Annotated in this window: 188 protein-coding genes (2 of these 188 only partly in view); 84 read left to right on the top strand and 104 right to left on the bottom strand. The window is 40.3% G+C overall.

The features are described 5' to 3' along the window. The 6 genes from rmuC to BGP78_RS19940 all read right to left on the bottom strand — a co-directional run. Positions 1–350 carry the start of a DNA recombination protein RmuC gene (rmuC, locus tag BGP78_RS19965; protein ID WP_119863040.1) on the bottom strand. The gene continues 1,114 nt to the left of window position 1, outside the view, so only the first 350 of its 1,464 coding nucleotides appear in the window; it begins with the start codon at positions 348–350; the stop codon falls past the left edge of the window. Positions 351–406: 56 nt separating this feature from the next. Beyond that, entirely contained in the window at positions 407–1,096 is a 690-nt protein-coding gene (locus BGP78_RS19960) for a response regulator (RefSeq protein WP_119863039.1), read from the bottom strand. A 20-nt stretch (positions 1,097–1,116) separates the two neighbouring features. Further along, positions 1,117–1,314 (bottom strand): hypothetical protein, encoded by a 198-nt coding sequence (locus tag BGP78_RS19955; protein ID WP_119863038.1) that lies wholly within the window; start codon positions 1,312–1,314, stop codon positions 1,117–1,119. A 276-nt stretch (positions 1,315–1,590) separates the two neighbouring features. Next, a complete protein-coding gene (locus BGP78_RS19950; protein WP_119863037.1) occupies positions 1,591–4,695 on the bottom strand; it encodes a DEAD/DEAH box helicase in 3,105 nt (1,034 codons plus the stop codon). Positions 4,696–4,854: 159 nt separating this feature from the next. Continuing rightward, positions 4,855–5,817 (bottom strand): transcriptional regulator, encoded by a 963-nt coding sequence (locus BGP78_RS19945; RefSeq protein ID WP_119863036.1) that lies wholly within the window; start codon positions 5,815–5,817, stop codon positions 4,855–4,857. Positions 5,818–5,833: 16 nt separating this feature from the next. Beyond that, positions 5,834–7,069: an AAA family ATPase gene (locus tag BGP78_RS19940; protein ID WP_119863035.1), complete on the bottom strand. Its 1,236-nt coding sequence runs from the start codon at positions 7,067–7,069 to the stop codon at positions 5,834–5,836. 695 nt (positions 7,070–7,764) lie between these two features. Between BGP78_RS19940 and BGP78_RS19935 the strand changes: the two genes are divergently transcribed. Next, on the top strand, positions 7,765–8,979 hold the full coding sequence (locus tag BGP78_RS19935) for a replication protein A (RefSeq protein ID WP_119863034.1): 1,215 nt from the start codon (positions 7,765–7,767) through the stop codon (positions 8,977–8,979). Position 8,980: 1 nt separating this feature from the next. Here the strand turns inward: BGP78_RS19935 and BGP78_RS19930 are convergent, their stop codons facing one another. Then, positions 8,981–9,862, bottom strand: a complete 882-nt coding sequence (locus tag BGP78_RS19930; protein WP_119863033.1) for a DNA replication terminus site-binding protein — start codon at positions 9,860–9,862, stop codon at positions 8,981–8,983. 3,007 nt (positions 9,863–12,869) lie between these two features. Here BGP78_RS19930 and BGP78_RS19915 point away from each other — a divergent pair. Next, a complete protein-coding gene (locus BGP78_RS19915; protein ID WP_119863030.1) occupies positions 12,870–14,225 on the top strand; it encodes a class II 3-deoxy-7-phosphoheptulonate synthase in 1,356 nt (451 codons plus the stop codon). A gap of 37 nt (positions 14,226–14,262) precedes the next feature. On the opposite strand, the gene BGP78_RS19910 is transcribed toward BGP78_RS19915, so the two are convergent. Next, a complete protein-coding gene (locus BGP78_RS19910; RefSeq protein WP_119863029.1) occupies positions 14,263–15,072 on the bottom strand; it encodes a pyruvate, water dikinase regulatory protein in 810 nt (269 codons plus the stop codon). Between the two features lie 142 nt (positions 15,073–15,214). Between BGP78_RS19910 and ppsA the strand changes: the two genes are divergently transcribed. Then, positions 15,215–17,590: a phosphoenolpyruvate synthase gene (gene ppsA, locus BGP78_RS19905; protein WP_119863028.1), complete on the top strand. Its 2,376-nt coding sequence runs from the start codon at positions 15,215–15,217 to the stop codon at positions 17,588–17,590. A 42-nt stretch (positions 17,591–17,632) separates the two neighbouring features. On the opposite strand, the gene BGP78_RS19900 is transcribed toward ppsA, so the two are convergent. Beyond that, positions 17,633–17,836, bottom strand: coding sequence for a PGPGW domain-containing protein (locus BGP78_RS19900; protein ID WP_119863027.1), 204 nt, complete (start codon positions 17,834–17,836; stop codon positions 17,633–17,635). 150 nt (positions 17,837–17,986) lie between these two features. On the opposite strand from BGP78_RS19900, the gene BGP78_RS19895 reads away from it, so the two are divergent. After that, positions 17,987–21,043: an FAD-binding and (Fe-S)-binding domain-containing protein gene (locus BGP78_RS19895; protein WP_119863026.1), complete on the top strand. Its 3,057-nt coding sequence runs from the start codon at positions 17,987–17,989 to the stop codon at positions 21,041–21,043. A 645-nt stretch (positions 21,044–21,688) separates the two neighbouring features. On the opposite strand, the gene BGP78_RS19890 is transcribed toward BGP78_RS19895, so the two are convergent. Then, positions 21,689–22,900, bottom strand: coding sequence for a tyrosine-type recombinase/integrase (locus tag BGP78_RS19890; protein WP_119863025.1), 1,212 nt, complete (start codon positions 22,898–22,900; stop codon positions 21,689–21,691). 451 nt (positions 22,901–23,351) lie between these two features. Between BGP78_RS19890 and BGP78_RS19885 the strand changes: the two genes are divergently transcribed. Together BGP78_RS19885 and BGP78_RS19880 are read left to right on the top strand one after the other, a co-directional pair. Then, entirely contained in the window at positions 23,352–23,588 is a 237-nt protein-coding gene (locus BGP78_RS19885; RefSeq protein ID WP_119863024.1) for a hypothetical protein, read from the top strand. Between the two features lie 20 nt (positions 23,589–23,608). Then, on the top strand, positions 23,609–23,797 hold the full coding sequence (locus BGP78_RS19880) for a hypothetical protein (RefSeq protein ID WP_119863023.1): 189 nt from the start codon (positions 23,609–23,611) through the stop codon (positions 23,795–23,797). Between the two features lie 84 nt (positions 23,798–23,881). On the opposite strand, the gene BGP78_RS19875 is transcribed toward BGP78_RS19880, so the two are convergent. Further along, the gene (locus BGP78_RS19875; RefSeq protein ID WP_119863022.1) at positions 23,882–24,178 is read right to left on the bottom strand and encodes a YkgJ family cysteine cluster protein; all 297 of its coding nucleotides are present in this window, start codon (positions 24,176–24,178) and stop codon (positions 23,882–23,884) included. A gap of 174 nt (positions 24,179–24,352) precedes the next feature. Beyond that, entirely contained in the window at positions 24,353–24,778 is a 426-nt protein-coding gene (locus tag BGP78_RS19870) for a VOC family protein (RefSeq protein WP_119863021.1), read from the bottom strand. A 1,129-nt stretch (positions 24,779–25,907) separates the two neighbouring features. Between BGP78_RS19870 and BGP78_RS19865 the strand changes: the two genes are divergently transcribed. The 3 genes from BGP78_RS19865 to BGP78_RS19855 are packed head-to-tail and all read left to right on the top strand — an operon-like array spanning position 25,908 to position 29,466. After that, the gene (locus tag BGP78_RS19865; RefSeq protein ID WP_182912340.1) at positions 25,908–27,305 is read left to right on the top strand and encodes a bifunctional diguanylate cyclase/phosphodiesterase; all 1,398 of its coding nucleotides are present in this window, start codon (positions 25,908–25,910) and stop codon (positions 27,303–27,305) included. 22 nt (positions 27,306–27,327) lie between these two features. Further along, a complete protein-coding gene (locus BGP78_RS19860; protein ID WP_119863019.1) occupies positions 27,328–28,335 on the top strand; it encodes a GGDEF domain-containing protein in 1,008 nt (335 codons plus the stop codon). Positions 28,336–28,392: 57 nt separating this feature from the next. Continuing rightward, complete coding sequence (locus tag BGP78_RS19855) at positions 28,393–29,466, top strand: tetratricopeptide repeat protein (protein WP_119863018.1); 1,074 nt, start codon at positions 28,393–28,395, stop codon at positions 29,464–29,466. Between the two features lie 52 nt (positions 29,467–29,518). Here BGP78_RS19855 and BGP78_RS19850 read toward each other — a convergent pair whose 3' ends face one another. Next, a complete protein-coding gene (locus BGP78_RS19850; RefSeq protein WP_119863017.1) occupies positions 29,519–30,049 on the bottom strand; it encodes an RNA methyltransferase in 531 nt (176 codons plus the stop codon). A 187-nt stretch (positions 30,050–30,236) separates the two neighbouring features. Here BGP78_RS19850 and BGP78_RS19845 point away from each other — a divergent pair, with 187 nt between their 5' ends. Beyond that, positions 30,237–30,743, top strand: a complete 507-nt coding sequence (locus BGP78_RS19845) for a DUF4240 domain-containing protein (RefSeq protein ID WP_119863016.1) — start codon at positions 30,237–30,239, stop codon at positions 30,741–30,743. Between the two features lie 74 nt (positions 30,744–30,817). Here BGP78_RS19845 and BGP78_RS19840 read toward each other — a convergent pair whose 3' ends face one another. The 17 genes from BGP78_RS19840 to BGP78_RS19760 all read right to left on the bottom strand — a co-directional run bounded on the left by BGP78_RS19840 (position 30,818) and on the right by BGP78_RS19760 (position 54,168). Further along, complete coding sequence (locus BGP78_RS19840; RefSeq protein WP_119863015.1) at positions 30,818–31,981, bottom strand: PQQ-binding-like beta-propeller repeat protein; 1,164 nt, start codon at positions 31,979–31,981, stop codon at positions 30,818–30,820. Between the two features lie 103 nt (positions 31,982–32,084). Beyond that, positions 32,085–33,464 (bottom strand): winged helix-turn-helix domain-containing protein, encoded by a 1,380-nt coding sequence (locus tag BGP78_RS19835; protein WP_147386102.1) that lies wholly within the window; start codon positions 33,462–33,464, stop codon positions 32,085–32,087. A 109-nt stretch (positions 33,465–33,573) separates the two neighbouring features. Beyond that, complete coding sequence (locus BGP78_RS19830; RefSeq protein WP_119863013.1) at positions 33,574–34,599, bottom strand: acyltransferase; 1,026 nt, start codon at positions 34,597–34,599, stop codon at positions 33,574–33,576. 82 nt (positions 34,600–34,681) lie between these two features. Continuing rightward, positions 34,682–35,239, bottom strand: a complete 558-nt coding sequence (locus tag BGP78_RS19825; protein WP_119863012.1) for a GNAT family N-acetyltransferase — start codon at positions 35,237–35,239, stop codon at positions 34,682–34,684. A gap of 638 nt (positions 35,240–35,877) precedes the next feature. After that, complete coding sequence (gene asd / locus BGP78_RS19820) at positions 35,878–36,987, bottom strand: aspartate-semialdehyde dehydrogenase (protein ID WP_119863011.1); 1,110 nt, start codon at positions 36,985–36,987, stop codon at positions 35,878–35,880. Positions 36,988–37,562: 575 nt separating this feature from the next. Beyond that, complete coding sequence (locus BGP78_RS19815; RefSeq protein WP_119863010.1) at positions 37,563–40,247, bottom strand: TonB-dependent receptor domain-containing protein; 2,685 nt, start codon at positions 40,245–40,247, stop codon at positions 37,563–37,565. Positions 40,248–40,323: 76 nt separating this feature from the next. Then, positions 40,324–42,009 carry a hypothetical protein gene (locus tag BGP78_RS19810; protein ID WP_119863009.1) on the bottom strand — a complete coding sequence of 562 codons (1,686 nt, stop codon included), beginning with the start codon at positions 42,007–42,009 and terminating at the stop codon, positions 40,324–40,326. 205 nt (positions 42,010–42,214) lie between these two features. Next, on the bottom strand, positions 42,215–43,519 hold the full coding sequence (locus BGP78_RS19805) for a lipopolysaccharide assembly protein LapB (protein WP_119863008.1): 1,305 nt from the start codon (positions 43,517–43,519) through the stop codon (positions 42,215–42,217). A 25-nt stretch (positions 43,520–43,544) separates the two neighbouring features. Next, positions 43,545–44,150, bottom strand: coding sequence for an energy transducer TonB (locus BGP78_RS19800; protein ID WP_119863007.1), 606 nt, complete (start codon positions 44,148–44,150; stop codon positions 43,545–43,547). 3 nt (positions 44,151–44,153) lie between these two features. Next, positions 44,154–44,564, bottom strand: coding sequence for a biopolymer transporter ExbD (locus tag BGP78_RS19795; RefSeq protein WP_070982912.1), 411 nt, complete (start codon positions 44,562–44,564; stop codon positions 44,154–44,156). 23 nt (positions 44,565–44,587) lie between these two features. Further along, complete coding sequence (locus BGP78_RS19790; RefSeq protein ID WP_119863006.1) at positions 44,588–45,115, bottom strand: MotA/TolQ/ExbB proton channel family protein; 528 nt, start codon at positions 45,113–45,115, stop codon at positions 44,588–44,590. Between the two features lie 2 nt (positions 45,116–45,117). Further along, complete coding sequence (locus BGP78_RS19785) at positions 45,118–46,485, bottom strand: MotA/TolQ/ExbB proton channel family protein (protein WP_119863005.1); 1,368 nt, start codon at positions 46,483–46,485, stop codon at positions 45,118–45,120. Positions 46,486–46,495: 10 nt separating this feature from the next. Then, complete coding sequence (locus BGP78_RS19780) at positions 46,496–47,248, bottom strand: DUF3450 domain-containing protein (RefSeq protein ID WP_119863004.1); 753 nt, start codon at positions 47,246–47,248, stop codon at positions 46,496–46,498. 231 nt (positions 47,249–47,479) lie between these two features. After that, a complete protein-coding gene (locus BGP78_RS19775) occupies positions 47,480–49,369 on the bottom strand; it encodes a methyl-accepting chemotaxis protein (RefSeq protein WP_119863003.1) in 1,890 nt (629 codons plus the stop codon). Positions 49,370–49,625: 256 nt separating this feature from the next. After that, positions 49,626–50,390 (bottom strand): basic secretory protein-like protein, encoded by a 765-nt coding sequence (locus tag BGP78_RS19770; protein WP_119863002.1) that lies wholly within the window; start codon positions 50,388–50,390, stop codon positions 49,626–49,628. Next, complete coding sequence (locus tag BGP78_RS19765) at positions 50,390–52,741, bottom strand: GH92 family glycosyl hydrolase (protein ID WP_119863001.1); 2,352 nt, start codon at positions 52,739–52,741, stop codon at positions 50,390–50,392. Before BGP78_RS19765 ends, BGP78_RS19770 begins: the two co-directional genes overlap by 1 nt. Positions 52,742–52,899: 158 nt before the next feature. Continuing rightward, entirely contained in the window at positions 52,900–54,168 is a 1,269-nt protein-coding gene (locus tag BGP78_RS19760; protein ID WP_119863000.1) for a sugar MFS transporter, read from the bottom strand. Between the two features lie 134 nt (positions 54,169–54,302). On the opposite strand from BGP78_RS19760, the gene BGP78_RS19755 reads away from it, so the two are divergent. From BGP78_RS19755 to BGP78_RS19745, 3 genes are all read left to right on the top strand, one after another. Then, positions 54,303–55,493, top strand: coding sequence for an AGE family epimerase/isomerase (locus tag BGP78_RS19755; protein ID WP_119862999.1), 1,191 nt, complete (start codon positions 54,303–54,305; stop codon positions 55,491–55,493). Beyond that, positions 55,493–56,440, top strand: coding sequence for a carbohydrate kinase (locus BGP78_RS19750; protein WP_119862998.1), 948 nt, complete (start codon positions 55,493–55,495; stop codon positions 56,438–56,440). Before BGP78_RS19755 ends, BGP78_RS19750 begins: the two co-directional genes overlap by 1 nt. A 151-nt stretch (positions 56,441–56,591) precedes the next feature. After that, on the top strand, positions 56,592–58,763 hold the full coding sequence (locus BGP78_RS19745; protein WP_147386101.1) for a tetratricopeptide repeat-containing sensor histidine kinase: 2,172 nt from the start codon (positions 56,592–56,594) through the stop codon (positions 58,761–58,763). A gap of 137 nt (positions 58,764–58,900) precedes the next feature. Here BGP78_RS19745 and BGP78_RS19740 read toward each other — a convergent pair whose 3' ends face one another. The 3 genes from BGP78_RS19740 to BGP78_RS19730 all read right to left on the bottom strand — a co-directional run bounded on the left by BGP78_RS19740 (position 58,901) and on the right by BGP78_RS19730 (position 62,705). Further along, entirely contained in the window at positions 58,901–60,211 is a 1,311-nt protein-coding gene (locus BGP78_RS19740; RefSeq protein ID WP_119862996.1) for a leucine-rich repeat-containing protein kinase family protein, read from the bottom strand. 70 nt (positions 60,212–60,281) lie between these two features. Next, positions 60,282–60,743: a YcgN family cysteine cluster protein gene (locus tag BGP78_RS19735; RefSeq protein ID WP_249348584.1), complete on the bottom strand. Its 462-nt coding sequence runs from the start codon at positions 60,741–60,743 to the stop codon at positions 60,282–60,284. 153 nt (positions 60,744–60,896) lie between these two features. Beyond that, the gene (locus tag BGP78_RS19730) at positions 60,897–62,705 is read right to left on the bottom strand and encodes a DUF885 family protein (protein ID WP_119863078.1); all 1,809 of its coding nucleotides are present in this window, start codon (positions 62,703–62,705) and stop codon (positions 60,897–60,899) included. Positions 62,706–62,940: 235 nt separating this feature from the next. Here BGP78_RS19730 and BGP78_RS19725 point away from each other — a divergent pair, with 235 nt between their 5' ends. Further along, complete coding sequence (locus BGP78_RS19725) at positions 62,941–64,740, top strand: diguanylate cyclase (RefSeq protein WP_119862994.1); 1,800 nt, start codon at positions 62,941–62,943, stop codon at positions 64,738–64,740. On the opposite strand, the gene BGP78_RS19720 is transcribed toward BGP78_RS19725, so the two are convergent. After that, a complete protein-coding gene (locus BGP78_RS19720) occupies positions 64,727–66,676 on the bottom strand; it encodes a sensor histidine kinase (RefSeq protein ID WP_259386386.1) in 1,950 nt (649 codons plus the stop codon). The two genes, BGP78_RS19725 and BGP78_RS19720, sit on opposite strands and share 14 nt — an antisense overlap. Positions 66,677–67,039: 363 nt before the next feature. On the opposite strand from BGP78_RS19720, the gene BGP78_RS19715 reads away from it, so the two are divergent. Next, positions 67,040–68,179: a Na/Pi symporter gene (locus BGP78_RS19715; RefSeq protein ID WP_119862992.1), complete on the top strand. Its 1,140-nt coding sequence runs from the start codon at positions 67,040–67,042 to the stop codon at positions 68,177–68,179. A 195-nt stretch (positions 68,180–68,374) separates the two neighbouring features. After that, positions 68,375–70,045 carry an asparagine synthase-related protein gene (locus BGP78_RS19710; protein ID WP_119862991.1) on the top strand — a complete coding sequence of 557 codons (1,671 nt, stop codon included), beginning with the start codon at positions 68,375–68,377 and terminating at the stop codon, positions 70,043–70,045. A 156-nt stretch (positions 70,046–70,201) separates the two neighbouring features. Here the strand turns inward: BGP78_RS19710 and BGP78_RS19705 are convergent, their stop codons facing one another. Further along, a complete protein-coding gene (locus BGP78_RS19705; protein WP_119862990.1) occupies positions 70,202–70,417 on the bottom strand; it encodes a hypothetical protein in 216 nt (71 codons plus the stop codon). 294 nt (positions 70,418–70,711) lie between these two features. Between BGP78_RS19705 and BGP78_RS19700 the strand changes: the two genes are divergently transcribed. Genes BGP78_RS19700 through cydB form a run of 3 tightly spaced genes read left to right on the top strand, consistent with a single transcriptional unit; the run spans position 70,712 to position 73,607 of the window. Further along, positions 70,712–71,254: a GbsR/MarR family transcriptional regulator gene (locus BGP78_RS19700; protein ID WP_119863077.1), complete on the top strand. Its 543-nt coding sequence runs from the start codon at positions 70,712–70,714 to the stop codon at positions 71,252–71,254. A gap of 18 nt (positions 71,255–71,272) precedes the next feature. Then, positions 71,273–72,616, top strand: coding sequence for a cytochrome ubiquinol oxidase subunit I (locus tag BGP78_RS19695; RefSeq protein ID WP_119862989.1), 1,344 nt, complete (start codon positions 71,273–71,275; stop codon positions 72,614–72,616). Further along, a complete protein-coding gene (gene cydB, locus BGP78_RS19690) occupies positions 72,609–73,607 on the top strand; it encodes a cytochrome d ubiquinol oxidase subunit II (RefSeq protein WP_119862988.1) in 999 nt (332 codons plus the stop codon). Before BGP78_RS19695 ends, cydB begins: the two co-directional genes overlap by 8 nt. Positions 73,608–73,726: 119 nt before the next feature. On the opposite strand, the gene BGP78_RS19685 is transcribed toward cydB, so the two are convergent. Then, positions 73,727–74,743, bottom strand: a complete 1,017-nt coding sequence (locus BGP78_RS19685) for a lytic transglycosylase domain-containing protein (protein WP_119862987.1) — start codon at positions 74,741–74,743, stop codon at positions 73,727–73,729. Then, the gene (locus tag BGP78_RS19680; RefSeq protein WP_119862986.1) at positions 74,736–75,017 is read right to left on the bottom strand and encodes a YcgL domain-containing protein; all 282 of its coding nucleotides are present in this window, start codon (positions 75,015–75,017) and stop codon (positions 74,736–74,738) included. The genes BGP78_RS19685 and BGP78_RS19680 overlap by 8 nt, the downstream gene beginning before the upstream one ends. A 214-nt stretch (positions 75,018–75,231) precedes the next feature. On the opposite strand from BGP78_RS19680, the gene minC reads away from it, so the two are divergent. The 3 genes from minC to minE are packed head-to-tail and all read left to right on the top strand — an operon-like array spanning position 75,232 to position 77,019. After that, complete coding sequence (gene minC, locus BGP78_RS19675) at positions 75,232–75,933, top strand: septum site-determining protein MinC (RefSeq protein WP_119862985.1); 702 nt, start codon at positions 75,232–75,234, stop codon at positions 75,931–75,933. 5 nt (positions 75,934–75,938) lie between these two features. Beyond that, positions 75,939–76,748, top strand: coding sequence for a septum site-determining protein MinD (gene minD / locus BGP78_RS19670; protein ID WP_119862984.1), 810 nt, complete (start codon positions 75,939–75,941; stop codon positions 76,746–76,748). A 1-nt stretch (position 76,749) separates the two neighbouring features. Continuing rightward, complete coding sequence (gene minE / locus BGP78_RS19665) at positions 76,750–77,019, top strand: cell division topological specificity factor MinE (RefSeq protein WP_010361933.1); 270 nt, start codon at positions 76,750–76,752, stop codon at positions 77,017–77,019. Between the two features lie 59 nt (positions 77,020–77,078). On the opposite strand, the gene rnd is transcribed toward minE, so the two are convergent. The 3 genes from rnd to BGP78_RS19650 all read right to left on the bottom strand — a co-directional run bounded on the left by rnd (position 77,079) and on the right by BGP78_RS19650 (position 80,901). Then, entirely contained in the window at positions 77,079–78,209 is a 1,131-nt protein-coding gene (gene rnd / locus BGP78_RS19660; protein ID WP_119863076.1) for a ribonuclease D, read from the bottom strand. Between the two features lie 55 nt (positions 78,210–78,264). Then, positions 78,265–79,917, bottom strand: a complete 1,653-nt coding sequence (fadD, locus tag BGP78_RS19655; RefSeq protein WP_119862983.1) for a long-chain-fatty-acid--CoA ligase FadD — start codon at positions 79,915–79,917, stop codon at positions 78,265–78,267. 120 nt (positions 79,918–80,037) lie between these two features. Next, positions 80,038–80,901, bottom strand: a complete 864-nt coding sequence (locus BGP78_RS19650; protein WP_119862982.1) for an alpha/beta fold hydrolase — start codon at positions 80,899–80,901, stop codon at positions 80,038–80,040. A gap of 131 nt (positions 80,902–81,032) precedes the next feature. Between BGP78_RS19650 and BGP78_RS19645 the strand changes: the two genes are divergently transcribed. Then, positions 81,033–82,322: an alkaline phosphatase gene (locus tag BGP78_RS19645; protein WP_119862981.1), complete on the top strand. Its 1,290-nt coding sequence runs from the start codon at positions 81,033–81,035 to the stop codon at positions 82,320–82,322. 4 nt (positions 82,323–82,326) lie between these two features. Here the strand turns inward: BGP78_RS19645 and BGP78_RS19640 are convergent, their stop codons facing one another. From BGP78_RS19640 to BGP78_RS19615, 6 genes are all read right to left on the bottom strand, one after another. Then, positions 82,327–84,351 (bottom strand): EAL domain-containing protein, encoded by a 2,025-nt coding sequence (locus BGP78_RS19640; RefSeq protein ID WP_259386385.1) that lies wholly within the window; start codon positions 84,349–84,351, stop codon positions 82,327–82,329. A 91-nt stretch (positions 84,352–84,442) separates the two neighbouring features. Beyond that, complete coding sequence (locus BGP78_RS19635) at positions 84,443–84,733, bottom strand: hypothetical protein (protein ID WP_147386100.1); 291 nt, start codon at positions 84,731–84,733, stop codon at positions 84,443–84,445. A 45-nt stretch (positions 84,734–84,778) separates the two neighbouring features. Next, the gene (gene tsaB / locus BGP78_RS19630) at positions 84,779–85,462 is read right to left on the bottom strand and encodes a tRNA (adenosine(37)-N6)-threonylcarbamoyltransferase complex dimerization subunit type 1 TsaB (protein WP_119862978.1); all 684 of its coding nucleotides are present in this window, start codon (positions 85,460–85,462) and stop codon (positions 84,779–84,781) included. 1 nt (position 85,463) lies between these two features. Further along, the gene (locus BGP78_RS19625) at positions 85,464–87,290 is read right to left on the bottom strand and encodes an ATP-dependent DNA helicase (RefSeq protein WP_259386388.1); all 1,827 of its coding nucleotides are present in this window, start codon (positions 87,288–87,290) and stop codon (positions 85,464–85,466) included. Positions 87,291–87,465: 175 nt separating this feature from the next. Further along, positions 87,466–89,070, bottom strand: coding sequence for a methyl-accepting chemotaxis protein (locus tag BGP78_RS19620; RefSeq protein WP_182912338.1), 1,605 nt, complete (start codon positions 89,068–89,070; stop codon positions 87,466–87,468). A 144-nt stretch (positions 89,071–89,214) separates the two neighbouring features. After that, a complete protein-coding gene (locus BGP78_RS19615; protein WP_119862975.1) occupies positions 89,215–89,439 on the bottom strand; it encodes a hypothetical protein in 225 nt (74 codons plus the stop codon). A gap of 319 nt (positions 89,440–89,758) precedes the next feature. On the opposite strand from BGP78_RS19615, the gene hisG reads away from it, so the two are divergent. The 10 genes from hisG to BGP78_RS19565 all read left to right on the top strand — a co-directional run bounded on the left by hisG (position 89,759) and on the right by BGP78_RS19565 (position 98,116). Next, entirely contained in the window at positions 89,759–90,658 is a 900-nt protein-coding gene (gene hisG / locus BGP78_RS19610) for an ATP phosphoribosyltransferase (RefSeq protein WP_119862974.1), read from the top strand. Positions 90,659–90,662: 4 nt separating this feature from the next. After that, positions 90,663–91,961 carry a histidinol dehydrogenase gene (gene hisD, locus BGP78_RS19605; RefSeq protein WP_119862973.1) on the top strand — a complete coding sequence of 433 codons (1,299 nt, stop codon included), beginning with the start codon at positions 90,663–90,665 and terminating at the stop codon, positions 91,959–91,961. Continuing rightward, positions 91,954–93,027, top strand: coding sequence for a histidinol-phosphate transaminase (hisC, locus tag BGP78_RS19600; RefSeq protein WP_119862972.1), 1,074 nt, complete (start codon positions 91,954–91,956; stop codon positions 93,025–93,027). Before hisD ends, hisC begins: the two co-directional genes overlap by 8 nt. Positions 93,028–93,037: 10 nt before the next feature. Then, positions 93,038–94,099: a bifunctional histidinol-phosphatase/imidazoleglycerol-phosphate dehydratase HisB gene (gene hisB / locus BGP78_RS19595; RefSeq protein WP_119862971.1), complete on the top strand. Its 1,062-nt coding sequence runs from the start codon at positions 93,038–93,040 to the stop codon at positions 94,097–94,099. Continuing rightward, complete coding sequence (hisH, locus tag BGP78_RS19590; protein ID WP_119862970.1) at positions 94,096–94,686, top strand: imidazole glycerol phosphate synthase subunit HisH; 591 nt, start codon at positions 94,096–94,098, stop codon at positions 94,684–94,686. Before hisB ends, hisH begins: the two co-directional genes overlap by 4 nt. An 11-nt stretch (positions 94,687–94,697) precedes the next feature. After that, positions 94,698–95,432, top strand: coding sequence for a 1-(5-phosphoribosyl)-5-[(5-phosphoribosylamino)methylideneamino]imidazole-4-carboxamide isomerase (gene hisA, locus BGP78_RS19585; protein WP_119862969.1), 735 nt, complete (start codon positions 94,698–94,700; stop codon positions 95,430–95,432). Continuing rightward, positions 95,414–96,193 (top strand): imidazole glycerol phosphate synthase subunit HisF, encoded by a 780-nt coding sequence (hisF, locus tag BGP78_RS19580; RefSeq protein WP_119862968.1) that lies wholly within the window; start codon positions 95,414–95,416, stop codon positions 96,191–96,193. Before hisA ends, hisF begins: the two co-directional genes overlap by 19 nt. Next, positions 96,184–96,795, top strand: coding sequence for a bifunctional phosphoribosyl-AMP cyclohydrolase/phosphoribosyl-ATP diphosphatase HisIE (gene hisIE, locus BGP78_RS19575; protein WP_119862967.1), 612 nt, complete (start codon positions 96,184–96,186; stop codon positions 96,793–96,795). Before hisF ends, hisIE begins: the two co-directional genes overlap by 10 nt. A 62-nt stretch (positions 96,796–96,857) precedes the next feature. Continuing rightward, on the top strand, positions 96,858–97,343 hold the full coding sequence (locus tag BGP78_RS19570) for a hypothetical protein (RefSeq protein ID WP_119862966.1): 486 nt from the start codon (positions 96,858–96,860) through the stop codon (positions 97,341–97,343). Continuing rightward, entirely contained in the window at positions 97,343–98,116 is a 774-nt protein-coding gene (locus BGP78_RS19565) for a glycosyltransferase family 25 protein (protein ID WP_119862965.1), read from the top strand. The genes BGP78_RS19570 and BGP78_RS19565 overlap by 1 nt, the downstream gene beginning before the upstream one ends. A gap of 75 nt (positions 98,117–98,191) precedes the next feature. Here BGP78_RS19565 and BGP78_RS19560 read toward each other — a convergent pair whose 3' ends face one another. Beyond that, positions 98,192–99,976: a M61 family metallopeptidase gene (locus BGP78_RS19560; protein ID WP_119862964.1), complete on the bottom strand. Its 1,785-nt coding sequence runs from the start codon at positions 99,974–99,976 to the stop codon at positions 98,192–98,194. A gap of 184 nt (positions 99,977–100,160) precedes the next feature. Here BGP78_RS19560 and BGP78_RS19555 point away from each other — a divergent pair, with 184 nt between their 5' ends. The 8 genes from BGP78_RS19555 (at position 100,161) to ilvN (ending at position 109,949) form a co-directional block, all read left to right on the top strand. Beyond that, positions 100,161–101,702 carry a GGDEF domain-containing protein gene (locus BGP78_RS19555; RefSeq protein ID WP_119862963.1) on the top strand — a complete coding sequence of 514 codons (1,542 nt, stop codon included), beginning with the start codon at positions 100,161–100,163 and terminating at the stop codon, positions 101,700–101,702. A gap of 14 nt (positions 101,703–101,716) precedes the next feature. Beyond that, positions 101,717–103,060 carry a nucleotide 5'-monophosphate nucleosidase PpnN gene (ppnN, locus tag BGP78_RS19550; RefSeq protein WP_119862962.1) on the top strand — a complete coding sequence of 448 codons (1,344 nt, stop codon included), beginning with the start codon at positions 101,717–101,719 and terminating at the stop codon, positions 103,058–103,060. Further along, complete coding sequence (xni, locus tag BGP78_RS19545; RefSeq protein ID WP_119862961.1) at positions 103,057–103,848, top strand: flap endonuclease Xni; 792 nt, start codon at positions 103,057–103,059, stop codon at positions 103,846–103,848. Before ppnN ends, xni begins: the two co-directional genes overlap by 4 nt. A 48-nt stretch (positions 103,849–103,896) precedes the next feature. After that, complete coding sequence (locus BGP78_RS19540) at positions 103,897–104,283, top strand: DUF3192 domain-containing protein (protein ID WP_119862960.1); 387 nt, start codon at positions 103,897–103,899, stop codon at positions 104,281–104,283. Beyond that, a complete protein-coding gene (locus tag BGP78_RS19535; protein ID WP_119862959.1) occupies positions 104,283–105,977 on the top strand; it encodes a hypothetical protein in 1,695 nt (564 codons plus the stop codon). Before BGP78_RS19540 ends, BGP78_RS19535 begins: the two co-directional genes overlap by 1 nt. A 259-nt stretch (positions 105,978–106,236) precedes the next feature. After that, the gene (locus BGP78_RS19530) at positions 106,237–107,244 is read left to right on the top strand and encodes an isocitrate dehydrogenase (RefSeq protein ID WP_119862958.1); all 1,008 of its coding nucleotides are present in this window, start codon (positions 106,237–106,239) and stop codon (positions 107,242–107,244) included. A gap of 483 nt (positions 107,245–107,727) precedes the next feature. Next, positions 107,728–109,452, top strand: a complete 1,725-nt coding sequence (locus tag BGP78_RS19525) for an acetolactate synthase 3 large subunit (protein ID WP_119862957.1) — start codon at positions 107,728–107,730, stop codon at positions 109,450–109,452. Next, a complete protein-coding gene (ilvN, locus tag BGP78_RS19520; protein WP_010361903.1) occupies positions 109,452–109,949 on the top strand; it encodes an acetolactate synthase small subunit in 498 nt (165 codons plus the stop codon). Before BGP78_RS19525 ends, ilvN begins: the two co-directional genes overlap by 1 nt. Positions 109,950–110,011: 62 nt before the next feature. Here the strand turns inward: ilvN and BGP78_RS19515 are convergent, their stop codons facing one another. From BGP78_RS19515 to BGP78_RS19450, 14 genes are all read right to left on the bottom strand, one after another. After that, positions 110,012–110,287, bottom strand: a complete 276-nt coding sequence (locus BGP78_RS19515) for an HU family DNA-binding protein (RefSeq protein WP_010361902.1) — start codon at positions 110,285–110,287, stop codon at positions 110,012–110,014. Between the two features lie 201 nt (positions 110,288–110,488). Next, positions 110,489–111,007 carry a DUF2878 domain-containing protein gene (locus BGP78_RS19510; protein WP_119862956.1) on the bottom strand — a complete coding sequence of 173 codons (519 nt, stop codon included), beginning with the start codon at positions 111,005–111,007 and terminating at the stop codon, positions 110,489–110,491. After that, positions 110,970–112,232, bottom strand: coding sequence for a cyclopropane-fatty-acyl-phospholipid synthase family protein (locus tag BGP78_RS19505; RefSeq protein ID WP_119862955.1), 1,263 nt, complete (start codon positions 112,230–112,232; stop codon positions 110,970–110,972). Before BGP78_RS19505 ends, BGP78_RS19510 begins: the two co-directional genes overlap by 38 nt. Before the next feature lie 4 nt (positions 112,233–112,236). Continuing rightward, positions 112,237–112,962 carry a DUF1365 domain-containing protein gene (locus tag BGP78_RS19500; protein WP_119862954.1) on the bottom strand — a complete coding sequence of 242 codons (726 nt, stop codon included), beginning with the start codon at positions 112,960–112,962 and terminating at the stop codon, positions 112,237–112,239. 1 nt (position 112,963) lies between these two features. Further along, positions 112,964–114,217 carry an NAD(P)/FAD-dependent oxidoreductase gene (locus BGP78_RS19495; protein WP_119862953.1) on the bottom strand — a complete coding sequence of 418 codons (1,254 nt, stop codon included), beginning with the start codon at positions 114,215–114,217 and terminating at the stop codon, positions 112,964–112,966. Continuing rightward, positions 114,214–114,924 carry an SDR family NAD(P)-dependent oxidoreductase gene (locus BGP78_RS19490; protein WP_119862952.1) on the bottom strand — a complete coding sequence of 237 codons (711 nt, stop codon included), beginning with the start codon at positions 114,922–114,924 and terminating at the stop codon, positions 114,214–114,216. The genes BGP78_RS19495 and BGP78_RS19490 overlap by 4 nt, the downstream gene beginning before the upstream one ends. Next, the gene (locus BGP78_RS19485) at positions 114,921–115,349 is read right to left on the bottom strand and encodes a nuclear transport factor 2 family protein (RefSeq protein ID WP_119862951.1); all 429 of its coding nucleotides are present in this window, start codon (positions 115,347–115,349) and stop codon (positions 114,921–114,923) included. Before BGP78_RS19485 ends, BGP78_RS19490 begins: the two co-directional genes overlap by 4 nt. Position 115,350: 1 nt before the next feature. Next, complete coding sequence (gene phrB, locus BGP78_RS19480) at positions 115,351–116,739, bottom strand: deoxyribodipyrimidine photo-lyase (RefSeq protein ID WP_119862950.1); 1,389 nt, start codon at positions 116,737–116,739, stop codon at positions 115,351–115,353. Further along, entirely contained in the window at positions 116,739–117,698 is a 960-nt protein-coding gene (locus BGP78_RS19475) for a DUF523 and DUF1722 domain-containing protein (protein ID WP_119862949.1), read from the bottom strand. The genes phrB and BGP78_RS19475 overlap by 1 nt, the downstream gene beginning before the upstream one ends. 10 nt (positions 117,699–117,708) lie before the next feature. Continuing rightward, positions 117,709–118,359, bottom strand: a complete 651-nt coding sequence (locus BGP78_RS19470; protein WP_119862948.1) for a ChrR family anti-sigma-E factor — start codon at positions 118,357–118,359, stop codon at positions 117,709–117,711. Then, positions 118,352–118,975 carry a sigma-70 family RNA polymerase sigma factor gene (locus BGP78_RS19465; protein WP_119862947.1) on the bottom strand — a complete coding sequence of 208 codons (624 nt, stop codon included), beginning with the start codon at positions 118,973–118,975 and terminating at the stop codon, positions 118,352–118,354. Before BGP78_RS19465 ends, BGP78_RS19470 begins: the two co-directional genes overlap by 8 nt. Positions 118,976–119,034: 59 nt before the next feature. Then, complete coding sequence (locus BGP78_RS19460; RefSeq protein WP_119862946.1) at positions 119,035–119,610, bottom strand: LON peptidase substrate-binding domain-containing protein; 576 nt, start codon at positions 119,608–119,610, stop codon at positions 119,035–119,037. 79 nt (positions 119,611–119,689) lie between these two features. Then, positions 119,690–119,995 carry an MGMT family protein gene (locus BGP78_RS19455; RefSeq protein WP_119862945.1) on the bottom strand — a complete coding sequence of 102 codons (306 nt, stop codon included), beginning with the start codon at positions 119,993–119,995 and terminating at the stop codon, positions 119,690–119,692. Then, positions 119,985–120,875: a LysR family transcriptional regulator gene (locus tag BGP78_RS19450; RefSeq protein WP_119862944.1), complete on the bottom strand. Its 891-nt coding sequence runs from the start codon at positions 120,873–120,875 to the stop codon at positions 119,985–119,987. The genes BGP78_RS19455 and BGP78_RS19450 overlap by 11 nt, the downstream gene beginning before the upstream one ends. Positions 120,876–120,984: 109 nt before the next feature. Between BGP78_RS19450 and BGP78_RS19445 the strand changes: the two genes are divergently transcribed. Together BGP78_RS19445 and BGP78_RS19440 are read left to right on the top strand one after the other, a co-directional pair. Beyond that, positions 120,985–122,064, top strand: coding sequence for an efflux RND transporter periplasmic adaptor subunit (locus tag BGP78_RS19445; protein ID WP_119862943.1), 1,080 nt, complete (start codon positions 120,985–120,987; stop codon positions 122,062–122,064). A gap of 2 nt (positions 122,065–122,066) precedes the next feature. Further along, entirely contained in the window at positions 122,067–125,132 is a 3,066-nt protein-coding gene (locus tag BGP78_RS19440) for an efflux RND transporter permease subunit (RefSeq protein ID WP_119862942.1), read from the top strand. Positions 125,133–125,640: 508 nt separating this feature from the next. On the opposite strand, the gene rluF is transcribed toward BGP78_RS19440, so the two are convergent. The 11 genes from rluF to BGP78_RS19385 form a co-directional block, all read right to left on the bottom strand. After that, a complete protein-coding gene (rluF, locus tag BGP78_RS19435) occupies positions 125,641–126,609 on the bottom strand; it encodes a 23S rRNA pseudouridine(2604) synthase RluF (protein ID WP_119862941.1) in 969 nt (322 codons plus the stop codon). Positions 126,610–126,665: 56 nt separating this feature from the next. Continuing rightward, entirely contained in the window at positions 126,666–127,751 is a 1,086-nt protein-coding gene (locus BGP78_RS19430) for an ABC transporter substrate-binding protein (protein WP_119862940.1), read from the bottom strand. Beyond that, positions 127,744–128,847, bottom strand: a complete 1,104-nt coding sequence (locus BGP78_RS19425; RefSeq protein ID WP_119862939.1) for a DUF418 domain-containing protein — start codon at positions 128,845–128,847, stop codon at positions 127,744–127,746. Before BGP78_RS19425 ends, BGP78_RS19430 begins: the two co-directional genes overlap by 8 nt. Beyond that, on the bottom strand, positions 128,847–130,064 hold the full coding sequence (locus tag BGP78_RS19420; RefSeq protein WP_119862938.1) for an EAL and HDOD domain-containing protein: 1,218 nt from the start codon (positions 130,062–130,064) through the stop codon (positions 128,847–128,849). Before BGP78_RS19420 ends, BGP78_RS19425 begins: the two co-directional genes overlap by 1 nt. Before the next feature lie 201 nt (positions 130,065–130,265). Further along, positions 130,266–131,807: a glycogen synthase gene (locus BGP78_RS19415; RefSeq protein ID WP_119862937.1), complete on the bottom strand. Its 1,542-nt coding sequence runs from the start codon at positions 131,805–131,807 to the stop codon at positions 130,266–130,268. An 11-nt stretch (positions 131,808–131,818) separates the two neighbouring features. After that, entirely contained in the window at positions 131,819–133,117 is a 1,299-nt protein-coding gene (gene glgC, locus BGP78_RS19410; RefSeq protein ID WP_119862936.1) for a glucose-1-phosphate adenylyltransferase, read from the bottom strand. A 32-nt stretch (positions 133,118–133,149) separates the two neighbouring features. Then, the gene (locus BGP78_RS19405) at positions 133,150–135,633 is read right to left on the bottom strand and encodes a glycogen/starch/alpha-glucan phosphorylase (RefSeq protein WP_119862935.1); all 2,484 of its coding nucleotides are present in this window, start codon (positions 135,631–135,633) and stop codon (positions 133,150–133,152) included. Continuing rightward, a complete protein-coding gene (gene glgX / locus BGP78_RS19400) occupies positions 135,626–137,677 on the bottom strand; it encodes a glycogen debranching protein GlgX (protein ID WP_119862934.1) in 2,052 nt (683 codons plus the stop codon). Before glgX ends, BGP78_RS19405 begins: the two co-directional genes overlap by 8 nt. Positions 137,678–137,682: 5 nt before the next feature. Further along, positions 137,683–139,911, bottom strand: coding sequence for a 1,4-alpha-glucan branching protein GlgB (gene glgB / locus BGP78_RS19395; protein ID WP_119862933.1), 2,229 nt, complete (start codon positions 139,909–139,911; stop codon positions 137,683–137,685). Beyond that, positions 139,904–141,892, bottom strand: coding sequence for a 4-alpha-glucanotransferase (gene malQ / locus BGP78_RS19390; RefSeq protein ID WP_119862932.1), 1,989 nt, complete (start codon positions 141,890–141,892; stop codon positions 139,904–139,906). The genes glgB and malQ overlap by 8 nt, the downstream gene beginning before the upstream one ends. 6 nt (positions 141,893–141,898) lie before the next feature. After that, a complete protein-coding gene (locus BGP78_RS19385) occupies positions 141,899–142,204 on the bottom strand; it encodes an isoamylase early set domain-containing protein (protein WP_119862931.1) in 306 nt (101 codons plus the stop codon). Positions 142,205–142,669: 465 nt separating this feature from the next. Between BGP78_RS19385 and BGP78_RS19380 the strand changes: the two genes are divergently transcribed. After that, positions 142,670–144,589 carry a bifunctional diguanylate cyclase/phosphodiesterase gene (locus tag BGP78_RS19380; protein WP_119862930.1) on the top strand — a complete coding sequence of 640 codons (1,920 nt, stop codon included), beginning with the start codon at positions 142,670–142,672 and terminating at the stop codon, positions 144,587–144,589. 8 nt (positions 144,590–144,597) lie between these two features. Here the strand turns inward: BGP78_RS19380 and BGP78_RS19375 are convergent, their stop codons facing one another. Beyond that, a complete protein-coding gene (locus tag BGP78_RS19375) occupies positions 144,598–145,026 on the bottom strand; it encodes an Lrp/AsnC family transcriptional regulator (RefSeq protein ID WP_119863075.1) in 429 nt (142 codons plus the stop codon). Between the two features lie 233 nt (positions 145,027–145,259). On the opposite strand from BGP78_RS19375, the gene BGP78_RS19370 reads away from it, so the two are divergent. The 4 genes from BGP78_RS19370 (at position 145,260) to BGP78_RS19355 (ending at position 150,288) form a co-directional block, all read left to right on the top strand. Beyond that, positions 145,260–146,465 carry an aspartate aminotransferase family protein gene (locus tag BGP78_RS19370; RefSeq protein ID WP_119862929.1) on the top strand — a complete coding sequence of 402 codons (1,206 nt, stop codon included), beginning with the start codon at positions 145,260–145,262 and terminating at the stop codon, positions 146,463–146,465. Between the two features lie 38 nt (positions 146,466–146,503). Then, on the top strand, positions 146,504–147,523 hold the full coding sequence (gene astA / locus BGP78_RS19365) for an arginine N-succinyltransferase (RefSeq protein ID WP_119862928.1): 1,020 nt from the start codon (positions 146,504–146,506) through the stop codon (positions 147,521–147,523). Positions 147,524–147,593: 70 nt separating this feature from the next. Further along, on the top strand, positions 147,594–148,397 hold the full coding sequence (locus BGP78_RS19360; RefSeq protein ID WP_119862927.1) for a DUF1338 domain-containing protein: 804 nt from the start codon (positions 147,594–147,596) through the stop codon (positions 148,395–148,397). 571 nt (positions 148,398–148,968) lie between these two features. Then, positions 148,969–150,288, top strand: a complete 1,320-nt coding sequence (locus BGP78_RS19355; RefSeq protein WP_119862926.1) for a DUF2252 family protein — start codon at positions 148,969–148,971, stop codon at positions 150,286–150,288. Here the strand turns inward: BGP78_RS19355 and BGP78_RS19350 are convergent. Next, positions 150,253–151,212 carry a ribonuclease Z gene (locus BGP78_RS19350; protein WP_259386383.1) on the bottom strand — a complete coding sequence of 320 codons (960 nt, stop codon included), beginning with the start codon at positions 151,210–151,212 and terminating at the stop codon, positions 150,253–150,255. The genes BGP78_RS19355 and BGP78_RS19350 overlap by 36 nt on opposite strands. Positions 151,213–151,273: 61 nt before the next feature. On the opposite strand from BGP78_RS19350, the gene BGP78_RS19345 reads away from it, so the two are divergent. The 8 genes from BGP78_RS19345 to BGP78_RS19310 all read left to right on the top strand — a co-directional run bounded on the left by BGP78_RS19345 (position 151,274) and on the right by BGP78_RS19310 (position 159,678). Beyond that, the gene (locus BGP78_RS19345; RefSeq protein WP_119862925.1) at positions 151,274–151,537 is read left to right on the top strand and encodes a DUF3081 family protein; all 264 of its coding nucleotides are present in this window, start codon (positions 151,274–151,276) and stop codon (positions 151,535–151,537) included. A gap of 15 nt (positions 151,538–151,552) precedes the next feature. Continuing rightward, positions 151,553–151,879 carry a hypothetical protein gene (locus tag BGP78_RS19340; RefSeq protein WP_259386382.1) on the top strand — a complete coding sequence of 109 codons (327 nt, stop codon included), beginning with the start codon at positions 151,553–151,555 and terminating at the stop codon, positions 151,877–151,879. Positions 151,880–152,107: 228 nt separating this feature from the next. Then, on the top strand, positions 152,108–153,712 hold the full coding sequence (locus BGP78_RS19335; RefSeq protein WP_119863072.1) for an AbgT family transporter: 1,605 nt from the start codon (positions 152,108–152,110) through the stop codon (positions 153,710–153,712). Between the two features lie 190 nt (positions 153,713–153,902). Beyond that, positions 153,903–154,538: a glutathione S-transferase family protein gene (locus BGP78_RS19330; protein WP_119862924.1), complete on the top strand. Its 636-nt coding sequence runs from the start codon at positions 153,903–153,905 to the stop codon at positions 154,536–154,538. A 502-nt stretch (positions 154,539–155,040) separates the two neighbouring features. Further along, positions 155,041–156,135, top strand: a complete 1,095-nt coding sequence (zapE, locus tag BGP78_RS19325; RefSeq protein WP_119862923.1) for a cell division protein ZapE — start codon at positions 155,041–155,043, stop codon at positions 156,133–156,135. Between the two features lie 249 nt (positions 156,136–156,384). Continuing rightward, positions 156,385–156,780 (top strand): hypothetical protein, encoded by a 396-nt coding sequence (locus BGP78_RS19320; RefSeq protein ID WP_119862922.1) that lies wholly within the window; start codon positions 156,385–156,387, stop codon positions 156,778–156,780. 526 nt (positions 156,781–157,306) lie between these two features. Then, complete coding sequence (locus BGP78_RS19315) at positions 157,307–158,941, top strand: methyl-accepting chemotaxis protein (RefSeq protein ID WP_119862921.1); 1,635 nt, start codon at positions 157,307–157,309, stop codon at positions 158,939–158,941. Between the two features lie 257 nt (positions 158,942–159,198). Beyond that, entirely contained in the window at positions 159,199–159,678 is a 480-nt protein-coding gene (locus tag BGP78_RS19310) for an NYN domain-containing protein (protein WP_119862920.1), read from the top strand. 100 nt (positions 159,679–159,778) lie between these two features. Here the strand turns inward: BGP78_RS19310 and BGP78_RS19305 are convergent, their stop codons facing one another. After that, positions 159,779–161,086, bottom strand: coding sequence for a DEAD/DEAH box helicase (locus BGP78_RS19305; RefSeq protein ID WP_119862919.1), 1,308 nt, complete (start codon positions 161,084–161,086; stop codon positions 159,779–159,781). Between the two features lie 56 nt (positions 161,087–161,142). Then, on the bottom strand, positions 161,143–162,057 hold the full coding sequence (gene dapA / locus BGP78_RS19300) for a 4-hydroxy-tetrahydrodipicolinate synthase (protein WP_119862918.1): 915 nt from the start codon (positions 162,055–162,057) through the stop codon (positions 161,143–161,145). A 150-nt stretch (positions 162,058–162,207) separates the two neighbouring features. On the opposite strand from dapA, the gene BGP78_RS19295 reads away from it, so the two are divergent. Next, positions 162,208–162,861, top strand: coding sequence for a DUF6058 family natural product biosynthesis protein (locus tag BGP78_RS19295; protein WP_119862917.1), 654 nt, complete (start codon positions 162,208–162,210; stop codon positions 162,859–162,861). 9 nt (positions 162,862–162,870) lie between these two features. Here the strand turns inward: BGP78_RS19295 and BGP78_RS19290 are convergent, their stop codons facing one another. Further along, a complete protein-coding gene (locus BGP78_RS19290; protein ID WP_119862916.1) occupies positions 162,871–163,128 on the bottom strand; it encodes a hypothetical protein in 258 nt (85 codons plus the stop codon). Between the two features lie 190 nt (positions 163,129–163,318). Here BGP78_RS19290 and BGP78_RS19285 point away from each other — a divergent pair, with 190 nt between their 5' ends. Together BGP78_RS19285 and ykgO are read left to right on the top strand one after the other, a co-directional pair. Further along, complete coding sequence (locus BGP78_RS19285; protein WP_119862915.1) at positions 163,319–163,570, top strand: type B 50S ribosomal protein L31; 252 nt, start codon at positions 163,319–163,321, stop codon at positions 163,568–163,570. A gap of 10 nt (positions 163,571–163,580) precedes the next feature. Continuing rightward, positions 163,581–163,721: a type B 50S ribosomal protein L36 gene (gene ykgO / locus BGP78_RS19280; protein ID WP_010361844.1), complete on the top strand. Its 141-nt coding sequence runs from the start codon at positions 163,581–163,583 to the stop codon at positions 163,719–163,721. A gap of 71 nt (positions 163,722–163,792) precedes the next feature. Here ykgO and BGP78_RS19275 read toward each other — a convergent pair whose 3' ends face one another. From BGP78_RS19275 to BGP78_RS19260, 4 genes are all read right to left on the bottom strand, one after another. Next, the gene (locus BGP78_RS19275) at positions 163,793–165,877 is read right to left on the bottom strand and encodes a basic secretory protein-like protein (protein WP_119862914.1); all 2,085 of its coding nucleotides are present in this window, start codon (positions 165,875–165,877) and stop codon (positions 163,793–163,795) included. A gap of 18 nt (positions 165,878–165,895) precedes the next feature. After that, positions 165,896–168,730, bottom strand: a complete 2,835-nt coding sequence (locus BGP78_RS19270) for a TonB-dependent receptor domain-containing protein (protein WP_119862913.1) — start codon at positions 168,728–168,730, stop codon at positions 165,896–165,898. A gap of 161 nt (positions 168,731–168,891) precedes the next feature. Beyond that, positions 168,892–170,337 carry a basic secretory protein-like protein gene (locus BGP78_RS19265; protein WP_119862912.1) on the bottom strand — a complete coding sequence of 482 codons (1,446 nt, stop codon included), beginning with the start codon at positions 170,335–170,337 and terminating at the stop codon, positions 168,892–168,894. A 171-nt stretch (positions 170,338–170,508) separates the two neighbouring features. Next, positions 170,509–170,895 carry a cytochrome b562 gene (locus BGP78_RS19260; protein ID WP_119862911.1) on the bottom strand — a complete coding sequence of 129 codons (387 nt, stop codon included), beginning with the start codon at positions 170,893–170,895 and terminating at the stop codon, positions 170,509–170,511. Between the two features lie 154 nt (positions 170,896–171,049). Here BGP78_RS19260 and BGP78_RS19255 point away from each other — a divergent pair, with 154 nt between their 5' ends. After that, on the top strand, positions 171,050–172,102 hold the full coding sequence (locus BGP78_RS19255) for an ABC transporter substrate-binding protein (RefSeq protein WP_119862910.1): 1,053 nt from the start codon (positions 171,050–171,052) through the stop codon (positions 172,100–172,102). Between the two features lie 202 nt (positions 172,103–172,304). Continuing rightward, positions 172,305–173,924: a S8 family serine peptidase gene (locus BGP78_RS19250; protein ID WP_119862909.1), complete on the top strand. Its 1,620-nt coding sequence runs from the start codon at positions 172,305–172,307 to the stop codon at positions 173,922–173,924. A 74-nt stretch (positions 173,925–173,998) separates the two neighbouring features. Here BGP78_RS19250 and BGP78_RS19245 read toward each other — a convergent pair whose 3' ends face one another. The 3 genes from BGP78_RS19245 to BGP78_RS19235 all read right to left on the bottom strand — a co-directional run bounded on the left by BGP78_RS19245 (position 173,999) and on the right by BGP78_RS19235 (position 178,667). Next, complete coding sequence (locus tag BGP78_RS19245; protein WP_119862908.1) at positions 173,999–174,964, bottom strand: phosphotransferase; 966 nt, start codon at positions 174,962–174,964, stop codon at positions 173,999–174,001. 265 nt (positions 174,965–175,229) lie between these two features. Beyond that, positions 175,230–177,488, bottom strand: a complete 2,259-nt coding sequence (locus BGP78_RS19240) for an acyl-CoA dehydrogenase (protein ID WP_119862907.1) — start codon at positions 177,486–177,488, stop codon at positions 175,230–175,232. Between the two features lie 252 nt (positions 177,489–177,740). Beyond that, on the bottom strand, positions 177,741–178,667 hold the full coding sequence (locus BGP78_RS19235; protein WP_119862906.1) for a DMT family transporter: 927 nt from the start codon (positions 178,665–178,667) through the stop codon (positions 177,741–177,743). A gap of 541 nt (positions 178,668–179,208) precedes the next feature. Here BGP78_RS19235 and BGP78_RS23035 point away from each other — a divergent pair. Next, positions 179,209–179,712, top strand: coding sequence for an AraC family transcriptional regulator (locus BGP78_RS23035; protein ID WP_310732139.1), 504 nt, complete (start codon positions 179,209–179,211; stop codon positions 179,710–179,712). 37 nt (positions 179,713–179,749) lie between these two features. On the opposite strand, the gene ybaK is transcribed toward BGP78_RS23035, so the two are convergent. The 3 genes from ybaK to dnaK all read right to left on the bottom strand — a co-directional run bounded on the left by ybaK (position 179,750) and on the right by dnaK (position 183,788). Next, the gene (ybaK, locus tag BGP78_RS19225; RefSeq protein ID WP_119862905.1) at positions 179,750–180,208 is read right to left on the bottom strand and encodes a Cys-tRNA(Pro) deacylase; all 459 of its coding nucleotides are present in this window, start codon (positions 180,206–180,208) and stop codon (positions 179,750–179,752) included. Positions 180,209–180,584: 376 nt separating this feature from the next. After that, on the bottom strand, positions 180,585–181,715 hold the full coding sequence (dnaJ, locus tag BGP78_RS19215) for a molecular chaperone DnaJ (protein WP_119862903.1): 1,131 nt from the start codon (positions 181,713–181,715) through the stop codon (positions 180,585–180,587). A gap of 141 nt (positions 181,716–181,856) precedes the next feature. Then, complete coding sequence (gene dnaK / locus BGP78_RS19210; protein WP_119862902.1) at positions 181,857–183,788, bottom strand: molecular chaperone DnaK; 1,932 nt, start codon at positions 183,786–183,788, stop codon at positions 181,857–181,859. A 227-nt stretch (positions 183,789–184,015) separates the two neighbouring features. On the opposite strand from dnaK, the gene BGP78_RS19205 reads away from it, so the two are divergent. The 4 genes from BGP78_RS19205 to BGP78_RS19190 all read left to right on the top strand — a co-directional run bounded on the left by BGP78_RS19205 (position 184,016) and on the right by BGP78_RS19190 (position 188,381). Continuing rightward, on the top strand, positions 184,016–184,819 hold the full coding sequence (locus BGP78_RS19205) for an acyl-CoA thioesterase II (RefSeq protein WP_119862901.1): 804 nt from the start codon (positions 184,016–184,018) through the stop codon (positions 184,817–184,819). Between the two features lie 94 nt (positions 184,820–184,913). Continuing rightward, the gene (locus BGP78_RS19200) at positions 184,914–186,137 is read left to right on the top strand and encodes a paraquat-inducible protein A (protein WP_259386381.1); all 1,224 of its coding nucleotides are present in this window, start codon (positions 184,914–184,916) and stop codon (positions 186,135–186,137) included. After that, on the top strand, positions 186,130–187,785 hold the full coding sequence (gene pqiB, locus BGP78_RS19195) for an intermembrane transport protein PqiB (protein ID WP_119862900.1): 1,656 nt from the start codon (positions 186,130–186,132) through the stop codon (positions 187,783–187,785). The genes BGP78_RS19200 and pqiB overlap by 8 nt, the downstream gene beginning before the upstream one ends. Beyond that, complete coding sequence (locus tag BGP78_RS19190) at positions 187,785–188,381, top strand: membrane integrity-associated transporter subunit PqiC (RefSeq protein WP_119862899.1); 597 nt, start codon at positions 187,785–187,787, stop codon at positions 188,379–188,381. Before pqiB ends, BGP78_RS19190 begins: the two co-directional genes overlap by 1 nt. A gap of 233 nt (positions 188,382–188,614) precedes the next feature. Here BGP78_RS19190 and BGP78_RS19185 read toward each other — a convergent pair whose 3' ends face one another. Continuing rightward, complete coding sequence (locus BGP78_RS19185; protein WP_119862898.1) at positions 188,615–191,494, bottom strand: insulinase family protein; 2,880 nt, start codon at positions 191,492–191,494, stop codon at positions 188,615–188,617. Positions 191,495–191,600: 106 nt separating this feature from the next. Between BGP78_RS19185 and BGP78_RS19180 the strand changes: the two genes are divergently transcribed. From BGP78_RS19180 to ushA, 3 genes are all read left to right on the top strand, one after another. Continuing rightward, the gene (locus tag BGP78_RS19180; protein ID WP_119862897.1) at positions 191,601–192,026 is read left to right on the top strand and encodes an MAPEG family protein; all 426 of its coding nucleotides are present in this window, start codon (positions 191,601–191,603) and stop codon (positions 192,024–192,026) included. A 104-nt stretch (positions 192,027–192,130) separates the two neighbouring features. Next, entirely contained in the window at positions 192,131–192,316 is a 186-nt protein-coding gene (locus BGP78_RS19175; protein ID WP_119862896.1) for a hypothetical protein, read from the top strand. Between the two features lie 69 nt (positions 192,317–192,385). Then, positions 192,386–193,984, top strand: a complete 1,599-nt coding sequence (gene ushA, locus BGP78_RS19170; RefSeq protein WP_119862895.1) for a bifunctional UDP-sugar hydrolase/5'-nucleotidase UshA — start codon at positions 192,386–192,388, stop codon at positions 193,982–193,984. A gap of 80 nt (positions 193,985–194,064) precedes the next feature. Here ushA and BGP78_RS19165 read toward each other — a convergent pair whose 3' ends face one another. Together BGP78_RS19165 and BGP78_RS19160 are read right to left on the bottom strand one after the other, a co-directional pair. After that, positions 194,065–194,991 (bottom strand): hypothetical protein, encoded by a 927-nt coding sequence (locus BGP78_RS19165; RefSeq protein ID WP_119862894.1) that lies wholly within the window; start codon positions 194,989–194,991, stop codon positions 194,065–194,067. Beyond that, entirely contained in the window at positions 194,991–195,881 is an 891-nt protein-coding gene (locus BGP78_RS19160; RefSeq protein ID WP_182912337.1) for a hypothetical protein, read from the bottom strand. The genes BGP78_RS19165 and BGP78_RS19160 overlap by 1 nt, the downstream gene beginning before the upstream one ends. 221 nt (positions 195,882–196,102) lie before the next feature. On the opposite strand from BGP78_RS19160, the gene BGP78_RS19155 reads away from it, so the two are divergent. The 3 genes from BGP78_RS19155 to BGP78_RS19145 all read left to right on the top strand — a co-directional run bounded on the left by BGP78_RS19155 (position 196,103) and on the right by BGP78_RS19145 (position 203,609). Continuing rightward, positions 196,103–196,960 carry a S1/P1 nuclease gene (locus BGP78_RS19155; protein ID WP_119862893.1) on the top strand — a complete coding sequence of 286 codons (858 nt, stop codon included), beginning with the start codon at positions 196,103–196,105 and terminating at the stop codon, positions 196,958–196,960. Between the two features lie 27 nt (positions 196,961–196,987). Then, positions 196,988–200,110, top strand: a complete 3,123-nt coding sequence (locus BGP78_RS19150) for a TonB-dependent receptor (RefSeq protein WP_119862892.1) — start codon at positions 196,988–196,990, stop codon at positions 200,108–200,110. Between the two features lie 265 nt (positions 200,111–200,375). Beyond that, positions 200,376–203,609: a TonB-dependent receptor gene (locus BGP78_RS19145; RefSeq protein ID WP_119862891.1), complete on the top strand. Its 3,234-nt coding sequence runs from the start codon at positions 200,376–200,378 to the stop codon at positions 203,607–203,609. A 173-nt stretch (positions 203,610–203,782) separates the two neighbouring features. Here the strand turns inward: BGP78_RS19145 and BGP78_RS19140 are convergent, their stop codons facing one another. Next, complete coding sequence (locus BGP78_RS19140) at positions 203,783–204,247, bottom strand: MarR family winged helix-turn-helix transcriptional regulator (RefSeq protein ID WP_119862890.1); 465 nt, start codon at positions 204,245–204,247, stop codon at positions 203,783–203,785. A 117-nt stretch (positions 204,248–204,364) separates the two neighbouring features. On the opposite strand from BGP78_RS19140, the gene hmgA reads away from it, so the two are divergent. Continuing rightward, entirely contained in the window at positions 204,365–205,660 is a 1,296-nt protein-coding gene (gene hmgA, locus BGP78_RS19135; protein WP_119862889.1) for a homogentisate 1,2-dioxygenase, read from the top strand. 65 nt (positions 205,661–205,725) lie between these two features. Next, on the top strand, positions 205,726–206,352 hold the full coding sequence (maiA, locus tag BGP78_RS19130; protein ID WP_119862888.1) for a maleylacetoacetate isomerase: 627 nt from the start codon (positions 205,726–205,728) through the stop codon (positions 206,350–206,352). Between the two features lie 16 nt (positions 206,353–206,368). Here maiA and BGP78_RS19125 read toward each other — a convergent pair whose 3' ends face one another. Further along, on the bottom strand, positions 206,369–206,599 hold the full coding sequence (locus BGP78_RS19125; protein ID WP_010361810.1) for a TIGR02647 family protein: 231 nt from the start codon (positions 206,597–206,599) through the stop codon (positions 206,369–206,371). A 124-nt stretch (positions 206,600–206,723) separates the two neighbouring features. Between BGP78_RS19125 and BGP78_RS19120 the strand changes: the two genes are divergently transcribed. Continuing rightward, positions 206,724–207,011 (top strand): DUF1496 domain-containing protein, encoded by a 288-nt coding sequence (locus tag BGP78_RS19120; RefSeq protein ID WP_119862887.1) that lies wholly within the window; start codon positions 206,724–206,726, stop codon positions 207,009–207,011. A 25-nt stretch (positions 207,012–207,036) separates the two neighbouring features. Continuing rightward, positions 207,037–207,282, top strand: coding sequence for a VF530 family DNA-binding protein (locus BGP78_RS19115; RefSeq protein ID WP_119863069.1), 246 nt, complete (start codon positions 207,037–207,039; stop codon positions 207,280–207,282). Here BGP78_RS19115 and BGP78_RS19110 read toward each other — a convergent pair. The 3 genes from BGP78_RS19110 to BGP78_RS19100 all read right to left on the bottom strand — a co-directional run bounded on the left by BGP78_RS19110 (position 207,268) and on the right by BGP78_RS19100 (position 210,323). Then, entirely contained in the window at positions 207,268–207,981 is a 714-nt protein-coding gene (locus BGP78_RS19110; protein WP_119862886.1) for an ABC transporter substrate-binding protein, read from the bottom strand. The genes BGP78_RS19115 and BGP78_RS19110 overlap by 15 nt on opposite strands. A gap of 153 nt (positions 207,982–208,134) precedes the next feature. After that, positions 208,135–209,247, bottom strand: a complete 1,113-nt coding sequence (locus BGP78_RS19105; RefSeq protein WP_119862885.1) for an arginase family protein — start codon at positions 209,245–209,247, stop codon at positions 208,135–208,137. A gap of 296 nt (positions 209,248–209,543) precedes the next feature. Further along, on the bottom strand, positions 209,544–210,323 hold the full coding sequence (locus BGP78_RS19100) for a DUF2189 domain-containing protein (protein WP_119862884.1): 780 nt from the start codon (positions 210,321–210,323) through the stop codon (positions 209,544–209,546). Between the two features lie 155 nt (positions 210,324–210,478). Here BGP78_RS19100 and udp point away from each other — a divergent pair, with 155 nt between their 5' ends. Then, on the top strand, positions 210,479–211,231 hold the full coding sequence (gene udp, locus BGP78_RS19095; protein WP_119862883.1) for a uridine phosphorylase: 753 nt from the start codon (positions 210,479–210,481) through the stop codon (positions 211,229–211,231). 73 nt (positions 211,232–211,304) lie between these two features. Here the strand turns inward: udp and cdd are convergent, their stop codons facing one another. From cdd to ppc, 3 genes are all read right to left on the bottom strand, one after another. Further along, on the bottom strand, positions 211,305–212,165 hold the full coding sequence (gene cdd, locus BGP78_RS19090; RefSeq protein WP_119862882.1) for a cytidine deaminase: 861 nt from the start codon (positions 212,163–212,165) through the stop codon (positions 211,305–211,307). 44 nt (positions 212,166–212,209) lie between these two features. Next, positions 212,210–212,578: a hypothetical protein gene (locus BGP78_RS19085; RefSeq protein ID WP_119862881.1), complete on the bottom strand. Its 369-nt coding sequence runs from the start codon at positions 212,576–212,578 to the stop codon at positions 212,210–212,212. A gap of 235 nt (positions 212,579–212,813) precedes the next feature. Continuing rightward, positions 212,814–215,447 carry a phosphoenolpyruvate carboxylase gene (ppc, locus tag BGP78_RS19075; protein WP_119862879.1) on the bottom strand — a complete coding sequence of 878 codons (2,634 nt, stop codon included), beginning with the start codon at positions 215,445–215,447 and terminating at the stop codon, positions 212,814–212,816. Positions 215,448–215,566: 119 nt separating this feature from the next. Between ppc and BGP78_RS19070 the strand changes: the two genes are divergently transcribed. The 4 genes from BGP78_RS19070 (at position 215,567) to BGP78_RS19055 (ending at position 218,326) form a co-directional block, all read left to right on the top strand. Further along, positions 215,567–215,947 (top strand): thiol-disulfide oxidoreductase DCC family protein, encoded by a 381-nt coding sequence (locus BGP78_RS19070; RefSeq protein WP_119862878.1) that lies wholly within the window; start codon positions 215,567–215,569, stop codon positions 215,945–215,947. Next, on the top strand, positions 215,944–216,669 hold the full coding sequence (locus BGP78_RS19065; protein WP_119862877.1) for an SDR family NAD(P)-dependent oxidoreductase: 726 nt from the start codon (positions 215,944–215,946) through the stop codon (positions 216,667–216,669). The genes BGP78_RS19070 and BGP78_RS19065 overlap by 4 nt, the downstream gene beginning before the upstream one ends. Positions 216,670–216,715: 46 nt before the next feature. Then, complete coding sequence (locus tag BGP78_RS19060; protein WP_119862876.1) at positions 216,716–217,372, top strand: flavin reductase family protein; 657 nt, start codon at positions 216,716–216,718, stop codon at positions 217,370–217,372. 210 nt (positions 217,373–217,582) lie between these two features. Beyond that, positions 217,583–218,326: a tetratricopeptide repeat protein gene (locus BGP78_RS19055; protein ID WP_119862875.1), complete on the top strand. Its 744-nt coding sequence runs from the start codon at positions 217,583–217,585 to the stop codon at positions 218,324–218,326. A gap of 79 nt (positions 218,327–218,405) precedes the next feature. On the opposite strand, the gene BGP78_RS19050 is transcribed toward BGP78_RS19055, so the two are convergent. From BGP78_RS19050 to BGP78_RS19035, 4 genes are all read right to left on the bottom strand, one after another. Next, positions 218,406–219,830, bottom strand: a complete 1,425-nt coding sequence (locus BGP78_RS19050) for an aldehyde dehydrogenase family protein (RefSeq protein WP_119862874.1) — start codon at positions 219,828–219,830, stop codon at positions 218,406–218,408. A gap of 143 nt (positions 219,831–219,973) precedes the next feature. Further along, positions 219,974–221,428 carry a DASS family sodium-coupled anion symporter gene (locus BGP78_RS19045; RefSeq protein ID WP_119862873.1) on the bottom strand — a complete coding sequence of 485 codons (1,455 nt, stop codon included), beginning with the start codon at positions 221,426–221,428 and terminating at the stop codon, positions 219,974–219,976. A 137-nt stretch (positions 221,429–221,565) separates the two neighbouring features. Beyond that, positions 221,566–223,422, bottom strand: coding sequence for a M28 family metallopeptidase (locus BGP78_RS19040; RefSeq protein ID WP_119862872.1), 1,857 nt, complete (start codon positions 223,420–223,422; stop codon positions 221,566–221,568). Positions 223,423–223,487: 65 nt separating this feature from the next. After that, entirely contained in the window at positions 223,488–225,680 is a 2,193-nt protein-coding gene (locus tag BGP78_RS19035; protein WP_119862871.1) for a M4 family metallopeptidase, read from the bottom strand. Positions 225,681–226,104: 424 nt separating this feature from the next. On the opposite strand from BGP78_RS19035, the gene BGP78_RS19030 reads away from it, so the two are divergent. The 3 genes from BGP78_RS19030 to BGP78_RS19020 all read left to right on the top strand — a co-directional run bounded on the left by BGP78_RS19030 (position 226,105) and on the right by BGP78_RS19020 (position 228,231). Next, positions 226,105–226,527 carry a hypothetical protein gene (locus BGP78_RS19030; protein ID WP_119862870.1) on the top strand — a complete coding sequence of 141 codons (423 nt, stop codon included), beginning with the start codon at positions 226,105–226,107 and terminating at the stop codon, positions 226,525–226,527. Between the two features lie 288 nt (positions 226,528–226,815). Further along, complete coding sequence (locus BGP78_RS19025; protein ID WP_119862869.1) at positions 226,816–227,619, top strand: alpha/beta hydrolase; 804 nt, start codon at positions 226,816–226,818, stop codon at positions 227,617–227,619. A gap of 216 nt (positions 227,620–227,835) precedes the next feature. Next, positions 227,836–228,231, top strand: a complete 396-nt coding sequence (locus BGP78_RS19020; RefSeq protein ID WP_119862868.1) for a VOC family protein — start codon at positions 227,836–227,838, stop codon at positions 228,229–228,231. 98 nt (positions 228,232–228,329) lie between these two features. Here BGP78_RS19020 and BGP78_RS19015 read toward each other — a convergent pair whose 3' ends face one another. Next, entirely contained in the window at positions 228,330–230,324 is a 1,995-nt protein-coding gene (locus BGP78_RS19015; protein WP_119862867.1) for a TonB-dependent siderophore receptor, read from the bottom strand. 124 nt (positions 230,325–230,448) lie between these two features. After that, positions 230,449–230,686, bottom strand: partial view of a hypothetical protein gene (locus BGP78_RS19010; RefSeq protein ID WP_119862866.1) — the 3' portion only. Its footprint extends 26 nt past the window's final position; the window shows 238 of its 264 coding nt (coding positions 27–264); the start codon falls outside the window, past its right edge; it ends in the stop codon at positions 230,449–230,451.

Here is a 230,686-nt window from a genome sequence, read left to right as displayed (position 1 = left end):
TGAGTATTTGAACGGTTTTCTGACAGGCTTTGTTCACTGCGCTGCCATAACTCCTGATATTGAACAACTTGAGATTGTTTCTCAGACAACCTAGCTTGGTATTGCTGACAATGACCATGTAATTGAACTTTTTCTGCCTGTAACTGCTGTAACTCTGTTTGCAATGACTGTTGCTGAAGCGCCAGCTGTTCATTGGAGTTTAAACTGTGAAGATGTTGCTGCTCTAGCACCGAAAACTGTGTCTTGAGTTTTTGACGACTGAGAAAATAAAAAGGTAAAGGGCAGATAATAGCCGAAAAAAACACGGCGACATGCGACCAATAAAGGTGAGGAAAAAGCGCGTCTAACATAATGTTCTCAGGTAATATTTTTAATTAATAATACCTGAGAGCATCACGGTTATCACTTAATTACTGTTATTGATTTGCTGCTCATCATAGCGATAGCCGGCACCGTAAACCGACCCAACCAATTTTGGAGAAATATTCAAAGATTTTATTTTTTTACGAATATTTTTGATGTGACTATCAATGACTCGATCTGAAATGTCAAAGTTGTCTGGTTGAATATAATCTAGGATCTGCTGACGCGAAAAGACTCGGCTTGGCGCGTTATACAGTAATGCAAACACATCAAACTCCACCTTCGTTAATGCTAATAATTGCCCTTTTAATGTTACCGTCAACTGCGCCTCATCGACATTCACCAACTTTTCTGACTCAGCATCTGCTAAAGGAGCACAGCGACGCAAAATGGCTTTCATACGCATTACTAATTCAGCGGCGCTAAAGGGTTTACACACATAATCGTCAGCACCAAACTCAAGCCCTTTTAACCTATCTGATTCAGCCACTTTGGCCGTCATCATAATAATTGGCACCATAGAAAAAGCTCGGATCTGCTTCATGCATTCCACACCATCTTGGTTCGGCAGCATAATGTCCATCAAAATCGCATCTGGGCTATTTTCTTCAACCCAAGGCACAACCTCAGCACCGTCAGCAATATGTGACGTTTTAAATCCAGATGCTTTAAAAAACAACATGACTTGCTCTGCTATATCAAAGTCATCTTCAACTATAAGGATGTGCTGCATAATTTCTCTTCGATTGGTAATTACTTTAATTGATTTGCTTTTAATTGATTCTTTACGTCGTTTTTCAACGAGTCAGACAATGTCTCATCAAATAATAGCATAGTTAGAATGCTATTTAGATCATCGCTGGTCGCAACCTCTGCAAGTAGATCATAATCACATTGCGAAAGTGGTTCAATAAAGTTCAGATGCGATGGTGCTTCTTCATAACACAACATTTGTATTCGCCTTCTAGATCTAATTAAGTGACACCAGACCAACTAACTTGGTGCGTCGTTGTAATATGTTTATTAAAGCGAAACAATGTGGACAGAATGTGGAATTATTTCTAAATGAAGAAATTGCAACTGCAAAAACAAAAAAGCCAGCAAATTCTGCTGGCTCCATTACAAATAAGTAATCAAGGGGGAAATCAATGTTAAACTCATTGCTACCAACAAGTACAATAATAGACCCTGTGATTTTGAGTTAGTTCAAATAATTTTTAATTATTTTTACGACTGCAGCATGGCTAACATTTGCTGTTCATCAAACTTACCTAAATTCAAGCTCTTATCAGCAAATAAAACATCAACAAGTGCCTGCTTTTGTTGTTGCATACTAAATACTTTCTGTTCGATAGAGTTAGCCATTATCAACTTATATACAAACACAGGTTTATCTTGACCTATCCGGTACGCTCGATCTGTTGCTTGATTTTCGACCGCGGGGTTCCACCAGGGATCAAAATGGATCACCGTATCTGCTTGCGTGAGGTTAAGGCCTGTGCCGCCTGCTTTTAAACTTATCAAAAACACATCACAATGCCCGTCAGTAAAATCGCTAATGGCACGCTCTCTATTTCGGGTTTGCCCAGTCAATGTCGTAAACACAATCTCATTGGCTGTAAGTTGCTGTGAGATCAATTCAAGCACCGACGTAAATTGACTAAAAATAATCACCTTGCGACCCTGTGACAGCATATTAGGTAAATGCTCGGCTAACCATACAAACTTTGCACTTTCGCTGCCCATACCTTTATCTACCAGCTTAGGATGACAGCATATCTGCCTTAACTTTAATAACGCATCTAAGAAGGCAAGCTTACTTTTTTGAGCACCTTGCTCTTTAAACAAAGAAACTAATTTGTCTTCTATTTGCAGCTGAACACTGCGATACAAAGTTGCCTGCTCTGGGCTAAATTCAAGCTCTTTGACTAACTCCGTTTTATCGGGTAATTCTTTTACGACTTCAACTTTCGTACGGCGCAGAATAAATGGTGCGATAAGCGTTTTAAGCTCTAAAGCGCGCGCTGTATCTTGCTCTTTTTCTATCGGTATTTGGAAATGGTGCTTAAACTGTTGTTTCGTGCCAAGAACATCTGGCATCACAAAATCTAGTAATGACTTTAATTCCAATAAGTTATTTTCAACCGGCGTACCACTTAAACACAACTTAAACTGTGCATTTAATTGCTTTACACACTTAGAAACCTGCGCAGTTTCATTTTTTATGTACTGCGCTTCATCAAGCACAATAGAGTCAAACTCTAATTCTTTGTAATAGGCGAGATCACGTTTTAATAAGGGATAAGTCGTCAAGATAAAACGTGCTGAATGCACGTGTTCTAATGTTTTTTCTCTATCCGAACCATGAACCGTTGTTAAGGTTAAATGCGGTGCAAATCGCTTAAACTCGTTTTGCCAGTTTCCTACCAAACTGGTTGGGCAAACAATTAAACAGGGCTTCGTAACCAATGTATTATGTTGGCCAACAAAATAGGCTATTACCTGTAATGTTTTCCCAAGGCCCATATCATCCGCTAAAATTCCGCCGAGCTGATGACGGTTTAAAAACTTTAGCCAACTCACACCTTGCTCTTGATAATCTCTTAGTACAAAGTTTTGTTGATCGCTGTGCGTTGCACAAGCACTAGACTCAATCGGTAACTCTAGCTCTTTCAAATAGTCTAGCAGCCTTACATCGTTACTTACGGACTCTATGGAGCTTAACTCAAATACTTTTTTTGCATAAGACAGCGGAAACTTAAACTGTTGACCAGACGTATAATAGCTAAACCGTTGCTTGAGAGTGAGCAACTCATTAAATGTTGGAGTAGGTACCGCATAGTATTGCTCAGCAATTTTTACATACTGATGATGATCAGCCAAATTATTAATATCTAGCGGTGTTGTGGTGTCCCAATCAAGTAAAATAGGCTTACTATTAAACATCACTTTACCTAAGATATGGTGTTGCTTGTCACGTTTTAATGACAGCGTTATATGTGGCAAGTTCACAGGATGCTTATGTGTAAGCTCTTCTACTTCCCAGCCTTGCTTTAATAAATTGGGTTTAACCTCATTATTAAACCAATGCACGCCATTCGCATCGTTTACGGGTAATTTAAATAGTCCATCACTCGCATTCAGCCCTAAACCCAGCAGTACTTGCTCGCTGCGCTTAACGTGTTTTGCCTGTTCAGCTTTGGAAAGCCCAACGGTGTTTTCGATGGTCAGTGCTAATGTCTGCTCAAGGCTGTTATTCACTCCTTTCAGCTTGGCATAAACGTGAGTTGGTTTTACAGCGCTTTTATAGCCTGCAGGAGGCAGGATCACATCATTCGCGAACAGATCATTAAAGCGCGTCATGACTTGATTTAGCTGATCAAGTGCAACCGGTGGCATAGTCTGTAAGTGCGCTATTTCCTGAGCGTTTAATTCAGAGTTGATCCGGCCTATGATCAGATCATCTGTATTAAGGTACATAGGCGGATCGGTTCTTAACAGTAGCCAGTTATCAACTTGAGACAACAATCCGCACAGTTGCGCATTTTTGTCATTGATCTGCCACTCAAAGCGCAGCCGCTTTTGGTGGCCTAATACAAGTGGCTGCCTCTTATTTTGATAATAGAATCGGTTGGTTTTAATCAATTGCTCAACAGCTGTAAAGCCCCAATTACCAAATATCTCAAAATGGCCCGGGGTATTTTGAGAACGAACCCAATTGAATAACCTAAAGTCTGTTTCTAACACACCTTTTGGCGCTAAATGGCTATTAAGTTGTTGCTCAGAAAGAGATCTGCCTAATGGATAAACGCCATCGGGTTTAAAAGGCGACAGTTTTGGACTCAACAATAGCTCTTTGCCATGCGGTTCAAGTACAAACAGCAAGACATTATTGGTACTTTGGAAATTACTTTGTTGTAGTTGCGTTAGCTCATTGAACCAATCATTTACGAGATAAGCTTCGCCAAAGCCGCCTGAGTGATCAATTTTTAACTTCAAAAGAACGGCTGCAATGTGTCGACATTTTGCGTTATTTGAACAAGTGCATTGTGCCTCTACACGCTTTGAATTATTAACTGTCGTAATTTTGATATGCTGAGAAAACGTATTTCCAAAGTTGCCCAAAACTTGAGAATCAATGCGTGAAAAATCTTTACTGTGATCCAAGTAACTAATTTGAGAATTATTCAGATACTCTTTCGCTTTGACAAGGAGCGCACTATTAAAGTACTGCTTCAAAAATCGTTCGGAAAGGGGAAATTGCGTTGCTTGTTCTTGTTTTATTTCTTCAAACAAAGCAAACAATTGCTCTTTAGATAACTGCGTTGACATCAGCTCAGCATGACAAATGAAATATTTCGCCAGTATATGAAATTATAGGAACGAGCTAAAGGGTAAAGTCATAATAAAGTTGCGAACAGTAACTGGTTGGAGTTCACCTTTATAGACCAAAGTATGAATATCAACCAGTTACGTGAAACATTTAAGGTGTTAATTATAGCCAGCTAACAATTTTTGTAGCTGTTCAAGGCGCTTATCAGTTAACACTTTATTGTCGATTTTAATTGTTACATCACCACTTTTTATATTACGTTGTAATTTAATGAACTTGTTTTCTAACAAAGCTTCTGTGCGATTAGCTTTATCACCAAATGTTGTTAAAAACTGAGTTGTAAGCATTGCCCGTTTTTCATCGCTTTGTTCATCGCTAATGAATGATTGTTGACTAAAATGACAAACTTGTTGTTCAAATGCAGACTTATTATCTTTAATCGCGTTAATGAGCTTTTTAGCTGCTTCTCTGCCTAAGTGATTTGGCGTTGGATATAAGCTAAGAACACTTTTAGGAATAACCTCGAAAGCTTTTATAGCATCAGCAACCGCGGTGTGAGAAATGCCTTCAATAGCGGCAATTTCACGGTAAGAGCCTTTCAAACCTTGATTAACTAAGTTGTGTTTAGTCGTGCTATATGCTTTTCCTAGTTCCCATAAGCTTGGTGCAATATATTGATCTGAAGAGATGGCAAGAGCTTTTGCATCATCATCATTAAAATCAGCGGACGACAATACAACATAGTCAGCCTGAGCGAGCATACAAGCCTTTCTTCTCCTTGAACCTGATAACACCCATTGCTGAGCACCTTTTTGCCAGCACAGAGCCGGGTGGAGGTTTCTCTTATCGTGTTTTATGGCTGGTAAGATATCTGCAACAGACTTTTCGTTCAATAAACTTTGTTCCCGTCTATTTTGACCATAAACTTGAGTAGTCGTTTCTATATCGGCTGATTTTATTACTTGGCATGTTAATGTGATTGTACGTAATGGATCACTAGGTGCTGGCATGGTGATCACATCACCTATTTTCGCTTGATCTAAAAGATCATCTAAACTGCTCCCTTCAACTGCAGTTGCAAATGGATCTAACCGGGTATCGTTCTTACGTTTTTTAGCCATTTTTATACGACCCTATTTAAGATTGTGCTAATGAAGATTGTGTGGATAACCAATTTGACCTGATCAACATTTCTAGTTCGTCTACAACATCTTTAATATTTTCTTGTGATTTAACAAGTGACTCTCTGCTTGCCAAACTATCAGATGTTTTTTGATCAAAAATAGTGTTGAACGATGATGAACTGGCTGTGATTGCAGAGCTATGATTTATTGGGTAACTCATAACTTGTCGTCCAAAAGCACTTCTTACATCTTTCACTATGTCTCTTTGAGAATGGTTACCTTTAACATAGTTTGTCACTAAAAATTGCATGAAATCCCAACCATCATGGCCAAGTGCGGCGACTGTATGATAAATCTCACCAAGTCTTTTTAGATATTTGTTATTAGCGTCAAAATCAACAGCCTCAGGATGGACTGGTATGAGCATTGCTGTAGAGGCCATGAGCGCATTGTAAAACATAAAATTCAATGAGGGCGCTGTATCTATTAGAATTAGATCAAATTGTGACTCAACAGGTGCAATAACTTTTTCTAATAGTTTGTGATAATGTCGGGTCTGTTCATATCCTGAGCTTTCTTTAAGTTCAGTGGCTGTTTCATGTTCGAAATAAAAATCGTCCATCCCTGATGGTAAAACGCGTATATTTGGGATATGCGTTTCTTGAAATGCATTTGATACAACCTGAGCCCATGTTTCGTTTTCATCTAACTCGATACAGTCTCTCATTAGATCTCCCACTGTTATCGGCTCAGGATCGTTAGCCGGAAAAAAGCTAGATGATGATCCCTGTGGGTCTAGATCAATAATACCAATTCTGTATCGCTTAATATTTGTGGTGGCTAAAGCAGCTGCAATATTCACCAAAGACGTGGTTTTGCCACAGCCGCCTTTTAGTGAATTGATAACGATCACTTGGAGTTTATCGCCTGTTTTTCTTTGATCAGCCTCTACACCTAAGATTTCGGCCATTGCGAAGATATTTGACAATGTGTATGCGTAATGCCCGTTTGCACCTTTTTGGATACTAAGGTGATCAAAATCACCTTGGTCATGACGTCGTTTTAATGTTCTATTATTACATCCAAGCAAATCAGCTGCGGCTTTTTGTGTATAGGTTCTTAGCTCTTTCTCATCTGTCTTTAAATGGGCCCTATAATGCTGTATACGACCTTCTAGTGATTGTTCAGCAACTTCTGCTGTTGCTTTTAATAAACGATATGTTGAAAGTGCTTTGTTATTAATTGACATACGCGATATCCTTGACTTGATACCTATCATTATAATGTCCATTACTTTAGTAGTAAACACAAAAAATATAAGACATCATATAAAATTACTTAACTAAGTATAAATAAGAAGATTAAATATGGTTAAGTATATAGGTATTAAAGGATAGGGTTTGCTAAAAAGAACATAACCATATGATATATATGAATAATGTTAAAAATAGCAGATCTAATTTGTACGAAGTAAAGATCTGATCTTTATGTACTCATGGATCCTCTTTTTACTAACTCCTATATTTAAAGTAAAGGAGTGAACAGGTTACCCACACACTTATACACATTTCCGACCCGTTAGATCACATTTTTACTAAGTAAATTCAAATGGTTATAAACATTTCGATTTTGATTCTTATGATCAAGTAAATAAAGATCGGATCTATCCTAAGTACAGATCTGATCTATACCAACATTGTGTGCAGTTATCCACAATCGATACAATAACACCGTATTTCAACCAGAATTAAACAGTGTTTTGTGCACAAAAAGCTTAATAACCAACCTTAGTTAGTAAAAAGATGATCTTTATTTTTGTCTAGTTAGTAAAAAAGCGATCTCAAAAAAAAAACTTGGATAGATCAGTTTTATACTAACTTAAATCATTAACTTTTGTTCATGAATATGTTGTTATTAGCTGTCATAAATTTTGGAAGTAAAATAATGAGCCGAAAGGTGAACATCTCTGTTGATAATCTGCCCGATTCACTAAGGGGTCAGATACATGGTGTGGAAAGCGCTATTGATAACGAAAGTTTGGCGCTGTTTACGGATAATAAAGATGTTCGTATATCATTAGAAAATGCTGCGTATGGGTTGCGAGCTTATTCTAATACATTCAATCACTATGATCTTTGGGGTCGATTTGTCCGTTCGGGTCATAAAAAACTTCCTTTAGAAGAAGCGCCTAAAAAAACGATCATCACACGGCGAATCTCAGAAAAAGTTGACGGTATTTTGTATGAAGGTGAGATAAAAATAACCCCGGCTGTTGTAAGTAGTAAGAAAGATGGAGAAGACCTAGAGTATCTGGTTTGGCCATCTGATAGAGAAGAAAAAGTAGAACGTGCGCTTATTCGTCTCGCGTCAAAAGGAAAAATTGTAAAAATAAATTTTAAGTCCGGTATTCAATATGCTGTAATATTTTCAATGAACGAATTAGCTCAAGAACTCAAAGCCGTGGGTCAGTCAATGCCTTACCCACAAATTAAAGAGTCTTTAGAAGCGTTACAAGGTTCTAAACTTTCGTTCAAATACTCAGCAACGGATACAAAAAATACCGATATTGATGACTCATTCTATGAATCAAATATGAACTTTTTATCTTCACTGCACTTTAGCGGTAAAAAGGGGCAAGGTGGCAACATTAAATGTGTCGCGTGTTTGAATGCGTTTGTTCATAATATGATCGATAATTTAGAGTATAAAGGATATTATTTTAATAGTGCACAAGAATTAAAGCGCGGTTTGTCACGTTGGATGATGTTACGTTTATATCATTTATGGCGCTATGCAGCACCAGGAAAAACGTATCATTTTCGTCTTTTGTCAATCATGGAAAAGTATGGGTCAATTTATTCCACCGATGAAATTGTTGAGAATAAATTGAAGGCTTTACGTCGCGATATGACAACAACAATGAAAGATTTGATTGAAAAAGGCGCGATTTCTGATTACAGCATAAGCAATGTAAAGGATGACAATACAGGCAAGATCATCGATTACGTTTATGAAATGCATCCATCATCACAGTTTTGCGATGAAATACTGACTTTAAATAAACATAATAAGCGTATTGAAATCCAAGGTGGAAAGCGTATTGTTGAAGATGTTGAAGTGATTGATGAAGAAATCTTAGAACAAATAGTGAAAAAGTAAGCTATTCGCTTACTTTTTCTAGATATATCCTGTCTACGAGAAAGTTATATTCTTTCTTTCTTGGATGATTTTCAACTTTTTCATAGTGTTTTAGGCTACCGATTTTTGTATCTTTACTCGGATTAAAAAGAATAAATGGTAACGCTGCGCTAACATGATATCTATTTTCTGCAGTAAATCGAACATTTATTTCAGGCGATACTCGTGTTGGCCTTCTAATTCTTAATTTACTTTTTTCAGCTAAATTGGCTACACGCGCTTTTTCTTTTTGTACGAGAGATAACCAAGATTCTTGATCAATCATTCGTGGGTTATTGTAATTTGAAGATTTATTGAGCATTTCTAATGCGGCATCTTTAGTTAAAGTACGGGTAGCGTGTTTTGTCATCCATGTAAACCTTACAGAATATGGTTCTGCTAACTCGCTGTGTATTTTTCTATAAGCAGCTAAAGTCATTAAGTTAGGGATTGCACTATGTACTGCTTCAAAACGAGCGTCGTTATTTTCGATTTGTAAAATTGCATTTTTAAAATCTTCTTTTGCTTTATTTACTTCTTTCAGCCTTGCTTGAAGAGTATGGGTTTCGTCGTTAATACGTATAATACCTGGGTGGCGTTGCAGCACTTTTCCACTGACTTTTTCATCTAAAAATAAATCTTTATAAGCAAAAACAATCTTATCAATAGCTTTATTGCCTGTTATTTTTTGAACTTGTATTTGTTCAGGTGCTTTTTCTTCTGATTCTTTTGTGACGTTCGGGAGTTGATAATAATCAGCAGAGATAATATCCGATTTTTCTAATTCGACACAAAATAATGAAGTAAGCTCCATTAAATGGTCAAAATGTGCTCTAAGCTTAAACTGATTGGTGCTTGATGACATATTAAATTATAAATAGTTGTAATGTTCATAGGTGTATTATAACATTTAAAGTATGATGTGTTCTACATTTGTGAGCATTAAACGTATCGAGATGTTTCTTTATCTACGAGCTTACTTATGATGTGTTCTCTTCCTTATTATATCAAGTTTGTTACTCTTGAGTCTAAATTTTGTTTCTGACAACTGGCTGAGGTTTACATCGATATATAAAAACTAATTAACGTTTAGTATGATGTGTTCTTATTCTGTATTTTATCATTTATTGTTATCTTAGGTCGAATTTATTCTACTAAGACAGCATTGATTTTTATTGAAAGCTTATTTTTAAATATGTACCTTGGTCAATGAACCGATAGCTACATGTTAGAAGTACAAGGAAATAGCAGAGAGTAATTAAACATATTGATGAATGTTCTTTTAGCTCAGGTAGGTATTGAGATAAGTTATCTCTTTTACTATTATAGTTCTTGAGTGTTAACGAGCGATATGAAAAAAGGCACTACCTAAATTTGACTAGGTTGTAGCGACACCAGGACATAAACCACTTTACAATTAGCAGTGTGGAATATCACCTTTGTTGATTGACGCTTTTTGGGTTATAAAAACTTATTTTAAGTTACAAACCTCAGCTTTCTCACCTTTTCGTGTTAAATATAGAATGAGCTAAGTTTTTACTATGAAAGCGGATTACTTCCTTCACTTGTGTTTAAAAGATACGGTCTTTCATAATTGAAAGGTTAACTTAATGATAGTATTTTCTGCTTTGTATCACGGTTACTACTTCCTCAGTTTTGGATTGTCGTTGGTAAATGGCCTCAATGACAAACTTTAAGAAAAATACTTATCTATATTTTTATTCAGTCATTAACTGAAAATAGGAATATAAAATACCTTATCTCTTGTGACGACACTGATACGTTTTTAACGTTTGCTGAAGGGGTAGCTAGTTAGCGGAGCATTGAGTAGTTATTCGTAATTTTTCATATCATGAAAATTATGCGAATGCAGGTTCGTTAGCAATTTTTAATAAATAGCTCGTCAGTTTTAATAATTACTCTCTTTGAATGTTGATATGGTTTATTTTTAAGCTGTTAATCTGAAATTGTATAGTAATTTTACAAAAGCGACTATCACAATAAGGTAAGATTGGTGGCCTTTATTGGAGTTAAGTTTTTCCAGGGTGGCTGGATAATACTGTCACTATATTGTAATTGAACTCTTTGAAGTACTCGCTTCATGACTATGGTGCTTTCGATAATTTTCTTTTTTTGAAATGCATTTTTATACGAAAATTCATCAAATTTTTGAAAAGCTTTAATAAACTTAACAAAGTGAGTTATGAAAAGAACCAAAAATTTCAAAGATATTAATCTTGGTAGGACAGTTGAATTTTGTGTAAGTTGTATAATTTAACATAATTGAAAATAAGTAACGAAATAGTATGATGTGTTCTTTCACTGATGATACCAGAACAATCTCTTTTTTGCTATTGTGATAATAGTCATCAATGGAGAGTGAACTTAACTCTATTTATACTTATAGCCGGGAGAGGGCGGTAAAGTATAACTTTACCGAAAACAACATCGATAATTGTATTGATATAAACTCACTTATTAGAAAGTAAAAGTTTGATCTATTACATTGTATTAAATCTAACAGTCGAGATAGTATTGCTGTGTAATTTAGACAAGCCGATCGCTAACAAAATGAAAATTAATTGCTCCATACTCATATCCTTTTTATGACAATTTAAGTCCATTATTATGAGACCAATAATCACATAGACTAGGTATATTTTCCGCAACCAACTTCTTAGACTAACAACTTCAAATTCTAACCTAACTTAGGCACTGCTGATCAGATAGGTAACTTTCAATCAATATTTCAGTGTTAACTATGTTGCTGGTATTTTGTCATACCTAGCCCATTCATTATATTTACTGCTTTTGTATTCACAATAATAACCGGTTGATTGCAATATGATATTCACCATAGTGGGTAAAGAATTCCAAAACCCTTCCAAGAGTGTTTGTGGAAAATGGAATACAGTCTTAAGGTTAAACAGGTTTCAATTGCTAAATTAGAATAGTGACTTGAACGGACCATGGCCACCATGCTTTCGGTTTTTTGCCATTTTGAGATGGCATTGAGATTAGCCGAATATTGATGATTCTGCGTTGAGCTACAGGATGGTTGTACTATGACCAACTCCAAATTTTTTACATTTAAAGGCATAGTTTGAGGTATTTAATCGTTTGAACACACCAAATAAAAGTAGTTAATCATTTAGTAAGCAACACCATACGATACTTGAGTTTCGTAAAGGCTTATTACTGGTTATTGATGTTTTTTAAATAGCGGTGCTGAGAGTGTATATTTATTCGAATAAAGTATGATGTGTTCCTTGTGTTAAAAAACATATTCAAAATAATCGTTTTGACATTAATCAATGGCAAAACCAATAATATTGTAACGGTTCATAACTTATTGATAAAAAGACTGCATAATAACTGGCATGCCAATCAAGGCTCCAATGAACTTACACCAGATGAAGTTTACTTCGGTAAACAAGAGACAGTTTTATGATTGGAGCCACAATATAAAAAGAGAGTCTATGTTTCGAACTAAAGCGGTCCAGTTCTAGGGTCGTTCATTTATAAACATTTAGCATACATTTGGATTATTTTTCCTCAATGGTTACACGTCCAAAATTATTAGCAGTTTTAAAAACAACCATTAAGCAGCCAAACCTTCAATTCAAGTTACTGCTAATCATCTATTTCGCAAATGAGTGTACTTAACTCTCATCATATCAATAGCTAAATATGTTTTGGTCTGATTAAAAGGATTAGATTAAATAAATTAAGATGTTCAGATGATACATTAATGCGCTAAATTTAGTATGATGTGTTCTTAACTGAAATAAATACTAAATTTACCTTGAAGCCGGTACGTCTATACGATACTTTCGTGGTGAGGTAACACTACATTGGAATGAGGAAAATTAATGAAACCTTGGAACCCAGATAGTTGGAGAGAACATCCAATTGTCCAACAACCAGAATACCCTGATAAAGCAGCATTAGTAGACATCGAAGCGCAACTAAACAAAGCGCCTCCTTTAGTTTTTGCTGAGGAAACACGTAGCCTTTATAAAAATCTAGCGGATGTCTGTGAAGGTAAAGCGTTCTTGTTACAAGGCGGAGATTGCGCAGAGTCATTCTCTGATTTTAATGCTGCAAATATTCGCGATACATTCAAAACACTTCTACAAATGGCTGTCGTTTTAACATATGGTGGAAAATGTCCCGTTGTAAAAATTGGCAGAATGGCAGGGCAATACGCTAAACCCCGTTCTTCGAATTTTGAAACAATCGATGGCGTTTCTTTACCGTCTTACCGTGGCGACATCATTAATAACTTTGAGTTTACTGAAGAATCGCGAGTGCCAGACCCTAACCGGTTAATGACAGCTTACCATCACAGTGCAGCCACCTTAAACTTGTTAAGAGCATTTGCACAAGGTGGCCTGGCGGATCTGCACCAAGTAAACCGTTGGAATATGAGCTTTGTTGCTGCGAATCCTCTCAAAGAAAAGTATCAGCAAATGGCTGATAAGATTCAAGACGCACTCGAGTTTATGGAAGTGTGTGGAATTGACTCAAGCGTAGCTCCAAGTCTAAAAGAAACGTCGCTCTATACATCTCATGAAGCACTTTTACTAGGCTATGAGCAAGCACTTACTCGCAGGGATCATCTTACTGGTGACTGGTATGATTGCTCAGCCCACTTTGTTTGGATTGGAGAACGCACAAGACAACTTGACCATGCCCACATAGAGTTTTTCCGCGGCATTAAAAACCCAATAGGTGTAAAAGTCGGACCGGGTATGACACCTGACGAGTTAATCGCGTTAATTGATGCACTTAACCCAGACAATATCCCTGGACGATTAACACTGATCACCAGAATGGGAGCAGACGTACTACCAGAAAAATTACCAGCCCTTGTTCGCAGAGTACAAGACGAAGGGCGCAAGGTTGTTTGGACCTCAGATCCAATGCATGGTAATACTGAAAAAGCGAGTACAGGCTATAAAACACGCAGCTTTAATAATATACTACGTGAAATAAGTCAATTCTTCGCTGTTCATAAAGCGGAAGGGTCTTACCCGGGTGGTGTACACTTGGAGATGACAGGTCAGCATGTAACCGAATGTGTTGGTGGTGCTTATGGCTTATCTGATGAAGACCTAGCACAACGTTATCGTACGCAATGTGATCCACGTCTTAATGCTGACCAAGTATTAGAGCTCGGATTTTTAGTAGCTGATTTGCTTAAAGACGCACGTAGCAAAGTTTAAAAAGTTCAATTATAAGGGCTGCATTTGCAGCCTTTTATTAATACTTCCTTCTTGTTAGCCCTGTTTCAGAAATAATTTTAGCTGATATCTCTTCAACGGAATGACTAGTAGAATTTAGATATGGCGTTCGATGCTTTTTAAACAGCATCTCGACTTCTCTGACTTCTATTCGGCACTGACGAATAGACGCATATTTTGAGTTAGCCATTCTACCTTCACGGATCGCTGATAATCGTTCTGGGTTAATTGTTAAACCAAACAGTTTATTCTTATGTGCTAGCAAGCATTTGGGGAAGTTACCTTTTTCCAAATCATCTTCTGTGATCGGATAATTAGCGGCTTTGATACCATACTGTAATGCGAGATATAAACTCGTTGGAGTTTTGCCTGAGCGACTCACACCAACTAAAATGATATCAGCTTGTTCATAATCTTTTATATTTGCCCCATCATCATTGGCCAACGCGTAATTCACAGCATCAATTCTAAAATCATAACTTGCTTCATGAATTGAATGAGTGCGATGCACTTTTGGAACGGGTTCAACATTTAATTCTTTTTTAACGACCTTACTAGCCAATGCTAAAAAGTCATAACATACACCTTGAGATGAAAGAATTATGTCAGATAGTTCGGGATTCACAAATGTAAAAAACACCAGTGGCCGTTCACCGGTATTCTTTGCATTTAAGTCAATCAGTTCTTTGATTTCTTCAGCTTTTCTCACCGTTTCAACAAAAGGGATTGTTTGATGATTAAATTCCACTGGAAACATAGAGAGTGTCGCATGCCCAAACACCTCTGATGTTATCGCTGTTCCGTCTGATATATAAAATGCTGTTCTCATTTTAACCTTGTTCTTACAAATTAGCTGAATTTTGGCTTCCGCGGTTTACGTAAGCGTACTTGCCAGTGTAGAATGCCCTTGACCTGTACTAAAGGTCAAACAATCTCTCACATTAAATACAATTTGTTTTGGAGACAGTTCCGTGCAAGACTACGTTCTCTGGTATCAAGAGTTAGGTATGCAAGATGTACCTCGAGTTGGTGGTAAAAACGCTTCACTTGGGGAAATGATATCGAACCTTTCTAACGCTGGTGTACAAGTACCTGGTGGATTCGCTACAACCGCCGATGCTTTTAATGAGTTTTTAGAGCAATCTGGACTCAACGAAAAAATCCACACTATTTTAGACACTCTAGACGTCGATGACGTTAACACACTAGCCAAGGTTGGCGCAGAAATACGACAATGGATAATCGATACTCCATTCCAACCAGAACTAAATAAAGCAATTCACGACGCTTATAATACCCTTCACGGTGATAAAAATTCTGATGTTTCTTTCGCGGTGCGCTCTTCAGCAACAGCAGAAGATATGCCAGACGCATCATTTGCCGGTCAGCAAGAAACATTTCTTAACGTACGTGGCATTGACGCCGTAATGGTCGCAATTAAACACGTATTTGCTTCACTATTTAACGACCGTGCAATCTCTTATCGTGTTCACCAAGGTTATGACCATCGTGGTGTAGCGTTATCAGCGGGTATCCAACGTATGGTTCGCTCAGACAAAGCATCATCCGGTGTTATGTTTAGTATCGATACTGAATCCGGCTTTGAAGACGTCGTTTTTATTACGTCTAGTTATGGACTAGGGGAAATGGTTGTTCAAGGCGCTGTTAACCCAGATGAATTTTATGTTCATAAGCCAACGCTTGCTAAAGGCCTGCCTTCTGTTGTTAGACGCAACATCGGTTCTAAAGCAATTCAAATGGTTTATTCATCTGATGAATCACATGGCAAGCAAGTTGAAATTATAGACATTGCTGCTGAACAGTCAGCAAAATTCTCTATAACAGATGACGAAGTCCAAGAACTTGCTAAGCAAGCTGTTATCATTGAAAAGCACTATGGACGTCCAATGGACATCGAGTGGGCAAAAGATGGTAACGACGGCAAACTATATATCGTCCAAGCACGTCCGGAAACCGTTCGTTCGAACGAAGATTCAAACGTAATGGAACGATTTCAGCTTAAATCACAATCCACAGTGATTGCGGAAGGTCGGGCAATAGGTCATAAAATTGGTAAAGGCGTCGTTCGCGTACTTAATTCTATTGATGAAATGGATAAAGTCCAAGTTGGTGATGTACTTGTTACGGACATGACAGACCCAGATTGGGAACCAATCATGAAGCGTGCAGCTGCCATCGTCACAAATCGTGGTGGGCGTACTTGTCATGCGGCGATCATCGCGCGTGAACTGGGTATTCCTGCCGTCGTTGGCTGTGGTAATGCAACTGATTTAATTAAAAATAATCAGGAAGTTACGGTTTCTTGTGCGGAAGGTGATACTGGCTTTATTTACGAAGGTCAGCTTGATTTTGACATTATTTCATCTCGCGTAGACACAATGCCAGACTTACCGATGAAAATAATGATGAATGTGGGCAACCCAGACCGTGCATTCGATTTTGCTAAACTACCTCATGCGGGAATTGGCCTAGCACGTGTTGAATTCATTATTAATAGAATGATTGGTGTTCACCCTAAAGCCCTCATTAATTTTGATGATCAACCCGCAGAACTTCAAGCTGAAATTAAAGAAATCATTGCAGGCTATGAATCGCCAGTAGAGTTCTATATATCTAAGCTTGTTGAAGGTATTTCAACGTTAGGCTGTGCATTTGCACCAGAGCGCGTTATTGTTCGTATGTCTGATTTTAAATCAAACGAATATGCAAACTTAGTGGGTGGGCAACAGTACGAACCAGAAGAAGAAAACCCTATGATTGGTTTTCGAGGTGCAGCGCGTTATATCTCTGAAGATTTCAGAGAGTGTTTTGCATTAGAGTGTGAAGCTATCAAACGTGTTCGTAACTCCATGGGCTTAACTAATGTCGAAGTCATGATCCCATTTGTTAGGACATTAGAAGAAGCAGCTCGCGTTATTGAATTACTTGAAGAGCATGGCCTAAAACGTGGTGAAAATGGTCTAAAAGTAATTATGATGTGCGAACTCCCTTCAAATGCACTTTTAGCTGAAGAGTTTTTAGAATATTTTGACGGATTCTCTATCGGTTCAAATGACTTAACTCAGCTAACACTTGGCTTAGATAGGGACTCGGGATTAATAGCACACTTATTTGATGAACGTAATCCAGCAATTAAAAAATTGCTATCTATGGCAATTCAAACAGCTAAAGCAAAAGGCAAATACGTAGGTATTTGTGGTCAAGGTCCTTCGGATCATGAAGATTTTGCAGCATGGTTAGTAGAGCAGGGTATTGACTCTGTTTCACTTAACCCTGATACCGTATTAGAAACATGGTTATACTTGGCTGACAAGCTAAAAAACTAGTCTCTATAGCGATTAAAAAAGCCGGCTTATACGCCGGCTTTTTTACTTTATGCCATCGAGTTTATGACACGCTTTAGTAAATATCGTTTGTAACTTTTTTAAGTATTTTCTTGCAGTTGGATAATATATTGAGAAACAGACGAGTGCCGCCATCGCAAATATTATTGAAGGTCCGGGCACCACAAAAAATATCACCGCAAGTAATACAAACAAAACACCTAACCCAAGTATCATTACTTTCTTCATGCTTTATCTATCCATCAAAATGACTATGATTAAAGTATACAAATTAAAGTATGTTTAAGTTTGCATAATATGTAACAAAGATTAAAATTCTCAACTTTTTGTCTATCACTCCGTGGTACAATTAGATCAAAGCAATAAATTATTACCGTCATGATTGCCAATATAAATCAACAAGATTCAGCAAGTGCCTTATTAAATGATTACCTTAACCTTATAAAAAATAACGGTTTTTTAGGTGAAACTGACAGCAGCTATGCAACAAGGCTCGTCACGGCTACTGATAACAGTATCTATCAGAATATCCCTCAAGCTGTTATATATCCAAAAAACAACAAAGATATTCAAACAGCATTACATTGTGCGCAACAAGATCCATTTCTATCATTAACATTTGGGCCACGGGGCGGTGGTACAGGTACTAATGGTCAATCACTCACGCCAGGTATTGTGATAGATTTATCGCGTCACATGCGAGAAATCATAGAAATAAATGTTGAAGAAAAGTGGGTAAAAGTACAAGCGGGTGTAATAAAAGATCAATTAAATGATTACCTTAAGCCGTATGGTTTTTTCTTCGCCCCAGATCTTTCAACAAGCAACCGCGCTACAGTGGGGGGAATGATCAACACGGATGCATCTGGACAAGGTTCACTCGTGTACGGAAAGACTAGTGATCATGTTTTAGGTTTAAAAACTTTTTTGGTCGACGGCACCGAACTCAACACGCGACGAATATCAACTGAAAAAGCACACGTCATTGCAAGCCAAGAAGGCAGGGCGTCACAAATCTATCAACAAGTCATTGATAGCTGTCATTCAAATAGGTCATTAATCTTAGAAAAATTCCCTAGGCTAAACCGATTTCTCACAGGGTATGACCTAGAAAACGTATTTGATAATACGCTAGAAAATTTCGATTTATCTAGGATCATTACTGGGTCTGAAGGGTCGTTAGGTGTTGTTACTGAAGCAAAGTTAAATATTACACCTATCGCACCATTTAAAACTTTGATTAATATTAAATATGACAGCTTCGATTCAGCGCTTCGAAACTCACCTTTTCTTGTTTCAGCAAAGGCAACATCAGTAGAAACTGTAGACAGTAAAGTATTAAACTTGGCAAGAGAAGATATTATTTGGCATTCAGTATCGGACTTAATAACCAATATTCCAGGCATTGAGATGCAAGGACTCAATATGGTTGAGTTTAATGGTGAAACAGAAAATGAAATGGATGACAAAATTTCATCACTGTGTAAGAAATTAGATGACTTGATAACAAATAAGCAAGCAGGGGTGATCGGTTATCAACTTATAAACGATAAAGCCGATATATTAAAAATATATGCAATGCGTAAAAAAGCAGTTGGACTTTTGGGTAACACAAAAGGAAAACAAAAACCGCTCGCATTTGCTGAAGACACCGCCGTACCACCTGAAAACTTAGCAGATTTCATTGTTGAGTTTAGAGCTTTGCTCGACTCGCACGATTTAAACTACGGAATGTTTGGCCATGTTGATGCTGGTGTTTTACATGTTCGCCCAGCATTAGATATGAGTGATCCACTACAAGAAAAATTATTGCGAAAAATTTCGGATCAAGTAGTGGCTTTAACAGCTAAATATAGAGGGTTAATGTGGGGCGAACATGGAAAAGGTTACCGCAGCGAATATGGTCCCGATTTTTTTGGTGAGACACTGTTTACTGAATTACGAAAAATAAAATCAGTATTTGATAAAAACAACAGATTAAACCCAGGAAAAATTTGTACCCCACTAGAAAGTACAGATGAGTTAGTAAGTGTTGACTCTCAAAAGAGAGCTTGGTTCGATAAGACAATTGACATCGAAGTTCGTGACAGTTTTGAAAATGCCATGAACTGTAACGGTAACGGACTTTGTTTTAACTACGATGAATCTTCGCCAATGTGCCCGTCTTATAAAGTGACGAAAGATCGCCGCCACTCTCCAAAAGGCCGAGCAAGTTTAATTCGTGAGTGGCTAAGACTACAAGAAAAAGCAGACGTAAATATTCTTGATGTTGAAAAGCAATTGATCAATAAAGAGAATGACATTACATGGTGGGAAAGGTTTTTAAATACTCGAGCAAAAAATAAAGGAGAGTATGACTTTTCACATGAAGTTAAAGAGTCAATGGATGAATGTTTAGCGTGTAAAGCATGTACTACCGCTTGCCCAATAAAAGTAGACGTGCCTACATTTCGTTCACGCTTTTTAAATCTTTATCATAGTAGATACAATAGACCTCTTAAAGATTACTTAGTTGGAAGTATTGAACTGACTGCACCATATCTATCTAAATGTGCCGCATTCATTAATCCAGTCGTAAACACTAAACCAATAGCCTTTCTAATTAAAAAGATATTTGGTTATGTCGATACACCAACATTGAGCATACCCTCAGTTAATAACAGAGTTCACCATAAATATTTATTTGACGGTGACGAATTATCTTCGTTAACTGAGACTGAAAGAAAGAACTGTGTTTTCATTGTTCAAGACCCTTTTACAACTTTTTATGAAGCAGAGTTAGTTTCTTCATGTATAGATCTTGTTGTCGCTCTTGGCAAAACACCAATTTTATTACCATTCAAACCAAATGGTAAAGCACAACACGTAAAAGGTTTTTTAAAAGAGTTCAAGACAGCTGCAAAAAATGCCAGTCAGTTTTTAAACTCACTTTCTCAATATGATATTCCAATGATTGGACTCGATGCATCGCTCGTTATGGTCTACAAAGATGAATATAAAACAATATTGGGCGAGCAATGTGGTGACTTTAAAGTCAGTTTAGCGCATGAATGGTTTTCACAACAAGATTGGCAGGGGATTTCTGTATCTGAAGAAAAATCAGCCTCGAAATTCACATTACTTTCTCATTGTACAGAAACAACGGCAATGCCAAATGCCAGTAAGGTTTGGAAAGACATTTTTTCAAAGCTAGGGTTATCTTTGTCAACACCGAGTACTGGATGTTGCGGTATGGCTGGTACTTATGGCCATGAAATTCAAAACCAAGAAAACTCAAGAGCGTTATATGATATGTCTTGGAAAATTGAGATAGATAAATCAAGAGATTCAATTTTACTGTCTACTGGATTTTCATGTCGTAGCCAGGTAAAACGCTATGAAGGCCAAAAGCCTAAACACCCAATTGAGTACATTGCACAAAATATAACGCATTGATAACTTGGTCGTATACGTTTCCAAACGTATACGACCTTAACCTACTTAGTGTATTATTCTTAATTTAAGCTAATCAGGAAATGGTAAAAAAGAAGGGTATCACTTTATTAGAACTTGAAAAGTCACAATTTAACATAACAAAAAAGTATAAATAACATGCAAATTTAGCCGATTAATCCTTCAATTTCCAAATTCACCTTAAAAAACACAGGGTTTAACGTAAGCCGATTGGAATTGGTTACTTTTAACTCAGCACTAGGCCAATATCGGCCTTAAAGTTCAAAGTTCAAAGTTCAATGTTCAATGTTCAATGTTCAATGTTCAATGTTCAATGTTCAATGTTCAATGTTCAATGTTCAATGTTCAATGTTCAATGTTCAATGTTCAATGTTCAATGTTCAATGTTCAATGTTCAATGTTCAATGAGCTAATCAATCTTAAAAATCATTTAAATTTATTGCCAAATTCCACCACTAAAAACAATACTAAAAATAGCACTAAAATAAAGAAAAACAATTTATAGTAAATTTTATAAATAAACTTAACGTATAAAATCAACCTTTAAACAACCAAAAAAAATCCTACTATTTAAATTTATATAATATAAAATACATTATATGAATAAAAAGTCACTCAAGTTTTTATTTATAACTTTCTTTTTGAACCAGATTTCGCACGTTCTTTAATATTAGTTTGAATATAAATTTGGTCTGTCGTTGCAATTTTAGCATGCCCTAGATCTTCAGATAAATGCTTTAACGGTCGATGTTGTGCGTCATGGGTCGCTCCTGTATGTCTGAGCCAGTGTGCCGTTGCAGCTTTTAATTGCTCTGACTCATCAGAAAAACCGTCGACTGCTAAAGAGTCAACAGCTAAATCGAAGCTTTGCTGAACAATACGTCTGATCTGACGAACATTCATACCCCCTTGACCACGTAATTTGTGAATTATAGGGTAGGGCTCATCAACACGTGGCAATGCGGGTAGGGCGCGATATTGCCGATAACGCCGTAAATATAAAATGAAATCTTCACTCAGTGTGACATCTCGTAATTTATTCCCTTTTCCCATGATCCTTAAATACCAAAAGCCATCTGGATCTTGCCAAAAGTGCGACATAACCGGCGACCATTGTGGTCGTTCCGATAACTCTGATATACGTAAATACAGTCCTTTTAAACACGCTAAAGTAAATAGATTACGCTCCAAACTTGGATCTTGTTCACATTTATCTCGTGTAACACCAAACACATATTCCCACTGTAAATTACTTAATGTATCTGGCAATTTAATTTGAGATTGTACGATTAAATAAGGGCTATTTTTTTTAACCACAGGTATAAAGTTAGTAAATGTTTTTTCTTCAAGAATAGCGAATTTATAAAATACATTTAGAGCTGTAAACATAGCTGAAAAAGTTTGCTGACTGACACCATTTTCTTTATGTGCAAATGGGCGCCACAGCTTATTGACCATACGTAAACCTTCATGATCTTTAAAACGCCATTGGACGGAGTCAGAGACCCATCGATTGTCAGGTTCTACGACAAACTCTACATATGCTTCGATGTCTTCTCGCTTGAGTTCAAATACTGATAGTGCGCGCCATTCCCAAGCCCATAAATAAAACCGCTCTAGTTCATTTCTAAAACGATTAAACGTCGCCTCTGATTTTCTCCCATACACATATAAAAACTGATACAAAAACTCGATATCATCCCGTGCATTAGTTACTGAACGTACAGTATGAGATAAAAATGATTCAAGCTCAGGGTATTCGTTGGTCAAAGTGCCATCTTCAATGTGGGCAATTTGGTAACGAAGTTGCTTAAGTGTATCAACTAAGGGGGAAAGCATATATTTATGTCCGATACTGTCTAGTATTGGACATTATATATAAGCCACAGCTAAATAGACAGCGCGTAACAATATAAAATCACCTCCTATAATTTACGTTATGTTAAATGAATTAAATTACAACGTATTGATTGTAAGGGTCGCTCATTTCTAAATTTAATGATGAAGTGATATTTTAGATTTGACTGCTCTGAAGCCCCTATTAACTAAGGACTTCACTTAGCCTAACTCTAAAATAACCATAAATCAAATTACGTTTATTTTTAGACAAAACCCACTCATTTTGACTCATTCTACGATCATTCCTGCTCATTATACGTTTAGAATTAGATCACAATCGTTCACTTTAAAACGGGTTTAAATCGTGTTTAAAGTGTAAGGGTTACACGTTAATAAAGCCAACAATGCAACAGAAGCGTTCGATAACGAAGGTGCGTATTGGGATGCAAATGTGCCTGAGGCCGCAGCATTAGAGCTTGATGGCTTTTTGGCAAAACTACGGGGCTCCGTCGGTGCGTTCTTGCTGCATGATGCACTGTTTGAGCAAGCCAACTTAGACACCGTTGCTTATGTGTCGGGCTCAAATCAAGATGGTAATACACTGGCGATGGCTAACCTGCCCTCAGGCCAAGTTTATACCCGTGCAGGTTCTAACATTCAGGTTGGTTCGGGTGGCTGTGTGAGCTAAAATTACTCACAGATAATCTGGTGCCAAACCGTACCGGTGCGACGATGGTGCACTTTGAGCCCCCGCTACGCCGAATTCCGGCCCCTAACACCACTGTTAATTATTCAAAACCCGTTGGTGTATTTCGGCTTGCTAATAACAAGCAAGGTGTGTGGCAAACATTGTTGGCACCTGGGGTTCTATTACAAAACTTAAAATCAATCGCATAAAACTCTATTAAACCAGCCCCTTCTGGGGCTAACTTATTAGATGTAAATCATACGTTTGACGGCAGCAATTGTGGCTTATCGACTTTAATGGCCCATAAAATCAGTTCGTTCGTCTTTGCACTCATATGACCCCATCTCAAACTCCCGACAAATCCAAGGACGATTATCGTAGATTGTACACATAAACGTCTCTCTATCGAGCGCAGAGCACCAACCATCAGCCAAGCGTTTCATCGTTTCTCCGCCCCACTTGTCTACACTTAAATGCTGGGCTGGTACACCAGTATCGGTGATCACCATCACTTCTAAACGACAACAACATGCTTTACAAGTTGCACACGTGACTTCTGGTTCCGAGATATTTTTAATTGATATAGACATGGTTATCTGAATAGGCTTAGAAGTGGGTATTGTACGTTAGTTTAAGTGCTAAATACATTTAACACAGGCTTAATTATTGTACTTTGTGCAAATATATCTTAAAGCTTTGACCTAAGAGTCAACCAAAAGTAAGCTTAAGAATAACACCGTTATAACGCGAGCCTTCTTGCTCTATTATCGACCTACTCTTTGTACCATAGGGTGGTCGTCATTTAGCTGTAGTAAATCCCATAAATTACCATATAAATCTTCAAATACAGCAACAGTGCCATACTCCTGCACAGCAGGTGCTCGGATAAACTTAATACCTATAGACACCATTCGGTTATAGTCTCGCCAAAAGTCGTCCGTATTTAAGAATAAAAACACCCTGCCACCAGCTTGATCGCCAACAAAGCTTTTTTGCCTTGGTTTTGATGCTTTAGCCAATAACAGCGCTGTTCCGGTTGAATTTGGTGGGGCAACCACCACCCAGCGTTTATCTTGCTCTGCTTGATAACTATCTTCGACAAGATCAAACTTTAACTTGTTTACATAAAAATCGATTGCTTCATCGTAGTCATCGACCACGAGTGCAACATGCATAATATTTTGTTTCACAACACACCTTATTTATCTCATTTAATTAATTGCCAGCGTAAACCCATCATTAGCAAAGCCCACAAATAATTAATGTGTTTCAACAAGTTAATGTATTTCAACATGAACAACACCTATCTAAGTATAGGTAGGTCCTTTATTAAATACTCGATTAAACTTAACATTAAACACATTAGAATGAGCGGTTTATAAGCATGCAAATTCGCACTCTAGCGTTAAAACATATGCTGTTTGGTCACGCTAAATGTTTTCTCTAAACTGCTTACTTATCTGCCAAGTACTCTTTTTGAGTAACAAACCAATCAAGCCAAATACCCATTTTTACACTAAACAGTGGACTTTGTCGCTCGTTATGAGCCTGTCTCATTATGTAACTTGCCCACCCCAACTCACCTGGTTAGCGGCTGTTAATAATTTACCCGTTGTGTAACGTGAGCATGGCAGCTTATTTGTCATCCGAGTTATTCTCTATGGTCAGAGATAGCAGCTAAAGTGCATATTGTTTTGTTTAGCTGGTTAAACCTATACCGTTGGAACAGCGATACACCAAGTCTGGCTGCCGCAACATAGTTATTTTTACCACCCTCAAGTAGATTGCGTTACAGCAAAAAAATAGGGAGCCTAGCGCTGTATGTTAAATTTAATTGTTGATAAAATTTATATATTTATCACGAGCAGCAATGTAATAGCTTGTTAATACGCAATACTTTACTAGAGTTTATATGTTTCAGTTAAGTGTTGGTACTGTATGCGCACAAGTGTTCCTTTTAACAAGTATTTCTACTATATCGCCTTTGCTTGCTTTACATTTTACGCTGTTTTTCACTCGTTTAGAGGGAATAACTTTATTGCCTCAATATCAATAGTAAACATCGTTATGATTAGTTGTATTCTTATACAGCATACTAGAGATATGTTAAGGCCGGCACACAATAATATAATGATCTTGCTACTTTCTCTTACGGTCGTCATCGCATGCTATGAATTAGGGACTCGGGGAATCATTTATATTTTTCCACTTGTAGCCGGTTACATTTACTATTACAAAGCAAAAACAGCGATAGTATCGAGTACCTTGCTGTGTGTCATTGCGCTAATTTGCTCATTGAAACACTTAGATTATGAAACCATGATCAGAACAATTGTGCCGATTGTAATAACGGTCGTTATCAGCTTTTTGTACGCCAAAAAAGTTGAGTTTCATCAAACCCAACTACGTCACATTGCTAAAAGCGATTATCTAACTGGCCTTTTCAATCGAAGGAAGCTAATTTCTTGGCTTGAAGACAGACAAAATCAGGTTGACAAGGGCAATCACTTACTTGTGTTATGCTTGGGCGTAGATAATTTTAAGTACATTAATGATCACTACGGGCACTCTTTTGGCGACGTATTATTACAAAAAATTGCCGATAGCCTCACCCAGCAGCTTAACAATATCCAACATACTTACCCTGATAGTGTTTTATCACGTGTCGCAGGTGACGAATTTATTATCTGCGTTTATGGTCATTTTCCTTTTTCATTCGTTAAGACAATCGGTGCGAGGCTTTTAGAAGGAGTAAATGGTATAAACAAAATTAATAACGTTTCTATAAGCGTAGATGCGTGTATTGGTGTCACCTCACGTTCTATGACTTTTGAGTATGAACACGTCATAAAAGAAGCACATATCGCAATGTACGAAGCTAAAAAAATATCTAAAAATAAAACCTACTTTTATTCATCAGCACTCGCACACAAAGTTAAAGAAAAGCTTAAGCTTGTCGAATTGTTACAAAAAACACTATTAAACGACGATTTCTATTTGGTGTTTATGCCAGTCTATGGGCCATCAGGTAGAAAAATAACCGGTGCTGAAGCCTTGATCCGAACCCACAACGATGTACTTTCGCATTATACACCTGACGTATACATTCCTGTCGCAGAAGAGTATGGATTAATACAGCAAATAGATGAATTGGTGATTAAAAAGGCCTTTAGCACACTCAAGCAAAGTTCCTTAAATCAAAATAGCGGCTTTGTACTCGCGATTAATATTTCATCGCAACAGTTACAAAATAAGCAATTTGCAAACATGGTATACAATATGGCCTTGGAGGAAGGCGTACAACCGAATCAAATAGAATTCGAATTAACTGAAACGGCACTTGTAGATTTTGATCAAACTTCCATAGATATTATCAAACAAACTAAGGAGTATGGATTCAGTGTCGCACTTGATGATTTTGGTACTGGTTATACCGCATTTAGTCAGTTACGTAACTTTCCGGTCGATACATTAAAAATTGATCGCTCATTTACATCCAACATTGATGACTCAGGAGTTGACCAAGGAAAAATGGTTGATGTCATTTTAACGCTAGCGCACTTATACAATTTGAATGTTGTTGCTGAAGGCGTAGAAAATCATGAGCAACTTGACTATTTAAAACACCGTCATTGCGATTCATATCAAGGCTATTATTTGTCAAAACCTGTACAATGGGACGAAATGCTGGCGCTCATTCACAATGAAACGACGTAAATACACGTTATTTGAGTAAATAATGAATATTAAGTTTTTATCGGATCTATCCGTGTGTTGTAAAAAGCAGCCTATTTTAATTAATCGATACCCCAAGTATGCAGCATTCGTATTTTTCACAACCGCACTACTGATCAGTTACTTCCCATTTAAATATGCCTTTGCATCACAATGGGGGTTATCTATCTCAGTGTTACTGATAATCGTCGTTTTAGTGCTAAATGCGTTAAAGCTCATGACTTCGCCGTTAACAATACTCAATGGGATTCTTATTGCGGTGATCATTGGCGGTATGTTAACTTTTCTTTCTTTTAGTGCGCCTTTAGCCGCTGGGATCTGGACACCTGCATTTCTTGTCTCACTCTATTTACTATTTCCATTTAAGGTCGCCTGGTTAGTCGCCCTGTTTTTTTGGTTAATACTCTCCTACTCAACGGTTGCACAGCTTACATTTGACATTGCCCTTCGCCTATCGCTGTCATCATGTATTGTACTTATGCTGACTACCATCATTGTTAAAATCTATAATGATGCGATCAGTACAGCTGAAGGCCTCGCAACCACCGACGTATTAACCGGAGCATTAAATAGGCGAACTATGCTCGAAGTACTCCATAAAGAGCATGAACGTGTAACCCGCTATAAACAACAATGCTGTCTTGTCATGATTGACCTTGATAACTTTAAAACACTGAACGATACTTACGGGCATGCTTCAGGTGATGAATTACTGATCCAATTTGTTAAGCTAGTTCATGAGTCTATTCGGCAAAACGACACGCTTTTTCGACTCGGTGGGGACGAATTCATGCTGGTACTACCCTGTTTAAATATTGCAGACGCTTATGCCTTTGTCGCACGACTACAAAAACTGGTGCCTCAAGTGATCAATTATAAATCTGTCGAACTTGGTATGAGTTTTGGTGTGTGTGAAATGCAAGAAGGGGAAACACTCAATGAACTCATTCACAATGCTGATACCGCACTTTATCAAAACAAACTCGCCCGTAAAGCAAACACTCTACTATAATATTTTATGCATGAATTATTTGGTCTATGACCGTCAAGTTTAGTCAATAGGAATACCGTGTTTGGGCTATCTCACAGTAATATACTTTTTAACGGCTCTTTTTTGGTAGCCTTAAAACCAATTATTATCATTAGCTTGCTCATATCTTTGACCGTCAATGCAAGCAATGAAGATATCGAACGCGTGTTAGACGAAGCAGAAGATTACCTAATTGTTAAGCCTTCTCACTCTCTCACATTACTCAATAATATATCTGACTTATCATCACACTCTGACACAATGATAATTAGGTGGCATATTTTAACGCTGCGGGCATCCGTATCTATGAATCAGTTAAGTAATATGGATGATTCAATCGCAAAATTGATCACCTATGAGCAATCAAGTTATTTCAAAAGCAACCTTGTTACCATTTTTAGTGCCATCGGAATATGGTTAAGACGCTCAGGATACCCTCACTATGCAAATACCAGCCTGCACTGCGCACTTACATTCGCTAAGAGCCCAAAGCATCGATTAGCACTATTAAATAGTAAGGCACTGGTTGCACGTGATTTAAAGCAATACCAACATGCGCAATCACTGTATAACCAAGCAACACTCATAGCCAGTAAGCATAACAATCAAATTAAGCTTGCAACAATTGACAATAATTTAGGCGCTATTGCACTAGACAACCAACAATATGACTTAGCAGAAAAGTATTTCAAACACGCGCTAACAGGGCATCAAAATGAAGATAATAGGTCAGGTCATATTACCGCGGGACTAAATTTACTATTTTTATATGCGCTACAAGATCAAACGTTCAACTATCAACGCCTATACGACCCAATTTCATCTCTAACTTATGCGTTCCCGAGCAAAGCAAAGCGTGCGCTGCTGTTTTGGATCCACACAACATATAGTGCCAATGGAGGCCCAGTTACAGATAATCGCCTCAAAAAGCGTTTAATCAGCGAGTTTGAACTATTGGAAAGTCGCCGAGTAAAACAACTTGTTAAAGTCTATTTAGCCGACAAGCTAAACGTTGAGGTGCGTATAGCGAAGAAACCACAACCAAGGAAAATTAACCTAAGTATAATTACCAGCATGCCTTTTTGTAACTGGAAAAGCGCAAAGCCACAATAAGCCTTGCGTCAAATTCATCAGTACCATGAGCCTGTTCTTAGGTGCACTTTAATCACTCACGTTGAGTAATTAAATCTGATAACACAATATTATTATTGTTATCTCGGCTACCTCTTATTATCTCATCGTTGTTAAACGTCACACCCGATTTAAGCAAACGGTCATACAATACGACATTCACGGTTGCTGCTAAGTTCATACAGCCTTGAGTTGGCACATAGATCACGTCCTGACACATTTTCAGTGATTCTTTCGTCAATGAACCATCTTCAGGACCAAACATATAAAAAGCACTTTTAGGATGCGTGTATTCAGTCAGTGGCCTAGCACCCTCTATCAATTCAATTGCGACAGGGGTTGCGCCTAATGGGATCATAGACTCCAACGTGTCGGCACCAATCAGTGGGATATTCTGGTAGACCTTTTTAGTGTCGGTTGCAAACTTACGCGCATTGTCAAAACGCTTACCGGTGTAAAATACTGAGTTAACCCCATAGCATCCAGCAGCTCTCATTACCGCCCCAACATTACTTGGACTTTTTGGGTTAGTTAACCCAATACATGCAAACCCATTATCGAACATAAATGCCTCTATCTACTTCGGTTTCTATACCAATTCTAAATCGACTCAATGCAAATGTTTCACCCGCATTAAAATATGCGCAAATTTACACTAATTTTCTTAATAGATCGATAAGTATAGGCTTATCAATGACGCCGCTGTCTATGCTATGATCTTCATATGATAGATAAAGAATGTACAGATAAAGATGAATTTAGACCTGTTTTGGCAAACCATCACCATTGATGTTGAGACTGATGAAAAGAATATCCACCTAAAATCACAATTAGAAACCCTATCTAACGACGATATTAAAGCCTTTGATACACACTATAACGCACAACTTAGGCGCTTATGGCACTGGGATATTTGGGGCGCGGCTTATGTAACATGTGGCTGTAATACAGAGTATGACTTTTTAGACTTTTGTAACTGGATCTTAACTCAAGGCCCCGATGTGGTAGAGAATATTATCACTAACCCTGATTCACTTAGTTCATTAGCAAAAATGCCCTTAAAAGACGCATTACCCTATCCATACAGTGATGAGTTAGATTTAGTGGCGGGCTTATTATACGAAGAAAAAACTAACGAAGAGCTGCCTTACCACAACGTAGTTAACTTTGCGCCGCAAGGTAAAAAGTTTAAAAGCAAACCTAAATTATTAAAACAAACGTACCCTCAGCTTTTTGATAAATATTGGAAAAATAAATAATTACTTCAAACGGCTCGCGCAACTTGCATACAACATAGCTCGCGCGAGCGATGAAGCCATCAAAATACTATGCGCTACTCATCAAACACATGAATATAGCCGTCTAAATCAGGGACCAATACTTGCCCGTTAACAATACTCGGACTCGCATATACTCCACCATGTACAAACCCCTCAACTCTTTTAGGTTTATATTGCCAAAGTAAAGACCCTGAAGCAGCATCTACTGAATAAAACCCAGATTCAGTATTATACCAACCAGGTTCATCGTGACCAACTGCGCCGATATACACCTTGCCATTTTTAACCAGAGGCTTGCCCCATGACCAACCTTTTGTTTCAAAAGTCCATATGACGTCACCATTCGTGGCGTCAATTTTTAATAAAATATTTGCATCTGAGCTACCCAGATAAAACGCATGGCCGTTTTCTGAAGGAGTCGCTGATGATTCAACCCAAGACCCGCCTGGCATTTCATACTGCCAGAGACCCTTGCCTGAATTCACATCTAATGCATAAACATGGGTATCCCGTGAACCAACAATGACCTTACTATCTATTACAGCCGGGCTTGATACTATGGGCCCGCCTGTTTCAAACTTCCAACTCAAATCACCCGTTGTACTATTTAATGAATAGACACTACCATCCCAAGACCCAAATATAACCTGCTTCTGATAGACTGTAGGCGTACTTCGGATCATGCCATTCGCCTTAAATGACCATTCAATTTTGCCAGAATCAATATCAACGGCGTATAAATTATTGTCACCGCTGCCAACATACACAATTTCATTTGAAACAGTAGGAGATGACTTTGTATAATCAAAATCCCAAGGTGCATGATTAGCAGGAAAATTACGAACCACCTCATCATCGTTTAATGATACACGCCAAAGTTCAGTTCCACTCCAACGATTAAGTGCGTACAAATAGCCGTCATCACTTGTAAAAAATAACTTATGGTTATGAATCGCAGCCTTAGAGCGTACTATCCCTTGTGTTTCAAATTGCCATGCCACCCTATTGCGATCTAGATTTAGCGCATAAAAGTTGCCATTATCAGACCCGAAATAAGCCGAAGCCCCTTTTACACTCATACTTCCCCAATTCTGTGACCCTATTTGGTAGCTTCGTAAGTAATCGCCACTTTTAGCATTGACGTGCCCCACTGAGCTTAAAAGCGCGATGGAGAAATAGCATAGTGGTTTTAATTTGCTTCGATTAAAAATTGTCATGTTTGTTCCTGTTATTGATTTTCAAGTGAAACATTACACATGACAAATACGATACGTCCTGAATCAAATCTAATTTGTTCTAAATAGTTCTTATATCACTGTTTTATAGACTTAAGTTTAGAGTTTTCAATAGTGAAATGAAATCTGGTTCATTATGAATCGCGGTAAATTTGGGATCGGTTGCTACCCACATCACCGAAGGTTGTCGTTGAGCAACTGCTTGCAGTAAATACGATATCGCCAATTTTGAGTCTCCAGCTGACACCGCATATCTGGCTAACGACATAGGAGGTGAATACTGTCCGATACTTAGTCGTTTCTGATCTACTCTGAGTAACCAAGTATACGCCCCTTTCAACCCTGTTTTAGTAAAGTTAGTCGATATTTCAGCAATATCTTCATCCGTATATCCACCTCTTTTCATCAACCAAATAAGCTCATTAAACGACTTTATTTCATCGCCCATCACTTCATACAAGGCTTGCAGGCAAACATGGTAATAATACGAGCCCTTCGAGTACTGTTTAAGCTTTTCTAGTTCTTTAAATGCCCGAGCAAAGTTGCCACTCATTAAGTACACCCATGCGACACTCTCACTTGAATACCCTGAAGGATCTAGTAACTGATACTGATTTATATGCTGCAAAGCCAATTTGAATTGTCTATGAGCAAGTAAAAATTGCCCATAGTGACTATGGCTATTAGCGGTTTTCAATGAGTGTTGAAAATGCTTGTCAGCTAACATGTGTTCACGCTCAAACAAAAAAAGACTTCTCGCTTTATACAAATGAGCTACTTTATTATCTGGGTGAAGGTTTAGTAGTTTTTTTAATGTATGATCAAATGCAATTCTATGCTCAGCTCTAATTGAGTCTCCCTGAATCGATTTTATAAAAAGCACACTCACTAACGACTCTAAAATAGACGCATTGTTAGGTTCTAATGCATCAGCGCTTTTAAGCAAAGACAATGCTTCGGTTTCTGAACCTGGATGGTTAGCGAGTAAATAACGGGCTTTAATTAGATCTTGTTTTACCTGATATGGCAGTTCGTGGCTTTTTTCACTAGCATAAAGCCCGGTTACCTTTACATAGTAAGCTGCACAGGCAACCACAACCATCATGCAAAAAAAACCAAGCTCCCTCACTTTATAACCCAACACACGCTGCCGTTTACCTATTGCAGGTTTTAGCCATAAATACCCTTTGCCAGAGATGGTCTTAATATACTCTGGGTTTCGCGCGTTGTCCTTTAGTATATTCCGCAAGCTATTTATCAAAACATATATAGCATCTTCGCTCACAACAGTATCAGGCCATACCGTATCTAATATGTCACTTTTCTTTACTACATTACCCGCATTGTCACTCAATAATGTCAATGCCACCACCTGCTTTTGTTCAAGCTCCAGTGTCTCGGTGCGGCTAATTAATCTACAAGTGGTTTTATCTAGCATCCACTTTTTACAAAGCTGAAGTTTCAAAAAGGTATCAATCCATTAAAGTTAGACTTAATTATAACATTCACGAATAACGCACATTTACTATGGTCCTAATTCAACATCGAAGTGCGCCACACTTTTAGCCTTACCGTCATGCACTATATTTTCCATTGCTACAAAAAAATGAATTTATAAGCCTGGCAGCAGGCTTTTCAATCCATCTGAATGATAAATAAGCAACACAGACACTTGAACTCAGGAATAAAATTAACTTAAACGCAATTGGCATTTCAAATGTATTAATAAACTGAATTATTGGCATATGCAGCAAGTATAACGAATATGAAATTTTTCCAAGGAAGTCTCCCGCTCGATTAGATAATAAACGATTATTATCAGGAACAAAGCAAACAACGCTAACAAATACTGCCGCCATGACGAACAAGACTTCATAGCTTAACCACATTCTCACCTTAGCATCTGACGACACTGGACTGAAATGAGGGTACATTAGTGGAATAAGTATCAGTGAAAAAACAAATATATTTTTGCGCAAGTATAAGGGGATATTCGCCGACTTGTAATGCATCCCTATCAATACACCCACTAGGAAATATGGCAGGCTTCTCATAAGGTGAAAAAAGTTATACGGAACGCCGTCAAAATCGCCATAAAAACGTGGAAAATTTGAGAAGAAAAGTATTATAAGCACTAAAGTAACAATTACATAAATATAACCACGCCGCCAGCACGCAACTTTCCATAGACCAATGAAAATTACATAAAACTGTATTTCGGGTGCAATAGTCCACAAAACACTTTCACCATATACAAACAGCAAATGGGCGATTAAGCTTTGCACCTCTGTTATTTCATACAGCCCTGTATATCCAAAATAGTGCATCGAATATGAACAGATAACCACCAGCACATACAACGGGACAACTCTGGCGATTCTTGAAATGACATAACGCTTTATATTCTCTTTGTCTGCCTTTCTATCGAAATAAAGGTGAGACATCAAGAAACCACTCAGTAAAAAAAACAACATCACGCCATATTGCCCAGCTCGCCCCCCTAGTGCGCCATCAAGCCAGCCTGTTACATCGCTAAAATGTGTTATGAGTACAATACTTGCGGCTAATCCGCGTAACGCATTAAGCTTGCGTATTTCCATAAAAATAACTCAATGAACTCCAATTGTATTCGAAATAAGTTCGCATCTTTATTCGCAGTATCGATATGTGCTGCATACCAAATTAAGATGTATAACCGTCACTGGAAAGTAACCCAAAACATTTTAAATCATGGTAACTTTCCTTCCAATAGCCACTTTGTCGCCTGATCCCCTCCAATTTAAAGCCAACATTCGCTAATACAGAACAAGAAGCTGTATTACCCTCAACAACATCAGCCTGAATTCTATGTATTGTAGAGCACGGTAATTCACCAGAAAATGCTATATGGACTATACTTTTTAATGCCTCAGTCATATAACCTTGATTCCAATAGTCTGGCATCAAATCATAACCAATCACAGCACTTCGCATAGCAACATTCCAAGAATTAAAACCACAGGTACCAATCAATCTATCTGAGTTTTTTAATCTAATGGCCCAACGAATCCCCAGCTTCTCCTCGAAACGTGCATTAAATAATCGGATAATTTTGGATGCTTGATCTAACCCAGTGAGTGTCTCTAGATCATAATACTCAGTGACGAGTGGATTAGAAAATAGTTCTAATATTTGCTCTGTATCTTTATCTGACATTGCAGTTAGGCTCAACCGCTCAGTAGAAAACTCAGGAAAACCCATAATATAACTTCAATCTGTTGATGTTTTCATAAGCCAACATTAACATAAACAACTAGGGAAATAACAATACGCCATAAAGTATTTAAAGCCAAATAAATATATAGTTACGGTCACTTGACTTAAACGTTATAACACACTCATCCATATAACGTTTAACCTATAACCAACACCACCTTTCCAGCTCTATTTAGCGGTACTCACATCTAGAAAAGAATAAAAAACGTGACTACAAAAAATAATGAATCGGAGAAAATTAAATTATCTTTATTTTTTAGAACGTACCTAGTACCAGCTATACACTTATTAGTCTATGTAACTAAAGCAACCTTTAGAAATAAACGCTAAAGTTCAAAAGCCAAGTTCAGTCATAGCTGCTAATACTAGTGGGCTATATTTTTTACTTAAAACTCCCTCAGTACTGATCACAGTACTGAACAAGAGGGCACCTTATTAAAAAACATTAAAACTATATTTAAATAATCAGAGAATTTCCGCATTAAAAATACAGGGCTAGGATATTAAAAATAAAAAGTATGTTTTACATCCACAACTCATCAAGTTATGAAGTAATCGTTGCCAAATTATTGCTGCATGAAGATATATAAGGGAAGAAGCAACTTCCCTTACTAAAGGGGGTTTTACCCGGTGATAATACGTAGCATTCTACGCAATGGCTCAGCCGCGCCCCATAACAATTGGTCACCAACGGTAAATGCACTGATATACTTAGGGCCCATAGTAAGTTTACGAATTCGTCCTATAGGAACATTTAATGTTCCCGTTATATTTACAGGTGTAAGCTCTTGTGAAGTGGTATCTCGGTCATTTTTAATAACACTAACCCACTCATTGTGTTCATCTAAGATCTGTTCGATTTTTTCGATGCTGATATCTTCTCGAAGCTTGATTGTTAAAGCTTGCGAATGACAGCGCATTGCGCCAACACGAACACATAGGCCATCAATAGGAATAGGAGACTTAGAAGACCCAAGAATTTTATTTGCCTCGACTTGTGCTTTCCATTCTTCTTTCGATTGACCACTTGGCATGGGTACGTCAATCCAAGGGATCAAACTACCAGCTAGGGGCACCCCAAACTGATCTTTAGGTAAATCATCCGCTTTAATCTTATTGGCAACAATCTTATCTATCTCTAAAATAGCCGAAGATGGATTAGCCAACTGTTGTGCAACCGAGCTATGAATTTCACCCATTTGGGTGATCAATTCACGCATATTTCGCGCTCCAGCGCCAGATGCAGCTTGATAAGTCATCGGGCTAACCCATTCAATAAGGTCTTGCTCGAACAGTCCACCGAGCGCGATCAACATGAGCGATACTGTGCAGTTACCACCCACGAACGTCTTAACACCTTGCTCAAGGCCTTGCTCAATGACATCTTTATTGACTGGATCTAAGACAATAATACTGTCGTCAGTCATTCTGAGCGCAGATGCTGCGTCTATCCAATACCCTTGCCAGCCGGTCTCACGCAATGTTGGATAAACCGATTTGGTATAATCTCCACCTTGGCATGAGATAATAATGTCCATCTGTGATAAAGCACTGACATCAGTCGCATCTAGCAAGGGTTTTGGTTCGCCAGCAAAGTCCGGGCCCAACTGACCAGTTTGAGAGGTCGTAAAAAACCGTGCATCTATATTATTAAAATCACCCTCAGCTTGCATTCTGTCCATTAATACAGAACCAACCATGCCACGCCAACCAACGAGTCCCACTTTATTCATATTATTTACCTTTGTGTAATTTATTTAGAGTCATTGCGTGAGTCTAGACGTCTAAAAGTATCAAATTACGTGGAGGACTACTAGCGTTTCTTTAATGCATAAAAGTTATTTCATATAAGAACCGACGTAACGTAATAATGAAACTGTTTGACTAATTAGGAGGCAAAGGTAAAAAAGTGTAATGACAATGCTTACTTATTGAATTTATTAGTTATAAATATAGGAAAATAAAGTACAAACTGCATCAAATAAAAAACCCCGCAAAGCGGGGTTTGGATACAACATGTAAAGGTTGTCCCAATCAAGCGCCAGTAGCGCTAAAAAAGAACTCGGGTCTCATTACTTGGTAGAAGTTATTATTATATCCAAGCGATTTGTACATCTTAAGTTAACAAGATGACAATGACATTAAGCATATGAACTTAATGTTTATTTTTGATGTGACGTACTATACAAAAGAAGGTTGTACTAGTCCATTTAAAATATGAATTTTATTTAAAAATATAGGGATTTTTGATTAGGGTCAAAAAAGCCGAGTATGAGACTCGGCTTTTTAACTTTTCTACCGTTAAGATCTAAAACTCGTAACTGTAGCTCACACTCAAGGCTGTACCAGACTCTTTATTTCGCACAGCATAACCAGATTGTGTTACTTCTTGATTTTCACCTAGTAAGTTCTTAACTTTAAACTTCACTTTAGAGTTAAAATCAGGGTACCAAGTATAAACCATATCTAGAGAGTGGAACGGTTCTTCAAACGCATCTTCGCGACCACCAATACCTGACGCCAAAATTCGCTCACCAAACACATTGTAAACTAGAGAACCACTGTGTTGGCCATCGGCCGAGTCATAGTTCAATTGCAAATTAACAACATATTTTGAATGACCCGTCATTCGTTTGGTTGGGTTGGTTAGGTTACCTGCAAACGCAGGGTCAATAGAGACTTCCGAGTCACTTAATGTAATGTTACCTGCAGTAAATAAGCCACTGGTGACATACGATAAATCATGCATCCATTCAGCTTCAATACCGTAGACTTCACCCTCATCACCATTAACAAACGTTGCAGTGTAATCTTCATCACCCACTTTTAATATTGTTTCAATAGGCGCTGTAATATCTTTGTAGAATGCTGCAACAGAGAAATTATCCCCGTTATCCATATAATACTCAAAGCGCGCATCATAGTTCTTCAAATCACTGCTTTTTAAGCCAGCAACACCGAACGTTTTAATATCTGTTAGCGGGTCAAAATATGCAACAGCAACTAATTCCCTCAAATCTGGACGAACTACGGTTTCCCCATAACCAAATCGAATTTGATAGTTATCATCGGCCAAATACGTTAACGATAGCGCGCTGAAGAAGTCGTCGTCGTTAACTGTGCCCGCTTCTATTTTATCAGCGTCGTAGAATATACCTTGAGTTATTCGGTCAAAAATCAAACTTGAGGTACCGATAGACACTTGTTTAAAGTCTTCATAACGAATACCGCCACTCACACGCCAGGTATTGTCAAAGAACACATCAAATTCAATATAGCCAGCATCTATTTTTTGTGCCGCAATGTAATCATCAGCACTTGGTGCTGTTGGTTCGTTAAAGCTCAATAAAAAGTCATTGTTACCAACAAATTCGTCGTTAAGGTAATCTGTTAAGCCAAGCACTCCATCATCAGAGTTTATCGGAATTGATATACCAGTTTCATTATTCACGACAAAACTAGATGTGTTGTAAACTCGCGCTCTATCTGTAAAGTCATATCCTGCTTTTAACGTAACTTCTGTTTTACTAAACGTCAGTGGTAGCGTTACATTACCACTGTAAGACTTAACATAGTCTTCCATATCAGTAAAGTTATAGGTAACCCGATTATCATCTCCGGTTACAATCGAGCCTTCATATTGACCCGCTTCGTTATAGCTATCAATAAACTTATAATCGATGTTGGTCGGAATATCCGTCTCTGCCGTAGACTCAGTGTACTGCCAGTCAAAGCCAATGCCACCAAGATCTAAAAATGTATGTTGGCCAATCACTTGATCAATATCGAGTGTTCGCTCTTCATAATTAAACTTATGTTGCCTTTGTGCCTCGCCTGTACCAAAAACCGTTCTAACAGTACTGCCGTTAGGGCTTTCAAGCACTGCAAGCTCAAGTTCATCTTCATTATCTTCGAGGTAAATCTTCGAATAGGTAATGCTGTGCTGATCTAATTTATAGCCGATGTTAAACACACCATTAATGCGCTCATTTTCTGTCGTCACTTGTGAGTTTTTAACGGTAACATAACAAGAGTTAGACGCATCATCAGCACTATTTAATGACGAACTACAGCCATCTTGTAAAGAGTCATCCACTACCGCAGTTCTGCGGTCACTGTAGTTCCAATCCTTATCATAGGACGCGGCCAACATCGCGCCGATTGTGCCACCAAAATACGGTTCTTCAAAACTGTCACCAATATTTACTTTTATGTCATAGTTGGGCGACAAGGACTCTTCTTTTACTGTAATGTCTCGTGGTAACGACAGTAACAAGGCTTTGTTTACTTGAGTAGCTTGTTCAGCACGCGTTTGCGTATCTGTTCCAGTTAACATATCTTTATCTACGATCGCGCCTAAGCTAAAATCGCCGCGATACCGAACAACACCTTGTTGTAATGATTCAGGAATACCGCCCTCACCCCTGTCATAGGTAAAGCCGTCGGTTGCATTGGAGTTTTGACCAACTCCAATTTCAATACCCGCTGTAAATTCAGTAGGAACAGATTTGGTTCTAATATCTATGTTACCGCCACCGAACGCTGCTGGCATAGACGGAGAATATGCCTTTTGTACAGCCAAACTTTCGATGATACTGGAAGGGAAAATATCGAGTGGGACAACATTACGGGTCAAATCAGGGCTCGGAACCGACGCACCATTAAGTCTTGCACTTGAGTATCGTTCACCCAAACCACGTACATACACGAACTTGCCGTCAACGAGCGTCAAACCTGTTACACGACGAAGTGCCGATGCAACATCGCTGTCGCCAGTTCGAGATAACTGCTCTGCCCCCATGATATCGGCAACGAACGCTTGATTTTTACGCTCTTCAATTACCGCAGCCGCACTGCCTTGCAGGCGATTACCAACAGCGACAACCTCTTCAATAGTTTGATCTTCTACTGCGAAAGTTGGCACTGACACACCGACCATAAGCGTAGTACTTACAGCAAGCGCTATTTTTTTTAGTTTAATGTGTTTATTCATTTTCATTCCTGCCAAAAATCATAAAAAAGGCGCAACCACTGCGCCTACTTTTTTGATAACAACCTAACCTTTACAATTAGTCGTTGTTAGCAGCCGTTACTGCTTTTTGAACCCACTTATACCAATCGCTTGATGTATCAGCGCTCGATACTGCACCGATATAGTTAACAGGCGTAAAGAAGCTATCATTTAACGCACTCAAGTCGTTCGCTTGAACTGTAATCGCAGTAGATGCAGCGTTTGTAGAAAACCCATCTGCTGCTAACACATCTTGTGCACCGTCAAGTACTAAGCTAGACCCTGCGTTTTTGAACCACTCTTCCTTCACTTCACCATTTGGTAATGGGTCAGAACCAGACTTAAAGTTACTTACACAAGCCATAACCGAGTTATGAAAGTTCAAAGTGTCAGCTTCGGCGTTAGCAGCTGCATCTGAATCTTTAAACTCTATACAATCAGTACCATTAGTGCCTTCTGCTTTAACAAACAAAGCATTGTAATATTGGCTCTTAATCGCATCATCAAATTTAGCAGCTTGAGAAGCGCCATTGTCTCGGATTGACTTGCCGTCTGTGGTTACAACCGTAACATTAGCAATATTTGGGTTAGAAGCTGGTACTTCACTGTAATCATCGCCGCCATTCTTCTCACCATCAGTTTCAAAACCATTGTTACCCATAAAGCCTTCCGTACCTGCAGGGATTAGCGCTGGATTACCGTCTTCATCTTGGTACGTTACGTCTTTCTTAGTTTTAATTGTGCCGTGCTGAACGTAAATGAACTGTGCTTTACCTTGCCAACCTGCATCAATATCAATCGCATCATCTTGTGTGTCAGTAACAACAATATTTTTGATTGTTGACGCGCCACCAAAAAACTCTATACCATCATCAAAACCCTGATGAACGTGAATATATTCGAAGCTTGAGCCAGAACCAACAGCATTAAGTGTTAATGAGTTTAAGTCATCTCCCGGACCACCATCACGCGGGCCTGAACCTGCATACCAAATGTTAGCGTATTTAATATGGCCACTGCCATCAGCGTTATCAGAACCGCCGAAATGGCTAGAGATACCTTCAGCGTCAGCGTTACACGTATTTTCAGCGCGCTGTGCATTGGTACATTGGTTTGTTAAGCCTTTACCATTAATGATAATACCGCCCCAATCCGCAAACTGTGGTCCAATGTTCGCCAAATCAAACGCTTCAATGGTATTTGCTGACGTAAATGAGATAGGCTTTTCCATTGTACCAATCGCATCAATCTTCGCACCACGTGCAATACGAATAATCGCTTCACCTGATGTGAACGCAAGAGTAGCACCTGCTTCAACTTTTAATGTAGGACCAGTATCTGGAACCGTACAGCCTGTTGTTGTGTTACAGTTTTTGCCAATTTGTAATGCGCCTTTAAATACGTGCGCGCCGTCATTTTCAAGATCTGTAAAAGTAATATCAGATTCAATCTCTAAGTTTTTTCCGGCAAAGTCTGTTCCATATACACAATGCGGTGCTTGGAAAGTACCTTGCACTTCAGTGCCCGATACAGTGCGAGCTGTACACGGATTAGCTGGTGCAACTGGGTCAGTAGGATCTGGAGTTGTTGGAGTATCGCCTGTGTTCGTGTTGTTTGTTGTATTGTTTGAGTTATTAACACTTGTGTCATTCACTGTCGGTGTTACTTCAATATCACCACCACAACCTGTAAGTGCCATTGCTGCCACAATTGCTGATACTTTAAAAACGTTTTGTAATTCCATTGCTAACTCCAATATTAGAAATATAAATTTATTATTTATGTGTTTAAATCTGATGAAGCTAAGGTAGATTAAATAAATGACAATCAGGTTACAAAAATAAAGTGTCATTAAAAGTTAATAAACATCAATTTAAAGTTATATATCAAATAAATAGTAAAAACGAAAAAAGCCACCCGAAGGTGGCTTTGGTGTTGCGATTATAAATTCACAGTAAAGCTTGCTTTAATGTTTCAGCATGCAGTTTTTCTTTTTTGACGTACTTGATCCATTGTTTTGCGAGCCTAGATGATTTTTTATGTTTTTCTGCTTGTTCGAAAGCCAGTATAGATGCATCAAAATTTGTCAAATTATACTGGGCCATTCCTAACGCAACATAAGCGTTGGCTTCAAATGTCAACTCACCTTTGTCTAACGCGCTTCGAGCAGCATCTGCAGCTTCATCGAAAAGCTCCAAATTAATATATATTTCGGCTAATCGCTGATCAAAATTACCGTGCTCTGACTGCTCACTCGCGCGCTCAAAAAACACAATAGCCCGTTCATCTTCTTTTGACTGGACAAGGGCTTCAGCAATAAATGCGTTATTCTTTGCATTATTTTCGACCACTTTTGACTCTTGCCCACGCTGTAAGACAAGGGCTGCTTTGTATGATAAGCCATTAAACATATACACTTGAGCCAGTTGCATATGCTCTGAACGTGACTTAACAAACCCTTGTTGATCCGCAGCCTCAAATATCGCTAACTGCTTTTTCTCTTCCCCAACTTCTCCATACATGCCAGCTAATTGCACCCAATAATTTGGCTTATTATATAAGTCAACCATTTTTTCAAGAACCGCAACAACATCTTTGGGTTGGTTAAGCGAATAATATAATGCACGTTGTAATACTAACCAATTTTCTTTTGGTACATCGCCTTTTGACTCAGACAATGATATTACGGAGTTAACATAACCGAGTGCTTTCTTATATTCTTTTAATTGATAATGAACCTGCCCCCTCAAAGTATAATAAGATTCAGGTATCGGTCTGTTATTTATTTTATCCCAGTCATCTAAATACTGACTCACTTTACGATAATTAGAATTTGCCATTGCTAACTGAGCTAGACTAAATGTGGTCGACAACCTAAGTGACTCAGGTATGCCCTCTTCAGCAACAACTAACTCAAATGAGTTTATCGCGTCATCTAACTTATTTTCGTTATAATAAATAAATCCATAAAAGTTATGCATCATAGCAATTTCATATGAATTCATACTCGACGATCTGTCTTTAATACTATCAAGCGCTTCTAAGCCAGCTTGTACATCCCCGTCGTCAGCTAGTTTTTGTGCTCGAGCAAGTTGGCTATATACCTTCTCACGTAGCGCGGGCACTCGCTTGGTTTTAGTTTCAGCATACACTATACCAATATCACTAATTGGCGTAAGTGATAACAAAGTTGGGCCGGCAATACCTGACACAAACAAGGCACTAAACAGTGCTAATTTTTTAAAAGTTTTCATAATCGCATCCTCACTTCAAAACACATTACCCACTGATTTGGAATGATATTTTATTCTGTACACCTGCTACTTCCACCGCTTCACCATTTACGACTCGTGGTTTGTACTTAAACTTCAAAGCAGCGTCTAGGGCAGCACGATCAAAAATTGACTCCGGCTCTGCATTAATGACTTTAGGCGCTCGAACTGTACCGTTTTTAGTCACGATAAACTCCACAATCACATACCCTTCAATACCCCGAGATAAAGCGCGACGAGGGTAAACAGGTGCTACTTTAACAATCGGTAAATATTCACCATCACTTGACTCAAGTGCTAAGCCGCCAGCTAAATTAACATCAGCCTCAACGTTAGCGCTAAAGTCAAAATCGGCACCAGCGGCATCCAAATTGTTACTTTGCATCTGCGGTGCATCCATCGGAGGTGGCGGCTCTTTAGGTGTTGGCGGTTTTTGGGGTTTTCGCTCTTTCTTTTGCACCGTTTCTTCTTTTTTCAAACGTACAAAATCGAGCACATTCCCTTTCACAGGCTCTGTCATTGCCCCTTCTCCGCCTTGGATAAGCGCTTGCATACCCAAGAACAAAAAGAAAGTAACAACACCCGCTATTACAAGTGCTATCAAATAACGCATACGTTAAGATTCCTGTGCTGCAATTGACACATCAAACGCACCCGCTGCACGTGATGCATCCATAACTTTTATCAGCATTTCAGTTGTCGCTTTTTTATCAGCCTGTATTACGACACTACCCTGCGGGTTTTCTGCTTTTAAACGTTCAATGTTTGCTTGAACAGCACGCACATCAACCTGGCGTTTGTTTATCCATATTTCGCCTTTGTCTGAAATCGCCACTAAAATATTGGCGCGCTGCTTTTTAACAGCCGTTGCCGCCTCTGGACGATTTACATCAATTCCCGCTTCTTTAACGAATGATGCAGTCACGATGAAGAAAATAAGCATGATGAATACAACGTCCAACATTGGCGTCATGTTTATTTCTTCTGCTTCTTCTTCTTGAAATACTTTTGCTAATGGGGCTCTCATAAGTTTCTCCTTTACTCAACCAATTAATGGTCAAGCAACATTTTATCTTCTAATAACTCAACTTCGCGTTTTGCTTTTCTTTGTAGGTATGTTGATGCGAATACACCTGATAGTGCTCCCACCATACCCGCCATGGTTGGGATAGTTGCCTTTGATACACCTGATGCCATTGAGCGCGCACTGCCACTTCCCGTAATCGCCATCACATCAAAGACTTCTATCATTCCTGTGACCGTACCCAATAATCCGAGTAAGGGGCACAGCGCGACCATCACATTGATATAAGGTAAATTTGCATTGAGTTTGATACCTACACGTGAAATTTGAGCCTGTCTGATCTGCTCTGCGTTCCAGCTATTACGCTCTTGTCGGTTTACCCACCCTGCTAAAATCTCTTTCTTAAAGGTGCGATACCGGCCAAACAAAAACATAAATCGCTCTAAAATCAACAACCACATAGCAAAGATAATTAGACCGATGATCAGGAGAACCTGACCACCTGTATCTAAAAACTCTCTTAGCGTATTGATTGCTTCAATCAATAGCACCACGGTTACGCTCCTTTTTCACTTCGCTCTGCGATGATCCCAGCGCTTTGCTCTTGCAGTATCAATAGCAAATTACGTGAACGTGTATTAAGCAATGTGTATAAGAACACGGTTGGGATTGCTACCACCAAACCTAATACCGTTGTTACTAACGCTTGAGAGATACCACCAGCCATCAATTTAGGGTCACCGGTACCAAATAATGTGATTGCTTGGAAAGTATTTATCATGCCCGTTACAGTCCCTAATAGGCCTAGTAATGGCGCAACAACCGAAATAATTTTAATTAAAGTCAAGTTACGTGTTATTTTTGGCATTTCACGTAGAATAGCTTCGCTTAATTTAAGCTCTAACGTATCGTAAGCTACTGAAGGATATTGTTCTTTCACCTTCATAACACGACCTAACGGGTTGTCTTCGCGGGCAACATCGTCTTTTAATTGACGGCGGATCTTAGCGCCCATTATCATAAGTGAAAAGAATCGCTCTAACGCAATAAGTAACGCTAAAATACCCACACCCAGAATAACATAACCGACCGCACCACCTTGATGCACCTGCTCTTCAGTGTTTGGTGCTTGCACAAGTAGCCCTAAAATTGAACCACCCGTTGGATCAAGTGCAAATGCAGCTGTACCCGTCGTTGTGGTTTGTAATTGCGCTGCGGTTTCAGTGAATCGCGATGATGGCTGACGCGTTAACTCAGATGTGGTGTTCGTAACGGGGTTATACGTTAAATATTTACCGTCTGAGATTAAGTTAAAGGCACCAACTCTCACCACCTCTTTGGTTACTTTGCTGCCACCAGCTACGATCACTTCGCTGTTATAACGTGACACTTTACCTTGCTCTGTCATTTCACGTTGTAATTCGTACCACACCTTTTCGATGTCTTCGATTGATGCTAGGCGAGATGACGACCCCATCTTTTTCGCCATTTCATCCATAAATGCGCTTCTGCCTGGGATTTGAGCCGATACTACCGATGTTTGAAATTTATTACTTGAGTCGCCCGCCACTTGTTGAAGTACGCCGAATAGCTCTTTTAATGACCCCATGCGTTTAGATAACGTATCAGTTAAGTTTTGTAACTTAATTTCATTTTCTTCAAAAGAGGTTTCTAAACGCTCTGAACGGTTTAACTCTCCATCTCGTTTATTGGTTAACGCATTGAGCATAGCGACTTGTTGATCCTGCTTACTACGAAAGTCAGCTTCTCGCGCTTTATTTTGCTCAGTTTGTACTGCTTGACCTTGCTCGAGTGTTTTTAATAAGGCGTCAAGGTTAAGCGCTTCTTCTGCAAATGCAGTCGTTGATAGTGTTAAGGTAGCTGCCAAGATTGCTTTTTGGCTAAATTGCTTTAAAAATTTCATCTTGAACCTCTTATTTAGACGCGTGAACAGGGAGAGTGAGCATATCTGGGGCAAGTTGTTTACGTGCAATTCTTAACCCTTTCTTGATCTGGCTGACTGCCGTGTCATCAACTGCAACAAACTTTTGTGCTTCTTGGTTCCAACTGCCAGCATGACTGCCATCTTTTGTGACATAAAGTAGCTCTAACCGACCAATTCGTAAAAAGTCTACTTCACGCTCTTGCCCATCAACATCTAATAAGCTGGTGTAAGCTTCAATGGTACGACCGTAATCCACTTCTACTTGATACGCCTCAACAACACGGCGGAATTTTTCACTTGATGTCACGTCTGCACGTTCCATCATATTCTTAAGAGTCTCAACTCGCGTTGCGCGTTCTTGAGATAAAAATGGCACATCTAATGCCACAAATTGCTCTAGGCCGGTGATCATACGTAACATCAGAGGTGTAATTTGACGTTCAATAACCGATACCTGATCCATCGAGGCATTGATTGCGCTCATTTCATCCAATTGGTTCTTAATTTGTTTATCTAGTTGTGCGTTGTAAACCGCTAAGCCATCAATTTCTTTGTTTAACGTCTTGAACGTTTGTAGACGTGATTGCATTGAGTCTGAAATTGAATTAATTTTTGTTTGAGTCTTTTGAGCTGATTCGTTAATCGCATTGCTCTTATCTATGACTTGGTTTAAGTCGTTCGCTTGGACGCTTGCTGTCGTTGCAAGTACACTTGCAAGTAGCAGAGGTTTAACGCACTTCATCGCATACACCTTAGGTTTATCTTTATTAAGTTGCGAGCAGTCTAAAGTTCTTTAATGACAAACGTGTTGCGATAAAAATACAAAAACATGACAGTTGTCATATTAGGGAAATTAATCATTTTAGGAACGGGTTTATTAAATAATTTTGCACAATGTACCGTTGGTTTAGGTATAAAAAAGCCAGCTAATATTGGCTGGCTTTTTTCGCATTATATTTTCACTAGGCTAAATTCATACTTTAAACTTGAGCACCATTTTTTCTAATTCATCAAACTGAGCCTGTAATTGGCGACATTCAGACAGTGTTCCATTTAAGTTTTCTGCACCTTGAACACTTAAATCGCTTATATGATGAATATCACTATCTAAAGACTGTATCACTGAGTTCTGCTCTGCAGTGGCACTTGCAACTGCGTGGTTTACACCATCAATTGACTCAATGGCACTACTCACTTCAGTCATTTTGTGACCTGCTTCAGTAGCTTGACTCGCACTTTTAGCAGAATCCTCTAGACTTAAATTCATCACAGCAACCGCTGATGCTGAGCCCTGCTGCAGCTCTCCAATGGTATTCTCAATTTCTTGGGTCGACTCTTGCGTACGCTGTGCTAACTGTCTCACTTCATCGGCTACAACCGCAAAGCCTCTACCTGCTTCACCTGCTCGTGCCGCCTCAATTGCCGCATTTAATGCCAACAAGTTAGTTTGCTCACTGACACTTTTTATCACTTCAAGCACCTGACCAATGCTTGCCGAGTGTTTGTCTAAGCTATCAACCGTGGACTGGGCTTTAGACATCTTGTCACTTAATGACGCAATTTCTGTAATATTCGCGTTCAACGCCGTTTGGCTATCAGCACTCAACTGATTTGCTTCACTTGCCAGTTCTGACGCATGTGTCGCATTATTTGAAATCTCAACAGCGCTTGACGAAAGCTCGTTGATTGCTGTTGCCACATTATCGGTGCGTTTTGACTGATCGCCATACATATCGAGCGTAGACTGTGTCTGCTTCACTAAATGCTCTACTGAATGCTCAAGCGCAACGGTCGTATCGCGCACTTGAACGATTGAATCATGGATTTTCGCAATAAACAGATTAAAGTAACTGGACAGTTCACCAAACTCATCGTCATTCTCAACATTTAAACGACGCGTTAAGTCACCTTCACCTTGTGCGATATCTTTTATAGCATCGTTTAAGTTAACGACCGGTCGCATAAGATATTTAAGCAATATTTGCAGCATTACTACAATCACTACCACACCCAAAATCATGTAGATAGCTGCCATATTTCTAAACGAAGAGACAGATGAATAAGCAATCTCTTTATTAATCACAACCCCTAAATACCAATCAACATTTTTAATCCCATTTATTTCTATAAATGAGACCAACTTTTCTTGGCCATCAATTTCTAGTTCTACAAACTCATCATTTAGTGCAATTTTACGGCCAAACAAATCCGCCATCGGTTTATCATTATAATTTTGTGCTGGGTGAGACAATATACGCCCTTCTTTATCGAGTAAAAAAGCATATCCAAACCCTAAGAAATCGATTTCACTGATGATCCCAGTAATGGTTTTCATGTCTATATCACCACCGGCTACCCCTGAGAATGCCCCACCATCAAACATAGGTACCACTGCTGAGATAGTCAGTTCATTGGTCGTTACATCAATATATGGATTAGTAAAAGCAGTACTGCGTTTTGACTGTGCCAGTTTATACCAAGGACGAGTGGTGGCATCATAGTCTGATGGTAGCTGAATACTGGGATCATCCAGCACAAACTTACCGCTTGGCATACCCACGTATACATTTTTGAAATCCCCTGCAACATCCGCAGTTTTCAAACGTCGTAATATTTGCTGCTCTGAATCTGATTTACGATGACCTGACGCCACGGACTCAACCACCTGTAAGCGGTCATTCAACCAGTTAGCAATGTTTTGAGACACCGATTGAGAGATTTCTTGAAGTACAGCGGTGAGTTGTATTTGTGTCTGGTTGCGCATAGAAATAAAGTTATTTATGGTAAATAACCCTAATACCATGACTAACACCAAAGACGCGGCAATTGTTACTTTACTGGTAAATTTAAACGTTTTGAACATCCTGAGCCTATTCTTATATATTTATTGCAGAGGCTAACTACCATGTTGTCAAAATGATAATTCGCTTTATCCATACTTAACAAAATTACGAGGGTATGTCTCTTATATATCGGACGATCTGTTAGATAGTTTAATAAATTACTAATTTAGTATTGCATAAAATACTTAAATTCAATCAATAAAAAAGGTGAGCAAGCTCACCTTTGGTACAACAACACAACATCTTTGCTTACAAGGGGTAAGCAGCCATCATAGGCTATAAAGACTTTTGGTATTTTCGCCAAGACTCAGTGAGCGAAATACCCGACTCTTTGGCGAACAGTGTCCAGCTCCACTTGATATCATCATGTGGATCTAATTGTGCATTGAGCTCAACCAATAAATTGGGTTTAAGCGTTTGCTCTAGCCAATGTAAGTAAAAAGCCGTCGTTTTATAACCACTGTCATAGGCTCCACCCACTTTTCGATGAGAAAAATCAACATAACCGGCTTTCATTCTGACGACATCAGCGATCCCCTCAATCACAGGGCCAATCTCTTTATAGTTATGGTCATCAAGCTGATAAGCATGGGCTATTTCATGATAAAGTACACCAATAAGCTCATCATATGCACTCTGATCGTCATGTGCCATGGCGAACTTCTCAAAGTACTGTGCACTAAGGTGAATAGTCGCGCCATTAAAGTCACCTTCTTTGTACGCAACCCCTTTCATATCTTCAAAAATAATTTTGAGCGTAGGTAGCTGCGGGGCTTTACCGACATCGCGATACAACAGGCGTGCAACGTTATAACTTATTTGCTGAATCAACGCATTATCGAGGGTATTCCAATGTTTGTTCACCACTGACGATGTCCGAGATAACGTTACTTTAGGAAGCCTGAAACCCTGCCAGCCAATATCTCCCATATAGCTCACCGGCTTTAAAGAGAGATCTAGCTTTGCAGGCTGCGCTGCAAATACATGTGTACTTGCTAACGCTACACAGCCAATAACGAGGTTATTTAACCCGTATTTCATTACTTATACTCCGATAATGCAGGCGGACGAGCATCAATACGCTGTCCCCACACTTTATTTGCTCTGCTACCCATAACATAGCGTAGCTCTCCACCAGCAACAATGTCATCATGCGTTAAGTAATTTCTATTAAATGCTTTACCGTTTAACGTTACTGATTGAATGTATTTATTTTCAGCATTTAAACCTTTTGCATAAGTGGTAAAGGTTTTATTTCCCGCCAACTTCAACGTTACCTTTTCCACTTGCGGCGCACCAATTGCGTAACTTAAATCACCAGGCGCAACAGGGTAAAAGCCCATAGCAGAGAAAATATACCAAGCTGACATTTGCCCAACATCATCGTTACCCGCTAAACCGTCAGGTTTATCTGAGCTCAGCGTATCCATGATTTGGCGAATACGTTCTTGTGTACGCCAAGGCTTGCCTGCATAGTTATATAAATAAGCAATATGGTGACTTGGTTCATTACCATGGGCATAGTTACCTATTAACCCAGCAATGTCTTCATGCTCTTTGATCATGTCATCAGACAGGTGTGTATCAAACAATGCATCTAAACGTTGCTCAAACTTGTCATCTCCGCCCATTAAGTCAATAAGACCCGCGACATCTTGTGGGACGTAAAAGCTATACTGCTTTGAATTCCCCTCAGTAAACGGCCCCATATACTTTGCTTCAAATGGATTAAAGTCAGGATCCCACTTGCCGTTGCTATCGCGACCACGCATGTAACCTGTTTCTTTGTTAAATACATTCTTATAGCTCATAGCTCTCGCATAGTACTCTTTCGATAGGTTAGTTTTCCCCATCGATTCAAACAAACGCGCAATAGCATAATCGTTATAGGCATACTCAAGCGTGATAGACACAGATTCAGGCAACACATCCATTGGGACATAGCCAAACTTTTTGTACTCAGGAATGGCATCATATACTGGGTTATTTGCCGTACTAAGGATTGCTTCAACCGCTAAATCAGTATCAAAGTCTCTGATCCCTTTTAAATACGCATCAGCAATTACCGATACAGCATGGTAGCCTATCATTGTCCAAGTTTCATGGGCATGAAATGACCAAATTGGTAACATCTTTTCATAACTTTGCTGATAGTGAACCAACATTGATTGGATCATCCCAGATACACGCTCGGGTGCTATATACGTCAATAGTGGGTGTAGTGCTCGGTATGTGTCCCACAAAGAGAATAGCGTGTAATGCTCAAAGCCTTTACCTTCATGAATTTCACCGTCAACACCACGATACTGCCCATTCACATCTTGATAGATACTCGGTGCTTGTAAAGTATGATAAAGCGCCGTGTAAAATTGCCGCTTTTGTGCCACAGTGCCTGTCACATCGACTTTATCTAGGTGCTTAGCCCACTGAGCTTTTGCTGCTTGACGCGTTTTATCAAAGTCCCAATCTGGCACTTCTGCATTGAGGTTTTCTAACGCGTTAGAGCGACTAACAGCGGATAACCCTACTTTAATGTAAAGAGGCGCTCCTTTAACATCATCAAAAGATGCTACAAATTTTACCGCTTTACCCGCAGCTTGCTTCACTGCTTTGTTCTCAATCGTGGAGTGTTTTTCTTTACCTAAACATCCCATACAACGATAACGGTTGTCGTCTTCATTAATAAATTGATAATCGCTTATCGGTTTCGAAAACTTAATCGCAAAATACATTTGACGGTTACGAGCCCATCCGTTTGTAGCACGGTAAGCGACTAATGTGTGATCATCAACCTTACGTAAATCACTCCAAATAACTTTATTTTTAAAATTATAAATTGCAGCGGTGAGGTCGAACATCACATGACCTTTGTCGGCACTATTAAATGTATATTTGTGCATGCCAACCCGCGTGGTTGCCGTCACTTCCGCAGTAATGTCGTAATCTTGCAATTCAACACCGTAATATCCGGGCTCTGACCATTCTTTATCATGACTAAAACGAGAACGGTAACCTTGCTCTGGGTTGTCTGCTGTCCCAGCTGACGTTTTGATATCTCCGGTCATCGGCATGACTAACAGGTCGCCTAAATCCGAATGACCCGTACCCGAAAAGTGTGTATGGGAGAAACCCGTAATTGTATGGTCATCATAATGATAGCCAGCGCAACGCTTGTAAATTTCAGCTTGCTTTGATTCGCCACGCATTGGATTGTCAGTATCAGGGCTGAGTTGCACCATACCAAAAGGCACCACAGCGCCCGGAAATGTATGACCGTCGCCTCCGGTACCAATAAATGTGTCTACCCATTGAGTATTACTGGTCTCTTTTGAGTTTGCTAGCGCACTTGTTGCAGTAACTGCCAAAGCGAAAGCCCATAATGAGCGTTGCATCTGCCTCTCCTATTTATTATTAAACTTGTTTGGATCGTTCCAAGGTATTCAATACTACACCTATAATGAATACGTATTCAACACTATTGCGACAGAATTTTGTTAACAGATATAAAAAAGGCAAGCTTCAGCTTGCCTTTTGTCACGATATAATGTGATCAGTTGATTTTGCGCGTCCAACGTGCTGCAAGTTTATCAACATTAATAGCGTACCATGCAATATAAACATAACAAATTGCCGGAACAATAAAGCTTAATTGAATGTTTATAGAGTCTGCAAACACACCCTGTAGTAATGGTACTATCGCACCACCCACAATGGCTAAACATAACCAACCTGAGCCTTTACTCGTTAAAGATCCCAGCCCTTCAATCGCCATTGAGAAAATCGTCGGGAACATAATTGAATTAAATAACCCAATAGCAAGAACGGACCACATTGCCACCGTGCCCTCTGTTAGTATGGTTACCGCTAATAATACGACAATACATAGTGTATTGAACAACACAGCTTTAGAGGGAGCAATTTTTTGCAATACGGCAGAGCCAATAAAACGACCGATCATGGCTCCTCCCCAATAGTAGCTAATATATTTTGCCGCTTCATGTTCAGCAAGCCCAGCTATATGGCCCTCTGCAAAGTAATTAACTAAAAAGCTACCAATAGCCACTTCCGCACCCACATAACAAAATATAGCCACGACTCCCATCACTAGGTGTGGTGCTTCAAGCAAGTTGTGGCCTTTTGCCTTACAGTCTTGCTCTTCTGTATGTGCTTTAATTTCAGGTAATTTTAAAAACGCAAACACGACAGCAATTGTTATTAATGCTGCAGCAAGGATCAAATACGGTATTTTAACCGCATCCGCGCCTGCTTCTGCCGCAAGAGCACCAGCTCCACCAAACAACAAAAAACCGCCCACAGCCGGGCCAATGGTTGTTCCAAGTGAATTAAGTGCTTGCGCCAGATTCAATCTACTTGATGCGGTTTTCTCAGGACCAAGTGCTGCAACATACGGGTTAGCAGATACTTGTAATACCGTGATCCCAGCCGCTAGTACAAATAATGCGGTTAAAAATAACCAATACTCATGCACAACAACTGCTGGGTAAAACAATAAACAACCAATTGAAGCAACAATAAGGCCACTCAATACGCCATTTTTATAACCAAATCGCTTTACCAACATGCCTGCGGGCAAAGACACAATAAAATATGCGCTGAAAAAACAGAATTGAATCATCATGGCTTCGGTATAACTGAGATCAAATACATCCTTTAAACGTGGGATCAACACATCATTTAAAACAGTAATAAATCCCCATAGAAAAAACAGGGTGGTCATCGCAGTTAACGGCAATGCATAGTTTTGCTTATTAGTGCTGCCATTTGCTACAAAGCTTTGGTTGGTATTAATTTCACTCACAAGAGATACTCCATTAAAAGGGATAGCCAGATTCTACACATTGTTACAAGAAAATCACAAATGTTTTATTGGATCGTTCCATATTTTTTTAAATGATGCTAAAGTCAGTTATCAAAATTATTATGGAGCGTCGGATGCCACAAGACTTTAGAAGTGCCGATTTTTTACGTGAGCACATTAATACTACAATGAATTTTTACCATCCTAATTGTATTGATCCACAAGGTGGCTTTTATCAGTTTTTTAAAGATAGCGGTGATATTTACGACAAACACACACGGCATTTGGTGTCTAGCACTCGATTTGTATTTAACTACGCAATGGCTTATTTAGCTGAGCCAAACAAGTCACACTTAGAACTTGTAGTTCATGGTTTAGATTACTTAGAAAACGTCCATAAACAAAGTAATGGCGGTTATGCATGGCTTATTGAAAATGGAATTGCATCAGATACGACAAATCACTGCTACGGACTCGCCTTTGTATTGCTGGCGAATGCAGTTGCTTTAAAAGCAGGTGTTAAAAACGCTGAAAACACGATAGAAAACGTTTGGCAGTTACTTGAAGATAAATATTATTTAGCCGAGCACAAATTATACCTCGATGAATATGATAGCCAATTCCAAGCTGCTGATGCTTATCGAGGGCAAAACGCTAACATGCATATGTGTGAAGCACTGCTAATGTGCTTTGAAGCCACTAATAATGATAAGTTTTTAGCACGCGCTTATGACTTAGCTCACACTATGACTGTCAACAAAGCAGCGTTAGCAAACGGGCTCGTATGGGAGCATTATAACGCCGATTGGCAGATTGATTGGGAGTATAATAAAGAGGATCCTAAGCACCTATTTAGACCATGGGGCTTCCAACCAGGTCATCAAACTGAATGGACTAAGCTTTTACTGATCTTGAACCGTCATAAAAGTGAGCCTTGGATGATAAACACGGCTAAAGCACTATTTGATTCTGCGCTAGAGCATGCGTGGGATGAACAACATGGTGGGATCTGCTATGGTTTTGCCCCAGATTATAGTATTTGTGATGGCGACAAGTATTTTTGGGTTCAAGCTGAAAGCTTTTCAGCAGCGGCTTTACTGGCGATAGCAACGGGTGATGCTAAATACTGGCAATGGTACGACAGAATTTGGCAATACAGTTGGACGCATATGATCGATCATAAACATGGTGCATGGTATCGTATTCTCACGCAAGATAACCGCGCATATAGTGATGAAAAAAGTCCAGCAGGAAAAACGGACTATCATACTATGGGGGCCTGTTATGAGGTCTTACGTGCCTATGAATTAGAAGAGCAAAAATAATGAGTGTTGTATGTTTTGGCGAAGCCCTGATAGATTTTTTATCGGACGGAAAAACCCCTGAATCGTTCACTAAATTTGCAGGTGGCGCGCCTGCAAATGTAGCTGTTGCTGTTGCAAAACACGGTGTTAATGCAAGTTTTTGCGGTATGCTAGGTAAGGATATGTTTGGTGAGTTTTTACATCAAGAGTTACAAGCGCACAACGTTAATACCAAACACTGCCTTTTTACAGATAAATCCAAAACCGCTTTAGCCTTTGTATCATTAGACCAATCAGGCGAACGCAGTTTCAGTTTTTATCGCCCACCAGCGGCTGATCTATTGTTTCGAGTTGATGACTTCGATACCGAAATGTTTCACACCCATACGGTTATCCATGTTTGCAGCAACAGCCTAACAGAATCGAATATATATAAATCAACGATTCATGCTCTCATTCAAGCCAAAAAACATGGGTTAACCACAAGCTTTGACATGAATTTAAGGCTCAACCTCTGGTCGTCTTTAAATCATACGATAGAACGGCTTTGGCATGTTATTTCATTAAGTGATGTTATTAAACTGGCGAGCGAAGAGTTAGCCTTTCTTAATAAGCATAGTCACCCAGAACAAAATGAAGATGTCACTATTGCAGCGATACTCGGTGCAAATGTGAAATGTCTCATTATTACAGATGGCGCGAATGACATACGTTACTTTACCAATAGTAGCAGGGGTCATATATCTCCTCCAATCGTAAAAGCTGTTGATACAACTGCAGCAGGTGATGCGTTTATTGGTGGTTTGATCGCGCAGCTTGTACGCAATAATAATAAGTCAAAGCTCTCAGATAATACATTCATAAAAGATGCGATACTCTATGCGAGTAAATGCGGTGCTTTCGCTGTTCAAAAAAAGGGGGCTTTCTCGTCACTGCCAGCATCCTCTGACATAGCAACTATTGAGTAATACACAACTTTCAAGATAATGAACTAACTGACAAACAGGTTAGTTCCTCCTACTAAGCACTGATATTAAGCAAAGGGCAGTATATTTCCTCGCTAGCAGTTACAATATGATATATCCTTTACATTCAATGATGTCATAACGAGTTGTAGATTTGGCAAGAATCGTATTCTGTTTTTTGTTTTGGATAAATGCTAGTTTAGCCGCCGGGCAGAGTCCGTTACACAGCCAACTGGCACGCGCTCAGTCACTGCACAATAACCTTGAACGAATTAGTCTAATTCGGTCACTTGAAACGCAAATAAATCAGTCGGACGATTTAGACCTTCAGGTCGACTTTGTGATCCTACTGGCGAATTCGTTAGACAATACTGGTAAGGCAGATGAAGCTCAACGCATACTTGAAGAAATACTACCAAAGACAAACAATTCCCCCCTACTTCGCACTAAAATTAAACACCGGCTAGGCAAAGTCCTTTACAATAATCACCATTACGATGCCAGTGAAGTGTATCTGAGTAATGCATTAGACACATTTAAAAAGTTGGGTCACTTTGAATTGCATACTAGAGCGCTCTCAGATCTAGCCAATCTCTATCATAATACTGGCCGATATTATGAAGGTATAAACCTTATCACCCATCACTTTGATGAATATGAGTCGCAGCTTACCCCCCTGTTACTCGCTAGCCTGTATCACAGTATTGCGAGACTGCTAGAACAAGTCGATCAGATTAAGCTTGCGCTAATGTACAAGATAAAAAAGTTTGAGATTGAAGCTAAATTAGAGGTAAGTGAAAGTAAAAAGGCAGGTACATTATACGCGATAGCTGTATCTTACTCAGATATAGGCAACTATGAAAAGTCGGTCCAATATTTCAAGTTAGCCTATGAAATAGATAAGAGATCTGCTGATTTATCCTATATCGGACACAGTCTTGCTCAGTTAAGTTATAATACTTATAAATTAGGTCAGCTAGACACAGCTAAAAGCTATGCACTGCAAGCAATTGACGCATTTACCGCGACAAAAAGTCAACGCAACGTCGCTTGGGCACAGCACAATTTATCACTGATTTTAACTGCACAAAAGAAGTTTGAAGAAGCACTGATATTGCAAGAGCAAGTCGTCAATGTTGCAAATAAAGCGAAAGGTGACTTCCATTTAAAGAACAAGAGTTTATTACACCTTAGCCGAATACACTTCCTACTTGGACATTTCCAGCAAGCCAAGCGACTGGCAAATAAAACGTTTAAACAAGCTAAAATACATGACTTTAGACTAACCCAAATAGCAGCTGCTAAAATATTGGCGGACGTATACAAACAAGAACATAATTATGCTGATGCGTATCTATGGCAAAAACAACTAACTGAGCTAGAAAAACACTATGCACAAACTAACTTAGACAAAGAATTGGCTTTCGTACAAAACTCTTTAGAATCATTAAACAAGGATATCCTGATAAAAAAGAGTCAATTAGAGCACTCCAATACACAAGCTGAATTAGCAAAGTCACAAAACCATGCTTTAGTAATACTCCTGTTATTTATGCTCATCAGTGTTATTTTTATCGTGTTCTACTTACGGAGCCTAAGTAACAAGAAGTTACTCAGTCAAAAAAATGCGTATTTAGACCAAATCATCCTTCAGCGAAATACCCTTTTTTCCCAAATTGCCCATGATATAAGCACACCTGTCACCGCAGCAAAGCTGCAATTAGAAGCAATGCAATTCAATATTTCGCCTAGGGATGATAATCACTTACAGCGCCTCGACAATAAACTGGGTGATATCCACCGTTTAATTAATGACTTATCTGGTATTGCGTTACTTGAAGAAGCACAGTTCAAAATATCACTCAAACCTCAAAACATTTTTGAGTTCTCCGCTCAATTAGAAACTGATTTGCCGCTACTCATCACAGCACATAAATACCAATACGCATTCCACAACGAGACCTCTATAACGAGCATCGATCTTGACCCTGTCAGGATCCGTCAAGTTATATCGAACTTGATCAACAACTCAATAAAATATACTCATAACCCAGGTCATATCTCGCTGTCTATCCGTGTCACGCAACATGCCTTAATTTTTGTTATTGAAGACTCAGCTCCCACTGTCAGTGATCAACATTTGCCCCATATATTTGACCATCTATACAGAGTGCCAAATTTAGCAACTACCAATACAGCAGGCCACGGTATTGGCTTAGCAATAGTAAAACAAGTCGTAACCCTTCATAACGGCGATATTGAAGCGCAGCAAAGCGCGATGGGCGGGATCAAGGTTACGCTATCTTTACCCTTAACAAGAACTTGAAGTTAGCTGAACCGTTTAGAAGGTTGAATTTATAGTCTCGATATTTATAATCTCCATATTAGTCGTCTCGAGATCAACAACTCGGTCCAATATTGCTATGAGCAATTGATGTATAAATAAAAAGCGAGCGTTTAATCTTACTGTAGTAAGCCCATAATATCGGTAAACTTTGGCCGTTCACTCACCCTCTCTGCTGTACATGCGTCAATCACTGTCTCTAAGCGAAATTTTAATGCTAGCTGCGTCTCGCTCGTGAAAGCACTTACCGTCAGTAGATCTTCAACAAAATAACCAAATGCTCTAACTTCAATAGCTTGCATGGCATCTCGTTGATAATCATCCAAATGGTGTAGTTGACTCGCCGCGCCAAAATCACCAAAAAGTAGATGACTGTGCGCGTCTATCAGTGAATTATGTGCATAAATATCACCATGACTGACGTGATGTGCGTGTAAATGGGTAAGTACCGATGCCATTTGAACAGCAATGTGATGAACCTGCAAGGCACTATAGTATGTATCGTTTTGGAAGGTATCACGTGTACATGTAATTAAACTCGGAGGTAAGCCCAAGTTATGGTAGCTTGGTGGAATTAACTCCATGACAATACCCAGCGATGATGCATCATTTATTTGTGCAATGGTCTTTACTAAATTGGTATGGGTGCCCGCATTTAAACAACAATCAAGCTCATCCTGCGGATATCCATCACTGGTGATTGCACCTTTAAAACGTTTAACCGCGACAAAAGCCTGATCATCGTGCGGTTTATTTGCTAAAAATATCTCACCTGATGCACCCTCTCCTAATTTATCACCTAATACATATTCTGACAGTTTTACTTTCGCAAATTCTTTCAGTGCATTGCTTCTGGCACCACACACTGGGTTGCCTGAAAACGCGAGCCATGCAAGCTTAGGTAAATTAAAAAGCCATTTAGGTAAGGTATTAAGGTTATTGGCAGAGAGTCTGATCAGTTCAAGCTCGGTGCAATTCGCCATACTATCTGGCAATTTTTTTAATCTGTTGCCGGCCAATGCTAACTTTTTTAACTGTGTAAGCGCGCCCATTCGGTCGGGTAGCTCTTCAATTTGATTATCTGTCAGTATTAGCCAACGCGTACTCAACGGTAAACTCTGCGAGCGCACGGCTGTAATTTGGTTACTCTTAAAACCAATCATTTCGAGACTTTTACAACGACCTAACACGTGAGGCAGTTCAGTAAAGCAATTTTGTGACAAAAAGAGTATCTTTAACTTTGCTAATTGGTCAAAATCATCCGGTAACGAAGATAACTTATTATTTGACAAATCAAGAACTTCTAACGAGTCCTTCAATGCAAGTATCTCTTGTGGAAACTCTGTCAACTGCTCGACCATTTGCAGCCGCTTAACAGGCCCAACTTCATTATTTTGTAACTGTTGTAACGTGTATCTATGTGGATGCATAACGCTATTATCTGTATTTAAATTGTTTATTATTTACGATGAAATGCAACTAAGCTGTTTTATCTACTGGTCAATCACAGTCATACGTTGGCCATTGAGCCACGTAGTGCTCAAAATCTTCCTCTATATCTACTGTGTTGTCTTTGGTGATCCGGCCCTTGGCACTGATCCCCATGTCATGCATTTTTGTTTTATCGCCATCATTTAATAATGGGTGCCAGCTTGCTAAACCCCGACCTTCATACAAGCGACGGTAGCTACAGCTTTGTGGCATAAAAAAGATATCTTTCAAATTTTCTTTGGTAAGTTTTACACACGAAGGTACCAATTCTTGTCTTTGCTCATAACGCGTACAGCCACAAGTCTCCTCATCTATATACTGACAAACTAGGCTGGTATAGATAAGCTCTTCACCCTCTCGCAAGAAGTCGGTACTTTCAAACTCATCTTCTTCTTCGTCACTGTCTATAAATGAATGAAGACAACATTTCCCGCATCCGTCACAAATGGATTCCCATTGCTGCTGCGTCATATTCTCTAGGCTAGTGGAAAGCCAAAATGGTTTACTCGTCACGATTTCTGTACTACTTAAAAAATGCCCCAGCGGGCAATTTTACGCAACATCACCACTTTAAGCAAAGCCCAGTGTTACGTCTGGGCTTTTTTTTATTAAATAACTGAAAGATTAGGCCTGACTGGCTACCCAAGCTTTGATTTTACGCTCTAAAATTGCCATCGGCACCGCGCCGTCGGTTAAAATTTGGCGATGAAACGCTTTAACATCAAACCGTTCGCCAAGCGCTTTTTGCGCGTAGTCCTTTAACTCCTGAATTTTGAACTGCCCTATTTTGTAAGAGACAGCCTGACCCGGCCACGCAATATAACGTTCTACTTCTGCGACAACATCACTTTCAGCCATAGATGAGTTATTGATCATAAACGTGATCGCTTGTTCTCTACTCCAGTTTTTAGCGTGGAGGCCAGTATCAACCACCAGCCTCATTGCTCTTAACTGCTCGTCGACCAAACGTCCGTACCACATTAACGGATCTGTGAATAACCCCAGCTCTTTTCCTAAACTTTCAGCATATAAAGCCCAACCTTCAGAAAATACCGTGTACCCTCCAAATTTTCTAAACATAGGGACACCTTTTATTTCTTGCTGTAAAGCTATTTGAAAGTGATGTCCAGGCGCAGCTTCATGTATTGATAACGTCTCAACCAAAAATTTTGGCTGCGCCTTCAAGTTGTGGGTATTGATGTAGAAGATCCCAGGTCTTGATCCATCTGGTGCTGGCGCTGAGTATGAGGCACCAGCAGCTGACTCAGCTCTAAATGACTCAACGGCTTTTACCACATAATCTGCTTTTGGCTTAATATCAAAAAGTATCGGCACTCGTTTGTCTATTTTACGCTTCACTTTTTCATAAGCTAAAATGAGTTCTTCGGGAGAATTGAAATAGAATTCGTCGCTTTCTCTAAGATGAACAAAAAATGCTTGAAGATCACCTTCAAATTGTAGTTGTTCTTTAACCCAGTTCATTTCGTTTCGAATTCGTTTAACTTCAGATAGCCCGGTTTGATGAATGTCTTCCGCCGTTAATTTCATTGTGGTATGTTTTTCAATATTATACTCATACCATGCTTTTCCATTAGGCAGCGAGCCTAACCCTACCGAACTGCGGCTATTTGGTAAATATTCTGTCTCCAGAAATTTTGCCATTTTCTTATACGCAGGTACCAGCGTACCTTCTATCATGTTTCGATAAGCAGAGGTAATATGTTGTTTTTGTTCCTGTGTCAAATCATTAGGTAAATTAGTTATAGGTTGCCAAAAAACAGACTGTTCTGCATCATCAACTATGTGTGCGGTAAATTGTGGTAACAGTTTTGCACTTAGCACTTTCGGCAAAACAACACCTTGCTTTATGCCTTCGCGCATATTTTGCTCTACACCGTCTAACCATATAACGTACTGTTTGGCTCTTGCGATAAAATTATCGTAATCTTCGGCTGAACTAAAAGGTTGAGCACTTGCGCCACTGCCTAAACTCGCAAAGGTATTATGTGCACCAAACATTTGATTAATAGGGATCAGATAACTTGGAAACTGTGTGCCGGCCAAAGAAAATGCAAGGTCTCTTGCTAATATGTTATAGCTAATTAGGCTTTGTCCGGTTAACGTCGTTTTATCTATTGCGCGTAACTTACTTTGATAACCCTGAACCAATGTCACATATTTAGATCTACTGGCTGGAGTACTTGGCGCTTGAAACTCATCATTATATTGTGCATACCCGACGAATGTGCCGTTCACGGGGCTTAAAGAAATCATGTCATCAAAATAACTCTGTGCTATCTCCTTCATTTGCTCATTGGCTGACAGCTGCACGCTGGTATTATTTTCTTGGGACAATTCAAGTCGAGTATCAGATGTTTGACACCCCGAGAGAATTACCAATAGGGTCGCTGCCGTTATCGTTTTTATAATCATAGTTATCCAATTTAATTTAATATCACTTGCTTGTTTATCAAAGCATGATTGAATCATATTTCGAAGAATTTATCGCGCTTGTGTCCTATCTATTTAACCCAAATAGCATAAATGACCACATATATTGAAAATGGTGTATTTATAATTTACATCATTATTTGCTCTCGTCTCAAACTTCTCTTACGCTTATTGTATCTCTACGATGTAGCTGGGCTCTATAAACTCAAGGCCGCCGATGAAAGCGATTGCACTGGTAATTATATGTGGGCTTGCTCTTTTAGCCTCCATAAAAGCAAATGCAGCGTTACAAGCTGCCAAAGCGGCACCGCGCGTAAATTTAAATTCAGCGATTTACTATACACAAAGTAACTCGAGTTCATTCAATGGAATGATTGCATTACCAAACGAGCGATGGACACAAAACATCCAAGAAAGTTTCAACTTAGGCTACTCTGAGAAAACATATTGGTTAAAGGTCACACTCGACTCCATAAACGACACTGAACGTTATCTCGTAGAGGTCAAAAACCCCGTTATCGACAATTTAACGATATTTATCGTTCAAAATGACAAGGTTGCAGCACAATACTTTTTAGGCGACAAACAGCCCTTTAATATGCGTCCGATAACCCATCCACACTTTGTATTTCCCCTGCCTGACCTTTCACAACCAACCACCATTTATGTTCATGTAGAGACGTCGAGCAGTATGCAAGTTCCGCTTTTTATGTGGTCTGAGGTGGCATTCTATAGAGCCGACCAAACACGGCAATTAATCATAGGCATTTACTTTGGGCTAATGGGTATAATGGCGGTGTACAATTTGCTTCTGTATGCTTCGATTAAAGACAACACCTTGTTGTTTTATGTGGCCTACGTGTCCTCCATGACCCTTTTTTACTTGAGCTTAAGTGGCGTTGGTTTTCAATATTTTTGGCCTAATAGCCTTTGGTGGAACGATCAATCTATTGTCATATTTCTCCTGTGCTCAATTTTGTTTGGAGTGCTGTTCATTATTCAATTGCTTGATTTAAAAACCACCCGGAAATACCTTTTCTATGGCTGTAAAGCTATCTTCTGTTGTGCTCTATTAGTGTTGTTCTTATCTGCTTTTTTAAACTATTCAAGTGTTATTCAGATCACCATCTATTTGGCCGTTTTTGCTTGTGTTTGGGGAGTGAGCTGTGGCGCAACCAGACTCGTTGATGGATCACCGCTTGCGATTTACTACACCATTGCATGGGGTGCTGCGCTTGGTGGTGGTGTCATTCTAGCAGCAAATAAATTTACATTAATAGACCGAACTTGGTTTAGTGAGCATGCACTATTAATAGGCACTTCGATAGAAGTTGCTTGCTTGTCATTTGCCATTGCTGAAAGGATCCGCTTTGAAAAACGTAAAAGGTACGACGTCCAAAACCGACTAGTCGCTACACAAAAGATTCAAAATGAACAACTAGAGCTTCAAGTAAAAAACCGAACCCATGAATTACAAAAAGTGGTATCACAGCTTGAACTTGCCAATAATACTGACCATCTCACACAAATAGCTAACCGACGTAAATTCAATCAGTCACTCACGGAAGAGTGCGCGCGCGCCATACGCTTCAAACATCCTCTTAGTCTATTACTTATAGATATTGATTTCTTTAAATTAATAAACGACGAACATGGTCATCAAGTAGGAGACAATTGTCTTGTGCATATTGCCACTTTACTCACGCAGTGCTGTGACTTCGCAGGAGATATGGTTGCGCGATATGGGGGCGAGGAATTTTGTATTTTGCTGCCAGAGCTAACCTCTACAGATGCATTTGAAATGGCTCAAAATGTGAGGAGCGCTATACAAAATACGCCCTATCATACACCACAAGTAACTATCCCAATGACGGTAAGTATTGGGGTTTACACCTCAATCGACACGCATGCCTACCCAGACAAACTTATTCAATATGCAGACGCCGCACTATATGACGCTAAAAAGTTAGGCCGAAACAGGGTTAACAGATACGGTGATAGCATTAGGCAGCAGTAGCCAGCGAATTAGGTAACTTCAACTCAATACATAACCCCCCTAACAGGCTATTATGTGAACTAATCTTACCGCGATGGGCTTCTATAATCTTTTTACACATGGCAAGTCCCATCCCCTTGCCACCTAACATAGCACTGCGCGATGCCTCTTGCCGATACAAAGGTTGGAATAATTGCTGGTGTGCTTCATAAGTGAGCGGGGTACCAGAGTCTTCAATCCTGATTATTACACCATCAGCATCTTGCAAAAAGCTGAGTTGTACTTCAACGTCCTTACCACCAAAGCGCAACGCGTTCTTTACTACCTCTAAAATAACTTTCTTTAACGCGTCAGGATCAAACTGAATACACTGAAGCTCTGTTATTTGCGAGTTAAGGTTTAAGCTTTGGCGACGCATATCCACCAAATGCTGACACTCTTGATGTACTTCATTAATAAATGGCTTTAATGTCACGCTTTGAAGTTTCAACAACTTATGCATATCACCAGTGCTTGTGACTAACATGAGGGAATTGATGAATTGATTGAGTTCATCAATTTTATCCATCAATTTAACATAAGAGTCATGGACGTTATCGACAATATTATGTTGCAGTGACTCTACCTGTATTTTCATGACGGTCAAAGGGGTTCGCAGTTCATGAGATAAATCAGTAAACAGCTGCGCTTCGTGCTTCTTAATATCATGCTTTTGCTGCTCAGAGGTGAGCTTTTCGAACGCCACCGTCTGATTCAGTGAGTTGACTTGATTTTGTAGTTGAAAGACCAATTGTTTTTGTACTGATTTATGTTGGATTGCCATTGCGATTGTGAATAAACATACTTCGACTAAGTAACCAATTTTGATATAACTGGCAATTTCGAATACATCAAAAGCATTCCCATAACTCGCCCCCATAATCGTAAGTACATTTAGAAACAAAATATGGTTAAACAAACTCAATGCAAAAATTCGAATTCCTGGCGCTGACTGCTTTAATGACCACCAGCAGGTATAAGCAAACAACGGAATAATCAGTGTACTCGTGATGAGGTTGTAATACACAGTCTCAAGATAAAGCGCGATAGGTAATAACAAGCAGTAAAGAAGTGTAGATCCGATGTATAGCTTATCCAAAAACACATTGTGATATTTCAATTGTAAAAAGCCGCGGACAAATAACAGATGAAATATAGGCACTACGGCCATCAAACCAATTGAAAATAGACCAGCGAACGCGCCATGACTTGGCCAAATATACTGATAGGTAAACCCAGCCATATCAACAACGATAATAAAAAACAGAAACGTCCAAATAGCATAAAATACATTGGTTAGATTCATGTTAAACCACAAATTTACCACGACTATCAGCAGTATTGCCGCGATAACACCCGCTAAAGCGGCATTCGTCACTAAACTGGTTTGTGACGTTTTCATATAATGTGCCGGACTATGAATTCGAATATTGGCAGGTGCATTTGCGAATGTTTGATATTTAACAAAGAGAGTTTTAATTTCGCCAGCTGCAATGCTTATAGGAATGTACGTCTGAGGGTCTTGCACTGCCCTATCGTCAAATACGCTATGTTCCGTTAGTTGATAAATGGGCGCTTCATCTGGGGTATTTTGCCAATAAACAGCCAACTTAGGTAACCGAGCAAACCCGAAAGAAAGATACCACTGTGTTGTTTGTGATTCATTTACTAGTGTTACCCTAAGCCACCGGTCATATTGCTGGCTATGTGGTTTTTTTTGTTCTTCGTTAAATGGAGAAAGTAATTGTGGCTGATCAATGAACTGCTGTTTTGTGGAGATTGCACCGGAGAAATCATTGTAGTGAAATGCACTCGGCTTAATAGAATACACGTCTTGCGTACTTTTAAGCGACAAACTCGCTTCTTGCGCAAAAACACTAGAACATAATAGCAACAGTAAAAAATTTACTAGCTTCATTTTCTTCACAATTCTCTTGTTGATTAACAACAGCTTAATATCAAAAAATGTAGAAAATATGGAGAAGCATTCTCATTTAGCTCTCAATACTAAAAGAGGCCATTACATTGTAAACCAATGTAAAACCAAACCATCAACTACTTATGTGAGATTTTTAATTATCTTTATCTAAAGCAATAAGTTACCAAGATGCACAGGAAATAGATAGTCCGTTTTTTGCAAAAATACTCATGTCTGCGTGCTGCTTGTGCCTTTTATGAATGTATTGAAATATTTCTGTAATATTTAGATGTTCTAATCCTCCCTGAAATAAAAACGTCATATTAGCTAACCAAAAGCTAGACACACACTTGAGAACACACAATGAGTGAATCAAACCAGAATTCGTTATTTTCAAAAGTTATAAATTGGGCAGCAATTGCATTTTTAGTTTATTTAGTGCTAGTTGCTGTTGGTACCGTAAGCGGTGGTTTTAAACTCGCATCTGGCGGCAGTGCCGGTGCAAAAGAAATCTTCGAATTTGCTACTAACCCATTTGTCGCATTACTCTTAGGTGCGCTTGCCACAGCGCTTGTGCAATCGTCGTCGACTGTTACATCGGTCATCGTCGGGCTAGTTGCCGGCGGCTTACCAATTAGCATCGCAATTCCAATGGTCATGGGTGCAAATATTGGTACTACTATTACTAACACGCTCGTTTCAATTGGTCACATACGCTCTAAAGAAGAGTTTCAACGAGCATTTGCCGCTTCTACGGTTCACGATTTCTTTAATTTACTTGCCGTTACGATATTTTTACCACTTGAAATTATGTTTGGTGTGTTACAAAAGTTAGCTGAAAGCCTGTCTCATTTATTTGTTGGTGATGCTGATTTATCACTTAAAAGCTATAACTTTATCAAACCACTCGTCAAGCCAGCAGTTGGCTTAGTAAAAGATGCTGTTAGCTTTTTGGATGGCAAAGCTGTAGGCGTTGCTATGGTTGTTGTTGGTATAGCACTGATCCTGTTTGCAGTAACGACGTTAGGTAAACTATTGAAAAAAGCGCTGGTAGGCAAAGCAAAAGACTTGCTTCACAGTGCCATTGGCCGTGGCCCAGTTGCTGGTATCACCTCAGGTGCTGCCGTCACAATTATGGTTCAGTCTTCTTCAACGACCACAAGCCTTATGATCCCACTTGCTGGTAGCGGTGTGTTTAATACAAGACAAATTTACCCTTTCACATTAGGGGCCAACATTGGCACAACTATTACAGCGCTACTTGCGGCAACATCAATTTCAGGTCCAGCAGCAGAAGTGGCATTAACTATCGCTTTAGTACACGTCATGTTCAACGTCTTTGCTGTTGCGCTTATCTATGGTATTCCAACACTGCGAGAGCTACCCCTTATCATGGCAGAAAAGCTTGCAAAAATAGGTGCTAACAATAAACCGGCAGCGCTTGGTTATGTATTAGGCTCGTTCTTTGTTGTACCGGGTATCATCATGATGGCTGTTCGATAAATTAATATTAAATAAAAGTAATAAGCTCAGCTTTCGCTGACTTATTACTTTTAAACTGCTTTGCAATTTGCTAACCATAATCCCCCCCAACCTCGGTACGCCTCTAAGCTATTGAAAGATAGTTACTCATAACGTTGTGTAATATGGCATGCGACATGCTATACCTATTGATATTACTTCAGGTAGGATCTTGATATGTCACAACTCAGCGTTAAATTTAATCTAATCGAGGGCATAAATGTTAACTCATCAACGCCGTTGTACGATGTTGAACATGACTGTAATAACGACAAACACGCAATTGTGCAAATGAAGAATGACTGGGGCCACCTCGTTATTTGGGGTGATGTAGCGCAAAAACATCAAGATGCGAACATTTGGCACAACGTGCAAGACAATCAATCCCCTTCCGTCGCTGGGAGAAGCTGGATATTTATCAACAAGCTAACAAGAACCGTTTTTGCCGGCAGTGACAGCTTTGGGTTATTCCCTGTATTTCTTTATCAATGTGATGACACCATTATTATTGCATCCAGTCGCCAGGCCCTCGTGAAACAATTGGGAAAACCATTATCTCTTGATACAGATGCAATGCGCTGTATGCTCACTTTTGGCCAGTTATTTAATGAATCCAGTATCTTAAAAGATACTCAACACATTGGCGCGAGTTCAACATTTTCTTTATCACTCACGTCTGAGCGACTTTTTGAATTAACCACAAACCCACTCATTTGCTTTCCTCGAGAAAGTACAACACGCTTTAAAGATGCCCTTGAGGCCGTTGTTGAGTCTGTAAGGAGTAGCGTCACCAATTGCGAAAACCCAATGCTATCTCTGTCAGGTGGACTTGACTCGCGGCTCATTCTTGCCTGCTGTGAAGCACTTAATGTCAAATTACCCGCCTTATGTTACGGCAACAAGCTCAGCGCGGATGCGAGAATAGCGAATGAGTTAGCAGCAGCTTGCAATATATCTTTGATCACCAGCACCGACTTAAACGGTCATATCACAGAAGCCAACAGCCGCCGGATTGCGTTTGCAGGTCAAGGTGAAGTACCCGTTCACCATGCACATGCACTCATTGATGAATCATTGATTGAAGCAACCAAACATCACACGCTGTTAACAGGGACCGGCGCTGAAACCTACCGTGCATTTTATTATGATAGGGGAATGCCTGGGTTCTCAGCTTTTGGTTTGAAATGTTTAAACAAACTTACAATGCCACGGGTTCAGCGATACATAACCGAAGAATATGGCAAAACAGCCAGTGCTGCTTATACCCTCTTTCCTCAGCATGCTGAACAACTACAGTCTCAAGTAACAGAGCTACTCTTGGCATTAAATGACAATGCATTTAGCGCGGCTCAATACGCCGATAATTTCTATCTAAGAGTACGGGCTGCCCGCATGGTTGTTGCTGGTCAGCAGTTACTCGATGAAGACTATAATCGCACCCACCCTTTTCTATCTCCAGAAGTCGTCAGTTCAATTGGTTCACTCCCAGCACGCTATAAATTAAGTAGTGCATTTCACCGTAAAGCAATTTGCAAGCTATCGCCAAAACTGGGTGACATAGAGTGGGATAAAACCTCCAAACCCCTAAACCAAGGTTTGACGCTTTTCCAACGTTACCCTGGGCTTGCGTCTCGCTTAGGCCTGAATAATTTTTTCGGAAAAAGTGCAGCGCCTATGTTCCAGTACAAATATAGTGACCATACTTCTCATAGTTTATGTGCCGTACTCAAGTATGTTGGTATCGACAATGCGAAAAGCATGCGAGATTGCTATGAAGAAATGGAGAAGGCAGGTACATTGGCACATGCACTGGGTTTAGCAGCGGTTTGGCAGCACCTTCTAAAATGACCACTAAACCAGTTACTTGGTTTTATCTTTTTATAAAAAAGAAAGTTAAAGGTTTCAAACCATGAAACATAACACTGACACATTTTGTACTGAAAATAAGCACCGATGATGGTGCTTATCTAAATTCAAAGTGTCGTCGCCACTTTTAAGTAATGACTAGCAGCGTTTAGAGTAATCTGGTTGGCACATCAAAGCATGTGGCAGCGTTGCGCAAGCAAAACCTGAAGTACAGTTTCTTTCTGGCATTGTAGTTGTTGCTGGCGAAGGCCAAGATCCCGTGCCACCTTGCACATTTGGTGTCTGTCCCATAGGTAGCTTAGACATATCTTCTGATAAATTTTTAAGCTTCTTTTTGCTGATTTTGAGTTTCACTGTTAAAGATCCTTTTAGTTCATTTATTGAGCACAAAATACTAAAACATCAATATAATTTCGACAATTGATAATTTTTCACTTTGTTAAAACACTAAACTCGTAGTTACTTTCATCTATCATTGATAGCCAACATATGCCTCATAGTGGGCACGAAAAAACACCTGTTACTACTTAGTACGAGCATTAAACAGAGAAAGATATATCTTTATTGAAATTACTTCATACAAAGCTTGATCGAAATCAAGCATCGCTATATATTAAACTTTCAATAATTACTGAAAGTTTAATAACTATGAATTTATCACCAAAAATAGAAAACTTTGTGCTGCATTGCGGTGAAATGGGCAGTCGCTGGGGTTTCAATCGCACCATAGGACAAATGGTCGGTTTACTTGTGATTAATGAAAAGCCACTTACTGCCAATGAAATTGCCGATGCACTAAAAATTAGCCGTGGTAACGTGAGTATGGGGATCAAGGAGTTACAATCTTGGCAGCTCGCCAAAGTACACCATATCCCAGGGGATAGAAAGGAGTACTACTCACCGAACGGGTCAATTTGGGACCTAGCTAATAAAGTATTTGAAGAACGCCGAAAACGCGAAATTGACCCAACACTAACCTTGCTTCGCGATCAGATTTTAGATAACGCGAACTCAGCCGAGGAAAAATACGCACAAGAACAAATGCAATCCATCCATGATCTTTTAGAAACCGTTACTAAATGGTCAGCAGAGCTGCAACGTTTGTCTCCTGAGCAGTTACAAACACTGATGAAGCTAGGGTCTTCTGTTGGTAAAGTCATTGACCTAAAAGATAAGCTTCTTAGAAAATAATATAAAGCAGAGGTGATCATGCTTGATACATTATTATTGTCACGAATACAGTTTGCTACCAATATCAGTTTTCACATTTTGTTTCCTACCATAACCATTGCGCTTGGGTGGTTTCTCGTTTTTTTTAAAGTACGATACGATATTACAAACCACCCTGTTTGGTTAAGGGCCTATCGATTTTGGGTTAAAATTTTTGCATTAACGTTTGCTTTGGGCGTTGTCAGTGGCATTACCATGTCATTTCAGTTTGGGACAAACTGGCCTGGTTTTATGGAAAAGGTGGGGAATATCGCAGGGCCACTATTGGGCTATGAAGTACTGACAGCCTTTTTTATGGAGGCGACATTTCTTGGTGTCATGCTGTTTGGGATGAATCGTGTATCACCCAGAGTTCATACTTTATCCACTATTGTTGTTGCCGTCGGCACTACTATTTCTGCATTTTGGATCCTCTCTTTAAACTCTTGGATGCAGACACCTGCTGGCTTTGAACTGCGTAATGGTATTGTTTATCCAACAGATTGGTTAGCTGTCATTTTTAACCCTTCATTTCCTTATCGATTTTTTCATATGTTACTCGCAAGCGGGTTAACTGCTGCATTTCTAATTGCAGGGGTCAGTAGTTATCGGTTACTCAAAAAAGACAATAAGCATGCGCCAAACATGACATTAAAAGTTTCTTTGACTGTTGCCTGTTTATTAGCGCCATTACAAATTTTTGTAGGTGACTTACACGGGCTAAATACGTTACAACATCAACCGCAAAAGGTTGCAGCAATGGAAGGGGCTTGGGAGACACAAAAGGGGTTGCCGTTAGTATTATTTGCTATTCCAAATGAGGACACCCGAACAAACGACTTTGCAATAGAGATCCCCAAAGCCGCAAGTTTAATATTAACTCATGACCTTAATGGCGAGATTAAAGGGCTAAATGAGTTCGAAGGAGCCCATCCACCTGTGAAACCTGTATTTTTTGGTTTTAGAATCATGGTAGGCATGGGAATGCTCATGATAGCCGTTGCCTTCATAACACGCTTATCATTATGGCGAAATAAACGACTCAGCCACTGGCAGCTCAAAATACTCGTTGCAATGAGCTTTTCAGGTTGGGTTGCGACCCTTGCTGGCTGGTATGTTACAGAAATTGGCCGTCAGCCTTATTTAGTTTCTGGGGTACTTACGGTAGAAGAGGCAGTAACCACCGTTGCTTCAAGTAACGTCGCTATATCGCTGGCCGCTTATCTCTTAGTTTATATCGTGTTATTGGTTCTATACATCAGAACACTTTTCTATACCGCAGATAAAGCAGTGCAAGTTGAAGAGTATGATTACTCAATCGTTGAAGAGGTGCGCCATGCTTAACCCTGAAATGTTATCTTATATTTACGGCGGACTCATGGCACTGGCTATTCTTGTTTACGCGATTTTAGATGGTTACGATCTAGGTGTGGGTATATTACTACCGACCAATAATGATACTGATGCAGACACCATGATCGCGTCAATTGGTCCATTTTGGGATGCCAATGAAACATGGCTTGTACTTGCTGTTGGTCTTGCGTTAATTGCCTTCCCCATGGCACATAGCATCATTTTACAAGCGCTTTACTTACCAATCACCGTTATGCTCATTGGCTTGATCATCAGAGGTGTTGCATTCGATTTTAGAGCGAAAGCAAAAGTAAAACACAAAAAACTTTGGGATACTATGTTTAAGCTAGGCTCAATACTCGCCGCATTTATGCAAGGGTTTATGCTTGGGCTTTATGTCATGTCATTTGAAACATCAATGCTGTCACTGTTATTCGCACTGCTTAGCGGCGCTGGCGTGGTTGGTGCTTACACTCTGATTGGAGCAGCTTGGTTAGTGTTAAAAACCGAAGGCGAACTCCAGTCCAAGGCAATACACTGGTGCCAGTTTGCCGGAAGGGTTACCTTTATCGGTGTCATTGCCGTATCAATAGTGAACCCTCTTATAAATAGCGACGTATATAAAGCATGGTTTGAATCCCCAACACTGGCTGTATTACTAACCTTGCCTGTTTTGTGTTTAGCACTGTTTGTTGTTCAAGACCGTATTCTACAAACACTGAAGCTTAACACTAAAAAAGGAGGCTGGTTGCCCTTTGCATTGTCGGCAGTGATATTTATATTGTGCTTTTTTGGGCTCACATATAGTTTTTATCCCTATGTTGTGCCTGGGCAGCTTACAATTTTTGATGCCGTCGCAGCCCCTGAGTCGTTAAACTTTTTACTCTATGGTGTGATTGTTGTTGTACCGACAATCATCATATATACGATATTTTCATATCGCGTTTTTTGGGGAAAAGTACAACCGCTCTCTTACTATTAAGCGGTTACCGAGACATATCACACTTGAAGGCGCTAGCAGTAACTGAAGTAGCCTAAACAAAAAGGCAGCCTGTTGGAAGGCTGCCTTTTTTATACACAGGTATTATCTATATAATCTAATCAGATTTTTGGGTAAGCAATTCTGTCAGACAAATAGCCAACACTCGTCGCAAAGTAATATGAGCGGTTCCAATGCATCAAGGCTTTATAGTTGTCATACGCCAAGTACATTCTGCCATTGATATCGTCTGGCATTACAAGCGCAGCTGTAATATTAACGTTAGGCAAATTGGATCCATCCGCTTTTCGTAGTCCAAGCTGTTGCCATTTAGCAAGTGAACGCTCTGAATCTTTCCAATACCCAAGCCACTGCTTGCGCGTTTTTGTGCCTCGTTTAAGCACGTAACTTTGGTCTAAACCTTGCGGCAGTTTAACCTGACGACCCCATGTTAAGTCGTCATTCCATCCCGCCTGCTTTAAGTAATTTGCGATAGACGCGAATGCGTCTATTTCTGTCGTCCAGATATCTTTACGTCCATCTTTATTGTAATCGACGGCATAAGCATTAAAAGAGGTTGGCATAAACTGTGTTTGGCCCATTGCCCCAGCCCACGAGCCTTTAAATTTATCTAACGATATATGGCCACTTTTCAAAATATCTAACGCGGCCCATAGTTGTCGCTTATAAAGCGCTTCACGGCGACCATCAAAAGCGAGCGTAACTAATGCACTAATAACGGAATAACCACCTTGAATACGGCCAAAATTACTCTCAAGGCCCCATAACGCAACAATGAACCTTGCTTGCACACCATATTCTTGTGCAATTTTTTCTAATTCAACTTGATGTTTTTTGTATAATTTACGAGCGCGATCTATCTTCCATTGAGGCACACGTTTTGGTAAATACGTTTCTAGTGTTTCAACGACTTCAGGCTGATTTTTATCAGCTTTAATCACTTTCTTCTTAAACTTTGCAGTCGCAAATGCAGTATCAATTAACGACTGTTCGTAACCTTTATCTTGGGCTTCTTGCTTCAATTGAGCCACGTAAGAATCAAATTTTTCTTGCGTATTTGCGTAACTCGCCGTTGATAACACAACCGATGCAAGTAATAAGGAAGCTCTTTTAATCACGGTCTACTCCATTATGGGCCTTAAATTGATCCAATAAATTCTCTTCTGGCGGCGGAATCTGTAAGTAAAAACCATCTTCGCTTAACTTTTCCTTAACCAACACTATATCAGCAATTCCCAACTTTTCACGTTTTGATAAATCAAACATCATCACATACTTAGGTAACCCGAACATATCCATCAAAGGCTGCGGTATCTTGCTAAAATCATCACGTTTTTCGATATAAAGATAGGTATCGGCTTTTTTTGAACTTTTATACACGGCGGTAAGCATTATACACCCATAATTTCTTGCTTATGTCTAACTGGCACTATACCATGACAGACATTATATTTGGAAAGTTTTGCGACGCTCAGACGTATTAAATACAGGGCCAAACAATAATATTAATACAAAGTGATGTAAGGTGAACGGTGTTATTTAACCTGAAAAGTTCCCCCCTACTCCCTTTGAGCTTTCTTGAGTTTGTATAGTTATTAGAGCGCTTATGTCAGATCAAATATTTGAGTTAAAAGGAAACTTATTCACCCTTTCTGTTTTGCACTTATTCTCCGTCGACATCGCACGGCTTAGAAGTGAATTAGATGAGAAGATTTCCCAAGCACCTAAATTCTTTTACGGTGCATCGATTGTCGTTAACTTGGCAGAAATACAAGAAGTCGATATTGACTTTGTATTATTAAAACAAACTCTGTCGGATCTGCAGCTCAACCCCGTAGGTGTTTGCAATGGAACCGAACAGCAGCATATTCAAGCTAAAGCAGCTAAACTTTCGGTATTAAACTATAGTAAAGATACAAAACCAGCTGTTTCAGCTCAATCAACGACTGAAATCGTAGAAAAGCCTGTGTACTTACCCGCTCAAATTGTTCAAGCGACGGTAAGATCTGGTCAGCAGATATATGCTAAAGACAGAGACCTAATTGTTATGGGGTCAGTGAGTCACGGTGCAGAAGTCATCTCTGATGGCAACATACATATATACGGAACACTACGTGGTAGAGCCATCGCTGGCGCACAAGGCTACGAAGAGGCAAGTATTTATTGCCAGCGACTTGAAGCTGAACTGGTCTCTATCAACGGCAGTTATTGGATCAGTGATTCACTACAAGGTGAACACTGGGGCAATCCTGCCCAAGTAAAACAACTTAATGATTCATTAGAAATTACCGCTTTGGTCAAAGGATAATTCAGATGGCAAAAATTATTGTCGTAACATCAGGTAAAGGTGGTGTTGGAAAAACAACTTCTAGCGCTGCAATTGGTACAGGCCTTGCCCTAAAAGGGTACAAAACTGCCATAATCGACTTTGATATTGGTTTACGTAATTTAGATTTGATCATGGGTTGTGAACGCAGAGTAGTCTATGATTTCGTTAATGTGATCAATGGTGAAGCGAACTTAAATCAGGCCCTCATAAAAGACAAACGTGTAGAGAAACTGTTTATTCTCCCAGCGTCTCAAACCCGAGATAAAGATGCGCTAACCAGAGAAGGTGTAGAAAAAGTTTTAGCTGAAATGAAAGAAAGCTTTGACTATATTATTTGCGATTCACCCGCAGGTATTGAAGCGGGTGCGATGATGGCCTTGTATTTTGCCGATGAAGCCATTGTCACAACAAACCCAGAGGTATCTTCAGTACGAGATTCGGATCGTATTTTGGGCATCCTACAGAGTAAATCACAACGTGCAGAGCAAGGTTTAGCGCCAGTTAAAGAGCACTTACTACTCACTCGTTACAACCCAGAGCGCGTTGAAAATGGTGAAATGCTGTCTGTTGAAGATGTACAAGATATTCTCGCCATTGATTTACTTGGTGTTATCCCTGAATCAACCGCGGTACTGAATGCGTCTAACTCAGGCCAACCGGTCGTGCTAGACAGCGAGTCTGACGCTGGGCAAGCATATAGCGATGCTATTAACCGATTGTTGGGCGAAGTAATTGACTTTAGATTCCTAGCAGTTGAAAAGAAAGGCTTACTAAAACGGATATTTGGAGGTTAATGTGTCGCTACTTGATTATTTCCGTTCAGAGAAAAAAAGCAGTGCGTCGCTTGCTAAAGAGCGCTTGCAAATAATCGTTGCACATGAACGTTCAAAACGTGGAACACCTGATTATTTGCCACAGCTGAAACAAGACATACTCAACGTTATTCGTAAGTATGTGAAAGTTGACTCAGATGCCGTCAATGTTCAGTTTGAACAAAACGAAGATGACTTAGCAGTGTTAGAACTCAATGTGACTCTTCCTGATGATGTAAAAGAAGAAAAGTAATTCACATAAGAGGCGCTAACTTAATAGCGCCTTTGACTTTATATAAGCGTTAACTCTAATTACACATCCCACTGAGATAGTGCTTTTTTAACATAATCATAGCGCCAGTCTTGCAAAAGATCAGGCTTAAGAGATACCGCCCTTTCCTCTGCTGTTTTCTTCCAGCTCCAACTCAACAATTGATTGATTTGTTTTTTAGAGGCAAAAACGTCTGCAGGAATACATGCGGATCCTGCAACATTCTTAATGGTATTTGATATATCTTTCGCCGCTTTTTTATAATCTGGATAATCAATAAGCCTCAAGAGCTTTTCGGGGCAGTTTGATTCATGTATCGCTTTGCCACGTTCAACACATTGAATAATTTCTTTTCCTGAACGATTAACCTCAGAAAGCTCAATACCCGGAATGTTACGTAAGCTATTTAATGAACTTGGTCTACGCTTTGCGACTTCGACCATATTGTGCTCTTTAAGAATAAAACTTAAAGCTAAATTCTTCTTCTGTGCTTTGCTTCTACGCCATGCCGCTAACTCTTTAAGTACGGCTAAATCTCTTGGTTTCAATTGCCATGCATTTTTAATATCTAGATAAACATATTCATCCGGTGTTTCAAATGCACGTTTGACGGCAATTAACTGCGACTCTTGAATCACAATTTCAGTTAGTTTCTTCTCAGAAATTTGTGCAATGATTTTTTCAAAGCAAGGTAACAAGTAATATACATCACTGGCTGCATAATCGAGCTGCTTCTCAGTCAATGGCCTTTGTAGCCAATTTGTCCGAGATTCACTTTTATCTATTTCAACATCAAGTAATGTCTTAACCATACTTGCAAAGCCAACACAATTCCCTTCACCAAGCAGTTGCAATGCAAATTGAGTATCAAACATTGGATGTGGTACAAACCCTGCGAACTTTTGAAAAACCTCAATATCTTCTGAAGGTGAATGTAGTACTTTTAATATTTTATCGTTGTTTAATAACTGCCAAAATGGCTCAAAATCAATTTCACAAAGAGGATCAATTAACGCTAGGTGTGTCCCGTCAAAAACTTGGATCAGGGCGACTTCTGGATACAAGGTACGACGGCGCATAAACTCAGTATCTATTGCTAAAATTTTCGCTGTAGATATTGATGATACAAACTGGTTCAACTGCGATTGTGTGGTGATTAACTGATACTGCACGTTCACTCCTAGTGACATTTGTACATAAAAAAGCCGGCTAGTGCCGGCTCCTTAGTTACTCCTTTAAGGCCCTACGAAGTATCTTTCCGACATTCGTTTTTGGGAGTTCTTCACGAAACTCTACCAATTTGGGAACCTTATAATTCGTAAGATTATCTCGACAATGGCTAATTATATCCTTTTCTGTCAACGATGGATCTTTTTTCACAACAAATACTTTAACTTGCTCCCCACTTACGTCATGAGGTATACCAATCGCAGCAACTTCAAGTACGCCATCATGCATGGCAACCACTTCTTCTATTTCATTTGGGAAGACATTAAATCCTGATACAATGATCATGTCTTTTTTTCTATCTACTATATAGAAAAACCCTTCATCATCATAAGTTGCAATGTCACCCGTTGCGAACCAGCCATCTTTTAAACATTCGGCTGTTGCATCGGGTCTGTTATAATACCCGGCCATGACTTGAGGGCCTTTTACAAGTAACTCTCCAGACTCGCCCTTTCCTGCTTCTTGCCCATTTTCTAATACTATTTTCAGTTCAGTGCTGGGCGCAGGTAAACCTATAGAGCCGTTATATCCATCTAAGTCCCACGGGCAAATAGTAACAAGCGGTGCGCACTCAGTTAAGCCATACCCTTCCATTAACTTACTGCTTGTCACCTTCTGCCACTTTTCAGCTACAGGGCGCTGAACAGCCATACCGCCGCCGAGTGACATCTTAAGATTAGAAAAGTCTAACTCTGAAAACCCTGGCGTGTTCAACAAGCCGTTGAACAAAGTATTTACTCCGGTGATCGCTGTAAAGTTATGCTTTGCAAGCTCTTTCACAAAGCCAGGCATATCACGCGGATTCGTGATCAAAATGTTGTGACCACCATACTTCATAAACGTTAAGCAATTCGCTGTTAGCGCAAATATATGATAAAGCGGAAGCGCTGTAATAACAACTTCTTTGCCATTGTCTAGCACCTTATCTAAACAACCCGATACCTGCTCAAGATTTCCAACCATATTGCCGTGCGTCAACATTGCACCTTTCGATACACCCGTAGTCCCGCCAGTGTATTGTAAAAATGCAAGATCGGTTAATGCGATATTTGGCACTTTATATAAATCTGGGTTTGCAGCCATAACGTCTTTAAAAGGTACCGTCTTTGGTAAACTAAATTCAGGTACCATTTTCTTAACGCGCTTCACTACAAAATTTACTAGGTGTTTTTTAAAGCCCCCCATCATATCGCCAATTTCAGTCAATACAATGTGCTTAACCGACGTTTTGGGTAACGCTTTTTGCAGTGTCTGAGCAAAGTTAGCAAGAATAAAGATAGCTTTAGTCTCTGAGTCATTTAGCTGATGCTCTAACTCCCTAACCGTATAAAGTGGGTTTACATTTACCACTGTGCACCCTGCACGCAATATACCCAAGATTGAAATCGGGGTTTGTAACAAATTAGGCATCATTACGGCAACCTTGTCGCCTTTGCCTAATTTCAAATCATTTTGAATATAACTCGCAACAGATTTAGTTGCTTCATCTACTTGTTGATAGGTTAACGTCTTACCCATGTTGGTATAAGCGGGTAACGACGCAAACTCTGTAAAACTTTTATCAAACATTTCAAGCAACGAGTTGTAGTGCTCTGGGTCGATAGTTTCAGGCATCCCTTCCGGATAGCGCTTTAGCCAGATTTTTTCCACTCTTAGCTCCTGTGTTCTCTTTATTTTTTTAATACTTTACCTTAATAGAAATAAGGCGCATAAACAATTGAGCAAATACTCTAACCGAGAGATATTCCCATATTTCGTATAAATATACAATCACGTTCCATTAATTGTGTTCAGGTGTGTTTCAATATGCGTAATACACTTAACTGGATTTTGCATATGGCAATGATGTCCTCCCTCAACAATTTCAACCTGCAGATCCCAAAAGCCGGCTTTAAATACCTCTAAATTTGCCTTAGCAAAGTCATACCCTTGATCCCCTAAAATAAGCAAGCTTGGTATACTAATGCCTTTAAAAAGGTGCATACTCTGATCTAAGCTAAATCTAAACGCTGAATGAGTCTTTAACCTAGGGTCTGTCGTTAAACAGATTTTACCTTCTCGTTCCTCACTATTTCTGCTCATAAGTAACTTAGCTTCTTCTTCACCAAAATCAGACGCTGTCACTCTTGCCTGTACCAGTGTTTTAAAGGTTGGAAAGTACTTTACCTCCTTAGCGCTAATATGCTGTCTTTGTTTGAATGACTGCACTACTTGCATCTTGATATCAGCTTCGTCCGAGTACATTAAGCCTATTCCTTCAATCATAGACAAGCTCTTAACTCGTTGCGGATACAGTGTAGTAAACATACCGCATACCAGCGCCCCTAATGAGTGCCCAATTAAATGACATTTTTCTATATTTAACTTATCTAAGACGACCAGTAAGTCATAAACATAATCAATAAAGTAATAATGCGCATCTTTGCCTCGCCACTGTGATTGCCCATGACCGGGTAAGTCAATCATGAGCCACCTATAACCCGGCTTCTGTAAATTAGCCATCGGCACAAAACTATTAGAATTATCTAGCCAACCATGCAAACAAATCACCCATTGAGGCCCATTTCCATAGATCTGAGCAGCCACTCCACAATCAGCTAGACGCTTTATCGTATTTTTTTCATCAATGTTCATTATTTCCGTATTCTTTGTGGAAGTTATAATTTAATATCTTGCCTGACATAGCTGTCTTATAACAAGTTAAATGTCACAACTTGTGATTAGACTGCGCTATGTATAACCACGGGAATCTTAAGGAAGTAATCATGAGAAATACATTGCGCCTCATAACGGCAGGCGTTGCGCTTGCATGCAGCTCACCTGCGCTGGCCGGACCAAAAAATATCATCTATATGATTGGCGATGGCATGGGCCCCGCTTACACAACAGCTTATCGCTATTATATGGACAACCCCAATACCAAACATGTCGATCCGACCATATTCGATAAGATCCTGGTAGGGATGGCTCATACATACCCAGAAGACGACACCGTAGTCACCGATAGTGCGGCTAGCGCTACAGCGCTTAGTACAGCAAAAAAGAGCTATAATGGCGCTATCGCAGTTGATACACACAAAGCACCGTTGAAAACCATGCTAGAAATTGCAAAAGAAAAAGGCATGACGACCGCCTTGGTAGCGACGTCGCAAATTAATCATGCGACGCCAGCAAGTTTCGCGGCACATAACGAATCAAGACGTAATTATAATGAGATAGCAGATGACTATCTTGACAACAAAATAGCCGGTAAATTGCCTGTAGACCTTCTTTTAGGGGGAGGAACGCAATATTTCCTGCGCGAAGACCGTAATTTAGTCAAAGAGTTTCAAGAAGCGGGATATCAATACTCAGACTCTTTTTCAACACTGTCAGACATTGATAAACTGCCAGCACTAGGGTTATTTGCTGACAAGGGGTTACCTTATGCCATTGACGAAAACCCTGAGCGGTTAGAAATTATGACCAAGAAAGCCCTGTCTTTACTTGATAAAAGTAAAGACGAAGGTTTTTTCGTTATGATAGAAGGGAGTCAAATAGACTGGTGTGGCCATGCGAATGATATCGCTTGTGCTATGCATGAAATGCACGATTTTGCGCAATCTATTAAATTAGCCAAAGCCTATGTTGACAACAACCCTGATACACTGCTGGTGATAACAGCAGATCACTCTACAGGTGGATTAACACTCGGTGCTGACGGAAAGTACTTGTGGCTGCGTGACGTAGTTCAAGGCGTTTCTAAATCTGCCAGAGAGCTTGCCAAATCGTTACACAATGCTAAAGATTTAAAAACCACATGGGTAACGCATACTAAGCTCCCATACAATAAATCGACAGCAATAAAGCTCAAGCAAGCTAAAGCGGAGGGCCTAGATGCGCTTAACAGCGTGGTCAAATCTATAATCAATAAAGCAAGTTATACAGGTTGGACGACAGGTGGGCATACGGCCATTGATGTTCAAGTCTTTGCTCATGGCAATGGCTATCAAGACTTTATTGGTTCCCAAAACAATACTGACATTGCAGAAAAATTAATAAACTATCTTAGATAGTTTATTAATTCTCGATTTTAGTGCCATAGATGTCAATAGCCTGTTCTATTGGCATCGCTTTGTAATATAGAAAACCTTGTACACAGCCAATATTTGCTGCTTTGACGACACTTTCATCTTCTTTTGTTTCAACCCCTTCAGCAACCGTGTTAAACCCTAACTGTGCACAAAGGTCGGCAAGATTTTTATACAGCACCGCCGCTTTTTCATTATCTTGATCTGGCAACAAACTTTTATCAAATTTGATGGTGTCTATGTTTAATTTAGACAGTACGGATAAACAAGAGTATCCGGTACCAAAATCATCCATTGCGCAGTGAATTTTATTACTTTTAAGTGTATTAACTATCGACATCGTTTTACTAAAGTCTTCAATATAACTTGACTCCAAGAGTTCAACTTCGACTTGATCTGCGAATCGAGAGAACGCTTTAACCACACGTTTATAACCACCCGAAAGTAAATTATCCGGTGATATGTTAAAACTCACTCTTGGATATTGTCCATGTTGAGCAAAAGTATCTAAATCTACTTCCAATTGGTCAATAACAAAATTATCTATAACATGCAGCAAGTTATGCTCACCTAACGTTTCCAAAAACCATGGTCCTGATACACTTTTGTCTGGGTTAACCAACCGTAATAGCGCCTCGAAACCCACAATTTCTTTGCTCACTGGATTAATTTTAGGTTGATAGTGCAGCGTCAATGCGCCGTTATTAAGGGCATCGGTTACTTCTGTTAAGCTATGCCCTGAAATTTGTTGCTTAGCATGGTGCGTCGCGAAGCTGCTTTCAGCTTGGTCTTCAATCATTCGACCGGCTGAGTAACGTTTCACTAGCATATCGAGTGCTTTGCCAGACATATTATTTTTCTGATGTGCAACCAAAAATGGATAATATATGGCCACATTGGCTGCAATCAGGAATACTTGCAATAGCACTACCCACAAACTTTCTGTCAGTATCCAAGCATTTACAAATACGGGCGTAAACCAAGGTATAGATTCTTGGGTCACAATAGGAATAAACCCATTCACCAACAATTGGTATGAAACAATGGCATTAAACGCAGGAGCTATTAAAAACGGAATTAAAATATAGGGGTTAAATACAATAGGGAGTGCATAAAGCATCACTTCACTGATATTGAACACGGCCAGTGGTGCCGATAGCTTGGCAATATGCTTTTCGTGGTTACCTTTTTTAAGTAATAAACACGCAATTATTAACCCCCAAACACACCCTGTACCGCCTAAAATTACGAATGTACTGAAAAAATGGTAATTGATCAGCTCAGACGTAACCATAAAACCTGAAAGGTCACTCGAAACCAAAATATGATAAGTATTGTCACCGTGAACCCCCAAAAACCATAATAGGTGCGCACCAAGTAACTGTAATGTGACTTTATCTTCTGCACTAAACTCGAGTTGATCTAAAGCTAAATAAGACAAAACATAGTCTACAGCCAGATCGACAAATGGATACAGAAGCAACGTAATTGTGGTAACCAACATATACGGAAAAATGAGGTTAACGTGTTTTTTAAGAAATAAGCTAATTGTACTCACTTCGACAATTTTAAATGCGCGCGTTCGCTCGAAATATGCGAGTAAGTAGCAACAAAAGATGGGCATAAATAAGGTATATAGCACACCAACACGATGATCAATGCGTAGACTTTGCTCGTCGACAAAAATATACCCGGTAGTTGCAACAAAACAACTTGTAACCAGTATCGGGGCAGCAATGGTGTGTATTTTTATATTTTTTGCTAAATGATAGCTAAATGAAATCAGCGTAAATAAAGGAAAAAGACCCCAAACCAATTGGTTAAATTGATTTAAGTAGTCATGATCAAAGCCTTTTGCTGCAATATCCAACCATTGATTTATCAGTGTAATGAGAGACGCAACAATAAAAAAAGGAATTAATGCAATATATCCTTCCCTTAACGACAACACGAGCGTGTTAGACGACACCTTAACAGCTGCTTGATTAAATCGATTGAATGACGATCTGAACAAAACATTCCCTAGCTTTTTCTTTTAACCATACCTAACTTAGAGAATAAAACAATCATCGAGGAATATTTTTAAGTGAAATAATTTCAAACACCTAGGCGTAGATATTTACGCCAATCAGGGCTTCTACATCTGCTCTGCGTTCCTGATTATTTATCTCTTTATAGGTGTTAATCGCCACATTTGTTTTGAAGTCGGGCTGATCATAAATCGTGGAGCGTGAGTGTTCTTGAAAAGCTTGGGCAAGTTTAATGCCCGATAGCGAGTTGTTAACTCGGGAGCTAGGCTGCGCAGCACTACTCACCGCTTGCTCTGTAGATTTCCCCCGAGCAATAGGTTTTAATTGATATGTAAATTGGTTATTACTAACCGTTACCATTTGCATAAAATGACGCTGCGCCAATCAAACTGTATAACTAAAAATACCGAATTATTCCTTTCCTGGCAACTTTTTCCACGTTACCGTGTCTCTAACATAGTTAGGTTGTGCATCACAGGCATCGACTGTTTCACCATTTGCAAAAGCACGATCCGCAATTTTTAACATATAAAATGCATCTGGCAGTACCGAACCTTCTAATACTTTTAAATTATTTTCTGAGGCGGCTTTTGGATACGTGACCCACGCAGTACCTACCGCACTATCTACGTTGATATTAGCTAGACTGTCTGGTGCACAGACCATTTCTTCGTGCGTACTATCAGCTAATCCATCATCACCGGCAACATAAGCACCGACATAGACTTCTCCCATTCTCGCGTCTATTCCGGCCAACACGCCTGTAACACCATGTTCGTCAATGGCTTGTTGCGCCATCGTTTGCAGCGTTGAGACCCCTACTAATTTCAATCCTTGCGAATATGCCAACCCTTGTGCAATCGCCACTCCGATCCTTACACCTGTAAAGCTACCAGGGCCTTTACCAAACGCGATGCCATCTAAGTCCTGCAATTTGCAGTTGGCATCATTAAGCATGGCTTCTATTTGCGGAAGTATTTTTTGGCTATGCTGTTGAGGGCACTCCTCAAAAAAGCGAAATGTTTTACCGTTATAATTAAGTGCGATACTAAGCGCTTCAGTGGAAGCATCAATGGCCAAAAGGTTATACGTCATATTATTCTATATTCTCTAAGAATTGAGTTGCCGCTTGTAAATTGCGTGTTCGTCGCATATTTGGCAAGCTTTTTAAAAATGTTTCACCGTATTTTCGCGTAACTAAACGATTATCGCAAATAACAAGCACACCTTTGTCGCTTTTATCTCTAATTAATCGTCCAACGCCTTGTTTAAGGCTGATCACGGCTTGAGGTAATTGCACCGCATCAAAAGGTTCCTTGCCTAACATTTCGGCATCTTTCATTCTTGCTTGTAACAAAGGGTCATCCGGTGAGGCAAATGGTAACTTATCAATCAACACACAACTTAGCGTATCGCCCCTTACATCCACCCCTTCCCAAAATGACGCAGTCCCCATCAGCACTGCGTTACCATTACGTACGAACTGCTCTAATATGATCCGTTTTGATGATTGACCTTGCATAAAAATAGGATAGTCTGTTGCCGTATTCAGACCCTCATACACTAAATGCATCACTCGATAACTGGTAAACAATAAAAAGGTTCTACCTTTGGCCGCATTAATTAACTGCTTTGCAATTTTTACCAACATGTGAGGCATCGCATCATCTCTGCTCTCGGGCAGATAACGCGGCATACATAATAAGGCTTGGTTTTGATAATCAAATGGGCTATCCACAATGCTTTCATGCGTTGGCTTTAACCCTAAACTCGCGGTAAAGTGCTCTAATGAGTGATCAACTGACAATGTTGCCGATGTAAACACAAAACTTGCATCAGTTTTGGTTACGATTTCCTTAAATTTATTCGACACGTCAAGTGGGGTTATGTGGATGGTGACAAAGCGCCGTGTTGTTTCATACCAGTAACTGTATCCGGTTTGAGATACATCGAATGCTCGTTCTAATTGATTTTTAAACTTAATAACTCGTTCAAACGGGTGTTCAATCTTATCTGTTCTGTCTAAACACAACTTCAACACTTGATACAAAAAGTCCAAGTCGCTAATAACGCGATGCAATGCATCACACATTATTTTATCTGAGAGCGCTTCTCGCCAGTCACCGCGACTACCGTCATTACCAAATGCAATTCGTAGATCGGCAACTGTCGTCTCTAATTTATTTAGGGTTTTTCCCAACTGGAGCATGTCAGGAATGTCTGATCGGTAAATTAAACGAATATCGTTGATAAGCCCGACTAGCTGCTTTGTGCTAACAGACTCACCAAAGTAGTCACTCGCTATTTCAGGTAATTGGTGCGCTTCATCAAATATATAACAGTCGCTATTAGGCATTAACTCAGCAAAGCCTTGCTCTTTAACCGCCATATCAGCAAAGAACAAATGATGGTTTATCACCACTAAGTCTGATTCTGTTGCATCAATGCGCGCTTTTCTAATATAACATTCTTGAAAATCTGGACATTCTTTGCCTAAACAATTATCCGCAGTAGAGTTAACATATGGTAAAACCTTGGCATCCTCTTCAATTCCCACACAGTCTGCTAAGTCCCCGGTATGCGTTTGTGCCGCGAACTTTGCAACCATAGCCAATTGGTGCATGACATCAGGATCGTCTGTGGGGACATTAGTGACATGTTCGTTCAGCCTATAACTGCACAGATAGTTCGCTCTCCCCTTTAATAACGCAACTTTTTTCCCCGCCTTAAGCGCTTTTTGTAATACCGGTAAATCGCGGTGAAATAATTGTTCTTGTAGCGCCTTTGATCCAGTTGAAATTATGCACTTGTGTTTACTCAATAAAGCAGGTGCCAAATATGCAAAGGTTTTACCGGTACCAGTGCCCGCTTCAACAACACATTGCCCACGCGAGTCAATTGTCTCAGAAATCGACTGGGCCATATCAATTTGTGCTTTACGGGGTTTATATCCTGTAAGCGCTATAGCAAGTGGACCTTGCTCTGAAAATACTTGTTGAATAGACAAATTAACTGTACTGCTAAAAAATTTGCGACGATTGTACGAAGAGTTCACGCATAGAGCAAGTAAGCTCTATGCGCAGATTCCATGGCGCAACCTAAACGGCAAACTTACTGAGTGTGGTTTCGAGGTGTTCAACATTCTCCGATAGTGCGCTTGCAGCACTTTGCGCAGCCTCAGAATTAGCAACTGCTTCGGTCGCAATTTCATTAATATCTGTAATGTCTTGACTAATCTCTTTGGTGACTGCTGCTTGCTCTTCTGCCGACGCAGCAACTGAGTCAATCATTCTATTAACCGTTTGGGCCTGGCTGACAATATCTTCTAGCGCTGCTAAAGCCTCTTCGCTTAACGATACCCCTTTATCAACAACCTCTGTACTTTGTGCCATTCTAGACACCGCAATATCGGTCTCTTGCTGAATTGCACTGATTGACTCTGCGACTTCTTGTGTCGCTGTTGCTGTTCGACTAGCGAGCCCCCTAACTTCATCAGCAACTACCGCGAAACCACGCCCTTGTTCACCAGCTCTTGCAGCCTCAATCGCCGCGTTAAGTGCCAATAAATTAGTTTGCTCGGCAATCTCATTGATCACCTTTATGATCTCTCCAATTTGCTTACCACGTTGCCCCAAATTACCAACCGAATCCGATAAGTCTTCAATGGTGGACGACACATCACGAATACTCATCACCATTTCATTAACTATCTTTCCGCCATGACTTGCGCTGCTGCCTGCTTGGTTTGCAATATCCGCCGCGTCGACACTCTGGTGAGCCACTTCAGCAATGGAGCTACTCATTTGTGCTGCTGCTGTGGAAATTTGATCCGCTTTTAGCTGCTGCTTATTGATCCCTTGGGCAACTTGCTCATTAACTTTGCCAAGTGTGGCACTGCTATCGCCAACTTCACCCGTGACTGACTTTATTTGTCCAACAAGTGTCGTTAATGAAGTTTGCATATCATTGATAGACGATGATAGCGCGCTGATCTCATCTCCATGACTTGTTTCAAGTGGTTGAATATCCAATCGCCCTTGAGCAATATTCCCCGCTTGTACTGCCACCAAGTGTAACCTCTGTGAGATTGACAGACCTAAACGCCACGCAATCAATACCGAGATAACTATCGCCACTAGCGTAATGACGATTAATATTGTATTTAGAAAATCAAGTTGCTTCTGAATTTCAGTCATCGCGAGTGCCGTATCATCACGTTCTTCATTAGCACCTGCCTCTAACATATCCTCTAACTTCGAAATATACCGTTTTTCCAACTCGACTAACGTTATGAGCTTTTCATTAAATGGTAATGACGCGCTAATTATTTTTGTCTCTGCAACTTGTATTAAATCGTCAATTAAACGTTTTATTTGAGCCATAACCCGCCGGTCTTCGGCCTTTTTAGATTCCAATTTATATAATTGTTCGTAGTAATCTAATAGCTCATTTTTATCATCATAGTAGCTTTGCGTCGCCCCTTCTATATCATTAACAATTGCATATAAAGCAGTATTAACGTCTCCTAGTTCATCAATCAGTTGCATATAGACAAATGCTCCGGGTACATCGTCACTGGCTACTTCTTGGGTAACGTGAGAAATCTCAATTTCTTTATAAATTACAAAGACTGAGGTGCACGAAAGTAAAATTAACACAGCAAAAAATGCAGCGTATAACTTTTGGACAATGGTAAAGTTCATATATACAACCCTGAATAGACTACATTTCCACCGTGTAAATATCATACAGGCAGACTAATGAAAAACGTAATTAAATTAATGAATTGGGAAGGATTATATATTGAACAAACGAAAAAATACAACTTTTATATTAGTACAAAAGCACTAAGCCCATATATCAAGGTGTTTATCACTTTCACCCGGCTTATTGTTGCCTTTTTGTTTATTTTCTGATGCTTTTGATTGTTTCTTTTTTTCAATATCCTCACGCTTTGCTCGCTCAAGTTTTATTCTATCAACCGCACTTTCTTGCACGCCTGCAATATAAAATAATGGCTTGTGATGAACCTCAAGTCTGACAATATTAAACTGTGGTTTTAACGCATCCATATGCATACCTCCTCAAAAACATGTTCTCATACGTTATTATCGGCCGTTATAAGATATTCTAAAGTTGATATAAAAAAAGCTTGCGCTACGTTCTGGTAATATGTTTATCTATATGCGTAATCAAATACTAACGAAGAGTTAACCATGTTCAATACTATGACAGCTTTACATCACCATCATCATTCATCGGGATAACCTGTCAGGTATTTCGCTGGTGGGTTATTCCTAAAAGGAACCTCCGGCGAGCAAAATTCATAGCTTATTTTCGCCCTGAGGTTCCCTCGGGGTTTTTAGTTTTTATACTTATGGAAAATAAATTATGAGCAACACAAATAGACTACGTATCGCAATTCAAAAATCTGGCCGCTTATCAAAAGATTGCCAAGACCTATTAAAACAAATCGGTGTAAAATTAAATTTACGTGAGCAACGTCTCATTGCACACTCAACCAATATGCCAATTGATGTACTTCGTGTTCGCGATGACGATATTCCGGGGCTAGTTATGGACGGCGTCTGTGATTTAGGCATTGTTGGTGAGAATGTTCTGGTGGAGTCTCAAGCCGAAAGACAAAATCAACAACAAAATGCAGATGTGATCACATTGTCTAAATTAGACTTTGGTTTTTGCCGATTAGCACTCGCCTGGCCGCAAGAACTTGGTGAGCAGTCAAAGGACTGGTTTGAAGGCAAGAGGATTGCAACAACGTACCCAGAGATTTTAAAACAGTACTTAAAGCGCGAAAATATCAGCGCCAGTGCAGTCATGCTCACAGGCTCGGTAGAAGTTGCGCCTAGAGCTGGTTTAGCTGACGCAATTTGCGATCTAGTATCAACTGGTGCCACCTTAGAAGCCAATGGATTAATGCAAGGAGAAACAATCCTTGAATCTAACGCTTGCCTTATTCAAAACCCAGCCCTGCAAGACCCTGAAAAGCTCGCCCTAATTGAAAAGCTTATGCCTCGTTTAAAAGGGGTCAAACAAGCAAAAGAAAGCAAATATATCATGCTGCATGCACCAAAGAGCAAGTTAGATGAAGTATGTGCGCTTCTGCCGGGCACAGGCCAACCAACACTACTCGCATTGGCTGGCAGTGATGAATACGTTGCACTTCACATGGTAAGCAGTGAAACGCTTTTCTGGGAAACAATGGAAGAACTAAAAGCACTCGGTGCGAACTCAATCCTAGTTATGCCAATCGAAAAAATGATGGAGTAATAACGTGATCCGTTGGAACGAATTGACGTTACAGCAGCAGCAAGGCGCACTAATGCGCCCTGCTCTTTCAGCAAGCAAAAATGTTGAAGCCGCTGTAAACGATATTATCGAGCAAGTAGCATTAAATGGTGATAGCGCACTCATCACATTCGCTGAAAAATTTGATAAGCGCAGCAATGTAAGGCTTCAGGTCCCTCAAGAAGAGATCGACAATAGTGTTAAAGTGCTAAACACAGAATTAAAAGTGGCAATTGAGACAGCATATAACAATATTAAGATGTTTCACCAAGCGCAGTTGCCAAACAGTACCACTTTAGAAACAACGCCTGGGGTGCTTTGCGAACTGCGCTACCAAGCGATAGATGCTGTTGGATTGTATGTGCCTGGTGGCAGTGCGCCTCTACCTTCGTCGGTTTTGATGCAAGGTGTGTGTGCACAACTTAGCGGAGCAAAGACGATTGTACTTGCCACGCCAGTCAATGGTGACAAAAAAATTGACCCAGCAATACTTTATGCCGCTAAGCTATGTGGGATCACGACAGTGATTGAAAGTGGTGGCGCAGGTGCCATCGCAGCGATGGCGTTTGGCACAGAAACAGTGCCAAAAGTAAGCAAAGTTTTTGGCCCTGGTAATAGCTATGTCACAATGGCGAAACAAATATTGAGCCAAAGCGAACCAGGCTTTGCCATTGATATGCCAGCAGGACCATCTGAAGTATTGGTTATTGCAGACGAACGTGCAAACCCTGAGTTTATTGCAGCAGATTTATTATCACAAGCAGAGCATGGTCGTGACTCTCAGGTCATTTTGTTATGCAACAACACACTCGTCATTGAAAAAACACAGCAGGCCATCGAAACGCAATTAGCGTTACTCCCGCGTGCAGATATCGCGCGAGCAGCTATGCAAAATAGTAGTCTCATTTTGGTAGAGTCAATTGAGCAAGCCTTTGCCGTTTCGGCTGAATATGGACCAGAGCATTTAATACTGCAACTTGGAGAACCGGAGCAGTATTTGCCGTTAGTCAATAACGCAGGATCTGTATTTGTTGGTGACTATACACCAGAATCGGCTGGCGATTATGCCTCAGGTACCAACCATGTATTGCCTACTTATGGTTACAGCAAAGTATATTCTAGTTTGAATCTATTAGATTTTTTTAGAACATACACGGTTCAAACAATATCAAAACAAGGGCTTAAAGCATTAAGCTCAGCCATATTGCCACTAGCAGAGGCTGAAGGGTTAGACGCCCATGCCTACGCAGTTAAAGTAAGACTGGAGCAATTAAACAATGACTGATAAACCAGCACAAGACACGTTGTTGCCTGGCAATATAGAAGCACTGACGGCTTATAGTTCTGCAAAAAGTGAAAAAGTATCAGGTAATATATGGCTCAATGCCAATGAAAGCCCTTATGTGAAAGACGTAAATATCATACTGAGTGGCCTAAATAGGTATCCTGATCCACAACCTGCCCCCGTTATAGATGCATATGCAGATTATGCGGGCGTAAGTTCAGAACAAGTTATTATGACCCGAGGTGCAGACGAAGGTATCGACCTATTGGTGCGAACCTATTGTGAGCCTGCAACAGACAATATTGCGCTATTTTTGCCAACTTATGGCATGTATAAAGTAACCGCTGACACACATAATGTTGCTGTTAATGGCCTATCCCAAGATTTATTGCTAAGTGGCACTGTTGAAGACATCATTAAAGCAGTATCAGGCAGTAAACTGGTATTCATTTGCAACCCAAACAACCCGACAGGTAGTATCACGCCAGTAGAAAAAATTGCCCAAGTCACTAAAGCATTGGCTGGTAAGGCTATCGTTGTAGTTGATGAAGCCTACATAGAGTTTTCAGAATCTAATTCATGCGCTCTACTGCTCAAGGACTTCGACAACCTTGTAATTTTACGAACGCTATCAAAGGCATTTGCACTGGCAGGCTTGCGCACTGGATTCATGTTGGGTGATAAATCAATCCTCGCGCCTATTCGCAAAGTTATAGCGCCTTACCCTGTATCAACCGTGGTTGCACAAATCGCTGAAAAAGCCTTGAACAGTGATGCAATCACTCAGATGCGTCGCCAAGTAACCATTTTAAACAAAGCCAAACTAACGCTTTTAAGTTGGTTGGAACAGTCTCCCGCTGTCAACGACATACTCAGTGGTGACGGCAACTTTGTGACATTACAACTTAAAGACAAAAGCTGTTTATCTTTCGCGGCACAAATGGGGTTAGTAATGAGACCTTTTAATTTATATGGCCAAGATAACTGGCTGCGTATATCAATTGGTAATGAACAAGACTTAAAGTCCGTTAAAGATTGGCTAGACGTCATCTCGGCGCAAGTGTAAGGAATTAATAATGAGCAGTCCATATTTATTCATAGACAGAGATGGCACGCTAATAGACGAGCCAAAGACAGATAAACAAGTCGATAGCCTTGAAAAGCTCGTCCTGTTGCCTAATGTGATCACCGCCCTACTCCAATTACAAAATGCAGGTTACAAGCTTGTCATGGTATCTAATCAAGATGGGCTGGGTACCGATAGTTTTCCAACCGCTGACTTCGACATAGCACAAAATAAAATGATGGAGATATTTGAAAGTCAGGGAATATTTTTCGAAGAAGTGTTGATCTGCCCACACTTTGATGAAGACAACTGTAACTGTAGAAAGCCAAAAACAGGGTTACTCACACAAATTATGCGCTCTGGTAAAGTTGACCTTGCTAAATCATATGTGATTGGAGACCGACAAACCGATATAGGACTCGCAGAAAACCTGTGTATCGAAGGTATTTTATATGAAGGAAGTTGGTCCCACATTGTAACCCAATTGACCACATTAAACAGAAAAGCAACTGTAAGTCGCAATACCAAAGAAACACAGATCAGCGTTTCAGCTAATCTTGATCAAACTAAAAATGGCGAAATTTCAACAGGGTTAGGCTTTTTCGACCATATGCTCGACCAAATTAGGACGCACGCAAATATTGGCTTAAATATTATCGCTAAAGGCGACCTTCACATCGATGAACACCACCTTGTAGAAGATGTTGGCATTGCATTAGGGCAAGTCATAAAACAAGCTCTAGGCACAAAATCACAAATAGCTCGATATGGTTTCTCTTTACCAATGGATGAGTGCAAAGCAGAATGTCAACTTGACTTATCAGGGCGTGCATCATTTGTGCTCAATGCCGAGTTTAGCCGGCAAAGTACGGGTGACTTGGATGTACAAATGGTGGAGCATTTCTTTAAATCACTCGCAGATAATGCACAGATCAGCTTAATTTTATCAGTCTCTGATGGTAACTGTCATCACCAAGTTGAGGGGTTATTCAAAGCTTTTTCGCGCGCTCTAAGAATGGCTATTGCACAAGATACTACGCAACAAACAGCCAGTTCTAAGGGGTGTTTATGATAGCCATTATTAATACCGGTTGTGCCAACATCAACTCTGTGAGATTCGCATTTGAACGCCTTGGCGTTACGCCAGAGGTGATAACAGATCCTGCTAAATTGGCGCATTTTGACCGCGCCATTCTTCCGGGTGTCGGACATGCTAAAGTCGCTATGGAACGCCTAACAACCTTAGGCTGGGATACCGCAATTAACGACTATCAAAAGCCACTGATGGGGATCTGTTTAGGTATGCAGCTTCTATGTAACAGCACTGAAGAAGGAAATATAACCTGTCTTGGCAAAATACCGGGGGATGTTTCTGCATTAGACGTAAAAGGGTTAACCGCCCCCCATATGGGTTGGAATAACTTAACACACTGTGCAGAGCACCCATTGACTGCCAATATCAGTCGCAATGATCAAGTTTACTTTGTGCACAGTTTTGCGCACTCGGTAAACGACTGTACCTTGGCGCAAGGCGAATATGGACAGTGCTTTTCAGCTATTGTTGCTAAAGACAATTATGCGGGAATGCAGTTTCACCCTGAGCGAAGTGCCAAAGTTGGCGCAACCTTGCTACAAAACTTTGTTAATTGGACACTGTAAAGGACCTTATTATGATCATACCTGCATTAGATGTACTCCAAAATCAGATTGTTAGGCTGTATCAAGGCAAATACGATACCGCTCAGTTTTACCCGTTCCAACTCGATGAACGGCTACTGTCTTATCAGACTAGTGGCGCAACTAAGCTTCACTTAGTTGACTTGGAAGGTGCTCGGGATCCTGCTAAAAAGCAATGGCAACAAATTCAAGCCGCCACCAGCCAATTATCGGTTCCTTATCAAGTTGGCGGTGGGATCCGAAGCTACGAAGATGTTAAACAATGGCTTGACGCGGGTGCTTCACAAGTTGTGATCGGCTCAATGGCGGTCGACCAACAAAGTCAGGTGTCGAGTTGGATTAAAGAATTTGGCGCTGAACGTTTCGTAATAGCCCTAGATGTAAACAAAACCGACACAGGGTGGGCACCAGCGACACATGGTTGGTTGTCTGACGCAAAAGTTGAATTGTTTGAGCTCGTCGACTTTTATGCTGAACTTGGCATAACTGACTTTTTATGCACGGACATCAGTAAGGATGGTACCATGACAGGCCCTTCTTTTGCGTTATACGAACAACTTTGTGCACACAATAAGAACATACAAGTACAAGCATCTGGCGGAGTGAGTTCGTTAGCAGATATAAATCGACTCGTTGAGATAGGGGTAGGCGGCATTATTCTTGGAAAATCACTGCTAGATGGTGCATTTACAGTTGAGGAGGCACTCGCATGTTATCAAAGCGAATAATACCTTGCTTAGACGTTAAAAATGGACAAGTCGTAAAAGGCGTTAAGTTTAAAGGCCATGAAGTTGTTGGCGACATTTTAGAGTTGGCAAAGCTCTACAGTGATGCAGGTGCTGATGAGTTAGTATTTTATGAGATAAGTGCCAGCGTAGAGAAGCGTTTATTAGATGTTAATTGGGTGCAAACGATCGCTCGCCATATTGATATTCCTTTTTGTGTTGCCGGCGGCATAAAATCGGTAGCCGACGCAGCAAAGGTACTTGAACAAGGTGCTGATAAGATCAGTATCAATAGCCCAGCAATAGCACGACCTGCACTGATAAAAGAATTGCACGATGAATTCGGCAAGCAATGTGTTGTTGTAGGCATAGATAGTTTTTACGATGAAAAGACAGACCAATACTTAGTGTATCAACTTACTGGCGACCCTAATGCTTCGAGTCAAACGCGCTATAAAACCCAAGATTGGGTTAGAACAGTACAAGAGTTAGGCGCAGGTGAAATCGTTTTAAACTGTATGAATCAAGACGGTGTAAGAAAAGGCTACGATAATAAGCAATTAAGTGAGATCAGAGCCATTTGTGATGTGCCACTGATTGCTTCCGGTGGTGCAGGTACAATGCAAGACTTCGCTGATGTATTTACACATAGCCAGGTCGATGGCGCATTAGCCGCCAGCGTATTTCATAAAAACATTATAAATATTAACGAGCTTAAGCAGTTTTTAGCATCTCAAAATATAGCGAGTAGACTATGCAATTAACCCCCGCAAACCTAACACAATTAGACTTTGATAAAGCAGAGTTACTGCCAGCCATTGTGCAACATGCCACATCAGGCGTGATCCTCATGCAAGGGTTTATGAACAGTGATGCAATCAAAATGACATTAGAAAAGAAACTGGTGACTTTTTATTCTCGCTCAAAACAGCGCCTGTGGACCAAAGGAGAAGCGTCTAAAAATGTACTCAATTTAGTCAGCGCTCATACCGATTGCGATCAAGATTCAATCTTATTGTTTGCATTACCTGAGGGGCCCACCTGCCACTTGGGTACCCAAAGTTGCTTTGGAGACGCCAAACCCGCAATCGGATTTTTAGCAGAGCTAGAAGAAGTCATTGTATCTCGTAAAAATGATAACCCTGAGTCGAGTTACACGGCATCTTTGTTTGCCAAAGACATTAGTCGTAGCTGTCAAAAAGTGGGAGAAGAAGGCGTTGAAGTTGCCCTTGCTGCGATGAAAGCCGACATAAACGAATTAGAAAATGAGTCTGCTGATTTGCTCTATCATTTATTGGTCTTGTTACAGCGCAGTGAAACTAATTTATCAAGCGTTATAAACTGCTTGCAAAACAGACATAAATAACACGAGTCTGGTCTTTCCGTTTTACCATGGTATGCTTGCTAAAAATAGTTAAGGATCTCACCATGGTAAAACCTCTTCTTAGCGCCTTTTCCCTTATTATTGGCTTAACGGGCTGCAATACATTATCACCTTCAAAGCAAGCTCAAGTCGATACCATGAATATATGTCAAAAGGTAGAAGCACTTATTAATAGTGCCCCATCGGGGTTTGAACCGTTAAAAGGTGCTAAAGTTTCAACCCCATTTTTAACATCATGGCAAGCAAAAGCACATTTAGTCGGTGAGCAATGTCAGATAAGTAACTACAGTACAGGATCTACTGGCTATCATTGTGAACAGAATTTTTCTAGCGATAACACTGCCTCACAAGTATTTGATACCTCAAAACGCCTGATTGAATCATGTTTAAGTACTGAGTGGAAAGCAGTCCAAAAGAAAAACACGCTACAATTTTCAAAAGCGGCGCAATCACCCACCCTCAGCCTATCCAAACACGAAACTTTTGATAAAAAACAACCTTGGCAAATTAAATTAGAGATATCACAGTAATGCGCGATAACGTTCCTGCCATATTTTTGATCAACTTAGATCAAAGCACACAACGTTTAAAAGCGTGTACCGATAGGTTAAATAGCCAAAATATTCGGTTTGAACGACTATCTGGCGTGTATGGAAAGTCTTTAACTCAAGAGGAGCTTGCCCGTCATTACAGTCACACCTTGAATCTAAAAAAGTATCATCGTGCACTTAGTCAAGGCGAAATCGGTTGCTACTTAAGCCACAGAAAAGCATGGCAAGCCATTGTTGATCGCCAACTTGATTATGCCATTATCATTGAGGACGATTTTAAAATTGTTGGCCCTTTACAAGATGTATTCGACTCAATAGCTGATCTTAACTTTGATTGGCAACTCATTAAACTTGCCGCTTATGAAAATAGAGAAAAACCAATTTTGTATAAGTCTAAGTTAAATAGCCACTTCGACCTAGTGATCCATAAAAAGGCGATGACAGGCTGCTGTGCTCAAGCTATTAGTTTAGAGGGCGCTAGGCAGCTCCTAAAGGCGACCGACAAGTTTGCACGGCCGGTTGACACTGATATACAGCATATTTGGGAAACCAACGTCCCCGTTTATTCAATGATGCCCTATTACATTGAACAAGCGGGTGAGTTTGAGAGCGACATTGCCAAAGCATCCAGTGGTGCGCCAGTTAAAAAGCATTTTTGGAAAAGAAAATGGCATCAGTTTCAAGAAAAGCGACTTAACCACACGGCAACGTGCAAAGCCATCGAGGCGCTCAAAGCTAAGCTCAATAACTAATACACACCGCTCTACGTTCACTCCAGCTACTATGACATAATAACTGGAGTGAATATGTTCAGCTGAGATAGCTCGTTATTTAATAGGGTGAGATGGGTGTTCGACCCCCATCCAAGCTTTATACAGCTTAGCTTGTCTAATTGATGGTTTTAGTATCGCCCTTACTAACTTAGGCTTACTATAACCACGTGACAGGATTAATGTTGTACTCATCAATTTGTCGCGCCTGATAAAATCAACCGTGACTTTATCACCAGCAGAAAAACCTTGTAATGTTGCATTAAGTGACTTTCGAACATGATGCTTGTTCACCGCGACAATCTTATCACCAGGAGTAAGGCCTGCGGCCCAAGCGGCTCCCTCTCTTGCTACATGATTAAGTATTAATACTTCGCCACTATTTTTTGCTATGGCATCCATTGACGCAATGGGTTTTACAGATGAAGGACGTGCATGCTCTAAACCGACCTGCGCCAATAATGCATCAAAGTCTAGATTTAATGGCCCATCAACATGTTTCGCCCACCACTGAGTGTAATCTCTTCCACTTAATTGCTTTAAAATTGCTTTTACATCAGCACTGGTAAATGAATTTGGTAGTTTATGCTGTTTATACAGCTCGCGGTGTACGTCCTTATAGCTGACTTTTCCATCACTTTTGACCAATAAATCAATATCAAGCGCCATAGAAACAAGCGCGCCTTCAGAGTAAATGTTGGTACTATAATTTTTGCCGTGATCGCCCCCTTGGTTGATCCATTTATCGAAACTTGTTTGGGCAGCAGACTGAATTTCTCGACCTGGAGTGTTTAAATGGCGATTAATGGTACGAGTGAGTCCTTTAAAGTACTCTTGGTTGGTGGTGATACCTGCACTAAGTAATAAATAATCTTCCAAATAACTTGTTGACCCTTCAGCCAACCACAGTAAATCGCTATAGTTAATACCCGTATAGTCGTAAGGCACTAAGCCCGCTGGCCGATAGTTTTTCACATTCCATGTATGAATAAACTCGTGAGCAGCCGTGGAGATAAACGCAACGTAGTCATCTCTTTTAGCAAACGAATCTCTATGGCGTTGAATTATTGTCGAGTTTAAGTGTTCGGTAGCACCGCGTGCGCCACTCGTTGCATGTACCATAAAGACGTAACGCTGATATGGGTAATCATCCCAAATTAAGGTACCCGTTTTAACCAGCTTTTTTAAATCTCTCAGCATCAACGCAACATCGTAATTGCCTTCTCCCCATATCACTAATTCGTACTGTCGGCCGTCAACTTCAAACTTATGTAATTCATTAATACCGGTTTCTATTGGTGAATCTAGCAAAACATCATAATTCTTGGCGACAAAACTGTGTTTATTATCCCCAAACGCCATACCCGATACAGATCGCCAAGTGTCAGGAACATTTAATTCAACACTCACCGGCTCTTGTCGAAAAGAATCACTGAACATAAAAAAGCCCGATGCATCAATGAATGCATGACTGTCATCAATATGCCTTGCTCTGAGCCCTAGCTCATTTGCGTAAACCTGATAATCAATATTTACTTCTGTGGGCTCATCAAAATGAACACGCCAAGTATTTTTATCTACTTTTTTCCACTCTAACGCTTTGCCATTTTGATCTTCTGCATTAAATAGTCGAACACCATTCGCTAAATTCAATATTTCATAACGACCCGTACGCCAATCTGGTAGTTGTATATCTAAGTGGGATTGCGCAGATTTAGGGAACGTAATTGAAACATCACCTAAATGATGGGTGCCTTGGTCTATTTTGAGTTGGTATGCGACTTCTGCAAACGAGAGGAACGGCATACACGCCAAGGCAATAAGGGTTGGTTTATTTATCATAACTTTCTAAATAACAATGTTTTCTTCGACCCTATCAAATCTATTATCTTTTTATTTATAAAACGCGGTGAATCCACATTTTTGTTTGAAGAAATGCCAGCAAAACACAAAATCATCTACATTAATCAGATATTTGTTGTAAACTTGTGAGTGAGAACCTCTACAATGGAAATGGTCTATATTTGTGACTGATAATACTGAGCATTTAGAAAAAAAACTCGGGCAGGCAATAAAAGTTCGCAAAGCCCTAGAAACAGCACGAAAGCATCAGGTTGACGTGCTATCGCAATTTGCGGCCAAATTATCTCTTAGCTGTAAAGGTCAAGACGTCGCCCTAGACAACCAACTTGCTAAATTCAGAAGTGCGTTAAACAAAGGCATGGACTTTGAAGAGTTCTCTCCCTTGATTGACAATATGACCACCATGTTGAAGCAGCAGGAAGCGGTCAATTCAGCTAACCATCGACAGTTACTTCAATCCATTACTGACTCAGGAAAACAGCTACAGCGCGTAAAAGGTTTGCCTGAAGATGGACGAAGAATGCTTCGCCATCTGTTAGATCATGAACTTGACGTACAATCGACCAATGAGTTTATTCCCATACTCGACAAACTTGTTACGATTTACCATAAAGCACTACAAAGCAAGGCAACGGTATTAACTGATACACCAAGCTCAGGGCCAGACAAAAACCCTGAAGTTGCCGCTGAGTTGCTCGCTTTGGCTAACGAGTTAATTTTCGACGAAGATGTCGCAAATGAAGTTAAGGCAATCAAAAATAATATAAGCCTCAATGACAATGTTGATGTATTGCTAGAATCAGCACTAGGTATTGTCAGGATAATTGCAAAAAGTATTGCAAGAGAGCGTCAATCTGCTCAAGGTTTTTTGGTTTCGTTAAATCAAACGTTAGAAGAACTACATTCCTCTATTATTGATACAACTAAAAACTCTCGCTCAATGAGTGACGAACTCAATGGCTTGAATAAACAAATAGAAACAAAAATAAAAAGCCTGAACGAGCAGACGCAAAAAGCAACCTCGATGACAGAGCTAAAAGCACTAGTAGATGGCGAGCTTAAAATTTTAAGCAGTGATTTAGTTAAACGAGAAAAACTCGAACGAGCCGATAAAGAGGCGCTTTTTGCTAGCTTTGAAAAGATTAACGAGAGGATCAATGTTCTTGAATCCAAAGTAACAAATTATAAAAAGCGGCTCTCAGAGCAACGCTTTAAAAGCCTACTCGACGGGTTAACCAAGCTGCCAAACCGAGCCGCATTTGACGACCGATTTAATCAAGAGTTTCACCTTTTCGATTTACAAAAGACAGATGTTACATTAGTGGTCATTGATGTTGACCATTTTAAGTCTATTAACGACCAGTATGGTCATAGTGCTGGCGATAAAACGTTACAAGTTATTGCCCGAGCTTTAAAAAAATCAATCAGAAAAACCGATTTCATTGCCCGCTATGGCGGTGAAGAGTTTGTGTTGCTAATGCCAGGAATGCCGCTTGGCCAAGCAAAGCAACCTCTAGAGAAAGTACGTACTACAATAAAATCAATACCGTTTAAGTTCAAAGAGAAGCAAGTACAAATCACCATATCTTTAGGCGCAACACAGTTTAAAGAAGGTGATACACCGTTATCAGCTTTTGATAGAGCCGATGACGCACTTTACGAGGCAAAAAACAGCGGAAGAGACCGTATTTGTCTTCGTGAATAACAAGGAGAATGCCTATGCAAATACAGTTAAACCCAACGGGTGTGCTAAATCTGTTATCTCAACTTGAAGTAGACTTATTACAACAATCTTCACATAGCGAGCGCTATCGCCTTTTTAGGAACTGCGCGCTCGCAGTACTCAACGTCGGTAGCCATACCGACTCCAGCTCTGAAATATACAACAAGTACCAAGACTTTGCGATAAGGCTTATCGCAAGAGAGCGAGGTATTAAAATAGAGCTTGATAACCCACCTGACACAGCCTTCGTAGACGGAGAAATAATTACAGGTATTCACGAGCATATTTTCTCAGTAATAAGAGACATTTTATTTATTTGCCAAAAGCATCAAGAGCAAATACACGTCCCTAGAGAAATCACCCATATGGTGTTTGATATGCTGCGCAACGCAGATGCCTTACAAGTGAATACTGATCCTAACCTCATTGTTTGTTGGGGCGGACATTCTATTAATGAAACCGAGTATAAGTATACTAAAGAAGTTGGCTATCAGCTTGGTTTGCGCGGCATGAATATATGTACGGGCTGTGGTCCAGGGGCTATGAAAGGCCCAATGAAAGGTGCAACAATTGGGCATGCTAAACAGCGTATCACCAGCAATCGTTATTTGGGACTTACAGAGCCAAGTATCATTGCAGCAGAGCCCCCTAATCCTATCGTGAATGAACTGGTTATTTTACCCGATATTGAAAAACGTTTGGAAGCATTTGTTAGGATGTCGCATGGGATCATCATATTCCCTGGTGGGGCAGGTACGGCTGAAGAACTGCTTTATCTACTTGGAATTTTGTTACACCCCGATAATGCAAAGCAATGTTTACCCGTCATTTTAACAGGCCCAAAAGAGTCAGAAAGTTACTTTACTGAAATATGCACGTTTGTAGAAAGCATTCTAGGAAAAGAAGCGCTCAGTAAATTCGAAGTAATTGTAGACGACCCAACACTCGTCGCGACCAAACTCAAACAGAGTATGACGGATGTCAGACAATACAGAAAAGAGCAAGGTGACGCATATTATTTCAATTGGACATTAAAAATTGATAATGAATTTCAAATGCCATTTGCGCCGACTCATGAAAACATGTCTGGACTTAACTTACATTTAGAACAACCAACGCAATTATTGGCAGCTAATTTACGTCGTGCGTTTTCAGGAATTGTTGCTGGTAATGTCAAAGATGAGGGGATCAGAGCCATCAAGCACAGTGGACCATACACGCTCAGTGGTGACACCTCTTTAATGAAGGACATGGATAAACTTCTGCAAGCTTTTGTAGAACAAGGTAGAATGAAGCTTCCAGGCAGTAAATATATCCCGTGTTATAAAATAAAAGCATGAATAAAAACTTAGTACTTATCGATGCGCTGAACTTAATTCGGCGCATTTTTGCTGTTGATATGCAGCATTCACACCACAGCGACCAACAGATGATCGCATCTTGTAAAGCAAGGGTGAAGCACGCAACCCAAAAGATTATCCAGTTAACCAAACCAACGCATATGATTGCGGTTTTTGACGGCGATAAAAGCTGGCGTTATCACTACTTTGAACAGTATAAGCATTCAAGAAAACCGATGCCTTCTTTGCTTTTTGACAACTTAACAACTATCTGTGAAGCATTTTCTGAATTAGGTGTCACAGCATATCGCCCAGAACAAGATGAAGCTGATGACATTATAGCGACACTGGCCTGTAAAGCACAGACTGGCGGTATCCCCTCAACAATTATCTCTACAGACAAAGGGTTTTACCCTTTTATGAGTGACTATATCGGTATCTTTGATTATTTTAAAAAAGCATGGGTCACCGATGAAGAGGTAGAATCTCGATTTGGTGTTGCTAAAGCATCACTTATTGAGCTTTGGGCATTAGCCGGCGATAAAACCAACGATATCCCGGGTGTTGCAGGGGTTGGAAACAAATCTGCCGTAGCGCTAATTAAAGAATATGGTAATGTTGACACGGCTATGGCACACGAACAATTTAAACCCGCCTTGCGTAATAAAATCGCGGAGGGTATGGATAACTACATTATTAGCAAAAATCTCGTTTCGTTACGTACAGATATTCATTTAGGCTTCAACCTAAATCAAATAAGATTAACTGCTTTAGATGCAATGGTTTAAATATGCAACGCTTTGCTATACTCAAGATAATCGGTTTATGAGCATTATATGATAAAAAAAGTACTACAATACATTGTGTTAGGATTAGCAGTATATGCTGTCATTGTTATGTTAGTCATTAACTTTTATAAAGACGATCCACAGGCAATGATTTGGCAAGACCGAGAAGCGTTTAACAATCGCTTTATTTCTAAATTAGAGATTGGACACGACAAAACCATTGATGATGTGCTCGAGACTCTAGGGAGTCCAGATTTAACTTTTGCTAAAAAAGACGATGATAACGTTGTACAAATTATTTACTATAGAACCCAGTTAGTTAAGTCCGATGGCATTACCACTCGTGACGAATGCACGGGTCTATTATTTGAGAACGGCAAACTGACTCTTTGGGGTCCTAGTGCCTCTGTAGCATATGATAAGGCGTTTAATTAGTGTATGAATTTGAGGCCAGTCCAAAGCAACTAAAGCGATTGTTTGACCACACTCATCAAGCCCTTCGTTTATATTATAATAAAGAAAAATGGCCTGCGATTTACCCCACATTAACTCAATTAGCAGAACGCTTTGTTTTAATGTACAACCATACACCCAATGCACTACATGCTCATTTACAATTTTACGTTGCGGATCATGGATACACCACCAACCTCGTCGTAAACCAATGTATTGTGATATGTGCTCTGTGCCACGCAAATGGGTATTCGTCACAATTTACAGAAGAACTCGTCTTAGCTTGCCTATCAGACCACATTTGCAGCACGAATGAAACCAATCGCTTAGCTAGCGCGAAACCGCTTACTGCCCAAGAACAAAAACTATTAAAACTACGTCACCAAATCGCAATCAAGATGCTAAAAAGTGCGAAAGTGCCAAGCGGCCAGTTACAACGAGTTTTAGCTCGCCTTGATAAATACACCGCTGCGATCACAGGCGTCAAGCACATCCCCCTTTATGACAATACGACCGTGCTAGTGTGCCTAGCAAAGCGAATTTCAAAAGCGATAACCCCGCGCCCTAAAGTCAGAACTTTTAATATTACCCAAACGATTAAGTCTTTATATGTAAATACCCACAATCAGTTTGCACAATCGAGCCTGATAGCACTTGCACAGCAATTTGCACACTACCCGACCGGTGTTATGGTTAATTATAAGAGCAATCATGCAATGGTGCTTGCAAAGGCCGACAAATCTATAACTCTGGGAATATTAAAGGACAATAAAGTTGCCGGAATGGTCAAAACATCTAAACAACTCACTCCTTTTTATAAACCAATCATTACAACAGACAAAACACTTTTATATAGTATTTGGTTTAATGATCAAGTCATTGAGTTGCCGCAACGCGAGCACAATAATAAAGATATGATTTTAGAGGCCGTTGGTAAACTGGGCCAAGAACAATATATAGAGTTTAAGGCAATTGAGAAAACCATAGCCCCTTTTACTCAATTAGAACAAGCATTACGTCACGCCGCTCGCCAATATAATAGGCAGGGCCAAAAAGCCACGACACTTAGACATTGTTTAACGATGGTTGGGCTGGATACTGCCGGGTTCCTTTGTCAACGTGTATTGTTAGAAACCTTATTAGCTGAACAACCCCATCCATTCTCTGCCGATATTTGGTGCAAATACACCCTAATAAGTAAGATAATTTTTGTTTTACTCAGCAAAAGTAAACCTGAATCGTTTGAAGCACTTTTGGGACCATTTACTGCGGTCATCTATTTTATTGTGCTGAACCATGACTCACAAATCATGAGACTAGTTACTCCGCCATCAGATGATTTTTCTCAAACCCCTGTTTCACTCGCCTGTATTTTTGGGTTTGAACAACTCGATGGTCCATTATTAAATGAGTTTGTGCAAGACAACTTTAGGTTTTCAAAAATGCATAATGCTTTTACCGAAACAGAGCTAACAGAAAAACAAAGCTTATCCGTCGATGCCAAGCTATTTTCTGCAATTAAACTCATTACTGTCATTATCCTAACCGGTGAGTCCCAACTAACCGCTTGGCAAAGCCAAGTGTTAGACTCAATATTGGACGAATTTAACTGGCAAAGTCGCACGCAACTTTTGACAGCCATGTTAGAGCAATCGCCTCTGTGTACAATTGAGTAACCTTATTTGTCTAAAAAGAAACCAAGGTGCAGTAAATATGACCCATTATTTACCCTATAAATACCATGCATAGCAAACATAATTAAGATTGATACCTTTTCCACATTCCTTACTGGAATATCTCAGTATAAATTGATATAAATCGCCCTTAAAATTCAAGCGAACAGACACTCCCCTCGACTTTGTTTACTACACTAAACGATGTCAGCTCAAATATTGGGCTAGTGTTTATACACATATTTGATAAAGGAAACTTACAATGGCTAAGCAAACCATTACCGTAATTAAAGGCGACGGCATCGGCCCAAGCATCATTGACTCAGCAATTGAGATCCTAAATGCAGCAGGCTGTGACTTTGACTATGAATTCGTAGATGCAGGCCTTGCAGCTCTTGAAAAAACAGGTGAATTGCTGCCTAAAGAAACGCTTGAAGTCATTGAGAAAAATAAAATCACCTTAAAAGGCCCACTCACCACGCCTGTTGGCGAAGGTTTTACGTCGATCAATGTAACACTACGTAAACAGTTTGGTCTATATGCAAATGTGCGCCCGGTAAAATCTTTTGAAGGCACTAAAGCACGTTATGATGACATCGATATCATCACAGTACGTGAAAACACACAAGGTATGTATTCAGGGCTTGGTCAAGTAGTCTCTGAAGATGGTAACGAAGCAGAAGCAATGTCAAAAATCACGCGAGAAGGTGCAGAAAAAATTGTAACTTTCGCTTATGAGCTAGCACAAAGAGAAGGCCGTAAAAAAGTAACCGCTGTACACAAAGCCAATATCTTAAAATCAACTTCTGGCCTTTTCCTAAAAGTTGCACGTGAAGTTGGCGAGCGTTACCCTGACATTGAGTCAGCAGAAATGATTGTTGATGCAACCTGTATGAAACTCGTCATGACGCCTGAAGAATTTGACGTTATTGTTACGACAAACCTTTTTGGTGATATCTTATCAGATTTATGTGCTGGTTTAGTCGGTGGACTTGGCATGGCGCCAGGTGCAAACATTGGCGAAAATGCTGCAATCTTTGAAGCTGTTCACGGAAGTGCACCAGACATTGCGGGTAAAAATTTAGCAAACCCAACATCTGTTATTTTAGCTTCAATTCAGATGCTAGAATATTTACAAATGGGTGACACAGCGGAGCGAATTCGTAGCGCCGTTGCTGAAGTAATTAAAACCGGTGATCGTACTACGCGTGACCTTGGTGGTAACCATGGTACAACTGACTTCACACAAGCAGTTATCGACCGTCTATAATTACCCACTTATTAAAAGCCCGCAATATGCGGGTTTTTTTACACTCATACTTTACGTACTAAACCTTATTTACCTCTCTCCTAGCCCGACTACTGCAATAGATGACTATCTGACACAACTATTCTCGCTTTATGACGATTAAGAAGTCCCGTGAATTTAAATATAGTGAATTAATAATGCCATAAAGAACTAAAAATCACACCAAATACACATAAAACTTCAAAAATAAATATATAACGCGTTATTTATGCAAAAAGCAAGGAGTGCGGTTGACAGATCAGTCAAAAACATTTTTAATAACTTATGTTAATAAATATTTGGATCGTCGCCAAAATGAAACGTATTTCACACTTAAATGTCCTCGTCCTGGTCTTATACTTAAGTCCAGCGGGGTCGTGTTGAGTAAATTTACGCTTTAACCCCGCAACTGCGGGGTTTTTTTTGGTTCAAATTTAGTGTTCGGGCAATAACTGAGGAATGAGGATGAATAAAGAGCAATTTAATGGCTCCGAGTTGGTAGTAAAAGCGCTGAAAGAGCTTGATGTTGAATATATATTTGGTTATCCAGGCGGATCAGTGCTTGATCTGTATGATGCGCTTTTCCAGCAAGATGATGTGAAACATATTTTAGTTCGCCATGAACAAGCTGCGACACACATGGCGGATGGCTATGCAAGGGCGACAGGTCAAGTTGGAGTGGTGCTCGCTACATCTGGACCAGGTGCGACAAATTGTATTACCGGTATCGCAACAGCATATATGGATTCGATCCCCATGGTGGTTCTTTCTGGTCAAGTCCCCTCCTCTTTGATTGGGGATGATGCATTTCAAGAAACTGACATTGTAGGATGTTCACGGCCGATTGTGAAACATAGCTTCAATTGCCGTGATCCCCAAGAGATTCCAAATATACTGGCCAAAGCATTTTTTCTCGCTGCCAGCGGACGCCCTGGGCCTGTTGTGGTTGAACTGCCAAAAGACATTCTCAACCCCCAAACAAAGTTTGATTATAAGTTTGGAACATGCACACAAATGCGTACTTATCAGCCAAATGTAAAAGGACATCCTAAGCAAATCAAAAAAGCAGTCAATGCAATTTTAGATGCCCAACGGTTAGTTATCTACTCTGGTGGCGGGATCATTCTTTCAGATACCTCAAAGCAGCTTACAGAGCTGGTTGAAACACTAAATGCACCAATTACTAATACCTTAATGGGCCTAGGTGGGATCAGCGGTACTCACCCTAACTTCATTGGTATGTTGGGTATGCATGGAAGCTTAGAAGCAAATAAAGCGATGGCAAATGCCGATGTAATTCTCGCTTTGGGTGCAAGATTCGACGATAGAGTTACTAACAATGTTAAAAAGTTTTGCCCGAATGCGACCATCATTCATGTGGATGTCGATCCTACCTCGATTTCTAAAACGATACCTGCACACATCCCTGTTGTTGGCTGTTTAGCTACCGTTTTAGGTCAACTACAAACTGCACTCGATACCAATGAGAAGCGAATCGACCGCAGTGCCCAAGAAGATTGGTGGCAACAGATAACACAATGGCGAGCTGCTAAGTGCTTACAATACGATACAGAAAAAGATTGTATCAAACCGCAAACAGTGATTGAAAAAGTTTACCAGGTTACACAAGGTGAAGCATATGTCAGTTCTGATGTAGGACAACATCAAATGTTTGCAGCCCAGTATTATCCATTTAAATATCCGCGTCAGTGGATCAATTCTGGTGGTCTTGGAACAATGGGGTTCGGCCTACCCGCAGCAATGGGGGTTAAACTTGCTTTTCCTGACAAGCATGTTGTGTGTGTGACTGGAGACGGTTCAATTCAAATGAACATACAAGAGCTATCTACCTGCCTTCAATATGGGCTTGCAGTAAAAGTTGTCTCATTGAATAACCGCTCTTTAGGCATGGTAAGGCAGTGGCAGGATATGATGTATGATGGTCGCCATTCAAGCTCCTACATGGACTCTTTACCTGACTTTGTAAAGCTAACAGAAAGCTATGGACATGTTGGTATTCGGGTTGACCACCCTGATGAACTAGATGCTGCGCTAGAGAAAGCATTTTCGATAACAGACAAATTAGTATTTTTAGATATCCGAGTTGATGAAAAAGAACATGTATACCCCATGCAGATTAAACTCGGTGCAATTGATGATATGTGGCTTAAAAAGGGAGTAAAAGGATAATGCGTAGAATTCTGAGTATTTTGTTAGAGAATGAACCAGGCTCTTTATCTCGTATTGTCGGGTTGTTCTCTCAACGCGCTTACAATATTGATAGCTTAACTGTAGGCACTACCGATGATAATACCCTATCTCGCATCACTATCACGACACAAGGCGATGACCGTATCGTTGAACAGATCACCAAGCAAGTAAATAAGTTGGTCGATGTGTTAAAAGTGATAGATTTAACCGACATGCCAAACATTGAGAGAGAGTTATTACTTGTTAAGGTATACGCTAAAGATGAAGTAACACGTGCATCAGTAACGCGTATTGCAGATGTTTACAGTGGTGCAATCATCGATATGGGTAAACAAAGTTACACCCTTCAGCTGATCAGTAATGCTGAAAAAATAGAATCCTTTTTGGATATGTTACGCCATGAAACAGACATCATTGAATTAGTTCGTTCTGGCGCGGTTGGCATTGGCCGAGGCGATAAAGCACTTAAAGGTTAGAATGACCTACAGCAACATAAAAGGGGCTATATAGCCCCTTTTCTTTAAATATAAATCAAGCTTTATGGGTTAACTTGATCTTTTAGACCTTTACCCGCTTTGAAGCTTGGGATATTTGCAGCTGCAATTTGTATTTCGTCACCAGTCTGTGGATTACGACCTGTACGTGCAGCACGCTCTTTAACAGAGAAAGTACCAAAACCAACCAGTGCAACCGAATCACCATCTTTTAAAGACGTAGTTACAGCACCTGTGAACGCTTCAAGAGCACGAGCTGCTGCTGCTTTAGAAATTTCAGCATCTGCCGCCATTTTTTCTACTAGTTGAGCTTTATTCATTATAAGATTCCTATTCATTTATATTTTGCCTGAGCAAAAGCTATGTTTATGCATTTTAACTAGATGTGCAACCATTTCTTGAGATTTTTCAGAAAAAACCTACGAAACTCAGTAATGGCGCGCGTTCATTGCACATTTTGCGTTAAATCTAGCCAGCAAATACAAATTACCAAGGCGTTGACAATTAAGCAATACTTTATGTTACTGTTGTTGGAATTTTATCACTGCAGCCTGGTAAATATATCTTGCAAGCGCTGCATAAGTAGCCCACATGACCCCAAATAAGACCCAATAATGTATCATCGACTCAGAAATAGTGAGCGCACCAAAACGTGCCCCTGCCATGTAGCTTAATGGACCGAAAACAGCAAAAGCTAAAGCGACCTTCCACCACTGTAAACTTAGCATAAACCTAAAGGAATCATTGAACGTTAATAACAATGCCACCCATAGGCCAACCAACCACGTCGGCACAAATGTCGCTTCATAGCTGACAACGCCCGTAGATATCGCGATGAACTCGAACAAAAGAGAAAGCGGTAATAAACATGCCACAATAAACAAACTAATTGGCCGACTTTGCACTAATAGACCCATTAAAAAAATAGCAACCGCTATTATAATTAGCGCTCCCTCTTGGAGAAAGAGCGCACTAAACCAGCTAGTTTGAAACAGAATAAAATTAATAATTAAGCGTAGCTTTACATTCATTTGATACATACCTCGGCTTCCTAGCAACTAAATGCACCGTACTCGTGGCTCTTTGTTTGAAGGCCCCTTCACAATAACATAAATAAAATAACCATAGACGCTTGAAGCGCTCATCAAATTTACTCTGATCCAACGTTGGCCATGCATCAATAAACTTCTTACGCCAATCATATAACGTCCTTGCATAGTGCAGCCCGATATCAGATATTTCATGCACAACCATATCTGTGCCACCCTTGATCTGCTTATTCATCTGTTCAATCGAAGGTAGGCAGCCGCCAGGAAAAATATGTTGTTGAATGAAATCGGAATTTTTTAAGTAATGTTCATATCGCTGACACGCGATGGTTATAGCTTGAATAAGCATGGCACCAGAAGGCTTGAGTAGTGCGTTACATTTTTCAAAAAAGCTTGGCAAGTAGTTATGCCCCACAGCCTCTATCATTTCAATAGACACCAACTTGTCATACTTACCTGACAAATCTCTGTAATCATGCTTTAGCAGCGTTATTTTATCTTGTAGACCTTGCTGTTCAATAAGATCTGCAACGTACGCGTGTTGTTCTTCAGAAATAGTTGTCGTAGTGACATGACATCCATACGTCTTCGCGGCATAAACAGCAAATGCCCCCCACCCAGTGCCAATTTCGATAACAGTGTCAGACGCTTCTAAATCTAATTTTTCACAAATTACAGCGAGCTTATTTTCCTGCGCTTGCTCTAGTGTGGCGTCAGTACTCGGATATACTGCGCTTGAGTACATCATTTCACGGCTTAAAAATGCGGAGTATAAATCGTTACCAAGATCATAATGCGCAGCAATATTTTTTCTCGACCCAGATTTTGAATTACGATTTTTTAAATGTCCGAGCTTATTAACGAGCCCACTTACTATGGAAAACTTTCTTTCAAAACTGTCTAGTTGCTTTTGATTAACGGCAAATATTTCAATTAATGCGGTTAAATCATCACATTTCCAAAAACCATCTACGTACGCTTCACCAGCGCCAACACTGCCACCTAGCGCAAACGCTTTATACATTTGCTCATCAACGACGGTAACGGAACACGTAAGGTCGCTAGACCAATGACCGAACTCATGTGTCTGTGACCCCTCTTTTAAGGTGATATGTCCAGTTTCTATCGTATTGAAAGCCGCAAAAACCAGCCTTTTATATACCCCTGTTAACCACGATGTCGCATTGCGAACTTTCAAATCTGATGTATTTTCCATGTTCTTATCCTGGGTGCCCTATAAACGGCACTTTTTTCAAAAATAGTTTTAATGCCTGCCAGTAGATACCTTTACAAATTGAAACTGTCATAGCTGGAAAGCGTCTAATTACTTTACTGACATTCGCTGATGTTAATGCATGTCGTTTAAGTCGTAGTGTTGCGTCAAAAATTAACATATCGTCTTTTTTATTTTCAATATGTATCAATGTATTCTTATCTGGATTACGAACAGTCCAATGATAATTCATGTCCAAATCCATAAAAGGAGATACGTGAAAGACTTTTTTAAAGTTCACTTTTTTATTCAAATAGACGAGATAACAATGGCACTCATTCCAAGGCGTATTGCTAACCTCTGCAACCATATGTGTATAGTTGCCGTGTGTATCGCTAAAAAAGTAAAAGTTAACTGGACTGAAATAGATACCAAAACACCTAACTTGACAAAGCATCATCACACGATCAGAACAAGCAGGTTGTCCTAGCATCTCGCTAACATTCAGTGCCCTCTCTTTTAAACTGCCTTTATGGCTTTTTAAGTAATCAGTTTGATTAAATTTGAGAGCCTTAAACCCTTTAGTGCCAAGCCATGGATGAATAGAATCAAGCTTGTCTGTCTCATCTAAGTCTATCCAAGCCATATACATAGGGTACTTGAAAGTATGTTCCTTTGGGTGCGAACGGCGATGCCTGATATCCCCTAAATAGAGCGCACTATTGAGGGCCATGTCAAAAATCGATCCCGAATTGCTTTGCAACGTCTACGGCACTTTTCACGCCATCTTCGTGGAACCCATTAAACCAATATGCTCCGCAAAAATAACTGTGTTGTTTACCATCAATCAATGGTTTTTGCTTTTGTGCCTCGATACTTATTTGATTAAATACTGGGTGGTGATATTTAAATTTACGAAGCACCTTACTCTCATCTATCCCTTTTTCGTAGTTAAGCGTGACACAAAATGGGGTTTTGCTCTCAATCCCTTGTAAAATATTCATTTGATAAGTTACAACCGCGGCGTTATCAATGGCTCCATCAAGATAATAGTTCCAGCTTGCCCATGCAGCATGTCTCTTTGGCAACATCGCTTGGTCAGTATGTAAAATGACTGAATTCTCAGTATATGGAATACTGCCTAATACTTTACACTCATCAGTAGAAGGGTTCTCTAATAGAGCAAGCGCTTGGTCCGAGTGGCATGCAAATACCACTTTGTCGAATACATGCTCAGTCCCATCAGCCATTATGATCACAACGCCGTCTTCATTACGCCGCACGGTTTTTATGTCTGCATTTAACTGAATGTTATCTTTGAACGTATCTACTAGTGGCTTAATATAAGAGCGAGAACCACCTGGAATTACATACCACTGCGGTCTATTTGTGATGTCTAATAATCCGTGATTAAAGAAAAATTTAACAAAGAATTCTATTTCAAAATCCTCCATTTCCTTAATACTTGTTGACCATATAGCAGCGCCCATGGGCAATATATAGTGCGTTTTGAAGAAGTCATTAAAACCATGATGATTTAAAAGCTCGCCCAAAGTAGATAGGTCACCATATTGCTTATGCGCAAAAAGTGTCTTACACACCTTATTAAAGCGCACGATATCATACAATAAGCGCCAAAACTTAGGTCGCACTATATTTCGCTTTTGTGCGAAAAGTGATGCGAGAGTATGGCCGTTATACTCAAACTTAGTCTGTGTATTTTGAACACTAAAGCTCATTTGCGTTGGTTGCCTAGAGACACCAATTTCACTCAGTAGTTTTTCGAATTTAGGGTAAGTACGGTCATTAAATACAATAAACCCAGTATCAACCGCATACTCCTTACCTTCTACTTCAACGTCGACTGTCGCAGTATGTCCACCAATATAATCATTTTTCTCAAATACAGTGACTTTATTTTCCTTGCTTAAAAGGTAGGCAGCTGTCATACCCGATATGCCAGAACCAATTATTGCTATATTATTCATCGTGATAATCCTTTAGCTATTACTTTCCACATACCAAATGGTAACAATTGGAATAACTTCATTATTATTGTAAATCGTTTAGGGAAGTGTATGTCTCTTTTGCGCTTTTCAACGCCTTTTTTTATATATATGGCTGCTTCATCAACTGTGACAGCCATCGGCATGGGGAAATCGTTCTTGTCTGTTAAAGGGGTTTTGACAAAACCAGGATGTACAACGCTGACATCTATATCCTTTAAGTCGACCGCCAACGTTTGTGCCAAATACGTCGCTGCGGCTTTTGATGCACCATAAGCCTGCGCGCGCGGCAGAGCTAAAAACGCTGCACTGGAACTTACTATAACTAGCTGCCCTCCTGGTTTAACCTTTCTCAGCAATACATCTAAGCAGTAACCAATAGATAAAAGGTTGACACGAACAACTCGCTCAAATAGCACACTATCGAAATTACGGGCATCATCAATATATTCACAATTTCCTGCATTTAAAACTAAGATGTCTATGCTGTCTATTGATGCTGTTTTCAGTTTTATATCGTCTATATCAGTTACATCAAATTGCAGCGGCGTTATATTATCATGCGCATTATAACGACTCAGTACTTCGGCATTTCTCCCACACGCATAAACATGCGCATGCTCTTGGTAAATCTCTACCAGTCCCTTTCCTATACCAGAGGTCGCGCCGGTTATTAGTATTTTTTTCATGCGTCTGCAGCCCTTCTATCAACTAACTTAACCAAATAGCCAAGGATAGGGATCTGCCGATACAGAAGCGAACCAACGTCAAAGTAATCTCTATGATGTGCAACTTTTCCACCCAAAAAAGTAAGTTTACTATGTCCGTCTACTACGATTTCGTTACCTGAATTCAGTTTTGGGTGGCAATAACGCATTTGCCAATAAACAAACCCGTTATTATCTTTTATATAACGGTCTGTTATATCAAATTCTATAGATTGAACATTGACATAAAGATGTTGAAAATACTCTGTTAGCTCATCGAGCCCTTCGACAACATGAAGCGGGTCGATAAATACAATATCTGGATGATATACATCAGCAAGAACAGATAAATTATCGGCCCTTAAAACATCATACATACCAATAAACTTCTCTAAAATAGGCTCCATACTAAACCTTAAATGCGTCCAATGCGCGTTGCCTTGCCTCTTTATGCTCAACAATCGCTGGTAAATAATTAATAGATGATGCCAAGGTTATAAACTCGTGAGGAAAATGAATAAATTTACTTGGCACATCAGCGAGTTCTGGCACATAGGTACGAATGAAATCACCGTCAGGATCAAACTTTTTGCTTTGAGTAATAGGATTAAAAATCCTGAAATATGGCTGAGCGTCGCATCCTGTGCTTGCTGCCCATTGCCAACCTCCATTATTACTCGCCAAGTCTCCATCTATGAGCTTTTCCATGAAGTAGCGTTCGCCTTTTCGCCAATCAACCAACAAATGCTTTGTTAAAAAACTTGCGACGATCATACGTAATCGATTGTGCATCCACCCAGTTTGATTAAGCTGCCGCATTGCTGCATCTACAATCGGGTAGCCTGTCTCACCTCGGCACCAGGCGTGAAATAATTCTTCATCTTCATTCCACATTACTGCATCATACTTTTTATTAAAGTTTTTGTATTTGCATAGGCTCGGGTACGCAACAATCAAGTGACGATAAAACTCACGCCAAATTAACTCGTTTATCCAGGTAAACTCTTCCCTACTGGGTGTTTGCAAAATATCAGGATAATGACACTGCACTTCAGCTAACAACTGCTTCACAGATATAGCGCCAATAGCCAAGTATGGGCTTAACCCCGATGTCCCTTTTATACTAGGAATATCTCGCTGAGCGTGATAACTAACACACTTAGTAGCAACAAAGTGACTCGCAACACCAGCTAAACTTTCATCGTCTACTGGCCATTTAATAGAGCTGCTATCGCCAATTAAGCATTCTGGGATAGACCACCTTAATGCAGTAATCATTTTATCTTCTAAAGGCCAGCGAGGGATAATAAATTGCTGGCGTTCAAATAACTTTAGCCATGCTTTTTTAAAAGGCGTAAAAACCTTAAACATTTCATCATTTTTAGTCAGCACAGATCCAGGTTTAGCTATTACATCTCCATCAAATAACGTCAGGGTGATACCAATCGACATACACTCGCTGTCACGAGCGCGTTCATTCACTTCATATTCTTTATTCGCATAGACCTCTTCTATTTGATATGACGCGCAAACTGCTTGTAATCGTGCTGGTATGTCGCTAAATGAATCGACCACCTCTATGTGCATCTTGATCCCAAATTGTGCGAGCTTATTCCCCAAATAAGCAACTCGTCTTTTAATCAAATCTAATTGTATTGGCGCCATCCTATGCTTGTCTCGCCATTGCTGTTCACACATAAAAAACAGCGCCACTTGGGCGCCGTTTTCAACTGCTTCAATAAAGGCTTCATTTCCGAAATAACGTAAATCTCGTCGAAACCAAAATGCTATTTTCATTAAATACCAAACCTCAACTTTAATTCATTCGGATAAGGGTTAAAATACACCTGTTTCGCCAAGTACTCATTACTGTGTACAGTCAAGTGGTGCTTGATCAGTGTCAGCGGTACATATAAAGGGACTATGCCTGCTCGGTAATGTTCAATCGCCTCACACATCTCATGCTTTTCAACCTTAGACAGAGAGTTTTTAAAATAGCCCTGCAAATGACTTAGCGTGTTTGCCTGGTTTTTCCGAGACGCAGGCCGAGCCAACCCCTTCATCAACCCGCCGATATACTCTTCTTTAACTTCATCAAGATCTCGTCCTGCTGCATGACCTAACAGCTTACCAAGCGATTTGTATGATTCATAATTGTGACTCATCAACAAATACTTGTGCTGCGCATGGAACTGAGTGAGCTCATGAACACCAACACGATCGAGGTTTAATTCTTGCCAATGCTTGTACACGTAGACGCGAGTGACAAAGTTCTCCCTCAGATGTGGATCACTCAACCTACCGTTTTCTTCACACGGCAGGTTCGGATTGTGCTTCATCACTTGAGCTGCAAAAAAGCCAACGCCCTCTGAGGAGTTACCTGTTCCAGCTTCGTTGTAGACCTTTACTCTCTCCATACCGCAACTAGGACTTTTGGCGCAAAATACAAAGCCAGATAATTCCTTTGCTTGCTCGTGAGCAACTCTCTTACCATATTCAGTCAACTTTTCGCCTACTTCCCCAGACCCGTCTGGTCGGCATACTTTGATTGTATCCCCAACCCTAACCTGTCGAATTGTAGCGCGCGGTATTGACATTCCAACCGCAACCTCTGGACAGAACTTTTTATATTCTACATAGTTACCAAGCTCATCCATACAGAAGTTAGAGCGCTTGTGACCTGTATCGAAGCGCACCTTATCTCCAGCTAAACATGCGCTAATACCAATTTGTATTGGTGATTCGAAAGTCCGCATATTCACTCTCCTAGTAGATTAAATTACCAATTGGGTTCAACAACTTGCTCAAGCCCTTGTTAAAATGTAGTGCACTATTAACCAGTGTAAAGCACAAGCAGCCATCCTGAGTCTTAGGAGTATGTGTGTGTCGGCCGTCTAACCAAATGAAATCGCCAGCAACATAGCTACCAGATTCATCTTCAAAACTGCCATCCAACAATAACGTTAATTCAAACCCAGTATGTGTATGATTGGGTATCTCACCGCCTGGCGCTATCTGTAATAAACTAGCCCTAACATCGCCATCACCTAAATCAAGCCGAGATCTCGCTAATTTACCTACGTGTGAAAACCCTGAACGAGATAGGCTTGCTATGGCTCTTGGAACAACGGCCCTAGACCCCTGATACTCTATAAGCTCATGTTCGTACTGTTTTACAAGATCAACTGTCTTGTCTTCAGTTATATCAGAGATCATTTGTGAAAAGTCGAAGTCTAAGTCCAACCCATCTGTATCTGAAAACATCTCTTGACTACATGACGCTTCATTTTTCGCTACCTGCTTTGCGCAACACGGACACATTTCAACATGGGCAGAAATAGCAATACTCAACGATTCAGGTAGTGTGCCTTGTGAAAACTGCATTAACATCTCTGCTGTTGGGTGATGTTTAATCATGGCTATCTCCCATTTCTGCTCTTAATTTTTGTAGCGCTAAACGTAAACGCGATTTGACGGTACCGACTGGAATGTTCAATTGTTCAGCCAATTGCTCTTGTGACATCTCTTGAAAATAAACGCCCTTAACAACTTCCTGCTGCGCGGCTGGCAGACAACTTATATACTTCTGTATCTGCTTATCCTGCAAATGATCTCTAAAGCCATCATCATATGATTGACTCTCTTGCAGAGTAGGCCAAATTTCTTCACTAATGTGGTCTTCCTTTTTACTCTTAATCTTGCGAAGAGCGTCAAACGAAGCATTTCTCATCACAGTGTAAACCCACGTCGTTGCTGCGCCCTTGTCCTTGTTATACAAGTGAGCCTTCCGCCAAACCGATGTCATAGTATCCTGCACGAGTTCCATTGCCATTGCTTCTGAACCATATTGTTTTACACCAAACCGCTTTATTTTTGGTGCAAAGTACTTAAATAGCGTAGCGAACGCTACTTTATCACGCTGGTCAGCCACTTCTACAAGTGCCTCCGATAACGCTTGTGTAGGTGTATCGTCCATATTTTTGTTTTGCCCAGACTTTAGCGATACAGCTGTAGTCGGTGATTGGCTAACCATAACTTATGCCCCGTTTAACCTCTAATTGACATACATTACGTACAACCAAATCAAACCGATCACTCTGCTTCAATTAAAATAGTATGAAGGAAGTTAGTAACTTGGTCAAAGCTCTGTGCTGACTTAAGTTTTTCTTTCTGACTTGTCTCCATAGGCAAGAGTTCTAGCCATCTGGAAGCAACCCAAACAGGTCTGGTGAATGATTTTTCTTGATACAAAGAATCTAAGTGTGGGTGCCGTTTAAAAATACTTTCCAACATAGAAGACAACGTCGCATCAAACTCGGATACTTCATCTTCTTTATAGAGCCATAACGGATCATCTATCACTCTAATGTCACCATGCCTAAGGCCAGTCTCGTCCTGGTGAACATTTTTAATTTTAACTCTATTACGTGCATACACGTCTATTAAAAGCTGCCCCGCATCATCTTGTGAAAAATCTACAATTTCTACGTAAACACCTTCATTTAATAATGTATCATCAGTAAATCCAGCCACGGTGCACAGCACAAACCCCGTATTCTGAAGCAACGCGTTTTTTACCATTTTCATATACCTGTCTTCAAATATCCGCAAACGCGTGTACCCTTGCGGTAAAAGAAAAACAGGTAATGGGAAGATTGCTCGGTTCATAAACATGCTGTAGTTAAAAAAATATGTAATTCAATACGTCTTGGTTACTAAACCCGATCAGTCCATGGTTTGCTAAGAGTCAGCCCCACTGGTAAATTCGCATGTTAATTTTGTCTTTGATAAAAACTATCCCTTCAAGTTCCAAATGTTCTTTCTGCTCAACGTACTTTTTCGAGCCATAAGGAAATGAAATCTTGCCTTGGCTATTTACTACTCGATACCAAGGAAGTGCACTACCTCTGGGTAACTCTTTTAGTAAACGACCAACCGCGCGGGCTTGGCGCGGCAATCCCGCTAAATTTGCCAACTGTCCATATGCGGCAACTTTACCTTTTGGGATCGCACCAATTAGGGTAAACAAGCGCTGTTTATGTTCATCCTGCATATGCCTCTCCTAATAGTTTAAACTCTGACCATATTGACCTAGCTACTGGCCCATGATGTTTACTATGTTGCCTAAACACATGTATGCCTGCTGTAAAAGAGTCTTGCCTGTCCAAAACGTGTATTTGCTCCAAAACGCCCGTATCAATTTCATTTTGGCAATGGCTTAAACTGATCATTGCAAAGCCCAATCCAGACAATAAAAACGACTTTATAGATGCAATATCATCCAGTTTCATAATATTGCTCCCTCGTGCATAAGCTAATCGTTCACTATCAAAGTCAAAGCCGCTTTCAAACATAGCTAAGCAAGGATAATGTGCTAACTCATCATAGGTTAACGACGTGGGAAGTAGGCCTTTTTTAGCCACCAAGCCCAATTTAAACTCGCCGATGGCGATAGACTCTAAATCCCCCGTGGCATGAAATAAATCAAACCATGGGCCAATTCCTAAGTCAGCTACCCCCGAATTCACTTGCTCCAATGCAGCAAAACGTTTTCCACTCGTGATTGCAATTTCAGTTTGAGTAAAGCGTTTAAAAATTGATGCTATCACTCGATTATAACCATTTTGGTGACATAAAGGTTCATAGCATATAGTGAGATTTGCCTCATTACCCGACGAAAATTCATCTGCCATAATTTGCAGGTCGTCTCTCACACCCAGTAATTTTATCGACTCAGAATAAAATCGCCTCCCCTGCTCGGTCAGTGTTATCCGATAGTTTTGCCTATCAAATAACTTAAACCCTAATTGGCTTTCTAACCTCTTCATTGCCTGTGTAATAGCAGGCTGTGTCTTAAACAACTTACAGGCAGCCTCATTCAAGCTATTTGAATGAGCAACAACATGTAGCATTTCTATGTCTGATATCTTCATAAATTAAATTTATATAGATTAAAATATTATATAATTTTTATTTTATCGTCCTTTTCTATATTGTGCACCACAATGTTTGATACTTCTAAATAAAGATGGAGTTTTACCCATGCTAAAACTTACCGCCGTTGCGTCTATTTTACTCTTTTTAACCGGCTGTCAAGATGCACCTGAGCAAAGTAACATAGCTGATATTATTCGCCCTGTGAAACTGGTTTCAGTGATAGACTCACAGCACAGTACGGTGAGAAGTTTTCCTGCAGAAGTTGTTGCTAACCAGGGCTCTTACCTTGCATTTAGAGTCAATGGTGAACTACTTGAGTTTCCAGTACTTGCAGGACAAGAAGTGCAAAAAGGCCAGTTATTGGCAAAACTCGATCCGGAAGATTTACAACTTCAGTATGAACAACGTAGCGCACAGTATGACCTCGCTGTATCACAACTCGACCGAGTTAAGTCTTTATATGATAGGTCAATAACATCCAAGTCAGAATATGACCAAGCGCTCGCGAATAAACAAGTCGCAGAGTCCGCATTTAAAATTGCTAAAACTAATTTAGAAAACTCAGAATTAAAAGCACCGTTTAGTGGAACCGTTGCAAAAGTTTTCGTCAAGAATTTTGAAAATGTTGTCGCAAAACAAAACATTCTACGTCTAGAAACCCGTGACATGATGGATGTTATTATTCAGGTGCCTGAAAAATTAGTGGCGAGGGTTAACAAAGAGTTAGATTATCATCCTAATGTTGTCTTTGACGGGTTCCCATCTAAGTCATACCGTTTAACAATAAAAGAATGGGACACACAAGCGGATCCATCAACGTTAAGCTACAAAGTCGTATTTACGCTACCGATCCCAACTGATTTTAACTTACTGGCGGGCATGACCGGACATGTATACATAGACCATAGTAAAATCACTAAATTACCTGCGAGGAAATTGTTTGTTCCTGTAGAAGCGGTATTTTCAGAGCAAACACAACCAAAAGATAATAATTCTTTTGTCTGGTTATTCGATGAACACACGAGCACTATAAGCAAACAGCCTGTTGTGGTGGGTGATATGTATGACCAAGGTATTGAAATATTGTCAGGCTTATCAACCACCGATATTGTCGTGGGTGCCGGTGTGCATCACCTAACACAGGGATTGAAGGTTCGCCCTTGGGCTAAAGAGCGAGGGTTATAACGATGAGCCTAGCAAAATGGTCTATCGAAAATAGCGTGATTAGTTGGATGTTTGCTCTATTGCTCCTTTTAGCAGGTACGGTTTCATACTTCGGACTTGGTCAACTAGAAGACCCTGAATTCACGCTAAAAAAAGCCATGGTGGTCACATTGTACCCTGGCGCATCACCACAACAAGTTGAAGAAGAAGTCACCTTTCCTATAGAAAATGCGATTCAACAGTTGCCATACGTGGATTATGTTACCTCTATATCCTCTGCAGGAAAGTCTCAGATTTCTGTAGAGATGAAGAGCACGTATAGAAAAGATGACCTTAAACAAATATGGGATGAGTTGCGTAGAAAAGTCAACGATTTACAAAACAATTTACCCCCAGGTGTATATTCACCAAAAGTGATAGATGATTTTGCCGATGTATATGGCGTTATGTATGCTGTCACTGGTGATGGGTATTCATACGATGAGTTAAAAGATTATGTTGACTATCTAAAACGAGAACTCGTATTAGTAAACGGCGTGAGTAAAGTCACTGTGGCTGGAGAGCAACAAGCTCAAGTTATCGTTGAGATTGCTACTCAAAAACTCTCACAATTAGGTATTGCACCTTCAAGAATATTCTCTTTATTACAATCACAAAACAGTGTATCTAATGCAGGAAAAATACGTGTCGGTGATGAGTCTATAAGGCTTCATCCTACTGGTGAATTCCAAGACGTGAAAGAACTGGAACACCTTTTAATCTCAAAGCCTGGGTCTAAAGAGTTAATCTATTTAGGTGATGTGGCAACAGTCAGCCGAGAATATGCTGAAGTACCTAAACACATAACTCGGTTTAATGAACAACGCGCTCTGCTTGTTGGTGTGTCGTTTAGCTCTGGAGTTAATGTTGTTGATATTGGCCGCGCAATGGAACGCCATCTAACCGACTTAGAATATCAACGGCCACATGGTATGGAGATTAACACCGTATATCATCAACCAAACGAAGTACAACAATCTGTCGATGGCTTTATTGTCAGCCTGATAGAAGCCATTGCAATTGTAATATTCGTTTTATTGATTTTTATGGGCGTAAAAAGCGGACTGCTTATCGGTGCAGTGTTATTACTCACTGTACTGGGCACCTTTATTTTTATGAAACTGTTTGCTATTGACCTGCAGCGGATCTCTCTGGGTGCATTGATCATAGCCCTTGGTATGCTTGTTGATAACGCGATAGTAGTCACAGAAGGTATCTTGATAAATTTAAAACGTGGGCAAACTAAGATGCGTGCAGCTGTTAACATCGTGCAGCAAACAAAGTGGCCATTGCTCGGCGCAACGATTATCGGTATTACTGCATTTGCTCCAATAGGACTCAGTAGCGACGCCAGCGGTGAGTTTGCAGGATCTCTATTTTGGGTACTTCTTATATCTTTGCTACTAAGTTGGGTTACAGCGATTACGTTAACACCTTTTTTTGCCAACTTGCTCTTTAAAGAGACTCCTACAAATCAAGCTAATAGCAATGATGACCCCTATCAAGGTATAATTTTTAATTTTTATAAAGTCCTTCTTTCAACTGCATTGAAATTTAGACTATTAACATTAGCTCTAATGATTTTACTGTTAGCGGCATCAGTTGTAGGGTTCAAATCAGTCAAACAGTCATTTTTCCCCGCATCTAATACACCGATGTTTTATGTTGATTACTGGCATTACCAAGGTGCTGATATTCGAAGCACCTCTGACAACTTGGCAGACATTGAGTCTTTTTTACAAAGCGATGACCTCGTTCTTGAAGTAACATCGACAATAGGACAAGGTGCGCCAAGGTTTATGCTTACCTATTCTCCTGAAAAACAATATGATGCGTATGGTCAATTGATTGTTCGAGTAAAAGACCGTGACGCAGTTGCCGAAATGATTGCAAAACTCCGAGTATTTGAACAACAGCATCCTCTTTCCGGTACACTTAAAATCAAACGAATGGAAATTGGTCCATCTACGAATGCAAAAATAGAAGCGCGTTTTTCCGGTCCTGATCCGGTTGTACTCAGACAATTATCAGCAAAGGCACAAGCTATATTTTCGAATGATGCCAATGCATTTAATATTCGCGATGATTGGCGGCAACGCACTAAAGTAATACGTCCTGAGTTTAATGAACAAAAAGCTCGTCGTTTAGGTATTAGTAAATCAGATCTTGATCAGCTGCTGCTTACCAGTATTTCAGGTAATAAAGTCGGATTATATCGAGATGGTACACAACTGTTGCCCATTGTTGCTCGTTCGACAGAAGAAGAACGTAAAAATGTCGAGAACCTAAGTGATCTGCAAATTTTTAGCCCAGTACTCAACGTCTATGTGCCCGTCACACAGGTTGTAGATGAATTTAGAGTATTATGGGAAGACCCGCTGATAATGCGTCGTGATCGTAAACGTACTATCACGGTAATGGCTGATCATGACGTAATTGGTGATGAAACACCCGCTAAGCTATTTGCACGAGTAAGGGGGGATATAGAGAATATTCCACTCCCCAACGGATATGAAATGAATTGGGGTGGTGAATTCGAGTCTTCTTCAAAAGCAAAAACCGCTATTTTTGGCTCACTCCCACTGGGTTACCTTGCGATGTTCATGATCACTGTCATGTTATTCAACTCACTAAAACAGCCTCTGGTGATTTGGTCTACCGTTCCTCTTGCTATCATTGGCGTAACCGCGGGCTTAGTATCACTAAACGCACCGTTTAGTTTTATGGCATTGCTCGGCTTACTTAGCTTATCAGGCATGTTAATCAAAAACGGGATTGTATTAGTTGACCAAATCAACCTTGAAATAAAAGAAGGTAAGGCGCCCTATGCCGCGGTATTTGATTCCGGCGTAAGTCGTGTTAGACCTGTTTCAATGGCAGCGATAACCACTATTTTGGGGATGATCCCCTTATTGTTTGACGTGTTCTTCAAATCAATGGCAGTGACGATTATGTTTGGCTTAGGGTTCGCGACCATACTTACCCTAATCGTTATTCCCGTTATGTACTGTTTGTTATTTGGGATCAAACAAACATCGATCAAGGTTTAAATTTAGAACACTCTGTTTTCTAGAGTCGCATTCTAATTATTACATGCTAAATCAATAATTAGGGTGCGAACATTAACTGTCACTTCGATGAAAAAGCTGACTAGAGATCACGATAAATGAATGGTTAATTTACTAGGTAAATAACTAATATATGGAGAGCTTTTGCAACTTCCCCTAACTAACCTCAGGTTTGGATAAGTGTTTTGGAATAGAAAATGTTTTGAAAACAGACTTAACTACAATCCAATGATGATATTTTGCTCAATATCAAGGCGCTTTTATGCAGTAATAGCGGGCTATTACAAATGAAAGCAACGCCGAGAGTGAGAAAAATAGCTTTATTGGGCAAATTCGCTTATCCAGAGCTGAGGTTAACTAGGCAATAAGTCACATAGACTGTTAACAGACCTAACCATAGCAACATGCCATAAAAGTGAGGCCAATTTAACAGTCAGAAGAGTCGACCCTTCTGACTGACTGTGTAGTTTATTTTTTGCCAAATAACTTATTACTTCTTCAAAGATAACGTGCCACCTTTTCGGCGTGCAGGCTTACTATTCGCTGATGGCTTACTATTTCTGTGACTCTTTTGAACTGGTTTATCTGTTTTAAAACGCTCTTTTGACCTATCACTATTTTTCTGTGGTTTATGCTTTTTGGTGAATTCAGATTTATCTCGCTGCTTCGGTTTTTCCGCAGAGCTCTGTAATTCTGCTTTTAGGCTTCTTTCTGGCCTCTTATTAGGATCGAGCGAACCTTCTTCTGTTTTTGCCGACGACGCAATTGAGCTGTTAATTTCATGCATTTCCCTTTCGCTTAAATGGCGCCATTGGCCTGACCGCAACCCGTCTAATTTAACGTTCATGATGCGAACACGCTTTAGAGTCACCACCTCGTAACCTAAGTACTCGCACATTCGACGGATCTGGCGATTTAAACCTTGCGTTAAGACAATAGTAAACTCTCTATCACCTATTTTTTTAACGTGACATTTTTTCGTAACCGTATCAAGGATCGGGATGCCACCCGCCATACGCTCAATGAAACGGCTGTTGATAGGTCTATCAACCGATACAACATACTCTTTTTCATGATTATTACCGGCTCGCAAAATTTTGTTAACGATGTCACCTTCATTGGTTAAAAATATTAAGCCTTCTGAAGGTCGGTCTAATCGGCCAATTGGAAAAATTCTTTCGGGGTAATTGATAGCATTTACAATATTACTTCTGATTTTACGCTCAGTCGTACATGTTATGCCTACCGGCTTATTATATGCAATATATACGCGCTTTGGCTTTTCTTTCAAAGACTTGCCATCTACTGTGATGACATCTAAATCACTGACTTTTTGTCCCATTTCAGGTTGAGCGTTATTAACCCTAACTCTGCCTGACTCTATGAGTTTGTCGGCTTCTCTACGAGAGCAAAATCCCGTTTCGCTTATATATTTATTTAGGCGGGTTAATTGTGTCACTTTTTACTCTTAACGACAGAAAAAAACGTATTTTAAACTAACCGATACTAAATTTCCTATTTTTCTGCACTTCGCTGTAACTGTGATAAATTAAATCCATAGTCAACTTTATCTGTACCAATTAGACTCATTGCTTTGTAGTCAATAAGAGACCAATCAGGGGAATATACTATCCAGCGGTAATCATCCAAATTTTGTCGACTTATGACGCCAAGCCTAAAAGTTAAAGATGAATTTTCAACCCAAAATGGGTGTTTGTGAAAGTGGTCGCTAAGGGTGACAAGCGCCCATCCTCCCATCATAAAGTGGCCGCCAATTGTCGCGCTCATCCCACCATTACCAACAAGATCTATCGCATCCCCTAGCCAATCAAATCCACCAATTGCCACTGAATGCTCCAATTTAGACGCTTTCACTCCTGTTAAAGCGCCCATTGCCATTAAATCAGATGCCGTCCATATTAAATTGGTATTTGGATAACGAGATAACAGCTTTTTTGTTTTGTCATACGCTTGCTCTTTTGACCAGCTGGCATGTACTTGTTGATGTACTGTAATTTTTTGCTTAGCAAAAAAATCATTTGCCCCTTCGCTTCTCACATCAGACTCAGACCCATAGTGACCGTTTATTATCAATGCCGCTATATCACCTTTTGCTAAGCCTGTGTCATTGACCAACGCTTCAGCCAAACGCCAACCGGCATCGTAATTATCATGATAAACTTCACCAAGCCACGTCTTATAGCGCCCTTTCGGCATACCTATAGAGCTTCTTTCTGGCCCAGTAATTGTTTGTTCTAACGTTATAAAATTAATTCCATATTTGTTCAACAGATCAAGGGTTGCTTCAGCCCCCCCTGGGTAGTTCATTAAAATAACGTAATCAGGTGTCGCACGATAGCTTAAATATTTCTTTAACTCAGCCAACTGAATATGCCTATTTCCTTCTCCATATATTGTGTCAATTTTTATATTTAGCTGGGAAGCCGTTTGCTCCGTAATGGTTTGTACTTTTTGCCAAAAGGGTTCACCAGACACAGATGGGTTAACAAACAACACAGAAAAATCACTTTTTGCTTTTGCACCCATCGCCACGGTTACTAACAAAAAAATCAATAAAACTCGTCCAATTATCTTAAACATACTGCCTCTCTTGCTTCATAGCACATAGTTTTCGAAGCATATACTCAAGCGGGCCCTGACTAAAAAATCGTAAATATATCGGTGCCAATAGGAGCTGGATCAAAGTCAACAACACCGCAACGGCAAAGTACTCTACTCGTGTGTATTGCTCATAGGCACTTGGTGCTAACCAGTAAAAAAAGCTAACGGCTAATAATGATTGAGAAATATAGCAAGTCAAAGCTAGCCTGCCTACACCTTGCAGCCACCTGAAAGTAAACCCTTTCAGTCTCAACCTAACCACCCCATGTATCATTAATAAGGCACAAACAAATGCATTCAACCAAATGACACTATCTAGTAATACAGATAATGCGTATATATTAATGACTTTGAGATACATAGTTACAATCGATAATAGCACGACAATTAACCAGGCCAGAGGCACTAGCCTTTTTGGCAAACCAACGTCAAATACCCCGGTTTTAAAACAGTATATTCCAGCGAGCATTATACCAAGGCTGTACCAAAGCGTTATCAAAGGCGTAACTAACAACATTATTGAATAGAACACGCCATTATGAATAAAATGGCCAAGTGCATCTCGGGGTAAATCATCAATCACCTTATAATATGCCTCACTTCCTCTAATCACAGGCTCAGCAATATCAATTGAACCGAGTAACAGCATCATGGTAACACCACCCACCCCATACGCTACACCATGTAACATCAATTTACGGTCACTTACCTCAAGATACTTCACGGCCAAATAACCTGCTAGCCCATACGTCACTAATATATCTCCGGGCCAAAGTAAGTAGCCATGTAGCAGGCCGAATACCACGATCCAAAACAAGCGCGTTTTTATTTTTTCTATATCTTTGTATTTTTCAATTTGAATGTATAAAGCAGCACCAAACAATAAACAAAATAAACTTCTAAAACGTCCATCAAACAACAGCGCATTCATCCAATCGATTACAGTGTCTGATAAGGGAACGATGGCTAAGTTTATATATCCGGTCTCAAAAATTGCAAAATAGTATATATTGAGAAATAAGAGCCCTAATACAGCAATACCTCGTATAACATCTAAATTTGTATTTCTTTGCATTAACCAACTCTATCTTTATACATATCTGCCCAACTTATTGCTGAGGCATGGAATTCTGGTAAACAATCGTCCTCCATGTTGATCAATGTACATGCTTCTTGTAGTTGCCACCAACTACCAGACTCGTACGCTCTTACAACATTCAATATATAATACAGTGAATTAGGCTCACCAATCAAAGCCTCTTTTAGCGGTTCAGGAAAAGGTAATCGCGTTACGACTTGGTTCATTGGCTTATCTAAAATAGCGTCTAATAAAGAAAAGAGCCCCGTTAAAAAGCTCATTCCTGCTATATTCGGGCTGAGCTTTTTAGCAATTAACTCACAAAATCTTGACCGAACAATACTGAGCCTTGTCAATTCTGTAGGCTTACCTTCTGCAATATGGGCTGTCATAATTAACCCAACGAACTTTTTTGTTCGCTCGTTACCCAAATAAACCAAGGCCTGCTTTAACGACTCTATTTTGTTTTTTATTGGAAAAACGCCAGAGTTTAGTAACCGTAACAGCTTATAAGCAAGCGCCGTATCTTGTGCAAACAACTCAGCCACCCTTGACATATTCATATGCGGCTTAAGCACCTCCGCATAAATTAACATAGCGACCGCATAGTTAATTTCAATGTCATTTTGTTCAATCACTCTAGGCTTTGCGAAAAAATACCCCTGAAAAAAATGAAACCCCATACTTTTTGCTTGTAAAAACTCTTCTTCGGTTTCTACTTTTTCCGCTAATAATTTCATATTTTTTCGTTGCTTAAAATTATCAACTAGATCTTCTATAGACGCCAATGGGTTTTGCATAATATCGAATTTGACTAATCGAACGAGCTTAAGAAATGGTTCCCACTCTTTGGTATACTCAAAATCGTCTAGTGCGAGTCTATAGTTGTTATGGAACAACTCTCTGACATATTCATAGTTTTCAATTGTCGGTTCTATGGTTTCTAATAGCTCTAAAATAACGTCATGAGCGGGCAAGAATTGAGCTAATTCCTTTGTTAAAGAATCAGGTCCTATATTAATAAGTGCCTTTTTCCCAGACGTCAGATAACGCGTGCCAAGGTTTAATTGATTGTCCATGATAAGTTTTGCGGTTGCAGCATCGTCGCTTACATTAGGAAAACTGTTACTTGTTCCATCACGAAATAACAACTCGTATGCCACGACCTGTTTCTTTCTATTAAAAATAGCTTGCCTAGCTACAAATACCTTCAAATGGTGGCTCCTTGCTGCACACTACCCAGGAGATAGCACTTTGGTCTGTAATATTAATATTATTTTAACCATAAATGATTAAAATTCATATAGAACAAAGAGATTACTCAACAAAATTGCACCATGAAGTAAATATAGCAGTACAAATGCAAAAAGCAGGCGAATCGCCTGCTTTTTAAAAAATTACTAAAGCTCGAGTGCTTAATGTGTATATAAGCTATTGATGTAACTCAATGCCACATTATCCCATTCAAATCTTTTTGCTTGTGCACCGTCACGTATTTGGTCATATCGATTAATATCATTATCGTATAACTCTAATGCTTGAGTGAACATGTTCAGCAGCTGCGCTTTCTGCTGATGCAAATCTTCTCCCGAAAACACAAAGCCACTTTCGAGGTGTGCAACGGTATCGCTGAGGCCACCAACCTGATGCACTAAACAAGGCTGCCCAGAGCGCATGGCCAGCATCTGACTTATACCGCATGGCTCAAAAGAGCTTGGCATCAAAAATAAGTCTCCAATATCATACAACATATCGCCCAGAGACTGTCCATAGCCATTTAAAAACAGCAAATTTTCGTTACGCGCCATAGCTTGAGTAAACACATATTCTAAGTGCGCATCGCCCGAACCAAGCACAATCAAACGCCCAGAACTTCGCGCTGTAATTTTCGCTAATTCATCGAGAACAATCCCGGCCTCTGTTGCTTGGCGCAACAGCAACGCTTTTTGATCGGTCAACCGCCCAACACTTGTGATAAGCGGTCCTGAAGAAGGTGTCGTTAACCACGATTTAACCCGTTGATGCGCGATATAATGACTGGATGTTAATTGCTGTGTTCTTGCCATCCAAACAAATAGTGTCCGTTCACTCGCATTCAAAAATTCAGTTACGTTAGGCTTGAAAATACTCCTCTCTTGCGGATATTCACACCCATTTAAAATACCAATGAGCTTGCCGTACCGATTGGCTATCTGCATATCATGTTCTAACCCTTCTCCCCCAAAAAAACCTCTGTCGGGTTCACTGCTACGCAGTACTTCTTCAGAATAATTTGGAGATACAACATGTACTTTATCGCATAGCGTGATAGCACTGCGCATTGGGTTAAAACAATGTGGATATTGATGGTCGCATAACACTTGACCGTCGTAGCTTAACGTAGGAAACCAGGCCTCTAAACTTGAGTCATCATGATTAAAAGGTCTGATCCCTTGCAGAGCTAAGTTATGCACTGTGTAGACCGTCTTCAACATTTTAAGTTTAACAAAGCGCGGGCTAAACTCTTTTAGTACAGCAACACATGCGGCATGCCAATCATGCAAATGTAATACATCTAAGTGGCCAAATAGCCCATGCTCAATCGCTTCGCTCACCGCTGCACTGAAAAATGCGAACTTCGTCGCGTCAGTTGCAAATGGCCTCTGCCCATCATCATTACAGTAAACAGCCCCACCATGTTCACTAAACAAAGAATGCGAAATCACAAACTGGATAACACCATCAGCTTGTTCCACTTCCCATAATGTCGCAGTTTCTAGATGCTGTCGAAATGGTACAGCAATGTCACCGACAAAATTACGATTCAATTCAGGCTGACCATAGTCGGGAACTACCACAAGTGTCTCAACTTGATGCTTTGCCAAAGCATATGGGATGTCACGAATAACATCCGCAACGCCCCCAACTTTACAATTTGGCAGACGGTCATTTTCCGCTGCCACCATTAATACCCGCATAATTTGCCTTACTACGCTGTTTTAAGCTTATCAGCTTCTTGTTCTTTGCGCTGATTATACGCCACGAGCATTTCACGCGTCACCAATACAATCCCTTTATTCGATACTCTGAAGCCATTTTTACGATCTTCCTCTGCATCAAATCCAATGACCAGCCCTTCAGGTAAATGACACCCGCGATCAACTATTGCATTACGAATCTTACAATGCCTTTCTACAATAGCCCCAGGTAGTAACACCGCTCCTTCGATTTCACAAAAAGAGTGAACATGAACATTCGAAAACAAAAGCGAGCGACGTACCACTGACCCTGATATAATGCACCCTCCAGAAACGGTTGAATCCACAGCCATCCCTCGGCGTTCTTCATCGTCAAAAATGAATTTAGCAGGAGGGAGCTGCTCTTGATATGTCCATATCGGCCAGGTAGGGTCATACAAATCTAATTGGGGTTCTGGAGATACTAGCTCCATGTTCGCTTCCCAAAATGAATCAATTGTACCAACGTCACGCCAGTATGGTTGCCCTTCATGACTAGGATCTCTAAACGGAAAAGCGAAAACATTATGTTCTTCAATGATCGCAGGAATAATATCATGACCAAAATCACGGCCTGACCCTTCACGTTCAGCATCTTGTTTTAACTGCTCAAACAAAAACTCAGTATTGAAAACGTAATTACCCATCGACGCTAAACAAATGCCATCTTTGCCGGGAATAGAAGACGGTTCAGCAGGCTTTTCATCAAAGCGTCTAACACGTTTATCTTTATCCACGGTCATGACGCCAAAGGTATTTGCAGCTTCTTCACATTCCACTTCAATACAACACACAGTCATATCAGCGCCCGTTTCAACATGTTTAGCGAGCAAAGCACCATAGTCCATTCGATAAACATGATCTCCTGACAAAATCATCACATATTTCGGTAACTCATGACGAATTATATCCATATTTTGAAATACAGCATCTGCAGTACCACAGTACCATTCATCACCGTATCGTTGAGATGCCGGTAAGATTTCGACTGATTCACCAAGCTCTTTTTTGAAGTGTCCCCATGCTCTATTCACATGGCGGATCAAAGAGTGCGATTTATACTGAGTTGCAATGCCAACACGACGGATCCCTGAATTGATACAATTCGACAACGGAAAGTCTATTATTCGGTGTTTACCGCCAAAGTAAACCGCCGGTTTCGCACGCCAGTTAGTTAATTCGTGCAACCGTGAACCTCGGCCACCAGCCAAAATAAGGGCGTATGTTTCTCTTGTTAAGCTACTTATGTAGCGATTTGCGTAACTAGGCATTCATCTTCTCCATATATCCTTGTTTTGCTGGGCTATTGCATTGGCTCAAGTCGCCAAATTTCATTACTATATTGCGAAATAGTACGATCACTGGAAAAAGTTCCACTGGCCGCAGTGTTTAATATGCTGATGCGAGTCCATGTTTTTTCATCTTGGTAAGTTTGCGATGCGAGACTTTGAGCATCGATATAGCTGGCAAAGTCATAAGCAACCAACCATGGATCGGTAGGACATTTAATCGCATTAATAACATCGTCAAAAATATGAGGTTCAAATAGATTGAAATGCCCACTTTCCAGCAGTGTCATGACACGCTGTAATCGTTCATCTTTTGTGATAATAGAGACTGGGTCATATGTGCTGCGGATTTGATCTGTTTGCTCTGCTTGTGCACCGAACAAGAAAAAGTTATCTGCACCTACTTGTTCTCTAATTTCAATATTAGCGCCATCTAACGTACCAATAGTTATTGCGCCATTCATCATAAACTTCATGTTACCTGTCCCTGACGCTTCTTTACCAGCAGTCGATATTTGCTCTGATAAATCAGTCGCGGCACAAATGGTTTCCATTGCTGTGACGTTATAATTAGGTAAAAAGGCAACTCTTAGTAATGACGCTGCGCGTTTATCCTGATTGATGACATCAGCCACATTATTTATAAGCTTAATGACTTTTTTTGCCATGTAATAACCTGGTGCAGCCTTTCCTCCAATCAAGACACATCGGGGAGTCATACCTTGTGTATCTCCAGCACATATTCGGTCATAGAGGTGAATTACATGCAATATATTAAGGAGTTGGCGCTTATACTCATGAATACGCTTTACTTGTACGTCAAACATCATCGTCGGGTCAAACTCCACCCCACATCTGGACTTGACCAAGTTGGTTAGTTGTACTTTATTTTCTAATTTAACTTTTCGCCATTTCTTATGAAACGAAGTGTCATCATAATAACGTCTAATTTTTTCTATTTGAGCAAAGTCTGCCACCCATTCATTACCTATCTTTTCAGATATTAATGCACTTAATTTAGGATTACAGTGTGCTAACCAACGTCGAGGCGTCACGCCATTTGTTTTATTATTAAACTTTTCAGGCCATAATTGGTTAAAAGTTTTAAACAAACCCGCTTTGAGTAATTGGGTATGAAGGGCTGCGACCCCATTGACGGAATAGCTACCAACAATAGCTAAGTAAGCCATTCTCACCTGAGGGACATCCCCCTCTTCAATTAGAGATAACTCTCTCTGTTTATCAACATCCCCTGGCCATTGCAATGCGACTTCCGCTAAGAAGCGAGCATTTATCTCATAAATAATCTCTAATAATCTAGGCAATAACTTACTAAATAGCGGCACAGACCAACGTTCTAACGCTTCTGGTAGCAAAGTATGGTTGGTATACGCCATAGTACTGGTCGTTATCCCCCAGGCTCTGTCCCACTCCACCTCATATTCGTCAACTAACAATCTCATCAATTCAGCAACGGCAATACTAGGATGCGTGTCATTGAGTTGAAAGACATGGTAATCAGCAAAGTCTGAAAAATCAGCGCCGTATTGGTTCACCCACTTATTCAACACATCTTGTAAACTAGCACTCGATAAAAAGTACTGCTGACGTAACCTGAGTTCTTTACCATTTTCACTGCTGTCGTTTGGATACAGCACCATAGTGATTTGTTCAGCCATGTTCTTTCGTGCCACAGCTTCTGAGTAACTACCTGCATTGAATTCATTCAAGTCAAATTCATCGGTTGCTTCCGACTTCCAAAGCCTTAACGTATTGACCACACCATTTTTATAGCCTGGAATTGGTACGTCATACGGCACAGCCAAAACATCTTGAGAATCAACCCAGCATCTTATATCTTTACCTTGCTTGTCTTTATAACTCTCTACACGTCCGAAAAACTTAATTCTACAAGCTTGGTCTGGTGCACTTAACTCCCACGGATGACCTTCTCGTAACCAGTTATCTGGCTGCTCAATTTGATGCCCTTTTTCAATACTCTGATTAAACATGCCATATTCATATCTGATCCCATAGCCAACCACGGGTAACGCAAGGCTCGCACAACTATCTAAGAAACAGGCGGCTAACCGACCTAACCCGCCATTACCAAGCCCCGCATCATGTTCAGCCTCAGCAACAACTTCTAACTCGCTACAATACTGCTTTAACGCTTCTGCGGTTGAGTCTTGCAAATCAAGATTAAGTACCGCATTGCCTAATGCTCTACCCATTAAAAACTCGAGTGATAAATAGGCCGCTTTTCTAGTTTTTTTCGACGTCAAATGTAAATTGGTTGCCCTGCACCGTGCAACCATTCTGTCTTTAATCGTCAGAGCCAACGCATGATATAAATACAATTGAGATTCACCAACACGGTCACGCCCCAATGTGTAATAAAAATGACGTGTTAAGTCATCATTTAGCGTACTCTCATCAAGCTTTGGCGCATCTTCCCAATGTTTTACGACGCATACATTTGTGCTTTTGTTAGCCATGTATGTTTCCCTCTTTTAGCGATGTAAATACCCAACTAGATTGGGCTGAGATTGTGCATATAGGATCTGCACTGTCATATTTGGCGCAATCACAACTACTTAATGCAAGTTGCCAATGTTCTGAAAATGGAGCGCAAGGTAATGTGGCTTCTAAGCTCATATCGTGCGCATTAAAAATAATCAATAGTGCTTGTTCAAGTTGCCGGTCTTGAATCGAATACAAGAGCCATTTACGACCCTCACTGTGCCAATCAGACTCGCCCATAAGTTGACCGTTTTCGTCGAGCCAACAAACTGAAAAACGGCTGTCATCTGAGTGAACATAAAACCCATGCTGAAATACACTGAATGTCTTACGTAGTGACAACAACTCTTGAATAAAATAGGAAAGGGGGTGATCCTGCTGCGAAGGCTTCCAAGCTAACCAATTTGTCCGATTATCTTGACAATACGCATTATTGTTACCACCTTGAGAATGACTAAACTCAGTGCCCGCTGCAATCATTGGCACTCCTTTTGACAACAACAAGGTTACTAGCGCGTTCTTTTGCATCTTCAAACGCAAATTTACTATGTCTATATCCGTCGAGAACCCTTCCTTGCCACAATTGAACGAGTAATTCTCACCATGACCGTCTCGGTTAACTTCACCGTTTGCTAAGTTATGCTTATTCTCATAACTTACCCAGTCAGCTAATGTGTAGCCGTCGTGACTGGTAATAAAGTTAATGGAGTTCAACGGCCCTCGTTGGTTATGTTCAAAAATATCGTTTGACCCATGCACACGCTTTGCAAGTTCAGGCAGTACCCCTTCATCTTGTCGCCAAAAACGTCGGACTGTATCTCGGTATTTATCATTCCATTCACGCCATGGTGATAAAAATGCACCTAATTGATAACCACCAGGCCCAATATCCCATGGCTCTGCAATAAGCTTGGCCTTATTTAACACTGGATCTTGTAGTATCGCGTTAATAAAAGCGTGATGTGCATTAAAGCCATAACTTGTGCGCGCTAAAATTGTCGCTAAGTCAAACCTAAAACCGTCGACCCCCATCACTTCGACCCAATAGCGTAAACTATCTAAAACCAGCTGTAATGTCTTTGGATCGTCAATATTCAGCGTGTTACCACAGCCCGTATCATTAATATAAACACTAGGTTCTTCCGGTAAGTGTCTATAGTAACCGCTGTTATTTAACCCTTTAAGTGATAACGTTGGGCCATCAATGCCAGCTTCAGCCGTATGGTTAAATACCACATCTAATATAACTTCAATTCCCACCTCATGAAGCGTGGCCATCATACGCTGAAATTCACTTACATCATTGTCAACTAGGTATGGTTTATGCGGGGTGAAAAAGTTTAGCGTATTGTATCCCCAATAGTTTCTCAAACCTTTGGTGGTAAGAAACTGCTCACTGACAAACGCGTGAACAGGCAATAATTCAAGCGTCGTAATACCCAGTTTTTTAATATGTGAAATAAAAGCGGGATCAGCAAGACCTAAAAACTTACCTCTAAACTCTGGATTAACATCTGGGTGCTTATACGTCGCGCCTTTGACATGGCATTCATAGATGACCGTTTTTGACCAAGGGTGGTTCGGTCTTTTCTCTGTGTATTTAGCTAACCCCGTCACCTTGGATTTAGGCATGTCAATTGCGTTGTCTAACTTACTGATAGTACCAACAGGCATATGACAAAAGTGACGCTCACTCCACGTAAACTCTCCAAAGAAATCTTTGCCATATGGATCCATCAATAGCTTATTGATATTAAATAGCCGACCAGACTGAGGGTCATAATCTCCTTCAACACGATACCCGTAGAGTGCCCCCTCTTTTAAAGGCTCAACTAATACACTCCAAGTCCCACCTTCATGTAAAAACATATCGATCATTGCAATCTGAGAGTGACCACTCGCATCAAAAAGACACAAATACACTTGAGTTGCATTCGGTGCAAAAACCGCAAAATTGACACCGGTATCTTTTTTAGTACTACCTAATTGCGTATGGCACCCACGACATGAATTTAGCATGTTAATTAACCCGTGATCCGTTTCAAATACAGCGTTGTTAATGGGGGAATAGTCAAAACAATGCTATTTTCAAACCCATGAGATGGTATTGCTGCAGACTCTATCAACTGCTGCTTACCCGCTACCGCCGTAACACCAGAGCCATATAATTCTTTATCATCCGTATTAAGAACTACCTCATAAACACCACTTTGCGGCACACCAACCCTATATTGATGAAACACTTGTGCAGTAAAGTGGCTTATGACAATCAGTAAATCTTTTTTTGACTTACCATAGCGAGCAAAACTAAATATACTTTGCTCGGCATTATCGCCATCTATCCACTGAAATCCTGCTGGTGAATTATCACATTCATATAATGCACCTTCACGCTGATAAACCCCGTTAAGCTGCTTTACTGTGCGTTGAATACCAAGGTGCGCTGGGGAGTCTAACAACTGCCAGTCTAGCCCTTCATTGTGATCCCACTCAGAACGAGGTGCTAATTCACTCCCCATAAATAAGAGCTTTTTACCTGGATGGGCATACATAAAGCCATAGTAGGCACGTAGTGTCGCAAATTGTTGCCAGTCATCTCCTGGCATTTTACTCAATAATGCACCTTTACCATGGACCACTTCATCGTGACTTAATGGTAAAATATAGTTTTCCGAGTACGCATATGCCATTGAAAAGGTCATCTCGTGATGATGATAGCGCCTATGGATCGGATCCCGACTTATGTAGCTTAAACTGTCGTTCATCCAACCCATATTCCACTTAAAGCCAAAGCCCAAACCTTGATGCTCTACGCTTTGCGTAACACCAGGCCACGCCGTCGACTCTTCGGCTACCATCATGATGTTATTATCTTGACCATAACAACGTCGATTGACGTCTTGTAAACAGGCGATAGCACCTAAATTTTCTCTTCCACCATATTGGTTGGCTACCCACTCTCCGTCATTGCGGCTGTAGTCTAAATAAAGCATAGATGCAACAGCATCAACTCGTAATCCATCTAGCTGAAATTCATTAAGCCAATACATGGCGTTTGCTAACAAGAAGCTCTTTACTTCTGGGCGATCATAATTATAAATATACGTATTCCAATCAGGATGAAAGCCTTGCCTCATGTCTGCGTGTTCAAACAAATGGGTACCGTCAAATTTATGGAGTCCATGCGGGTCCGAAGGAAAGTGCCCAGGAACCCAATCAATTAACAGCCCGAGATTAGCGTCCTCACACTTTTCAACAAAATAGACAAAGTCTTCATAGCTGCCAAATCGACTCGTTGGCGAGAATAAACCAACAGGTTGATAGCCCCATGAGCCATCAAATGGGTATTCACTAATTGGCATCAGCTGTAAATGTGTAAAGCCTAATCCTTTTACGTACTGCACTAAGTCATCAGCCAACTCGCGATACGTTAAAAACCTATTTTCTTCATCTGCTCTACGCTTCCAAGAACCGAGTTGCACTTCATAAATACAGATAGGCGCATCTATTTTATTTCGTCTACTTCGGCTTTTTAACTGTTTGGATGTTGGTTTTTTACGAGATACTAGTGGCTGTAACACGGACGCAGTACCTGGGGCCTGCTGCATCTTAAATGCAAATGGATCTGCTTTATCGGTAACATTGCCATAGTTATCTACTAACGAATATTTATATGTTTGTTGTGCTTTTAGGCCAGGAATAAATACCTCCCATACGCCACTCGCTGGGTGCTTTCTCATAAAGTGTTCACTTCGCTGCCAACAGTTAAACTCGCCGATAACTGAAACGCTTTTCGCATTAGGTGCCCATACTGCAAAGCACACACCTTGCACTCCTTCATGTTCAATAAAGTGAGCGCCTAAATGTTGATAAGCGCGCTCTAACGTTCCTTCATTAAACAAATACAACGTATCTTCACAAATACATTGCGCAAATTGATATACATCATGTTGAATACGCGTATGTTCGGGGTAAGTGATTTCTAACCTTTTCACTTCTGACAATTCTTTTTCAGTCACTTGCAGTAAAAACAAATCACTTTTTAAATATTGTTTAAAAAGCGACCCTTTTGTTTTACTCGCCAATGACACAGATAAAGCACCAGGTAGATAAACGCGTACTTCATAGATCTCTTCATCAACTTTATGCAACCCTAGAAAAGAAAATGGGTCGCCAAACGTCCCTAATTGAAGCGCACTAAGCTGCTCTGAATAGTCATGTATCTTATTTGTTGGTGTTAAAATGCTATTCATGACTTGTCCTAAGTTGAGTTAAGTTTTTTATAAAATCTGTATGATTAGAAAACATTTCTGGCACAGTATGATCTAAACGCCTACGCCAGTTTGGATACTCTTTGTCTGTTCCAGGAATATTTACGGGTAATATCTGTTGATCGAGATCATCTAATTGAAGACACAGCAAATGTGCTGGTGACAATGCTAATACGGCTAAGAGCGCTTGATAGATAGCGTTTGAATCACTGTGTACATCAAAACCAAACTGCTGATGTTCATTCAACCACTCAATCAACAATTGCTTCTGTATATGCCTATCGGCGCTTTCTTTTTCAAAATCAGTCTTGGAAAGTAAGTTATACGTCTGTTTTAGTTGTAAATCATTTGCCCCCCACCATCCTTTAAAAGGAGGCACATCATGATTTGCAATCATTAATATCGTGTCTTTTCTGAGTTTTTGGCTATTTACAAAACGCCCATGTTCATCTTTTTCAAAATAGAAAAGAATATTACCGAGTAAAGATGATTCTTTCATTGCGCTCACAACCTCAGGGGGCACAACCCCTAAGTCTTCGCCAATAACAATACTCTTTGACAAGTTTGATTCTATTTTTAGCACTGCCAATAAATGCTCGAACGGATAGTAGACATAACAACCGCTCATCCCACTCTCAAGCTGCAAACACCACCACAGTCTTCTAAGCGCCATTACGTGATCAATTCGTAAGCCGCCAACACGATTGAGATTACTCTTGACTAAAGACTTGAAAAACTCAAATTTATCATGCCTGATCTTAATCGGATCTAACGCGGGTAAGCCCCAGTCTTGGCCATTTTGAGCCCAAGGATCTGGCGGTGCCCCAACTTGTGCATCGGTTGCATACAACGCACTATTGCGAGTGTATTCGAGACCATCTTTGGCACACCCTACGGCTAAGTCATTTATTAGGCCAATAGCCATGTTGCTGTCTTTCGCAGCTCGTTGGCAAGACTCAAGTTGCACAGCAGCTAGCCACTGGCAAAACAGTGAAAAATCATCATTAGCTAGCACTTTGAGTAACGCTTTGTTCTTCAGTTTAAAATCGCTAAAAGCCAGCTTGTCTGTGTCATTAGCTTCAGCTAGAAATACACGGTATGATAAAGACAATAGTGCATATTTTGTCTCGCTAACCACCGCATAATCAATGTAGGGCTGGCGTTTATGTGCTTCTAATGCCGTAAAAGCTTGCTGTAAAGCGATAGTGAATTCTGTATTATTTTCAACCCACCGACAGTTATCCACCGCAATATAGAGCGGATTGATCAATCCTCGATGATTCGGGCTATAGGGACTAGCCCTGTCAGGCTCATCATTAAATAGCAAATGCAGCGGGTTCAATAAAACAAAATCACACCCCGCTTTTGCTGAGCAAACAATTAATTCTTCAAGATCACGAAAATCACCGATACCTAAATTACGTGCACTTTTTATCGTGTATAACTGTGTAGACACCCCAACTTGTTTGTGTGATTGCGCGCGATAACATTGCTTTGGCGTTGTCCAAATCTGGGTCTTAAATTTGCCGAGTGGTAAAGTAATTTCAGCGTCATGGTAGCCAATTGGCATAGATGGCAGCGGTACTTGGATCTCTAGATAATTAGTGCCCTTATACCGATACTCACCGCTCACCTTACACTGGGATGTATCAAAGCGATAATCGATATCTAAACTTGGAATAGACAATAACCCGGTAAAAATACGACTGTGTTCTGGTACTTTTATTGCGAGTGAGCCAGATAGCTCATCAACCAAGCTGACCGGCTCAACAACTGACTGCCACTGTGCAATATCCAGCTGGTATATTTTTTCTTCGATTCGCCTTTCATCGTGTATATCTATACCGCATGCCCGCAATGCTTGCTCTCGGGTTTGGTGATCAAACACAACATGTTCACCGGTATATTTTACGTAATCATAACCAACGCCATGTAAATAAAGTAACTGTTGTAATCCTTCCATTGACCGTTACATCGCTATTTTTTGCGTATTTACCACACTATTTTGCGTACCGAAGCTATTGGTCACATAGGCGTCTGCTTTGTGATCGTTATCCCACTGCTCCCCATCAATGAGGTACCTAAAGTGAAATTGCTTGTCTGTTGGCAAACGATGTTTACTCTTGAAAGCCCGTTCTTTTTTGTTGAATTTCATCGTAACGGGTTCCCAGTCAGTAAACTCCGCCACTAACTCAACTTTTTTTGCTTGAGGGTGAGAAAATTCGAACGTGACTTCGGCTTCGTCTTTTGTTTTAAAAAAACGTTTTGTTAACATAGCAGGCTCCAAATAAATAAGTTTGGGTAATTACATCCTTGCCACTGTGCCGTGCCTTCAACTGCTCAACAATCGGAAACGGTGGGCGTTATTACACATTACAACAAAACAATATTTATGCTTTATGACAGTGCAAAATTTCGACATTTGCACCAATTAAGTGCTACAGCATGCCGTCTTAGTCTAAATTTGAGTGATGCATACTTAAGTAGCAAAACATAGACCAAATTGTGAGAGTTATTAAAAATTAGGTGAGAATACTTCTCATGTAAAGTGAATTTATCTAAAGATTGACTACAATCATAGAATTGATTATTCCACCAACAATAATGCACTTAGAGGAGAAACATAATTGATATAAAGAAAAAAAGGGTGTAAAAGATTATAATTCTTATGGCTTAGAGATGTATAATGTATTGTGCATTCAAAGTGTGCGTTAATTTAAGATTCCGGATTTAGCCAGCTATGAGCAAAACATTAAAAATATTAAGCTTTTTTACCATAAGCACGTTATTATTTGGCTATGTTGTAAACATACTTTTCTCAAAAACTTGTGTTGATGCTCATCATGGGTTCAACAATATTTCAGTTATCGAAATAAATACAGGTGCAAGTGAAAAAATTGCAACACCTTGGTATCAATCTTTTATATTTGGACAAAGGTTTTTTCAACATCAAAATAAAACTTATGTACTTTTGCACAAGCATGGGGACAATTTAGTCCTAGCTAAAAACTCTGATCTGATCGCGACCACATTCTTATCACCTACCGCATTAATTACATTAACGACATTATTACTGGCGATGGTGTTCGTATTTAGAGTAGAAAAAAAGAAACATAAAAATAGTAAGGCGTTGCATGCGGTCCATCAAGACATAGACAATCTCCTCAGCTTACTCGACATCAAAACACAAACGCTGCACCACGGTGGCCCATTAGCGCAAATAAGTCATGCTGTGCATGCGATTACAGATAATGTAAATAAGATTAAACTACAAACAGACAGTCATATTTATCAAGATAAATTAACACAGCTGATCGATCGCCATGCTTATTTAGAGCATTTAGATATTCAGTTAACACAAGCAGAAAAGAAAAATCAGCACTGTGGTTTGCTGTTCATTGATTTGGATGGTTTCAAACAGGTTAATGACTCTTTTGGTCATAGCTTTGGTGATGAAATTTTAATTCAAGTCGCTAATCGATTGAGTAGTATTGTTAAGCAATTCGAGATTCAAGATATACACCCTATTCATGGTCTCGAACAAAACTTATCTCGATTGGGCGGGGACGAATTTTCAATATTCATTCCTAAAATTGATAACGCTAGTTTTTGTACTCAAGTCGCACAATCAATTCTCAATGAAATTGAAAGAGACTTTATACTCGGCAACAAAATTGTAAAAATTGGTGCAAGTATTGGCATAGCCATTTATCCAGAAAGCGCGTCCCACCCTCACGCACTGTTACAAATGGCAGATGTGGCAATGTATCGTGCAAAAACAGATGGTCGTGGTATCTTCAAGGTCTACTCGCCTGAAATGGGCAGCAAAATTAGGCGATATCATTATTTACTCGAAGAGCTTAGGTTAGCAATAGCCTCACAAAACTTTCATTTATCCTTTCAGCCAATTGTTCATGTGGAAGATTGTGCCATTGACTATTTTGAAGCACTCATCCGCTGGCATCACCCAATCGAAGGGCTAATCCCCCCCGCTGAATTCATCCCTATTGCAGAAGAATCTAATTTGATTTTAGAACTTGGAGATTGGATTTTGCTAGAGTCTTGTCGACAAATGTCTGCATGGCACAATGCAGGAATGAAAAGAGTTAAAATCTCAGTAAACGTATCTGGAATACAATTAAAGCACAGGCCTGTTGCCCAGTGGGTCACAGACACGTTAGAGAAAACGGGTTTGCCTGCTAGTTCGCTTATGCTAGAAATTACGGAGTCAACACTTATCACAGCAAGTGATCAAATCATCGAAGAACTAGAAGCCTGTCGTCGTGCTGGTGTAACCATCGCGATTGATGACTTTGGCACAGGGTTTAGCTCACTTAGTACGCTTGCTGATTTACCTATTGACGTGATTAAAATAGATAAGCTCTTTATTACCCAAGCCAGTCAAAATGCCAAATACCATAAAATCCTCAATTCAATTAGTGAACTTGGTACTCAATTAGGGCTAAAAATTGTCGCTGAAGGCGTTGAGCAAGCGGAACAATTTGAGCTTGTAAAAAGCATGGGCATTCGTTGTGTTCAAGGTTACCTTGTTAGTCGCCCTGAAACCTCACACAATGTTGGAACTAAAGTGCTCAAAGGCAACGTCAATCACGTAGCGTCGACAGGAACGAGCATATGGCTACCAGAAGGGAAGCAGTAATCAACGTACTAGCGTTTAAATTTGGTTTCCAAAATAACAGCTGAATTTGTTCGTTCTACTCCATCTAAATTGCCTATGTCATCAAGAATATGATTAAGCTGCTCTAGGCTTTGTGCTTCAACTATTGCAATCATGTCGTACTCACCGCTAATCGCATACAGTGCACTGATCTGATCAATATGCTTTAATGCTATCGTGGTTTGCGTCGTTAGCTTTTGCCTGACTTTAATTGATACATGAGCAGACACTAACCCTTCTATGTAAGCTGAACCAAACTCAACACGGTAGCCCGTGATCACACCAGATTGCTCTAGCTTAAGCAGTCTGCTTTGTACTGTCGAACGAGAAACATCTAACCCCCTCGCCAAGTCAGAAATACTCGATCTTGCATTAGTTCGTAACAATGCAATTAGCTTTTCATCGTGCTTATTTATCATTTTGATTAAAACCATCATCAATTTGACTTTTATTTTAATCATTTTGTGAAAAATTGCACTGCAAATTTACTTAAACCCAAGTGATAATGCATAAATTGAAAGAGCAATTTGTATGTTTGCCAACAACGCTGTAACAACCAATATATTCAGAACATTTATTGAACACATTGTTTTTAAGCTATTTATTATGATCACCGGCAAGCTAAAGTTAAAGAAAAATAGAGGAAGTCGTCATGCAAACTAACCGTGAATTATTCGATCACGTTATGGTCCCAAATTACAATCCATCAGAAGTCATCCCTGTAAAAGGTAAAGGGTCTCGTGTTTGGGACCAAAAAGGTGACGAGTACATCGACTTCGCAGGCGGGATCGCCGTAAATTGTTTAGGCCATTGTCACCCTGCACTTGTCAATGCACTAAAAGAACAAGGTGAAAAAATTTGGCACCTATCAAATGTCATGACCAATGAACCTGCATTGCGCCTAGCAAAAAAAATGACCGACGCCACCTTTGCTGACAAAGTTTACTTTGCCAACTCCGGTGCTGAAGCTAATGAAGCGGCATTAAAACTTGCTCGTCGTTTTGCATTAGACAAGCACTCAGAAGACAAGACACAAATCATCGCCTTCAATAAAGGCTTTCATGGTCGCACTTTCTTCACCGTCACGGTAGGCGGACAAGCCGCATATTCAGATGGGTTTGGCCCAAAGCCTGCCGACATAGCGCATTGTGACTACAATGACCTAGCTGCTTTTGAAGCACTTATATCTGATAATACTTGTGCCGTTATGATGGAACCATTGCAAGGTGAAGGTGGGATCATCTCTCCTGATCTTGAGTTTATTAAAACCGTTAGAGCCTTGTGTGATAAACACCATGCATTACTTATTTTTGATGAAGTACAAACAGGTGTTGGCCGTACTGGTGACCTATACGCTTATCAGGGCCTTGGCGTGACACCTGATATTCTCACTACCGCTAAGGCACTAGGGGGCGGCTTTCCAATTGGCGCGATGATCACAACAACAGACATTGCACAACATTTAAAGATTGGTACGCATGGTTCAACATATGGTGGTAATCCACTGGCATGCGCTGTCGCTGAAGCTGCCTTTGATACAGTTAATACACCAGAAGTACTTGATAACGTGAAGCGTAAAGAACAACTTTTCCGTGATGGCCTTCAGGCAATTAATGACAAGTTTAACGTTTTCAGTGAAGTCCGTGGAAAAGGTTTATTGCTTGGTGCTGTACTGAATGATGATTACACAGGACGTGCGCGTGACTTTCTCGTGGCAAGTACTAAAAATGGTTTAATGGCACTTGTTGCAGGGACAAATGTCGTGCGTTTTACGCCATCTCTGGTGATCTCTGATGAAGATATTAAAGCAGGCCTAGCTCGATTTGAACTTGCTGTTGCTGACGTTGTTAACGGTTAACGCTATTAAGGGCGCTGTGGCGCCCTTTAGGTTGCATTATGCATATACTTAGACCAATAAAAGACTCTGATTTTAACGCATTGCGTCAGATTGCCGCAGAATCAGGCCATGGCTTTACGTCACTACCGGTTAATGATGATATCTTACGCGAAAAGATCCAGCGTTCAGAGCACAGCTTTGCCAAATCACTCAGTTCACCACAAGACGAAGGATACCTCTTTGTTTTAGAAGATAGTGCTACAGGTGACATCATGGGCACTACCGCTATTGAAGCTGCGGTTGGTATGACGGTGCCGTTATATCATTATCACTTGGGTAAAACAGTCCATCATTCTCCGACATTAAAAGTTTACAATACTGTAGACATTCTCTCTATGTGTAATGACTACACAGGATCTAGCGAGATATGTACTTTATTTTTACGTGAGCCTTATAGAAAAGGCCTAGCAGGACGATTCCTGAGTCGTTCTCGATTTACCTTTATGGCAGATCATAGCGCCCGCTTCAGCGATACTGTTATCGCAGAAATGCGTGGGGTAAGTGATGAACAAGGCCACTCTCCTTTTTGGCAATGGCTACAAGAGCACTTTTTTAGTATTGAGTTTCCTCAAGCAGATCACCTAGTTGGTTTGGGTGACAAGGTGTTTATTAGTGAGCTAATGCCCAAATATCCCATTTACGCAAATTTACTTAGTAAAAAAGCACAGGACGTCATAGGCCAAGTACACGAAAAAACCAAACCCGCTTTACGCCTGCTTGAAAAAGAAGGGTTTGAACATCGTGGTTATGTTGATTTATTTGATGCAGGCCCGACAGTTGAAGCAAAACTCACGAATATACAAACCGTTCAAGCCTCTCATGTTGCGACGGTCAATATTTGCCAAGTAGAGAAGACTCAGAGCTTTGCAATTTCAAATCAACAACTGCAAAATTATAGAGCCACATTTACAGATCAGGTCTGCTATCACTCACATGAAAATGTTATTGATATTAGCAAAGATGTCGCTGCAGCGCTTAACGTAAGTAACGGCGATACCGTTCGAATATTTAGATTATAACCTTGTTGCGTCGCGCTTAAGACCACACCAAGTTTAACGCGGTATATCCCGCAAATTATAGGACTCCATTATGCACAACACTGTCGATAACCTATTCCAAGCACTTTGGGACAACTATTTAGAAGTGACACCGTCAGCGGTAAAAGTTCACGAGCTTTTAGGTTCAACCCAACAAAATGATGTCATTAATGACCACATCGCTTTACGAACTTTTAATCACGAGAAAATAGGGTTAGAAAAGCTAGCAGCCCATTTTTTAGCCGTGGGATATAAAGAATGTGGCGAATACCACTTTAAAGCTAAAAAGCTCTATGCAAAGCACTATGAACACACAGATCCAACTAAACCAAAGGTTTTCATCTCTGAGTTATTGGTAGAAAAATGCTCACAAGCATTACAGTCAGTCATTAATACAATGGTTGATGAAATTGACGAAGCAGCGATCACTGCTGATAACTTTTTATATTCAGGCACACATTGGCAAGTAAGCCACGATACGTATCAAGCATTACTGGCTGAGAGCGAGTATGCAGCATGGATGGCAGCCTGGGGCTACAGAGCGAACCACTTTACTGTCAGTATTAATTATTTAAGCAATTTCACTACAATTACAGACGTTAATCAAAATTTAAAAGATGCAGGCTTTGAATTGAACAGTGCTGGGGGGGAGGTGAAAGGTTCTCCTGAAGTACTCTTAGAACAGTCGTCTACACTGGCTGATCACCATTCGGTGCTTTTCAGCGACGGAGAATTCAAAATCCCAAGTTGTTTTTATGAATTTGCACTGCGTTACGCCAAACCAGACGGTGAGCTATATACAGGGTTTGTAGCCGCATCCGCTGACAAAATATTTGAAAGTACCAACGCACGTTAAGTTACTATTCTGCGTTATTAATTTAGCCTATTTAAGAGCACACTTAAATTTTGCTCTTAAATAGGCCGTATCATCACAGCCTTACCCATACAATTTACCGCAATATCTCAGCAGTGTTCCTTCTCGTGATTGAGCTTTTTATTAAATAACAAACTATGACCCTGTAAGAGCGCGCATATACAGAGCTGGTCCAACTATCATGAAACAAACGATGTGTTAATTCGAATTAAACACGTAGTATTACTGTCATATTAGGTATGTAGCGTAAAGCCAATGTTTGCAATTTATACCTATGTAAATTTTAAGATAAAATAAAGCGTGTCGGCTCATAAAAGCTGCGATATGCTCGTCACTCTACTAGCGCGACCTGTTTCATCGCTAATGACGCATTTATTTCGCTAGAATGAACACGACTTTTGAAAGTGAGTAATAGGGTTGGTGGTAATTAAAGTATAAACCGCTGTCACGATAGAGCACTCTTTACCCACTCTATGTCAATAAAACCGTATAAAGAAGTGCGTATTTCTATGCTAAAACTGACTCACTGACACTGTCAGTTAAAGGATATATCATGATCAGAAAAAACATAATTCGAAGTGTATTACAGTCCACAGATGGGGTTTCTCTTGAACAAGGGTTAGCCAAACATAAAAAAATGGCCAGTAGCCCATTTCTGTTTTTTCGTGGCAGTGCCGCGCTAATGTATCACGACTTAAGCAATGAATTAATAGATATACCTAAAGCCCTATATTCGCTGCCTCTTTCCAATATTGTTGGTGACTGCCATACGGGCAACTTTGGTTTTATTAGTGAAGAAGGCTCTCATGGTGACACCCTCATTTTTGCCCCAAATGACTTTGATGATGCGTGTATCGGCAACGTGGTCTGGGACTTATTTAGATTTACTGTCAGTCTTTATTTGAGCCAAGTTCACTGCAAAAATTTACAACAAGTAAGTGACGACCTCAAATTTAGACAAAAACCACTCGCCACGGTACAGCAAACTGATTTAGCGGCGCGTGCTTTTTTAACTCAATACCTCCAAGCGTGCGATTTATCCGTCAAAGGAGAGCTTAATAATCAATCTGCACTCACCGAGTTCGATAAAGAACATATTCTTCATAAACGGTGGCAAAAAGGACTACAACGTATGGCTGGAGGTGCCGCTTTCCTAACCAGTAGCACACTCGCTAAAGAATTAGAGTTAAGTAGCAGCCCGATTAGATTTAAAGTAAATCCGCAAAGGTTTGAAGTACTTAATGAAGAACAAAAAACCGATCTGATCGCACAGTTCTCTCCCTATGTTGACGATACGATATTAGATTGTGTAGAGAGGCTCAATGCAGGTACCGGTTCTAACAACATGCGTCGCTATTATTTGCTTGTCGGCCCAAAGGTCACTGACGCACAAACACTCGCCCTCAATTTATGCCACATAGTCGAAGTAAAGCAACAACGCGCTGCAGCACCGCTCAAAGAATTCTCAACTCTAAGCTCTGTCAATCAGCTCAACCCAGCGCATCTTACTGTAAACTGTCAAAGAAAAATGCAACGTCGGCCTGATTTGGTATTAGACGATGCGCTCTGGCAAAAATCACACTGGCTTATTCGCTCTCGTCATCATGCAAGAGTAGGCCTTGATCCAGAAGATTTCTGTTTAGGAAAGCGTGCCGTACATAAAAATGGCTTTGAACAGTTTGCTCATAGCTGCGGATTTACACTTGCATTAGCACATATGCGAGGCGACCGGCGCTCAACCATTTTCCAACAGAAAGTTGTTGAGATATTACCGAGCCACATCGACACATTAATTGTAACCGCTAAACACTACGCTAAACAAATGGAGGCAGACCAATCACTGCTCGCACACGTGCTTAATAACCACGTGTGAACTAAAGTCCTCAGCTAACAATAGTTGGCCACTGTACCAGTGAGTGGCCTCCTGTTTTAACTCCTTCAATTTACCTTCACCGTGATAACGCACACTAAAATGAAATAGTATCAATTGCGGCACCTGATTTTGTTGGGCAAATTGCGCCACTCTTTTGGCATCAGAGTGCCCAGTGTGTGCTCCTACCTTGAGTAGATCTGACTCAGTAAAGGTCGCTTCATGTATCAATACACCTACGTCAGCAATATAAGGTTTTAACAGCTCTGGTCGTTCGTTATCGCCACAGACGATCACCGTTCTTGCTTGCCAGCTGTCATAGGTAAAGTGCTCAGCGAGTAAGCGCTGACCTTTATAATTCACATCTCTACCTTTTTGCAGCTGATTATAATGCGGCCCAGATTCGACGCCTTGCGCTCGTAACTTGTCTATATGTAGCTTTTTTGGGATACAGCGCTCCGTAATTTTAAAAGCATAACTCGCAACCCTATGTTGTAACTCTATAATATCAATGTCACAGTGGGCCATGTGCAATTTTTGATCAACATTCTCAATCGCGTGGCAATACAAATTAAAATTCAAGCTTAAATCCGTCAACGACATCGTACTATGAACAAACTCAATCACCTTTTTAGGGGCTATCAAATTAACAGGCTCTCGCCGCCCCGACATAGACATCGACGCCAATAACCCAGGCAACCCGTAACAATGGTCGCCATGTATGTGTGTGATGCAAATAATCCCCAAATGGTAAGCCGTATGATCACTTTTTAAAATCTGGTGTTGAGTGGCTTCACCACAATCCACCAGCAACCATTCTTTGGTCTTTTCAAAGCTAAGGGCGGTCCCAGATACGTTCCTTGATTGGCTTGGAGATCCGGATGAAGTGCCTAAAAACTGTATTTTCATCGTAATAATATTTAACATACTTGAATTATCTTAGATCATATCGCACTTTATCTACGTATAACTAACTAAGGAGAGAATCATGAAAAACGATATTAACAGTAAGACTATTTTAAGCGTGTTCGAATTCATACAGAAACATGGTGAACAAACCAACGACGGCAAACATTATCAAGGCCTAACAGCATTCTCTGACTTTGATGGTTATACCGTTTACTTAACAGGCAGTGGTGTCATGATGCGATACGGGTTTCATAATACGTATCATCTGGATTATGAACACGACAAACAAAAACATGACTTCCTAAGTAAAGTCGAACAGATCCATAAACTGGCAACGCAATAAAGAAATATAGGTCTTATGTATAAACCAAGACATCAAACGAGAACCCGAAGTTCAAAGGCTGATACCGTCACTGTAAGTCCTTTTATCAGTGAAGTACTCGCAGAACTGCAACGTGCGCCTCACAAGGTAAAAATTATTCAAGATAATTGCGACCATTATAAAACCCAAATTCATTTAAAACGCGGATTTTTAACAGCAATTGAACGTATAGAATTAGTGCTTATCATCGACAATGACATAGACAGGATCACACAACAAATTCTTGCTAACGATTACATAGGCAACCGTATTCGCCGCTACCCTCTTTTGTTTAGAGGCATATTAGATAATAACTATACCTAACATAACAATATTAACCTAATAACGACCAAGGCTATCACTGTGGGATAACAATCAATGGCCTCACATCACTAGCAAATACCTGCACCTGCGATGTTTTTCACCAACTGCTGTTGAATTAAGCAAGATTTTATTTTTAACGCATTAATGACATAAATCACCGTATCTAAATGACCAATGACTTAAAAAGTGATACCTTATCGCCAATTTTTAGACTTGAGAACAAAAGCTATGTCAAATGCAGTAAAGACACCAGCTCAAGGGGATGACAGCTCTCAACAATCTAAGGGGTGGTTTAACCGCTTTTTAGCTACCGTTGAATTTTTGGGTAATATGCTTCCCCACCCAATCACATTATTCGCTATGTTTTGTGTAGCAATCGTTGTTTTTAGTGGCATTGCCGATTGGTTTGGCCTTAGCGCTATAGACCCTCGTCCTGTCGGCTCTGCTGGGCGCGATCCGGATGGTGTTATTGAAGTAGTCAGTTTGTTAAGTGCGGAAGGTTTACAAAAAATCGTCACCGGCTTAGTCACTAATTTCACCGGTTTTGCGCCATTAGGAACTGTATTGGTTGCCTTGTTAGGTGTCAGTGTTGCCGAACATTCAGGTATGTTATCAGCTGCGATGCGCGGTATGGTAATGGGTGCTTCAAAGCGTCTTGTTACATTTATGGTGGTATTTGCTGCTATTTTATCAAACACGGCCTCAGAACTTGGTTATGTCGTACTTATTCCGCTAGCAGCCATGATTTTCCACAGTTTAGGTAGACACCCTCTTGCAGGTTTAGCGGCTGCATTCGCCGGCGTATCAGGCGGATATAGTGCAAACTTATTGCTCGGTACCATTGACCCACTTCTAGCAGGGATCACAACCCCAGCAGCGCAAATGATCGACCCGAACTATCAAGTTGGTCCAGAAGCAAACTGGTACTTCATGATGATTTCAGTTTTCTTGATTGCAATTGTTGGTACGCTAGTCACTGAAAAAATTGTTGAACCGCGCTTAGGTAAATACAATCCAGACGAAGCAAGTATAGATTTAAATGATAACAACATTCAGCACCTATCTGACAAAGAGCGCTCAGGATTAAAATGGGCTGGAGTGTCTTTGTTAGTCGTTTCTGCATTGCTTGCGCTGACCATCGTACCTGAGAATGGCATTTTACGTCACCCAGAAACGGGCGCTGTAGCAGGGTCTCCCTTTCTAAAAGGCATCGTAGTCTTTATCTTTGTTACCTTTGCAATACCCGGTTTTGTGTATGGCCGTGTCGTTGGAACGATGAAAAATGACCGAGATGTTATTGACGCAATGAGTAAGTCAATGAGCTCTATGGGTATGTATATTGTATTAGTGTTCTTTGCAGCGCAATTTGTAGCATTTTTCAAATGGACAAACCTCGGTACAATTTTAGCAATCAATGGCGCAGCTTTATTGCAAACGCTAAGCTTAACTGGCCCAGAAGTATTTGTGTTGTTTATTCTTATGTGTGCCATGGTTAACTTAACTCTGGGCTCATCGTCAGCACAGTGGGCCGTAACGGCGCCTATCTTTGTTCCGATGCTCATGCTAATTGGTTATGCACCGGAAACAATACAAGCAGCTTATAGAATTGGGGATTCAGTGACTAACCTGATCACGCCAATGATGAGTTACTTTGGCTTAATACTCGCTGTAGCAACCAAATATAAGAAAGATATGGGCATTGGTACGCTCGTTGCCACTATGCTGCCGTACAGTATGTTCTTCCTTATCGGGTGGGTCGCACTGTTTTATATCTGGGTCTTTGGTTTCGGCTTCCCAGTTGGGCCAAACTCACCAATTTACTACACACCTTAATGTAGTAATAAAATGCCAGCTAACGCTGGCATTTTTGTTTTCAAGCTAAGGATATTGTATTAACTAACAAAAAAGGAGCCACTGTAATTTGTTAAATGGCGGTCTCTCACCTAAAGTTGTTGGGTAGAAATTGCCAAAAAAGGAGCTTAGGTTTCGTATGAAACATTTAGACAAATCACAAAGGTAATTTATGTATACACTTTTTTATTATCCTCGTAATGCCAGTCTCGCACCACACTTTGTTTTGAAAGCCTTAGATGTACCATTTCAACTTGAACTCGTTGACAGAAAAAAAATAGCACAAAAGTCAGCTCAGTACTTACGGTTAAACCCAACAGGACGGATCCCTACCTTAGTCGATGATGACTTTGTTCTGTGCGAAAGTGCTGCAATATGTTTGTACCTATGCGAGAAGCACTCAGAAAAAAATCTAATCCCAGATGCCCCCCAAGCTAAAGCTGAGTTTTACCAATGGTTGATGTACTTAACAAGTACACTACAAAATGAATTAATGGTGTATTTTTATCCCGAGCGACACACACAAAATGCAATTATGTATGACGACATCATCAAAACACAACAATCCAGAATAAGCGACGCGCTAGCAATCTTAGATCAAAAACTGGGTAACAATAGCTACCTAGTTAATGATCAATTTACTGTATGTGATTGCTATATGTTTATGCTTTGTATTTGGGCTGACGAAATAGCTAAGCCGCCGCTTAGCTTCACAAACTTAAACCGTTATTTAAAGAACCTTGCTAAACACCCTGCAATTGCAAGTGTCTGTGAATTCGAAGAAACAGACCTCACGATTTATAAATAACTTGAGATATATCCTAGGGAGTTGAAGCCAGCTCTCTTATATATAAACCCTTTCTTTGAAAGCTGTAACAACGGTGTATGAGCTTAAAACACATGCACCTGACAGGGTCACTGTGCGAGTACTTATGTCCCTTCCCTCTAACCTACAGTATTAGCGTCATCTAATGTATTCTAAGATCATTTACTCATAACAAGTCATGACAGTTTCCACACGCCTCTCATTGTATTCAATATAATGTAAAGTCTAGCGCGCATTAAAAATGCGCTCTGTATTACTAACCTAGCCCGTTGCACACCTACAATCTTGCGAAAACTTTAACTATAAAACAGCAACTTGAGGCAATATTATTTCGCTGATAGGTAAAAGTACAATCACCATTACACGCATAGGTACTTCAGCTTTACCATCCCCGCTTACTGTGGATGCCAACTTAATTCGTTTAGCTAGGTTAACGTCATTTAATATGCTCTAATGTCGTTAAATGATTTACTCCATAAGAAAAATGCGACAACAATATCAACACCTTATTCAAACTGGAAAACTTAAATATGATCCAGCGCAGCAAATGGCGCTCGATTACTTAGCCAATTTACAACACACCCTGTCCAACGGACACACAACTAAAGGTGCTTACTTATACGGACCAGTAGGACGCGGTAAGAGTATGTTGATGGATTTATTTTTCAGTACCTTGCGCAATACGCCAAAACAACGCCTTCATTTTCACCATTTTATGGCGGCAGTACATCAGGCTTTGAATACAATACAAGGTACGCAAGACCCTTTACGTGAAATTGCTAAAAGCTGGGCAATTAAAACGAAAGTTTTGTGTTTCGACGAGTTTTTTGTTTCTGACATTGGTGATGCCATGATCATGGCACGCTTATTTGATAACTTATTTGAATTTGGCGTAGTGCTTGTTGCGAATTCTAATTGTGAACCCGATACTCTCTACCGAAACGGGCTACAAAGAGACCGTTTTTTACCAACCATTTCACTCATTAATGAGCACTGCCAGGTTATCAGCGTTCATGGTCACGTTGATCATAGATTTAATCATGGGTTTAATCCCAAATACCTGTTTACTGGTGACGAAACGCCATTTAACGCAAAGTTACATGAACTGTTGGGCTCACATTTACCCACTAATACATCTTCTCAAAACATAACGATATGCAATCGAGAGATCGCCACATTAGGATTTAACGATAATGTTATTGCTTTCGATTTTACAGCGATATGTTCTGCTCCGCGTGCCACTACAGACTACATCGTGTTAGCAAAACGCTTTCCTGTTTTATTGATAAAAAACGCCCCCCAAATGGGCATGGAAGCAGTCGATACAATCACGGTACAAGGTATAGAAGATGGTTACAAACGAGCTCAAAGCCATACAACAGCGCATCAACTAGATGATGAAGCGCGGCGACTCATTGCGTTAGTCGATGAGTACTATGATCAAGGCTGTTTGATCATTCTACACTGCGAAGTCGAACTCCACTCTCTTTATGTAGGTAAGCAACTGGCATTTGAGTTTGAGCGAACCAAAAGCCGTTTAGTCGAAATGCAAAGCTGGTCGTTAGATGCACTAACGTAGCATCTGATGATGTTAGATAAACATACACAACAGGATAAGCAATTTCACCTTACTCATACGCATCACGAAAATTAGTCGACCCTTTTACCTCTAAGTTTAGGTCAAACGCTAAAGCTAACATTTCGACAATTAAAAAAGATCTAAAATGACTCATAAGCAAACGTGATAACATAACCTTTGCAGTAAAAAAGAATATGTTATACCATATGGTTATATAGCTAATATTATGCTTGTTGAAGAAAGGAAAACATGGCAATTTTTGATTTAAACACATATTCAAATAACACGCGTTTAATTGCATGTGTGGCAATATTTATCTCTATTACAGCTTGGGCAGTTGAATTAATGGGTGCTGTTTATGTATGCCCATACTGTCGAGTTCAACGCTCAGTTATCGGCATTTTAGGCATAATCCTTCTACTGCCTTTCGCTAGCCATTGGAGCGCCAAATATATGGCACTCATCATTGGATTATTTGGGGCTATCGTAGCGTCTAATCAGCACTTTATGGGCTGGAAGAAAATTTCTGCGGGTGAATTCTCATTTAACGCGAACCTAGCAATAGACCCATTTATTTTATCGGGTTTCGCTTTAATTATTACAATCGGGTTAGTCGCGTTAATAATGAGGCAAAAACCGTCATAAAATCAGGTCAATATTAAATCAGTGAAATGTATAGGCTTTCAAATGAGCCTTGTTTTTGCAAAAACAAGGCTCATTTTTACACTTCAGACTTAAAGCAGCAAATGGTAATAAAAAAGAACTACATGAGAAATTATATGATAATTCGCTATTAAATCAGTATCTAATGAAAATAGTGAAACACTCCAACTAATTATCAATAAAAACAGTAAGAAATACATATTTATGCATTAGAAGCCATTACAGTACCGATAAAATATCGCAATTACCTCTCAACATAAACCCATACTTTATAATTAAACGCTATTATTTCAATAGGCTCAACCCCCTTACTATTTACATTTTTTTACATTGCAGCAAAACCCATAATGAGATTGATTATCAATGACATAGTGTCGCCACACCCTGTAGAGCCTTAAGACATAAGAAGTTTACTCTTTCTTTGTACACATTAATGCGTACACTTCCCGCAAAATTTGACAGCGCTGTCTATTGCGTATTATTAAAGAAAATCTTGTTGTAGGTAACTATGTTAAAAGTGAATCACCTTTTAGGGCTACTGAGCGTCGCGAATAAGCTTAGACTGAGTATTGTATTAGCTAGCATCATCATTATCGGCATCCAGCTGACATCTGCTAATAAGTTAGAGGCCACAATGGTCGCTGAAAGAAAAGTTCAAGCTCAAAATCTTATTGGAGCTTTAAACTCTCAGTTAAACGCGATTAAGCAGGATCACACCCTCACCAAAGAACAACAGCAAAAACAAGCAAAAAAATTAATAAATGCAACGCGCTATGACCAATCCGGTTACTTTTTTATGTTTGACCTAAATGGCAATATGGTAAGCCATCCGATCAAACCAAAATTGAATGGTCAGTCAATGACATTACATTCAAAAGACTTTATTTCTTCGGCATTTAGAGACTTTGTTACTACCGCTAAACGTGATGGCGAAGGGTTTGTAGAATATCTGTGGCCTAAGCCAGGTTCAGTTGAGCAGGAAAATAAAACATCGTATATTTATCGTTTAAACCACTGGAATTGGGCCATAGGTACCGGTATCTATTTAACTGATGTACAGCAGGCTTATCAGGATATTCTCATTCGAATTATGATTGAGACATTACTTTATATCAGTTTATTGATCTTGTTATCTCATATTATTGCTAGAAATATTACTAAGCCATTGGCCAAATTAACGCGTACTATGGGTCAAATCACACAAAACAAAGACCTAACTATTCAGTTGAAAAACCATGGCAACGACGAGCTAACGGTCATGGCCAAAACGTTCAATAACATGAATCAGCACTTTAGAGATGTACTAAACAATATTAATGGCAATACCCATTCACTCGCGTCTCAAGCTGAAGAATTAGCCTGTGTAACCAACCAAATCCAAACAGGAATAAAACAACAGAATAATGATACAGAGTCAGTGCAAAATAAAATTTCCGCATTGAGTGAATCATCAGAGTCTGTGTATTCACAGACGCAATACGCACTAGAAACTGCACAAAACTCATCTAAATTAACCGATCAAGGTATCGAACATTTACAATCAAATATGGCAGCGATTGAAAAAGTCGCCGCCAGTGTATCGCAAGCTGAAAAAGCGGTGGCCGATCTGCAACAATCATCTACTGAGATTGGCGCTGTGCTAGATGTGATAAATAAAGTCGCTGAGCAAACTAATTTACTGGCGTTAAACGCCGCGATAGAAGCTGCTAGAGCCGGTGAGCAAGGTAGAGGCTTTGCTGTTGTTGCTGACGAAGTGAGAACACTTGCTATGCGCACACAGCAATCTACCGATGATATTCAAAATATCATCGCTAAACTGCATCAAGGAGTCTCTGCAACTGTCTCTGAAATGCTTACTTGCAAACGCGCTACAGAGCAAGGTTTAGAAACAGGGACTCTGTGTAATGACACACTGAAGAAAATAGATACCGCAGTGAAATCTCTTAGCGCAATTAATATTGAAATTGCCAACTCAGCCCAAGTGCAAACTCAAAATACCATCGATATTGCTAACAGCATGAGTGGCATTGCCCAAGTAGCAAGCCAAACAGAGACTGGTGCAGAACATACAAAAGCATCGAGCCACAACTTAAGTGAGATGTCACACCAATTAAATCACTTAGTGAGTGAATTTAAAGTCTAATTGAACATTCACTGTACTAAAAGTAAAGCGGCTTCGGGCCGCTTTACTCGCATCAATATAGCAAATCACAGAATGTTGCTCCGACTAAGCATCAAATAAAATATCTTAGTCATAGCAGCTCTACCACTTAAAGCTCTGCCACCTCTCATTATATTACCGCCTCTTAATGTAAAAGCCGTATATTCCTCTTACATGAGCAATAACATCTGTTACAGTAGCTGAATATATAAGAAAACAGTCACATAGAAAGCTCAATCATGAAAAAAATTGCTATTTTTGTTGATGTACAAAATATCTATTACACCTGTAAACAGTCCTTGGGCGGTAATTTTGATTACAATGCATTTTGGGCACAAGCAAAAGAGTATGGCCAAATAGAGCATGCCTACGCTTACGCAACATATCGCGGTGACGACAAACAAACTCAGTTTCAAAATATCTTGCGCGCGATAGGCTTTGATGTGAAGCTTAAACCCTATATACAACGTCAAGACGGTTCAAAAAAAGGGGATTGGGACGTAGGCATTACCATTGACATGATGGAGGCAGCCAAAACGGTCGATGAGATTATATTACTATCAGGTGATGGTGACTTTGCTATTTTACTGGCACATTTGCGCGACCACTATAACGTAAAAAGCACCGTATATGGGGCGACAAAACTAACCGCTAATTTATTGATTGAATCATGCGACGAGTTTATTCCTATTAACTCATCCTTGCTGCTATCGCGCTAAAACTTTACCCCGCACCAACAGCGTAATCAATTAACACGCTTTATAAAATAAAAAATAGCGGCAATTGAGCCGCTATTTTCAGAATCTTCAAAAGGCCTTATTACTTATCAAGTCCTAACTTTGTCCCTTTTACTTGCTTGCGGACATTGGCAATACGTGAGCGGTTTTTAGCACGCGCTTCACCACTTGCCTGATTACTAGGGCGGTTACTACGAGGTTGACGACGTTGATGTGATTGCTTTTTACTTAACTTTTTAATTAAGTTATCACGACTACTTACTTCATATCCTGGCAAGTAATAACGCTTGATCTGCTGCTCAATCAGCTCTTCAATATGCACCAAAACTTGCTCTTCTTCACGTGCCACAAATGAGATCGCTTGCCCTTCGTTACCCGCTCGCCCTGTTCGACCAATACGGTGAACATAATCTTCAGCCAAATACGGCAAGTCATAGTTAACAACACGTGGTAAGCCCTCAATATCAATACCTCGAGCAGCAACCTCTGTCGCAACTAACACTCGCACCTTGCCTTCTTTAAACTCACGTAATGCACGTCGACGAGCACCTTGTGTTTTATCGCCATGACAGACTATTGCAGGGATCCCATCAAGCATCAATTCGTTTACTAATTCATCCGCAACGTCCTTCATGTTTACAAACACAAGCACTTGCTGCCAGTTTTTCTTGCCTATCAATTCTGAAAGTAATTCTTGCTTACGAGATTGTTCAACAGGATATACAACATGACGAACCGTTTCTGCTGTGGTGTTCTCAGGGGTTACTTGTACATATTTAGGATGTCTTAGCACTGAACCAGCAAATTGCTTCATAGCTGGTGGAAAAGTGGCCGAAAACAATAAAATCTGTTTATCAGTATGCGTTAGCTCGATCACTTGTTGAATATCAGTGATGAATCCCATATCTAACATACGATCAGCTTCATCTAATACCAAGTGCTGAACATTTGCCAAACTAATGTTGCCTAGACGAATATGGTCAAGCAATCTGCCGGGTGTCGCAACAACAATATCGGCTCCTGCAGCCAGCTTGTCAGCTTGCCCGGTTGTATTTACTCCACCAAACAGCGATACGGTTTTTAGCTCTGTATACTGTGCAAATTCCTCACAGTTACGGCCTATCTGCTCCGCTAATTCACGCGTAGGCGCTAAAATTAATGCGCGTGGTGATTTGGATTGCGACCCATTATCTGCATCTAGCAGTTTTTGAATAACAGGTAATGCAAACGCTGCTGTTTTACCCGTGCCTGTTTGAGCCGTAGCTAAAACATCATGCCCTTTGCGCACGACGGGAATAGCAGCTTGTTGTATTGGGGTTAGGGTAGAAAAGTTTATTTCGTCGAGTGCTTTAAGCAACAAAGGAGAAAAACTAAAAGATTTGAAATTCATGAAAAAACCTGCGACCAATACTTAAGGGCCGCAGATTATACGTTATTTGTTACAACCTAACAAAGCTTTAATAGCGTTTCATCAATGATATTTGCCTTTCCACCGACGACATCGGCTTCATTAAGGGCATTTATAAGTTCAACCCCTTGCAACTGCTGCGCTTTACTCAGAGTAACATAAGGTAGACGTGATACAGGTTTAACTGCTCCCGTCATAATTAATGCGCTGTTGATTGCAATTGGATTCGGCTCACAAAACAGCCAGTTCATAAGGGGGGTTAATTGATCATTTAACGTCGGATTTTTTGCGTCCATTAATGTGCGAAATAGTTTAGGGATCAGATTTGAAGTTACTGAAATTACTCCGTGCGATTGATGTAAATGGCGGCCGTCATGCGCTTCATCGTCGTTACCAGACCAACACGCGATGCCTTTTGACTCATAGTGTGCAATGCGTTCATTGCCACCACACTCCTTTACACCGATAAAATTAACGTGCTTTGCTAGTGGCTCTATGATGTCAGGGGTCAAGTCTTGCCCCGTTCTACCTGGCACGTTATAAACAAATGCAGGGCCAAGATCTAGCAACCGCTCAAAATGAATTTTAACACCCGCCAGTGATGTACGGCCATAATACGGGTTAATTTGTAACGCTGCATCCATGCCTGAAGCAAAGCCATATTCCGTTGCTTTTATAGCCTCGCGCGTATTATTACTACCTGTATTGCCAACAATAACTAAGTCTTTCGAAAACTTATTGACGCTATGTGCGATGAGCATTAGGTGCTCTTCCCAGTTCATTAACTGGCCTTCACCTGTTGTTCCACCTACGATAATGCCATCAACGCCCGCACTGATTTGCGCTTCAACCAAGCGGTCATAGGCTGCTAAATCAATTTCACCAGACATGGTATAAGGTGTTTTTATCGCGGTAATAAGGCTTGCTTGTTTAATTGTTTGTATTGTTCGCATTCGATTTTAATTGGCATTGGATCAGTTGGGCTATGTTTTACCATAAATGGCCGTAATATCCGAGCAATTCACGATGCAATTTTTTACTTGAAATATTAAATTTTATCATCCACAATTGAATTACTGTATATTTATCCAGTCTATTGAACGATGAGCCTACTTAGCCACTTAAATACTTATTTTTATCGCGCTGAAGAACTATGCCAAGCGCTAAAGATTTCTGAAGAAACTTTATTAGAATGGCAAGAAAGCCGTATATTCCCAAAGCCCTCTTATAGTATTCAAAATAACATCAAATGTAGTTCTTACTTAGGGCTCTATGAATGCGAGGAGTTTACCGACTACTACCCAAGAGGTGGCGTACAATGGGGTCAAGACTTAATAAAATATAAAGTACAAAGCTCTTCTCAAGCTTACGAATTGTTTTATCAGCAATACACTCAAACTCTAGAGCGATGCCAACAACAAGCTTTGTATTGCCAAGACGCTCGTTTTGGTGATGATTTAGAGGACCAGATCCAGACCAGTTGGCAACAGTATCTATGCAGTAAATACGGGACAATCAGCCAAAATGGGTTAATTGAAGAAATTGTTTATATCGAACTGGGCAGAGCGATTGTCGATGAGCTAACCGAAGAACGCACAGCATCAAGCGTTGACATAACAGTGCGCCCACAATTACTTAAAGCACTAAAGCTATTAAATCGAGCTATAAGCCATCAAGCAAAGCATGAACAAAACCAATCATTGCGTGAACGTTATATCGATGCCCTAGTTATTAAATACGATTTAAGCGTAAAGTAATTATTTGCGCTAGGACTGCTCATAGTGCGCACGCATTACTTCAAACGCCTTCAGTACAGTAAGCTGCTCTTTACATAACGCATCGTACCAATTATCGAATTTTTCATCATCTTCTTGCTCGCTGAGCACCTGATATTCAGCGAGTAGCTCAATAATATCTGTATGAGTGCAACTTAAACTATCTAGTTGTGCACTCAATGCGGAGTGATCTTTATTTTTGAGTGTTGCGATTACACTGTTGTCTAGTTGGTCGTTATCCTGAGTCATAACTGTTCCCTTTTCTTGTTGTATCTATTAGTTATAACAGGCTGATACGGAATTGGTACCCCCTAAACAACCGTTTGCACAACATTCATGCGATCTGAGGAGAAATTGCAGGAGTCGCTATTAATTGTTGCAATTAATTCTTATTTAAAATAAAATTCGATACATTATAACAAAACATTACGGAGTTTTTATGAAGCCTGGGATCCACCCTGATTACCAACAAGTCGCTTTTCACGATACAGCTGCAGATAGCTACTTTGTTGTAGGCTCAACAATTAAAACTGACAGAACGATTGAACTAGAAGGTGTTACTTACCCTTATGTGCCAATTGATGTGTCTAGTGAATCTCACCCTTTCTATACTGGCAAGCAAAAAGCGGTTGCTAGTGATGGACGTGTTGCACAATTTAACCGCAGGTTTAAAAACTTAAGCGCAAAATAACGGAGGCTCTATGAAGGTACTTAGTTCACTAAAAAGCGCAAAAAATCGCCCTGGTTGTCAAGTAGTAAAAAGACGCGGTCGCGTATTTGTGATTTGTAAAACAAATCCACGCTTTAAAGCTGTACAAGGAAAAGGCGGCTCGAAAAAGTAACTTTATCTTGCCCTGACAAAAAACCTCTACCAAGTTAGTAGAGGTTTTTTATTATTAGCTCATTCAGCTATTTATTCTTCGCTCCATAACGCAATTTCACCTATTTGGATCAAACGACCACTATCACCACCAACCGCTTCTCCTGTGCGTGTATTATGAAAATCAATTCGATAGTGTATATATTCAGCGGTATTAGCAACATCAAACGTGTAGGTCGCACTCAACTCAGGTAAGTTTGAGAACTCTTGACTATCCAGCAGTGTCCATTGCTCACCATCGTTTGAGCCATACATATCCCAACTGCTTGGAAAACGTATTGCATTATCTTTGGCTGTTGCAATAGAATATTTTGACACTTTCGTTGCTTGCGCTAAAACAAAGTCGGTATGTACACTGTTTATTTGGGCAATAGGCAGTAAATCTGGAGCGTACTCAGCTACCCACCAAGGTGCTTCAATCAACGCATTGAACTTATTATTTATATTATTATCGACTAACTTGTCTGGCCCTTCACCCCAAATACCTATATGGGTTGCGTTTGTGTTTACTATTACCGACTCTAAAATTGCAATATTTTTAAACCCTGCCACAGGCGTAGGGAAAGGTGCGGTGATGCCTTTTTCATCTTTCAAGTATGCAATATACTCAGCAAATACTACTTCAATCCCTCGATCTGCACCAAATATATGCTTAAATGCCAAATCAAAGTCCCATTTATCAAGCTCATTTGCACTGGCATTAAAGCGCTTAATAAAATCGATACTCTTATTTGTATTAACGACCCACTCTAAAAAAAATGCGGTTTGGTTATACGCATCTTCATTATGGTCTTTTACCCAAGCAATATTAGGTCTCGCGTGCTCGTAGAATCCGGCTTCAATTCGGATGAAATTTGCCAGTGACTCTAAGTACGTATGATAGTCGTTACCTGCTTCATAACTCCCTGTTTTTGGTGTGTTATTATAACCATGTGTTAATTCATGCCAAAGTACCCCAAGAACTTCTCTTCTAATGGCTTCATCACCTTGACCTTCCAAGCTCGCTATATGGTTTAAGTCAAACATCAGTTCCATATGTTTATCACTCCCCCCCTTAGCGGCAGGGAAATCATACAGATCAGTAGTAAACTTCACTGACTCAAAAGTATTTATTTCGGTTACGTTGTTGAATAAACGCTTGGCAATTTTTAATGATATTTCTTGGATCACTGCTTCAAGGTCAGGAAATACCCGTTCAAGTGCTTTTTGACCTGCGTGCTCAGGTTTATTTTTTATAAAAGTAACACTTGGGTTTTCAAAACCTGCCCAAGGCTGTTGTTCATCCCACACCCGTATATAATCTTCCTTAATTAACGTTGACTCACCTTTGTCATTCGCCGCGATTAAGGTTACCGACTTAGCACCTAACGAGGAAAACTTAACCAATGGCGATCGCTCATTACTGGTTTGCGGCGTCCCACCTTCAAATGTCCATTGCCAACTGGTCGGGTTTACCAATGACTCGTCTTTAAAAACCACCAGCTCATCGACCGCTGGCGTCACATTTGTCGCTATAAACTCTACCAGTGGGACATCAGATACTACCATCAACTGCAATTCAGCAAGCTGTAAGATGTTACTGCCGTAGGAATCAGTCCCAGCATGTACCATTTCAAACTTGAAGTACTGAAATGCTTGTTCATTCTCAATAGAAAATGACCGCATTGAGCCACGTGATTCAAATACTTCGTCTGCGCGTGAATCTATTTCAATCCAGTCTTGTTTATCGTTGGAGCCATACACTACCCAGTTCTTAGGGTCTCTGTTCGGTTCATCAGCAGCCGATATAAAGTTATAACCTTTAAGCTCATATTCCTTAACTGCTGAAAAAATCACTGTTGCTTTGCTATCAAACGCTAAAAATTTAGTACCCGCCTTGCCATCAATTAGATTTTCAACCTGCTCACCTGCAGGTGAGTCATCAGTCCCGTCAGCCAATATGGCTTCAACTTTAGAGCCCGTATCGCCAACCATATTTCGCTGCGCTGAGTCATTAACAACGGTTTGCACTGGTGTTTCTTCACTGCTGCGCGTAGAAGTAAAACCTGATCCATCATTACAGCCCGTTAATGCCACACACACAGCAAATGTTACTGCTGAATATTTTAAATTAAACATATTAGTCACCTGTTATTATTAGAATTGGTAAGTTAATCTTGCACTAAACTCTCGGCCAATGCTGTCGTAGCGACCGCCATGATAAAATGGATAATTACTGAATGTTTCGTCTTGAGGTGGCATCGCATTGAGTAAGTTTTTAACGGTGAATATCAAACGCGTATCGTCATTAATATGATGCCCCAGCGTCACATTGTGCTTTATCCATGCAGGTAACTTTTGACGCTCACCGTATACAGCGTTATTCCACATTTTTCCTTTATATAGCATTAACCAACTCACCGATGTATCGCCACTTTCCCACGTGGCAGAGAGAGAGCCTAATTCTTTAAAGTCACGGTTATTTTGGTCATCTAAGATATCAACTAATGGGTCTTCTGCACGGATCCGCTCTTTCTTTTTCAACACACGATTATAATCCGCCTTATAGCGGAACGTTCCAAAAACCGTGTCAAATGTACCCCGTATGCCAAGATCTATCCCCGCATCTTGACGTTCAGCAGCATTAATATAACCCTCTTGTATCGTGTGAGGTGTATAAGCTAACCCTGATATTGCATTACCTAGTCGGTCAATTCCTTGGCCATTTTCATCATATCGCTTAACTCTTTCACGCATATTGCCACACAGCTCGGAGTCACTATTCTCCCCTCCGCTTTCGCATAACCAGAGTTTGTCTAGGATATAACTTGAATCAAGCCTCTTAATTTTGTCTTTAATTTTTATCGAGTAAAAATCGATATTGAATGACAGTTCATCTGCGTACTCATAAACAATACCGGCGGTAAACGAACTTCCCGTTTCTTCTTTTAGCGTCAGATCACCCGCTGATAATGTTTCAAAACCGGTTTGTAGGCTGCTCATATTGGCACTGGTTAAATCTAACTGGCCTGTTTCACAAGTATGAGATAGCGCATCCGTATTATACCCATCGACTTGTTGCGTGCTTTGTAGCGTTCGACATGCATCAGCGGTGATCCTATCGTTTAAGGTAGCATAATTACCACTGAACCCTTGGTAGAGTGAAGACATATCAGGGCCTCTAAAGGTTGTCCCATAGGCACTCCTGATCACAACTTGCTCAATCGGTTTATATGTCAAACCTAACTGCGACGTCATTGCCCCACCCACTTGGCTTTCATCATCATAGTAATCATATCGCACTGCTGCTTCAGCACTTAATTCGGATGTAATTGGAACTAAGAACTCAAAGGCAGCGGCATATCTATCTCGCTCTCCATCGGTGATCACGCCAGTTAGACCAACAAATTGTTTATTTAATATTCTATCGTCGGGTGTGGCTCTCGTGCCCTCTCGCATTACTTCAACATACGCTGAAAACTGAACTGCCCCCGCCGATAATTCGAATAAGTCTCCAGATATATCTGCCGTTACACTGTCATTAAACGAATTACCATCATACGTTGACCAGTCCATAAACTGCATCACACTATCTGGTGTAGCGCCTGCAAAGAACAGTTTATAATTCGGACGATACACATCCATTCCATTCACTTCACCAAGCTTTTCTCCTTTGATAAACTGATTTCCTGCAACGGTATGTGATAAATACCTATCAGCAAAATCGTAGTTAGCGTGGCTGTAACCCACAGAGTAGTAAAACTCACCAACCTCACCTTTTACGCCAAAATTAAATGACATCGACTCATCGTTAAAGGTGCGCCCTAAACCGTCATCGGTATATTCATCATCTGATAGTACTCGCCACATATACTTTACTGGAGCGCCATATCCCCCATCACTGTTTTGAATATCAGGGTCCCAAAAATTCCCCCCGTGGAATGAACCTAAATGGCCCCATAAAAACGGATTACGTCGGCCTTTTTTATCTTGCTGAATATAAAATCCATTCGCAAATAGTGCCGTGGTCTCAGACAGTTCATATTCAGAATTCAAATACACACTGTAAGTTTCACTTTCATTGCGTAATAACTTATCACCCGTTTCATCCCATCCACAGCTCGGCCCATAATTACTGCGCTTAATGAAGTGCTGGGTAGCTTGTGGGTGTGGGTTATCATCAGTATTACAATATTGCTCTGAATACTGATTTCGATACTCGGTATTTTCAGCCCAAACTGTAATGGAGCGGTTAACTTCACGGTTCGAGTCAGGGTCTGGGTTATCCCAAACACTATCGTGATAAGGCCTATCACTTGATAGTAGCGCATCTTCTTTTTTGTATTCTAAAGCGTAATCAAAGGTGAAATTGTCTTTTTTCATTCCACCGACAAATGTCAAAGACTTTTTATCACCCTTACCATAGGTATCTTGGCCAAACTTCGCATCTATAAAGTGCCCATCAATTCCTTTCTTAGTTATGATATTTACAACACCCGCCATTGCATCTGAGCCGTAAATCGCTGACGCTCCACCGGTTTGAATATCAATCCTTTCAACCATCGCTGTTGGGATCATATCTAAGTTTACAAAGTTTGTTTGTCCACCAAATGGCATCGGATAGTAAGCTAGTCGTTTACCATTAACCAAAATTAGGGTGTATTCTGGTCCTAACCCTCTTAAATTTAATTCTTTGGCTCCGGGAGTATAAGAGCCTGTTTCGACTTCACCTAATACAGCACCACCTGCTGCAACTGATCCCATCAAAGCATCGTACACAGAATCAAAGCCATTACGTACCATGTCGGAAGAACTGATCGTATGTACGTTGATTGCCCCTTCAATATCAACACGTTTAATTCTCGATGATGTAACTTCAACTCGTTCTATTTTTTTTACTTCTTGAGCTGCCAAGGCGAGGCTTGAGTTAGTGCAAATGACAGCTAAAGCCATTGCAATTGGTGACAACCTTATTAATTTATTATTATTCATATTTCATCCGCTGACGTATATTGTTATTGTGAAATTAGAACGTTCCAATTACCGTTTAAAAAAATACTGCTAACTAGCTATTTGTTTAATACGCACAAAAGGAACGTTCCAATTATTGGTGGTAGACGGTATCCTGTCAATGTATTTTCTTCAACAATAAATTACATACTATTCAAAGACTGTTGATATTCAGACCACAACAAGTCTACATCTTTACCTGTTACGTGCTTTATTGCTTTATCAAAGCGCCACTTTTCAAGCTCAATGGCTGTTTTATTAAATCGATATGCAAAATTATTATGTTCTTTGCTCAACCAATATAGAAAGAATCCAGTATTTGTGTAACCCCCTAGATAGCTTTGCGATGGCTTAGGTGACCTTGTTTTGTGAAACCCGGCTTGTATTCTAATTAAATCAGCCATACCCTCAATAAAAGCGTGCGCACCAGCATCATCATAACCTACGGATTTTGGAAAGTGCTGATATCCATGAGTCAACTCATGCCATAAAACACCCAATAGCTCATATCTCACATCTTCATCAGGTTTGCCTGCTAATTTCTCTGTAATATATTTTGAGCTAAAGGCAATTTCCATATTAGTATCATCACCAGCTCGATAAGCGATGGTATCCATCCATTTTAAGGTAAATGTTACTTGTTCAAAATCAGGTAATTCAGCAAAATTTTTATATAGCAGGGGTGCTAGATCTCTAGTCACTCTATCAATTGTCTGCGCTATGTTTGGAAATAATCGGAGCAACCTCTTTGCGCCAGCCGACTCTGAATCTTCAATAACCACTTTTACTTTTGGTGTTGTGTGCCCTACCCAAGGCTTTGACTTGTCGAATACTTTTATCACATTGTTACGGATAACCCAGTCTTCACCAAACGTATTTATTGCCTGCAGTGACACTGAATAACTACCAGGCTTTGAAAAATATGCCTTCGCTTTATTGCCCGCTTCAAACAGGGTAGCACCGGGGATACTCCATATTAGTTTACTCGGATCATTAGCTACATTAGCGTAAATATCAATAGGTTGATTAATTGTAGTCACCGATTGGCTGACACTAAAATCCGCTATCGGCAAATGGGTATCAGAGATAAGGGCAAAGTTAGCAAGTTGCAAATAGCTATCCCCCCACACCGTTGTCCCCTCTTGTTTCATATCTAGCTTAAATCGGCTGAATGACTGACTATCACTGACTTGAAATCTAAGAGACTGACCGCGTTTTGAAAACGTAATGTTATTTCGTTTATCAAGTTCATACCACGACTCTCCCTCATTTGACCCAAATAAAACCCAATTTTTTGGGTCTCGCTTTGGCGCATCAAGTGCCGACGTTAATACATACTCATAAACTCGCTTTGGGCGCTCAAACTGGATAGATACCCAACTTTGGCTGTACTTTGATATGTATTTACTTTGCAAGGATATATCGAATAGTTTATCAACGCCTTCATTTTCTATATAAGTTGGATACTGCGTGTTAACCGTGAACGGGTCTTTTTTGGTCATATCATACAACACGAGATCATTCGCTAATATGGCAGGCGATGCCAGTATCACCAGTGTCGTGAATAAGGTTTTTTTTAGGTATGTCATGGACTCTCCAAATAAATGCAAACACCATTATTGGATCGTTCCTATTAAAAAATCAAGAACAGCACGATATATTTTAAAAGCCTCGTCTCTTTAGTGAAACTGAATGCGGACAGGAAAAAATAAGGGAAGGTGATGTTTACAACACAAAGCACCACCTTACAAGTTTACTAATTAGCCAAATATAAGTTGCCAAATGCTCGGGGGTTCATGGAGTTTATGATACTCTTTTCTCAATGAATCTATTTTCTTTAACTCACTTTGTGCTCTTTTCATATCGCCGTTTTTGGCCAACTGCCTAGCTCGTTCAATCGTATCTAATACTTTTTGCAAACCTTCTAACGACTGAGTTTTCAATTCAGGTTTAAAAGTTTCTTTTGTCGCTTCAAGTGAATAACGCGACAGTGATTCTAATGAAGATAGTAGTTCCTGCTTATTAGTCGCTTGCACTGCCTGTTTATAACTCAGCCCTATATTTTTCATCGTGACCGATAGCTCGCTCGTCTCTTGTGCAAAAACAGTTATCGACAGAAAAAATAATAAAAATAGTGTATTACGCATTGCCCTACTTATAACGCCCTTATATATGTTGCCGTAGTATACCGAAAATAGCGCGATTAAACATTTATTTGCCCTGTAAAGGAGGTTTATGAATTAGCCTCAAAAATGCAAATATGTGTCATACTTAAGATAAGTTTAATTTTATGAATTCCCTATGAAATTGCCAATTATCATACTCTTCGCATTGCTGGTTTTTATTGCGCCTCAATCTCATTCGCAAACGAAAGTAACATTTATCAATCCTGGTTACGCCCACAGTAATCCTACAGGCGACTTTTGGCTCAATGTTACCTTATTTATGCAAGCCGCAGCTGATGATCTAAATATAAACCTAACAGTGCAATACGCTGATAGGAATCATATTATTATGAAGCAACTGGTTCGTGAAGCGCTACAAGATACGGACAGCTATTTAATCTTAGTCGACGAAAAGTCTGTGATAGCACATACCCTTATAAACTCCACTCATATTCACCCTGCGATCATTTTTTTACTTAACCAACCGACCCAAGCACAAACCAAAAGGCTGGTGAAAAAAGGATATGGTATTTTGGGTAGTTTATTGCCTGATAACTTTCAAGCAGGGAAATTACTTGCGAAGAAGTTGGTGTCGCTCATTGATAAGCCACATCGGCGTTATAAAAATGAAATGATTGCTTTGTTAGGCGAGACTGCAACCCTTGCGGCTCAACAACGTGAACAAGGCTTGCTTAATTATTCAAATCGCGAACCACATCTTAACTTAAAGCAAAGAGTGGCTGCAAACTGGTCCTATGATGAAGCATTTCAACTTACTCCCGGCTTACTAAAACGTTTTCCAGACACAAAGCTCATATGGAGTGCCAACGATGCGATGGCTTTTGGAGCTGCAGCAGCGCTTACAGAACTCGGGTTGCGAGAAAAAATTAAAGTTGGCGGCGTTAATTGGGACCAAAAACAAAGTACACACTTAGATACCTCCATTGGCGGCCATGTCACACTGGGCGGTCTTGCGATGATAAAAGTCTTTGAACATAACCAACCGGAGTCAATGTCAGTAGGTGATAATATATACCCTATATTCACTGTGTATAGCGAAAAATATGCACCAATCTACAATGCGATACACAACAAAAATATTGATGATATAGATTTCAGCCGTTTCACCGCCATGAATAAAGCGCCACTGGAATACAATCTTGACGCTTTAAATAGCTTTTTTAAATAACGTATAAAATTCACATAACTTTAATTAATTAAATTAAATAGCCGTAAAAACCATCATCAAGTTCATTTAAAAGCCAAAAATCGTCTATTTTTTGGCTTTTATTTCCATAAAAACATTGTTGTATAAAACACACAAAATTGACACCACTCAAATTACCTGTTTTATTTACAGCCGTTAACAACATGTAACTAAGGTAATAACAATGAAAAATATGGTTTCAACAAGCTTAAAAATGACAGCGCTATCAGCATGTATTTGTGCATCTTTAGCAACACACGCACAAGATACACAACGTGTTATCGTCACTCTAAAGTCACAATCAGTGAATGCTTCACTACCGGTGAAAATGTCTGATGCTGAAATGACGTCTTTCAAACAACAAACTTTAACGAGTTTTGCTACGTCAATGAATTCGGCGCCTATTTCAACGTTACCAAGCGTGAATGGTTTTGTGGCAGAAGTAACCCCAGAGCAAATGACATTACTTGCTGAAAGCGATGATGTTGCTCATGTTGAAATAGATCCAAAGCGTTATCTAATGGCGGAATCTACGCCATATGGTATTGGTATGGTTCAAGCTAACCAACTTGCTGATAATATGAGTGGCAACCGTAAGGTATGTATCATGGATACAGGTTACACACTTAACCACCCTGATTTACCAAGCACTGGTATTACTGGTAATGACGGCTACGGCAGTAACAACACAGGTAACTGGTATAACGACGGTAACGGTCATGGAACACATGTAGCAGGTACAATCGCTGCGGTTGGTGGCAATGGTCAAGGTGTTGTTGGTGTAAACCCATCAGGTCAACTTGGACTTCATATTGTTAAAGTATTCAACGACCAAGGCCGTTGGGCATATGGTTCTGACTTAATTAAAGCCATTGAGCAATGTGAAGCTGCGGGCGCAAATGTTACTAGCATGAGTTTAGGTGGCAGTGGCAGCTCAACCGCTGAAAGAAATGCTTTCCAAGCAAGCTACAATCGCGGTGTTTTACATATTGCAGCAGCGGGTAATGGTGGTAATAGCAGTTTAAGTTACCCAGCTTCATACGATGATGTTGTATCTGTTGCGGCTGTCGATAGTGGCGAAAGAAAGGCATCTTTCTCTCAATACAATAGTCAAGTCGAAATTGCAGGACCAGGTGTGGGCGTAAACTCTACTTGGAACAATAACGGATATAAAAGTATCAGTGGTACATCAATGGCAACACCTCACGTTTCAGGTGTAGCTGCATTAGTCTGGAGCCACTATCCACAGTGTAGTAACAAGCAGATCCGTAACGTTCTTAATATCACAGCTAAAGATAAAGGCGCTGCTGGGAAAGATACATCATATGGTTACGGTATTGTTCAAGCAAAAGCTGCATATGACTATATTGCACAAAATGGCTGTGCTGATGACCCAGTCTTAACGCCAGTTGCAAACTTCACAAGCAGTGCATCAGGCCTAAATGTGCGCTTCAGCAACACATCACGTAACGCACAAAGCTATAGCTGGAGTTTTGGTGATGGTTCAAGTAGCTCTGCGGCATCTCCAAGTCACACTTATGCAGCAGCTGGTAGCTATCAAGTTACTCTAACAGCAACTGGTGCTAACCAGAAAACATCATCTAAAACAGCAACAGTTACTGTGACTGACGGGTCAACTGGTGGAGGTTGTCAAGGATTAGAAGCATGGAATGAAACAACATATTACCGTGTAGGCGACAAAGTATCTTACAACAACAGAGAGTACCAAGCATCTTGGTGGTCAAAAGGTGCTCAACCAGACGTATTCTCAAACGTGTGGACTCGCGGTGCAAACTGTAACTAAGCATAGTTTTTAAACATCAAAGGCACCAAATTATATCCGGTGCCTTTATGTTCATAATTCATATCTAATCGCTGTCATATTAATTCAGACATAACCGCGGTTACCTGGCGCTTCATATACTTATTTATCTTAAAATGGTTCGGTTTCCAGCCAAGTAAAAACCGATAGAAGTCCGACCAAATAATGGGCCATGCGCTTCGCCAATGGAGTTCAATCTCTCTAATTACATCACTGCCATACCTGATTTTAAGGGCTGAATGTAATTCACTAAAATATAGTGCTAACAACGGTTCCTCATATACATGCTGTTGCTCCGAGTTAAATACACTGGTAAATAACAGCATAATGTCTTGAAGCCCAATCCCCTTGCCAACATACTGAAAATCATAACCCATCACGGTCTTCTGCTTAATAGCAAAATTAGCCTGTTTCGCATCGCCATGGATCAAAGTCCGGTATTTTTGACTCACCAACCTGTTATCGAGTTCAACCGCATAACCTTTAATATCTCCTTGGGGCATTTTTTCATATTCGTCAGGGCGAGTTGCTAAATGCCAATAACCCCCTTGCTCCCAAAGTTTTGTGTGTTCTGGTTCGAGTTCTAGTTCAATATCACACCATAAAAATGTCGCGTGAAATCTTGCCAGCCAAGCAACTATATGGCCTATCGCTTCAAGGTCTACACCCTCAACAGCATGAAACCCTTGAGTTGTAAAATCTTTGAACACCAGTATATTCTCTGAGCCGCACGCTTCAGCCCATAACAATTCCGGTGTTGCCGTGAAACAGGGTAAACGTGGTGCATATAGCTGGTAGAAATGCCTTTCTACACGATAAGACTTGGCTTTTCGCGCTTTAGCAAACACACTTTGGTTAATATTAGGATGTTCGAGAATATCGGGCACCGATGAATACTTAATAACGGCGCGCTGGTTATCAAGGTCTGCTTTTATGACTTCACCACACCCGCTCCAAAGTGCGCGTGGCTCGTCATTAAATGTGACGCTATCAAATTGTGTATTGAGGCTTTCTAATAACATAGTCAAATTGTTCCTATTATTTTCGCCACCCTAGCATGCAATTTAAAACTAATCACGGCCTTCCTCCCCCTATTTACTTGCCCCAACCTATGTTTTCTAGTCACGATAATAACGACTGTCAGTGCCAAATATTAAGACATTAAAAGTTCAACTCTGACCATTTAAACCATGATTCAATCATTTTTTAATAAAAAAAACCTCGATATCAACTATCGAGGTTTTTAATCATTAAGTGCCATGTATATCGGCACTTAGGCATTGTTGACTAGCTTGCTTGCTGCACTTTGGCGACTTTATCAACGGGCTGCGCATTATCATCTAGTAAATTCATATCAAAATCGAATTCATCTACCCGAATCGCTTTTTCGCGCTTTTTATTGTAATCAATTAGCTGTGCATACTCTGTCGCATTTATTAGGTTGGCTGCAAGTGCATTGTCTAGCGTTTGAGAAAAACGCACACCAGCTTTAATCTCTTTTTTACGCAATGCTTTTTTAACCTTTGCCAATAAATCTAAGCAAGCGAGTTTTGCTTTAAATGCTTGCTCGTTTATATCGTGTCCGTCACCCGGACTTGGTTTTACTAAATGCGTTAGCTGTGCTTTAAAGGCGGTATCTTGCTGTGCAACCTTCGCTAATTCTCGGACCATATCATCTGAAATAGCTGGCATCTTATGACGGAATTGCAGCGTAATTGTACGCATTAATTTCCGCGTACCAGATGCAGGGAAGTTATCTAAAAACTTGTGAAGCGCCTCTTCTGCTTTTTGTAGTGACCAACGCGTTGCGTAATGAAAATAAGGGGCCGCTGATTGTCTATCGCTAATCGCTACTTTTTGCTCATAGTACTTGATTGATGCCATTGCGCCATATAAGTGGCTCATCACATCGCCCAGTCTCGCCGATAACATTTCTGCCTGTTTTAGCTTTCCGCCCAATACCAACAATGAGAAGTCTGCATAAACAGCCAGTCTAGCCGACAGTTGATGTACCGCTTTTTCATATTGTTGTACTTCTGGTAACGCTGATTTACTGCCTGCGGTGAACGGCAATAGACCCAAACCAAATGCACGGAAGCTGTTAGCAACGCTGTAGCCCACCGTCTTCGTTAAAATTTTATTGAACGTTTTATCGGCTGACTTATCGTCACTATGAATAGATTCAACCATCGACTGCAAATACGGGTGACAACGCATAACACCTTGACCGAATATCATCAGATTACGCGTCAATATATTCGCGCCTTCTACCGTAATGGCAATCGGTTGTGCAACATAACCACTCGCCAACGTATTCTGAGGACCATTTTGTATCGCTTTACCTGCCTGAATATCCATTGCTGAATCGAGCACATCACGGCCAACTTCCGTCATATGATACTTAGCAATTGCTGTAACTACTGACGGTTTCAAACCCATTCCAAGCCCTTCGGTCGTCAATACGCGCATTGACTCTTGTAGGTAGGTTTTACCCGCAATATCAGCAAGCTTTTCTTGAATACCCTCAAACTGGCCGATTGATAAGCCAAACTGTTCTCGCACTGCTGCGTATTCTGATGCTGATTTGAATGCAACCTGACTGGTTGATACACCCAATGCCGGTAGCGATATTCCGCGTCCCGCCCCTAAGCAACTTACGAGCATTTGCCAGCCTCGGCCAATATTCTGTTGACCACCAATGATAAACTCCATAGGAATGAAAACTTTATCACCTCTGGTTGTACCATTGTAAAAGCGGATACCCATTGGATCATGGCGATTGCCTAATTCTACACCTGGGTGCGTTTTAGGGATAAGCGCACATGTAATGCCTAAGTGTTCTTTGCCACCGAGTATCCCTTGTGGATCTTCCACTTTAAATGCCAGACCCAGTACAGTCGCAATAGGGGCAAGCGTAATGTAACGTTTGTCCCAGGTTACTTCCATACCGACCACTTCTTTGCCTTCAAACATGCCTTTAGTGACAATACCTCGGTCAGGAATGCCCCCTGCATCAGAGCCCGCTTCTGGGCTTGTTAAAGCAAAGCATGGGATCTCCCTGCCGTTTGCGAGTCTCGGTAAATAATGCGCCTGCTGCTCTTTTGTGCCGTAATGTAACAATAACTCACCAGGGCCTAGCGAATTTGGCACCATGACCGTTACGGCAACAGCTGAAGACTTTGTCGCAATTGTCCCTACAATCGTTGAATTGGCATAAGGACTAAATTCTAACCCACCAAATTCTTTTGGAATGATCAGTGAAAAAAAGCGCTCTTTCTTTAAGAAGTCCAAAATATGTTCTGGCAAATGTTTACTATTCTGAATTACAGAATCGTCAACCATTGCCATTAATTCTTTTACTGGGCCGTCTAAAAAGGCCTGCTCTTCACTTGAAAGCTTTGCTTCGGGCACAGCTCTAAGTGCGTCAAAATCGGGTTTACCCTGATAAATTGACCCTTCTAACCAAACATCCCCTGCATCTAAGGCTTCTTGTTCAGTGACTGAAATACTTGGTAATACTTTTTTTAATTGTGTTCTTAAGCTCATAATCAACTCATCCGACCAGCTACATATAACTACATTACGGCATAAAAATGAGATTAGATCAAATACTCAATTAAGTTTTTAACGGCTTTGCAGCTATGAAATCGACAAATTTCAGCTTAATGTCAATAAAATCAAGTTATTAAGTTTTAAGTATCAAATTTTTGCAATTTAGCCTAATTTAGGAAATTGACGGTGCGCAGCGATAAATAGGCATTGAATAGTTTATTCCAAGCAAATAAACCGATAAATCATCTACTGCTTTTTTAAATCTACCTGTCGCCATTTAAACCAATGATGACGCCAACTAACAATATCAGTGCGCAGACGTGAAACTACATTGCCTAAACAGATAAGTACCAGTCCCATACTCGCATTTAAGCTCCAAACATATCCTTCAAATATGCTCGACATAGCCAAAGCAATGACCGGGGTACAAACTAAAATATAGGCTGCATTACTCGCACCAATACGATTAACTAATACTAAAAATGCAGTAAAACCGAGTACTGAAGCAGGGATAGCTAAATACAATAAACTACTGATATACAACATGGTGAACTCAAAATTGAAACTTAATTCTTTTAAAAATATGACAATAAGTAGGCATGCACATCCATATGCCATTGCATAGCAGGTTGCTGTGAAAGGGAGGATCCCTTTGTTTGTATTTTTAACACTCAACATGTTTCCGATTGAAAAGCACCATGTACCAACCAATGAGTAAAACACACCGTAAAATGTAGCGAGTGACAATTGCAAAGCAGATAGCTCATTCGCAAATAAAAAACCGATGCCAGCCAACCCAAAAAACATACCGAAAAGGAAATTCAACGTGATCGATTCGCCAAAAAATAGTCGACTGTGAATACTATTAAACAGTGGCGTGGTTGCCATAAGTAAAGCAACTAACCCACTTGGTATATAAGCAGTAGCTTCATAAAATGCGATGAAGTTAAAGCAAAATAGACTTGCACCTTGTAGCGCAAACCAAATATGATTTTGATAAGACGTAGATTGTAATAACTTTAATAACTTGCCTGCAACTAGCATGATCACAGCAGCAATACAAAACCGATACAGTATCGACACTTCCAAAGCCACATTGCCGTGCTGCCATTTAATTGCAATCCAAGACAATCCCCAGATACACACCAATAAAACATATAGAATGAGTGACATTACAGACTCCTAGTAAATAGTGTTACCCAGTATCTATGGTGAACCAACTCTGATATCTCACGTTGTTGCCGTCGTTAACACGATCTTGCGGTTATTATCTTCACCTGAAATCGTCACTCATTGCGAGTATAAAATACTTACGATAAGCTAAATCATAAAATTAGATAGCTTATCGATTAGTGTGATGCCAAACAAAAACCTTCATGTGAGTTTTGAACAATCTAAAAAGCGGTGTGTGCGACACACGTTGCTGAGTAATGAAGTGTCATGGTCACATTATAAAAATCAGTATGAACGCCTGTACTATCAAAACCAACAACAACACACGCTAAGTATGTATCTCAATGGCGGGTATGAAACACATCGTACTGATGTCCATTCAACTAATGGGGCTCCAGGACGATTTTGTCTGATGCCACAGGATAGCGAAAGCTGCTGGTAAATTGGCGTTCATCAAGAGTTTGTTCATCTCTACTTTAGTGATAACCACCTCAAACATACTGCGCTAAAAGTATTCGATATCGACCCGCGGCAAGTAAATTTGCCAGAGCGGATATTTTTTGAGAACCAACCATTAGAAGCGCTGTTTCGTCATCAAATTAACGACTCTGATTGGCATGATAAACATAACACTCTGGCTATTGAACAATTTACTGACACCATTATTGTCAGTGTATTACAGAGTTTAAATTTAAAAAATACGCGAAGAGCTATCACAGGGGGGTTGTCCCCCAAAAAAGCCAAGCAAGTAACAGATTTTATTCATGCAAACTTTAATCGACAAATCGTATTATTTGAATTAGCGCACTTAGTTGAACTCAGCGAGTATCATTTTTGCCGTATGTTTAAACTCAGCTTTGCCCAAACTCCTCAGCAGTATTTGATGTCAATTAGAATTGAATATGCAAAGCAAGCATTAAAGACTTCAACCTACTCGCTCGCGCATATCGCACTCATGTGCGGTTTTGCTAATCAAAGTCATTTTGGCAGAAACTTTAAGCAACGCGTTGGTGTAACGCCCAGCAGTTATAGACGTCAACTTTAGTACTTAGCACTTAGCACTTAGCACTTAGCACTTAGCACTAAAAAGTAGCAAAGTTAGCACCACACATTCGTACGATATCTCGGGGAGATACTTTAACTTCAAGGCCTCTGCGCCCCGCACTAACATAAACATGCGAGTGGTGCTTTGCACTGTGGTGTAAAAGTGTTTTTAGTCGTTTCTTCTGCGCAAATGGGCTGATCCCACCAATCACATATCCAGTACTACTTTGCGCTAGCTGCGCATCAGCAAGTTCAGCTCTTTTACCCTTACAAGCCTTTGCATATGCTTTTAAGTCGACTTTATTGGTCGAAGGGAGGATCGCTATATGCAACACACCATCAACATTAATTACTATCGTTTTAAATACTGTCTCAGGCTTTAAACAGAGTTGCTCAGCCGCTTCATTGGCAAAGTTTACCGAGGTTTCAATATGCTTAAATTGCAACACCTCAAAGAGTATCTGGTGTTTTTCCAATAACTTTATGGCCGGTGTCATAACATATCCTTAGTGCAATATACGTCTTAATATGCACGACTAGATTAATTTAGACATTAGACTAAAGTCTATAAATACAACTTTTTTAAAGGTTGGACAACATGCTCAATCGTAACGTTAGAGTTTTATTCTTCATCATTATTGCTTTCTCTATGATTAATTTTATGGTGACCGAGTATTCTTTATGGACAACAAGTTTAGCTTGCAGCAGTAAATGTGAGGTATTAGGGTGTAAATCTGGAAAACTAATATTTGGTGAGCAACGTCGATTGATTGGCTGCAAATGCGATAGCAAACAAGACTATCTTGTATTATTAAACTGAACATGTAAAAAACGGTGCACTAGGCACCGCTTTAATTCATGACTTAACCAAATTTATTTAGTTAAGTCATCAAAGAATTTTTTCACACCGTCAAAAAAGCCTTGTGCTTTCGGGCGGTTTTTGTTGCCCTCAGAACCCATGCTATCTTCTAGCTGTTTTAAAAGCTCGCGTTGGTGTTCATTCAGGTTAACCGGTGTTTCAATAACGACTTTGCAGATCAAATCACCAACCGCACCACTGCGTACAGACTTAACACCTTTCGCACGCATACGGAACATCTTACCAGTTTGACTCTCTGAAGGGATCTTCAAATTAGCTCGACCGTCTAATGTTGGCACTTCAATCTCGCCACCCACTGCTGCCGTTGTAAAGCTAATTGGTACCTCACAGTAAAGGTTGTTACCGTCACGTACAAATATCGGGTGCTCTCTTACAGAAACTTGTACATACAAATCACCCGCAGGTGCACCATGCATGCCAGCTTCACCTTCACCTGATAAGCGTATACGGTCACCGGTATCGACACCCGCTGGAATTTTAACAGACAGGGTTTTCGTTTTTTCTACGCGACCTTGACCATGACACTTATTACATGGATCTGAAATTGTTTGACCAGTTCCATTACACGTTGGACAAGTTTGCTGCACAGCAAAAAAGCCCTGACGCATTTGCACCTGGCCGGCACCGTGACATGTTGAACATGTTTTAGGTTTAGAGCCCGGCTTTGCACCACTGCCGTCACATGGTTTACAACCAACCCATGTTGGGACTTTAATTTCAACTTCTTTACCACGCACCGCTTCTTCTAAAGAAAGGTCCATGTTGTAACGTAAATCGGCACCACGCTGCTGGCGAGACTGACGACGGCCACCGCCACCACCAAAAATATCACCAAATACATCACCGAAAATATCGCCGAAATCACCTTGACCACCACCATGGCCGCCACCGCCATTTTGATCAAATGCAGCATGACCGTATTGGTCATACATTTGACGCTTTTGGCTATCAGTCAGTACTTCGTAAGCTTCTTTTACTTCTTTGAATTTAGCTTCGAGTGCAGTGTCACCTGCTGTACGGTCTGGGTGATATTTCATTGCTAAGCGTTTATATGCTTTTTTTATGTCACGTTCACTGGCGTCTTTACTCACACCCAGTACGTCGTAATAATCACTTTTTGACATAGTTATCACACTACTCTAATTGGTTGGCAATCAACGTATCTGCCAAGCTGGTAATCTGTAATTAAACACACATTACCAAAATTTACATACACTAAGGGCGCGACAAGCGAAATTCGCCAGCGCGCCCTTACAAGTCAACAATTACTTGTTGTCTTTAACTTCTTCAAACTCAGCATCAACAACATCGTCGTCTTGCTTAGAAGAGCCAGCACCCGGCTGTTGCTCACCTGCTTCAGGACCAGCTTGTTGAGCTTGTGCCTTAGCTTGTGCAATTTCCATTAGCTTCTGTGATTTTTCTGCAAGCGCTTGTACTTTAGCATCGATATCTTCTTTGCTATCACCTTTGATTGCAGTTTCAAGTTCAGTTAAAGCCGCTTCGATTGCTTCTTTATCTGCTGCTGGAAGTTCCTCACCGGCTTCTTCAACTTGCTTACGCGTGCCGTGTAGCATCGCATCAGCTTGGTTGCGTGAAGCAACTAGCTCTTCGAACTTTTTATCTTCTTCAGCATTTGCTTCTGCATCACGTACCATTTTTTCAATTTCTTCATCATTTAGACCAGAAGAAGCTTGGATTGTGATCTTTTGCTCTTTACCTGTATCTTTATCTTTAGCAGATACATGTAAGATACCATCAGCATCTACATCGAAAGTAACTTCGATTTGCGGTGCACCACGTTGTGCAGGACGAATACCTTCAAGGTTGAACTGACCAAGAGACTTGTTGTCGCTTGAACGTTTACGCTCACCTTGTAATACGTGGATAGTTACCGCTGACTGATTGTCTTCAGCCGTTGAGAATGTTTGCGATTTCTTAGTAGGAATCGTTGTGTTCTTCTCAATTAGTGCAGTCATAACCTGACCCATCGTCTCGATACCTAGAGACAATGGTGAAACGTCTAGCAATAGTACGTCTTTAACATCACCCGCTAGTACACCACCTTGAACCGCAGCACCAACTGCTACTGCTTCATCAGGGTTTACATCTTTACGCGGCTCTTTACCGAAAAACTCTGTCACTGTAGTTTGTACTAGTGGCATACGTGTTTGACCACCAACAAGGATGATGTCATTTACATCACTTACTGTTAGGTCAGCATCAGCTAGTGCACGCTTAAGTGGCTCGATAGACTGAGTTACTAAGTCTTCAACTAAAGACTCAAGCTTGGCACGAGTAAGCTTCACATTCATGTGCTTAGGACCCGTTGCATCAGCTGTTACATAAGGAAGGTTAACTTCTGTATGTTGTGCTGAAGACAATTCGATCTTCGCTTTCTCAGCCGCTTCTTTAACTCGTTGCATCGCTAGAGGATCAGTTTTAAGGTCGATACCTTGATCTTTCTTAAACTCATCTACTAGGTAGTTAATTACGCGGTTATCGAAATCTTCACCACCAAGGTGCGTGTCACCATTCGTCGCTAGTACTTCGAACGTGTGCTCGCCGTCTACTTCATCAATCTCAATGATTGAAATATCGAATGTACCACCACCTAAGTCGTATACAGCAATAACGTTATCGCCTTGCTTTTTGTCCATACCGTAGGCAAGAGCAGCAGCTGTTGGCTCGTTGATAATACGCTTAACTTCTAGACCAGCAATACGGCCCGCATCTTTTGTCGCTTGACGCTGTGAATCGTTGAAGTATGCAGGTACAGTGATTACTGCTTCTGTTACTTCTTCACCAAGAAAATCTTCAGCTGTTTTCTTCATTTTCTTAAGTACTTCAGCTGAAATCTGTGGTGCAGCACGTTTTTCGCCACGTACTTCTACCCATGCATCACCGTTGTCTGCTTTCGCAATCTTAAATGGCATGATGTCGATGTCACGTTGTACTTCTTCATCTTCAAAGCGACGACCAATCAAACGTTTGATTGCAAATAATGTATTTTGTGGGTTTGTAACCGCTTGGCGCTTAGCAGGTTGACCTACAAGCGTTTCACCTTCTGCAGTAAATGCAATAATAGAAGGGGTTGTACGATCGCCCTCTGCGTTTTCGATAACGCGTGCTTTTTCACCATCAAGTACTGCTACACAAGAGTTAGTAGTACCTAAATCGATTCCAATAATTTTACCCATGAATCTTCTCCGACTTCAAAATTCGTTGTTCTGTTTAGATGACTTGTAAATAGGGGCGGTAAAATCTAATTCAACCGTAAAAACAAAAAAAAATGCACTTTTTTTGAAATTTTTTCTATAAACGCCTTTTTTAGACAAAAAAACATCAATAATAGCGGTTTATTAAACAGGTATGACCAGATATGCTACCCATCATTACAAAAAAACGAATTATATAGGATCCAACAATGACCTTCGATGAAATAATTACTGATCCGCTATTAAAAGCGAGCTCTTGTGAATTAACATTCCCACAAAATTGGTGTCAAGGCCGAACGGCTTTTGGCGGGCTTTCAGCAGCAATTATGCTGCAAAACATGAAACACCAGCTAGCAGATGATCGTCGGTTATTGTCGATGAGTACCAATTTTGTCGGGCCTCTGTTCGCCGAACAACCGTTTACTTTAGAGACGCAAATACTCCGTAGTGGCAAAAACGCAACTCAAATGTTGTGCACAATTAAACAAGACGCAAAGGTTTGCCTGATTGCGCAAGCCTGCTTTGCAAAAGAACGTGCGTCAAAGGTCAATGTGCCTGTAACTCATCAACATAATTTGCGCCCTGCTAGCAGTGCACACGTGCTGCCCTATCAAGAGCATGTCATGCCAGCATTCTTTCAACATGTTGACCTAAATTTGCAAACCGGTGACATGCCATTTAGTGGTTCGAACAACTCAAACCTAGGTGGCTGGATGCGCTTTAAAAAAGCCCCATCTGATAACCTAAACGAATTACACCTGCTTGCATTAGCGGATGCTTGGCCCCCAACTTTATTACAAATGGCCAACGCGCCATCTCCTGCTAGCAGCATGTCGTGGTATATTGAGTTTGTGCAAGACGTTAATCTCGATAACGATGCATGGTTTGGCTTAGACGCACAAACACACCATGCAGCAAATGGCTATGGTCTAGAAGATGCAAAAATCTATGCACCAGATGGCACTCTATTAGCAATTAGCAGGCAAACAGTCGCCATCTTTGATATGCAGTAACCATTCTCTTTGGCTGATTGGCATAACAAAAACAATCATCAAAACAAATTGCACTCATACACACGATGTATCACACTAGCGATATGGTGTGAGTGTGATTGGCTTTATCGTGATAATAGCGTGCAAACAATGTGATAGATTAGTTCAAGTTGGTCAGTTAGGTACTCAGCAAAAAGCAACCTGTCCAAATTGTGGCGCGCATTTAATTACATGCCGACAACATTTATCACAATGGAATATGGCATTTGCAATCACCTCTTTATTATTTTTATTTACCAGTCTCTATCCTAGTTTCATTTCTTTTAGTCAACATGGACTAACCCAGCAAATTAGCCTTTGGCAAGCCTGTATATTACTCAGTGAAAAATACAATGCCGTACTCGCAGGTCTTTTTTTGTTCACCATCTTATTAATGCCTGTGTATGTATGCCTATTAACGTTAATTTCTCATAGTAAACTTTGGCCAAAACTCAGATTAAGTGTTGCACGAAAACTGACAAAGAGCTTTAGCTATATTACCCCTCTTAATTTGGCGGATATATTTTTGGTCGCTGTGCTCGTAAGCGCATTTAAATTAATGTCACTGGCTGATCTGACTCTGGGATATGGCTTTTGGGCTTACGTCTTGTTTGTTATTTGCTTTATTGAGCTTCTGACATTGATAGATGAAAGTGAGCTTTGGGAGCGACAACAGTGCCAATTTGAACCTGTTGAACATTTATGCGGTCAAACCGCAATGTTAAACAAACTCCGTCGTTGTCATATTTGTAATCAATTATCTCACGAAGATACTTGCCCACGGTGCGAAGCAAAAACCTATTTTAGAAAACCTCACTCTATGGAACGGGCAACTATTTGGATGCTTACAGCACTGATACTGTTAATACCAGCAAATCTCCTTCCTATCATGGACACGATAAATTTAGGTCACCATACGCCAGCGACGATTTTTTCTGGGATTGTGATTATGTGGGAGTCCGGTTCATACCCGATTGCGAGCTTGATTTTTCTTGCCAGTATCTGCATTCCGATAGTTAAAGCCATATTACTTTTTTACTTAATCGCACAAACAAGCAAGTGCCATTCTCCTAAAAAGGCCAGTCAGTTATACAGACTGCTAGAGATAATTGGCAAATGGTCCATGATCGACGTATTTGTTGTCATTGTACTCGTGTCATTAGTTCAGTTAGGAAATGTCTTGACTGTGGAACCAATGCTTGGAATAGTCTTCTTTACTACCATGGTGTTATGCCAAATGATCGCCGTACACAGTTTTGACCCTCGAATCCTATGGGATAAATACCACGCATATGAATGAACACGCCAATATTGCCACTAAACCAAAATTTTCAGCGATCTGGCTAGTGCCTGTTATTGCGCTCATTATTACTGCTTGGATGCTTTACCAACACCAAATAAACAAAGGCCACACGATTTTTGTGAAAATGCAAAATGCCGAGGGCATTGTCGCAGGAAAAACCGAAATAAAAGTGCGCAATGTAAAAGTAGGCCTTGTCGATTCATTGAGGTTACAACTTGAACAAAACGCCGTTATCGCCCGAGTTCAGATTGATACACATTATGACGATTTATTAACCGAAGACGCTAAGCTCTGGATAGTAAAACCCCGAATTGATGAATCAGGGATCTCTGGTATGAATACATTATTATCGGGTGTTTATTTAGAATTAGAGCCAGGTCAAAGTGAAACGCGTTCTACCTTATTTACATTACAAGACGAACCCGCCCTAATTAGCCCCGATGTAATGGGTAAGCGCTTTAGTCTTACTGCAAATCAGGCTGAAGTACTCGATGTTGGGTCTGGTATCTACTTCAGAAATTATAAAATTGGACAAATTGAATCAGCTAAGTTCAATATTGATGAGCTGACGATGGAGTATGGCATTTTCATATTTGCACCTTATGATAAATTGATCACCACCAATGCAATTTTTTGGGTCAGTGCAGGGGTAAATATTAGCCTATCGACCGAAGGAATAGACGTTTCTACTGGCAGTTTATCAAAGCTGATAAAAGGCGGCATTTCCGTTGATTACCCCCCCAACAGTCACGCAGCGGATCAAGCTCAGGCACTTAACCAATATAAACTCCACGAGAGCTTCTCTGCCGCTTTAGAAAAACGGTTTGATAATGCTGACTTCTTTTTGGTAGAGTTTGAGCAATCTATAAGAGGGCTCAGGATCGGTGCACCCGTTGAATATAGGGGAATGCGTATTGGAACAGTTGAACAAGCCCCTGCTCAAATTGAGCGCGATGGCCAGCCGCTTTATTTTCAGCAAAACACCACGTCAGTTCCTGTTTTAATAAAAATAGAATATGGTCGAATTTATGAACAAAGCGAGTTAGCTAAAACATATTGGCAGACTAATATAGAAAAATGGATTAGTAATGGGCTTCGAGCATCATTAAAAAGTGGTAACATACTTACAGGTGCGGTATATATAGAACTAGATTTTTACACTAAAGCGCCAGCAGCTCAACTTGTGCAATCTTCTGTTTATCCCGTATTGCCGAGTGTATCGAGTGGATTTACCGCTTTATCTGAACAAGTCACAGACTTACTTAATAAATTAAACGATTTACCCCTGTCAAAAACAATGACAACATTTGACGGAACATTACAGGAATATAGGTTACTTGCAATGGAAATGAATAAACTGATCAGCGAATTTAACCAAAAAGATATTGCTGGTGATACAAAAAGCAGTCTTGGTAGTATTAACTCAACTCTAAGCCAATTAACTTCTAGCTTAAAGCAGTTTGAGAAAACTTTAACCAATTATCAGCAAGGCTCTGGCATGGTTGAACAATTGACAGACACATTAGAAGAATTAGAAAGCCTCTCTAATACACTAAAACCAATATCAAAAGGCTTAACAGAGCAACCGAGTATGCTTATTTTTGACAAGCAAAGCCCTGAAGATCCAGAGCCAAGGAAAAAATAATGAAAGGCTTGATCCCCGCGTTCTTCAGTGTACTTTTTGTTGTAGGATGCACAGGTAGTTCAAACAATGGCATCGAGTACTATCAGTTTAGTACCAGCGCCAAAGTGAGTAATAGCTTAGCACCCGATAATACTGTATTACTTAAACCAATAAAGATCATTGGCTTATCGGACCAACAGGCAATTGCCCAAATACGTACTAACCATAGTGTATCAATTGCGAACTTTAATTACTGGTCAGAACACCCAAAACATATGTTGTACAAATCCGCACAGCATATTTTGGCCCGAGCGCTCAATAACTGGCAAGTGATTGACGCACGAGTTGGTGCCTTGCAGTCTCCCTATTTTGAAGTCGAAATTCATGTGAGTGACTTTGCAGGACATGAAGAGCATGGTGGGGTAATTTCGGGGAATTGGTATATTTTTTACTATCACAATGATCAAAAGAGATTATTAAAAACACAATACTTTGTGGCTTCTCAGCCATTACAAGCCGATGGGTACCCTGCGCTTGTCAATGCCCTCGAAAACAGTTGGACCCAAGTCAATATGGAGCTAAAAGCAGAACTAGAAAAAGTACGCGCTGCGCTGTAATAAGCTTTTAGCTTTCCTTTCCTACATTTAATAGTGCTTCTCGCGAAGTATCTAAACTCGTTCTCCTGTTACGTGAAGCGGTTATGCTTGGCGTGCCATGAGGTGATGATTGAGTGACTTAAAGAAACCTGATTCTCTAACAAGACATCAAATACCTGTATGCCACTCAGCGAGTCATAAATTAAAAATCAGAGCAGCAAGTAATAAATACTCGCTGCCCATACAGTTAAAAGTTATTGCATCTCAACTTGCTCATACAAGTCACTAAGCGATTTCACTACGGTTTGATTAGGCAGTGTTGCAAAAGGCTGATCAGCAAACTTTTCTCCACGCATTTGAACATTAATTCTCGCAGCGTCTGGGTTTAACATTGTTTGCTTGTAATATGCCTTGATGTCTTCTAAAGACACTTGCTCAACGGCTTTGATCAACTTGTCCTTTGAATCATAGTCGTAGCGCTCTCTGTACCAGTCGGTGATTAACGGGCTAAACTCTTCAGCTAGATTCTTTGGTTCCTCTTTTAATGAAACCAATAGGGCCGTTTTTAAACCAGTAAACGTTTTTTCACTCAGCTGAGTCAAAATCTGTCCATATTCGATTTTAAATGCCTCAAAGCGCTGCTGCATTTTCTCAACACCATTCACTGGAGTCTGAATATACAAACCCATTGCCGAATAATCATCGATACTTTGTGCTGTTGCGCCCACAGCATAGGCAAGCTGCTCCTCTGTACGAAGTACTTCGAATGCGTGTTGTCTAAAATGCGATTGCAAGACTAACCCTTGTGCCTTTTGTGCATAACCAGGTACTGGGTGAACATGCATATCAACAATTGCGACATCAGCAACCGTTATGTCCTCTTGCCAAACAAGTGTTTGCCCTTGCTTAGGCAACACATATTGTGAACGAGTGTAGTTCGTTACTTTTTTCGGTTCAGGTAACGCGTGGTTAATCTCAGTCGAAATTGCTTCAACCTCTTCTTGGCTATAGTTCCCATAACTAAATACCCGAATATTATTTTCAGTTAATGTTTTTCTTTGCAACTGGATAAAATCCATAACGGTTATTTCATCTAGTGCTTTTAGCTTTTCTGAAAGGTCAAAGCCCCCAGAGCGACTCATGTCAGAGTATTGGCCAAAAGCCTGACGAAATGGGAACTGCTTTTGCGCATTCATTAAGCCTCGGCGGTACCTATCAACTGCCTGAGCAAACATGGTTTTATTTAATGAGATTTCAATATTTTTAAGCGCATGGCTTATCAAAACAGGTTGTTTATCCGTAAATCCTGACACAGATAAGATCAAGCCATTGCCGGGCGCCAAACTCACTGACATACCTGCCACACTTGCCTCGGTGATCAACCGACTTTGTTGTAATGAAAACAGGTCAGCCCACAGTTGCATCGCAATGGCATGCTTTACATTACTTAGCGGTTCAGCAGTATTAATGAAAATATCCATAGAGCCTTTTGGCTGATGTGCGAAACGCTCGCTAGCTGCATGCCATACAGTCACTCTTTCATCTTTATAAACCTCAGACACGCCATTACGTGCTTGTTCGGAGGTCGTTTTAATATCAAAGTTTTGTGGTAATAAACGATTTACTGTTGGTAATTCCAAGTTTAGCTCTGACGGCTGATACCATTGAGCAATGTCGTCATCAGTTATTGCTGAGATCTTATATCTACCATCATAAAAATGTAGATCAGTGTCAGACGGTTCTTGCTGGCTAATATACCAAACCCTCAGTCGCTCAGGAGTTAGCTGTTTAAGCACATTATTTACTGCAGTTGCATCAAACTTGGCATAGTAAAACGCAGAATTCAGCACATGATTTAATGGAACTTTTTGCATGCTGTCAGCAACGCTACTGACATAGCTAAATTCATCTCCTTTTTCAAGAAATTGAAACTCATTACTTAATGACGTACTGATCTCATCGAAGTATTTGTCGTTTACTCCCTCTTTTTTTATTAACTCAATATATTGCATAACAGCTGATATAATGTCGCGACGATGAGCCATACCAGAATCAGTTAAATTGATATCAACCGTTAGTGAGCCATAATTGCCATACATACTAGGACTGGCGTAAGCCGTTAAACTCGATATCCATCCTTTGTCTTTCAATACTTGTGCTGGCCCGCCTGCCATTTCATTACTTAGTAAATAAGTCACAAAGTAATTAGGTTTGACGGCAAAATCACCGCTGTTGTTGTCAATCGTAAAATCAATTTTTAACTGCTTCACATCTTCATTGGGAACATAATGGATGAGCTTCTTGCCGACTTTGCTAAACTCGATAGATTTCGAAACTTCAGGCTTATCAATGTGCTTATTCTTTATGGTAGAAAAATACGTTTTCGCCTTCTTGGCCATATCAGCAGTCGACTCATTTGAGATCATCGCCACCTTCATGATATTTGATGAATAATAACGCTCGTAAAAAGCCACGGTTTCTTCATGTAAACTACTGTTTTTTTTGTCACCTAGAGTCTCTAAGTTACCAATTAGGAAGCGGTTTGCTGGATGATCCCCATACATGCTTCTTGCGAGTTTAAACTGACCAAAAAAGTCCATTTCACGACGCATAGACCACTCTGCGTTTACGGCGTTTTTTTCTTTGTCTGTGTATTCAGGGTATAGCTTAGGCGCTTTGAAAAAATCAGAGAATCGATCCAACCCTTCATCATAGGCATCGTTATTGACCTTGAACATATAGTTGGTTATGTCAAGCCAAGTGTAAGCATTATGTGTACCGCCATTGTTGGTCATGAAGTTCGTATACCCTTTAGAGTCAGGGTAACGTTCAGTGCCAAGAAATAACATATGTTCTAAATAGTGTGCCATCCCCTGTTGTGTCATCGGATCATGGAGTAATCCAACACCAACACTCAGCGCAGCTGCGGACTTTTCAACTTTAGGATCTGAGATCAATAATACGTCGATGCCATTTTCAAGGCGCATTGTTTGGTATTGTCTATCATCGTTGGGACTCACGACCAAAGACTCAGCAACCAATGCCGAAGATGGACTATTAAATTGTTGAGAAGTTGTACCGCAGCCAGTCATAACCAAAAGTGATAGCGCACTTACTGTAAATAATCGTCTCATATTTTATCCATAAATAGGTTCTTATACCCCATATTCTTTATTTACTTGCCAATTTGCAATCACAAATGTACTTTGATTGTAACTGTGTGTAAAAAGGCGATTTAATATGCATCACCCTGCGTTATTTTTGGTCATACTGGCTATGTTTTTACAAGTGCTACTCACTATTGTTGTGATGTTCATTATGGGACGTCGCCGATTTGCAGCACACAAAACTAAAGCAATACCGAGTCATGCGTTTAAAACCATGGATTTAGACAACGCACCTGAAAGTGTTGTTGTTGCCGGTAGGAATTTTAGCAACCAATTTGAAATACCTAACTTGTTTTTCGTAGCCTGTTTACTCGCTATTTCCCTTAATAACACATCGTTGTTCTTTGCTGTCGCCAGTGTATTATTCGTAGTTTCTAGAATAGTACATAGCTATATACACCTAAACGGTAATTTTATTGTTGCCCGCTTCCGTGTGTTTATGGTCGGTTGTGCATTACTAATTATTCAATGGATCACATTAATGGTCACACTTCTATAACATAAAGTTATAAAAAAGCATCATTTAGTGACATATTGTTCTTTTTCTATTCGCTATATTTGATAGGATAAGCGCGACAATAAAAACTAAAGGGGCTTAATAGGATGAATAACGATAAGGAAATATGCGATTTTGGTTTGCATCATGGTGAACCATATACCGCGCTACCCGCTACATTTTTAAACTGGATGGTAGAAACCAATCATAACAAATCACATTTTGCTAAAAATGAGCTAGAACGGCGTATTATTGCAGTAGAAAATACGTTTGGGGAATCAAAAAATCTCTGATCAGACGTTTCTTCTTAGAGCTTTTAGTTTAAACTAGCGCATAACTATTTTATTCCACTAAATTATATTATGCGCATAACTTTGTTAGCTAGTTGTTTGCTTCTATCAGCATGCAACATATTGCCAACCATCTCTGAAAAGGCCTCAGAACAAGAAGCTCAATACCTTACCATATTACATACAAACGATAATCACGGTCGTTTTTGGCACAACGAAAATGGTGAATATGGCATGGCTGCGCGCAAAACCTTAATAGATAAATTAAGGCGTGACGCGGCAACAAATGGCCATACCGTATTATTACTATCTGGCGGAGACATTAACACAGGGATCCCTGAGTCAGACCTTCAAAAAGCAGAACCCGACTTTAAAGGCATGAGCCTAATTGGGTATGATGCTATGGCTATCGGCAATCATGAATTTGATAATCCATTAAGTGTACTCGATAAACAAATTAAATGGTCTAACTTCCCGCTGCTGTCGGCCAATATTGTCCACAAAAAAGATGGTTCTCACGCATATCAACCTTACACCGTTCTTAACCGAAATGGGCTAAATATTGGGATTGTTGGGCTAACGACGACTGATACCGCAAAAATTGCTAATCCGTTATATATTGGCCATTTAGATTTTGTTGAACCCGCTTCAATAACAGAAAAAGTGACCAAAGAAATCCGCGCCAAGCACAACATTGATGTCATGATAGCCGTTACTCATATGGGCCACTATCACGATGCGGCCTATGGCATTAATGCACCTGGAGACGTCACATTAGCACGTTCATTAAAACCAGGTACACTTGATATGATCATTGGAGGCCACTCGCAAGAACCTATTTGTGTTACGCAAACTGGTGAGGCTGATAATGAATTTACTGCGGGAAAAGCATGTAAACCTGATCAACAAAATGGTACCTGGATCATGCAAGCTCACGAATGGGGTAAGTATGTTGGTAAAGCACAGTTCAAAATAGCAGACGGTGAAAAAACGCTGCTTAGCTATGAGCTGATCCCCGTCAACCTCAAAAATTCAGAAGGCTACTATATTCAGCAGCAAATAGAGCCAGACCCTATACTCTATGCATTTCTAAAGCCATATCAAAACATAGGTGAACAACAATTAGCTGATAGCGTAGGATCGGTTGATACATTTTTAGATGGAAGACGTGATACCGTCAGGTTTAAACAAAGTAATTTAGCAAACCTTATCATCAAAGCACAAATGGCAGCCGTGGGCGCCGACTTTGGGTTAATAAGTGGTGGAGGCATTAGGCACAGTATAAAAGCGGGTGACATTACCTATAAAGATGTACTTAAGGTACACCCTTTTAAAAACCGCATCACCAAGGTGACTTTTACTGGGGCTGAATTATATGAATACCTAAATATCGTTACTCGATTCCCAGCTGATTCAGGCGCCTATTTGCAATATCATGGCATAAGTTTTGAGCTAAGCAAAGGTACACTCAGTAATGTAAAAGTGAACGGTAAGCAGCTTAAGCAAAATCACACTTATACCATGAGTATAAACAGCTACAATGCAGCCGGTGGTGATGGGTACCCTTTATTAAGTAAAAAAGATGGTTTTGAGTCGAGTAGTACAACTGACGCACAAGCACTAAAAGACTACTTAGAAAAGAACTCGCCAATAATCGCTGAGTTACTCTAAAATACGACTACTTATGACAGCAGTATATAAAGCTATGCTGCTGTCACACCTTTTTAATCTTGGTACGTTCCTAGTCCAGTCTATTTTCCAATTAATTCAATGTCAGTTAGCGCCACATTTATTAACCCATAGCTGTGAATTTTTGAACGTGACCCTTCACCGTGCGCTTTAGGCGGGTAGTACTTTGCTTTTAGCTCAGTATGTTCTGCCATGACATCGTCTAAGGCTGCTCTAATTTCACTTAACGTCTTTTCTAAACTAGAAGAGAAATTAGGTCTCTTTCGTATAGTATGTCCCAAAGCAATCAGCCGATGAAAGTATTTGTCTGCGATATCTATTAATTCGTCAGGCACATCTTTATTTTGATTTAATACCACATCAGGATGTGACTCACAGTATTCAACCAGTGCCAAGTAAAAGCATAATGGCTTATTCGCTAATTTTACCGCATCTTGCTTACGACTATTAAGCATAATGGTTTTAGAATATAAATCGACAACCAACTTTTTAGGCAACTCTGTTTTATCTTTATGCTGTGGCCTACTCGCACGTGTTCTTGCGACGCTGATATTTACCCAGCCAAAGAATGCAGTATTTAATAACGCGAGAATAAAAGGCACAATATAAGCGGATTTTACATGCGCATCATCAATAGCAAACGATACATACACATCGCGATGGGCATCAACCAACTTTCTCACCATAATACTATCAATACTATCAACTTGCTCAATACTTACTTTTTGTAACTGTATACGTGCATCTTGCCTGACAAGTACCGCATTTATTTTACCTACGTACGATTCAACAACAGAGGTATTTCCCGAATAACTGAAAAAAGGGTCCGCAATCGGTAATGTATTGATATCAAGCGCCACACGCGTTACAACTTGAGACGCTTGTTTCTCAATATCATGCTTTATTTGATAAGTTTGTGACAGGTAAAATATCGATATAAATAAGATTAAGGCCACTGTAAACACGATGATGTTCTTACTGTGTGACATTACAAGCCCTCTTCAACAAAGTAATAAGGTAATGAATCACATTGCCAGTAATTTTGTAATGATTCAAAGTAGGAAGAGCTTTGCGACTTTGCTATTAAACTGATCACAGACTGTAATTCACATGCTAGATCTGTATTTTCATCATTCATCTTCAAAAACCAACGACTACCGACAATCTCACCACTAATAGGGGTAATATAATTATTCGAGAAACGTTTTTGATCATCTTTTCTCCAATAAGAAGAGATCAAGTCAATTTCTCCATGAGCAAGTTTGTCTCGCAATGCTGTATGTGTGCTCGCATAGACTATGTCCAATGCATCTAAGTCTATATCTAAAGTTTTAAACACTTGTTTTGGCAAAATATGACCGGAGCGGCTCGTAGGATAGTCTAATAATCCAATTCTTTTATCTAAGAAGTAGGCTTTGTCTAATTTTGGTTTTTCTTTATTCGAAATAAAAAAAGCAGTGTAGTTTTGATAGCCGATAATTGGCCGATAATTATGGGTAGACTCTGCCATTAATGCTTGCATGACATTCTCTTTACTTAACACAACATCAGCAACACCTTTAGCTAAAAATTCAATTTGCTCAGCTAAATTACCTCCCCAGTACAATTCAACATACCCATACTGTTTTGCAACTACTTTGTTCGTGCATAACGGGGCTTTTAGTGCAACAGCGAGTCTTTCTATAGGAACATGCACCCGTAATACTGATTTATTTGCAATAGACGAAGTTTGACATTGATATGAATGTGTCAGTACATGATCAACATCTTGAATTTGAGATTGACTAAGTGATCCCCCTAACAGCCAGCTGATCAGGGTGGATAGAAACAATAATGTAACAATCGTAGATTTATTAGTTAAAATGTTATTATGTATCAAGAGTATTTTATTCTTATATTGCCAACTTCCTCATTAAACCAATATTCTTTACTCATTACAATAAGTAAATTTACTAAATGAATATAAACCCATGAATTACATACTTTATTAACAAGAAATTATGAATCCTTTTAAGTCCTTTTTATTTCTTGAAAAATACGGACAATTGACCTTATTGAACAGCCGTCGTTGGCTATTTTTTAATAATGAAGAAAACACATATGTTAGTTAAAAAGCTCTCTGTAATCGCACTTATAGGCGCCCTATCTAGTTCGTTTAATGCTGTCGCATGGGGGCAAAATGGCCACCGTATTATTGGGAAGGTTGCTGAAGAGCACTTAACAACGGCCACAGTACAAGCTCTGACTCCCCTACTTGAAGAAAGTTCATTAGCACAAGTATCAACTTGGGCAGATGAAATGCGCTCTAACGACAGCGAGTTCTGGCGTAAAAAGTCGACAAAATGGCATTATATTAATGTTAAAGACGCGACAAAAATGCACTCTCACATTGATCATTCAATCAATTCTAAAGAACAAGTAAAAAATATTCTCGATGGTATCTATTACGGTATAAACACACTTCAATCTGACGCTACATCAATTGACGAAAAACGCTTCGCGTTACGCTTTTTGGTGCATTTAGTTGGCGATAGCCATCAACCGTTCCATGCAGGGCGCGGTGAAGACCATGGCGGAAATTTGATCAAAGTGACTTTTTTTGGTGATAAAACAAACCTCCACTCTACATGGGACACTCGCTTAATTGAAAATGAGCGTCTATCTTACAGTGAGTTTGCAGAATTCATAAAAACGTCAAATAAAACGATTATAAGTGATTACCTTAATAGTGAGCCAGCTGACTGGCTATTAGAAAGTCATCATATTTCAGATAAAGTATATAACTTAAATGAAACTGAAATAAGTTATGGGTACATTTATAAGTACATGCCAACCGTAAGAATTCGTTTGCAACAAGGTGGTATACGACTGGCTGGCTTACTGAACCAAATTTTTGACAAAAACGCAGCGCCATTAAAAGAGGCACTCAAGACTTCGAACGTCGTCGCTGTAAAATAAACCAATCAAAACACGGGAAACAACATAATGAAAACTCTATTGCGCAAAACAGCTCTGTCTCTTGCTATTGCAGCAAGTATTGGTGCAAGTGGCGCTGCATTTGCTAACGACACAGCTTCAGCAATGAAAGGTCAAGTCGTTGGTCCACAAGGCAACCCTGCTGCTGGTACAAAAGTAACTATCATTCATACGCCTTCAGGCTCAGTGAAAACCGCAGTAGTCAACGAAAGTGGGTCTTTTTCTGCAAAAGGTCTTCGCGTTGGTGGCCCTTATCAAGTGATTGTTGATTCAGAGTCATTTCAAGATACTTTGGTAGAAGATATTTATTTATCGCTAGGTAAAACCTACCCTGTAACAGTACAGCTTAAACCACAGCAAAATATTGAACAAATCGTAGTAACTGGTCGACCTATCACCATGCAGTCTGGTGGTACAGGTCCAGCAACGCACTTTTCACTTGCAGATCTTCAAGAAAAGCCAGCTATTAACCGTGATATAAAAGACATTGTTCGTACTGATCCACGTATTTATGTTGATGAGAGTAACTCAGGTGCCATTCAGTGCGCAGGCGGTAACCCGCGTTTTAACAGCTTAACGGTTGACGGTATGCGTATGAATGATAACTTCGGTTTAAACCGAAATGGTTATCCCACAGAGCGCATGCCCTTCTCTTTCGATTCAATTGCACAAGTAGCCGTTGAGTTAGCACCATTTGACGTTCAGTATGGTGGCTTTACGTCGTGTAATATCAACGCAGTAACAAAATCTGGTACGAACACACTGTCAGGCGGCGTCTTTTTCGATTACACAAACGACTCTCTTTCAGGTGATAAAATTGATGGTAAAACACAAGATATAGGTAACTATAGCGAAAAGCGTTTTGGCTTTAACTTAGGTATGCCACTGGTTGAAGACACCTTATTCTTATTTACCAGCTATGAAAAGTTAGAAGGTGCACAAGTATTTGAATACGCACCACTGGCTAACAACAAAATAAGCCAAGCAACAATTGACCAAATTGCGGCAATTTCGCAAGATAAGTATGGCTACGATGCGGGTTCTTTAGTCCCAAGCATGCCTGTCGAAGATGAAAAAATACTTGTTAAACTAGATTGGAATATCAACGACGAGCATCGTGCAAGCTTTGTTTATAACTATAACGATGGGTTTACACTTGCTCAGTCTGATAACACGTCTTCTCGTATTTCATTGTCTAACCACTTCTACGAGCGTGGTGCTGAATTACAATCATTTGTCAGCTCATTGTATTCAGATTGGAGCGATGTATTTTCAACGGAAGTGCGCATAGGCTATTCAGAGCTAGATAACCGTCAAATTTCTTTAGATAGAACATCAGGGTTCGGTGAGTTTAGAATTGATACAGGTGACGTTGACGTTTACCTTGGCCCAGATGATTCACGTCAAGCTAACAAACTAAAATATGATAACCTGTCAATTAAACTAGCTGGTACCTATTACCTTGATGACCACGAGCTATCATTTGGTTATGAGCGTGAAGAGTTAGACGTATTCAATATGTTCGTGCAACATACCGAAGGTGAACACCGCTTTAGCAGTATCGAAGACTTCGAGAACGGTGTTGCGCGTGTTTATTACGGTAATGCGTCGTCACACAACCCTGTTGACGCAGCGGGTGAGTTCAAATATGCACTGAACACAGTATATGCTCAAGACAAGTTCGATTTAATTGATTACGATATTACTTTAACAGCCGGCTTACGCTACGACTGGTATACCAGCGATGATGTGCCAGCACACAACCCTAACTTTCAAGAGCGTTTTGGTTTCTCTAACCAACAAAACCTAGATGGCGTTGACTTAATTCAACCTCGTTTTGGTTTTAACTGGATTTACGATGAGCAATTAGAGCTTCGTGGTGGCTTTGGTCTATACTCTGGCGGTAACCCGAATGTGTGGATCTCTAACAGTTATTCAAACGATGGCGTTCGTAACATCCAAGAAAATGCACGTAATGTGCAATTATTAGGCCCTGATGCAGTGGCATTTGTAAACGGTGGCAAAGCCGGATTCGACATTCCATTAGACCTATACAACTCGGTTGGCTCTGGCAGTGCCGATGACAGTACAAATGTGACGGACCCTAATTTTGAACTACCGTCTGAGTGGAAGTATTCATTAGGGGCGACTTACGTCACAGAATCTGATTTCGTCTTTACAGTAGACTATTTGTATACAGATAAAAAAGACTCTGCGCTTATTCGTAACCTAGCACTTGCGGCTAAAACCAAGCCAGCACCAGATGGACGCCCAATTTATAGCGATGATATCCATCCATTTAAATCAGACTTTTTGTTAACTAACGTTTCAGGCGCTGATGCATACACACATGTTTTATCTTTGGGTATGAATAAATCTTTCGACAACGGTATCGATATCGCTCTTTCTTATGCATATACCAAATCAAATGATGTTCACCCGATGACGAGCTCTGTGGCATTCTCTAACTTCCATGGTATTGCAGCGCACGACCCGCAAAACCCAGGTGTATCTACCTCAAATTATGAAATCCCACATCGTGCGACCATGTCACTGTCTTATAAGCACCAGTTCATCGACGGGTTAGACACCAAGTTTAGTCTGTTCGGTCAGGCAGCTAAAACTAACCCGTATTCATACACGTTTAACAACACGGGAATGTTCGGCTATGCCGAAAATCAACGTGACTTGCTTTATGTTCCACGTGATAACGATGGGTTAGTTGAGTATGGTTTCCACACAAATGACCAAGGCGAAAAACAAGCGTTCCAAAAAGCCGACTTTGACAAATGGGTTGAACGTGAAGGCTTAACACGCGGAGACATTCAGGGCCGTAATTCACAAGATGGTGATTGGTGGGTTACGTTTGATTTAAAAGTTGAACAGGAATTCGGTGGATTTGCCGATGGCCATAAAGGGTCTGCATTCTTTGTTATTAAAAACGTAGGTAACCTACTTAATGATAATTGGGGTACGTTAAACACAGGTAGTTCAATGCAAAACGCCGTGACAGCATCAATTAACGATAGCGGTCAGTATGTATTTGAAGAGTTTAATAACCCATCAGGCACCGATTTTGAAGTGAGACCCTCACTTTATGAAATTCGCCTTGGGGTTAAATACGACTTTTAATTTTTTCGAGTCAAGGATATGACTCACTCTTAAAATTCAGTACAGATAATACGGCTAATGTACCTATAAAGGCATTAGCCGTATTTTATGCACCATTGAAAAGTGGTTAATTACTGTACTGGGCTTTATTACTCCTGTTGTAGATAAAAACATCTGCTTTACTGCGACAGACTATAAAAAACTGGTACTGCTTCGAAGTTACAGCTTTATAAAGCATTCACACAGTATTAGAAACTTTAAATAACCTTACACGGGAAACAACACAATGAAAAACGTTCGCTTAACTAAAGTGGCCGGCGCTTTAGCATTAGCTCTTGGCGTATCAGTCAGTGCTTTTGCAGCTGATACCTCATCAGCAATGCGTGGTAAAATTACAACACCCATTGGTGACGCCGCTGCAAACGTTAAAGTTACAGTTATTCACGAGCCAACAGGCACAAAAAGCACATTTACGACTAATGACTCAGGTACTTTTATTGCAAAAGGCTTGCGCGTTGGTGGCCCATACCGCGTAGTACTTGACTCAGATACTTACTCAGATACTGAGTTAGATAACATCTTCCTTGAACTGGGTGACACTCACCGATTAATTTCACAACTTCAACCACTACAAAAAGTAGAAAAAATTGAAGTAACGGGTTATCGTCTAGTTCAGCAAGCTGGTGGTTCAAATAGCGTATTCGGTGCAGATACCATTGCAAATACCCCAAGCTTTAACAACGATATTAAAGATATCGCACGTTTAAACCCACTGGCTAGTATTAACGGCAACGGTGAACTTACAATTGCGGGTAATAACCCAAGAACAAACGGCTTAACCGTTGATGGTATTGGCCAGAATGATGACTTTGGTCTTAGCTTCGGTGGCTACCCTACGGCACAACCACCAGTAGCACTTGATGCGATTGAACAGATCTCAGTTGACGCTTCGCCATTTTCTGCAAAAAAAGGGAATTTTGGTGGTGGTACCATCAATGCAGTAACTAAATCTGGATCAAATGAATATACTTTCACCAGTTTCTACGAAACAAGTACCCCTAGTCTTGGCGGTAAAGTAGATAACCTCTCTGAGGTTAAAGAAGATGGCAGGCCTGCACTAGATGAAGACGGCCACAGAATCTACGAGACAGCAAGTACCGATCCTATTGTTACAGAAAAACGTCTAGGCTTTAGCACTGGTGGTGCACTAATTGAAGACGAGCTTTTCTATTTTGTGAACTACAACTCTTGGAAACAAGAGATGGAAATGGATTATGGATTTGATGGCTCTGGTAAATCACATGAATTCGATGTGAGTGAAGCCAGTTATAACCAGTTTATCGGCACGTTAAATAATGTATATGGCCTAGACGATAACTTTGGTGGAAACCCAGAAGACACCAGTGACAGCTTGCTTGTTAAGTTAAGCTGGAACATCAATGATATGCATCGTGCTGATTTCACTTATCAATGGCAAGATGAAGAAGAAACGAAAGGCTTCGCTACCGGTGGTGGTTCTGTAAAGATGGCATCTAGCCGTTATCAGTACGTCACTAAATTCAATAACTTTGCCACCAAGATTTACTCTGATTGGTCTGATGATTTTACTACTGAGCTAGGTATTTCATATAAAGATGTAACCAATGACAGTATTTCAAACTCTCAGCTTGGTTCAATCGAAGTGTACGTTGACGGTGGCCGCGGAGATTCATTTGAATTTGGCCGCGATATCAATCGACATGAAAATGAAGGTGAAACACAGACGCTTGCTGTTACGTTCGATGCGAGTTATTTACTTGGTGAGCATGAAATTAACTTTGGTGCAGAGTTGAAAGATATGCGCCTTTATAATTTATATGCTAGAAACTCCAGAGGTTCATGGGACTTTGGTAGTTTAGAAGACTTTGCGAACAAAAAACTACATTTAAACCGTGATAACTACCAATTTGACTACTCTAATGCATACACGGGTAATGCAAATGACCTGGCCTACGATGCAACGCGTGAGCAAATAGCGCTTTATGTTGAAGATAAGTTTTATCCTACCGATGATTTAGAGTTAACCGCTGGTGTACGCTATGAGCGTTTGTCTTCGAGCGATAAACCATCACTTAATACTGCATTCCAAAATACCTATGGTTACACAAACCAAGAGAACTTAGACGGTGCAGATATTATTCTACCACGTGTTGGCTTTAAGTATTACGCAACTGAGTCACTAACAGTTAATGGTGGTATTGGTCGATTCCAAGGTGGCGTTCCAAGTATTTGGTACAACAACCCATTCCAAAACGATGGGATCACATACGTTGCGGCCTCACAAAATGCCATCAACGATTACTTCTCTGGGATTGAGCAGGTTGATATTACACAAGTACCTGAGCAAATTGTTAACTCATTAGAGCAAGGCGCCGGAAGCACAGCTTATACCGACCCTAATTTTGAATTGCCATCAAGTATTCGCGCCCAAGTAGGCTTTGAGTATGATTTTGATTCAGCGTTACTAGGTGATGGATTTAAGTGGACTGCAGAGCTTGCGTACCACAGAAAAGAGAACGAAGCTGTTTGGCACAATACAGCAATTTCACCAAAGCTTGATGAGAATGGTGATATCGTTCGTTCAGCAACGGGTCGCATCATTTATGACACAATATACTCTGGTGATCTAAGAGATAATTACGACATCATGATGACTAATGCTGACGAAAGTGCACGTTCAATTATTTTCTCAACGGCGATTGCAAAACAGTGGGACAACGGCCTGTATGTTTCTGCAAGTTACACACACCAAGATGTAGAAGACGTAGCGCCTGGTAGTGCATCAACTGCCGATGGTAACTACAAACACGCTACAACACACAGCCGTAACGTAGATCTGGTTAGCCGTGGTCACTATGAAGTTGAACATAACTTAAAAATAAACATTAGCTATCAGACTGAGCTCTTCGATGGCTATGCGTCTAAGTTTAACGTATTCTTCGAACGTCGCTCAGGCAGACCTCTTAGCTATACAATGGGCTCATTCCGTGATGGCGACTTTGGTGATACCAGAGACTTCAATAGTACTTCAGCTTACTTAGCTTACATCCCTACTGGTGCGGATGATGCTAATGTAAACTGGGATGAATCTGGCCTATCTTGGAGCGAACTTGAAACACTATTAAATAGAGCCGGTATTTCTGAACGTGGCCAACTGCTAGATCGTAACACAGGGACTCAACCTTGGGTTACAACTATGGACGTCAGCTTTAAGCAAGAGATCCCTGGATTTTATGAAGGGCATAAAGGCGAAATATATTTCATGGTTGAAAACTTCGCTAACCTGTTAAACAGCGATTGGGGCATTGAAAAGAAAATTCAATATGCAGACCAAAAACTGTATGACTTCGGTGGCCTAGATGATAACAACAAGTTGATCATTGACCAACGTTACCAAGGTTCAGATGTTCGTAACTACTCTACAATAGTTAAAGGCTCATCTGCATGGCAAGCTAAGATTGGTATTCGTTACACGTTCTAATATGAATGGGTGCACTTAACTGCGCTATTTAAGTGCACTTTTGTAACAATACACAGAATAGAGTATCTAACACGCAAATTAGATAAACTCTCAAGGCCAGCAATTGCTGGCCTTTCTTACTTTACAGCTACAACCGAGTAAAAAAGAACCCATCTACACCAACTAACTCTGCACTAATCGGAAGAGCTTTTAATGACAATGTAATTCGACAATTTTGAAATAAGTGTCTTTAACTGCTTTTGTTCATCATCTTGCAAGCATGACAATAGCTCACTTTCCCAATCAAGTGCCTTGGGCGTGATATCTTGATATAAAGCACATCCAGCATCCGTGACCGTCACTACCATGGCACGTTTATCGTTCTCATGTTGTGTTAACCTGATCAGCGCTTTTTCTTCTAGTTGTTTTATCGCTCTTGATACCGTCGACTTATCCATATTCGCTAACTCACAAATTTGCTTTGCGGTACTACCCAGCCCTTGTGTATTTGCAACATGCGCCAGCACCCGCCACTGAGCTTGAGTGAGCCCTCCATGGGCAATATACACGTGAGAAAAGTCCTCACTGACTTTACTTGATAAGGCTACAAGCTGATAAGGCAGAAATTCATTAATATTTAATAATGTCTTATTGTTCACGTATGCCACCTTTTCTCTATTTACGTACAAAATCATTTACAAGGTTAGTTTTGTGAGGTGCTTGATATTACTCTCACGTGAGAGTATCTTACAGGAAAACCTACAGGAGTCGAACGAATGAGTCATGAGTATCAATACTTAACTGGTTTCGGAAACCAGTTTGAATCAGAAGCCTTGCCGGGCGCATTGCCTATTGGTCAGTTTTCACCACAAAAAATAAAATACGACCTATACGCTGAACAATATAATACCACTGCGTTCACAGCCCCCCGTGCTGAGAACCGTCGCAACTGGTTTTATCGTATTCGCCCTTCGGTTGTACAAGGTGACTATCAAGCCATAGATAATGGCTTGCTGCGTTCAGCCCCAATCACCGAGGTACCGACTCCTCCAACGATGTTACGTTGGAACCCAATAGATATTCCTAAAGAACAAACAGACTTTGTTGATGGCTTAGTAACAATGGCAGCGAATGGCAGTGCCAACGGTCAAACAGGCATTGGTATTCATGTATACGTGATCAATAAAACCATGACTGATCGTTACTTCTACAATGCAGACGGCGAAATGCTGTTCGTACCGCAACAAGGTGAATTACTGCTACACACTGAGTGCGGCAAGTTAACCATTAAGCCCGGTGAAATCGCGGTTATTCCACGCGGCATTAAATTTAGCGTTGAGTTATTAAACGATGAGGCACGTGGCTTTATTTGTGAAAACTATGGCCACCCTATGGTGTTACCTGAGCGTGGCCCTGTAGGCGCAAATGGTTACACCAACGAGCGAGACTTTCAGTATCCCGTTGCTGCTTTTGAAGATAAAGAAGGTGACTTTGAATTAGTCGCTAAATTTAATGGTAACTTATTCCGCTGCGATATTGGCCACTCGCCATTTGATGTGGTTGCTTGGACAGGAAATAGCGCACCCTATAAATATGATTTATCACGTTTCAACGTTATAAACACCGTAAGCTACGACCACCCAGATCCGTCTATCTTCACAGTGCTCACATCACCATCGGGCACTGAAGGTGTTGCTAACGTCGATTTTGTAATATTTCCTCCCCGTTGGATGGTTGCAGAAAACACTTTCCGCCCACCCTATTATCACCGCAATATTATGAGTGAATTTATGGGACTAATTGAGGGGGTTTATGACGCAAAAGAGCATGGTTTCGTACCTGGAGGTATGAGCTTGCATAATTGCATGTCACCTCATGGCCCTGAGGCTGATGTATTTGAAAAAGCGTCAAATGCTGAACTTGCACCACAGCGCTATGACAATACCCTTGCGTTTATGTTTGAATCGAAATATGTGATCTCACCGACCAAGTATGCCCTTGAAGGTAAAGAACGTCAGCCTAATTATGCACACTGTTGGAAGAACATTAAAAAGTACTACAAGGGCGAATAAGCTACCACTACACTAATACTAAAATAGGCACGATTAATCGTGCCTTGTCGTGACTAAGGACACCTATGAAACTCTATACTTATTTTCGCTCTTCGGCGGCATACCGCGTACGAATTGCACTCAACCTAAAAAATATCCCTCATGAACTCGCGGCGGTCAATCTGTTAAAATCTGAGCAGCAAGCAACCCCTTATACAGATAAAAATCCACAAGGCTTGTTACCAGCGTTAGAAACAACCCAAGGTGTACTGGCACAGTCTCTAGCAATATTAGAGTGGCTTGAAGAAACCCACCCTGACACCCCACTACTACCAAGCAATAGTTGGGAAAAGGCCCAAGTCCGTAGCTTCTGTTATGCTATTGCCAGTGATATACACCCAATTGATAATTTACGTGTATTGAAATATTTAAGTGGTGAGCTTGCGGCAACAGATGAACAAAAAAACACTTGGTATCGTCATTGGATCATCGAAGGCTTTAGCAGTTTAGAAGCAACACTTGGCGAGCATGATTACTGTTTTGGTGATAAGCCGAGCCTTGCCGATATCTGCCTCGTACCTCAAGTCTTTAATGCGCTTCGCTTTAAAGTCGATATGAGCCTATATCCAAAAATATCCGCTATTTATGCACGTTGTAATAGCTTACAAGCATTTATAGATGCAGCGCCAGAGAATCAACCTGACGCGCAATAGTGACCTAAACTAGACATTATTGTAATGCACAGTGCACCTGATCAAGGTGCACAACTAAATCAAGCCCTAAATCAGTTAAGTACCCCCCATCTGGGCTATCAATCACCCCTTTATTGTACAATCGCTCAGCCGCATCTTTTAAACTTGGCTCTGCCGATTTATGTAATTTGATACCTTGGTGCATACTATTTCTTGGAAACTTTGCTAATAAAGTCAGCTCTGCCATCATGTTTTGATCAAAAGCCATTGTGATTCCCTCTTATTTTGTTTTTAATCTTATATGAAAGGTGATTAATCGTTTGTATATTACTCACACAATTAAGATTTTATCTACAATCATAGTAAGATTAGACAAATCTCGGAGTTATGCCATGAGAAATTTAACTTTAACCGCCTTTGCAGTCATGCTAACTGCACCAGAGCTCCTTGCACTTGATACCAATCATGAAAAGTCTGTGTTTATAGACCAACCAATGAATGTATGTTGGTACCAAGGTCAGCAATACAGTGAAGGATCTCTCATAAAACAGTTCGATATGTTATTTGCATGTGCTAAAAAACACCCTAGAAAAAATAGTCATTCATTGGTGTGGGTCAAAGCCAATGCGTCAGGTGTACCAATAAAACTGGACCCTGAACGCACTATACGCGTAAAATAAGCGATTTAGAATGTTAGGGTACATCATGAGTCAAGAGCAGCCAAAAAATCCACTTCACGGTATTAAACTAGAGGATATTTTAATCAAGCTAGAGGATCATTTAGGCTGGAAAGCAATGGGAGAAGTTGTTGATATTCGATGTTTTACACATGATCCAAGTATAAAATCGAGCCTAAAGTTTTTAAGAAAAACCCCTTGGGCGCGTGAAAAAGTAGAGCAGTTATATCTAGATACATTCCACAGTTTTGTTTGGCCTTCAATCAAAAAGTGACGACTCATTCAGCAGTGCTTTATACGCATTGCTGATTTTATCTATGGTGTCTTTTTCTACCAGCTTATTACATGCAAAGTATAGTTGAGCACCCTGATTTTTTAGCGTAAACACTTTTTTGAGTTGTTTGGTAAAAGGATCTTTTAATGCTCGAAAAGCAAACTGTGCATCGCTTAGTATCACTAAGTCTAGCAGACCTTTGCGAGTTTCTAACAATTCAAATACCCTATCAAAGTTTGAAAGCATCACTAAGTGCTCTTCCTCAGAAAACCCTCTCGCTCGCAAATACTGATGGCTGTAGTTATTTCTTATCACCCCTGTTTTATAGTTTTTCGCATCACTAAGTGAGCTTACATCTATGTGCTCCGATTTTAGCCCGTAAAATGACGTGGTAAAATGGGCTATCGGAAACACCCAGGTAAACAAAGGCTCTCGGGTTTTAGAACGCCCCATTGAAAAAATACAGGTATTCGAGTCTCGCAAAGCAGCAATATAGGAAACCGACCATCGATTGACACCCAATGTATAATTGATATTAGCGCGTAACAACACGGCTTTGACTTTATTAACAGCAGAGCCCACCAGCTCACCTTGCTCATAATACTGAAACAGTGGGAAGTCTTCCGTCACAATATTCAGCTTGCTGGCAAAAGCGCTGCTAGAAAATACACTCAGTAGCAGTAAAAATCCGATATACATTCATGAGGCTTCGTTGTTTGTCCCTTAAGAAAGATAGCGTAAAAATAGGCAATTACAATGAATATAGCGTAGGTAGGAAACAGAATTAGGAGAAATTAATAAACAAAAATGGAAAAAAGCGAAGCATATACTCCGCTTTTATCTCATTTGGTATTAGCTATTATTCATCGCGTCTATTAAGAAAGCAGAAATCTTAGCGCCTTCTCTTAGTGTTGTCTCAGAGCTAGACTGGCCGACCAATGAACTATCTGTAAATGGGGCTATCTCCATCATATCAGCACCCGTAATTGGAAATTCCGCACGTAACGCTGTCAATATTTCTAATGCTTCATCAGGAGTCATACCATTCCCTTCTGGCGTGCCAGTTGCCGACGCAAACTCTTCATCTAACGCATCAATATCAAAACTCACATAGAGTTCGTCTACGTTATCGGCTTTCAATTGCGCTATTACCTGCTCAACAATCGCAGATGTACCTTGCTCACGAATTTCGTGTGCCCAGTGCTGTTTTACACCAAACGTTGATTCCCAGTGCGACTTATCTTTGCCGCTAGAACGAATACCAAACTGAATTAAATGGTGCGGTGCTGGTAGGTACTCCAATACATGCGTACACCAAGAACCAAAGCATAAATCAATTCCCAAACGCTCTACAAGTAAGTCCGTATGCGCATCGAAATGAATAATAGCAGTGCGCTTACCCAGATCACGCTTTGCTTTCAAATACGATTTAGTCAATGGGTAGCTGATTGAGTGGTCACCGCCGATACCAAATATCCCTTTATCAGGGTGCTGCTGATAAAACCCATCACAGACGTCTTCAGTGATAGATAGCGGAGAAACATAATAGTCACTATTCGGGTTTTGATACAAGGCCTTCTGACAGTTACTTATTGTTGCTTCATTTAAGTATTTATCATGCAGTAAGTGAGGGATGACCCGCACATCACCTAAATCAAAGGCGCTCACATGAGGCTGCTGTTCAATTAAAGTTGAACGTAAAAATAACGGCCCCCAGTTTGCACCACGTAAAATCCCGCCACCACAGTCTGACGCAATACCTAAAATTGCAGCCTTATGTTCTGAGGACGAAATATTTTTTAAAGACGCTTTCCAAATTGTGTCAACACCTTCTGTTTGTCCGTAGAGTTTAGTTCTTAACGCATCTTTACGTTCTTTGGCTGTATTAACGGTAAATACGCCATCTCCTGGTGGGCACAAACAATGCTCTAGTTTCTCTTGAAGTTGTTGTTTTGTGATCGTCATATCGTCCTCCGGGTAAATTATCTATGCATATTCATGCGAAAAATGATGAGTTACGTTTTTTGCATGAAGTACTGTTTACGTCGCTTCCCATGAATAGGCATGAATTATCAAAAACCATTATAAAACCTAAAAATCAATGCCTTAACGATAAGAAAATTTGCATTATTCAAATGCGAGCGCAAGCAGAGCTGCTTTAATCGAGAGATATATCATGCCAAGGAGGAAAGTCAACCATAGCGAAAATTTATACAATAGACGCTATGGTTTTATATGCATTGAGGCTGCATAGTTAGGTATTACTCATAGCCTCGGGCTTTCTTTGTTTTAATAATGGCTATGTACCCGTGCCAGCTCGCATAGCTCAACAAAGGCATGATCACAATAAACCCTGCTGCACCCGTTGCAAAACCAATTATAACTAGTCCGACAATCAATACACCCCAAACGAACATAGCATGCGCATTTGTTTTCACAGCATGAATAGACGATACAACAGCAGTCATGATGTCAACACGCCGCTCCATCATAATTTGCGGCGTAAACGCTGATATCGCAAAAACGACCGCCATCAATACGCCACCAACGATACTTCCAAGCGTTAAAAATGCAGAAAGTTGCTCAAAAGTTGGATCTGGAACGTTAGGATATAGCGCATGGATCAATGCAGCCAAACGCATCCACACTATCATGATGACCATAAGTAAAATTGCAAAGCCCCACTCTCCTGCCGGATTTCTAAACATCGACTTTAAACTATGGATAAGCGTCGGTTTGTGGCCTTTTTCGAGCTCCCAAGCAACATCATACAAACCAGACGCAAAAGCCGGTCCTATCAAAGCGAATGCCACCGCGGCGGGTAAAATAACCAAATGCGTACCAGAATAAAAAACGAGGTACATTATCGAGGCCGGTATTATTGTAAAAACTAGGCCATATATAAGACTGAGCATAGGTGCTCTGGCAATGTCTTTAAACGCAAGCGCTAGCCAGTGAAAAGGAGCAAGAGTCTCTACTTTGTTACTTTCGAGACATCGAGCAAATTCAGTGTGTTTATCTAGTGACGGTGATGCAGGCATAACTCTTCCTCATTATTGCATTACTTAAGGTTTAGAAGAACAACTTTAAAGTTGCAAGCTAATAACCTATTCTGAATTAAATATTCGGACATCTGTCCTGTACTTTTCACTCATAAGTATTAAGTATTACGCTTTATATAAAAATAAGGTTTACTATGGACAAGGTATTTCATTTAGGACTCGATAAAACTGCGCTTGAAGGTGCAACTTTAGCAATAGTCCCGGGCGATCCAGAGCGCGCTAAACGCATCGCAGAAAAAATGGAGTCATCTAAATGTCTTGCGCAGACACGTGAATTTCATGTTTATTCAGCAAAGCTAAAAGATAAAACAGTCATTGTTTGCTCAACTGGAATTGGCGGGCCATCTACCTCCATCGCCGTTGAAGAGCTTGCTCAGCTAGGAATAACAACATTTTTACGCATTGGAACCACAGGCGCGATCCAGCCCCATATAAATGAAGGTGACTTATTGGTAAGCACAGCATCAGTACGACTAGACGGCGCTAGTCAGCATTTTGCGCCATTAAGTTACCCTGCGGTCTCTGATTTTCACTGCACACAAGCAATGGTTAACGCCTGTGAATCTTTAAGCGTGACGCACCATGTAGGTATTACGGCTTCGAGTGATACCTTCTACCCTGGTCAAGAAAGATATGATACTTATTCTGGTTATGTCTCAAAAGATTTCCAAGGCACCTGTGAGCAATGGCAAAAATTGAATGTCATGAACTATGAAATGGAATCTGCAACCCTCTTTACCATGTGTGCTGCATTAGGGCTTAAAGCAGCCTGCGTTGCGGGTGTATTAGTAAACCGTACGCGCCAGGAGATCCCAAACGTAGATCACGGTGAAATTGAGAAAAAAGCAGTCTCTGTTGTAATAAAAGCGGCAGAAAGCCTGCTATAAAAAGCCGGACTTGATGTCAGGATAATTTAAAAAAGGGCCATGCGGGCCCTTTTTAATAATTAAAGTTATTTATTCACTTCACCAATACGTGTTGCAACACGCAATCGCAGCAATAACTTTCTAATACAGCAGCAGCCACCGCTTTTTGGTTATGACCATTTGCAGTCTCCACGAGGGTGATCGAAGTCAATTCAACACAGTTTAGCGTCAGCCCTGCCAGTGCCAATTGGCTCAATGCACTCTGCATTGGAGATAAACTGGGATTATATGCGGCATTTTCCGCATAGCGGCCATAAAAACAGCCATGAGAGGCCGTTTTAATTTCAACGGCAGCAGGATTATTTGAGTACGGGGCATAAGCAAGCATAAACTGTTGTGCCAGTTGGTGACTAATTTGCTCAGGGAGAGCTATATCATCATGACTCTTCAGTGCCAATAAACAAAACTCATTTCCTAAATCTTTTGGACCGAACGAATGAGGTAGCAATGACTGCAGGTCAGTCTCTAACGTAGGCAGTACAATCTTTAACGTATCAGCCCCTGCAATTTCATTCATAAACTGCCTACAATGACCACATGGTGGCGCCGTAATCGCAATCACAGACACTGATTGCGCACCATTGAGCCATGCGTTATTAATCGCGGCTTGTTCGGCATGGACAGTTAGGCCCAGAGCTTGGTGTGAAAACTCTAGGTTTGCGCCACAATAAGCATTTCCAGTGGTTTTATCATAAGCAATAGCACCCACATTAAACTGTGAGATTGGCGCTTGAGAAAAAGAGGTTGCCACAGGTAACAGGGCCTGTAGTAATGAGCTTATATCGCACTGTAATGTGTTGAGTAACGGTGTAAGAACCGATTTAGGGATTAGCCCTTTGGACTGTTTCGCTTGCTCTGTTAAGTTTTTTATTTGAAGCGGAGTTAATACTGCCATTATTTATTCATAGTTAACCAATGGCAGCATAGTTTAAGCAGTAATTAGTTATTACACAACCATTGCTTTGCAGATTTAAAACATTCGAAGTTTTCTGCATTCACATTAAAACGCTTGGCTTTTTGTAAAAACAAATCATGCATATATCCTTCAAACCCAACAACGCGTGCAATGCTTAAGTCTCTTAAATAGTGTGCAATCTTAGGCATGATATTGACAATATCAATCGCTGCAAATCGGTGCTCTAAATTACTCACATCAACCAAAATCTTAGAGCTATTATGAGTTTTCGCGTATCCATTCGCTATTTGATAAACATCAACCACATCCTGTGCGCTCGCTGTGCCTCTCAGCGTCATCATCACCAACGATGTTGTTTCATCATAGGTAATACTTGTAGAAAGTGTGGACATCGGACCTCAATATACAATAGTTTGCATACCTGCTTTTAATAAGCATTATGCTTTAAAAATAGACTACTGGTTTAACCAGAAGGGGATTCTTCTGGAAATGAGAAGCGATGTCAATAAATTTAATATTAAAAAACTAAACAAAAATAAAAAACCAACCCTTTTAGATTGGTTTTTATGCTATTTGGGAACGCAATGTTAATAAATGCATAATTAATTGCGTATGATAACCTACCTACTAACCCGTATTTCGCATACCCGCCGCAATACCTGTCATGGTGATCATCAGTGCATTGTCAATTACCTCACTGTGATTAGTACGTGAGCGGTTTAGTAGTTCTACCTGTAATACATTGAGTGGATCTGTGTATGGATTGCGTAACGCAATCGACTCTTTTATCCAAGGCTGTGCTGATAACAACGTTGACTTAGGCGCAAGCCGCTCTACCTGTTTTTTTACTTCAGCCAACTCACTGCGTAACTGTTGCCCCAATCCGTGGTACTGCGCTGTGACTAAGCCTTGCTCGTAGTGCTCACTAAGCCAGCTATCGGCTTTGCAAAACACCATTTCTAGCATTTCTAATCGTGTTCTGAAAAACGGCCACTGTTCACTCATTTTAAGTAATTCAGCTTCGCCAAACTGCTCTAATGCGCCACAGAGGCCTTGCAATGCTCCCAACCAAGCAGGCAGCATGAGTCGATTCTGCGTCCACGCAAATATCCAAGGGATCGCTCTTAAGCTCTCAACTCCACCATGCGGGTTACGTTTAGCAGGTCTTGACCCTAAAGGTAACTTAGCCAGCTCTACCTCAGGTGTGGCCATTCTAAAATAGGGCACGAACTGCGGATTTTCTCGAACAACCGAACGATAATGCTGACAAGAGTGATTAGAAATAGTATCCATTACCGCACGCCAATGCGGCTCTGGTTCAGGAGGCGGTAATAAATTGCTTTCAATAATTGCCGAGCTATAAAGTGCAAAACTTTGTAACGCCACTTGCGGTAAACCGAACTTAAAGCGGATCATTTCCCCCTGCTCTGTAACCCGTAAGCCATTTTTCAATGAACCTGGCGGTTGTGAGCGAAGCGCTTGGGCAGCTGGTGCCCCTCCGCGACCAATCGTTCCGCCTCGGCCATGAAATAAAATGAGTTCAATGTCTTGGCTTTCACATAAACCAATTAATTTTTCCATTGCACTGTACTGCGCCCAGCCAGCGGCCATCATTCCCGCATCTTTTGCCGAGTCGGAATACCCAATCATGACATATTGTTTACGATTAATTTGTTGCCTGTACCAAGAGTGACTAAATAGTTCAGTCATCACTTGCGAGCCGCTATTTAAGTCATCCAGCGTTTCAAACAATGGCGCGACAGGTAATTTGAATCCACAACCTGCTTCTTGCAATAATAGCTCTACTGCAAGCACATCAGATGCTGAACGCGCCATTGAAATAATATAAATGCCCAGTGATTGCGAGTCTTGCTCTGCTATCACGTTAAAAGTATCTAAGACTTCTTTTACATTAGCGGTTGGCTGCCAGTGCTTTGGAATAAGTGGCCTGCGAGAATTTAACTCAGCGAGTAAAAAAGCTTGTTTGTCTTGTTCACTCCAATCTCCATATACGCCAAGACCCAAATAACCCGTCAATTCACTTAATACCTCGGTATGACGCGCAGAGTCTTGTCTGATATCTAATTTACATAAGTTCACACCAAAACACGCTAACCGCCTCAATACATCGAGTAGTAACCCATCGGCAACCACTTTCATATCGCACGCCACTAACGAGCGGTATAGTAGCTCTAACGGGGTTTTCAGCTGTGTCACATCACGGATGCTATCTCGATACTTACTCGGTTGCTGTTTAATTTTATTTTCAAGCGCATGGATTGTATTCGTTATGTCTGTTTTTAACTCTTTCAATACATACCTATACGGCTCAGCTTGGTTATTAGCAACCTTTAGCAATTCATTGCTCGCTTGATGCATAGACAATTCTGCGCTGAGCGTGTCTAAGTCCCTTCGATACAAATCTAATGCCATCCAGCGACCATGATCTAATACGGTTTGTGTGACGCTTGCCGTAACAAAAGGGTTACCGTCACGGTCTCCGCCCATCCAAGAAGTAAAACTGACTGGTGAAAATGAATCCGGTAACTCAAGTGATAGTGTATCCTTTGTATGAATATGAAACTGACGAATAAAGTCAGGTACAGCTTGCCACAAACTATTCTCGATCACTGCAAACCCCCACTTAGCTTCATCCAGTGGTGTCGGTCTTTTTTGACGAATATCATTGGTGTGCCAAGCCTGACAAATCAACTGCTCTATTCTATTTTTTATATATTCTTGTTGCTGGCTATCTAGTCCTTTTAACTCCATAGCGGCCAGACAGTCACTTAGCTCTACATGTTTATTAATGATGGTCCGGCGCGTGACTTCTGTTGGATGTGCCGTCAGTACCAAATCCATCTTTAATTTTCCAATTGTTTCAGCTACTTCATTCAGGTTTAACGCCCCTTGCTCTATTTCGTCAGCAAGTGTCATAAATGTATTCGTTAAAGGCTGGATCACCCCATAAGGCGCGCCGCTTTTGGAGATTGTATGAAATTGATCTGCAACGTTTGCCAAATTTAAGAAGTGGTTAAATGAACGCGCTACAGGGAGTAATTCATCATCTTTTAACGCGTGTAGTGTCGCAATTAGCTTGGTTCTATCTTGCTCACTACCAGCACGCGACGATTTGGCTAATTGCCTTATTTGCTCTACTTTATCTAACATAGCAGGGCCTTGTGCCTGCTTTATCGTTTTACCGAGTAGTTCTCCCAACATACTTACGTTGGCACGAAGTGTTTGATATTGTTCAGTCATCATACGTCCTTTGTCTACATTTTGCGCTATTTACTATACAGAGATTAATACTGAATAACAGCGATCTAATCCGCGTCTTATTCCGTATTGATACATACAAAAATGACAAAAGGTAGGCAATGAAAATTTTTTATGACGGTCAGTGTCCATTATGCGCAAAAGAAATGACTAGCCTAAAACGTCACGATAGCGACAATAACATTCACTTTATTGATGTTCATTCAAGCACATTTGAACAAGATCACCCCAGCATCAATAAACAGCGTGCATTACAAATATTGCATGGTTTAGATAATGATAACAAGTTGCTCCTAGGTCTAGACGTCACTTACTGTGCTTGGCAAACTGTAAATAAACATAAGTGGTTAATTTTACTTAGAAAGCAACCAATAAAGTGGTTTGCCGACAAGGCTTATTTATTCTTTGCCAAACACCGAATGAAAATTTCAGGGCTATTAATGCCTAATCAATGTGATAAATCAGGGTGTAAGTTAAAATGACAACACAAAACCATTTTGTCATCGGCGCGTCTGCGGCGATTGCACAGAGCTTTATCGACAGACTACATCACCAAGATCCGAGCTCGCATGTCTATACCATCAGCCAACAAAATATAGAAGCGCATCACAATAACCTTACGCATATAGTGAGTGAGCATAATGAAGACAGTATTGCTCATACGGTGGAGATGCTAAAAACCCCATTACAAAGCGCCGCCACCATCACTATTTTTAACGGGCAATTGCACAACCAAAAATTTACGCCAGAAAAGCGCTTAGAAGATATTTCTGAGGGCTATTTTGACTGGATCTTCAAAGCAAATACCCTAACACCGATACTTTGGCTCAAAATGTTAGCACCACACTTGAGTAAGATCCGCCATCCATGCGTTGTCACCTGTCTGAGTGCACGGGTTGCGAGTATCAATGAAAATGAGCTTGGCGGCTGGTACTGCTACCGCGCGTCAAAAGCCGCACTCAACATGATGTTTAAAACAGCCTCGATTGAATATAAGCGCAGAGCTAAAACCACCAAGCTGGTACTATTTCATCCGGGCACGACAGACAGCCCCCTATCAAAACCTTTTCAAAAAAATGTCCCACAGGGGAAGTTATTTACCCCTGAGTTTGTGGCCGAACGACTTTACGACCTAATACAAACACGTGTGATTGATGGACAGCTAGACTATATTGATTGGCAAGGTCAAACAATAAGTTGGTAAAAAATAGACACCTCACACTTTCGCATAACCATATAGAGAGATCTCCATGTACTTTTGTAAAGATGACATTGTTCAGTTAGAGCAACGATATCGAACTCAACTCATTAACTCACTATCAGGCTTTAAAAGTGCCAACCTTATTGGCACAACCGATAAAGCAGGAAATGAAAACCTTGCTATTGTAAGTTCTGTTTTTCATTTAGGTGCGCACCCTCCTCTAATGGGTATGATAATGCGCCCTCACTCTGTACCTCGTCATACGTTAGAAAACATACTAGACACCGGGGTTTACACCATAAATCATGTTAGCGAAGATATTTTCATTAGCGCACATCAAACATCAGCACGGTACGATAAAACGCATTCTGAGTTTGACGCCGTGAAGCTCAGCCCGCAATACCTTAAGGACTTTAAAGCGCCGTTCGTATCACAAAGTAAAGTAAAAATCGGACTGGCATTACGTTCTTCGCTAACCCTAGAGATAAATAACACTGAATTAGTCATTGGTGAGGTGGTTGAATTACATGTAGAAGATGCCGCTATCAGCCAAGATGGCTTCGTTGACATTGAAAGCTTGGGCACTGTGGCGCTGTCAGGGCTCGATAGTTATCATCAAACGCATAAGCTCGGTCGATTAAAGTATGCAAAAACCTCCGAAGCCCCTCAGTTTTTGGACCCTTTAAACCCAAAACCATTCGATTAAACTCATTTACCTGCTGTGTTGACGACCTCATTAATCGTTCGTCAACATAACCAGAAAAGGCTATCTCACAGCTTTTGCTAAACTAATTAGCGTGTTAAACATTCAAACACCTTGCTGTGTCACCACAATGAATGTATTACTTGCCAGTATGTATTGTATTTCCATATCAGTCATTTACACTGTAGGCACAAGTAGCTTTGGAGCGTCATTATGTGGCATAAAAAAATTAAACCTATTATGTTAGCCGCGTTACTAGGGTTTGCGGGGAGTTCATCAGCTGGTCTTGAGCAAGGTATTGAAGCCGCTAACTCAGGTCAATTTGAGGTAGCCCTGAAAGAGTTTCGTTACCTTGCTGATATGAATTACGCACCGGGTATTTATCAGCTTGCAAAAATGTATCAGGGTGGATTTGGCGTAACTAAGAACTTAACAAAGGCCGCCTCATTATTTCAAGACGCCATCAAGCTTGGTAGTGCCGATGCCATGTTCTCACTCGCCGTTATGTATGATGATGGCAAAGGTGTAAAGCAGGATAAAAATAAAGCCATTGATCTATTTGAACGCGCAGCAAGTAAAAACCTCGCTGCTGCACAATTTAACTTAGGTGTCATGTATGCCAATGGTGATGGTGTGATCCAAAGCTATCATACAGCGATGGACTGGTACGAAAAAGCCGCTGCAAATAACTATACACTCGCACAGTTCAACCTTGCTTTGATGTATTACCAAGGGCTCGGCACTGAAAAAAATATTGAAAAATCGTACATTTGGAACCTAATCGCTGAATACAATGGCAATAATGACGCGAGTAAAAGCCGAGATTTAGACGAACAACAGATGTCTCCGTCACAAGTTGAGTCAGCAACCGACATAGCGAATGATATTTATAATCGTATCCAACAAGGGACATATGCCCCTGAGGTCCGACCTAAAAAACGCACTTATACATTCTAACTTAATAAGGCTATAAGAACAGTAACGCGTTTTTATAGTCTCTACTAAGCACAATTATCTCATGCGAAATGAAGTGAGATCACTTCAAAAATAGTGCTTTCAGTGGGTCTAATAGTAATTTCGACTGTTTAAGCAAAAGTGACGTTCGCACTCTGGCAACTTTATCGCTCGCTAACACACTTTTACCATGGCTAAATGTAAGAAAACCCTCTTTACCATGATATTGGCCCATACCCGAGTGGCCAACCCCCCCAAACGGACTGTCTTCAATTGTTACTTGCAAAATCGTTTCATTTATCGCCAACGTGCCTGTACGCAATGATTGGCTTACTTTATCCTGCAACGTTTTGCTTTGCGTAAATACATAACTTGCCAATGGTCTCTGTGATAGCTCAACGTATTGGAGCGCAGATCCTACGCTTTCAACTTCTATAATTGGCAAGATCGGTCCAAATATTTCATTTTGCAGTGCAATCATATCTTGCGTTGGATTGGTAATTAAGTAGAGCCCCATCCTAAATGGTGCTTTTGCATTTACAGCTGTACTCTCATCATGTTGAATGTCTGGCCAAACAACTGCGCCTTTTTCCTGCGCATCATGCAAAGTTTCATGCAAACGCGCATAGTGTTTTTCACTGATGATACTCGATAATTTCTTGTCATCTTGGCCACTTGGGTAATGCGAAGTGTAAAGCTTTTTCAAAGCGTCAATAAGTGCATTTTTATTCTTTTTTGTCACCAAAACGTAATCGGGTGCCACACAAATCTGACCAGCATTAGTCAGTTTACCTAATAAGATGCTTTTAGCGCAATGCTCAATATTTGCATCATCGGCAACAATCACCGGCGACTTGCCACCGAGTTCTAATGTTACAGGGACTAGATTATTCGCGGCTGATTGCATAACCTTTCGACCAATATCAGTTGCACCAGTAAAAAATAAATGATCAAACGTCAGGCTTGAAAACTCAGCAGCTATCTTATGATCCCCTTCAACAACAACACAATGCTCTTTTATATCAGCCAAAAGCATTTTAATTTCTTGATTTACGTGTGGCGTAAACTCACTGAGCTTTAGCATCACACGATTGCCCGCACTCAGTGCGGTAAATACTGGTAATAATGCCAACTGTATTGGATAGTTCCACGGTGCAATGATCCCAACAACGCCCTTAGGGACCTGCTGCACCCAAACTTTGGAAGGCCACATAGCGATACCTGAATGGCGTTTATCTGGACGCAACCACGTTGCTAGATGCTTTATCTGATATTTAAGCCCATTGATGGTTGGTAAAATATCACCAATTTGCGAATCAAAATCGGTACGGCCGTTAAAGTCTTTATCGGCAGCCACCACAAATGCTTGCTGTGATTCAACCAATCGCGTTAACAAGTGATTCAGTAATTCAACCCTTCTCTCTAAAGAGGGAAAAGGTTGCTCTAAATAAGACGATTTTAATGTTAATAGCTGTTGATTAAGGTATGAGATATTTTCTGCTTGCACTTGAAGTAAACCGTACTAGTAAGGTATATCTCAACTATATCGAAGCCTGAATCGATACGCAAAACTTAACGTTTAAATAACATCAATGTTGAACATTGGTTTTCTAAAGCCTTGTAGCGTATCGATATTGGTTTCACCTCGGCTTAAAATCCGAATAGAGCCGATCCTACCGTCATTGTCAGTAGTGTGATCAACAAGATAGCCAGCACATTCATAGCAAAGCCTGCTTTGATCATTTCCTTGATTTTAATTTCCCCAGAACCAAATACAATGGCATTTGGTGGTGTCGCCACAGGCATCATAAACGCACAACTCGCAGCAATTGCTGCTGGCAATACCCAAATCAAAGGCGTACCGGTCACTTGCTCAGCAACCGGCCCTAGTAAGGGTAAAAATCCCGCCGCCGTCGCGGTATTGCTGGTCATTTCAGTCAAAAAGCAGATCAGCGCAGCAACGACTAGAACCCCAACTACAATGGGCATCACTGATGCGCCCGCCAATGAATTTGCAATGTATACGGCCAAACCCGACGACTTTATCTGCGCAGCTAGAGTCAAACCACCTCCAAATAGCAATAAAATACCCCAAGGTAATTGATTTGCAGACTGCCAATCTAATACACGTTCGTCACTGTGTTTTTTGGCTGGCAATATAAAAAGTAACAGAGCCGCAATCATGGCGATACCCGTGTCGGTTATATTCAACCCTGTTATTTGCGCTAGATACGGCCTTAAAATCCAACTAGTCGCAGCGAAGATAAATACGAATAAAACATTTTTCTCTGCCAACGTCATGCGGCCAAGCTCTGATAATTGACTTTTAAATAAAGCAGTTAAATTGGCACTTTCACCTGTATTACCCGAGAGCTTAAACGCAAAGCGCGTTAACCAAACCCAGCACAACACTATCATAAGGATACTGAATGGAACGGCAAAAGCCATCCACTGTGCAAATCCTATCTTTATCTGATAACTTTCCCACAAATAGGCCACCATGAGCGCATTAGGCGCAGTGCCAATGATAGTACCAATTCCTCCTAAACTCGCACTGTATGCAATAGCCAGTAGTAGTGCTTTACCATAATTATCATCGCTATTATTGGTTTCTTTTAAAACATGGATCACTGACAACGCAATAGGCAACATCATTAAAGTCGTTGCAGTGTTGTTGATCCACATCGATAAAAACCCGCTCACAAGCATCATTGCTAAAATTTGCAACGTCGGGCTATTACCACTTTTGAGCATAGTGTGTAGTGCTATTCGCTTATGTAAATGCCATCTTTCCATCGCGATAGAAATCAAAAAGCCACCCAAAAATAGAAAGATTAACGGATGTGCATATAAACTAGCAGCAGACTTTATATCGTTAATGCCAGCCAACGGCACCGCGATAAGGGGCACTAAAGAGGTTGCTGGGATGGGCACAACCTCACTCACCCACCAAATGGCCAACCATAAAGCTAACCCAGCGGTACGCCATGCATTAACTTCCATACCCGTTGGTGCATTCGTTACGCATGTTAAAAGGAATAAGCTTGGTCCAAGTAACATTAATAGTAAATTTAATTTATTTTTATTCTTCGTGTTCACGGTCATCATATCTTAAATAAATTTATAGAATCGTATCAACTAATTGAGGACAGAGTATGAAGTAGCTAAGTGAATAGCTCAAGTGAGGAATATGATTAGATACCTCATGAGCAACAGAGTCACTGATGAGGTATAGTAAGTTTTTAGTTAGCCGATATCTTTAATGTCATCCCATTGGCATTACTATAACCTTTTAGGCCAATAAACCACTGACCCGCCGCCGGCGCATCAAAAGTACAGGTTTCTTGATTCCCATTTTTATAAGGCCTGCAATCATGTACGGTATCTGATACATCAGTGCCATACTTCACGTAAAGGTCTGCATCGCCTGTCCCACCAGACAACGACACCGTTAAATTTTGATATCCAGACGCTAATGTTTCATTAAAGCGTAACCACCCACCTTGGGCAACCGACAAACTATTTTCAGTTCGGTCAATGGGTGCAGGACCGCCTGTTTGTATTTGATAGCGGCCCGTTAAACTCACATCACTTATCGCATTCCAAGCTTCAACCATGACATGATAAGTGCCTACTTGAAGCGGGGTAATAACGCATGATTCAACACTATTTGAATTTGTACTTTTACAGTCATAAGATTGTAGTGTGGGTTTAGCACCAAACTTAACATATAGATCTGCGTCGCCTGTGCCTCCTGCTGTGGTAAATTGCAGGTCGGTGCTATTCTCAGGTACATCTAACGAGTAAAACAACTGTTGTTTAGCCGCACCATTAATACCCGTTTTAGCAACCCCGTTTTCTAATACATTATCAACCGGAGGCGGATCAATAGCGCCTGCAGACTTAGCAAGTTCAGCTAAATAAATAACGGCGAGTTTAGCAAATTTACTTGCATGATCAGCGTCAAATTCGGTGTCATTAATAGTATGGATCTTACGGTTTATATCTGCCATTCTCGATTCAAATGGCATGGAGGCGGCATACCCTTGTTGATACCACGAAGCATGGTCTGAGCATCCATAGCCACATTGATCAAAACCGTAAGATACCGCGGGTAAATAGGCATCAATAAGTTGGCCTAAAAATTGGTTCTGAGCGTTATTAGTATAATCTGTCATCATCACAATATCATCTGTACTACCATGGCGTCCTGTCATATCGAACTGTGCCATACCAACCACATTTTTACCTTGTGATTTATAAGTCTCTGCAATTGCTTTTGACCCTCTAAGGCCCACTTCTTCAGCGGCAAAACCCATAACTTTGATCGTGCGTTTGGGCTTGAAATCACTCGCTACAACGGCTCTAAGTGCCTCAGTCAAGACTGCGATACCCGATGCATTATCATCAGCTCCCGGCGCTCGCCCACCACTTGCATTCGCGCTATTAATAGAGTCAAGGTGCCCGCCAATAACGACTACCTCATCGGCTTTTTCATTACCTGGGATAGTTACTATAACTGAGGATTGTGCCCAGCTATGTGTAAAGTACTCTACACTGATGTCATTACGAGACTGTACGATTTGTTGCCAATGATTTTTCAACCATTGAGAAGCATCTACGCCAGTTTGTTGGGTGTAATAGCGATTGTGAAAAGCAGACATCGTATTGACTGTGCTATTTAAATTATTAACCGTTATTTGACTTAATAAGCTGTTAGCCATATCAGGGTTATCAATACTGTAATTAACCACAAGAGGCTGAATTTCTTTATTATCTACTGCGGCTAATTGTGCTAGATAGGCGTTAGCTTCCATCAATGAGTCATGTGCAACAAACCCACCACAACGATGATAATTATCATGCATAAACTCACTTAATTCATTTACCTGACTTGCCGCGATATTTAACATGTGGGCCTGTTGATGGCCGCTTAGTTTTGAGTGTATCTGTTCACCTACGAGTGTATTTTTTAACTGGTAGTGTTGTACCGCATCAGCGCCAACCGTTACCCAAATACGCTCATCTAACGTGTCAGACGCAGCTAAACTAAACGGTAAGGTACCTAAAATAACCGCCAACTTTACATGATGTTTCATAATAGAGTTCCATTGTTTGTGAAACAAAAAAGGGAGCGTTATGCTCCCTTACTTATTGATCTTGATTAGTTTGCTTTAATGTTCAACGTGACACCACTTGCCGCATTATAACCACGAAGATCTATGTGCCAAGTACCCGCTTGAGGGTTAGGAATGGTACATGTCTCAGAGTTACCATTTTTATATGGACGACAATCGTAAGAAGACGTCGTAGACTCAGAACCAAAGTTTACATAAAGGTCCGCATCACCCGTCCCACCTGATATATTAATATCTAAAGATGAGTAACCCGCACCTAAATCTTGAGTGAAGCGCGTCCAGGCGTTGCGAGAAACACTCACACTGCTTTCAGTTCGATCAATCGGCTGTGTAGACCCGCCCCCTGTAGAATAACTACCCGTTAAAGAAACACCCGAAATTGCATTCCATGCTTCCACCATTACATAATAGGCACCCGCTTGCGCAGACGTAATTGCACAACTTTCCGTGCTGTTTGAATTAGTACTCTTACAATCAGATACCGACAGCGATGGGCGAGATCCAAATTTAACATATAAGTCTGCATCACCCGAGGTACCAGTTGTTTCAAACTTAAGATTAGACGCCCCAGCCGGAACATTTAGCACGAAAAATTGTTGTGCTTTAGCTGCACCGCTAATGCCAGTACGAGCAACACCGTTGCTGATCTCTTCGTCTTCAACCGGTGGCTCTGTAGTACCACATGTGCTACCAGCACTTAGGTTTGATATAACACCGACCGCCGCAAGTGCTGCTTTTACATCATCGGGGTTATAATTTAAATCACATGCTGCGTCCATTACACCGTTGCCAGCTAAGTCCCAGTTTGTACTTGCCGTCCAGTATTGTTGATTGGCTTTAGCCATGACTTTAAATGCCTTTTGCGTGTCCCATCCCGCAGTCGTTGCTAAATTGTAGAATGCCTTGTTAAAGACCCCTGAACTGTGATGTACATCCATACCAGAGGTGTAACTAGATTGCTGATCAATAGAGCGGCCATCTTGAGTGGGGTTATTCATATACCGAAGCGCCCCGTTTCCTTTAAATATTTCTTGACCTACTAACCAATCATTTGAGCCCTTCATATAAAACTCAGCGGCTTCCCCCGCCATATCAGAGAAAGCTTCATTTAAGCCACCAGATTTGCCGCTATAGATTAAACCTGAGTTTTGCTCAGTAAAACCATGGCTCACTTCGTGAGCAGAAACATCCAAACTCACTAGTGGATAAAACGTGTTTTGACCATCACCGAAGGTCATCGCACTGCCATCCCAAAATGCATTTTCATAGTTATTACTATAGTGAACACGCATTTTTAACTGGAAGCTCAAGGGGGCTGTGCCAATCCAGTCGTTGTACATATTAAAAACTACATTACCAAAATAGTGAGCATCATTAAGTGGCGAGAAAGCGCCATTTATTTCTTTCACTGTATTTTCAGGACATGTAAAACTATGAGCTGAACTGCCACTGGTGCCATGATTCAAGTTTATCGTTTTAACATTGGCATTGGTCATTGAACAGGTATTACCTGATTGCGCTACATCAAGATGACCAAAGTCAGTACCGTATACATATTTGCCTGTTTTTGCATTCCCACCGGGGCCAGTTGCATTTGCATGTTGCAAGTTATCAAAGCTATGGATCATTTCACCAGTATGCGCATCAATAATATGGTACGGGCGAGAAGGCGTTTTACCATAAGTAACATAGGTCACCTCATAGGCTAGTCGAGCCATTGAGTGCTCATCCAGATAGATCACTAAACGGGACGATTTATTATGCTGTGTTAACTGCTCTGATGTGCCTAATTGTATTTTATGTTGCTGCAAAGACTTTTTCTGCGCCACCGCTTGAGATAATGTTGGCGTCACTGTTTTAATGTCACTCGCTACATCATAAACTGCCGCACCATGTGCACGTAATACTTGTCCATGCTTATCGAACGTTAGGATCGCATGATCGCCAATCACAGGAATACCCTGATAAACTTGCTGATAACGACGCGTCATTTCACCATTTTTTCCTGCGAATTCTTTCACAAGGAGTAAATCATTTCCTGCTCCTAGCCCCACCACTTGTGTTGCTGTCGCTGATAATAGCGTTGTTGCATTAGAAACCAGTATTTTATTCATATTACCTTGGTTATTTAAATACTGTTTATTTGCTGCACTAGCTGCACCCGCATAGCCTAATGCTAACGCTGTTACAGTCGCTAAAGTGATCTGTGATATTTTCACGTTTACGCTCCAAAATGTTGTTTAGTTTTATCAGCCATCTACTTTGGCTTTTTATAAGTTGAAATTAGCAACAGTTGTCCTTGTTGCTTAACCCAGCGTAGCCAGCATCCAAAATAAATAAACCTAAAATTAACATTTAAAACATATTTGATTCACCTTAAAATAAAACTATATACATCAGAAAAGTAGACTAACCCTTCTTTGCACTTTGTGCTAAAACGTAAAACACTTGTAAACAAAATAATACAATAGACATTAAAAAATTAGTTCATAAAAAATACAAAGTGCAATTTTGATATGTTATAACAGTGCAAACCCATGATAAATATAGTCTTTATGATTAAGTTGTGACTTTTTGCAATTGGTAAATAGTCCAGATTTCATGTTATAAGGACAATATAAAGTAAACCTAGGTAAATCTCAGATGGATAATAAAAAGTATCAGCTATATCAAATAAGTGTTGTGTTTAGCATGGTCTTTGCTTTGGTTGGCTTTTCTTACAACATTTGGCGACTAGAAGCCACGGAAACAAATGACAATATTCGTGTCGCTTGTTTCGAAACACTTAAAGAACTTTCAGCATTAGAGCAAATTACCTATGCCGCCTATTACGACCAAAACAAACTTGAAGGCAACCCAAGAAAAGGCTGGGTGCGAGTCGGGCTGGTCAGAGACTTTAGTGCACTCACCACCCCCAGTATTGAAAGCAGTACCAAAGCGCTCGAGCAAGTTTGGAGCAATAACTGGCAGTTGCTCTTTGATGATCAAGAAGCCGTTAATAAAATTGGCGGGAGTATAGATAAGGTGCGAACAGAAATTAAGGCAGTACTGACCGCGCTCAATTAAAGACACACTGTAAAGTAACATCTATATAAAGAATCAAGAGCATCGTTACTATATTGCTTGACTTTCGTCTAGAAAATCACCACCTTTTTCTGTAAAGTGTTGTTACTCATCGCTGTTTACTCGAACAATAGTTGAGCATAACCACTCTGTGCTTGTGTATAAACGCATTCAGGTATTTAGCTAGGCTCAATATTAGTGCCTAGCCTGTCCTCCTAAAAAAATCAAAGACTTGACAAATACCCAACATAAATCAGCGCTTAGTCTCAATAATAAAAAGGATCTAAAATCATGATAAATATAATAACTATCTTATTTACACTGTTATATACCAGTGTAACTTATGCAGCTGTTTCTACTGACGTATTGAACATTTCGTCAAAACGACTTGCGGAAGACCGAAAAGTGGTGGTAAAGCTGCCTGTAGATTATCAAACAAATAATAATAAAACATACCCTGTGGTCTATGTCCTAGATGGTGAAACAGAATTGGACTTAACTTCAAGTTTGTTGCATAGAATGTACTTAGCGAATGAGGCTCCTCAACATATTGTTATTGGTATATATAACACCGACAGGCTGAGAGATCTTGCTCCCACAGTGAATCATGATCCTAGAGGTCCAGTAGGACAAGGAGGCGGCGCAGACAAGTTTTTAGATTTTCTTGAAATGGAACTTATACCACATATAAATCAACATTATCGGGTATCACAAGACAAAGCGATTATAGGCTCATCAATCGGTGGCCTCTTTGTTTTACATAGCCTTCAATCACGCCCTCATTTATTTCAAGCCCATTTAGCATTCAGCCCAGCTGTTTGGTGGGGCGCAAGAAAAACACTAAAGCAGGTCAAGCACTTTGTGCAGCACACTCCAGAGTTAAATAATTTTCTGTATACCAGCATAGGTAATGAAGGAGGCGAAATGCGTGAAGTGTATGACTCATTAAAGCCCGCGATAGAAAAGCATTTGCCTAAGCAACTCGCATTCCACTCAGATGTTTTTCCAGACGTGCCCCATGGACTCGTTTTACCCGCAGGCTTATTAGATGGACTTAGAGCATTAATCGCACATAACAAGGGTAAACAGAGGTAATTGTCTGAGTTATTTTGTATACCAAATAACTCAATACAAGGCTATGGTTGACTAAGAAACAACCATAGCCCTATCGCCCCCTAATGCGATAGGTACATACAACGTGTACTCTATCGTATCGATTATTAGTCACTTTTACGACCAAGAGCTTGCCTAACTGGTCATACCGATAATCAATATTTTATTGAATAATAATGCCCTTAAAAGGATAGAATTTTGAAAATACTCACGAATATATGTTCAGATGACCTAAGTAAATGCAAGCAATTTTATATTGCACTCCTTGGTTTAAACGTAAAATATGAAAGCGATTGGTACGTACAGCTATGCTCCCCACTCAACTCAGAAATAGAGTATGGCTTGATACAAAAAGATCACGAATTGGTGCCTGCCGAATACCAACAATTACCAACTGGCATGTATGTCACTTTTGTTGTGTCAGACGTAGATAGTATTTATAAAAAAGCAGTACAACTGGGTGTACCGATTGTTCAGAGACCTAAAAATGAGTTCTATGGTCAACGCCGATTTCTTACGAAAGATCCGAGTGGTTGCCTTATTGATATTTGCTCCCCGTTTTCGATGTCTAATACATCAGTCCAAACAGAATAAAAAAGAGTCATTCTATTCATAGTAATATAGCCAGTAAGATAGAGCGATTACCTATAATACACTTGAGCATAAAAGTTTAATAATACAAACAAATGCCATTAAAATGTGTAATTATACTGCAAACGGATACTGCGCCCCTGTGCTGGTACTGTACCATTTGGCATTCTGGGGTCGAACACGCCATAATTTTTATCAAATAAGTTTTGCGCTTTTGCGTTCAAAGACTGTGTAGGTGACACTTGCCATGTCACGCTGGCACCAACAATGAAATATGAAGATTGGTCATAGTGAGGCGCTAAACTTAGATCTAACGACTCAACAAATACCGCATCACGCCAAATAGCATTCAAACTATATTGAAACTCTGACACTTGATGCGTTAACGCCATTGCCCCAAAGCGCTTAAAACTTGCATTAAATGGTTCATCAAACAATTGCGTGTAACCCACTTCAAACCAAGTACTTGCAGATAAATTAAAGTTCCCGTTAAGTTCTATACCCTGCACACTTGTTTCGAATACGTTGTCGAACGTAAAGCGGCCCTGCTGCACATCAATTGGCACAAGGTTTATAAAGTCTTCAAGCTCATTATCAAATACAACAACATCGGCTTGCCAAGAATCATATTGCGTATGCCACACTATCTCCGTTGTTTTAACATACTCAGATTTTAGGTTTGGATTACCAATCGTCACATCATCATTTGAGTTAAGCTCATTGCTTACTGGGGTTCTAAACGACTCTCCATATTGCAACTTTAATGTATGGCCTTCAAAAACATCATATATAACCGCTAATCTCGGAGAGAGTTTATTATCTATGTGCTTTACTTCATCAAAACGCGCACCAATAAATAAGGTGACTTTATCGTGTGCTTGATACTTGGCTTGCCCATAAGCGGCATAAGAGTCAAAAGACTGCAGTAAATCGCTAAAAGCAGCGTAATCAACAACGGTAATAACCCCCCCTTGATCAAACGCCTCACCTACATAAATATCACCACGTACAAAATCAAAATAACTCGTTCTAACTCCGGCTTTAGATTGCTCCTCTTCGGAGTACTCCGCACCAAAATTAAGTACCAAACTTGGGTCGACTATATAAGAAGCATCAAGCTTAAGCGTGGCGTCTTTGGTACTCCATGCCGGCCCGACATAAAAGTCACGCTCTAACTCGAGTTGTTCTGCACTTGCTATCAAGCCATTACTGTCGATCTGGTGCTCAACATATTGTAATTCACTGGTTACTTCCCATACTTCATCATTTAACCATGTATAAGCAAAATTGAACGCGAGATTTTCACTTTTGTGGTTATTACCTTTGGACCACCCAGCTAGGTTTACAAACTCACTTAATTCAGTTTGGTTATGATGTATGGCAAAGTGCCCTTGCTTCCACTTAACACCCACTTCAATAAAATGGGTATTAAGTGGGTCTCGCACATCAAATTCAGCGTAACGTTCACCGTTAAGCTGCTCCCATGCCACGTTAGCATATATATCGTAAGCTTCATTCAGTGGCTGAAACACATTCAAGCTACCTTGAAGATGTCCATGCTCACCCACAGCAACCGACACTTGATTGTGCTCTTTCTTTGTCACAACATTCATCACGCCTAAAAATGCATTACTGCCATATAATGCTGAGCCTGGGCCACGAATAAACTCAACACGTTCGATAATTTCCACAGGAATAAAAGGCATATAGACAGACGCTTTGCCAAACGAAGATTCGTTGAGTCTCAAGCCGTTAATCATTACCAAGACATTACCACTATCTAGGTACACACCCCTGGCATGTTCCTTAGGGACAGCTCCAACCCAATCTCCTCGCGTTGACTGAAAACCAGGAACAAAGTTCATCAGGTCGTAAGCATTACTCACACCTAACAGTGAAATATGTTGTTCATTGAAAACGGTAATACTAGAGGGAACGCTCGCGCGTGTTTCTGCGGTTTTTGTTGCTAAAGAAATGTTGACGTCGAGCAGCTCTTCGAAAGATAGTTCAAACAATCCTTCTTCGCTATTAGCTTGAGCTACACTCAAAAATGACACTGCATACCCCAAAAAAAACAACGCTACTCTATTAATCATCACATTCTCTATATTACTAGAACGCTGTGTGCAATAGTTTGCGCCACTGCACAGCAGCCAATTCAACTTTAATAATACAAGCGATGGCTAACTGTGCAAGCTTTTAACTGGAGTTTATTGATAATTAAGCTGTTGCTGTTGACTGTTTGGCCTTAAAGTACTTATATAAACCAATTAATGATGCGGCAATCCAAAAAATTTCAATAACAAAACTGGCAAGGTTAAAGTTGTAACACAAACTAATAAGTAGCAGTATCGCGCCGGATAAGTTCATTAGGTTGTACGTTAAACTCTCTGGGCTTGCTTTTCCTAGTTGCAGCATAAAAAATGCCCCTACTACTAACCCAGTTCCACTCATACCA

Source organism: Pseudoalteromonas sp. MSK9-3 (genome assembly GCF_003590335.1).
Taxonomy (GTDB): Bacteria; Pseudomonadota; Gammaproteobacteria; order Enterobacterales; family Alteromonadaceae; genus Pseudoalteromonas.
Note: the sequence above shows the minus strand (reverse complement) of the source record. Positions and strands in the feature narration are given on the sequence as shown.

Excerpts from the sequence above, each read along its gene's own strand:
- BGP78_RS19960 (WP_119863039.1), bottom strand. The coding sequence starts at position 1,096 with ATGCAGCACATCCTTATAGTTGAAGATGACTTTGATATAGCAGAGCAA.
- BGP78_RS19955 (WP_119863038.1), bottom strand. The coding sequence starts at position 1,314 with ATGTTGTGTTATGAAGAAGCACCATCGCATCTGAACTTTATTGAACCA.
- BGP78_RS19950 (WP_119863037.1), bottom strand. The coding sequence starts at position 4,695 with ATGTCAACGCAGTTATCTAAAGAGCAATTGTTTGCTTTGTTTGAAGAA.
- BGP78_RS19945 (WP_119863036.1), bottom strand. The coding sequence starts at position 5,817 with ATGGCTAAAAAACGTAAGAACGATACCCGGTTAGATCCATTTGCAACT.
- BGP78_RS19940 (WP_119863035.1), bottom strand. The coding sequence starts at position 7,069 with ATGTCAATTAATAACAAAGCACTTTCAACATATCGTTTATTAAAAGCA.
- BGP78_RS19935 (WP_119863034.1), top strand. The coding sequence starts at position 7,765 with ATGAGCCGAAAGGTGAACATCTCTGTTGATAATCTGCCCGATTCACTA.
- BGP78_RS19930 (WP_119863033.1), bottom strand. The coding sequence starts at position 9,862 with ATGTCATCAAGCACCAATCAGTTTAAGCTTAGAGCACATTTTGACCAT.
- BGP78_RS19915 (WP_119863030.1), top strand. The coding sequence starts at position 12,870 with ATGAAACCTTGGAACCCAGATAGTTGGAGAGAACATCCAATTGTCCAA.
- BGP78_RS19910 (WP_119863029.1), bottom strand. The coding sequence starts at position 15,072 with ATGAGAACAGCATTTTATATATCAGACGGAACAGCGATAACATCAGAG.
- BGP78_RS19900 (WP_119863027.1), bottom strand. The coding sequence starts at position 17,836 with ATGAAGAAAGTAATGATACTTGGGTTAGGTGTTTTGTTTGTATTACTT.
- BGP78_RS19895 (WP_119863026.1), top strand. The coding sequence starts at position 17,987 with ATGATTGCCAATATAAATCAACAAGATTCAGCAAGTGCCTTATTAAAT.
- BGP78_RS19890 (WP_119863025.1), bottom strand. The coding sequence starts at position 22,900 with ATGCTTTCCCCCTTAGTTGATACACTTAAGCAACTTCGTTACCAAATT.
- BGP78_RS19875 (WP_119863022.1), bottom strand. The coding sequence starts at position 24,178 with ATGTCTATATCAATTAAAAATATCTCGGAACCAGAAGTCACGTGTGCA.
- BGP78_RS19865 (WP_182912340.1), top strand. The coding sequence starts at position 25,908 with ATGATCAGAACAATTGTGCCGATTGTAATAACGGTCGTTATCAGCTTT.
- BGP78_RS19860 (WP_119863019.1), top strand. The coding sequence starts at position 27,328 with ATGAATATTAAGTTTTTATCGGATCTATCCGTGTGTTGTAAAAAGCAG.
- BGP78_RS19850 (WP_119863017.1), bottom strand. The coding sequence starts at position 30,049 with ATGTTCGATAATGGGTTTGCATGTATTGGGTTAACTAACCCAAAAAGT.
- BGP78_RS19845 (WP_119863016.1), top strand. The coding sequence starts at position 30,237 with ATGAATTTAGACCTGTTTTGGCAAACCATCACCATTGATGTTGAGACT.
- BGP78_RS19840 (WP_119863015.1), bottom strand. The coding sequence starts at position 31,981 with ATGACAATTTTTAATCGAAGCAAATTAAAACCACTATGCTATTTCTCC.
- BGP78_RS19830 (WP_119863013.1), bottom strand. The coding sequence starts at position 34,599 with ATGGAAATACGCAAGCTTAATGCGTTACGCGGATTAGCCGCAAGTATT.
- BGP78_RS19825 (WP_119863012.1), bottom strand. The coding sequence starts at position 35,239 with ATGGGTTTTCCTGAGTTTTCTACTGAGCGGTTGAGCCTAACTGCAATG.
- asd (WP_119863011.1), bottom strand. The coding sequence starts at position 36,987 with ATGAATAAAGTGGGACTCGTTGGTTGGCGTGGCATGGTTGGTTCTGTA.
- BGP78_RS19815 (WP_119863010.1), bottom strand. The coding sequence starts at position 40,247 with ATGAATAAACACATTAAACTAAAAAAAATAGCGCTTGCTGTAAGTACT.
- BGP78_RS19810 (WP_119863009.1), bottom strand. The coding sequence starts at position 42,009 with ATGGAATTACAAAACGTTTTTAAAGTATCAGCAATTGTGGCAGCAATG.
- BGP78_RS19805 (WP_119863008.1), bottom strand. The coding sequence starts at position 43,519 with ATGAAAACTTTTAAAAAATTAGCACTGTTTAGTGCCTTGTTTGTGTCA.
- BGP78_RS19800 (WP_119863007.1), bottom strand. The coding sequence starts at position 44,150 with ATGCGTTATTTGATAGCACTTGTAATAGCGGGTGTTGTTACTTTCTTT.
- BGP78_RS19795 (WP_070982912.1), bottom strand. The coding sequence starts at position 44,564 with ATGAGAGCCCCATTAGCAAAAGTATTTCAAGAAGAAGAAGCAGAAGAA.
- BGP78_RS19785 (WP_119863005.1), bottom strand. The coding sequence starts at position 46,485 with ATGAAATTTTTAAAGCAATTTAGCCAAAAAGCAATCTTGGCAGCTACC.
- BGP78_RS19780 (WP_119863004.1), bottom strand. The coding sequence starts at position 47,248 with ATGAAGTGCGTTAAACCTCTGCTACTTGCAAGTGTACTTGCAACGACA.
- BGP78_RS19775 (WP_119863003.1), bottom strand. The coding sequence starts at position 49,369 with ATGTTCAAAACGTTTAAATTTACCAGTAAAGTAACAATTGCCGCGTCT.
- BGP78_RS19770 (WP_119863002.1), bottom strand. The coding sequence starts at position 50,390 with ATGAAATACGGGTTAAATAACCTCGTTATTGGCTGTGTAGCGTTAGCA.
- BGP78_RS19765 (WP_119863001.1), bottom strand. The coding sequence starts at position 52,741 with ATGCAACGCTCATTATGGGCTTTCGCTTTGGCAGTTACTGCAACAAGT.
- BGP78_RS19755 (WP_119862999.1), top strand. The coding sequence starts at position 54,303 with ATGCCACAAGACTTTAGAAGTGCCGATTTTTTACGTGAGCACATTAAT.
- BGP78_RS19750 (WP_119862998.1), top strand. The coding sequence starts at position 55,493 with ATGAGTGTTGTATGTTTTGGCGAAGCCCTGATAGATTTTTTATCGGAC.
- BGP78_RS19740 (WP_119862996.1), bottom strand. The coding sequence starts at position 60,211 with ATGCATCCACATAGATACACGTTACAACAGTTACAAAATAATGAAGTT.
- BGP78_RS19735 (WP_249348584.1), bottom strand. The coding sequence starts at position 60,743 with ATGACGCAGCAGCAATGGGAATCCATTTGTGACGGATGCGGGAAATGT.
- BGP78_RS19730 (WP_119863078.1), bottom strand. The coding sequence starts at position 62,705 with ATGATTATAAAAACGATAACGGCAGCGACCCTATTGGTAATTCTCTCG.
- BGP78_RS19725 (WP_119862994.1), top strand. The coding sequence starts at position 62,941 with ATGAAAGCGATTGCACTGGTAATTATATGTGGGCTTGCTCTTTTAGCC.
- BGP78_RS19720 (WP_259386386.1), bottom strand. The coding sequence starts at position 66,676 with ATGAAGCTAGTAAATTTTTTACTGTTGCTATTATGTTCTAGTGTTTTT.
- BGP78_RS19715 (WP_119862992.1), top strand. The coding sequence starts at position 67,040 with ATGAGTGAATCAAACCAGAATTCGTTATTTTCAAAAGTTATAAATTGG.
- BGP78_RS19710 (WP_119862991.1), top strand. The coding sequence starts at position 68,375 with ATGTCACAACTCAGCGTTAAATTTAATCTAATCGAGGGCATAAATGTT.
- BGP78_RS19700 (WP_119863077.1), top strand. The coding sequence starts at position 70,712 with ATGAATTTATCACCAAAAATAGAAAACTTTGTGCTGCATTGCGGTGAA.
- BGP78_RS19695 (WP_119862989.1), top strand. The coding sequence starts at position 71,273 with ATGCTTGATACATTATTATTGTCACGAATACAGTTTGCTACCAATATC.
- cydB (WP_119862988.1), top strand. The coding sequence starts at position 72,609 with ATGCTTAACCCTGAAATGTTATCTTATATTTACGGCGGACTCATGGCA.
- BGP78_RS19680 (WP_119862986.1), bottom strand. The coding sequence starts at position 75,017 with ATGCTTACCGCCGTGTATAAAAGTTCAAAAAAAGCCGATACCTATCTT.
- minC (WP_119862985.1), top strand. The coding sequence starts at position 75,232 with ATGTCAGATCAAATATTTGAGTTAAAAGGAAACTTATTCACCCTTTCT.
- minD (WP_119862984.1), top strand. The coding sequence starts at position 75,939 with ATGGCAAAAATTATTGTCGTAACATCAGGTAAAGGTGGTGTTGGAAAA.
- BGP78_RS19650 (WP_119862982.1), bottom strand. The coding sequence starts at position 80,901 with ATGAACATTGATGAAAAAAATACGATAAAGCGTCTAGCTGATTGTGGA.
- BGP78_RS19645 (WP_119862981.1), top strand. The coding sequence starts at position 81,033 with ATGAGAAATACATTGCGCCTCATAACGGCAGGCGTTGCGCTTGCATGC.
- BGP78_RS19635 (WP_147386100.1), bottom strand. The coding sequence starts at position 84,733 with ATGCAAATGGTAACGGTTAGTAATAACCAATTTACATATCAATTAAAA.
- tsaB (WP_119862978.1), bottom strand. The coding sequence starts at position 85,462 with ATGACGTATAACCTTTTGGCCATTGATGCTTCCACTGAAGCGCTTAGT.
- BGP78_RS19625 (WP_259386388.1), bottom strand. The coding sequence starts at position 87,290 with ATGGCCCAGTCGATTTCTGAGACAATTGACTCGCGTGGGCAATGTGTT.
- BGP78_RS19620 (WP_182912338.1), bottom strand. The coding sequence starts at position 89,070 with ATGAACTTTACCATTGTCCAAAAGTTATACGCTGCATTTTTTGCTGTG.
- BGP78_RS19615 (WP_119862975.1), bottom strand. The coding sequence starts at position 89,439 with ATGGATGCGTTAAAACCACAGTTTAATATTGTCAGACTTGAGGTTCAT.
- hisG (WP_119862974.1), top strand. The coding sequence starts at position 89,759 with ATGAGCAACACAAATAGACTACGTATCGCAATTCAAAAATCTGGCCGC.
- hisC (WP_119862972.1), top strand. The coding sequence starts at position 91,954 with ATGACTGATAAACCAGCACAAGACACGTTGTTGCCTGGCAATATAGAA.
- hisB (WP_119862971.1), top strand. The coding sequence starts at position 93,038 with ATGAGCAGTCCATATTTATTCATAGACAGAGATGGCACGCTAATAGAC.
- hisH (WP_119862970.1), top strand. The coding sequence starts at position 94,096 with ATGATAGCCATTATTAATACCGGTTGTGCCAACATCAACTCTGTGAGA.
- hisA (WP_119862969.1), top strand. The coding sequence starts at position 94,698 with ATGATCATACCTGCATTAGATGTACTCCAAAATCAGATTGTTAGGCTG.
- hisF (WP_119862968.1), top strand. The coding sequence starts at position 95,414 with ATGTTATCAAAGCGAATAATACCTTGCTTAGACGTTAAAAATGGACAA.
- hisIE (WP_119862967.1), top strand. The coding sequence starts at position 96,184 with ATGCAATTAACCCCCGCAAACCTAACACAATTAGACTTTGATAAAGCA.
- BGP78_RS19570 (WP_119862966.1), top strand. The coding sequence starts at position 96,858 with ATGGTAAAACCTCTTCTTAGCGCCTTTTCCCTTATTATTGGCTTAACG.
- BGP78_RS19565 (WP_119862965.1), top strand. The coding sequence starts at position 97,343 with ATGCGCGATAACGTTCCTGCCATATTTTTGATCAACTTAGATCAAAGC.
- BGP78_RS19560 (WP_119862964.1), bottom strand. The coding sequence starts at position 99,976 with ATGATAAATAAACCAACCCTTATTGCCTTGGCGTGTATGCCGTTCCTC.
- ppnN (WP_119862962.1), top strand. The coding sequence starts at position 101,717 with ATGCAAATACAGTTAAACCCAACGGGTGTGCTAAATCTGTTATCTCAA.
- xni (WP_119862961.1), top strand. The coding sequence starts at position 103,057 with ATGAATAAAAACTTAGTACTTATCGATGCGCTGAACTTAATTCGGCGC.
- BGP78_RS19540 (WP_119862960.1), top strand. The coding sequence starts at position 103,897 with ATGATAAAAAAAGTACTACAATACATTGTGTTAGGATTAGCAGTATAT.
- BGP78_RS19530 (WP_119862958.1), top strand. The coding sequence starts at position 106,237 with ATGGCTAAGCAAACCATTACCGTAATTAAAGGCGACGGCATCGGCCCA.
- BGP78_RS19525 (WP_119862957.1), top strand. The coding sequence starts at position 107,728 with ATGAATAAAGAGCAATTTAATGGCTCCGAGTTGGTAGTAAAAGCGCTG.
- ilvN (WP_010361903.1), top strand. The coding sequence starts at position 109,452 with ATGCGTAGAATTCTGAGTATTTTGTTAGAGAATGAACCAGGCTCTTTA.
- BGP78_RS19515 (WP_010361902.1), bottom strand. The coding sequence starts at position 110,287 with ATGAATAAAGCTCAACTAGTAGAAAAAATGGCGGCAGATGCTGAAATT.
- BGP78_RS19510 (WP_119862956.1), bottom strand. The coding sequence starts at position 111,007 with ATGTATCAAATGAATGTAAAGCTACGCTTAATTATTAATTTTATTCTG.
- BGP78_RS19505 (WP_119862955.1), bottom strand. The coding sequence starts at position 112,232 with ATGGAAAATACATCAGATTTGAAAGTTCGCAATGCGACATCGTGGTTA.
- BGP78_RS19500 (WP_119862954.1), bottom strand. The coding sequence starts at position 112,962 with ATGGCCCTCAATAGTGCGCTCTATTTAGGGGATATCAGGCATCGCCGT.
- BGP78_RS19495 (WP_119862953.1), bottom strand. The coding sequence starts at position 114,217 with ATGAATAATATAGCAATAATTGGTTCTGGCATATCGGGTATGACAGCT.
- BGP78_RS19490 (WP_119862952.1), bottom strand. The coding sequence starts at position 114,924 with ATGAAAAAAATACTAATAACCGGCGCGACCTCTGGTATAGGAAAGGGA.
- BGP78_RS19485 (WP_119862951.1), bottom strand. The coding sequence starts at position 115,349 with ATGGAGCCTATTTTAGAGAAGTTTATTGGTATGTATGATGTTTTAAGG.
- phrB (WP_119862950.1), bottom strand. The coding sequence starts at position 116,739 with ATGAAAATAGCATTTTGGTTTCGACGAGATTTACGTTATTTCGGAAAT.
- BGP78_RS19475 (WP_119862949.1), bottom strand. The coding sequence starts at position 117,698 with ATGCGGACTTTCGAATCACCAATACAAATTGGTATTAGCGCATGTTTA.
- BGP78_RS19470 (WP_119862948.1), bottom strand. The coding sequence starts at position 118,359 with ATGATTAAACATCACCCAACAGCAGAGATGTTAATGCAGTTTTCACAA.
- BGP78_RS19465 (WP_119862947.1), bottom strand. The coding sequence starts at position 118,975 with ATGGTTAGCCAATCACCGACTACAGCTGTATCGCTAAAGTCTGGGCAA.
- BGP78_RS19460 (WP_119862946.1), bottom strand. The coding sequence starts at position 119,610 with ATGAACCGAGCAATCTTCCCATTACCTGTTTTTCTTTTACCGCAAGGG.
- BGP78_RS19455 (WP_119862945.1), bottom strand. The coding sequence starts at position 119,995 with ATGCAGGATGAACATAAACAGCGCTTGTTTACCCTAATTGGTGCGATC.
- BGP78_RS19450 (WP_119862944.1), bottom strand. The coding sequence starts at position 120,875 with ATGAAGATATCAGACATAGAAATGCTACATGTTGTTGCTCATTCAAAT.
- BGP78_RS19445 (WP_119862943.1), top strand. The coding sequence starts at position 120,985 with ATGCTAAAACTTACCGCCGTTGCGTCTATTTTACTCTTTTTAACCGGC.
- BGP78_RS19440 (WP_119862942.1), top strand. The coding sequence starts at position 122,067 with ATGAGCCTAGCAAAATGGTCTATCGAAAATAGCGTGATTAGTTGGATG.
- BGP78_RS19430 (WP_119862940.1), bottom strand. The coding sequence starts at position 127,751 with ATGTTTAAGATAATTGGACGAGTTTTATTGATTTTTTTGTTAGTAACC.
- BGP78_RS19425 (WP_119862939.1), bottom strand. The coding sequence starts at position 128,847 with ATGCAAAGAAATACAAATTTAGATGTTATACGAGGTATTGCTGTATTA.
- BGP78_RS19415 (WP_119862937.1), bottom strand. The coding sequence starts at position 131,807 with ATGCGGGTATTAATGGTGGCAGCGGAAAATGACCGTCTGCCAAATTGT.
- glgC (WP_119862936.1), bottom strand. The coding sequence starts at position 133,117 with ATGCCTAGTTACGCAAATCGCTACATAAGTAGCTTAACAAGAGAAACA.
- BGP78_RS19405 (WP_119862935.1), bottom strand. The coding sequence starts at position 135,633 with ATGGCTAACAAAAGCACAAATGTATGCGTCGTAAAACATTGGGAAGAT.
- glgX (WP_119862934.1), bottom strand. The coding sequence starts at position 137,677 with ATGCTAAATTCATGTCGTGGGTGCCATACGCAATTAGGTAGTACTAAA.
- glgB (WP_119862933.1), bottom strand. The coding sequence starts at position 139,911 with ATGAATAGCATTTTAACACCAACAAATAAGATACATGACTATTCAGAG.
- malQ (WP_119862932.1), bottom strand. The coding sequence starts at position 141,892 with ATGGAAGGATTACAACAGTTACTTTATTTACATGGCGTTGGTTATGAT.
- BGP78_RS19385 (WP_119862931.1), bottom strand. The coding sequence starts at position 142,204 with ATGTTAACAAAACGTTTTTTTAAAACAAAAGACGAAGCCGAAGTCACG.
- BGP78_RS19380 (WP_119862930.1), top strand. The coding sequence starts at position 142,670 with ATGAGCAAAACATTAAAAATATTAAGCTTTTTTACCATAAGCACGTTA.
- BGP78_RS19375 (WP_119863075.1), bottom strand. The coding sequence starts at position 145,026 with ATGATAAATAAGCACGATGAAAAGCTAATTGCATTGTTACGAACTAAT.
- BGP78_RS19370 (WP_119862929.1), top strand. The coding sequence starts at position 145,260 with ATGCAAACTAACCGTGAATTATTCGATCACGTTATGGTCCCAAATTAC.
- astA (WP_119862928.1), top strand. The coding sequence starts at position 146,504 with ATGCATATACTTAGACCAATAAAAGACTCTGATTTTAACGCATTGCGT.
- BGP78_RS19360 (WP_119862927.1), top strand. The coding sequence starts at position 147,594 with ATGCACAACACTGTCGATAACCTATTCCAAGCACTTTGGGACAACTAT.
- BGP78_RS19355 (WP_119862926.1), top strand. The coding sequence starts at position 148,969 with ATGATCAGAAAAAACATAATTCGAAGTGTATTACAGTCCACAGATGGG.
- BGP78_RS19350 (WP_259386383.1), bottom strand. The coding sequence starts at position 151,212 with ATGTTAAATATTATTACGATGAAAATACAGTTTTTAGGCACTTCATCC.
- BGP78_RS19345 (WP_119862925.1), top strand. The coding sequence starts at position 151,274 with ATGAAAAACGATATTAACAGTAAGACTATTTTAAGCGTGTTCGAATTC.
- BGP78_RS19340 (WP_259386382.1), top strand. The coding sequence starts at position 151,553 with ATGTATAAACCAAGACATCAAACGAGAACCCGAAGTTCAAAGGCTGAT.
- BGP78_RS19335 (WP_119863072.1), top strand. The coding sequence starts at position 152,108 with ATGTCAAATGCAGTAAAGACACCAGCTCAAGGGGATGACAGCTCTCAA.
- BGP78_RS19330 (WP_119862924.1), top strand. The coding sequence starts at position 153,903 with ATGTATACACTTTTTTATTATCCTCGTAATGCCAGTCTCGCACCACAC.
- zapE (WP_119862923.1), top strand. The coding sequence starts at position 155,041 with ATGCGACAACAATATCAACACCTTATTCAAACTGGAAAACTTAAATAT.
- BGP78_RS19320 (WP_119862922.1), top strand. The coding sequence starts at position 156,385 with ATGGCAATTTTTGATTTAAACACATATTCAAATAACACGCGTTTAATT.
- BGP78_RS19315 (WP_119862921.1), top strand. The coding sequence starts at position 157,307 with ATGTTAAAAGTGAATCACCTTTTAGGGCTACTGAGCGTCGCGAATAAG.
- BGP78_RS19310 (WP_119862920.1), top strand. The coding sequence starts at position 159,199 with ATGAAAAAAATTGCTATTTTTGTTGATGTACAAAATATCTATTACACC.
- BGP78_RS19305 (WP_119862919.1), bottom strand. The coding sequence starts at position 161,086 with ATGAATTTCAAATCTTTTAGTTTTTCTCCTTTGTTGCTTAAAGCACTC.
- dapA (WP_119862918.1), bottom strand. The coding sequence starts at position 162,057 with ATGCGAACAATACAAACAATTAAACAAGCAAGCCTTATTACCGCGATA.
- BGP78_RS19295 (WP_119862917.1), top strand. The coding sequence starts at position 162,208 with ATGAGCCTACTTAGCCACTTAAATACTTATTTTTATCGCGCTGAAGAA.
- BGP78_RS19290 (WP_119862916.1), bottom strand. The coding sequence starts at position 163,128 with ATGACTCAGGATAACGACCAACTAGACAACAGTGTAATCGCAACACTC.
- BGP78_RS19285 (WP_119862915.1), top strand. The coding sequence starts at position 163,319 with ATGAAGCCTGGGATCCACCCTGATTACCAACAAGTCGCTTTTCACGAT.
- ykgO (WP_010361844.1), top strand. The coding sequence starts at position 163,581 with ATGAAGGTACTTAGTTCACTAAAAAGCGCAAAAAATCGCCCTGGTTGT.
- BGP78_RS19275 (WP_119862914.1), bottom strand. The coding sequence starts at position 165,877 with ATGTTTAATTTAAAATATTCAGCAGTAACATTTGCTGTGTGTGTGGCA.
- BGP78_RS19270 (WP_119862913.1), bottom strand. The coding sequence starts at position 168,730 with ATGAATAATAATAAATTAATAAGGTTGTCACCAATTGCAATGGCTTTA.
- BGP78_RS19265 (WP_119862912.1), bottom strand. The coding sequence starts at position 170,337 with ATGACATACCTAAAAAAAACCTTATTCACGACACTGGTGATACTGGCA.
- BGP78_RS19260 (WP_119862911.1), bottom strand. The coding sequence starts at position 170,895 with ATGCGTAATACACTATTTTTATTATTTTTTCTGTCGATAACTGTTTTT.
- BGP78_RS19255 (WP_119862910.1), top strand. The coding sequence starts at position 171,050 with ATGAAATTGCCAATTATCATACTCTTCGCATTGCTGGTTTTTATTGCG.
- BGP78_RS19250 (WP_119862909.1), top strand. The coding sequence starts at position 172,305 with ATGAAAAATATGGTTTCAACAAGCTTAAAAATGACAGCGCTATCAGCA.
- BGP78_RS19245 (WP_119862908.1), bottom strand. The coding sequence starts at position 174,964 with ATGTTATTAGAAAGCCTCAATACACAATTTGATAGCGTCACATTTAAT.
- BGP78_RS19240 (WP_119862907.1), bottom strand. The coding sequence starts at position 177,488 with ATGAGCTTAAGAACACAATTAAAAAAAGTATTACCAAGTATTTCAGTC.
- BGP78_RS19235 (WP_119862906.1), bottom strand. The coding sequence starts at position 178,667 with ATGTCACTCATTCTATATGTTTTATTGGTGTGTATCTGGGGATTGTCT.
- ybaK (WP_119862905.1), bottom strand. The coding sequence starts at position 180,208 with ATGACACCGGCCATAAAGTTATTGGAAAAACACCAGATACTCTTTGAG.
- dnaJ (WP_119862903.1), bottom strand. The coding sequence starts at position 181,715 with ATGTCAAAAAGTGATTATTACGACGTACTGGGTGTGAGTAAAGACGCC.
- dnaK (WP_119862902.1), bottom strand. The coding sequence starts at position 183,788 with ATGGGTAAAATTATTGGAATCGATTTAGGTACTACTAACTCTTGTGTA.
- BGP78_RS19205 (WP_119862901.1), top strand. The coding sequence starts at position 184,016 with ATGACCTTCGATGAAATAATTACTGATCCGCTATTAAAAGCGAGCTCT.
- pqiB (WP_119862900.1), top strand. The coding sequence starts at position 186,130 with ATGAATGAACACGCCAATATTGCCACTAAACCAAAATTTTCAGCGATC.
- BGP78_RS19190 (WP_119862899.1), top strand. The coding sequence starts at position 187,785 with ATGAAAGGCTTGATCCCCGCGTTCTTCAGTGTACTTTTTGTTGTAGGA.
- BGP78_RS19185 (WP_119862898.1), bottom strand. The coding sequence starts at position 191,494 with ATGAGACGATTATTTACAGTAAGTGCGCTATCACTTTTGGTTATGACT.
- BGP78_RS19180 (WP_119862897.1), top strand. The coding sequence starts at position 191,601 with ATGCATCACCCTGCGTTATTTTTGGTCATACTGGCTATGTTTTTACAA.
- BGP78_RS19175 (WP_119862896.1), top strand. The coding sequence starts at position 192,131 with ATGAATAACGATAAGGAAATATGCGATTTTGGTTTGCATCATGGTGAA.
- ushA (WP_119862895.1), top strand. The coding sequence starts at position 192,386 with ATGCGCATAACTTTGTTAGCTAGTTGTTTGCTTCTATCAGCATGCAAC.
- BGP78_RS19165 (WP_119862894.1), bottom strand. The coding sequence starts at position 194,991 with ATGTCACACAGTAAGAACATCATCGTGTTTACAGTGGCCTTAATCTTA.
- BGP78_RS19155 (WP_119862893.1), top strand. The coding sequence starts at position 196,103 with ATGTTAGTTAAAAAGCTCTCTGTAATCGCACTTATAGGCGCCCTATCT.
- BGP78_RS19150 (WP_119862892.1), top strand. The coding sequence starts at position 196,988 with ATGAAAACTCTATTGCGCAAAACAGCTCTGTCTCTTGCTATTGCAGCA.
- BGP78_RS19145 (WP_119862891.1), top strand. The coding sequence starts at position 200,376 with ATGAAAAACGTTCGCTTAACTAAAGTGGCCGGCGCTTTAGCATTAGCT.
- hmgA (WP_119862889.1), top strand. The coding sequence starts at position 204,365 with ATGAGTCATGAGTATCAATACTTAACTGGTTTCGGAAACCAGTTTGAA.
- maiA (WP_119862888.1), top strand. The coding sequence starts at position 205,726 with ATGAAACTCTATACTTATTTTCGCTCTTCGGCGGCATACCGCGTACGA.
- BGP78_RS19125 (WP_010361810.1), bottom strand. The coding sequence starts at position 206,599 with ATGGCTTTTGATCAAAACATGATGGCAGAGCTGACTTTATTAGCAAAG.
- BGP78_RS19120 (WP_119862887.1), top strand. The coding sequence starts at position 206,724 with ATGAGAAATTTAACTTTAACCGCCTTTGCAGTCATGCTAACTGCACCA.
- BGP78_RS19115 (WP_119863069.1), top strand. The coding sequence starts at position 207,037 with ATGAGTCAAGAGCAGCCAAAAAATCCACTTCACGGTATTAAACTAGAG.
- BGP78_RS19110 (WP_119862886.1), bottom strand. The coding sequence starts at position 207,981 with ATGTATATCGGATTTTTACTGCTACTGAGTGTATTTTCTAGCAGCGCT.
- BGP78_RS19105 (WP_119862885.1), bottom strand. The coding sequence starts at position 209,247 with ATGACGATCACAAAACAACAACTTCAAGAGAAACTAGAGCATTGTTTG.
- BGP78_RS19100 (WP_119862884.1), bottom strand. The coding sequence starts at position 210,323 with ATGCCTGCATCACCGTCACTAGATAAACACACTGAATTTGCTCGATGT.
- udp (WP_119862883.1), top strand. The coding sequence starts at position 210,479 with ATGGACAAGGTATTTCATTTAGGACTCGATAAAACTGCGCTTGAAGGT.
- cdd (WP_119862882.1), bottom strand. The coding sequence starts at position 212,165 with ATGGCAGTATTAACTCCGCTTCAAATAAAAAACTTAACAGAGCAAGCG.
- BGP78_RS19085 (WP_119862881.1), bottom strand. The coding sequence starts at position 212,578 with ATGTCCACACTTTCTACAAGTATTACCTATGATGAAACAACATCGTTG.
- ppc (WP_119862879.1), bottom strand. The coding sequence starts at position 215,447 with ATGACTGAACAATATCAAACACTTCGTGCCAACGTAAGTATGTTGGGA.
- BGP78_RS19070 (WP_119862878.1), top strand. The coding sequence starts at position 215,567 with ATGAAAATTTTTTATGACGGTCAGTGTCCATTATGCGCAAAAGAAATG.
- BGP78_RS19065 (WP_119862877.1), top strand. The coding sequence starts at position 215,944 with ATGACAACACAAAACCATTTTGTCATCGGCGCGTCTGCGGCGATTGCA.
- BGP78_RS19060 (WP_119862876.1), top strand. The coding sequence starts at position 216,716 with ATGTACTTTTGTAAAGATGACATTGTTCAGTTAGAGCAACGATATCGA.
- BGP78_RS19055 (WP_119862875.1), top strand. The coding sequence starts at position 217,583 with ATGTGGCATAAAAAAATTAAACCTATTATGTTAGCCGCGTTACTAGGG.
- BGP78_RS19045 (WP_119862873.1), bottom strand. The coding sequence starts at position 221,428 with ATGACCGTGAACACGAAGAATAAAAATAAATTAAATTTACTATTAATG.
- BGP78_RS19040 (WP_119862872.1), bottom strand. The coding sequence starts at position 223,422 with ATGAAACATCATGTAAAGTTGGCGGTTATTTTAGGTACCTTACCGTTT.
- BGP78_RS19030 (WP_119862870.1), top strand. The coding sequence starts at position 226,105 with ATGGATAATAAAAAGTATCAGCTATATCAAATAAGTGTTGTGTTTAGC.
- BGP78_RS19025 (WP_119862869.1), top strand. The coding sequence starts at position 226,816 with ATGATAAATATAATAACTATCTTATTTACACTGTTATATACCAGTGTA.
- BGP78_RS19015 (WP_119862867.1), bottom strand. The coding sequence starts at position 230,324 with ATGATTAATAGAGTAGCGTTGTTTTTTTTGGGGTATGCAGTGTCATTT.